General features: G+C 64.3%; 212 protein-coding genes, 3 tRNA genes and 1 pseudogene (2 of these 216 only partly in view). 126 read left to right on the forward strand and 90 right to left on the reverse strand.

Annotated features, from left to right (window positions below; translation table 11 throughout):
- The 6 genes from ACWW36_RS13615 to ACWW36_RS13640 form a co-directional block, all read right to left on the reverse strand.
- On the reverse strand, positions 1-566 hold the start of the coding sequence (locus tag ACWW36_RS13615) for a WXG100-like domain-containing protein (protein ID WP_456142038.1). 1,705 nt of this gene lie to the left of the window's left edge; 566 of the gene's 2,271 nt are visible here — the first part of the coding sequence; its start codon is at positions 564-566; the stop codon falls past the left edge of the window.
- Between the two features lie 408 nt (positions 567-974).
- Entirely contained in the window at positions 975-1,262 is a 288-nt protein-coding gene (locus ACWW36_RS13620; RefSeq protein WP_456142039.1) for a WXG100 family type VII secretion target, read from the reverse strand.
- Positions 1,262-1,564, reverse strand: a complete 303-nt coding sequence (locus tag ACWW36_RS13625) for a WXG100 family type VII secretion target (protein WP_456142040.1) — start codon at positions 1,562-1,564, stop codon at positions 1,262-1,264. The genes ACWW36_RS13620 and ACWW36_RS13625 overlap by 1 nt, the downstream gene beginning before the upstream one ends.
- A gap of 479 nt (positions 1,565-2,043) precedes the next feature.
- Positions 2,044-2,748 carry a hypothetical protein gene (locus ACWW36_RS13630; RefSeq protein ID WP_456142041.1) on the reverse strand — a complete coding sequence of 235 codons (705 nt, stop codon included), beginning with the start codon at positions 2,746-2,748 and terminating at the stop codon, positions 2,044-2,046.
- A gap of 4 nt (positions 2,749-2,752) precedes the next feature.
- Complete coding sequence (locus ACWW36_RS13635; RefSeq protein WP_456142042.1) at positions 2,753-4,282, reverse strand: putative alpha/beta hydrolase; 1,530 nt, start codon at positions 4,280-4,282, stop codon at positions 2,753-2,755.
- A gap of 6 nt (positions 4,283-4,288) precedes the next feature.
- A complete protein-coding gene (locus ACWW36_RS13640) occupies positions 4,289-4,600 on the reverse strand; it encodes a DUF2563 family protein (RefSeq protein WP_456142043.1) in 312 nt (103 codons plus the stop codon).
- Positions 4,601-4,842: 242 nt separating this feature from the next.
- On the opposite strand from ACWW36_RS13640, the gene ACWW36_RS13645 reads away from it, so the two are divergent.
- Positions 4,843-5,625: an SseB family protein gene (locus ACWW36_RS13645; protein ID WP_456142044.1), complete on the forward strand. Its 783-nt coding sequence runs from the start codon at positions 4,843-4,845 to the stop codon at positions 5,623-5,625.
- 78 nt (positions 5,626-5,703) lie between these two features.
- Here the strand turns inward: ACWW36_RS13645 and ACWW36_RS13650 are convergent, their stop codons facing one another.
- From ACWW36_RS13650 to ACWW36_RS13660, 3 genes are all read right to left on the reverse strand, one after another.
- On the reverse strand, positions 5,704-5,997 hold the full coding sequence (locus tag ACWW36_RS13650) for a hypothetical protein (RefSeq protein WP_456142045.1): 294 nt from the start codon (positions 5,995-5,997) through the stop codon (positions 5,704-5,706).
- Between the two features lie 25 nt (positions 5,998-6,022).
- On the reverse strand, positions 6,023-6,409 hold the full coding sequence (locus ACWW36_RS13655; RefSeq protein WP_456142046.1) for a hypothetical protein: 387 nt from the start codon (positions 6,407-6,409) through the stop codon (positions 6,023-6,025).
- A gap of 287 nt (positions 6,410-6,696) precedes the next feature.
- Positions 6,697-7,311 (reverse strand): dihydrofolate reductase family protein, encoded by a 615-nt coding sequence (locus ACWW36_RS13660; protein WP_456142047.1) that lies wholly within the window; start codon positions 7,309-7,311, stop codon positions 6,697-6,699.
- 132 nt (positions 7,312-7,443) lie between these two features.
- Here ACWW36_RS13660 and ACWW36_RS13665 point away from each other — a divergent pair, with 132 nt between their 5' ends.
- The 3 genes from ACWW36_RS13665 (at position 7,444) to ACWW36_RS13675 (ending at position 9,284) form a co-directional block, all read left to right on the forward strand.
- Positions 7,444-8,592 carry a hypothetical protein gene (locus tag ACWW36_RS13665; RefSeq protein WP_456142048.1) on the forward strand — a complete coding sequence of 383 codons (1,149 nt, stop codon included), beginning with the start codon at positions 7,444-7,446 and terminating at the stop codon, positions 8,590-8,592.
- 64 nt (positions 8,593-8,656) lie between these two features.
- Positions 8,657-8,887 (forward strand): FitA-like ribbon-helix-helix domain-containing protein, encoded by a 231-nt coding sequence (locus tag ACWW36_RS13670; RefSeq protein ID WP_456142049.1) that lies wholly within the window; start codon positions 8,657-8,659, stop codon positions 8,885-8,887.
- Positions 8,874-9,284: a type II toxin-antitoxin system VapC family toxin gene (locus ACWW36_RS13675; protein ID WP_456142050.1), complete on the forward strand. Its 411-nt coding sequence runs from the start codon at positions 8,874-8,876 to the stop codon at positions 9,282-9,284. Before ACWW36_RS13670 ends, ACWW36_RS13675 begins: the two co-directional genes overlap by 14 nt.
- A 19-nt stretch (positions 9,285-9,303) precedes the next feature.
- On the opposite strand, the gene ACWW36_RS13680 is transcribed toward ACWW36_RS13675, so the two are convergent.
- On the reverse strand, positions 9,304-10,929 hold the full coding sequence (locus tag ACWW36_RS13680) for a peptide chain release factor 3 (RefSeq protein ID WP_456142051.1): 1,626 nt from the start codon (positions 10,927-10,929) through the stop codon (positions 9,304-9,306).
- Positions 10,930-11,103: 174 nt separating this feature from the next.
- Between ACWW36_RS13680 and ACWW36_RS13685 the strand changes: the two genes are divergently transcribed.
- Positions 11,104-11,553 (forward strand): hypothetical protein, encoded by a 450-nt coding sequence (locus ACWW36_RS13685; protein ID WP_456142052.1) that lies wholly within the window; start codon positions 11,104-11,106, stop codon positions 11,551-11,553.
- A gap of 30 nt (positions 11,554-11,583) precedes the next feature.
- Here ACWW36_RS13685 and ACWW36_RS13690 read toward each other — a convergent pair whose 3' ends face one another.
- The 3 genes from ACWW36_RS13690 to ACWW36_RS13700 all read right to left on the reverse strand — a co-directional run bounded on the left by ACWW36_RS13690 (position 11,584) and on the right by ACWW36_RS13700 (position 15,624).
- Positions 11,584-14,439, reverse strand: a complete 2,856-nt coding sequence (locus ACWW36_RS13690; protein ID WP_456142053.1) for an MMPL/RND family transporter — start codon at positions 14,437-14,439, stop codon at positions 11,584-11,586.
- Positions 14,436-14,882 carry an MmpS family transport accessory protein gene (locus tag ACWW36_RS13695; RefSeq protein ID WP_456142054.1) on the reverse strand — a complete coding sequence of 149 codons (447 nt, stop codon included), beginning with the start codon at positions 14,880-14,882 and terminating at the stop codon, positions 14,436-14,438. The genes ACWW36_RS13690 and ACWW36_RS13695 overlap by 4 nt, the downstream gene beginning before the upstream one ends.
- Positions 14,883-15,009: 127 nt before the next feature.
- Complete coding sequence (locus tag ACWW36_RS13700) at positions 15,010-15,624, reverse strand: TetR/AcrR family transcriptional regulator (RefSeq protein WP_456142055.1); 615 nt, start codon at positions 15,622-15,624, stop codon at positions 15,010-15,012.
- A gap of 401 nt (positions 15,625-16,025) precedes the next feature.
- Between ACWW36_RS13700 and ACWW36_RS13705 the strand changes: the two genes are divergently transcribed.
- Positions 16,026-16,271, forward strand: a complete 246-nt coding sequence (locus ACWW36_RS13705) for a type II toxin-antitoxin system VapB family antitoxin (RefSeq protein WP_456142056.1) — start codon at positions 16,026-16,028, stop codon at positions 16,269-16,271.
- The gene (locus ACWW36_RS13710) at positions 16,268-16,666 is read left to right on the forward strand and encodes a type II toxin-antitoxin system VapC family toxin (protein ID WP_456142057.1); all 399 of its coding nucleotides are present in this window, start codon (positions 16,268-16,270) and stop codon (positions 16,664-16,666) included. Before ACWW36_RS13705 ends, ACWW36_RS13710 begins: the two co-directional genes overlap by 4 nt.
- 88 nt (positions 16,667-16,754) lie before the next feature.
- On the opposite strand, the gene ACWW36_RS13715 is transcribed toward ACWW36_RS13710, so the two are convergent.
- Positions 16,755-19,109 (reverse strand): AAA family ATPase, encoded by a 2,355-nt coding sequence (locus ACWW36_RS13715; protein ID WP_456142058.1) that lies wholly within the window; start codon positions 19,107-19,109, stop codon positions 16,755-16,757.
- Positions 19,110-19,208: 99 nt separating this feature from the next.
- Here ACWW36_RS13715 and ACWW36_RS13720 point away from each other — a divergent pair, with 99 nt between their 5' ends.
- A complete protein-coding gene (locus ACWW36_RS13720; RefSeq protein WP_456142059.1) occupies positions 19,209-20,723 on the forward strand; it encodes an MFS transporter in 1,515 nt (504 codons plus the stop codon).
- Positions 20,724-20,784: 61 nt separating this feature from the next.
- Here ACWW36_RS13720 and ACWW36_RS13725 read toward each other — a convergent pair whose 3' ends face one another.
- Positions 20,785-21,213, reverse strand: coding sequence for a pyridoxamine 5'-phosphate oxidase family protein (locus ACWW36_RS13725; protein WP_456142060.1), 429 nt, complete (start codon positions 21,211-21,213; stop codon positions 20,785-20,787).
- Between the two features lie 148 nt (positions 21,214-21,361).
- Here ACWW36_RS13725 and ACWW36_RS13730 point away from each other — a divergent pair, with 148 nt between their 5' ends.
- A complete protein-coding gene (locus tag ACWW36_RS13730) occupies positions 21,362-21,958 on the forward strand; it encodes a DUF4232 domain-containing protein (RefSeq protein WP_456142061.1) in 597 nt (198 codons plus the stop codon).
- Here ACWW36_RS13730 and ACWW36_RS13735 read toward each other — a convergent pair.
- Complete coding sequence (locus ACWW36_RS13735; protein WP_456142062.1) at positions 21,951-22,979, reverse strand: TIGR03617 family F420-dependent LLM class oxidoreductase; 1,029 nt, start codon at positions 22,977-22,979, stop codon at positions 21,951-21,953. The two genes, ACWW36_RS13730 and ACWW36_RS13735, sit on opposite strands and share 8 nt — an antisense overlap.
- Before the next feature lie 126 nt (positions 22,980-23,105).
- Between ACWW36_RS13735 and ACWW36_RS13740 the strand changes: the two genes are divergently transcribed.
- Together ACWW36_RS13740 and cynS are read left to right on the forward strand one after the other, a co-directional pair.
- A complete protein-coding gene (locus ACWW36_RS13740) occupies positions 23,106-23,693 on the forward strand; it encodes a DUF1942 domain-containing protein (protein WP_456142063.1) in 588 nt (195 codons plus the stop codon).
- Between the two features lie 60 nt (positions 23,694-23,753).
- Positions 23,754-24,209, forward strand: coding sequence for a cyanase (cynS, locus tag ACWW36_RS13745; protein ID WP_456142064.1), 456 nt, complete (start codon positions 23,754-23,756; stop codon positions 24,207-24,209).
- Between the two features lie 16 nt (positions 24,210-24,225).
- Here the strand turns inward: cynS and ACWW36_RS13750 are convergent, their stop codons facing one another.
- Together ACWW36_RS13750 and ACWW36_RS13755 are read right to left on the reverse strand one after the other, a co-directional pair.
- The gene (locus ACWW36_RS13750) at positions 24,226-24,801 is read right to left on the reverse strand and encodes a YdcF family protein (RefSeq protein WP_456142065.1); all 576 of its coding nucleotides are present in this window, start codon (positions 24,799-24,801) and stop codon (positions 24,226-24,228) included.
- Positions 24,802-24,908: 107 nt separating this feature from the next.
- Complete coding sequence (locus ACWW36_RS13755; RefSeq protein ID WP_456142066.1) at positions 24,909-27,278, reverse strand: flippase-like domain-containing protein; 2,370 nt, start codon at positions 27,276-27,278, stop codon at positions 24,909-24,911.
- Positions 27,279-27,444: 166 nt separating this feature from the next.
- On the opposite strand from ACWW36_RS13755, the gene ACWW36_RS13760 reads away from it, so the two are divergent.
- Positions 27,445-28,194, forward strand: coding sequence for a GAF and ANTAR domain-containing protein (locus tag ACWW36_RS13760; protein ID WP_456142067.1), 750 nt, complete (start codon positions 27,445-27,447; stop codon positions 28,192-28,194).
- Positions 28,175-28,933, forward strand: coding sequence for a GAF and ANTAR domain-containing protein (locus ACWW36_RS13765; protein WP_456142068.1), 759 nt, complete (start codon positions 28,175-28,177; stop codon positions 28,931-28,933). Before ACWW36_RS13760 ends, ACWW36_RS13765 begins: the two co-directional genes overlap by 20 nt.
- On the opposite strand, the gene ACWW36_RS13770 is transcribed toward ACWW36_RS13765, so the two are convergent.
- Together ACWW36_RS13770 and ACWW36_RS13775 are read right to left on the reverse strand one after the other, a co-directional pair.
- Positions 28,930-29,736: a GAF and ANTAR domain-containing protein gene (locus tag ACWW36_RS13770; protein WP_456142069.1), complete on the reverse strand. Its 807-nt coding sequence runs from the start codon at positions 29,734-29,736 to the stop codon at positions 28,930-28,932. The two genes, ACWW36_RS13765 and ACWW36_RS13770, sit on opposite strands and share 4 nt — an antisense overlap.
- Positions 29,737-29,788: 52 nt before the next feature.
- Complete coding sequence (locus tag ACWW36_RS13775; RefSeq protein WP_456142070.1) at positions 29,789-31,423, reverse strand: fatty acyl-AMP ligase; 1,635 nt, start codon at positions 31,421-31,423, stop codon at positions 29,789-29,791.
- A 664-nt stretch (positions 31,424-32,087) separates the two neighbouring features.
- Here ACWW36_RS13775 and ACWW36_RS13780 point away from each other — a divergent pair.
- A complete protein-coding gene (locus tag ACWW36_RS13780) occupies positions 32,088-32,309 on the forward strand; it encodes a hypothetical protein (RefSeq protein WP_456142071.1) in 222 nt (73 codons plus the stop codon).
- Here ACWW36_RS13780 and recD read toward each other — a convergent pair.
- The 7 genes from recD to nthB form a co-directional block, all read right to left on the reverse strand.
- A complete protein-coding gene (gene recD, locus ACWW36_RS13785) occupies positions 32,306-33,925 on the reverse strand; it encodes an exodeoxyribonuclease V subunit alpha (protein ID WP_456142072.1) in 1,620 nt (539 codons plus the stop codon). The two genes, ACWW36_RS13780 and recD, sit on opposite strands and share 4 nt — an antisense overlap.
- Positions 33,922-37,209, reverse strand: a complete 3,288-nt coding sequence (recB, locus tag ACWW36_RS13790) for an exodeoxyribonuclease V subunit beta (RefSeq protein ID WP_456142481.1) — start codon at positions 37,207-37,209, stop codon at positions 33,922-33,924. The genes recD and recB overlap by 4 nt, the downstream gene beginning before the upstream one ends.
- Positions 37,209-40,457, reverse strand: a complete 3,249-nt coding sequence (gene recC, locus ACWW36_RS13795; RefSeq protein WP_456142073.1) for an exodeoxyribonuclease V subunit gamma — start codon at positions 40,455-40,457, stop codon at positions 37,209-37,211. The genes recB and recC overlap by 1 nt, the downstream gene beginning before the upstream one ends.
- A gap of 114 nt (positions 40,458-40,571) precedes the next feature.
- Positions 40,572-41,498: an NADP-dependent oxidoreductase gene (locus ACWW36_RS13800; RefSeq protein ID WP_456142074.1), complete on the reverse strand. Its 927-nt coding sequence runs from the start codon at positions 41,496-41,498 to the stop codon at positions 40,572-40,574.
- Between the two features lie 20 nt (positions 41,499-41,518).
- Complete coding sequence (locus tag ACWW36_RS13805; protein ID WP_456142075.1) at positions 41,519-41,857, reverse strand: nitrile hydratase accessory protein; 339 nt, start codon at positions 41,855-41,857, stop codon at positions 41,519-41,521.
- Positions 41,854-42,438, reverse strand: coding sequence for a nitrile hydratase subunit alpha (gene nthA / locus ACWW36_RS13810; RefSeq protein WP_456142076.1), 585 nt, complete (start codon positions 42,436-42,438; stop codon positions 41,854-41,856). Before nthA ends, ACWW36_RS13805 begins: the two co-directional genes overlap by 4 nt.
- Entirely contained in the window at positions 42,435-43,100 is a 666-nt protein-coding gene (nthB, locus tag ACWW36_RS13815) for a nitrile hydratase subunit beta (protein WP_456142077.1), read from the reverse strand. The genes nthA and nthB overlap by 4 nt, the downstream gene beginning before the upstream one ends.
- Positions 43,101-43,257: 157 nt before the next feature.
- Here nthB and ACWW36_RS13820 point away from each other — a divergent pair, with 157 nt between their 5' ends.
- From ACWW36_RS13820 to ACWW36_RS13830, 3 genes are read left to right on the forward strand one after another with little or no spacing between them, the layout of a single operon-like run.
- The gene (locus tag ACWW36_RS13820; protein WP_456142078.1) at positions 43,258-44,421 is read left to right on the forward strand and encodes a zinc-binding dehydrogenase; all 1,164 of its coding nucleotides are present in this window, start codon (positions 43,258-43,260) and stop codon (positions 44,419-44,421) included.
- 2 nt (positions 44,422-44,423) lie between these two features.
- Complete coding sequence (locus tag ACWW36_RS13825) at positions 44,424-45,323, forward strand: haloalkane dehalogenase (protein ID WP_456142482.1); 900 nt, start codon at positions 44,424-44,426, stop codon at positions 45,321-45,323.
- Entirely contained in the window at positions 45,320-45,922 is a 603-nt protein-coding gene (locus ACWW36_RS13830; RefSeq protein WP_456142079.1) for an HD domain-containing protein, read from the forward strand. The genes ACWW36_RS13825 and ACWW36_RS13830 overlap by 4 nt, the downstream gene beginning before the upstream one ends.
- Before the next feature lie 10 nt (positions 45,923-45,932).
- Here ACWW36_RS13830 and ACWW36_RS13835 read toward each other — a convergent pair whose 3' ends face one another.
- Positions 45,933-46,661: a DUF3060 domain-containing protein gene (locus ACWW36_RS13835; protein ID WP_456142080.1), complete on the reverse strand. Its 729-nt coding sequence runs from the start codon at positions 46,659-46,661 to the stop codon at positions 45,933-45,935.
- 186 nt (positions 46,662-46,847) lie between these two features.
- Here ACWW36_RS13835 and ACWW36_RS13840 point away from each other — a divergent pair, with 186 nt between their 5' ends.
- Positions 46,848-47,996, forward strand: coding sequence for an NAD(P)/FAD-dependent oxidoreductase (locus tag ACWW36_RS13840; protein WP_456142081.1), 1,149 nt, complete (start codon positions 46,848-46,850; stop codon positions 47,994-47,996).
- A 3-nt stretch (positions 47,997-47,999) separates the two neighbouring features.
- Here the strand turns inward: ACWW36_RS13840 and ACWW36_RS13845 are convergent, their stop codons facing one another.
- The 4 genes from ACWW36_RS13845 to ACWW36_RS13860 all read right to left on the reverse strand — a co-directional run bounded on the left by ACWW36_RS13845 (position 48,000) and on the right by ACWW36_RS13860 (position 50,967).
- Complete coding sequence (locus ACWW36_RS13845) at positions 48,000-48,347, reverse strand: STAS domain-containing protein (protein WP_456142082.1); 348 nt, start codon at positions 48,345-48,347, stop codon at positions 48,000-48,002.
- 198 nt (positions 48,348-48,545) lie between these two features.
- Positions 48,546-49,532 (reverse strand): magnesium transporter CorA family protein, encoded by a 987-nt coding sequence (locus ACWW36_RS13850; RefSeq protein WP_456142083.1) that lies wholly within the window; start codon positions 49,530-49,532, stop codon positions 48,546-48,548.
- Between the two features lie 155 nt (positions 49,533-49,687).
- The gene (locus ACWW36_RS13855) at positions 49,688-50,272 is read right to left on the reverse strand and encodes a TetR/AcrR family transcriptional regulator (protein WP_456142084.1); all 585 of its coding nucleotides are present in this window, start codon (positions 50,270-50,272) and stop codon (positions 49,688-49,690) included.
- On the reverse strand, positions 50,272-50,967 hold the full coding sequence (locus tag ACWW36_RS13860) for a crotonase/enoyl-CoA hydratase family protein (RefSeq protein WP_456142085.1): 696 nt from the start codon (positions 50,965-50,967) through the stop codon (positions 50,272-50,274). The genes ACWW36_RS13855 and ACWW36_RS13860 overlap by 1 nt, the downstream gene beginning before the upstream one ends.
- Before the next feature lie 104 nt (positions 50,968-51,071).
- Here ACWW36_RS13860 and ACWW36_RS13865 point away from each other — a divergent pair, with 104 nt between their 5' ends.
- Positions 51,072-52,064, forward strand: coding sequence for a YihY/virulence factor BrkB family protein (locus tag ACWW36_RS13865; RefSeq protein WP_456142086.1), 993 nt, complete (start codon positions 51,072-51,074; stop codon positions 52,062-52,064).
- Here ACWW36_RS13865 and ACWW36_RS13870 read toward each other — a convergent pair.
- From ACWW36_RS13870 to ACWW36_RS13880, 3 genes are all read right to left on the reverse strand, one after another.
- Positions 52,061-52,855: a hypothetical protein gene (locus ACWW36_RS13870; RefSeq protein ID WP_456142483.1), complete on the reverse strand. Its 795-nt coding sequence runs from the start codon at positions 52,853-52,855 to the stop codon at positions 52,061-52,063. The two genes, ACWW36_RS13865 and ACWW36_RS13870, sit on opposite strands and share 4 nt — an antisense overlap.
- Before the next feature lie 201 nt (positions 52,856-53,056).
- Entirely contained in the window at positions 53,057-55,657 is a 2,601-nt protein-coding gene (locus tag ACWW36_RS13875) for a hypothetical protein (protein WP_456142087.1), read from the reverse strand.
- A gap of 47 nt (positions 55,658-55,704) precedes the next feature.
- Complete coding sequence (locus ACWW36_RS13880) at positions 55,705-56,409, reverse strand: LpqN/LpqT family lipoprotein (RefSeq protein WP_456142088.1); 705 nt, start codon at positions 56,407-56,409, stop codon at positions 55,705-55,707.
- Positions 56,410-56,614: 205 nt separating this feature from the next.
- On the opposite strand from ACWW36_RS13880, the gene ACWW36_RS13885 reads away from it, so the two are divergent.
- The 4 genes from ACWW36_RS13885 (at position 56,615) to ACWW36_RS13900 (ending at position 62,466) form a co-directional block, all read left to right on the forward strand.
- On the forward strand, positions 56,615-57,988 hold the full coding sequence (locus ACWW36_RS13885) for a hemopexin repeat-containing protein (protein WP_456142089.1): 1,374 nt from the start codon (positions 56,615-56,617) through the stop codon (positions 57,986-57,988).
- Positions 57,989-58,211: 223 nt separating this feature from the next.
- Positions 58,212-59,963: a hypothetical protein gene (locus ACWW36_RS13890; RefSeq protein WP_456142090.1), complete on the forward strand. Its 1,752-nt coding sequence runs from the start codon at positions 58,212-58,214 to the stop codon at positions 59,961-59,963.
- 11 nt (positions 59,964-59,974) lie between these two features.
- Positions 59,975-61,339: a hypothetical protein gene (locus ACWW36_RS13895; RefSeq protein WP_456142091.1), complete on the forward strand. Its 1,365-nt coding sequence runs from the start codon at positions 59,975-59,977 to the stop codon at positions 61,337-61,339.
- Entirely contained in the window at positions 61,336-62,466 is a 1,131-nt protein-coding gene (locus ACWW36_RS13900) for a DUF2235 domain-containing protein (RefSeq protein WP_456142092.1), read from the forward strand. Before ACWW36_RS13895 ends, ACWW36_RS13900 begins: the two co-directional genes overlap by 4 nt.
- A gap of 75 nt (positions 62,467-62,541) precedes the next feature.
- On the opposite strand, the gene ACWW36_RS13905 is transcribed toward ACWW36_RS13900, so the two are convergent.
- The 6 genes from ACWW36_RS13905 to ACWW36_RS13930 all read right to left on the reverse strand — a co-directional run bounded on the left by ACWW36_RS13905 (position 62,542) and on the right by ACWW36_RS13930 (position 69,709).
- Entirely contained in the window at positions 62,542-65,145 is a 2,604-nt protein-coding gene (locus ACWW36_RS13905; protein ID WP_456142093.1) for a LuxR C-terminal-related transcriptional regulator, read from the reverse strand.
- A 128-nt stretch (positions 65,146-65,273) separates the two neighbouring features.
- Positions 65,274-66,287: a phospholipase effector Tle1 domain-containing protein gene (locus tag ACWW36_RS13910; RefSeq protein ID WP_456142094.1), complete on the reverse strand. Its 1,014-nt coding sequence runs from the start codon at positions 66,285-66,287 to the stop codon at positions 65,274-65,276.
- Between the two features lie 79 nt (positions 66,288-66,366).
- Entirely contained in the window at positions 66,367-67,047 is a 681-nt protein-coding gene (locus ACWW36_RS13915) for a hypothetical protein (RefSeq protein ID WP_456142095.1), read from the reverse strand.
- Between the two features lie 20 nt (positions 67,048-67,067).
- On the reverse strand, positions 67,068-68,018 hold the full coding sequence (locus ACWW36_RS13920; RefSeq protein WP_456142096.1) for a DUF4352 domain-containing protein: 951 nt from the start codon (positions 68,016-68,018) through the stop codon (positions 67,068-67,070).
- A gap of 113 nt (positions 68,019-68,131) precedes the next feature.
- Positions 68,132-68,842: an MBL fold metallo-hydrolase gene (locus ACWW36_RS13925; RefSeq protein ID WP_456142097.1), complete on the reverse strand. Its 711-nt coding sequence runs from the start codon at positions 68,840-68,842 to the stop codon at positions 68,132-68,134.
- Between the two features lie 9 nt (positions 68,843-68,851).
- Positions 68,852-69,709 (reverse strand): NYN domain-containing protein, encoded by an 858-nt coding sequence (locus ACWW36_RS13930; protein WP_456142098.1) that lies wholly within the window; start codon positions 69,707-69,709, stop codon positions 68,852-68,854.
- A gap of 62 nt (positions 69,710-69,771) precedes the next feature.
- Between ACWW36_RS13930 and ACWW36_RS13935 the strand changes: the two genes are divergently transcribed.
- The 12 genes from ACWW36_RS13935 to rplA all read left to right on the forward strand — a co-directional run bounded on the left by ACWW36_RS13935 (position 69,772) and on the right by rplA (position 75,164).
- Positions 69,772-70,257 carry a nitroreductase family deazaflavin-dependent oxidoreductase gene (locus tag ACWW36_RS13935; RefSeq protein ID WP_456142099.1) on the forward strand — a complete coding sequence of 162 codons (486 nt, stop codon included), beginning with the start codon at positions 69,772-69,774 and terminating at the stop codon, positions 70,255-70,257.
- A 197-nt stretch (positions 70,258-70,454) separates the two neighbouring features.
- Positions 70,455-70,527, forward strand: a tRNA-Thr gene (locus tag ACWW36_RS13940).
- Positions 70,528-70,540: 13 nt separating this feature from the next.
- Positions 70,541-70,614: transfer RNA gene (locus ACWW36_RS13945), tRNA-Met, on the forward strand.
- A gap of 39 nt (positions 70,615-70,653) precedes the next feature.
- Positions 70,654-70,821: a 50S ribosomal protein L33 gene (gene rpmG, locus ACWW36_RS13950; RefSeq protein ID WP_006246868.1), complete on the forward strand. Its 168-nt coding sequence runs from the start codon at positions 70,654-70,656 to the stop codon at positions 70,819-70,821.
- Positions 70,822-70,919: 98 nt separating this feature from the next.
- Complete coding sequence (gene hadA, locus ACWW36_RS13955) at positions 70,920-71,369, forward strand: (3R)-hydroxyacyl-ACP dehydratase subunit HadA (protein WP_456142484.1); 450 nt, start codon at positions 70,920-70,922, stop codon at positions 71,367-71,369.
- A complete protein-coding gene (hadB, locus tag ACWW36_RS13960; RefSeq protein WP_456142100.1) occupies positions 71,356-71,784 on the forward strand; it encodes a (3R)-hydroxyacyl-ACP dehydratase subunit HadB in 429 nt (142 codons plus the stop codon). The genes hadA and hadB overlap by 14 nt, the downstream gene beginning before the upstream one ends.
- 3 nt (positions 71,785-71,787) lie before the next feature.
- Positions 71,788-72,315: a (3R)-hydroxyacyl-ACP dehydratase subunit HadC gene (gene hadC, locus ACWW36_RS13965; protein WP_456142101.1), complete on the forward strand. Its 528-nt coding sequence runs from the start codon at positions 71,788-71,790 to the stop codon at positions 72,313-72,315.
- A gap of 142 nt (positions 72,316-72,457) precedes the next feature.
- A tRNA-Trp gene (locus ACWW36_RS13970) sits at positions 72,458-72,530 on the forward strand.
- A gap of 68 nt (positions 72,531-72,598) precedes the next feature.
- The gene (gene secE, locus ACWW36_RS13975) at positions 72,599-73,036 is read left to right on the forward strand and encodes a preprotein translocase subunit SecE (protein ID WP_456142102.1); all 438 of its coding nucleotides are present in this window, start codon (positions 72,599-72,601) and stop codon (positions 73,034-73,036) included.
- A gap of 168 nt (positions 73,037-73,204) precedes the next feature.
- Entirely contained in the window at positions 73,205-73,888 is a 684-nt protein-coding gene (gene nusG / locus ACWW36_RS13980; protein ID WP_456142485.1) for a transcription termination/antitermination protein NusG, read from the forward strand.
- 78 nt (positions 73,889-73,966) lie between these two features.
- Positions 73,967-74,395 carry a 50S ribosomal protein L11 gene (rplK, locus tag ACWW36_RS13985; RefSeq protein WP_456142103.1) on the forward strand — a complete coding sequence of 143 codons (429 nt, stop codon included), beginning with the start codon at positions 73,967-73,969 and terminating at the stop codon, positions 74,393-74,395.
- Between the two features lie 61 nt (positions 74,396-74,456).
- Positions 74,457-75,164: a 50S ribosomal protein L1 gene (gene rplA / locus ACWW36_RS13990; RefSeq protein ID WP_456142104.1), complete on the forward strand. Its 708-nt coding sequence runs from the start codon at positions 74,457-74,459 to the stop codon at positions 75,162-75,164.
- Here rplA and ACWW36_RS13995 read toward each other — a convergent pair.
- Positions 75,161-77,968 carry an ATP-binding protein gene (locus ACWW36_RS13995; RefSeq protein ID WP_456142105.1) on the reverse strand — a complete coding sequence of 936 codons (2,808 nt, stop codon included), beginning with the start codon at positions 77,966-77,968 and terminating at the stop codon, positions 75,161-75,163. The two genes, rplA and ACWW36_RS13995, sit on opposite strands and share 4 nt — an antisense overlap.
- A 434-nt stretch (positions 77,969-78,402) precedes the next feature.
- Between ACWW36_RS13995 and ACWW36_RS14000 the strand changes: the two genes are divergently transcribed.
- A complete protein-coding gene (locus tag ACWW36_RS14000; protein WP_456142106.1) occupies positions 78,403-79,308 on the forward strand; it encodes an Acg family FMN-binding oxidoreductase in 906 nt (301 codons plus the stop codon).
- Positions 79,309-79,325: 17 nt separating this feature from the next.
- Here the strand turns inward: ACWW36_RS14000 and ACWW36_RS14005 are convergent, their stop codons facing one another.
- Both ACWW36_RS14005 and ACWW36_RS14010 read right to left on the reverse strand, forming a co-directional pair.
- Positions 79,326-82,073: a helix-turn-helix transcriptional regulator gene (locus tag ACWW36_RS14005; RefSeq protein ID WP_456142107.1), complete on the reverse strand. Its 2,748-nt coding sequence runs from the start codon at positions 82,071-82,073 to the stop codon at positions 79,326-79,328.
- Between the two features lie 15 nt (positions 82,074-82,088).
- Positions 82,089-84,917: a helix-turn-helix transcriptional regulator gene (locus tag ACWW36_RS14010; protein ID WP_456142108.1), complete on the reverse strand. Its 2,829-nt coding sequence runs from the start codon at positions 84,915-84,917 to the stop codon at positions 82,089-82,091.
- 403 nt (positions 84,918-85,320) lie between these two features.
- Between ACWW36_RS14010 and ACWW36_RS14015 the strand changes: the two genes are divergently transcribed.
- Positions 85,321-85,794 carry a hypothetical protein gene (locus tag ACWW36_RS14015; protein WP_456142109.1) on the forward strand — a complete coding sequence of 158 codons (474 nt, stop codon included), beginning with the start codon at positions 85,321-85,323 and terminating at the stop codon, positions 85,792-85,794.
- A 37-nt stretch (positions 85,795-85,831) separates the two neighbouring features.
- A complete protein-coding gene (locus ACWW36_RS14020) occupies positions 85,832-87,148 on the forward strand; it encodes a UDP-glucose dehydrogenase family protein (RefSeq protein ID WP_456142110.1) in 1,317 nt (438 codons plus the stop codon).
- Positions 87,149-87,189: 41 nt separating this feature from the next.
- Here the strand turns inward: ACWW36_RS14020 and ACWW36_RS14025 are convergent, their stop codons facing one another.
- Positions 87,190-87,726, reverse strand: coding sequence for an arsenate reductase/protein-tyrosine-phosphatase family protein (locus tag ACWW36_RS14025; protein ID WP_456142486.1), 537 nt, complete (start codon positions 87,724-87,726; stop codon positions 87,190-87,192).
- A gap of 826 nt (positions 87,727-88,552) precedes the next feature.
- On the opposite strand from ACWW36_RS14025, the gene ACWW36_RS14030 reads away from it, so the two are divergent.
- The 3 genes from ACWW36_RS14030 to ACWW36_RS14040 all read left to right on the forward strand — a co-directional run bounded on the left by ACWW36_RS14030 (position 88,553) and on the right by ACWW36_RS14040 (position 92,147).
- Positions 88,553-90,103, forward strand: a complete 1,551-nt coding sequence (locus ACWW36_RS14030; protein WP_456142111.1) for a sugar transferase — start codon at positions 88,553-88,555, stop codon at positions 90,101-90,103.
- A 67-nt stretch (positions 90,104-90,170) separates the two neighbouring features.
- On the forward strand, positions 90,171-91,304 hold the full coding sequence (locus ACWW36_RS14035) for a glycosyltransferase (RefSeq protein WP_456142112.1): 1,134 nt from the start codon (positions 90,171-90,173) through the stop codon (positions 91,302-91,304).
- An 81-nt stretch (positions 91,305-91,385) separates the two neighbouring features.
- Entirely contained in the window at positions 91,386-92,147 is a 762-nt protein-coding gene (locus ACWW36_RS14040) for an FkbM family methyltransferase (protein WP_456142113.1), read from the forward strand.
- A gap of 35 nt (positions 92,148-92,182) precedes the next feature.
- Here the strand turns inward: ACWW36_RS14040 and ACWW36_RS14045 are convergent, their stop codons facing one another.
- Positions 92,183-93,595, reverse strand: coding sequence for an O-antigen ligase family protein (locus ACWW36_RS14045; protein ID WP_456142114.1), 1,413 nt, complete (start codon positions 93,593-93,595; stop codon positions 92,183-92,185).
- 1,316 nt (positions 93,596-94,911) lie between these two features.
- The gene (locus ACWW36_RS14050) at positions 94,912-95,502 is read right to left on the reverse strand and encodes a class I SAM-dependent methyltransferase (protein WP_456142115.1); all 591 of its coding nucleotides are present in this window, start codon (positions 95,500-95,502) and stop codon (positions 94,912-94,914) included.
- Between the two features lie 500 nt (positions 95,503-96,002).
- Here ACWW36_RS14050 and ACWW36_RS14055 point away from each other — a divergent pair, with 500 nt between their 5' ends.
- A complete protein-coding gene (locus ACWW36_RS14055) occupies positions 96,003-96,950 on the forward strand; it encodes an FkbM family methyltransferase (RefSeq protein ID WP_456142116.1) in 948 nt (315 codons plus the stop codon).
- A gap of 43 nt (positions 96,951-96,993) precedes the next feature.
- On the opposite strand, the gene ACWW36_RS14060 is transcribed toward ACWW36_RS14055, so the two are convergent.
- From ACWW36_RS14060 to ACWW36_RS14080, 5 genes are all read right to left on the reverse strand, one after another.
- Positions 96,994-99,141 (reverse strand): acyltransferase family protein, encoded by a 2,148-nt coding sequence (locus ACWW36_RS14060; RefSeq protein WP_456142117.1) that lies wholly within the window; start codon positions 99,139-99,141, stop codon positions 96,994-96,996.
- Between the two features lie 239 nt (positions 99,142-99,380).
- A complete protein-coding gene (locus ACWW36_RS14065; protein ID WP_456142118.1) occupies positions 99,381-100,496 on the reverse strand; it encodes a glycosyltransferase family protein in 1,116 nt (371 codons plus the stop codon).
- Between the two features lie 34 nt (positions 100,497-100,530).
- Entirely contained in the window at positions 100,531-101,826 is a 1,296-nt protein-coding gene (locus tag ACWW36_RS14070) for an oligosaccharide flippase family protein (protein ID WP_456142119.1), read from the reverse strand.
- Between the two features lie 53 nt (positions 101,827-101,879).
- Positions 101,880-102,641: a class I SAM-dependent methyltransferase gene (locus ACWW36_RS14075; protein ID WP_456142120.1), complete on the reverse strand. Its 762-nt coding sequence runs from the start codon at positions 102,639-102,641 to the stop codon at positions 101,880-101,882.
- Positions 102,642-103,234: 593 nt separating this feature from the next.
- The gene (locus ACWW36_RS14080; protein WP_456142121.1) at positions 103,235-104,035 is read right to left on the reverse strand and encodes a TylF/MycF/NovP-related O-methyltransferase; all 801 of its coding nucleotides are present in this window, start codon (positions 104,033-104,035) and stop codon (positions 103,235-103,237) included.
- A gap of 323 nt (positions 104,036-104,358) precedes the next feature.
- Between ACWW36_RS14080 and ACWW36_RS14085 the strand changes: the two genes are divergently transcribed.
- Positions 104,359-105,093 carry a class I SAM-dependent methyltransferase gene (locus ACWW36_RS14085; protein ID WP_456142122.1) on the forward strand — a complete coding sequence of 245 codons (735 nt, stop codon included), beginning with the start codon at positions 104,359-104,361 and terminating at the stop codon, positions 105,091-105,093.
- Between the two features lie 23 nt (positions 105,094-105,116).
- Here the strand turns inward: ACWW36_RS14085 and ACWW36_RS14090 are convergent, their stop codons facing one another.
- The 3 genes from ACWW36_RS14090 to ACWW36_RS14100 all read right to left on the reverse strand — a co-directional run bounded on the left by ACWW36_RS14090 (position 105,117) and on the right by ACWW36_RS14100 (position 109,296).
- On the reverse strand, positions 105,117-105,914 hold the full coding sequence (locus ACWW36_RS14090) for a class I SAM-dependent methyltransferase (RefSeq protein WP_456142123.1): 798 nt from the start codon (positions 105,912-105,914) through the stop codon (positions 105,117-105,119).
- Positions 105,915-106,007: 93 nt separating this feature from the next.
- Positions 106,008-107,405: a polysaccharide biosynthesis tyrosine autokinase gene (locus ACWW36_RS14095; protein ID WP_456142124.1), complete on the reverse strand. Its 1,398-nt coding sequence runs from the start codon at positions 107,403-107,405 to the stop codon at positions 106,008-106,010.
- A 160-nt stretch (positions 107,406-107,565) separates the two neighbouring features.
- On the reverse strand, positions 107,566-109,296 hold the full coding sequence (locus tag ACWW36_RS14100; RefSeq protein ID WP_456142125.1) for a DUF4012 domain-containing protein: 1,731 nt from the start codon (positions 109,294-109,296) through the stop codon (positions 107,566-107,568).
- A gap of 1,150 nt (positions 109,297-110,446) precedes the next feature.
- Here ACWW36_RS14100 and ACWW36_RS14105 point away from each other — a divergent pair.
- Positions 110,447-111,127, forward strand: a complete 681-nt coding sequence (locus ACWW36_RS14105) for an LpqN/LpqT family lipoprotein (RefSeq protein WP_456142126.1) — start codon at positions 110,447-110,449, stop codon at positions 111,125-111,127.
- On the opposite strand, the gene ACWW36_RS14110 is transcribed toward ACWW36_RS14105, so the two are convergent.
- The 5 genes from ACWW36_RS14110 to ACWW36_RS14130 form a co-directional block, all read right to left on the reverse strand.
- Complete coding sequence (locus ACWW36_RS14110; protein WP_456142487.1) at positions 111,117-113,873, reverse strand: helix-turn-helix transcriptional regulator; 2,757 nt, start codon at positions 113,871-113,873, stop codon at positions 111,117-111,119. The genes ACWW36_RS14105 and ACWW36_RS14110 overlap by 11 nt on opposite strands.
- A 211-nt stretch (positions 113,874-114,084) precedes the next feature.
- Complete coding sequence (locus tag ACWW36_RS14115; RefSeq protein ID WP_456142127.1) at positions 114,085-114,411, reverse strand: hypothetical protein; 327 nt, start codon at positions 114,409-114,411, stop codon at positions 114,085-114,087.
- Between the two features lie 83 nt (positions 114,412-114,494).
- The gene (locus ACWW36_RS14120) at positions 114,495-115,454 is read right to left on the reverse strand and encodes an endonuclease/exonuclease/phosphatase family protein (protein WP_456142128.1); all 960 of its coding nucleotides are present in this window, start codon (positions 115,452-115,454) and stop codon (positions 114,495-114,497) included.
- Positions 115,454-116,677, reverse strand: coding sequence for an RNA polymerase sigma factor (locus ACWW36_RS14125; protein ID WP_456142129.1), 1,224 nt, complete (start codon positions 116,675-116,677; stop codon positions 115,454-115,456). The genes ACWW36_RS14120 and ACWW36_RS14125 overlap by 1 nt, the downstream gene beginning before the upstream one ends.
- Before the next feature lie 6 nt (positions 116,678-116,683).
- Positions 116,684-117,388, reverse strand: coding sequence for a YciI family protein (locus tag ACWW36_RS14130; protein ID WP_456142130.1), 705 nt, complete (start codon positions 117,386-117,388; stop codon positions 116,684-116,686).
- A 146-nt stretch (positions 117,389-117,534) separates the two neighbouring features.
- On the opposite strand from ACWW36_RS14130, the gene ACWW36_RS14135 reads away from it, so the two are divergent.
- Positions 117,535-119,187: a PE-PPE domain-containing protein gene (locus tag ACWW36_RS14135; RefSeq protein WP_456142131.1), complete on the forward strand. Its 1,653-nt coding sequence runs from the start codon at positions 117,535-117,537 to the stop codon at positions 119,185-119,187.
- A 5-nt stretch (positions 119,188-119,192) separates the two neighbouring features.
- Here ACWW36_RS14135 and ACWW36_RS14140 read toward each other — a convergent pair whose 3' ends face one another.
- The 6 genes from ACWW36_RS14140 to ACWW36_RS14165 form a co-directional block, all read right to left on the reverse strand.
- Complete coding sequence (locus ACWW36_RS14140) at positions 119,193-120,077, reverse strand: cyclopropane mycolic acid synthase family methyltransferase (protein ID WP_456142132.1); 885 nt, start codon at positions 120,075-120,077, stop codon at positions 119,193-119,195.
- A gap of 98 nt (positions 120,078-120,175) precedes the next feature.
- Positions 120,176-121,072 carry a cyclopropane mycolic acid synthase family methyltransferase gene (locus ACWW36_RS14145; RefSeq protein ID WP_456142133.1) on the reverse strand — a complete coding sequence of 299 codons (897 nt, stop codon included), beginning with the start codon at positions 121,070-121,072 and terminating at the stop codon, positions 120,176-120,178.
- A 124-nt stretch (positions 121,073-121,196) separates the two neighbouring features.
- Complete coding sequence (locus tag ACWW36_RS14150) at positions 121,197-122,057, reverse strand: cyclopropane mycolic acid synthase family methyltransferase (RefSeq protein WP_456142134.1); 861 nt, start codon at positions 122,055-122,057, stop codon at positions 121,197-121,199.
- Between the two features lie 44 nt (positions 122,058-122,101).
- A complete protein-coding gene (locus ACWW36_RS14155) occupies positions 122,102-122,971 on the reverse strand; it encodes a cyclopropane mycolic acid synthase family methyltransferase (RefSeq protein WP_456142135.1) in 870 nt (289 codons plus the stop codon).
- A 132-nt stretch (positions 122,972-123,103) separates the two neighbouring features.
- Complete coding sequence (locus ACWW36_RS14160; RefSeq protein WP_456142136.1) at positions 123,104-124,006, reverse strand: alpha/beta fold hydrolase; 903 nt, start codon at positions 124,004-124,006, stop codon at positions 123,104-123,106.
- Entirely contained in the window at positions 124,007-125,353 is a 1,347-nt protein-coding gene (locus tag ACWW36_RS14165; protein WP_456142137.1) for an ABC1 kinase family protein, read from the reverse strand.
- Positions 125,354-125,611: 258 nt separating this feature from the next.
- Between ACWW36_RS14165 and ACWW36_RS14170 the strand changes: the two genes are divergently transcribed.
- Positions 125,612-126,427, forward strand: coding sequence for a pentapeptide repeat-containing protein (locus tag ACWW36_RS14170; protein WP_456142138.1), 816 nt, complete (start codon positions 125,612-125,614; stop codon positions 126,425-126,427).
- On the opposite strand, the gene ACWW36_RS14175 is transcribed toward ACWW36_RS14170, so the two are convergent.
- Positions 126,424-127,023 (reverse strand): DinB family protein, encoded by a 600-nt coding sequence (locus tag ACWW36_RS14175; protein WP_456142139.1) that lies wholly within the window; start codon positions 127,021-127,023, stop codon positions 126,424-126,426. The two genes, ACWW36_RS14170 and ACWW36_RS14175, sit on opposite strands and share 4 nt — an antisense overlap.
- A gap of 2 nt (positions 127,024-127,025) precedes the next feature.
- On the reverse strand, positions 127,026-127,568 hold the full coding sequence (locus ACWW36_RS14180; RefSeq protein ID WP_456142140.1) for a DinB family protein: 543 nt from the start codon (positions 127,566-127,568) through the stop codon (positions 127,026-127,028).
- Between the two features lie 61 nt (positions 127,569-127,629).
- Here ACWW36_RS14180 and ACWW36_RS14185 point away from each other — a divergent pair, with 61 nt between their 5' ends.
- Positions 127,630-128,583, forward strand: coding sequence for a helix-turn-helix transcriptional regulator (locus tag ACWW36_RS14185; protein WP_456142141.1), 954 nt, complete (start codon positions 127,630-127,632; stop codon positions 128,581-128,583).
- On the opposite strand, the gene ACWW36_RS14190 is transcribed toward ACWW36_RS14185, so the two are convergent.
- Complete coding sequence (locus ACWW36_RS14190) at positions 128,580-129,134, reverse strand: nucleotidyltransferase (protein WP_456142142.1); 555 nt, start codon at positions 129,132-129,134, stop codon at positions 128,580-128,582. The genes ACWW36_RS14185 and ACWW36_RS14190 overlap by 4 nt on opposite strands.
- Positions 129,135-129,183: 49 nt before the next feature.
- Here ACWW36_RS14190 and ACWW36_RS14195 point away from each other — a divergent pair, with 49 nt between their 5' ends.
- The 18 genes from ACWW36_RS14195 to ACWW36_RS14280 all read left to right on the forward strand — a co-directional run bounded on the left by ACWW36_RS14195 (position 129,184) and on the right by ACWW36_RS14280 (position 156,979).
- Positions 129,184-129,951 carry an endonuclease/exonuclease/phosphatase family protein gene (locus tag ACWW36_RS14195; RefSeq protein WP_456142143.1) on the forward strand — a complete coding sequence of 256 codons (768 nt, stop codon included), beginning with the start codon at positions 129,184-129,186 and terminating at the stop codon, positions 129,949-129,951.
- A gap of 17 nt (positions 129,952-129,968) precedes the next feature.
- Positions 129,969-134,147 (forward strand): glycoside hydrolase family 38 N-terminal domain-containing protein, encoded by a 4,179-nt coding sequence (locus tag ACWW36_RS14200; protein WP_456142144.1) that lies wholly within the window; start codon positions 129,969-129,971, stop codon positions 134,145-134,147.
- Positions 134,144-134,692, forward strand: coding sequence for a DUF7158 domain-containing protein (locus ACWW36_RS14205; RefSeq protein WP_456142145.1), 549 nt, complete (start codon positions 134,144-134,146; stop codon positions 134,690-134,692). Before ACWW36_RS14200 ends, ACWW36_RS14205 begins: the two co-directional genes overlap by 4 nt.
- Positions 134,692-135,603, forward strand: a complete 912-nt coding sequence (locus tag ACWW36_RS14210; protein ID WP_456142146.1) for an ROK family protein — start codon at positions 134,692-134,694, stop codon at positions 135,601-135,603. The genes ACWW36_RS14205 and ACWW36_RS14210 overlap by 1 nt, the downstream gene beginning before the upstream one ends.
- A 263-nt stretch (positions 135,604-135,866) precedes the next feature.
- A complete protein-coding gene (rplJ, locus tag ACWW36_RS14215; protein ID WP_456142147.1) occupies positions 135,867-136,394 on the forward strand; it encodes a 50S ribosomal protein L10 in 528 nt (175 codons plus the stop codon).
- A 55-nt stretch (positions 136,395-136,449) separates the two neighbouring features.
- Positions 136,450-136,842: a 50S ribosomal protein L7/L12 gene (rplL, locus tag ACWW36_RS14220; protein WP_015304971.1), complete on the forward strand. Its 393-nt coding sequence runs from the start codon at positions 136,450-136,452 to the stop codon at positions 136,840-136,842.
- A 198-nt stretch (positions 136,843-137,040) separates the two neighbouring features.
- Positions 137,041-138,129 (forward strand): ABC transporter ATP-binding protein, encoded by a 1,089-nt coding sequence (locus tag ACWW36_RS14225; RefSeq protein WP_456142148.1) that lies wholly within the window; start codon positions 137,041-137,043, stop codon positions 138,127-138,129.
- Positions 138,130-138,137: 8 nt separating this feature from the next.
- On the forward strand, positions 138,138-140,336 hold the full coding sequence (locus ACWW36_RS14230; RefSeq protein ID WP_456142149.1) for a molybdopterin-containing oxidoreductase family protein: 2,199 nt from the start codon (positions 138,138-138,140) through the stop codon (positions 140,334-140,336).
- Between the two features lie 81 nt (positions 140,337-140,417).
- Entirely contained in the window at positions 140,418-142,109 is a 1,692-nt protein-coding gene (locus tag ACWW36_RS14235) for a hypothetical protein (protein WP_456142150.1), read from the forward strand.
- A gap of 421 nt (positions 142,110-142,530) precedes the next feature.
- Positions 142,531-146,016, forward strand: a complete 3,486-nt coding sequence (rpoB, locus tag ACWW36_RS14240; RefSeq protein WP_456142151.1) for a DNA-directed RNA polymerase subunit beta — start codon at positions 142,531-142,533, stop codon at positions 146,014-146,016.
- A gap of 39 nt (positions 146,017-146,055) precedes the next feature.
- On the forward strand, positions 146,056-150,009 hold the full coding sequence (locus ACWW36_RS14245) for a DNA-directed RNA polymerase subunit beta' (RefSeq protein ID WP_456142152.1): 3,954 nt from the start codon (positions 146,056-146,058) through the stop codon (positions 150,007-150,009).
- A gap of 107 nt (positions 150,010-150,116) precedes the next feature.
- Positions 150,117-150,869, forward strand: coding sequence for a deoxyribonuclease IV (locus ACWW36_RS14250; RefSeq protein WP_456142153.1), 753 nt, complete (start codon positions 150,117-150,119; stop codon positions 150,867-150,869).
- 77 nt (positions 150,870-150,946) lie between these two features.
- On the forward strand, positions 150,947-152,026 hold the full coding sequence (locus tag ACWW36_RS14255) for a phosphatase PAP2 family protein (RefSeq protein WP_456142154.1): 1,080 nt from the start codon (positions 150,947-150,949) through the stop codon (positions 152,024-152,026).
- Positions 152,023-152,868 carry an extracellular catalytic domain type 1 short-chain-length polyhydroxyalkanoate depolymerase gene (locus tag ACWW36_RS14260; RefSeq protein ID WP_456142155.1) on the forward strand — a complete coding sequence of 282 codons (846 nt, stop codon included), beginning with the start codon at positions 152,023-152,025 and terminating at the stop codon, positions 152,866-152,868. The genes ACWW36_RS14255 and ACWW36_RS14260 overlap by 4 nt, the downstream gene beginning before the upstream one ends.
- 51 nt (positions 152,869-152,919) lie before the next feature.
- Entirely contained in the window at positions 152,920-154,548 is a 1,629-nt protein-coding gene (locus ACWW36_RS14265; RefSeq protein ID WP_456142156.1) for an acyl-CoA dehydrogenase family protein, read from the forward strand.
- Complete coding sequence (locus ACWW36_RS14270) at positions 154,545-155,483, forward strand: crotonase/enoyl-CoA hydratase family protein (RefSeq protein WP_456142157.1); 939 nt, start codon at positions 154,545-154,547, stop codon at positions 155,481-155,483. Before ACWW36_RS14265 ends, ACWW36_RS14270 begins: the two co-directional genes overlap by 4 nt.
- Positions 155,484-156,215, forward strand: coding sequence for a PaaX family transcriptional regulator C-terminal domain-containing protein (locus tag ACWW36_RS14275; RefSeq protein WP_456142158.1), 732 nt, complete (start codon positions 155,484-155,486; stop codon positions 156,213-156,215).
- Positions 156,212-156,979, forward strand: coding sequence for a crotonase/enoyl-CoA hydratase family protein (locus ACWW36_RS14280; protein WP_456142159.1), 768 nt, complete (start codon positions 156,212-156,214; stop codon positions 156,977-156,979). The genes ACWW36_RS14275 and ACWW36_RS14280 overlap by 4 nt, the downstream gene beginning before the upstream one ends.
- On the opposite strand, the gene ACWW36_RS14285 is transcribed toward ACWW36_RS14280, so the two are convergent.
- Positions 156,976-157,377: a DUF3060 domain-containing protein gene (locus ACWW36_RS14285; protein WP_456142160.1), complete on the reverse strand. Its 402-nt coding sequence runs from the start codon at positions 157,375-157,377 to the stop codon at positions 156,976-156,978. The genes ACWW36_RS14280 and ACWW36_RS14285 overlap by 4 nt on opposite strands.
- The gene (locus ACWW36_RS14290) at positions 157,374-157,751 is read right to left on the reverse strand and encodes a DUF3060 domain-containing protein (RefSeq protein ID WP_456142161.1); all 378 of its coding nucleotides are present in this window, start codon (positions 157,749-157,751) and stop codon (positions 157,374-157,376) included. The genes ACWW36_RS14285 and ACWW36_RS14290 overlap by 4 nt, the downstream gene beginning before the upstream one ends.
- Before the next feature lie 116 nt (positions 157,752-157,867).
- Between ACWW36_RS14290 and ACWW36_RS14295 the strand changes: the two genes are divergently transcribed.
- The 8 genes from ACWW36_RS14295 (at position 157,868) to ACWW36_RS14330 (ending at position 165,349) form a co-directional block, all read left to right on the forward strand.
- Entirely contained in the window at positions 157,868-158,425 is a 558-nt protein-coding gene (locus ACWW36_RS14295) for a DUF3558 domain-containing protein (protein WP_456142162.1), read from the forward strand.
- A 1-nt stretch (position 158,426) separates the two neighbouring features.
- Positions 158,427-158,960, forward strand: coding sequence for a DUF3558 domain-containing protein (locus ACWW36_RS14300; RefSeq protein ID WP_456142163.1), 534 nt, complete (start codon positions 158,427-158,429; stop codon positions 158,958-158,960).
- A 76-nt stretch (positions 158,961-159,036) separates the two neighbouring features.
- Positions 159,037-159,690, forward strand: a complete 654-nt coding sequence (locus ACWW36_RS14305) for a TetR/AcrR family transcriptional regulator (RefSeq protein ID WP_456142164.1) — start codon at positions 159,037-159,039, stop codon at positions 159,688-159,690.
- 310 nt (positions 159,691-160,000) lie between these two features.
- On the forward strand, positions 160,001-160,375 hold the full coding sequence (gene rpsL / locus ACWW36_RS14310) for a 30S ribosomal protein S12 (protein ID WP_007167812.1): 375 nt from the start codon (positions 160,001-160,003) through the stop codon (positions 160,373-160,375).
- A complete protein-coding gene (gene rpsG / locus ACWW36_RS14315) occupies positions 160,375-160,845 on the forward strand; it encodes a 30S ribosomal protein S7 (RefSeq protein ID WP_066986953.1) in 471 nt (156 codons plus the stop codon). Before rpsL ends, rpsG begins: the two co-directional genes overlap by 1 nt.
- 73 nt (positions 160,846-160,918) lie before the next feature.
- Positions 160,919-163,024: an elongation factor G gene (gene fusA / locus ACWW36_RS14320; protein ID WP_456142165.1), complete on the forward strand. Its 2,106-nt coding sequence runs from the start codon at positions 160,919-160,921 to the stop codon at positions 163,022-163,024.
- A 171-nt stretch (positions 163,025-163,195) separates the two neighbouring features.
- Positions 163,196-164,386, forward strand: coding sequence for an elongation factor Tu (tuf, locus tag ACWW36_RS14325; RefSeq protein WP_456142166.1), 1,191 nt, complete (start codon positions 163,196-163,198; stop codon positions 164,384-164,386).
- 123 nt (positions 164,387-164,509) lie between these two features.
- Positions 164,510-165,349 (forward strand): cutinase family protein, encoded by an 840-nt coding sequence (locus ACWW36_RS14330; RefSeq protein WP_456142167.1) that lies wholly within the window; start codon positions 164,510-164,512, stop codon positions 165,347-165,349.
- Here ACWW36_RS14330 and ACWW36_RS14335 read toward each other — a convergent pair.
- Entirely contained in the window at positions 165,322-166,719 is a 1,398-nt protein-coding gene (locus ACWW36_RS14335) for an MFS transporter (RefSeq protein WP_456142168.1), read from the reverse strand. The two genes, ACWW36_RS14330 and ACWW36_RS14335, sit on opposite strands and share 28 nt — an antisense overlap.
- 82 nt (positions 166,720-166,801) lie before the next feature.
- Between ACWW36_RS14335 and ACWW36_RS14340 the strand changes: the two genes are divergently transcribed.
- From ACWW36_RS14340 to ACWW36_RS14355, 4 genes are all read left to right on the forward strand, one after another.
- Entirely contained in the window at positions 166,802-167,656 is an 855-nt protein-coding gene (locus ACWW36_RS14340; protein WP_456142488.1) for an SHOCT domain-containing protein, read from the forward strand.
- Positions 167,657-167,736: 80 nt separating this feature from the next.
- Positions 167,737-169,179, forward strand: a complete 1,443-nt coding sequence (locus ACWW36_RS14345; protein WP_456142169.1) for a basic amino acid/polyamine antiporter — start codon at positions 167,737-167,739, stop codon at positions 169,177-169,179.
- Positions 169,180-169,205: 26 nt separating this feature from the next.
- On the forward strand, positions 169,206-170,450 hold the full coding sequence (locus ACWW36_RS14350; RefSeq protein ID WP_456142170.1) for an arginine deiminase: 1,245 nt from the start codon (positions 169,206-169,208) through the stop codon (positions 170,448-170,450).
- An 87-nt stretch (positions 170,451-170,537) separates the two neighbouring features.
- Positions 170,538-171,392 carry a mycofactocin-coupled SDR family oxidoreductase gene (locus ACWW36_RS14355; protein ID WP_456142171.1) on the forward strand — a complete coding sequence of 285 codons (855 nt, stop codon included), beginning with the start codon at positions 170,538-170,540 and terminating at the stop codon, positions 171,390-171,392.
- A 158-nt stretch (positions 171,393-171,550) separates the two neighbouring features.
- Here ACWW36_RS14355 and ACWW36_RS14360 read toward each other — a convergent pair whose 3' ends face one another.
- Genes ACWW36_RS14360 through ddaH form a run of 4 tightly spaced genes read right to left on the reverse strand, consistent with a single transcriptional unit; the run spans position 171,551 to position 176,040 of the window.
- Positions 171,551-172,432, reverse strand: coding sequence for a universal stress protein (locus tag ACWW36_RS14360; protein WP_456142172.1), 882 nt, complete (start codon positions 172,430-172,432; stop codon positions 171,551-171,553).
- Positions 172,429-173,964 carry an amino acid permease gene (locus ACWW36_RS14365; RefSeq protein ID WP_456142173.1) on the reverse strand — a complete coding sequence of 512 codons (1,536 nt, stop codon included), beginning with the start codon at positions 173,962-173,964 and terminating at the stop codon, positions 172,429-172,431. The genes ACWW36_RS14360 and ACWW36_RS14365 overlap by 4 nt, the downstream gene beginning before the upstream one ends.
- A gap of 16 nt (positions 173,965-173,980) precedes the next feature.
- Positions 173,981-175,255 (reverse strand): ornithine--oxo-acid transaminase, encoded by a 1,275-nt coding sequence (gene rocD, locus ACWW36_RS14370; RefSeq protein WP_456142174.1) that lies wholly within the window; start codon positions 175,253-175,255, stop codon positions 173,981-173,983.
- Positions 175,228-176,040 carry a dimethylargininase gene (gene ddaH, locus ACWW36_RS14375; protein ID WP_456142175.1) on the reverse strand — a complete coding sequence of 271 codons (813 nt, stop codon included), beginning with the start codon at positions 176,038-176,040 and terminating at the stop codon, positions 175,228-175,230. The genes rocD and ddaH overlap by 28 nt, the downstream gene beginning before the upstream one ends.
- A 113-nt stretch (positions 176,041-176,153) precedes the next feature.
- Here ddaH and ACWW36_RS14380 point away from each other — a divergent pair, with 113 nt between their 5' ends.
- On the forward strand, positions 176,154-176,600 hold the full coding sequence (locus tag ACWW36_RS14380) for an Lrp/AsnC family transcriptional regulator (RefSeq protein ID WP_456142176.1): 447 nt from the start codon (positions 176,154-176,156) through the stop codon (positions 176,598-176,600).
- Between the two features lie 56 nt (positions 176,601-176,656).
- Complete coding sequence (locus ACWW36_RS14385) at positions 176,657-177,832, forward strand: NAD(P)/FAD-dependent oxidoreductase (protein WP_456142177.1); 1,176 nt, start codon at positions 176,657-176,659, stop codon at positions 177,830-177,832.
- Here ACWW36_RS14385 and ACWW36_RS14390 read toward each other — a convergent pair.
- The 4 genes from ACWW36_RS14390 to mftR form a co-directional block, all read right to left on the reverse strand.
- A complete protein-coding gene (locus ACWW36_RS14390; RefSeq protein ID WP_456142178.1) occupies positions 177,829-179,130 on the reverse strand; it encodes a VOC family protein in 1,302 nt (433 codons plus the stop codon). The two genes, ACWW36_RS14385 and ACWW36_RS14390, sit on opposite strands and share 4 nt — an antisense overlap.
- A complete protein-coding gene (locus tag ACWW36_RS14395; protein ID WP_456142179.1) occupies positions 179,127-179,651 on the reverse strand; it encodes an RNA polymerase sigma factor in 525 nt (174 codons plus the stop codon). Before ACWW36_RS14395 ends, ACWW36_RS14390 begins: the two co-directional genes overlap by 4 nt.
- Before the next feature lie 85 nt (positions 179,652-179,736).
- Positions 179,737-181,383 (reverse strand): NAD-dependent malic enzyme, encoded by a 1,647-nt coding sequence (locus tag ACWW36_RS14400; protein ID WP_456142180.1) that lies wholly within the window; start codon positions 181,381-181,383, stop codon positions 179,737-179,739.
- A gap of 59 nt (positions 181,384-181,442) precedes the next feature.
- Positions 181,443-182,045 (reverse strand): mycofactocin system transcriptional regulator, encoded by a 603-nt coding sequence (mftR, locus tag ACWW36_RS14405; protein ID WP_456142181.1) that lies wholly within the window; start codon positions 182,043-182,045, stop codon positions 181,443-181,445.
- A gap of 94 nt (positions 182,046-182,139) precedes the next feature.
- On the opposite strand from mftR, the gene mftA reads away from it, so the two are divergent.
- From mftA to mftG, 7 genes are all read left to right on the forward strand, one after another.
- Complete coding sequence (gene mftA, locus ACWW36_RS14410) at positions 182,140-182,232, forward strand: mycofactocin precursor MftA (RefSeq protein ID WP_456142182.1); 93 nt, start codon at positions 182,140-182,142, stop codon at positions 182,230-182,232.
- Positions 182,233-182,235: 3 nt separating this feature from the next.
- The gene (gene mftB / locus ACWW36_RS14415; protein ID WP_456142183.1) at positions 182,236-182,514 is read left to right on the forward strand and encodes a mycofactocin biosynthesis chaperone MftB; all 279 of its coding nucleotides are present in this window, start codon (positions 182,236-182,238) and stop codon (positions 182,512-182,514) included.
- On the forward strand, positions 182,511-183,677 hold the full coding sequence (gene mftC, locus ACWW36_RS14420; protein WP_456142184.1) for a mycofactocin radical SAM maturase: 1,167 nt from the start codon (positions 182,511-182,513) through the stop codon (positions 183,675-183,677). Before mftB ends, mftC begins: the two co-directional genes overlap by 4 nt.
- Positions 183,678-183,679: 2 nt before the next feature.
- The gene (gene mftD / locus ACWW36_RS14425; RefSeq protein WP_456142185.1) at positions 183,680-184,873 is read left to right on the forward strand and encodes a pre-mycofactocin synthase MftD; all 1,194 of its coding nucleotides are present in this window, start codon (positions 183,680-183,682) and stop codon (positions 184,871-184,873) included.
- Between the two features lie 134 nt (positions 184,874-185,007).
- Positions 185,008-185,751, forward strand: coding sequence for a mycofactocin biosynthesis peptidyl-dipeptidase MftE (mftE, locus tag ACWW36_RS14430; protein WP_456142186.1), 744 nt, complete (start codon positions 185,008-185,010; stop codon positions 185,749-185,751).
- Positions 185,748-187,160: a mycofactocin biosynthesis glycosyltransferase MftF gene (gene mftF / locus ACWW36_RS14435; protein WP_456142187.1), complete on the forward strand. Its 1,413-nt coding sequence runs from the start codon at positions 185,748-185,750 to the stop codon at positions 187,158-187,160. The genes mftE and mftF overlap by 4 nt, the downstream gene beginning before the upstream one ends.
- 9 nt (positions 187,161-187,169) lie before the next feature.
- Positions 187,170-188,609, forward strand: a complete 1,440-nt coding sequence (mftG, locus tag ACWW36_RS14440) for a mycofactocin dehydrogenase MftG (RefSeq protein WP_456142188.1) — start codon at positions 187,170-187,172, stop codon at positions 188,607-188,609.
- Here the strand turns inward: mftG and ACWW36_RS14445 are convergent.
- From ACWW36_RS14445 to ACWW36_RS14455, 3 genes are all read right to left on the reverse strand, one after another.
- The gene (locus ACWW36_RS14445) at positions 188,596-189,261 is read right to left on the reverse strand and encodes an aspartate/glutamate racemase family protein (RefSeq protein ID WP_456142189.1); all 666 of its coding nucleotides are present in this window, start codon (positions 189,259-189,261) and stop codon (positions 188,596-188,598) included. The two genes, mftG and ACWW36_RS14445, sit on opposite strands and share 14 nt — an antisense overlap.
- A 7-nt stretch (positions 189,262-189,268) precedes the next feature.
- Positions 189,269-190,786 (reverse strand): NCS1 family nucleobase:cation symporter-1, encoded by a 1,518-nt coding sequence (locus ACWW36_RS14450; protein WP_456142190.1) that lies wholly within the window; start codon positions 190,784-190,786, stop codon positions 189,269-189,271.
- A gap of 66 nt (positions 190,787-190,852) precedes the next feature.
- The gene (locus ACWW36_RS14455; RefSeq protein ID WP_456142191.1) at positions 190,853-192,436 is read right to left on the reverse strand and encodes an MFS transporter; all 1,584 of its coding nucleotides are present in this window, start codon (positions 192,434-192,436) and stop codon (positions 190,853-190,855) included.
- Between the two features lie 93 nt (positions 192,437-192,529).
- On the opposite strand from ACWW36_RS14455, the gene ACWW36_RS14460 reads away from it, so the two are divergent.
- A complete protein-coding gene (locus ACWW36_RS14460) occupies positions 192,530-193,159 on the forward strand; it encodes a TetR/AcrR family transcriptional regulator (RefSeq protein ID WP_456142192.1) in 630 nt (209 codons plus the stop codon).
- On the opposite strand, the gene ACWW36_RS14465 is transcribed toward ACWW36_RS14460, so the two are convergent.
- The gene (locus tag ACWW36_RS14465) at positions 193,152-194,402 is read right to left on the reverse strand and encodes a cytochrome P450 (protein WP_456142193.1); all 1,251 of its coding nucleotides are present in this window, start codon (positions 194,400-194,402) and stop codon (positions 193,152-193,154) included. The two genes, ACWW36_RS14460 and ACWW36_RS14465, sit on opposite strands and share 8 nt — an antisense overlap.
- On the opposite strand from ACWW36_RS14465, the gene ACWW36_RS14470 reads away from it, so the two are divergent.
- Together ACWW36_RS14470 and ACWW36_RS14475 are read left to right on the forward strand one after the other, a co-directional pair.
- Entirely contained in the window at positions 194,401-196,134 is a 1,734-nt protein-coding gene (locus ACWW36_RS14470) for a carboxylesterase/lipase family protein (RefSeq protein ID WP_456142194.1), read from the forward strand. The genes ACWW36_RS14465 and ACWW36_RS14470 overlap by 2 nt on opposite strands.
- Entirely contained in the window at positions 196,104-196,496 is a 393-nt protein-coding gene (locus tag ACWW36_RS14475) for a nuclear transport factor 2 family protein (RefSeq protein WP_456142195.1), read from the forward strand. The genes ACWW36_RS14470 and ACWW36_RS14475 overlap by 31 nt, the downstream gene beginning before the upstream one ends.
- A 73-nt stretch (positions 196,497-196,569) precedes the next feature.
- Here the strand turns inward: ACWW36_RS14475 and ACWW36_RS14480 are convergent, their stop codons facing one another.
- Complete coding sequence (locus tag ACWW36_RS14480; RefSeq protein ID WP_456142196.1) at positions 196,570-197,046, reverse strand: hotdog fold domain-containing protein; 477 nt, start codon at positions 197,044-197,046, stop codon at positions 196,570-196,572.
- A gap of 331 nt (positions 197,047-197,377) precedes the next feature.
- Between ACWW36_RS14480 and rpsJ the strand changes: the two genes are divergently transcribed.
- From rpsJ to ACWW36_RS14595, 23 genes are all read left to right on the forward strand, one after another.
- On the forward strand, positions 197,378-197,683 hold the full coding sequence (gene rpsJ / locus ACWW36_RS14485; RefSeq protein WP_003883485.1) for a 30S ribosomal protein S10: 306 nt from the start codon (positions 197,378-197,380) through the stop codon (positions 197,681-197,683).
- A 14-nt stretch (positions 197,684-197,697) separates the two neighbouring features.
- On the forward strand, positions 197,698-198,351 hold the full coding sequence (gene rplC / locus ACWW36_RS14490; protein WP_456142197.1) for a 50S ribosomal protein L3: 654 nt from the start codon (positions 197,698-197,700) through the stop codon (positions 198,349-198,351).
- Positions 198,351-199,013 (forward strand): 50S ribosomal protein L4, encoded by a 663-nt coding sequence (gene rplD / locus ACWW36_RS14495; RefSeq protein ID WP_456142198.1) that lies wholly within the window; start codon positions 198,351-198,353, stop codon positions 199,011-199,013. Before rplC ends, rplD begins: the two co-directional genes overlap by 1 nt.
- Positions 199,013-199,315, forward strand: coding sequence for a 50S ribosomal protein L23 (gene rplW / locus ACWW36_RS14500; RefSeq protein WP_456142199.1), 303 nt, complete (start codon positions 199,013-199,015; stop codon positions 199,313-199,315). Before rplD ends, rplW begins: the two co-directional genes overlap by 1 nt.
- Before the next feature lie 27 nt (positions 199,316-199,342).
- Positions 199,343-200,185, forward strand: a complete 843-nt coding sequence (gene rplB / locus ACWW36_RS14505) for a 50S ribosomal protein L2 (RefSeq protein WP_456142200.1) — start codon at positions 199,343-199,345, stop codon at positions 200,183-200,185.
- Between the two features lie 10 nt (positions 200,186-200,195).
- A complete protein-coding gene (gene rpsS, locus ACWW36_RS14510; RefSeq protein WP_010908582.1) occupies positions 200,196-200,477 on the forward strand; it encodes a 30S ribosomal protein S19 in 282 nt (93 codons plus the stop codon).
- The gene (rplV, locus tag ACWW36_RS14515) at positions 200,474-201,079 is read left to right on the forward strand and encodes a 50S ribosomal protein L22 (RefSeq protein ID WP_456142201.1); all 606 of its coding nucleotides are present in this window, start codon (positions 200,474-200,476) and stop codon (positions 201,077-201,079) included. The genes rpsS and rplV overlap by 4 nt, the downstream gene beginning before the upstream one ends.
- Positions 201,079-201,945, forward strand: a complete 867-nt coding sequence (gene rpsC, locus ACWW36_RS14520) for a 30S ribosomal protein S3 (protein ID WP_456142202.1) — start codon at positions 201,079-201,081, stop codon at positions 201,943-201,945. Before rplV ends, rpsC begins: the two co-directional genes overlap by 1 nt.
- Before the next feature lie 3 nt (positions 201,946-201,948).
- Positions 201,949-202,365, forward strand: a complete 417-nt coding sequence (rplP, locus tag ACWW36_RS14525; protein ID WP_456142203.1) for a 50S ribosomal protein L16 — start codon at positions 201,949-201,951, stop codon at positions 202,363-202,365.
- A complete protein-coding gene (rpmC, locus tag ACWW36_RS14530; RefSeq protein ID WP_456142204.1) occupies positions 202,365-202,598 on the forward strand; it encodes a 50S ribosomal protein L29 in 234 nt (77 codons plus the stop codon). Before rplP ends, rpmC begins: the two co-directional genes overlap by 1 nt.
- The gene (rpsQ, locus tag ACWW36_RS14535; protein ID WP_456142205.1) at positions 202,595-202,939 is read left to right on the forward strand and encodes a 30S ribosomal protein S17; all 345 of its coding nucleotides are present in this window, start codon (positions 202,595-202,597) and stop codon (positions 202,937-202,939) included. Before rpmC ends, rpsQ begins: the two co-directional genes overlap by 4 nt.
- 265 nt (positions 202,940-203,204) lie before the next feature.
- Positions 203,205-204,797: a methane monooxygenase gene (locus ACWW36_RS14540; protein ID WP_456142206.1), complete on the forward strand. Its 1,593-nt coding sequence runs from the start codon at positions 203,205-203,207 to the stop codon at positions 204,795-204,797.
- A gap of 8 nt (positions 204,798-204,805) precedes the next feature.
- Positions 204,806-205,954 (forward strand): toluene hydroxylase, encoded by a 1,149-nt coding sequence (locus ACWW36_RS14545; RefSeq protein ID WP_456142207.1) that lies wholly within the window; start codon positions 204,806-204,808, stop codon positions 205,952-205,954.
- A complete protein-coding gene (locus ACWW36_RS14550) occupies positions 205,951-206,364 on the forward strand; it encodes an MmoB/DmpM family protein (protein WP_456142208.1) in 414 nt (137 codons plus the stop codon). The genes ACWW36_RS14545 and ACWW36_RS14550 overlap by 4 nt, the downstream gene beginning before the upstream one ends.
- Positions 206,361-207,389 carry an FAD-binding oxidoreductase gene (locus ACWW36_RS14555; protein ID WP_456142209.1) on the forward strand — a complete coding sequence of 343 codons (1,029 nt, stop codon included), beginning with the start codon at positions 206,361-206,363 and terminating at the stop codon, positions 207,387-207,389. Before ACWW36_RS14550 ends, ACWW36_RS14555 begins: the two co-directional genes overlap by 4 nt.
- On the forward strand, positions 207,386-207,940 hold the full coding sequence (locus ACWW36_RS14560) for a methane monooxygenase (RefSeq protein ID WP_456142210.1): 555 nt from the start codon (positions 207,386-207,388) through the stop codon (positions 207,938-207,940). Before ACWW36_RS14555 ends, ACWW36_RS14560 begins: the two co-directional genes overlap by 4 nt.
- A 37-nt stretch (positions 207,941-207,977) precedes the next feature.
- A complete protein-coding gene (locus ACWW36_RS14565; RefSeq protein WP_456142211.1) occupies positions 207,978-209,543 on the forward strand; it encodes a sodium:solute symporter family protein in 1,566 nt (521 codons plus the stop codon).
- A gap of 27 nt (positions 209,544-209,570) precedes the next feature.
- Positions 209,571-209,909 carry a hypothetical protein gene (locus ACWW36_RS14570; protein ID WP_456142212.1) on the forward strand — a complete coding sequence of 113 codons (339 nt, stop codon included), beginning with the start codon at positions 209,571-209,573 and terminating at the stop codon, positions 209,907-209,909.
- On the forward strand, positions 209,906-211,225 hold the full coding sequence (locus ACWW36_RS14575; protein WP_456142213.1) for an LLM class flavin-dependent oxidoreductase: 1,320 nt from the start codon (positions 209,906-209,908) through the stop codon (positions 211,223-211,225). Before ACWW36_RS14570 ends, ACWW36_RS14575 begins: the two co-directional genes overlap by 4 nt.
- 188 nt (positions 211,226-211,413) lie before the next feature.
- Positions 211,414-213,249, forward strand: coding sequence for a hypothetical protein (locus tag ACWW36_RS14580; protein ID WP_456142214.1), 1,836 nt, complete (start codon positions 211,414-211,416; stop codon positions 213,247-213,249).
- Positions 213,246-214,772: a hypothetical protein gene (locus tag ACWW36_RS14585; RefSeq protein ID WP_456142215.1), complete on the forward strand. Its 1,527-nt coding sequence runs from the start codon at positions 213,246-213,248 to the stop codon at positions 214,770-214,772. Before ACWW36_RS14580 ends, ACWW36_RS14585 begins: the two co-directional genes overlap by 4 nt.
- A complete protein-coding gene (locus ACWW36_RS14590) occupies positions 214,769-216,244 on the forward strand; it encodes a glycosyltransferase (protein ID WP_456142216.1) in 1,476 nt (491 codons plus the stop codon). Before ACWW36_RS14585 ends, ACWW36_RS14590 begins: the two co-directional genes overlap by 4 nt.
- A complete protein-coding gene (locus tag ACWW36_RS14595) occupies positions 216,225-217,910 on the forward strand; it encodes an ArnT family glycosyltransferase (protein ID WP_456142217.1) in 1,686 nt (561 codons plus the stop codon). The genes ACWW36_RS14590 and ACWW36_RS14595 overlap by 20 nt, the downstream gene beginning before the upstream one ends.
- On the opposite strand, the gene ACWW36_RS14600 is transcribed toward ACWW36_RS14595, so the two are convergent.
- Entirely contained in the window at positions 217,907-218,620 is a 714-nt protein-coding gene (locus tag ACWW36_RS14600; RefSeq protein ID WP_456142218.1) for a TetR/AcrR family transcriptional regulator, read from the reverse strand. The two genes, ACWW36_RS14595 and ACWW36_RS14600, sit on opposite strands and share 4 nt — an antisense overlap.
- A 57-nt stretch (positions 218,621-218,677) precedes the next feature.
- On the opposite strand from ACWW36_RS14600, the gene ACWW36_RS14605 reads away from it, so the two are divergent.
- From ACWW36_RS14605 to ACWW36_RS14620, 4 genes are read left to right on the forward strand one after another with little or no spacing between them, the layout of a single operon-like run.
- A complete protein-coding gene (locus ACWW36_RS14605) occupies positions 218,678-219,364 on the forward strand; it encodes a DUF2306 domain-containing protein (RefSeq protein ID WP_456142219.1) in 687 nt (228 codons plus the stop codon).
- A gap of 55 nt (positions 219,365-219,419) precedes the next feature.
- Entirely contained in the window at positions 219,420-221,771 is a 2,352-nt protein-coding gene (locus ACWW36_RS14610) for an arylsulfatase (protein WP_456142220.1), read from the forward strand.
- Positions 221,771-222,460, forward strand: a complete 690-nt coding sequence (locus tag ACWW36_RS14615; RefSeq protein WP_456142221.1) for a hypothetical protein — start codon at positions 221,771-221,773, stop codon at positions 222,458-222,460. The genes ACWW36_RS14610 and ACWW36_RS14615 overlap by 1 nt, the downstream gene beginning before the upstream one ends.
- A 4-nt stretch (positions 222,461-222,464) precedes the next feature.
- A complete protein-coding gene (locus ACWW36_RS14620) occupies positions 222,465-223,343 on the forward strand; it encodes a formylglycine-generating enzyme family protein (protein WP_456142222.1) in 879 nt (292 codons plus the stop codon).
- A gap of 49 nt (positions 223,344-223,392) precedes the next feature.
- Here the strand turns inward: ACWW36_RS14620 and ACWW36_RS14625 are convergent.
- Positions 223,393-224,226, reverse strand: a pseudogene (locus tag ACWW36_RS14625) (DMT family transporter); the annotation flags it as partial.
- A 76-nt stretch (positions 224,227-224,302) separates the two neighbouring features.
- The gene (locus ACWW36_RS14630) at positions 224,303-225,073 is read right to left on the reverse strand and encodes an SDR family NAD(P)-dependent oxidoreductase (protein WP_456142223.1); all 771 of its coding nucleotides are present in this window, start codon (positions 225,071-225,073) and stop codon (positions 224,303-224,305) included.
- Between the two features lie 253 nt (positions 225,074-225,326).
- Here ACWW36_RS14630 and rplN point away from each other — a divergent pair, with 253 nt between their 5' ends.
- The 10 genes from rplN (at position 225,327) to rplO (ending at position 229,559) form a co-directional block, all read left to right on the forward strand.
- On the forward strand, positions 225,327-225,695 hold the full coding sequence (rplN, locus tag ACWW36_RS14635; RefSeq protein ID WP_015305035.1) for a 50S ribosomal protein L14: 369 nt from the start codon (positions 225,327-225,329) through the stop codon (positions 225,693-225,695).
- Positions 225,696-226,013, forward strand: coding sequence for a 50S ribosomal protein L24 (gene rplX, locus ACWW36_RS14640; RefSeq protein ID WP_456142224.1), 318 nt, complete (start codon positions 225,696-225,698; stop codon positions 226,011-226,013). It begins immediately after the preceding gene.
- Positions 226,013-226,576 (forward strand): 50S ribosomal protein L5, encoded by a 564-nt coding sequence (gene rplE / locus ACWW36_RS14645; protein ID WP_456142225.1) that lies wholly within the window; start codon positions 226,013-226,015, stop codon positions 226,574-226,576. The genes rplX and rplE overlap by 1 nt, the downstream gene beginning before the upstream one ends.
- A gap of 4 nt (positions 226,577-226,580) precedes the next feature.
- Positions 226,581-226,766 (forward strand): type Z 30S ribosomal protein S14, encoded by a 186-nt coding sequence (locus ACWW36_RS14650; RefSeq protein ID WP_014209125.1) that lies wholly within the window; start codon positions 226,581-226,583, stop codon positions 226,764-226,766.
- 82 nt (positions 226,767-226,848) lie between these two features.
- Complete coding sequence (gene rpsH / locus ACWW36_RS14655) at positions 226,849-227,247, forward strand: 30S ribosomal protein S8 (RefSeq protein ID WP_456142226.1); 399 nt, start codon at positions 226,849-226,851, stop codon at positions 227,245-227,247.
- 13 nt (positions 227,248-227,260) lie between these two features.
- Positions 227,261-227,800, forward strand: coding sequence for a 50S ribosomal protein L6 (rplF, locus tag ACWW36_RS14660; RefSeq protein WP_456142227.1), 540 nt, complete (start codon positions 227,261-227,263; stop codon positions 227,798-227,800).
- Positions 227,801-227,802: 2 nt separating this feature from the next.
- Positions 227,803-228,207 carry a 50S ribosomal protein L18 gene (rplR, locus tag ACWW36_RS14665; protein ID WP_456142228.1) on the forward strand — a complete coding sequence of 135 codons (405 nt, stop codon included), beginning with the start codon at positions 227,803-227,805 and terminating at the stop codon, positions 228,205-228,207.
- A 25-nt stretch (positions 228,208-228,232) separates the two neighbouring features.
- Positions 228,233-228,919, forward strand: coding sequence for a 30S ribosomal protein S5 (rpsE, locus tag ACWW36_RS14670; protein WP_456142229.1), 687 nt, complete (start codon positions 228,233-228,235; stop codon positions 228,917-228,919).
- Positions 228,920-228,921: 2 nt separating this feature from the next.
- Positions 228,922-229,119, forward strand: coding sequence for a 50S ribosomal protein L30 (gene rpmD, locus ACWW36_RS14675; RefSeq protein WP_456142230.1), 198 nt, complete (start codon positions 228,922-228,924; stop codon positions 229,117-229,119).
- Positions 229,116-229,559: a 50S ribosomal protein L15 gene (gene rplO, locus ACWW36_RS14680; protein WP_456142231.1), complete on the forward strand. Its 444-nt coding sequence runs from the start codon at positions 229,116-229,118 to the stop codon at positions 229,557-229,559. The genes rpmD and rplO overlap by 4 nt, the downstream gene beginning before the upstream one ends.
- A 54-nt stretch (positions 229,560-229,613) precedes the next feature.
- On the opposite strand, the gene ACWW36_RS14685 is transcribed toward rplO, so the two are convergent.
- Both ACWW36_RS14685 and ACWW36_RS14690 read right to left on the reverse strand, forming a co-directional pair.
- A complete protein-coding gene (locus tag ACWW36_RS14685) occupies positions 229,614-229,958 on the reverse strand; it encodes a PE-PGRS family protein (RefSeq protein WP_456142232.1) in 345 nt (114 codons plus the stop codon).
- Between the two features lie 64 nt (positions 229,959-230,022).
- On the reverse strand, positions 230,023-230,686 hold the 3' portion of the coding sequence (locus ACWW36_RS14690) for an LLM class flavin-dependent oxidoreductase (RefSeq protein ID WP_456142233.1). The gene runs 263 nt beyond the window's last position; 664 of the gene's 927 nt are visible here — the last part of the coding sequence; the start codon falls outside the window, past its right edge — the gene reads right to left on this strand; it ends in the stop codon at positions 230,023-230,025.

A 230,686-nucleotide genomic window follows, 5' to 3' on the forward strand; every position in this document is an offset into this window, starting at 1 on the left:
GCATTGAAGTCCGACGACAGCACATTACCGACGTCCTGGCCGAACACCGTGATGAACTCTTTTTTCGCCCAGCTTTCAAGCGAATCCGTCGCTGAATCAAGAGCATTGATGCCTTGACTGAAGAGCTGACTCGACGCGTCGGCCTGGCGCTTCATGTTGTTGAGCACGGTCTTGATCTCGTTGGCGACCTGTTTGATCTTGTCCATCGGATTGTGGCCGGTGAATATGCCGCCGATGGTTTCCAGCACGCCGCCTGGGCTGAGTTGGTGTAGCAGATCTCGCACCGCGTCCTGCGTCGCCTGCACGTTGGCTGCGAAAGCGTCGACGTTTGAAGCCAAAGCCTGTGCCTGCGCGGCGATATCGCTCAGTCCGGACCCGACCTTGCCGACCGCCTCCACCATCTTGCCCGACTCGGGAATCTGCTGGCCGCCCAATGCCGTTCCTGTCGCCGACACCGGGCCCGCGGCCGCACCTATGGCCGCCGCGAACCCGCGCCACGCTGCCGCGGCGGCATGCATCTGGGCCGGATCGCCGTCGGGCCAGACGTCGCCGACGAACTGCTCCACCAACGCCCAGCCAAGGGGAGCCGCGACACCGCCGCCCATGGGAGGCGGCATGGTCAGCCCACCAAAACACGGTGGCTCCGTCGGGGCCGGCACGGGTGACTTGCCACCACCCACCGTGGATGCGGCGTTCGCCTTGCCGTAGTTCGACGCCGACATCTGAATACCGAAACCCACTCGGCGGCAAGCGTTTACCGCAGACTCTGCAGCATCAAGCAATGCCTGTCCGGAGTGGGTGTACCCCTGCCCGAACACGATCCCGGCCGAGTCGTGCCCGAACAACGCACCGGCGCCCGACAACGCCGAAGACAGTGTCTGGGTGGCGGTGGCCGCCGCGTCACCCTCGCTGCTGACGGTCGACCCGGTAGCCGCGAGAGCCGACGGATCAACCGCGATCGGCGAGGTCACGCATCAACCCCACATGCGCATATTCGTTTGCACCGCCGAGGAGTAGTTTTCGTGTGCGCCCTCGGCAATCTGGCGCAGCCGTGCCAGCGCCTCCCGCATCTCGTGTGCGCCTTCGTCCCACCGGGCTTGTGCCGCTCGCTCGGCCTCGCCGCTGTCGCCGTACCAGGTGGTCCCCAGCCGGGCCACCGAGTTGGCGGCCTGCGCCAGGTGCGCTTCGAGTTCGGAGTCGAACGCCGTCATGCGGTCAATCGCTGCCAGCAGGGCGGCCGGGTCGACGCTGAACGCGCCCATCACAGCCCCGTTCCGGAGATGTCGGCGGCCGTCGCAGTATCTGTCGAGGAGTAATGGGCGGCTGCCTCCTGCAGCAGCCCGGACATCCGCGACAGACCCTCGACGACCTGCGCCGCTCCCTGATGCCACTCCTGCCAGACACCGGAGTACGACGACGCCGCCGAACCGGTCCAGCCCGAACCCAACAACCCGGACACGTCGCTGTCGAGCGAGCCCAGGCCTGAGCGCAGTCTTTCGGAGAGCGAGTTGAGCTCAGCTGACACCGCAACTAACTCCGATGCGGTTACCTGCAGATCTGACACCGATTGACCCCCGCGAGTGACGTCCAAATGCGTTAGAAACAGAATAACGAAGCTGATCGGGGGCTCTGCGCACAAGAAATTCAGTGTTCACAGCAAATGCACAGGAAAGCGTTTGAGAGTTCCGCCGCGCCATCACAGTGGTCGCTTTGGCGGGCGAAGGCATCCTCACGGAGTTGCATCGACCGCGCGACGGTGGCATCGAAGTGCCTCGGGGCTTAGTTTGTCATTCTTCGCTTCGCGCGTTGACTAAGGCCGTCCGTTACTCCGCGACGAATTGTTCATTGCGGAGGCGCTCAATCGCACTGCTGTCGGTGAGTTAGGCGCGGCCCACGGCTCGCACGGCACGGCTGTCCAACCCACGATTCCCTGTCGGATGACGACCGCGCCGCCTGATTGGAGAGCCACGTGTGTTCTCGCCGCCGAACGTCTGGGGATCGGCCGCTGGCGCGTCAGCTCAGGCACCAGAGCCAATCGTCCGATTAGTCCAGTTTTTGGTGCCGTGGGTGGGCGCGGTACTCCATGGACTGTTTGCGTCGCAACGGCCAATGCTTTCCCGTTTGATAAGCCGCCAAGTAGAGCATTGCAAACACGCCTACGGTGACGATCGCTGCGATGACAAACTGTACGCGGTGACCGCGGGCGATCCCGTAGCCCCAACTCGCGTCTCCGAATCCCATTGCAACGGCAAAAAATACGATGAAGGCTAACCCTATAGCGCCGACCCACCACTCGACTTTTCCAGACGCAAATGCGTATACGTTGCCCGTCGAGATGACCAGCAGCGGTATAAGCAACCACCACATCTTCGTGGCTGAGAGAAGCCCGCTGTATGCATCAGGTGCCGGGTCGTAGCCCTGCTCCGTTACGGCGGTGTCGGGAGTCCGCGCGGATTTCTCGTCGGGGTCAGGTCGGCTGTCCTGCACTGTTAGGGCATGCACCTTGCCGCCGATCTTGATGTACGGCGTGTACGCATACGCGGCGGCGATCATTATGCCCAAGAAGAGCAGACCCATCCCAATTCCTTTGTTGGAATCTGGATAGAAGGCGAGAAACGCCGCGGCCGCCCCGAGGCATGCACAGCTCCAGTAGATGCGCCGTTGCAAGCTACGGCTGTACTTGACGTACTGCTGGGCCAGAGCAACCACTGCGCAGGCGACGAGGAGGACGAAGAATACGTTCGACACGGTGTTACTTGCCCATCATCCAGTTCACGAACTTCTCTCCTCCGATACCGCCACCTACCGCGCCGAGGAAGCCAACCACGAGTGTGCCTTCGGGTCCAACGAACGAGCCCCAAGCCGCACCTGCGAGGAACCCGCCGCCCATCGCTCCCAACGTACGGCCGCCAAACTTCGCGGCTTCTTCGCCGGCGGGAGCGCCATGTAGCACATCGTTGATTGTCAACAGACCGTCCACAACGGTACCGGCCGTACCGAGTTTGGAGCCGAACCCTTTGAGCGCCTCCACATCAGCGTTCGACCACACTGGCGCTGTGCCCCAATGGCTCCCGCCCGGCATCGCACCTGCGTGTGCCTTGGCGCCCTCACCGAGGTTTCCGGCCTGGGATGCAAGACCTGCCACCGCCTCCTTGATGACCTGATCCGGCGATTTACCGTTCTGGATTTCGTTGACTGCCTGCTGAACTCCGTCCGCTGACACGCCCGCCTGTTGCAGCTGCGTCTCGAATCGGTGGAGCACCATCCCGCGGCCGTTGGCTTCCCATTCGTTGAGCAGGTGGGTCGCCTGATCGGGCGTCAATGGCGGCTTGCCGGGGAGGGCGTTCGCCGCCTCCAACCGCTGCTGCATCTGCAGCCTCGCCTGAGCCCGTGTTCGAGCGTCGCCGCCGAGAACGGTGTCGGTTGGCAATGGCCCAGAGAACTGCGACATCCGGTAATCGTTTAGGCGTTCCCCGGCATAGCGCACTTCGTCGACACCGGCGGTTGGATTGTTGATGGTCGCGTAATCGCGTAAGCGTCCGGCGGCGGCCTGCTTCTCTGGCGTCCATGGCCCGGCCGAGTTGACCAGCGATTCGTCAGCTGCGCGCCGCCCGGCTCCATAGTTGTCAGCCTCGGCATGTGCTTGATCGTTCGTCGCTACCTCGCCCGTGCCGTCAGCAGATGCCGTCGCATCAGGTGTGTAGCCTTCGGCGGCCATTTCAAGTCGCGACCCATCAAGTTGCTTCGAATAGCCGTCACGCACTGCCTGCACTTCGTGCAGTGATTGTTTCGTCGCGTCGACTGCGGCCTGTTTTAGCTCGGACCAGTCGACGTCCTGGCCGTTGGCGGCCGCTGTGGCGATCTCGCGGTCGATCTGGTCGTCGATCGCTTGCAGCCTGGCCTCGAGATTGCCGATCGAGATGTCCCCGCTGCGCTGTGCTTCAGCCAGGGACGCCGAAATGTTCTGCAGGTCAACGCCAACCCGGGTCATCTCCTCCTTGTTGAGGTGCAGCGACTCGGTTGCCCTACGAACTTCATCGGAATCGTTGATCGGATGGTCACCGCCGTCCTGGCGGTCCCAGGCCGACTCGAATCGCTCCTTGGCGACGTTGAACTCGTCATTGGTCTCCTGCGCGCATACACCGGCCTCGTAAAAAGCGGTCGCCAGCTCGCTGATTGCACCCGGTGATCCGCTCTGCATCGTCTTGTTCAGCTGCCAGGGATCGCAGCCCGCGGCTCCGATCAGCTCACCAATATCGAGATGCCTTAGCAGGACAGACATTCGAGATCAGGCGAAGTCGCGCCCAGCTGAATCCAGCGCCGAGCCGCTTACCTCATCTTGCTTCATGAAGATGTCGGCAGCGGACGTCGCCTTCTCAGCTAATGAGTCGAACTCGGCGCGATGACTCTGCAGCGTGGTGACGTGGCTATCGTGAGCTCGGCAAAGAGCTCGGTGGAACCCGTGCGCAGCGTCAAAGTCGCCGAAGATGCCTGCCGTCGGCTGCGTCGACGCGAGCCGGTCCGCCCCGCGTTGGGCGATGGCGCCCGCACTCTGGGAAAAATCAGCTCCCATGCGCAGCAAATCGGTATCGACGAACATCAGACCCCCTTGAGTCGTTGCTAACGACTATATCGAGGGTTACTTGGTCTGAGGCGCAGCTATTTGTGCGGAGCACTCAGGAGCCGGTCTTCCCGGTGACCTTACGTTGGGGTCTCTAGGCGTCGACGTTGTTCGATTGATCCGATCGGCGGAATCGCGTCGCCGCTATCTGGCCACGGTGCGGCGCCCCACAGTGCGACTAGTTGTAAGCACGATGCTCGGGAGGCAGGGTGGGCTACATCATGAATTTGGTCGACAATGTGACCGTCCGCCGAGCTGTCGCTGAGTTCGCAGCCCAGCCCGACCAGCGACGCGCGCTCGATGTGCTTCGGTCATGCATGTACGGCGAACTGCTCTTCGACGTCACTGGGTCAGACGAGCCCGAGGACGGCTCATTTCGTCGCGGATCTCGGATCCAGATCAGGGGCGGTGCCGGGCCGGGCGGCGGTCGAGCGCTGTTCGCATTCACGCGACAGGAGGAGATCGCCGGCTTGTATCCGCCTGGCACTCGCACTCAGTCGATGGTCACGCCGGCGACGGGCGCGCTGGGGCTGGCGCTGCAACAAGGCGATGCCTGGCTCTACATCGACCCAGCGGGTCCCACGTGTGCATTGGCTGCCGCACACATCGATTTCGCCCTGCGGAATCCGAACAATGAGCCACTGAAGACAGCGCTTGCCGCGCTGCACGCCGGCCACACGGATAGGCGAGAGGTCCTGCAGGTACTCCTGGCGGAGGGCCCGATGCTGTTGGCCGCGGATGAGACAACCGTCCCGGGAAAGGTGACGATCCGCTCGACGGCCTTGGCCGACGGCTCACCCGCCCTCGTCGGTTTCACCAGCGCCCCGGAGGTCGTCGCTTTCAACGTGTCAGATGCCTTCTTCGCGCTCAATACTCTTGAGGTGCTGGAGAAGGTTCGCGCGGACGGCTACAGCGCACTCGTCATAAACCCTGCCGGGCCGTCAATTGCGTTCTCTGAGGCCGAGCTGGAGATCGGCTCTGGTTCAACCGGTGGAGGAATGTAGCTCAGTAGCAGACTCGATGATGGGTACTCGGATGCGATTGCATTCTGCGCGTTGGCGACTCACGCCCGTGCTGCCGGTTCACCGTAGATTCCAGCCGACGCATCGGCCGATTTCCTCCAGCGCCTCGAGTGATAGTTCGCGATGCAGCTGACTGAATCTGCCCATGATGTCGTTGACGCCTTCGGCCAGAGTCATGTCGCCCCAATCGATCGGCATAGCAACCGCTTCCCGGACTATCTCGACGACCCGATCGGCGACAGTGCTTCCTTCGCTCTCGCCGTAACGGTCGATGAGCTCTTGGCGATCAACCCGTGGTATCGCCGATACCCCAATACTGGCAACGATTGCTTCGTTGAGCCGGTCTGCGTCCATACCGCCCACAATTCCTCGACCCAACTTAACCCTTGGACAACAGTGCGGCATGAGCGGAATCGAAGTGTATGTCGAAGAGCGCCTTCAGCCACGACATCACCACGTCGTCTTCTGCATCGAGTCCAGGCGTCTTCAGGTCATCGTGTACATCGCTAAGCATTAACATGAAGTGCCACTTCTTGGAATCGTTGGTAAGTCCAAATTCATTCGGTGCATCGAGCGGAGCCAGCATGAAGTCGATCCCGCCGTCTCGGGCTGACCAACAGATCTGGAGCTTGCAGTCCTTACTACGGCAGTACACGGCCCATGCGGGACGGTCCCCGTAAAGGATGGGATCCTGCACAGCATCGAGTTTGAACCCGGCCTGTGACAACGTTGGCTCCAGAAAGCGGTCTAAATCAACAGGTTTCATTGCTAGTTGCCTCCCTCGTAGACCCATGAGTTTCCGTACTTCCTATCCGTACGCCGGGCGTTCTCTATGAGAAAATTGGTCTCGAGAGCTGAGAATGATCGCCTCTACCGCCGCTACCTGTACTGCTTCTTCTTGAATAGGCCCACGGAATCTCCTCTGTACCGGGTGTCGTTGGCTCTGGCGGTCTGGTGCGTCATGGCGCAGACGCTCAATCGGGTGCCTCAACTCGACGTCTCGGACTGTGCACAAACCGGTCGCAGAACGCGGTCTCATCCACCCCGGGCTGCTCACCGCGTGACAAGGTAGCGGAGGTGAGCCACGCCGGGGGCGTGCAGCACCCGAACGAGCTCCATCTTGGGTATGCCGGGCTGGAACCCGTCGAACAAACGCTCGCCCGAGCCGAGGATTACCGACGACACTTGCAGGTCGATCTCGTCGACAAGGCCCGCCTTGATCGCCTGGCGGGCGCACGATGCGCCACCGGCGATTGAGATGTCCTTCCCGCCGGCAGCCGCCTTCGCCTGCGCGTAGGCGGATTCGATGCCGTCGGTGATGAAATGGAACGTCGTGCCGCCGTTCATCTCGATCGGGTCGTGGGCGTAATGGGTGAGCACGAAGACAGGGCAGTGATATGGCGGGGTGTCGCCCCACCAGCCTCTCCAATCTGAGTCGGCCCACTCGCCGCGAATCGGCCCGAACATGTTGCGCCCCATGATGGTTGCGCCCATACCGTCCAGCATTTCGGACATCACCTGTCGGTTGACCGGGTGGTCGCTATTGGGGCCGATATGCCAGTCGTGAACCGCAAGCCCGCCTACGCCGAGGGGATTCTGTTCATTCTGGTCGGGCCCGGCGACGAAGCCGTCGGCCGAGATCGACATCGAGAGGTTGGTTCGCGCCATGTCACGTTCCATTCGGTCGGTTCATTCCGGTGCCTATGCCCTCAATAAGACCGCTGCGCCGCCAGAAAGTCATCGCGTTCTCGCCGCTGCGCCGCCGCGGGGTTGTCAGTGCCCGTGAATAGCGTCCGCGATATGAGTGACAAGCGACGAGCACGCAGGGCCAAACAGGCCCGACGTGACGAGCGGCGGGCGAAGAAGCGCGACGGGCAAGGTTCTATCGACACGACACTGCGGGACGCGATACGCAAGTCCCTGGCAGGCGGGCATCCACTCAGCCTGCTCAGCTTGGCCAGCATGGCGATCAAGGTGGGGAAACCCGAACCGCTCACAGCGCTGAAGTCCGGCCGGCGCGATACGAATCTTCTGGATCGGGTCCTTACCGGGTTGATCGGTGTGCGGAGTCGGGAGACGACAGCGTTACTCGCCGTCATCGCCGAACTTCTCGTCGACGATCAAGCGGCGCAGCTCCGATGCCGACGCGAAGTGGCGGAACGCGCCGAGCATCTGCCGCAATGGATCACCGCTCTACCGCGGGCCGACGTCTACCGAGCGGTGCGTCGAACCAATGTGTTCGGTGATGTCGACGAGGTCGTGATTGGTATGCGACTCGATGGCGGGCACGAGCTGACTGTCGCGGTCGCGATCGACCACAACTTGTTGTCGAGCGTCGCCGACGCATGCGTGCTACCGGGCCCGATCGACGAGGCTCTTGCGCGGCTGGCCGAATCCGGTGGCGACACCGAGGTTTTCGAAATGAGGTGCGCCGATGCGCGGGTGTGGATCGAAGATGCCCTCAACATGCCGACACTCGCACCTAAGACCGATGCATGGCCGCTCTACAAGGCGCTGGTTCGGTGGCTGGTAGGTCGGCTACCCGAAGGGGGTGCACACCGGTCACCGACCGGGGACTGGAAGTCGGATAACGAGCTGTGCGACAGGTTCTTCGCAACCAGTTCCGCAGCGCCGTTCACCGACTCCTACCATCGCGAGCTGCTGCTGGAACTCTTCGAGACCGGTACCGGTGACCCATTGCGCTGGAGCGCGGCGCGCGTCGAACAAGCGATCGGCGGCACGCCTTACGTCGAGGACCACATTCCGTTGGAGGTGATGCTGGACGCTCCCGATCTGCTACGCGCATTCATTCCATATGCCCACGCGCAATGCGGGATTCGAGACGAACTGACCTCGCGAACGCTCGCGATCCTCGACGCGCTGAGGTCGAGCTACAAGCGGGAGGTTCTGAGGCAAGCCAAGTACTGGGGCCTCGACGATGCGGTCTAGCGGTCTGGCCGCATGGCCGCCGACCGTACTTGCAAAGTGGCGCCAGCAGCGCCAAAATGGCGCCATGCCCAGTGTGCAGATCAAAGATGTTCCGGAGGACACCCATCGCGTATTGCGGGAGCGCGCTGCGCGTGCGCATCAATCCCTGCAGGAATACCTTCGGAGCCGCCTGATCGCCGAGGCGAATCAGCCGACTTTGGATGAAGTTCTAGGTCGTGTCGCGACCCGAAGCGGTGGCAAGGTGTCGTTTACAGATGCGGTGAGTCACCTTCGGGCAGAACGTGATCGTCGTTGACGCGAGCGTGGTAGCCGTGGCGCTCGGCGACGACGGGGCCGACGGAGCGCACGCCCGGGCCCGTCTGACGGACGAAGCATTGGCCGCCCCGGAACTCGTAGATCTCGAGGCGGTGTCGGTCTGGCGCCGTCACGTCGCGGCGAAGCTGATGACGGCTCGGCGGGCTGCCCTCGCCGTTTCGGACCTCAAGAATCTGCCGCTACAGCGATCGCCGCATCGGCCGCTGCTCGAACGCATCTGGGAGTTGCGCCACGGTGTGACGCCGTACGACGCCGCCTACATCGCACTCGCCGAGGTTCTCGACGTCGTTTTGGTGACGGCTGACGCACGGCTCGCGCGCGCCCCCGGAATCAGATGTGAGATCGAGGCGATAGCCGGGCCTGGTCGCGCGCGGTAACGGCTACCTGGAACCCGTCCTATCCCTCCGCCGCCACCAACGACCCCAGCTTCACGTCGGGGTTGTCCCGTTGGAAGCCCTCCAGCCGCCACGGGGTGGAGAACAGCACGAGCATGACCCCGTCGGTGCGGGTAAGGACTTCCGCTGACACCTGCTTGGCCATGAACTCGGCATCGGCGGGGTCCACGATCCGCGCGACCTGGTACGGCAGCGACTCCAGCGAGATCGGGGCGCTGAGCTCGGTAGCCATCCGGTGCACGGCCACCTCGAACTGCATCGGGCCGACCGCGGCCAGCACCGGCGCCTGGTCGCCGCGGCGGTCCGATCGCAGCACCTGAACAACGCCCTCCTGCTCCAGCTGCTCGATCCCGCGGCGAAACTGCTTGTGCTTACTCGGATCCGTGCCGCGGGCCACTGCGAAATGCTCGGGGGAGAAGCTCGGTATCGGCGGATACTGCACGGGCACATCGCGATACAGCGTGTCCCCCGGGCGCAGCGCGGCGGCGTTCGCCAGCCCGATCACATCACCGGGCCACGCGGTCTCCAGGGTCGCGCGCTGCTGCCCGAACACCGATTGCGCGTACTTGGTGACAAACGGCTTGCCACTCGCGGAGTGGGTCAGGACGTCACCTCGTGAGAACGTCCCCGAGCACACCCGCGCGTACGCGATCCGATCGCGGTGGGCGGAGTCCATACCGGCTTGGACTTTAAAAACAAAAGCGCTGAACGGTGATTCGGCCGCACGCCGTTCCCCGTCGACGTCGATCGCCCCGCTGGGCGCCGGCGCCAGTTCGACGAGCACGTCGAGCAGCTGATTCACCCCGAAGTTCAACGCCGCCGACGTGAACAGGACCGGTGTCGCCGCACCGTCCAGAAACTGCTCACGGTCGTAGTCCGAGCCGTCCACCGACAGCAGCTCGGACTCCTCGACCGCATGCCCCCAGTCGTCGCCGGCGGCAGTATGCGCCTCGGCCGCCGCCATGTGCTCTTCCGGGGCCGCGGTGGCGCCGCCTGCGGTGCGGGTGAACCGGATGAAGTTTCCGGTCCGGCGGTCGAGCACCCCTTTGAAGTCTCCGGCGATGCCAACCGGCCACGTCAGGGGAGTGGGCCGCAGCCCGATCCGTGCATGGATCTCGTCCATCAGTTCCAGTGCATGGCGGCCGGGACGGTCCCACTTGTTGATCACCGTGATGATCGGGATCCGACGGTGCTTGCACACCTGGAACAGCTTCAGTGTCTGCGGCTCAAGGCCTTTCGCGGCGTCGATGAGCATCACCGCGCAGTCGACGGCCGTCAGCACCCGGTAGGTGTCTTCAGAGAAGTCGGCGTGGCCAGGAGTGTCGAGCAAGTTGATGACGCATGTGCGGTACGGGAACTGCAATACCGTCGACGTGATCGAGATGCCCCTGGCCTTCTCCATGTCCATCCAGTCCGACACCGTCGCGCGGCGGCCCGCCTTGCCGTGGACCGCGCCGGCTTCGGTGATGGCCCGGGCGTGCAGCGCCAGCGCCTCGGTCAACGTGGACTTGCCGGCGTCGGGATGGCTGATAACGGCGAACGTCCGACGGCGGCCCGCCTCAGCGGAGATACGGCCAGGTGGCGCAGTGTCGGCGGTCGGCGCAGTGGCCAGGGCATTGTCGGTCATAGCGTCAGCGATGGTATTGGGATCCGACGCCAAACCTGTAATCGAGCGGCGGCGCTGAGCCCGCACGCTGAGGACCGGCACGTGGTCCGGCGAAGCGGGGTTGGGTGATCAGCGGACGCTTTCGCTAGTCCGAGGGCATACTCGCCCCTATGTCCAACGACTCCGGATTGCGCTTTGAGTAGCACGGCTGATTCCACCGCCAACGCAGTGCGCTGGCTGCGACGCAGTTATTGGGCGGGGGCGCTCGTCGATGCAGTCGCCGCAGTCGGGATGGCAGTACCGCGGCTCTACGGGCCGACCCTTCGGTTCAAGCCGGATTTCGATCGGTCCGGACCTGAGTTCAGCTATGCCATGCGTGCTGGTGCCCCGTTGATGGCCGGTTGGACGGTCCTGTTGATGTGGGCGGACCGGCGCCCGCTGGAGCGACGCGGGGTGTTGCCGATCACCGTCGTCCCGGTTGTCGCGGGCCTGATGGCAAATGACGCATCCGCTGTGCGCGCTGGACAGTTGGTTGGGCGTGGGGTGCTACCGGTTCGTGCGCTGCAGCTCGCCCTTGTGGGTCTTTTCGCGTACAGCGCCGCCAAAGCACGAGCAGCGCTAAATGATGAGGGCTCCCGGGCCTGACGGAATGTTAGTACGACCAATACCATTCGGCTAGAACAACGAAAGCTGTCGGTCCGCGCCGAACTTCTGCGGCACCGGCCGCTGGCGCACCTTCACCGGCCACCAGAACCACCGTCCGAGCAACGCGGCGATGGACGGCGTCATGAACGATCGGACAATCAGCGTGTCGAAGATCAGGCCCAGCGCGATCGTCGTTCCGATCTGGCCGAGCACGCGCAGGTCGCTGAAGATGAACGACGCCATGGTGAACGCGAACACCAAGCCCGCCGCGGTCACCACCGATCCGCTGCCCGCTATCGACCGGATGATGCCGGTGTTGATGCCTGCATGGATCTCCTCCTTGAATCGGGACACCAGCAGCAGGTTGTAGTCCGACCCCACGGCCAGCAACAGGATGACGGCCAAAGGCAATATCACCCAATACAACTCGACACCCAACAGGTGCTGCCATACCAACACCGACATGCCGAACGACGCACCCAACGACAACGCCACCGTGCCCACGATCACCAACGCCGCCACCAGGCTGCGCGTGATGAACAACATGATCAGGAATATGAGGCAGAGCGACGCGATGCCCGCGATGATCAGGTCGTAGTGCGCCATGTCCGCGATGTCCTTGTACGTGGACGCCGTACCACCGATGTAAATCTTCGAACCCGCCAACGGTGTGCCCTTGACGGCCTCCTGCGCCGCATGCCTGATCGCCTCGATGTGCGAAATCCCCTCGGGAGTAGCTGGATCCACATCATGCGTGATGATCATCCGCGCAGCCTTACCGTCGGGCGACAGGAACAACTTCAGCCCGCGCTGGAACTCGGGGTTGCTGAACGCCTCCGGCGGTAGGTAGAACGAGTCGTCGGTCTTCGACGCGTCGTACGCCTGGCCAAGCTGGGTGGAGTTCTGCAGCGCCGCCGCGGTCTGGTCGTAAATCCCCGACGTCGTCGCGTAATTCGTCATCGTCAGGTCACGGTTGGTCTGCTGATTGGCGATCTGTGGCGGAATCAACGCCAGCAGCTTGGGCTGCAGCTCATCGAGCTTCGCGATGCTCCCCGAGACGTTCGCCAACTGATCCGTCAACGAGTTGATGCCATCCAAAGCATCGAAGAGTGATCGCAGAGCCCAGCAGATTGGGATGTCGAAACAGTGTGGCTCCCAATAGAAATAGTTGCGCAGCGGCCGGAAGAAGTCGTCGAAGTTGGCGATCTTGTCCCGCAACTGTTGAGCCACGACGACGGTCTGCTGAAACGCCACGGTCTGCTCGTGCGTCACCGCGCTGGACTGTTCCTGCAACGCGTACTGCGACCGCAGGATGTTGATCGAGTCGTTGATGACGCTCACCTGCTTCTGCAGATCGGCGGCGCGGTCCTGCTGATACGGCAGATTATTGATCTGCGCAGCACTGTTCGCACTGATCTGGAACGGGATCGACGTATGGTCCAACGGCGTGCCCAACGGCCGCGTGATCGACTGCACCTGCGCGATGCCGTCGGTGTGGAAGACGGCCTTGGCCACCCGCTCCAACAGGATCATGTCGGTGGGATTGCGTAGATCGTGGTCGGTTTCGATCATCAACAGTTCGGGATTCAGCCGCGCTTTCGAGAAGTGACGCTCCGCCGCGGCATACCCCACATTGGATGGCGCACTGGCCGGCATGTACCGGCTGACGTCGTAGCTCACCTTGTAGCCGGCCAGCGACGCCAGTCCGATGAAAGCGAGCGCCATCGTCGCGATCAGGATCGGCCCCGGCCACCGAACGATCGCCGTCCCGATGCGCCGCCAGCCCCGCTTGGCCGTCTTGCGCTTGGGCTCCAGCAGACCAAACCTGCTGCCCACCACCAGAACTGCAGGCGCCAGCGTCAGCGAGGCGAGCAGTGACACCAGCACACCGATCGCGGCTGGTATGCCCAGGCTCTGGAAGTACGGCAGGCGAGTGAAGGACAGACAAAACACCGCGCCGGCGATGGTCAGCCCCGACCCCAATATCACGTGCGACGTCCCGCGGTACATGTCGTAGAAGGCGGCCTCGCGGTCCATGCCTTCGTTGCGCCGCTCGTGATAGCGGCCGAGCAGGAAGATGATGTAGTCCGTGCCCGCGGCAATGACCAGCAGCGTCAGGATATTCGTCGAATACGTCGACAGTCCGATGAGCCCTACACTCGCCAGGAACGAGACGATCCCGCGGGCCGCCGACATCTCGACGAGCACCGTGACGAGCGCGAGGATCATCGTGACCGGCGAGCGGTAGACGATGAGCAACATCACGGCGATGACCACGACGGTCAACAAGGTGACGAACACTGTGCTCTCGTTGCCGACCTCGAACTGATCGGCGATCTGCGCTGCCGATCCGGCTTCGTACGCGTGGATGCCCGGTGGCGCAGGCGTTTTGGTGATGATGTCGCGCACCGCGTCGACGGATTCCAGCGACAACGCCTCACCCTGGTTGCCGGACAGGAACACCTGAACGTAGGCGGCCTTGCCGTCGGGGCTCTGCGAGCCTGCTGCGGTGAGCGGATCGCCCCAGAAGTCCTGCACGTGCTGGACGTGCTTGGTGTCCTCGTTGAACCGCTTGACGAGCTCGTCGTAGTAGCGGTGTGCGGCATCGCCGAGGGGCTGGTCGCCCTCGATCACCACCATCGCCGCGCTGTCGGAGTCGAATTCGTGGAACACCTTGCCGATGCGCTGAAATGCCTGCAGCGAGGGCGAATCCGGAGAACTCAACGCGACGTTGTGTTCTTCGCCGACCTTCTCGAGTTGTGGCACCAGCGCGTTCGACAAGGCGGCGACGGCCAACCAGAACAACACAATAGGCACGCAGAGCCAACGAATCCACTTGGCGACCCGGTCCGTAAACGTTGGACGTTCGGCGACGTAGTGGCTCATCCGGACTTGTCCAAGCAGTAGGTGTAGGCGTTCAACGTGTTGACCGTTCTCTCGTCCTTGACGACGTCGTCGATCTTGATCCGGCAGCCGATGGAGTCGGTGTCGCCCTGGGCGGAGACGTTGACGAAGACGGCCGGTTGAGTGGTGGTGGTGTCGTAGGCCCACGGCAGCGCCGCGGCGTCGACCCGTTGTGGTTGGGCGTTCACGTCCAGATAGGTGATGGTCGCGACCGTGCCGGGGGCGCCGAACACCTCCAGGACCACGTGCTTCGGGTTGAACGGAACGATCTCATTCGCGGCCCCGCTGGGGGTGGACGTGACGTCCTTGGAGCCGAAGATGCCGTTCAGCCGGTACACCGCGAACCCCGCAAGCGCGATGACGAGCACCGCCACGAGAAGCATCCACCGTCGCAACAGCCGGCTTCCGATCGAAAACCGCGGCATCCGTGACCCTTTCGACGAGCGGTGACTCGTTGACGGACGGTACGACACCTCGTCAGTGGATATCAACCAGGTTGACAGTACGGTACGGGACCGGACCGCACAAGTTCTAACCGTCGGCGCTGAATACTCATTCCCTCCGGACGTTGTGGCGGGTCAGGCTGGGTATGAGCACGTTGTCGACGAGGTCACGCACCGTGCGGCTCGTTGGGGCTCGGCCGGTGAGGACCGAGCGGTAGATGAGGTAGCCCGGCAGCACATCCCATAGGTCCTCGGTGATAGCGGAGGCGTTGATCTCGCCGCGGTCGACGGCCTGCGCAAGGACGTGTGCCATGAGCGCCTTCTTCTGGGCGAGGAATTGCTCCTGCATGATGGCGTCGAGCTCGGGGTTCCGGGAAATCTCGACGAGCACCGCCCGAATGGTGCCGGCGTGAGTGCGGACGTGAGCGCAGATCGACTCGCCGAGTGCCAGCAGATCGCCGCGCAACGTGCCGGTGTCTGGTTCGACCGCGACCTGCCGGGTGCCTTCGATGAACGCCGCCATCACAAGTTCGGCCTTGGTCGGCCACCGTCGGTACAGCGTGGCCTTGCTCGCATGTGCAGTCGTGGCCACCGCGTCGAGGGTCAACCGGTCGTAACCGTGTTCCTGGAGCAGCTCGAGTGTGACCGCGAGCAACTCGGTCTCCCGCGGCGACCATGGGCAATCCGCGTCGGCATCGGAACTCAGGATCACGGGAACCTCCATGGAACCAGTCAAGTTGCGCGAACGCGTATCGGGCAAGTCTGCGCCACGGTCCGCGAACGGGCGACAGATCGCAAGTCCTGCCGGGCGCCGCGCATTCACCCGGAAGTTATCCACAGCCGCGCGGCCGCTCCGACCATCCATGCCCTCACTTGTCTGACGTCCTACCGACACTGGCGCCAATCGACGCGCGAGCCGACACGGCGTCATCGGAAATCGGGGATATATGGGGAACAGGGCGAACTTCGTGATCGTCAAGGACCAGGACTGGCAGCTTTATTACTCGCACTGGGGCGGCTGTCGCATGCGAGAAGGACGAGTGATGCGAGCTGTGCGATCCGTCGATGCTGAATCCGCCTAGCCGTTGCGGCCAGTGGTACCATACAGCAGGTAGAAAGGTACCAATGGCTCTCAACATCAAAGACGACTCGGTCCATGAGGCAGTCAAGCGGATCACTCTGCTCACCGGTGAATCCCAAGCTCAGGCGGTGGCGACGGCGGTGCGAGAGCGGCTGGCCAGGTTGGAAAAGGACGAACTTGCCGGCCGGCTCCTGGCGATCGGCCGAAAGAGCGCGAGCCGCATGAGCGCCGATGTCAAAGCGCTGGATCATGGTGCCCTGCTCTACGACGACCGGGGGCTGCCATCGTGATCGTCGATACGTCGGCCGTGATCGCGATTCTCGCTGCCGAGGATGACGCGGCGATCTACGCTCACGCGATCGCCGACGCAACCGTGCGACGACTGTCGGCCGCGAGCTATCTGGAGTGCGGGATCGTTCTCGATCACCAGCGGGATCCGGTCATCAGCAGAAGCCTGGACGAGCTACTGGCGGAAGCGGAGTTCGTGATCGAGCCGGTGACCGAGCACCACGCCCGGCTGGCTCGTCAGGCCTACGCAGACTTCGGCAGAGGCAGCGGCCATCGTGCTGGACTGAACTTCGGCGACTGTCTCTCGTACGCGCTGGCCCTCGACACGCGCGAGCCGCTGTTATGGAAGGGCGACGATTTCGGGCATACGGGCATTGCGTCCGCACTCGAGCGGTAGGTCTGGCACTGAATCCGTCTGGGGCACTGTACTTTTGTGGCGCGTCAAGTGCTGACGTCCCCGAACGGTAAGTCGATCGGCGAAGGGCTCAAGTCGCGGAGGCCTTCGCCGCCCATTTCAGGAATTCGTCGGCCGTGAAAACCGGTTTCCCGTACTCCCACGCCTTGCGCGCCTTTCCCGACTGGGTGCCCGCCTCTGCGGTCACCAGCACCTCGCAGCGAGTCTTCGTCACAGACTTAACCGGCGTCAAACCGGCCGCCTCTGCCAGGTTCTCCATCTGCCAGCGCTCCACGATCTGTCCCGAACTGTCCTGAGCCGTCCCCGTGAAACAAATCCGAACGCCTGGCGTCAGCACTGAGCTGATATCGTCACGTTCGAAACACGTTGATTGCGCGACGATCTCGACGCCCAGTAAACGTGATGCTTCCCGGAGTCGCTCCGCCACTTCGACGGGCAACTGCACCCGCGAGGCGGCCGTTCGCAATTGATCGGCGACCGACTGCCGCGCCGCTGCATCCCACGACGTATCCAGACCGCCCGATGGTGCGGCACCCAATAACACCGCGCCCACGTCCCGGCTCACCCGCAGAAGCGCCGACAACCCCGGAAGGTGCTCGGCCGTCGGCGTCTGAACTGAATGATCACGGCTGACCAGAAGACCCGAAACCGACTCCGCCGGTTCAGGTTCCTCGAAGGCCGACGATCCATCCTCCGAATCCGACTCGGCGTGCGCAGCCAACGCGGACTGTGCCCGCTCCAGCGCCGTCCGACCCGACACCCGGGCACCTCGCAGCTCTACACCCAGCGGCATCGCCGTCACATACCCGAGCCTTTTCAGCTCGAAGTCGATCAGGCCCAGCGTCGCGTCAACCTCGACGCCGACCGGCGTGCAACCCGCAAGCATCGGCGCGATCACCGCCCACGCCTCCCGCAGCGTCGGCGCCAGCAGGACATCAGACACGTTGATGCCGAATGCTGTTCGGGCATCCGCCAGATCCCGCTGAGGATTGACCAGCGTCGTCACCGCCGTGCCGTCGTCGAACGCCACCGCCAGCTCCACCGGCCGCGGCCGCGACATCCGGCCCTCGTCACCCACCGTCAACATCCCGATGGCGCAGTATCGACGCGCACCGCCGTCGTCGACCGGGCTCCGCAGAAACCGTGCGATGCGACGATCGGTCTTCAGATCCTTAGGCAGCACAGGCCTTTTCAGCACAAGACCCGCCAACGACGTACACCGGCTCAACGCCACATACAGCTGCCCCGTCGAGAACATCCCACCGGACAGATCCACCACGAGCCGCTCCAGTGTCTGACCCTGCGCCTTGTGGATCGTGATCGCCCACGCCAGCTTGAACGGCAGCTGGGTGTACGAGCCGATCACCTCCCGGCTCAGCGAGCCGCCGGACACGACCGGACGGGTTGCCTCCCACGTGTAGGGCGTCACGTCAGCGCTGGAGCCGTCGGCGAACTGCACCTCGACGACGGCGCCATAACGGTCGTAGCCGACGCCGATCAGCCGGCCGATCGTGCCGTTGACCCAGCGATTGCCCTGGTCGTTGTTCAGCATCATCACTTGCGCGCCGACCTTGAACCGCAGCGTCTCCTCGACCGGCGGATCGAATAACGACAAGTCGCCCGACACCCGCGCATGGTGGACCAGTTCATCGCCTGGCAACCGTTCCAACTGCTGACGGTTGCGGGCCGTCACCAGACGGTTCGTCGGCGCCAACGTCATCCAGAACTCGTCATCCGGAGGGGCGAAGTCGGCGTCGGCGCGCGCATTGAGCTGCTCCTGCGCATGGCCCAGCAGCACACCCTCGCGGATCTCGTTGAGAATGGCTGTCATTCGATCGTCTCCGAGTTGACGGAACACAGTCGTCAACGACACCGTCGGAAAGTCGTCTCGGCGGAAGCTGTGTGCGGAGAAGAAGTACGGCGTCTCATACGTCGTCGAGAAATACGCAGTCTCGCCCTCGCTGACGACGGGCGGTAACTGGTACAGGTCACCCACCAACACGATCTGCACACCCCCGAACGGCTCGCCGGGGGAAGGCCCAAATCGCGACAGCGCGGCCGCCACCATGTCGAAGACGTCGGCGCGCACCATCGACGCCTCGTCGATGATCAGCGTCTGCAGCGACGCCAGTGTCTTGGCGAAGCGTCCCGGCCGATACGTGCCACCGCGGACATCGTCCAGCGTCGTCGTGGTGCGGAAGCCGAACAGCCGGTGGATCGTGTAGCCGTCGACGTTGAGCGCTGCGATGCCTGTCGGGGCGACGACGACAACAGCCCGATCCGTCTGGGCCATGAACTCGCGGATCAACGTCGACTTGCCTGTGCCCGCCTTGCCGGTCAGAAACACATGTCTGCCGGCTGAGAGCAGCTCGAGCGCATGGCGAAATTCGTCGGTGAGGACAAGGCCCTCGCTGTATGCCGCCACGGCTGCCCACGTTAGCGCCGGACCGGTGACGAGGTTTGTGAACACAGCGCTACGGGAAAGCGATGTTCATTATTTTGTCCTGTTCGCAAGGAGGCGACCATGGCAGCGCCAACAGAAACCCAGAGCGTGATCCGCAGCATCATTCCCGCACGGATCGACCGGCTGCCGTGGTCGCCGTTCCACACCCGCATGGTCGTCGCGCTGGGCGTGGCCTGGATCCTCGACGGTCTCGAGATCACCGTCGCCAGCTCGGTGGCCGACACGCTCACCCAGCCCGAGACCCTGGGGTTGTCGTCGGCGGCGGTCGGGTTCATCGCCACCGTGTATCTGGCCGGTGAGGTCGTCGGCGCGCTGTTCTTCGGGCGACTGTCGGACAAACTCGGCCGACGCAACCTGTTCATGGTCACGCTTGGCGTCTACCTCATCGGCAGCGGTCTCACCGCATTGACACTGGGCAACGGCGCTGGCTGGATCATCTTCCTCTACATCACCCGGTTCATCGCCGGTATGGGTATCGGCGGCGAATACGCCGCGATCAATTCGGCGATAGACGAGCTGATCCCGGCACGCTTCCGCGGCCGAGTCGACATCGCGGTCAACGGAACCTATTGGGGCGGGGCAATTCTCGGCACCCTCGGCACGTTCGTGTTCCTCAAAGTCATCGACATCAGCCTGGGTTGGCGACTGGCCTTCCTGATCGGCCCGGTGCTCGGTTTGGTGATCCTGCTCGTGCGACGGAACTTGCCGGAGAGCCCGCGATGGCAGGTCATGAACGGCCGCGTGGATGCCGCCGAGCAGTCTATCTCTCACATCGAAAACGAGGTCGAGGCCACTGGCGTCACGCTGCCGCCGGTCGACGAGAGCAAGGCCATCGAGCTGCGGCCGACCGAAAAGATCGGCTATCTGGCATTGACGCGAGTGTTGTTCCGCGACTACCCGAGTCGGTCCATCTTGGGTGCGTCACTCATGATCAGCCAGTCATTCCTCTACAACGCCATCTTCTTCACCTACACGTTGGTGCTTGGCAAGTTCTACGGTGTGGCCTCTGGAACGACGCCGCTGTACCTCATCGCGTTCGCCGTCGGAAACCTCACGGGGCCGTTGACCATTGGGCACTTCTTCGACACGATCGGCCGCAAGAAGATGATCGCCGGGACGTATCTACTGTCCGGTCTTCTGCTCGCCGTGAGCGCGGTCCTGTTCAACGCCGGGATGCTCAACGCAATCACCCAGACGATCGCCTGGTGCGTCATCTTCTACTTCGCATCGGCCGGTGCCAGTGCCGCCTATCTCACGGTGAGCGAGATCTTCCCGCTCGAGGTTCGGGCGAAGGCCATCGCAGTGTTCTTCGCGATCGCGCAGTGCTTCGGTGCGCTGGGTCCCGTTATCTACGGCGCGCTCATCGGCGATGGCTCCCAACCGTTCATGCTGTTCCTCGGCTACCTGCTGGGTGCGGCCGTGATGATGGCCGGCGGCCTGGTCGCCTGGTTCCTCGCGGTCGACGCCGAAGGCAAGTCACTGGAAGACGTCGCCACGCCACTGGCCGCCGCCGGTCTCGAGCGACGCAGGGGTTCCGTGCGTGCGGAGGGCGCCACGCAGCCCTACTCACCCTGACGGCTGGCTGCGTGCGTGAAACATGTTGGCGGAGTTAAGCAACCGCCCGTCAGCCGTTGACTTACGTCTCGTCGGAGAAGTCGGCGCTTAGCCAGCGGTCGGGGCGGACGGTGAACAACACGGTGTCCGACGGTTGGTAGCCCTGGACGAACGCGCGCCCGCCTTCCTCACCGAGGTAGCGGATGGCGATCGCTTCCCGCACATCTATCGGAGCGGGTGTGGTGGTGTCGACGACGGTGCCCTCGACGACGACGTACTGATACGGCGGCTCTTCGCGTTGAGCGACGAGCGTCACCGCACCCGCGCGTTCAATGAGCTTGGCCTTGCGACTTGACGCCGAGGTGTTTATCCGGATGTTGCCGCCGGGGGCGTAGTCGTACCAGATCGGCACACTGGCCGGCGGGCGACCGTCGGAAGCTGCGATGGACAGCACGCCCACGTGTAGAGCGGCGAGAAAATCCTGGCGTTCGGTCTCGGTGAGGCTTCTCATGTGCTCTGAAAGCGCCGATCCGCGAGTTTCATTCCCGCTGCTGGAGACCGGACAGCGTGGCGCTTCAAGAATTCGCCAAGCCATCTGCCGCAAGCTTTCGACACCAGGCCCACCAGGGGCCTCATACCTCAGGTTAGGAGAGCTGGACATGAAACCGATGATGCTGGCCCTGCTGCCGGTCGTTTTGCTCGCAGGCTGTTCTGCCGAGAGGGCGACGCCTGCCGCGCCCGCCACCACCGTGACCGTGACAGCCGCGCCACAAACGTCGGCTGCGCCGGTTACCACTGCCCCCGCGCCGCCCGCCGCGCCCGCGACCGTCACCGTGACCTCTGCGCCAAGCGCGCCCGCGCCTGTGGCCTCGGGCAACTGCTCCGATGACGACTTGACCGTCACCAACGGGCCTTTGCAGTCTGCCGATACCCAACGTCAGGTCACACTTACCTTCACAAACACGTCGTCCCGCTCGTGCACGCTTGTCGGCTATCCCGGCGCAGACCTCGTCACGCCGGTCGGCGGTGTTCTGATCAACGTGCCCCGGCGGCCCGCCAACGCAGCGCACCATCTGACGCTGAACCCCGGTGACGTCGCGACCGCAGACGTCACGGCCGCCGCTATCGACACCGCGACCGGAAATGCGTGCCCGCGCTGGGGCAACCTGGTCGTCACTCCGCCCAACGGGTTCGTCTCGCATCCGATGAGCGTCGACGTACCCATCTGCGACGCAAGCATCAGCTCCGTCACCTGACGGAGCTGGCGGCTTGAATCCTTTGGGCTACAGTGCCGTAACGCGCGAACCGTTCTGGATCGGCTAGCGCGTTGTACAGCACGACGCGCGTGGCGATTCCGTCGTACTTCTCGATCAGCGTGTCCGCCAAGCGGTCCCACGTTGACTCGGTCGCGAACGTCGCGATGTGTTCGTCGGTGATCTGCGCCGCCATCCCCTTGAAGTCGCCCGCTTTCTGCTTCTCGCGGATGCGCGCGGTCGTCCCCTCGAAACCTGCCTCGTCCCAAATGAACGCGTAGTTCGGCGTGCTTCCGTAGAAGCTCATGCTCGCTCGCACCAGCTCACGCTCGTTGTGACGCTCCTCGTCGGTGTCGCCGACGATCGTCATCACCGGCACGATCACCGCGACGTCTTCTGCTGAGCGCCCCGACTTCGCCGCTCCAGCGGCCACATTCGGCACGACGTGCATTGCCAGATAGCCCGGCTCGCCCAGCGGATGCACATGAACGCCGTCGGCCACCTCACCGGCCATCCGCAGCATCCACGGATTCACCGCCGCGATGTCCACCTTTGGATCCGGTGCGTCGATCGGTCCCGCGCTCCACTGCGGGCTGATGAAGTCGATGTCGTAGAACTCCCCGTGATGATCGAGCTTGCCGGTACGGAACGCGGCGAAGCAGGCCTTCACCGCCAACACGTAATCCCGAAGCCGCGGCCCCGGCCGCTCGAACGCCATCCCGTACCGCCTCACGACGTGCGTGCGCACCTGCGTGCCCAGGCCCAGCCGGAACTTCCCGCCGGTAGCCTCCTGCAGCTCCCACGCCGTCGCCGCCGTCACGAACGGACTTCGCGGAAACGCCACGGCGACACCGGTCGACAGCTCAAGACCTGGCGCGGCTTGCGACGCGACCGCCGCGTTCAGATAGGCCGTGCGACCCGTCTCGGTGAAGAGCAGACCCGAGAATCCGGCCGTCTGTGTACGGCGGGCAACATCGCCAATCTTGTTCAACGGCTGCGGAACCGTCATCACGTCAACCTGCACGATCGAACGGTACGCTGAGCGCCTACCGCAAGGGCAAAAGTCACGACCTCGCGATTTGCGTTTTCAAATGGATCCGCCGGGGTAAGGTTTCGCGCTGGATACAGCGTCGACACAAGGGGAGTAAGGATGAACGTCAAGAAACTTGTGGCGCCGATTGGCGTCGCCGTGGTCGCGATCGGCATGGCTACGGCGTTTCCGGCTTCGGCCGCCAACAACATCAAGACATACGGTCAGCCGGAGTCACTCAACGACGCCTACGGCAACCCGATGATCACGTACACGGTTCAGGGACTGAAAAAGAGTTCGGACGCCGTGCCCCACAACGGCCGGCTGTACGAAGCAATGGTGACCAACGACGGTGGCATTCCCATCGCCGCGCTGTTCAACGCCCGCGCCGAGAGCGGGCAGAACTACCGGATCATCGGCGGCGGAATACCCGGCAAGATCTACTTCGACGTCGTTGGGGACACGCCGAACAGCGTCGTCTACAACGACGGCGTCCAGGATCTGCTGGTATGGGTCTCGCCGAAGCCGATCGCCAGTGGCGCCCCGGACGTCGCAGGGGAGACGACCGAGGACATCGGCGGTGCTCCCACCGGCGGCGCGGAAGGGACAGGCGGCAACGAGGCAGCCCCCGAGGTCGTCGCGCCGCCCCCGTTCGAGCTCACCCCAGCAGAGGTGGCTGAGCCCGGATTCAACGCCGGGCATCGCTGATTGATCCGTCCGACGTGAGCCGGGCGCGCGCGGCGAGCGCGTCCGGCCGATGATGGGTGCATGACCCGAGACGAGATCACCCAGCAGATCGTCGCCGCCCGTCTGGCGAAAGCCCTGACGTGGCAACAGCTTGCCGACGCCATCGGCAAGCCCGTCGTCTGGACCACGGCCGCCCTCCTCGGGCAGCACCCCATCCCGCCCGATGCGGCGGGCACGCTCTTGAACATGCTCGGCCTCGACGAGTCGGCCGTGCCTGTGCTCGCCTCCGTGCCCATGCGCGGCGGCCTTCCCACCGCGGTGCCCACCGACCCGACGATCTACCGCTTCTACGAAGTCCTTCAGGTCTACGGCGGCGCCATCAAGGAGCTCATCCACGAGCAGTTCGGCGACGGCATCATGAGCGCCATCAACTTCAGTGTGAACGTCGAGAAGAAGCCGCATCCGGCCGGCGATCGCGTCGTCGTCACCCTCGACGGCAAGTTCCTGCCCTACGACTGGACCGCCGCCGAAGCCTGAACCAGTATCGGTGTCCCTAGCCAAGATTGGTGAACGGACTGATGACGTCGCGCACAAACTGCGCGACGTTCACAGTCGGATCCCCGTCCGGATAGCTCACCGTCGCGAGAAGGTTGCCGCCGGCGTCGACGAAATCTCCATCGGCACGGCCCTGATGCGTCGACGACGTCACCAGGATGATGCCCGACGTGCCCGCCTTCTTCGCGAGCGGCACCGAGAACCGCGCGTTCTGGACTGTGCTATTCGCCTTGTCCTCCACAATGATTCGGTCATCCGGAAAGCCCATGAACTGCAGCATCTTCCGCATCTCCCCGGCCTCGGTGTTGCCGTTCTTCGGGTTGCCGCCCGTCACGATGATCGGCGATTGCGGGAAGAACTGCGCAGCGGCCAGACCCGCCAGCACGCGGGTATGAAGAATCCAGCGCGGGCTGCCGTCGGGATTGAGGCCGTACCCCAGAATGACGATCGCCGGCCGCGAGAAATCCTTGCCCGCCGGCGCGGGCTCGGCATGTGACGCCGGTGCACAGACGCCCAAGGCGGCCAGGAGCGCAAGCGCAAACGCACCGACGGCAGCTCTCCATCGGTGTTGCACGCGGCCTCCACAGCAGCTGGGACAAAAGAGGTTGGTGTTGCCGCTGGTGTAATCGCGCCGACCGTCCCAGGCGTTACCAACGCGTCAATTGGCGGCCGAACACCGCTTTAGATCATGTCGTTGCGAGTCAGCCAGCGCATGATCGGCCAACCGATGAACACCGGCAGCCAACACGTCAGCACCCGATACAGCAGCACCGACGGCACCGCAATCGCCGCCGTCACCCCAAACGCGGCCAGACCACCGATCAGCGCCGCTTCCACCGCGCCCACACCGCCCGGGGTTGGCGCCGCCGACGCCAGCGTCCCTCCGACCATCGTCACCACGGTCACCGTGACGAACGACGTGGTGCCGCCGAACGCCTCGATGCTCGCCCACAACGTCAGCGCCATACCGAGAGTGGTCGCGGCGCAGCCCAATACGATCAGCGCCAGCCGTTTGGGCTCGCGTGTCAGGGCACTCAGATCGCTCAGTACCTCCTTGAGCCGCGGCCGCACCGCCGTCTCCAGCCAACGCCGCAGCCTCGGCACCAAGATGAATGTGCCGACGACTCCAAGCGCCACACCGCCGACCAAGTACAGGATCGTGACGGACGGCACGAAATGCGACAGGTCAGCCGTCGCCCCCGCCGCGGCACTGAAGAAGATCAGCAATGCCAGATGGGTGATCACCTGCACCGTCTGCTGCAACGCCACCGCGGCCGTCGCGCGCACGGCCCCCAGACCGCTCTTCTGCAGAAACCGCACACTCAGCGCGAGCCCCCCGACGCCCGCAGGTGTAGTGGTCGCCGCGAAAGTGTTGGCCACCTGCATGATTGCGAGGTTCCGGTAGCTCGCCAACCCGTCGGCGCACGCCCACAGCGCCATCGCCGCACCCACATACGTCAGCGCCGACACCCCGAGCCCGAGCAGTGCCCACCACCAGTTGGCCGTGCGCAGCTCGTGGAAAAACGTTGGCACCGTGCTGATGAACGGATACGCCACGTAGACCAGCGCCACCAACAACACCAGCTGGATGACCTGCTTGCGGGTGAACCGGGTGATCGTCTCGGCCTCGATCTGGTCCGCACCCGTTTGTCGCTTGACCTCGTCACGCGCAGCCGACATGATCGCGCCCGCGTCGGTGATCGAATCCCGAATACGCTCCGGCACAGCCGCTTTCGTCAGCCTGCCGGACGCCGTCAGAACCGCGTCCTTCCCGAACGCGGCGATCGCGGCCCCCACGGCGGACTTCGCGTCGTACACCGCGGTCGTGGTCACCAGAAGCTGCGCGACGTCGGATTGAAGCTGGGCATCCGTCGCGCCGAACTCGGCATAGCCGAAGCCGCCGAGCAGCACATCGCCCCCGTCGACAGTGATCTTCTTGCTGCGCAAGTCACCGTGGCAGATCTGCTGATCGTGCAACGCCTGCAACAACTTCCACACGTGGTCCACCGGTGTCGCCGCGGCGCACTCACTGATCGGGGTTCCGCGCTCAGGCGTGTGGGCGTACAACATCCAGCCCCGGTCGAGCGCCGCGACGGCCATTGTCGACACATTCGCGAGACCCGCCGCGCCGATGGCGATCGACATCAGCGCACGATGCTCGACAGCGCGGTGCATCGATGCCTGCAGCGGTGCGGTTTCACCACCTCGTAGTCGCCACTTGCGCCAAAGCTGGCGCAGCGCAACGCCACTGCGCTGGTTCGGGCCGTACATCTCGACGATCGCCACAGCGTCCGCCGATGCCGCGCTCAGCACGAGCGGGCCGCGGCCGGCCGGTCGCATTACCGTCAGCGTGCTGACCGCGAAACCGCGCCGCCCCAACGCCCGCACCGCGCCGTCGAGCGGAACCTCCAAGGCCGGCGTCCCCACGATCAACACCACCAACGCGCCGACGAACCAGCCCACCGCCAGACCCAGCAGCGAGCGTGCGGGAATGACCGCGCTGACCACCAGATGTATCGGCACGAATGCGAGGAGCAGCGCCCACCACCACCGCCTCCAGCGAGCAGGCAGCCACGGGCCCGACACCGTGAGGACAGCGGCGAGCATCCCGATCCATCGCGGATCGTCGAGGAATTGCGACAAGACCGTGTTGAGCTTCTCGGACAGGTCGAGGTGCCATCGGGGCGCCGCGATGCCGCTTCCGGTGATCGACAGCGCAAGAATCGCGACGAGCCCCGCGGCGGCGTAAGCGCCGAGCAGCTTCCACTGCCGGGAAACGATCAACCCGATCAAGATCATGAACGGCAGCGCCAAGATCGCGAGGCCGTAGATCAGGTAGACGAGGTTGGACTGTGTAGGCGTCAGCACCCCGACGATCCGGGAGATCGACTTCTCGAGTTCGTTCCACTCGTTGCGGGTGATCAGCGAGCTCGTGACCACGACGGCCAGAAAGACGGTCGCAAGGACCAGCCGCAAGATGTCGTTGGTGCGCCGGGCAAGCGGTTGCAGCAAGCTGCCCGAAACGGTGATATCCCGCCCGTCAACTCGCATTCTGCAACGATCTCTCGGATTGGCTGCGCCGCCGGCAACGGCTCGCCGACAACGTAGCTGTTCTCGCTAACAGCCCGCCGCGACACCCCGCCCTCGTAAAACCCCCTCGACTAGAGGAGGCTGGTCGTATGACGCGCCACATAGAACCTCATCCGCTCGGCTAGATGTGGCGATCCCTGACCAACTCATCGCCGCCGTCGACGGGCGGCGCGGGGCAGAGGCCGCTGACCGGCTCTGCGAGGCCTGCGTGGTGCTCCTCGACATCGACGCCGCCGCCATCTCGATCGTCTTCGACGGCGCCAACAGCGGAACGCTCGGATGCAGCAGCGACCTCGCGCGGATCTACGACGAACTCCAGTTCACCCTCGGCGAGGGCCCGTGCCTGGACTCCGTCGCCCATCACAGCCCCGTCCTCGTAGCCGACCTCGCCGACCCAGAGGACCCCCGCTGGCCGATCTACGGCCCCGCGATGCTCTCCCATCAGATCCGCGGCGTCTTCGCCATGCCCGTCCTCGTCGCCGGTGAGCACATCGGCGCCCTCGACCTCTTCCGCGCCCAGCCAGGCCTCCTCAGGGGCGATCACTTCTCCGCCGCGGTCGTCGCCGCCGAGCTAGCCGGCGTCCCGATGCTCGACCTGCTCGACGCCGACCTGCAATCCGCTGTCAATGACCCGGAGAGCAACGCCTGGGTCGAACTTCACGCGCTGTCTCGCGCCGAGGTAAGCCAGGCCACCGGCATGCTGGTCGCCCAACTCGGCGTCGAACCCGCCGAGGCGCTGGTGCGCCTCCGCGCCCACGCCTACGCCACCGGCCGCACCTCCACCGACGTGGCCCGCGACATCCTCGACCGGCGTCTGCGGCTCGAGGCCGACTACGGAACCCAGGACGGAGTGCGAGATGACCGAGAGCCCTCGTGAAACCCGGGTACTGGACGCGGTCGTCACGCTCGTCGACAGTCTGCTCGACGACTTCGACGTCGTCGACCTGCTCACCGATCTCGCCGAGCGCTGCGCCCAACTGCTCGATGTCGAGTCGGCCGGGCTGCTGCTCGCCGACCCGCTCGGCCAGCTCCGCCTGATCGCAGCCACCTCCGAGGAAACCCGCGAATTGGAGCTCTTCCAACTCCAGGCCGACGAAGGCCCTTGTGTCGACTGCTATTTGGCCGGTCAACCGGTCTCCATTGCCGACCTTCACGCCGAAGCCGACCGTTGGCCGCGCTTCGTTCCGGCCGCGCTCGACGCCGGGTTTGTCTCCGTGCACGCCGTCCCGATGCGCGCCGCCGGCGTCGTCATGGGCGCACTCAACCTCTTCGGCGTCCGGGCCGGTGCACTCAACGGCGCGGATCTTCTCGTCGGCCAAACCTTGGCCCACATCGCCTCCGTCGCGATCCTGCAGGAACACCCGCACACGCCCGCGACCGTGATGCCGCAGCTGCGCTCCGCGCTGACCCGGCGCATCCTCGTCGAACAAGCCAAAGGCTTCCTGCGTGAGAGCCTCGACGTGTCGATCGAGGAGGCCTTCCAACTGCTGAGGGACTACGCGCACGCGCTTGGCGACCACCTGACCGACGTGGCACGGCGACTCATGACCGACCGGCGGGCCCGCCCTGAGCTGCTGGCCGCAATTGCCGAATTCGCTTCGGCCCCACCGGCTTAAGGCCGATGCCGGGCCTGGGCTCGGCGCACCGACTCCTCCACCATCCGTTCGGCAACGAGATGCAGCTTGATGTTCTCGGTCTGGCTGAGCCGGGTGAGCCTGTCGAACGCCACCTCCGCGCTGACGCCCGACCGACTGCGAATGATGCCCACCGCCTGGTCGATCACCGCTCGGCTTTCGAGAGCACGCTGCAGCGCCTTCGTCCGTTCCTGCGCACCCGCGAGCAGCTGAGCGTTGTACACCGACACCGCCGCCGGCCCGGCGAACTGTGAACCCAGTTGCACGGCATGCTCGCCGAACGCGTCGCGGCTGCGGGCGTAGGCGTTAATCGCGCCGATCACCTCACCGCCCACTATCAGCGGCAGCGACAGCGCCGAATGAACGCCCATTCTCGCCACTCTTCCGCCGAAATGTGGCCACCGCTTGTCACTTCCCAGCGAACCGCTGAGGCAGGGCCGCCGCGTCTCCATACACGTGATGCACGGGCCCTCGTTAAGCTCCTCGTACTGGACATTGTCGATGTTATGGACGAAAACCGCTGTGGCGGCGCCTGTCCGGACTCGCGGCGCACCATCGTGCGGCTGGACGAGGGCGACGCCCGCACCGTCGACACCGGGAATGGCATGCACCGCGAATTCCGCCACGTCGCCGAGGAGATCGACCACCCCGCGAGCGCCGGCCACCAGCCCGGCCACGCCCCTCAGCCCGGCGTACAGGTCGATCTCGTCGGCCTCCAGCTGTGTGGGAGACAAGTCGGTCTCCGACTGCGTCGGGCGACCGGGCTGCGCGTCGTAGTCGGTCATCGTGAGCGACAAATCTACTCGCCGCCGGTCGCGAAATGTCCCGGTCGGTCGGTCAGTTCACCAGTGCCAGCGCGTGGGCGCGCCGCAGCTTGCCCGACGGGGTCTTCGGGATCATCCCGGGCTGCAGCACCACCACATTTCGCGGCCGGACATCGACCTCGGCGAACACCTCGTGGGCGACCTGATGCTGGATGCGGCGCACCTCGGCGGGGTCGTCGTGCTCCTTGGATTCCACCGCGACGGCGAACGTCTCCCGTGAGTGCCCGGCGTCCAGGCGCACCGCCACCGCACAGCCAGGCCGCACTCCCTGGACGCGGGATGCGGCGCGCTCGATGTCGGTCGGGTAGATGTTCTTGCCGGCCATGATGATGACGTCCTTGAGCCGGCCGCACACCACCACGTTGCCCTTTTCGGTGAGATAGCCCAGGTCACCGGTGTCATACCAGCCGCGCTCGTCCTGCGCGTTGAGGAATCCCGCGGCGGTGGTGTAGCCCTTGGTCACCGGTTCACCGCGCACCTCGATGACGCCGACACCCCGCGACGGCAGGACGCTGCCGTCCTCGTCGACGATGCGCACTTCCAGCCCTTCGAGCGGTGGGCCGAGCGAGACCAGTCGTCGCGTGTGCCCCTTGCTCGCCGGGACGGCGCGGTGCAGGACGGCCAGCAGGTCGGCGTCGACCTCGTCGATGACCATGCCGCCGCCGCATTCGGAGAACGACACTGCGACTGTCGTCTCGGCCATGCCGTAGGCGGGGATGATCGCCTCGGGCCGCAGCCCGAACGGCTTGCCGGCATCGCACAGATCCTCGACGTCGAGGGGGTCGACCTGCTCGGCGCCCGACAACGCCCACCGCAGCGACGACAGGTCGTACTGGCCGGGGGTGGCCTGCCTGCGCAGCCGCTTGGCGAACAGGTTGTAGGCGAAGTTCGGCGCGGCCGTCATGGTGCCCTTGTATTTGTCAATCAGCTTGGCCCACAACAACGTATCGCGCAGGAAGTCCATCGGAGTGATCTTGACGAGCTCGGCGCCGTAATACATCGGCACAGTCAGATAGCCCGTCATCCCCATGTCGTGGAAGCACGGAAGCCAGCTGACGATCACGTCGGTGTCGACGTCGAAGTCGCAGCCGATGATCATCGCCTCGGCATTTGCGACGAAGTTGCGGTGCGTGATCTGCACGGCCTTCGGGGAACCCGTTGATCCGGATGTCAATTGCATCAACGCAATGTCGCCGTCGGTGGTGTCGACGGGCCGGACAGGTCGGCCCTCCAGCAGGTCGGCGATCGTCAGCACCCGCATGCCCAGCTCGGCGAGCACCGGCGCCGCGGGCATGAACGGATCCGAGACGACCACCGCCGCGGCGTCGATCATGTTGATGACGGCGGTGGTTTCCTCGGCCCAGCGCTGCATATCGGTGCGCGGTGTGGGCTGGTGCAGCATGGTCAAACTGGCGCCACGCATCCAAATGCCTTGCGCGGTCGGGGCAATCTCGACTGGCGCCCCCGCGAGCACCGCGACGGCGTCGCCGTGCCCTACGCCCGACGCGGCCAGTCCTCCTGCCACCCGGCGCGCGCGATCGTGCACCTCGGCCCAGGTATGGCGGACGGGATCTTCCGGCTCACCGGTGACCATGCCCTTGAGACTCCATCGGGCATTTGCATACATCGTCTCGGTAAATTGGCTCACGACAATCCTTTTGGCTGCGGCGCTGTGGCGCCGTGTGTTCGTTGTGCCGATGGCCTGCCGCGCGATCGCGCGCACGAGGCACTGTTGGAGCCGCTGGGGTACGACCGTCGGCCGCCCCTGCTGGGGCCGACGGTGATTACGGAGGAGCGGAACCCTCTCTTGTTCACCCCAAATGATCCGACGCTCCAATCGGAGCGGGGAGCCGAGCGTTTCGGACGCCCTGACTGTACAGACCCAGGCCGGTTCGACCACGGCAGCGCGCCGCAGGTGATCGTTGCTGTTGTCCCTGTAGGCACGAACCCCCCCGGACGCACAACCGTGAATGTCGGCTGACGTCGGGATTCGCACCCGTTCGGCGGGGATGTCAGATCGCCGCCGTGACGTTTCCGTTGGGCTGTGTAACCAACCCGGTTGCACCGTACCGCTTCGGACGGTGCTCATCAGCGATTAGCGCGCGAAAAGTGTGGAGCTGAGGAGCACTTTTTCACGCCGTCAGCAGGTGTTGACGCCTGAAAACGCATGCTTGGGATACGCGTGGCCCCAAATCGCTAGTCCTGCTAATGATTTGAGCTTAGTAGAGCTAGTAAACCGAAATCTCGCCGTGCTGTGAGCGCAGTCACTTATGCGATACATTGTGTCCGTCATCACTGCGAAGGGACGGTCGATGGTCGGCATGAACGAGAACCCGCTGAATCACCGTCAGCCTGCACGGCCGCTGGTCCACCGCTCGGCGGTCAACACTCGCTGGCTGCTCGGAGCCCTGCTCTTCATCATCGCCATCTCGGCCATCGTCGGCGTCGTCGTGGCCGCCAGTTCGGGGCAGACCACCGTGGCCCTCATCATCGCGGTGCTCGCCGGCGCGTTCTTCTCGCGCGTCGCCTGCTAACTGCGCAGCCGCTGCGCCAACCCTGACGCGCGAACGGCCCGCCGCTCGATCGCGGCCCTCAATGCCGCCTCCGACCCCACCACGCGCACTCGGTCCTTTGCGCGCGTCACTGCGGTGTAGAACAGCTCACGCGTCAGCAGCCGCGAGTCCTCGGGCGGCAGCAGCACCGTCACCTCGTCCGCCTGGCTGCCCTGGCTCTTGTGAATTGTCATCGCGTGCATGGTCTCGACGTCGGCCAGCCGGCTCGTCGCGAACCTCAGCGTCTCGCCCGCGCCGCCGATGACGACCCTCAACGCGCCGTCGCGCAGCACTGCCACGCCGGTGTCGCCGTTGTACAGCCCAAGCCCATAGTCGTTGGCCGTCACCAACACCGGCCGGCCCGCATACCACGACGACCAGATCGGCTCGCCCGTCGCTTCCGTGAGCCACCGCTCGACCTGTCGGTTCCAATGCTGCACCCCGAACTGGCCGCGCCGATGTGCACACAACAGCCGGTGCTCGTCGAGTGTCGCCAGCGCTGCGCTCTCGTCACCGAGAACAGCCGCGGTCCTCAGCGCAAGCGCATGTGGCACAAGTACTTTGCGCAACCTCTCGCGCGGATCGTCGGCCTCGATCCATTCGATGTGGTCACCGCCGGCGCGCAGCACCTCGATCGCCCGGTCCGCATCACCCAGTCGGATCGCGGTGGCCAACTCACCGATTGATTCTCCGAACCGGTGCGACGTCCTCAGCGCCGCGACCTTCGCCTCGCCCAGCCCGTCGACGAGGTCCGCCAGCACCGCGCCTGCTTCCACCGACGCCAGCTGATCCGGATCGCCGACCAATACCAGACGTGTCTCTGGCCGCACCGCCTCCAACAGCCTGGCCATCATCGTCAGCGATACCATCGACGTCTCATCCACCACGATCACGTTGTGGGGCAGTCGATTCCCGCGATGGTGCCTGAACCTGGCCGACGTGTCCGGCTTGCTGCCCAGTAGCCGATGCAGTGTCGTGGCGTGCAGGCCGATCAACGCCTCTTGGTCCGACGGATCGAGCTTCGCGACTTCCAGCTGCACCGCCTCCTGCAGCCGTGCCGCAGCCTTACCCGTCGGCGCCGCGAGCGCAATCCGTAAGCGCGTGCCGCTGGCAAGCAACGCCAACAGCCGCGCTACCGTCGTCGTCTTGCCCGTTCCCGGACCGCCGGTCAACACCGTGAGCCCCTGCGACAGCGCTATTTTCGCGGCGGCGCGCTGCTCCTCGAATCCCTTCGGGAACAGCCGCTCGACGTCGGGCGAGACCTGCGCGGGTCTCGCCTTGACCATCGCGAGTATGTCGTCACACACTTGCTGCTCTTCGCGCCAATACCGGTCCAGATACAGCAGATCGCCGTTCAGCCGCAGAATCGGTGGGTCGGCCAGCAGTGGACTCGCTTTCACCGCCGCTGCCAGATCCGCCAACTCGGGCGACGCCAGATCAATGCACACCGAACCACCGCGCAGCGCTCGCACCAGCCACGCGACGGCCAGCGCCACACGTTCGTCGGTTTCCTCACGCAGCGCAGTCAGTCGTTGCGCCACATGCACATCCGCGTAGTCGAACACGCCAGTGTCGTCGACTGCCAGCTCGATGGTCATGCCGCCGCCCTCCCCGCGTCAAGCAGATCCGACAGCTCGGTGATGAGCGACGTGGGTGGCTGCCAGCTGAAAACTCCGGCAGGATGCCCGTCGTGCGACGGAGTGTCTGCCCCGCACATCCCGCGGACAAACAGATACAGCACACCACCCAGATGGCGCGAAGGATCGTAATCGCGTTGCCGCCACCGCAGAAAACGATGCAGTACAACGGAATACAGTAGTGCTTGCAGTGGATAGTCGGAGTGCAGCATCGCCTCGGTCATCCGCGCCAGGTCGTAGTCCGCCGACGTCAACGGCCGGTCGCCGTCGCCCAGCCAGTTCGTCTTGTAATCGACCACCAAATAACGACCGTTGACGCGCAGCACCACGTCGACCGACCCGCTCAGATACCCGCGCAGCGACTGGCTTCCCAGCGCGTCACCCGTCAACCTGTCGGCATAGCTTGCCAGGACGTCGTCGGCCGGGAGGTGCTCGCGCAGCAGCACGCCCACGTCGGCCAGCCGGATATCCGGCGCCGACGCTCGCAGATCACCGCCTGCCAGCGGAAGCTCGAAGTCCAATTCGCGCAGGCGATCCGGCAGCCCGATCTGTCGCAGAGTCACCCCGTCCGCCAACGGCCCCAGCGGGGTGTCGTGCATCGGCACCAGCGCCGCCGCCAACTCGGCAGGCGCGACGTCCACCGGCCACCACACCGAGTGCTCACGGATCTGCGCTTGGAGCTCCGCGGTCAGATCCGCCGCGAACGGGTCCGCCGTCTCCAACACCGCATGCACCAACGTCCCGAACGTGGCGCCCGCGGGCAGGTCCGCCATCGGCGACGGCACACTTCGCCCGGACGCCGGCTGGACGACGGGTATGTCGGCAACCTCGTCGTCCAATTCGACGACTTCGGGTTCGCTGCTGACACCGCTGGCCTCCGCGGCCCGGATCAGGCCCGAGTACGACGTGCGCCGCCAGGTGGTGTCGATCGTGCGGTGGAAGTGCCGGGCGGAGAACTCGACTCGCTCGCGGTCGTCAGGGAACGCCGCCGCCGGCGCCACGACGGACTCCTCGATCACCGGCCCGCCCGCTGCTTCCCATGCCCGCAGCCGCGCCATCGCGTCGTCATCGGAGATCTTCGCGGGCACACAGCGATCGGGCACCGTCGACTCTGTAGGCTGCCGTCCTCGCAGCAGGCGAGACAGGCCCCCGTTGGGCTCGTCGTATGCCGGTGACCACCACGCGACCACTTGCGACTGCGCCCGCGTCATCGCGACATAGGTCAACCGGCTGTCGTCGCTGGCCGCCTCCTTGCGGCCCAGTGCAGCGACAGCGTCGTAATCTGCGCTGTCCTTGCCGCCGACATGCAGGCACCGGACATCGCCGTCGTGGAACAGCACGAGTTCGCGCTCCTGGACGTTGCGGTTGAACGCGAACGGCAGATACACCACCGGATATTGCAGGCCCTTGCTCACCCACACCGTCATGATCTGCACGGCGGCCGCGTCGCTGTCGAGGCGGCGATTGCGTTCCGTTGCGCCACTGCGCTCTTCGCGTTGGGTCCGCAGCCAGTCTCGGAGCGCGGGCAGGTTGTAGTGCTCGCGGTGCGCGGCCTCCTGCAGCATCTGCGTCATATGGGCGAGATCGGTCATGTGCCGCTCGCCGCCCTGCCATGACAGCACGCGGTCGCCCATGCCGCTCAACTGCGCAGCCTCGAAGATTGCGGCCACACCGCGCTCGCGCGCATGACCGGCCCACTCGCGCAGTGTTTCTGCGACTCGGTCGGTCAACTTGTCACCGCCGGCCGCCAACGATTCGGCCGTCTCGCCGAAGAACATCGTCGACGCCGCGGCGCGCACGACGCCTGAGCGGTGCGGCTGATCGAACGCCTCCAACAGTGCGAGCCAGTCCTCGGCGGCCTCCGAGCCGAACACGTCCGAGTCGCCGGTGTACACCGACGGCACACCGGCGTCGGTGAGCGCGCGGTGGCAGGCGCGGGCGTCCTTGTGGCTCTCGACGATCACCGCGATGTCGTGGGCCTGCAGCCTCTCGCCGTCGAACGTGGCCGGGCTGGCGAGTAGCTGTCGGATGTCCGCGGCGAGATCCTTGCCGATGTGCTCGCGCAGGTCGTCGATCGCCAGGTTCTGAATGCCGCTGCGGCCGAACGTTTCCCGCTTGACCACTCGCAGCCGGAAGGGGTCGCTGCGCGGTGCACCGGCGAGGCGGCTGCCTTGGTGGTACGCGTCGACGTCGTGCACGACGATCCTGGGGTCGCCGAGTTCAGCGCCGCGCAACACGGCCTGCAGACGGTCGACGAGCGCTCCGTCGCTGCGCCAGTTCGTGCCGAGGGTCATCTTGTCGCCCGCTGTCTCCGCCGCCTTCAGATACGTGACGATGTCGCCGCCGCGGAACGCGTAGATGGCCTGCTTCGGATCGCCGATCAGGATCACCGTGGAACGCCCGCTGAACGCACGGTCTATCACCTGCCACTGCACCGGGTCGGTGTCCTGGAACTCGTCGACCATCACGATCGGCCACCGCCGATGCATCCGAACCTGCGCGGGGGAGTCGTCGGCCGCGAGCGCGGTGGCCAGCCGAATGAGCAGGTCGTCGTAGCCAAGGATCCCGAGCCGCCGCTTGCGTCTTTCCAATTCGGCCAGAACATCTTTCGCGAACTCGATGCATACCGCGGCCCGCGAGTCCGGTTCGGGGTCCAGCGGCCGCAGCTCTGTCGACGGGTGATTTACGACTTCCCGGGCCAGCCGCAGCGCGTCTCTGTACGTCAGGACGGGATCGTCGCGGTCCTGCCCGAAGTGCGCCAGATACAGGTCGTCGACGATCTCGGTGACCAGTTCGTCGAGGCTCTCGACCAACACGACGCCGGAGTCGCTGTCGCCCGCCACGCCCAGCGATTTCAGCACCAGTTGGCAGAACTGATGCGTGGTCGCGATCGTCGCTGCGTCGAAGCTCGCCAACGCGTCACGCAGGTTGAGCCGTCTTACGGCGCGTTCGTCGTCCGACCCCTTGAGCAGGTGAGCTACCACCTGGTTGTCGCCGACCAGCGTCGGATCGTCGAAAGCCTTGAGCGCATGGACGATCTGGTCGCGGACCCGCTCCCGTAGCTCCTGGCTCGCGGCACGCCCGAACGTGATCAGCAGCATCTGGTCGAGCGTCGCCGCGCCCTCGGCGACATACCGCGTCACCAATCCCGCCAACGCGAACGTCTTGCCGGTTCCGGCGCTGGCCTCCAGCACCGTCGTCGACTTCTCGACGGGCAGCGTGCCCAGCAGGTCGAAACGGTCCATCACACCGGCCTCTCGGCGCGCAGCATCGGCAGCCACACGCGCGCAGCGTAGGTGTCCAAGCCCTTGTCGACGAGATCCGACAGATATGCACCCGGACCCCATGCACGGACATGTGCCGGCGCCTGGTCCTCAGCGGGGTAACGGTCGCTGGACTTCCACCGATATCTCGCCGCCTGCTCGGGGACATCGCCGCAGTGCTTGGCCACCGCCCACGCGTAGGACGTCTTGATGGGCAACGGAATCGGCTCGCGCCGTCCCGCGTCGTAGACCGCCACCAGCTCGCGCAGCACCTCGACCGCATCCACGTCGGGACGGCCCAGCCCTTCCTCCCGTGGCCTGGAGCCCTTCTTCGCGCGGCCGATGCACACCGCGTGCCAGTCCATCGCGGGATCACGAGCGAGCAAGGCCAGCAACGGAATCCACGATTCGAGCAGGTGCTTGCCGTCGAGCTTGGAATACGTCACGGACACCAGTCGGTCGCCGAACACCGGAGATACGGTGCCGGTCAACCGCCGGCCCGCCCCGAGGTCGATGTCGACGTCATAGGCCTGCGCATCCGTGTATCGGTAGTGCAGTGCCGTGGTGGCGAGCAGCGCGGCCTGATCCTTGATCTCGGTGGCCTTGCGCCAACCCAGTTGCCCCGGCGGCAAGGTGCCTCGCCGCCACTCGGCTTGGCGTGCTTCGTCGGGTGTCATTCCGCGCAGCATGTCCTGCAGCATGCGATCGCCCACGGTCCACTCCTCCAGCGCGTTGATGTCGACGGGCATGGCGTCCTCTACCCCGTCGACATCCCATGGCAGCGTGTAGTCCAGCGCGCGGAAGAAACCCTTGACCGGGTCTTTGTAGAACGCGACGAGGTCTTCGAGCACGACGTCGTCGGCCGTCGCAGCCGGCAGGGGGCCGGAGATGAACGGCGGTTGCTCCTTGCGCTTGCTGGCGCTGGCCTTGGCGGCCCGCAGCACAGTCGGATCGAATGTGAACGGGTCGCGCGGGATCAGCTTGCCCGGGATGACGTTACGAATGTCGAAGGGCTGCAACGGGTGTTTGACGACGATGCGGTCCCGCACCTTGTCGGCGGTGGTGATGTCCAGCGTGTCCAGCAGTTCGGCAAGCGGCACCGCGGGTGGACGGTCCTGGCCCGAGTATTCGTTGGCGCCGGTGTAGGTGATGACCAGCTTCTCGGTGGCTGCGCCGATCGCATCGAGCAGCAATTGCCTGTCCTCAGAGCGGATGTCGCGTTCGCCGGTCATCGGGTTGCGCGCGAGTATGTCGTCACCGTCGACGATGCCCAGTCGCGGGAACACACCGTCGTCGAGACCGACGAGGCACACCACCCGATGCGGCACTGAGCGCATCGGCACCATCGTGCACACGGTCAGCGTGCCGGTACGGAAGTTCGCCCGGGTGGGCCGTCCGGCGAGGTGCCGTCCGAGCAGCGCGCGAATGTCGGGTAGCCGCATGATCGTGTGAGCGCGCGGACCGGCCGTCGCGAGCACCTCGGCGAACTCGCGTTGCATCTGGCTGACCTGCCACGCGTCGTTGTCGTCGACTTTGGCCAGCAGGGCGATGCCGTCGTCCAGCGCGGTGAGCCAATCGTCAAGCGGCCGTGCGCCGTTGAGCCTGTCGACTGTCCGCTGTAGCCGGTCGACGTACTCGGCGAGCTTGCCTGCCAGCTCGACGCGGTTGCTGCTGACGTCGTCGAGCGGCAGCGTCGAGCCGATCCATGCGTGCGAGTCGTCGCTGAGCGCGACGCCGGCCAGCACCCGGTCGATGCCGAAACGCCAAGTGTTGTGGACGAAGTCGACGCCGAACGGCTTGCGATGCTCTTGGTCGAATCCCCAGCGGATGTTCGCCTGCCGAACCCAGCGGGTGATGCTTTCGAGGTCGTCGTCGGTGAACCTGAACCGCGCCCGCACGGGTGGCGCCTGCGCGAGGTTGAGCACCTCGCTGGCGGTGACGCGGCTGCCCGCCAGGCTCAGCAGCTGGCTCGCGACACCCAGCAACGGGTTTGTCTGGATCAGCGAGCGGTCGGCGAGCCGGACTCTGAGCCGATGCGCCGGATGCGCACCCTGCACGACGTCACCGAGACCGAAGTCGGCGTTGATCAACGGCGCATAGGTCTCGATGTCCGGGCACATGACCAAGATGTCGCGTGGTTCGAGCGTCGGGTCGTCGGCGAGCAACCCGAGCAGGACCTCGCGCAGCACGTCGATCTGGCGTGCCGGCCCGTGGCAGCTGTGAACCTGCACGGAGCGGTCGTCGTCGCGTAGCCTGCGGCCGTTTCGACGGACGGCGTTGGCGGTGATGTCGGACTGCAGCCAGCCGAGCAGCGTGTCGGGATGCACACGGCCACCGAGGTATTCGTCGGTCTCCGGGTCGGCGGGCAGACTGCGCTGAAGCTCGCGCAGATCGCGGCCGAGGGTGGCGAGCAGCGGGTGTCCGACTTCGCGGTGGCTGGTGTCGTCGCGACGAGGGAGGGGTCCGTGGTGACCGGTGAGCGACGCCCAGAGGTGGTCGCTGGGATGGGGCAGCCACAGGTGAAGGTCGTGATGGGTGGACAGTGCGTGCAGCAGTTCGATTTCGGTGGCCGGCAGTCGGGTGTGCCCGAACAGCGACAGCCGCTCCGGCAGGTCCATCGGTGATTCCTGAAGGCGGCCAAGCGTTTTGGCGTGTCGGATGTGAGGCGGGTCGGCGTCGACTCGATCTAGTAGGGCACGCCAGAGCGGAGGCTGCCAATCCAGGTCGGAATCGATATCGCCGGCGATATCACGTTCCCAGTCGATGAGCAGCTGCGGCCGCTGCCGACCGTAGGACGCGAACAATCCGGCCAGGCGCCGCGCGACGGCGTAGCGGCGGCCCTGTCGCAGTTCTTGTTCATCGCCGGCTTCGAAGTGGCCGAGGTGGGTCGCGAGCGTGCGGCACCAGGGCTCGTCGAGGCTGCAGTCGATCACTTCGAGTAGCGGCCACACCATTGCGTCGGGCGACCACAGGTCGTCGTCGACTGTGTCTGTGATCTCCGCGATCAGCGACCGTGGATTGCGGAACGCGATGCCGGCGCACACGCCGTCCTGCCCGCCACCGCGGCCGAGAATGTGCGAGAGCCGTTGGCTCAACCAACGCTCCACGCCCTTGGCCGGGACGATGACCAGCTCCTCGGCGAACGGATCGGATAGGGGAGTGGACAGCAGTCGGCCGAGGCCGTCGGCGAGTAGATCGGTGCGCTCGGCACGGTGAAGGTGAAGCGCCATCGGTTGTCACGATAGGAGGTTGTTGCTGCCGCGGTACGGCTTCTCCGGCTCAGGGTGATATCCGCATGTGCCCGCCTAGCGGCGACAAAGTCGCCGCTGACGACAATGTCGCCGCTAGCCGGGCAAAGGCACAACCCGGATGATCGTCTTGCCGCGCTTGCGCAGGTTCGGATCGAAGGCGGACACCGCCTCTGCCAGTGGACATACCGTGTCGATGACCGGACGCAGCCGTCCGTCGCGAAGCCGGCGTTCCAGGTCGGAAAGGCGCGAGCGGTCCGGTTCGACGACGAAGAAGATCGCCCGCGCCTTCTCGGGTAGCACCCGCGGCGGTTCGGCGACGGTGACGAGCGCACCGCCGGGACGAACCAGCTGCGCCGAGCGGTCGAGAACGTCGCCGCCGATCACGTCGAACACCACGTCGACGTCGCCGACATCCTCAAGCGCATCGCGCTGCAGGTCCAGAAACGCGTTCGCCCCCAGCCCCAGCACCGTCTCCCTGTGCGCCGTACGGCCAGTGCCGATCACCACGGCTCCCGCCTCGCGCGCCAGCTGCACTGCCAGCGAACCGACGGCACCCGCGGCGCCGTGGATGAGAACCGTCTGCCCGGCCACGAGATGAGCGTGGTCGAACAGCGCCTGCCACGCGGTCAGTCCGGAAATCGGCAGCGAGGCCGCCACAGTGTGGTCGATACCCGCGGACAGCGGCGCGAGGTTGCGGGTCTCGACCGCCACATATTCGGCGAGCGTGCCGTCACGGGCCCAGTCGGTGAGTCCGAAGACACGTTGCCCAACCGTGAGACCTGTTGTGCCGTAGCCAAGCTCAGCGACCACGCCCGACAGTTCATGGCCTGGGATGATCGGTGTCCGGTCGCGTCCCGCTCGGTCCGTCCACGTCGACGGCCAGTCGAGCTCGCCTGGAGTGAATCCGGCCGCGTGCACCTCGACGATCACATCGTTTTCCGCCGCATGCGGATACGGCCTCTCGGCTAGGGCAAGTCCATGGAAACCGGCCGCGCGGTCACTGGCGATGATTGCTTGCACAGGACGCTTCGCCTTCTCTCCTAGTGGGAATGGTCGTGGCCGGCGGGACGCCGAGCCAACTCTCGAGCGCGTGCCGTGATGTCGTCGGCCACCACGGCGACGCTTGGAGCCAAGACGTCCTCGAGAGCGCCGAGCCAGTGGTCGTAGTAGCTCCACTGTGTGCCGTCGGTCGATGTGGCTTGCCACTGCTCGATACGCGCAATCAGCGCTCCTTGGAACTGCGGCCAGCTGAACACCCCGGCCTCACAAAGCGCGACCGCCATGCCGAAAGCACGGCTCTCCCACGGCTCGGCGAACACCAGCTCACCGTTTGAGCGCGGCGGCGCGGCAGGACCGTCGACGTCCAGCGGCGCGCTCACGGTGCTTCGACCTTCGCCACGCCGACCATCGCCTCACGGGTGACCAGTGCCGTGAGCTGTTCTTCTGACAGGTCTTCGGTGCCGGCGGGGCGCTCGGGCAGCACCAGCCAGCGCACCTCACTGCTGGAGTCGTGCACGGTGATCTGCACATCCGCGGCGAGGTCAAGGCCCATCTCGGACAACACTTTTCGCGGCTCTTTGACTATCCGTGCACGATACGACGGGTCTTTGTACCAGCCCGGTGGCAGCCCAAGCAGTTGCCACGGGTAACACGAGCACAACGTGCACACCACCACGTGATGGCTGGTGGGGGTGTTCTCCACGACGTTTACACGCTCCGTCTGTATCCCCAGGAAGCCCAATTCTCCGATCGCGGCGGTGCCGTCGTCGAGAAGCCAGCGGCGATACTCCGGATCGGTCCACGCCTTCGCGACGACCGTGGCCCCGTTGAGCGGTCCGACGTTCGTCTCGTAGGTGGCGATGATCGCGTCCAACATCTTCGGGTCGACGAGACCGCGCTCGGTCAGCAGTTGCTCGAGAGCCTCGGCGCGCAACGACGGGGGAATGCGGCTGGTCGTCATCCGACTGCCTCCAGGTAACTTTCGAACATTTCGATGGTCAGTGCGAACGCTTCAGCGTCGGCACCCCACAGCTCGCCGGACTCGAACCGCACGGTGTAGACGTACTGCGGATCCTCGCCCTGAAAGTGCGCGTTGGTGTCGGGGAACACTGCCGCCGGCTCGACCAGGGTGACGACTCCGGTGTGGCCACGCACGTAGCGCGGCAGCCGGGTGTGTCCGGCGGGCGAGATGTTCTTGGCTCGCACCCGCTGTCCGACGGCGAACGCCGGCGCGGCGTCCACGGTCCGAAAAGACCCCTCGGCCGTCGGTGCGTAGTCACGCTTCTTGCGCTCGGGTATCGCTGGTTCCTCGACATGCTCACCGCGCAAGTTGCGGGCGCGGGCCTCGACCGCCGAGGGCGCCACCACGGTGCCGTCAACGAGCATCAGCTCGGCGCCGTTGAGCCAGCGGCCGTAGTAACCGTCGTCGAGGTAGGCGGTCCGGTCCAGGCGCTCCAGTGCGTGCCGAAACGAGTCAAGGTTGCCGCCGGTCAGCCCGTTCGACGCCAGAGTCAGCGCGAATGCCCGGGCGTTCCACGGCTCGGGGAAAACCTGCTCGTCCACACGGGGAGGGTGTGCGGGACCCCAACCGTCGGTGCCGCCCATGTCGGCGATGCCATCCATAGCGTCGTCCTCTCGCCGCGTTCCTATGACCATGAAAAACGCTGGACGCGGTCAAAAGCGTGCCAACCGGCAAAAAACTTCTCGTGGCCGCCGGGCAGCGGTCAGAACTTCCCTCAGAGGCGCCTCGGCGATCGGCTGCCCCGCTACGCTCGGCTGGGTGAAGGCGGTCGCGTGCACCAACGCCAAACTCGAGGTTGTCGAGCAGCCGAACCCCACACCGGCGAAGGGCCAGCTGCTCATCGACGTCCAGCGATGCGGCATTTGCGGCTCGGACCTGCACGCCCGCCACCACATGGACGAACTCGCGGACGTGATGGACGAGTCCGGATACCACGACTTCATGCGTTCGCATCAGTCCGTCGTCTTCGGCCACGAGTTCTGCGGCGAGGTCCTCGACCACGGGCCCGGCACCCGCAAGGCGCTCCGCGCAGGCACACCCGTCGTCGCCCTGCCGCTGGTGCGGCACGGCAAGGACGTCCACCCGATCGGCCTGTCGACGGCCGCGCCGGGTGCTTACGCCGAACAACTCGTCGTCGAGCAGTCACTGGCGCTGCCCGTGCCCAACGGATTACCGCCCGACAAGGCCGCGCTCACCGAGCCGATGGCCGTCGGATGGCATGCCGTCCAGCGCGGCGAAGTGAATAAGCGTCAGGTCGCCATCGTCATCGGCTGCGGGCCGATCGGCCTCGCGGTCATCCTCATGCTCAAAGCCCACGGGGTGCGCACCGTGATCGCCAGCGACTTCTCCGCCGGCCGCCGCGCCCTCGCCACGAGATGCGGCGCCGACGTCGTCGTCGACCCCGCTCAGGACTCACCCTACAAAGCCGCGTCCGGGCACGGGCACCTCGAAACCGCCCCCGACGCACTGGGTCTCGCCGTCAGAACGGTCGACACTCTGCACAAGCTGCGGCTGCCCTGGTGGCATGTGTGGCGCGCCGCCGAAGCCGTCGGCGCGGCGACTCCGAAGCATCCCGTCATCTTCGAATGCGTCGGCGTGCCCGGCATCATCGACGGAATCATCACCAGCGCGCCGCTGTTCTCCCGCGTCGTCGTGGTGGGCGTCTGCATGGGAGCCGACCAGCTCCGGCCGTCGATGGCCATCAACAAAGAGATCGACCTGCGATTCGTACTCGGTTACACGCCAATGGAATTCCGCGACACACTGCACATGCTCGCCGACGGCAAGGTCGACGTCACACCGCTCGTCACCGGCACCGTCGGCCTCCCCGGCGTCGAGTCTGCATTCGACGCGCTCGGCGACCCCGAGGCACATGCCAAGATCCTGATCGACCCCAAGAGCGACGCTGCGAGCCCGAGGTGACCATGGACGTTTTGCGCACTCCCGACGCACGATTCGACAACCTGACCGGCTATCCGTTCGCCCCGCATTACCTCGACGTCAAGGCCAGCGACACCGACACGGTTCGCATGCACTACGTCGACGAGGGCCCCGCCGACGGCTCGCCGATCGTCCTGCTGCACGGCGAGCCGACGTGGAGTTACCTGTACCGCACCATGATTCCGCCGCTCGTCGACGGCGGCCATCGCGTGCTCGCGCCCGATCTGATCGGCTTCGGCCGCTCCGACAAGCCCACCCGCATCGAGGACTACACGTACCTCCGTCACGTCGAATGGGTCACGGCGTGGTTCGACGGCCTCGACCTTCGCGACGCTACCATCGTCGTCCAGGACTGGGGATCGTTGATCGGGTTGCGCATTGCCGCCGAACAGAGCGAGCGCATCGCCCGCATCGTCGTCGCAAACGGGTTCCTGCCGACCGCCGACCGGCCCACGCCACCGGCGTTTCGCATCTGGCGCGCCTTCGCGCGCTACACACCCGTGTTCTCCTGCGGACGCATCGTCTCCTTCGGCACCGTCACCAAGGTGGGGGCCGACGTGCGTGCCGGATACGATGCGCCCTACCCGGACAAGCGATTTCAAGCGGGCGCCCGCGCCTTCCCGCAACTCGTGCCGACGTCGCCCAACGATCCCGCCGTCCCGGCGAACCGCGCTGCGTGGGAAAAACTCGGCCGATGGGACAAGCCGTTCCTGTGTGTCTTCGGTGCGAGGGATCCCATCCTCGGGCGCGCGGACCGTCCGCTGATCCAGCATGTTCCCGGGGCCGCGGGCCAACCGCATGCGCGCATCAACGGCAGCCACTTCGTGCAGGAGGACTGCGGGCCGGAGTTGGCCGAACGAATCCTGGCGTGGAAGACATCGTGACCGCGTCTCCCCGTCTGGGCCCGAAATTCCAAGAGGCGCTTGCGTATGCGGCCGATCTGCACAACACGCAAACCCGCAAGGCCAGCGACGTTCCCTACGTCGGCCACCTGCTCTCGGTCGCTGGATTGGTGATCGAGGCGGACGGCACCGAGACCGAAGCCATCGCCGCACTGCTGCACGACGCCGCCGAAGATCAAGGCGGCGACGTGACATTGGCCGCGATCGAGGAGCGGTTCGGCGCGACGGTGGCCGCGATCGTCGAAGAGTGCAGCGACACTGTCGTGACACCGAAACCGCCGTGGAAGCAGCGCAAGCAGGCCTACATCGCGCACCTGGACAAGGCGTCCCACAGTGCGATCTTGGTATCGATCGCAGACAAGCTCGACAACGCCAGGGCCATCCTGCGGGACCTGCGCAGGCACGGGCCGACGCTATGGCAGCGGTTCAACACCGACGATCCACACGAGCATCTCTGGTACTACCGCTCGCTGCTCGACGTGTACCGCCGGCGCAGCGACAGCTGGTTGGTCGACGAGCTGGAGCGGGTGATCCGCACACTCGAGGACGAGATCGGACCGCCGATAGCCGCGACGGTGTAACCCGAGAAGCTCAGCCCTGCTGGACGACGTTGTCTCCCGAAGCGTTGATCTCCGGCGAGCCGGAGTGGTAAGTGACCACGTTCTTGAATCCCGAGGCGCCGATCACGTCGGAGGACTCGAGCGTGACTTGATTCTGCATGCCGGACACCGCGATCTTGGTGCAGTGGCCGGTAATGGTCACGGTGTTCGACACACCGCTGACACTGACAGGGCTGTCATTGCAAACCAGTTTCTTGTTCTCGCCCATGCCGGACACGCTCTGCGGACTACCTGGCGCTGGGGTCGTCGGCCCGGCCGGTGCGTTTGGCGACTCGACGCTGGGGATGTTCGGGATACTCGGGAAGCTGGGCATGCTCGGAATGCTGGGGATGCCGTTGGGCACGGCCGATCTGATGCTGAAGAACACGATCGCCCCGACGCCGACCATGATGGCCAACACCACGCCTGCGATCACCAACGGCAACGCGCCAAAACCCGACGACACCGACACTCTGCGCGGCATCGGTGTATACGAGAACGGCGGCGCCGCATAAGGATCCACCGGCGGGGGACCGTAGCCGGTGGGCGGCGGCGTATACATCGGCGTCGTGGTGCCCGATGGCGGCGGTATGTACGTCGGTGGCGGCGGCGGTGTCGTCGGGCCGGCCCCACTCGTGCCGAGTTCGCTCGCCCGGGCGACGTCAGCGAGCGGCTGCTCGAGCTGCCGGATGCGGGCCTCGGGGTCGTCCTGTGGATCCATGCGCAGATGGTCCCATATGACCGTTTGCGAGGACGACCCGTTCCGGGTTTTCCGCGACCCGGCGGGCCACCGCTCGACATCCAGGTCTACGGCATCTGAAGCAACGAGCGGCCCGGTTGCTCGCCAAAGTGTGACCAAAGCCTGACAACGGGCGTGGAGGGCGCCCAGAAGTGGTAATCAGGAAGTGTGGTGGCACCGGGCTTCATCGCCATCGGCAGTGGTCCAGCAGGGTTGAGCGCGGCGGAGACGTTCCGTAGCAAGCACCCCCACATCCCGGTGCGAATTCTGACCTCGGACCCGGCGCTGCCCTATGCCAAGCCGCCGCTGAGCAAGGACTATCTGTGTGGGCGCGACGCCAAGCTCGACCTGCACAGCCCGGGCTGGTTCGTCCGCCACAACGTCGACCTGATCCGCGGCATCACCGTCGACCGCCTCGACCTTGCCAGCCAAGAAGTCGTCACCGCCGGCGGCGGGCGCTACCCGTACTGGCACTTGGTCCTGGCCTGCGGTGCCACCCCCGTCCCGCTCACCATCCCAGGCGCCGAAGCCGCGCTGAGCCTGCGGTCCTTCGCCGACGCTGTGGTCCTCCGCATGGCCGCGGGCAACGCCGACTCCGCGGTGGTCATCGGCGCAGGGCTGATCGGCTGCGAGGCCGCCGCATGCCTGGCCAGTCGCGGCGTGCCCACCACCATGGTCGCCGCCGAACCCGTGCCGCTGCTGCGCCGCTTCGGTGCCGACGTGGGTGATCGTGTCGCAAAGATCTTGTCCGACAACGGTGTTCGCTTCCTCGGCTCGACGACCGTCACGGCCATCGACGACACGACCGTGCACCTCGACACTGGCGGGTCCGTCGACGGCGATGTCGTCGTCTCCGCGACCGGTGTACGCCCCGATCCTCATCTGGCCGCACAAGCAGGACTGGAAACGCAAGACGATCGCATCGTCGTCAACGAGCGCATGCACACGTCTGCGCGCAACGTGTACGCCGCAGGCGACGTCGCGCTGGCGTACAACGTGACCGCCCGGCGGCGCATCCGCGCCGAGCACTGGCGCGACGCCGCACAGCAGGGACTCGTCGCGGGGCTGTCAGCCGCCGGCTACGAAGCCGCCTGGGACAAGGTGCCCGGATTCTCTTGCACCGTAGGCGAATCCACGCTGAAGTATCGCGGCTGGGGCACCGAGTACGAGCACAGCCGGCTCGTCGAGCATCGCAACGGGTTCACGGTTTGGTACGAGGCAGGCGGCGAAGTCGTCGGTGTGCTCAGCCTCAACGCCGACGACGATTATCGCCTCGCCGACGAACTCGTGCGCAGGCACACCCCGATGACGGTTTAGGAATCAGGCGACGCCGCAGGGGAGGGAGCGGCGCGGGTCGCAGACCGTGAGCACTCGTGATACCGCCTTGCTGGGGATCAGCATCCAACTGACTTCTGCGCGCGTGCAGCGCATATCGAGGGTTTGCAGCGCCGAAAAGCCCGCGGTGGCAAAGAAACTCACGTCTGTGAGGTCAAGTATCAGCGTGCGGCAGTTCGCGCCGCGGCGAAACACGTATTCCAGCACTTCCTCGGAATTGGAGGCATCGACATCTCCGTGAACGCTGATGCGTACGACGGAGGTGTTGAGCCATTCGGTGGAGAGTCTGAGCCCATCTTGGCGCGTGGTGGCGAATGGGTCTGTTGTGGTCATAGCGGTCATTGAGGTTGGCTCCAAAGTGACGTCCGGATGAAATAGGGGGTCACGTCCAGGGTGCTGATCAGGGAGTCTTCCTGCACATCTTCGACGTTTCCGGCGGCTGGTAACTCAACCTGTGATCAGCCTACGGTAGTTGGCGCTGGGAGCACCAATCTTGGCGCAGATTCTCACTGAACCGCCAAGCATCGCGTGTCACAACCAGTCTCGCCGCCGAAACATCCAGTAGAGGCCAAGCACCAGCAACACGATCATCGACGTGCTCACGACGAAGCCGCCGACGGTGTTGATGCCCGGATACTCCACGTTCTGGCCATAGAACCCGGTGATCGCCGTCGGCACTGCGATGATCGCCGCCCACCCGGTCAACTTCTTCATCACGATGTTCAGGCGTGCATCCTGCAGCGACAGATTCGTCTCGAAAACCGTTGTCACCATGTCTCGCAACGATTCCGTCCATTCGGACACCCGCAGCACATGGTCGTAGAGGTCGGCGAACAGCGGATCCAGCTGCGGGGCCGTCTTGGCGTCCAGCCTGCGGTGCTGAATCGTGTTGACGACTTCGCGCGTCGGAAGAACCACCCGGCGCAGTTCGACCAGATCCTTGCGCAGCCGGAAGGTGTGCCGCTGCAGACCGCCCCGCGGGCCGCTGTTGGTGAACAGGGCGTCTTCCAGGCCCTCGATACCCTCGTCGAGCGCCTGGACCGCTTCGAAGTGCCCGTCGACCACCACATCGAGTAGCCCGTGCACCAAGGAGCCCACGCCATACTCCTGGCCGCCGAGCTCGTCGAAGCGTCGCGACACCGCATCCATGTCGAAATGCGGCGACAATCGCACGGTGATCAGCCCCCGCGGCAGCACGAATGCGGAGATGCGGTGGATGTCGAGCATCGACTCGGATTCGTCGGCCGGTTCCCTGATGGTCACGCTGTAGACCGTGAAGAACGTATGGGTGCTGTAGACGTTGGCCTTGGTGCGCTCCGCTTCGGCGACGGCATCCTCCACCGCCCACGTATTGAGCCCGAGTTCTTGCGCCAGGTCGGTGAGGATCGCGTGGTTGGGGTCGTAGATGTCGCACCACACGAGCGTGTCGTCTTCTGCGAGGTAGTCCGAGATGGCGGGGAAGTCGAAGTCGTCCTGGGGCTTACCGGCCCGCCACACCCGACCTCGGACGTGCGTCATGCCACCATCATGACAGGGATTGAGGGGTGGCAACTTCTAGTCGGGAGGGCGACCAGTATCCGATTTGCCCAGCTATGGGCGACATTGTCGCCAGTACCGACTTTGTCGCCGCTAGGCGGGCGCAACACATATACCTGTGTGAGCCGGCCCAGACTTCAGCGCAACCCCGTCAACAGAGACCGCACCCCCAGCCGCCATCGCCGCTCGATCGACGGGCCGTCGCCCAGCCACCGCCCGGCTTCCTGCACCGCCAAACCCTGTGCGAGAGCGAGCAATACGTGCGCGATGTCGGTCGGGTCGCCCGACAGTAGACCGGCGTCGATGCACCGCTGAATGCGGCCGACGAACACCTCCCGCACCGACGAACCAGCGGCCAATTCGTCGGGCCCCGGCTCGAAATCGGCGAAGGGACGCGAGAACATCACCTGCGCCAGGCGCGGATACGCGCGGCAGAACAACCGGAACACCGGAACAAGCCGCTCGAGATCGTCGAGCGGAGCGTCGGTCATCCGAACCTTGGCCAGCTCACCGCCGAGCAGCCGGAAGCCCTCGAAGAACATCGCCCGCACCAGGCCGGCCTTGTCGTCGAACAGCTCGTAGACCGCGGGCACAGATGTGCCCGCCCGCTCGGCCACGCGTCGTGTCGTGAACCGCGCGATGCCCTCCTCGGACAGCGTCGCGATCGCCACGTCGAGCAGATGCTCCCGAAGCTCAGGCGTTCGCTGCTTGACTCTCGGCATCAGCCCAGCGTGAATTCCGTTGCAAGCCCGTCGATTCCGGCCTGAATAGCGTTCAATGCGGATTCGCGGGCCTTGAGCTTGCTCGCCAGATGCGCGCCTGCGTGCAGTGTCGCCGCGACTTCGGCCGCCACCTGTTGAGCGTGCGCCAGCACCTGATCGGCCTCGACGATTTCATCGAGCCAACCGCCCGCGATCGCCTCGTCACCGGCGAACGTCGCGGCCAACGACACGCCTCGCTGAAACGCCGCCGGCGTCAGCCGCAGCCGCATGATCTCGATCGCCGAGATCGGAATCGTCATCCCGATCGCGACCTCGATCGCCTGGCATCGTGACTTGGGCTGCCCGATCCGATGGTCGCCGGACAGCAGCAGGAACGAACCCATCGCGATTGCCGGGCCCGTCGCCGCCATGATCACCGGCTTCGGAAACGTCAGGCAGCGCACCGACAGCTCGAAACCGCCTGCCAGCATCCCGAGCGCGGCCTTGGCGTCGCCGGACTGGAACACCGCCAGGTCGAACCCGCCGCTGAACACCCGGCCGTTGCCCGCCAGCACGACCGCCTTGGCGGAGTCCTTCTCGGCACGGTCGAGCGCCTCGTTGATCGCCCCCTGCATCGCAGGGCCGAGCACGTTGACCTTGCCGTCGTCCAGCGTGATGGTCGCGACGGATTCGTTGAGTTCATAGTTCACGGTCATGCGTAGCGATGTTACGTAACGGCGTTACGAAAGCCAAGAGCGGCGCTGACACCGGTGATAAATGGGTATTCCAGCGCAAAACCCGGACGACGTTGTGAGCGCTGATGAACCCCATCGAACGAGCCATCCGCAGCGTCGACTGCTGGCAGCAGCGCCATCCTGTCGTCGCGTTCCCCGTCGCCATAGTGAAGAAGTTCGGCGACGACGAGGCGGGCAATCTCGTCGCGCTGTTGACGTACTACGCGTTTCTGGCCACCTTCCCGCTGCTGCTCGCGTTCACCGCGATCCTTGGCGTGGCGCTGCGCAAGTACCCGGACCTGCATGCCAAAGTGGTCAACTCGGCATTCGCGGAGTTCCCGATCGTCGGCACGCAGATCCATCAGCAGCTGGGCGTCGAGCAGGTCGCCAGCACGGGTGTCGCGCTGACGGCCGGCATCGTGGTCTCGGTACTCGGTGGCCGCGGCTTCGCGCACGCTCTGCAGAACACGTTGAACACGTTGTGGGCGGTGCCGAAGGTGGACCGGCCCGGTTTCCTTCCCCGCTACTTGCGGACCTTCTCCCTGATCGTTCTGCTCGGCCTCATCGTCGTCGTGACCGGCGCTGCCAGCACTGCCGCGGGCGCGGCGACTTCGATCGGATTTGGCGCGCTGGGCGCGCGAATCGTCAGCGTCGTGGTGGGCATGATCCTCGGCTTCGGCTTCTTCCTCATCTTGTTCCGGGTAGCGGCGTCGGGACAGGTGTCGACGCGGTGCATGCTGCTCGGCGCTGCGATCAGCGCGGTGGGCTGGCAGCTCCTGCTCATCATCGCCGGCTTCGTCGTCGCGCATCAGCTGCGCCACGCGCAAGCCGTGGCCGGAGTGTTCGGTGCGGTGCTCGGATTGCTGGCGTGGCTGGCACTGCAGGCGACCGTCATCGTCCACGCGGTCGAGGCGGATGTGGTTCGGGCCAAACACCTTTGGCCGCGCAGCATCCTTGCGCCGCCCCTGACCGAGGCGGACAAGTCTTACTACACCGCAGCGCTGCGCGCCGAAGCGCAACGGCCTGAGCAGAAGGTCGAAATCGCTTACCAGGACGCGAAATCCGGCGATCCGTGTTAGGCGAGGTCTCGGCGATGCCTGCCGTTGATCACGGTGGTGTGCGCTTCCTGGAAGGCGAAGTTGTTGTGATCGGCGGGGGCGTTGTACTGCGCCCGGTAACGATCGCGCAGTTCGTCGGCGGCCGAGCGGACGCGGTTGATCTCGCTGCGTAGGACTTCTTCGCGGGTCTCGCTCGCCGCGTAGTGGAAGTAGGTCAACAGGCTGCGCAGCAGTTCGAGCTTCTGCTTTTCCTGACGGGCGAGGTCGTGCGTGGTCAGCAGCTCGAGACGCTCGACGGGATGTAGCGTCGCCCAGTCCAGAACCGCCGTGGACCGGAATTGTTGCCGGCCGGCCTTGGCGGTGCGGCCGTTGGCGGGCTGGTCGTAGTAGGTGACCGCGCCGTCGAAGCGGGAGGCGATGGCCTCGCCCAGCTCCCGGCGATCCAGCGCCGAATCCCAGACGATGCGCCATTCCTGCGACGGCGCCAGGTACGGGATCTCCGCGGGCAGGTTCAGCGGCGCGATGTCGATATAGCGGTCCTCGTAGGCCGTCTCGTACTTGCCGACGGTGGGCGGGTTGGCGAATTCGAAGCGGATGCCGTAGGCGGGCGTGCGGCCGAAGTTCTTGACGACGAGCTCGATGAGATGCCAGTCGGTCGCGCTGGGCTCCATGAACATGGCCACATTCGGCTGCATCAGCTCGTCGGTCTGCTGCTTGACCCGCTGATACTGGCGCCAGGCGTACAGCAGCGCGGCGACTCCTACCAGGACTGCCAGCCAGGCCGCGAGCGCGGTCCATGCACCGGCAGACATGTCGGCCAGGTCGCGCGCCCGGTCTTCGAACCAGTCCACGCACCGCAGTAAACCATGGGGGGCTCGTACCGACAGCATTCGCCGAGCCATGTCGCCGTGTATTGCTGAGGCAGCGCTGCCTGGTGGGAAAACAGAGACGGAAGTGCCTCTAGAGACTTGGGCCCGATTGCCGCTCGACCTGCTGGGGTTCGCTGCGAGCCGTCAGCGGCTGCCGGGTGGAGTGATGACGCTGCCGACGCTGCCGAGGAACGAATTCGCTACGTCCAGCGGCGCGCCGGTGAGGATCTGCTGCGCAAGGGTCAACACCAGGCCCGCCGCCGGCGCAAGCGTCACGAGTGTGCGCGTCGGACTGCTCAGCGAGTACAGGTCTTTCAGGCTTTCCAGGCGCTCGGTCAACGACCCACCCTGTCGCGCCTTCAGCGCATCCAGGTCGGTGATGACCCCGAGAATCACGAAGAACAATGCGAACTGCGCACCGCGGTAGATCAATTGGTGTCCCAAATCGACATCCATACCCCGGGCGATGGCGACCGGTACGAACGAACTCGCCGTCCACACGCCGGCGAATGCCAGTCCGCGTACCGGGCCGATGTGGCCAGGAAGCCGCAAGAAGGTCAGGCCGAAGATGAAGCCGCCGACCACCCATCGGGCGCTCTCGACAAAGATCGCGACGAAGACGGTCAGGGCGCCGTCGGCCGAAACCAGCTTGCCCGAAAGGTCGCCAAGCGTTGACCACACGAAGATCGCGACCGGCACCGTCGCCAAGATGCCTGCCGTACGCGCCGACGCACGTGCGATGTCGATGATGGTCCCGACGGGCTTGAGGAGATCCTCCTCGGGATCTGCGGTCAACACGTCAGCATCCGTCTTCGTCATTGCCTGCCCGTGGGTGGCAGCAACCAGCGAACCGCCCTGCGGTACAACGCCTCTCGGCGTATCAGGATGCTCGCCCCCATCGTCGGGGTCTGAACCGTTGGCCAGCCAATGTCGAAACACCAGCCACAGGATCAGCCATTGAACGAGCCACAGGGGCAAGTCGATGATGAAGTGCGCCGCTCCTCCCTCCGTCCACGGTGCACACAGGGTGAGCATCAACGACGACGCCACCGCGACGCGTGGGATCTTCGTCTGCGAAGACTTGCGGCCAATGAACAAGTCCATCGCGATAAAGGTCGCGGCGATCAACGGCACCAGCGGCAAGACGGTGAACTTCCATCGCACCACCGACCACGTCAGCCAATAGAGCGCATCGTGCGACAGCGGGTCGATTGGGTAGTTGTCTCCGACCGCCAAGCCCACCGGATAGAACAGCGATCCCATCAACGCGAACGCGCTGATGAGTGCAATCGTGTTCCTGAATTGGAAGTCCGAATCGGATGTGTCGTGGCGCAGGTCGAAGAGGCGGCGCAGGTGAATGAAGAGCAGTACTGCGCTCACACCGAGCAGCCCCATCAGCACCCAAAAACATATGACGACAACGTTGTTGTAGGCAGAAGGTATGACGAGGTCTGCGTCCGATGACGGGTCTCCGATAACCGCGATCCGCCGGGTGTACAGCACCGCCGCGAACACCACGACCGGAACAGCCGCGGCCAACAGCCAGATAAGTGGCTGAACGATCGCCTTCCTGCTCGCAGTCGCAACTGCGATGACGATGACGGTCAATCCGGCAATGTAGAAGATCGATGACGACAAGCCGGAACTCACGGGCTCGTACTCCAGGAACACGCCGCCGAGCAGGATCATGCCCAACAGAATCAGGAAGATCCTGGCTGTCCTCGCAGACCTTCGTATCACCAGACCGGCTGCGACCAAACACAACAGGGCGGAAAGGCCGTACGTCCAATACCGTCCGTCAATCTTGAGCGATCCGATCTGGAAGCCCTCCGATGTTTGATCGGCGAACAGCATGGACGCGCGTGGCTGGTTGTAGAACGTGTCGATGTACCCGGCAAGAGACACCCGCAACGGGACCGCCAGCGGAACGGTGATGTGTGGAATCTTGTCTCCGCTGAACGACCAGGTGTACTTGGCCGCATCATTGTCTTGACTGGCTTGTTCTGGAAAAGGGCTGGGGGCGCGATCTTCAGCCGTGACCTCGCCGTGCTCACCGGCGATCATCCGCGGATCGTTGAACGAATCGGCTTGGACGGTCACGGTGAGCTTGCTCTGCCTGCTACAGAGCAGGCCAAGATCGGTCTGATCGTCCAACACGTCCACCTGTCGGCGGATGTTCGTGTGAACCGCTGCCATCGACCACCCATACAAGCGCGGTGGATCCGGCTGCCGGTTGCGCGCACAGAACGCGACGGCCAGCTGGCCGCTGGGCAAATCCGCGTTGTTGAACAACGGTATGTGCGCGATTACCGGCAGATTCTCGCGGTCGAATAAGTTGTGCGCATCCTTGGCGTAGAGCTGTTTGTCGGGCCGCACCGTATACGAGTATGTGGTGGCAAGTTTGAACCGCGCGTCTAACGAGCCGTTGGCCCAAGACACCCGCTCAATCGACGGGTAGTTGTGCAAGAAGCATCTGCTGAACCCCTCCCCTAGGGAGTTGCTCCCACCGCTGTTGTTCAGATCGGCGATGTTCCAAGACGGTTCGGGTGGCACGACGCCCCTCGCCTTGACGTCCAGGGTCGTTTCGATGCGCGGCATCCCGTCTTTTTCACTGACCGTGACCACGGCGTTGGCTTCGACATCGGAAGCGGTCGGGCACTGGCCATTCACACCGACGGGGGGATCGGATTGGGGAGTGGAGTCCAGCGCAAGTCCAAAGCCGATGATCGCGCCGATGACCGCCATGGCTGCGAACAGCCAGAGGCGAAGACGGCGGAAACACGACAGCATGGTTACCCGGTGATCACTGTCCGGTCAGCGATGACGTCGAGCGCGCTCCTGAAAATCGGAGCCTGCGACGCCAGGGAGTCGCCTGCGAAATGCAGGAGGTACAGCCCATCGGCGGCGGGCATCAACACTGTCCTGGTGGCTACGAATTTGCGTTGGCCTTCGTCGCTCCAGGTGCCCTCGAGCTGGTACGACGGAAACTCGTCGATGCGACTTGTTGCATGACTTGCCGTTTCGGTGAACCCGGGCAGATTGACCAGCTCGCCAGGAAGTAGATCGACGATTTTTTGAGCGACGACGTTGCCGGAGATGCTCACGTAGTACGCGGTGATCGTCGGCCGGTATTGATTTGCCTCGGTGCCGATGTATTCGATGCCGCCGTATGCGTTGTCACGAGTCGCCTTGCCGGCGTCGACCCAACCTTTCGGAAACGGCAGCCGAAGTTGGGGACCGGTCTTGTCCAGTCGCGCAACGATTGTCGTGGCGATTCCGTCTTGGTAGAGGTACGACCACACCGTGGGCGACAGGCCAGGTGGATAGTCGGCGACACGCGGCGGACTTGCCGACAGTTGGGAGATCGTCGAGTAACCAACACCTCCGGGAACCGTCGGCCCTGGTCTCCCCGTAGCGCCGTGGCCGCCGCATGCCGTCAGCGCGAGGCTTGCTCCAGCGATCAACATGCCCAGCTTGGCAACAGCGCCGGCCTTCATGGGTGCAACGGTCCCACCGGTGGCACGGCCACGGCATGAGTAGTGCGGTACTCGAATTCCTGCGTGACTTCTGGTCGGCGGCAGGACCCTCGGCAACGGCGCAGGTACTGCCTATCGAGAAATCACGTAGTCCGCCACTCGTTTCATGGCGCCGCTGCCCGCATAGCGTCAAAGCACCACGTCACACGGGTGTAAGGAAACAGCAGTGGCATACATCGGCTGCACCATCAAGCAGGTACCTCCCGACAAACTTCTCGAATCGGCGTCGACCGCGATCGATGTCAATCCGGCCAACGCGCCCAATACGGCGGCGCTGCCGCGCGAGTTCACACCGGCGCCGGAACACCTCGCCGTCATGACCCAGAAGTACTGGGGACCCGCAGGTGTCCGGCTCACCGTCGGTTTTCTCGACAACCCGTCGGCCGAACTGCGGCGGCGCATCATCTCGCACATGAACGCCTGGGGCGCATGGGCGAACGTCCAATTCACCCCGACCAACACCGATCCGCAGGTGCGTATCGCCCGTACCCGCGACGACGGCTACTGGTCGTACCTCGGTACGGACGTGCTGTCGATCCCGGCCGACGAGCCGACGATGAACCTCGACAGCTTCACCGTGAACACGCCTGAATCCGAGTACCACCGCGTCGTGCGCCACGAGACCGGCCACACACTGGGCTTCCCGCACGAACACCGGCGCAAGGCGATCGTCGACCGCATTGACCGCGAGAAGGCCATCACCGAGTTCATGGCCACTCAGGGCTGGTCGCGGCAGGAGGTCATCGAGCAGGTGCTGACGCCGTTCAAGGTCTCGGCGCTCAAGGCGACCGCGGCCACTGATGAGAACTCGATCATGTGCTACGACCTACCCGCGCACATCATGAAGGACGGCATCGCGGTGGCCGGCGGCAAGGACATCGACAATCTAGACGCCGCATTTGCCGCCAAGCTCTATCCAGGACCGGTATCGCCGTCAGGCGTGTGGCCGGACGGCAAGGTGTACCTGTTCAAGGGCAAGAAGTACCTGCGCTACGACGTCGCGTCGGACAAGACCGATCCCGGCTACCCCGTCGACATCGCGGGGAACTGGAACGGATTCCCGGCCGCCTTCAACCAGGGCGTCGATGCCGGCGTGCTGTGGACCAACGGAAAGGCCTACTTCTTCAAGGGATCTCAGTTCGTCCGCTTTGATCTGGCCGGCGAGCGCGTCGACCCCGGCTATCCCAAGGCAATCTCGGCGAAGTGGCCCGGCCTGTTCACAGACCACATCGACGCGGCAGTGGTCTGGCCCAATGGGAAGGCCTACTTCTTCAACGGCGAGCAATACGCCCGCTACGACATCGCGCACAACAAGGTCGACGCGGGCTTCCCGGCGCCGATCGCAGGGAACTGGCCGGGGATGCCCGACGAGTTCGCTTCGGGCATCGACGAAGCGGTCGTGTGGAACAACGGCAAGGCGTACTTCTTCAAGGGTTCGCAGTACGTGCGGTACGACATCGCCACCGACCGGGTGGACTCGGGGCCCACGCCGATCGCGGCCAGTTGGCCCGGTGTGTGGTCCGACGGCGTCGGCAGATAAGCCGGAGCCGGCAAATGCATGCCAGCGCCCGTGCCGATTTCGCGATGCAGATGTATGGCTGCGACGTACGCTGTTGCCGCGCCGTCCAGCTAACGGGAGGAGCCGGACAATGACTACAACGGCTGTACCGGGCGCCGCTTCCAACACGGCCGCCCGTCCCAATTCAGGTCCCGTGGTGCCATTGCCTCGGCGACGGCGGCTACGCACCTTTGCCTTCGACCCGATGTCGACCCGACTGTCCGGCCGGTTCCTCACGCTGAACATCCCATACGAGCGCGGTCTCCTGCTGGGGCCGCAGGGCGAGCTGCTGCAGGTAGTCGACTTCGATCCCGTCCATAAAAGCTGGTATGTCCCAGTCGATCTCGACGATCCCTACATCCTCGCCCAGGATGGACTGCCGCCATCCGAGGGCGATCCTCGTTCGCACCAACAAATCGTGTACGCCGTAGCGTCGAGCGTGATCGAACGCTTCGAGCGCTACATAGGCCGGCGCTTCCGCTTCAGACAGGACGGCACGGGGAAACTGGGCCTGGTGCCGCACGCCTTCGAAGGGCGTAACGCCTTCTTCGACCCGAAGCGCAAAGCCGTCTTGTTTGGCTACTACCGCGCCGACGCCAATGACCCGGGAGCCAATCTGCCCGGACAGGTCATCTTCACCTGCCTGTCATCAGACATCATCGCGCACGAAGTCACTCATGCGATCGTTCACCGGCTTCGCCCGCATTTCGCTGAAGCAACCAACCGCGACGTGTTCGCGTGGCATGAGGCTTTCGCCGACCTGATCGCCCTTTTCCAGCACTTCGCCTACCGGGAGGTAGTCGAAGAAGCCATCGCCGCTACGTCCGGCAGCCTCGAAAAGGGAAGGGCCCTTTTTGATCTGGCGTCTGAGTTCGGTCAATCCACCGGCCGGGGCGCGGCACTGCGATCGGCCATAGACCCGGACGTGCCTGTCGAGCAACTCCGGACCCCAGATCGTTTCAACAATGCCACCGAACCGCACGAGCGCGGTGCAATCTTCGTCGGCGCTGTGTTCGACGCGTACCTGGACCGCTACAAGGCCGCCGTCGCCGACCTTATTCGCATCGCGACAAACGGCACAGGTGTGCTGCCTGCCGGGGCGCTACATCCCGATCTTGTTTCGCGGGTCACCACCGAAGCCATCCGCACGGCCGACCGTTATCTCGCAATGGTGGTCCGCGCGATCGATTACCTGCCACCCGTCGACGTCACGTTCGGTGACGTGATACGCGCCATTGTGACGTCCGACTGCGCGTTGTATCCAACCGACGGTTCGGGGCTGCGCGGCAATCTCATCGAGGCACTGCGCCGGCGGGGCATCTACCCCGAGCGGGTCGACTCGCTGACCGACAGCGGGCTGGTCTGGCCCGGGCCCAGCGGGAGCCTTGCCGGAAAGGGCTTTCCGCCCAGGCTGCTTGAACAGTTGCTGCTCGATGCAACCATGTCCTTGGACCTCAGAGTCGATATGGAATTTCGACCGTCACCGGAAAACGTGTTGTTCGCCGGGTGTGTGGAATGGGCACACGAACATGCCGTCGCCATCGGTCTGGACCCGAAGGGGACCATCGCCGTCGACGGTGTCAATGTCGCGTATCGACAAGCTGACGACCTCCAGCCTCGGCCAGAAATCGTTATTCAGTACACCCAGCGCCGCCGCGACCTCGAGGAGGTCGAGCAGGCTGACCTTGCGCCGGACGCGAGAACGCCGCTGCGGGCCGGGACCACGCTGATCGCACGCGCAAATGGCGAGATCAAGCACATCATCTCGAAGCCGTTGCCGTTGGTCGAGCCTGGCTCCGACGAGGAAGCGAAGTATGTCGACTTGTTGGGCAAGGACCGGCTAACGAAGCTTCGGAACTATTTCGGTCAGGTTTCTGATACCGACCCGTTAGCCGCCTGGACCGACGAGCCGGCCGTGCATCGGCTCACCTTCGCCAACCTGCACTACAACGTTTAGGCGGTCTTGCAATGACGACGACCACCGGTACCAACACTGGAACACTCGAAATACGCATGTACAACGTCGGTTTCGGCGACGCCTTCCGGATCACGGTGCGCCGGGGCGGACAGACCTGGCGGATGCTGGTGGATTGCGGCGTACATGCACAGGGCGCCGCACGGCCGTTGAAGGACTCGGTGAAGAACATCATCGATGACCTCACGCAGGACTGCGGCGGCAAACCGCATCTCGACGTTGTCGTCGCGACCCATCACCACCGCGACCACATCCGCGGTTTCGCCGAAGACGATTGGGCCGGAGTCGACGTCGACGAAGTGTGGGTTCCATTCGTCGAGGATGAGAACGATGACGATGCCAAGCAGCTTCGGAACGCGCAGACCGCAACCGCGCGCAAGCTCGCGGCGCTGATAGGTGAACGCACAAACAACGTCGCCGCCAACTCCAATGCGAAGAGAATGCTCACGCTGGCAATGGCAATGGCGGACAACTCCCGCGGCAACGCCAAGGCGACCAACCGGCTGCTAGGCCGCGGCATCAGCTTCGCCAAGCCCACCCACGACGTGCGATTCCTTCCCGACACCGATGAGTCGATGAACACCATCCGCATCGACAAGTGCGGAGTGGTGGCGCACATTCTGGGCCCGCCCCGCGATGCGGCGATGCTGAAAAAGATGGACCCGCCGAAGAATGCCGGTTGGCTGACCTTGAACCTCGACGATGTGGTGGCCGCTGCGGACGACGACGATGACGAAGACGACGAAGCCACCGTCACCACAAACGGTAAGAGGCCCAAGGCAACCCAAGAGGACAAGGTTGAGGACGACTCACGGCTCTTCAACAAGGTCTTCGTCCTCACCGACCTGACCCAGGTGCCGCGAGAACTGGACGAGGCCAAACGCAAACTCGCACTGCATTCGTTGTCGAACGACATGGGTCTGATGGCGGCGGCTTCGGTGCTCGAACAGTCGGTCAACAACACCAGCCTGTTCTTCGTGCTGGACATCGGCGGTGTGCGGCTGCTGTTCCCCGGTGATGCGCAGTACGGCGCGTGGGAGTCGGTACGCAACGATCCGAAATCGCTGGATCTCATCAGCGACGTCGACTTCTACAAGATGGGCCACCACGGGTCGCACAACGCGACGCCCATGTCGTTCGTCGAGAAGCAGTGGAAGAAGCCCGGCGACACCATGGTGCCGTGGGGCCTCGTGAAGCTGTGGAAGGACTCGATTCCCTATACCGAGCTGATTACGGCCCTCACCAAGGCGAATCACCGGGTGATCAAGCCGAACAAAGACACCGTCGGTGACAACCCGGCGAGCAAACTCGACGAGACCGAGTGGTGGTCCCAACTGACATTCGAGGTGCCGGAATGACAACGCCCACAACGCCATCAGCGCCGGCAACGCGGAATCTGGTCCTGTGCCTTGACGGCACGAACAACGAGCCGGAGCACGGCGTGACCAACGTTGCCCGGATATTCGACATCGCGCAGAAGAACGATCCGGCCAAGCAGCTTGTCTACTACGACCCCGGGGTCGGCACCATGGGAGCGCGTGGTGCGGTCACCCAACTTGGCCAGGCGTTGACGCGCGTCGCCGGCCTGGCTGCGGGCTTCGGCATCAAGGACGACATCGAGCAGGCCTACACCTGGCTGTCCCGCAACTACCAGGAGAACGACGAAATCTACGTTTTCGGCTTCTCCCGCGGTGCGTACACCGCGCGCGCCTTGACGGGCATGTTGCACACGGTCGGCCTATTGCGACCTGGCACCGAGAACCTTGTGCCCTACGCATTGAAGCTCTATGCGCGGGGCGGACCGCCGGCACCTCCGCCAGGTGTCGAGCCGGATGCGAAAACCAAAGAGGCTCAGAAGAAGTTCTGGGACGTCCGCGACGAGTTCGCGCGCCAATTCGGTAATCCGAAGTTTCCGACGATGTTCGACACGAGCCGCCGCCAGATTCACTTTCTGGGCGTTTGGGACACCGTGAAATCGGTTGGCTGGTTGAACCTCAAAGGGCAGATCCAGATAGCCCGATGGCCGTTTACCGCCAAGATCGACAACGTCGAGACGGCAAGGCACGCCATGTCAATCGACGAACGGCGGCGCCCGTTCGCGGAGTACCGCTTCAATCCGGATGCGGTCGCCAAATCCGATGGCCGCTACCAGGAACTCTGGTTCGCCGGTGTGCACAGTGACGTCGGCGGCCAGTTCCCCGACGACCACCGCCTATCCGACATCGCGTTGTCGTGGATGGTGAAGGAAGCAGAAGCGAAGGGTCTGCTCGTCAGAAAGCAGCGCTATCTCGATCTGCTCGAGTTTCACTGGGACGACGAAGTTCCCCCCGACAATGCGCTGGGCCGGATACACAAGAACGAGAAGGTGTGGTGGCTCGCCGGCGGGTGGCGAAACCGCAAGGTACTACCTACCGACGCTCTTCACCCGAGCGTGCAGTACCGCATCGATCACATTGACGGATATCGCCCCGACCTCAAACGCTAACTGGCGCGAGCAGACGTAAAGTGCTCCAAAATCTCGGCGTGTCGGGGCCTTTTGCGTCTGCTCGCGCAGGAAAAGTCAGCTGTGGCCGCCGCCGCGGATCAACGCGGCGAGCTCCTCGCGGTCGGAGATGTCGAGCTTGATGCACGCACGGTAGAGATGACCCTCGACCGTGCGCACCGATACCGTCAGCCGCTCGGCGATGTCGCGGTTGCTCAGACCCGCGGCGACCAGGTTGGCGATTTCACGCTCACGCACCGTCAGCGGCAGCGGATGGGCAGCCAGATCCAATGCGGGCGTTCGAATTCCGCCGCAGTCCGCCGCGAGCCGGTTAGCCGCTGCAGCCGCTTCCACGCTGCGGCGGCGATCGTCTGCGTCCTCGTATGCAACGGCGGCTTGGGCGGCGGCGTCGGCCGCCGACAACAGCGCGCCAAGCTCCTCGAACTGCTGGGCCGCCGCGGCGATTCCCGCGGCGTCACGGTCCCGCACCGCCTCGGCGTGCGCCGCGATCACAGCCGCCAGCCGGCCGCCGGTTGCCGCGGACACCTCGACAAGCCGGTCCAGGCAGCTCTGGTCGCCGAAGCGCACCGCGTCGTGCAGCGCCAGCATCTCGATGGCATGCTGCCCCGATTCGGCCGCCAGCCGCGCGGCGTCCAAAGCGAATTCGATTGCGGCGCTAACGTTTCCCTCGGCCGCGGCCAGCCACGACTCGGCGATTTTGAGCTGAGGCCCGAACACCGCGACGTGGCGGCCGTAGCGCAGCTTCACCTCGGCCATCATCTTGGCGCCCGGCTCGGTGCGGCCCAGCGCGCAGTAGGACTGCGCCAGCATGAGCCGGGCCGGGAAACTCCACGACGCGGCCGACTCCGCGGTCAACGCCGCGACGGTCTGCTCCATCCGCGGCACGGTGTCGGCGAACAGCCCGCGAGTCACCCCAACGGTGCCGACCAGGACGTTGGCCATGCCCCACGCCAGATACTGGCCGGCCGAGGTGATTCGAATGATGTCGGCGGATCGCTGTGCGGCACTGTCGAAGTCGCCCGCCAGCGCCAGTGCGCGCACCTCTCCGAACGCCGCGAGATAGCGCAGTAGCCCGTCGACCCTGCTCTCCACCTGATGGCCTCGTGACGCCACCGCGGCCACCTCGTCCGCACGGCCCATCAACGCCAGCGCCAGCGCACCGCCGAACGCGGCCCACTCGACGGCGCTCGGAGGCGACTCGGGATCCGACAGCACACGTTCGGACAGCGCCACGGACTCGGAAAGTTGATTCTCGAATGTGCGCGATGCCGACGCCACGCCGTCGATCAGCAGCAGCAGCGGGTTTTGAGTGACCTTCTCACGCAGCAGCGCCAGAACTTCGTCGGCGCTTTCGGCGTCGCCCATCGACCAGTGCAGGTTCGCGATGCGCGCCAGACCCCAGCGCACCAACTCGAGTTCGTCCATCTGATCCGGATCGAACGAACTCAGCGTCTCCTCGGCCTCGGCCGCCTTGCCCTGCCAGAGCAGCGATCGCGCCAGCAGCTCACTGGCGATCAGCCCGCCGCCCCGGTTCACCGCCGCGCGGGCGAGCCGCTCACCGAGCGTGACGTTGGTCAGCGCGATCGCGTCGCGTGCCGCGGACACGAGCAGCTCCAACTCCGGCTGCTGATCGCTGTCAAGTGTCAACTCCGCCAATCGGATTCGGTCCGCCGCGCTGCGTAACGGCCGGTCCTGCAGCGCGCGGACCACCTCGCCACGCAACCGCCGCGCCGCCGCCATGCCCAGCCGCCGGCTGATCACCTCACCGAACAACGGGTGATTGAACCGCACGTCGACGCTGGAGTGGTCCTCGACCACACGGATCAGGCCCCGGTTCTCCGCATCCTCGACGGCATCCGGCCCGACGACGTCGCACAGCGTGTCGAGTTCGAGCGGCTCGCAGAAGGTCAGCAGCCGCAGCGTGTGCAGCACGTTGTCGGGCAACTGCTCCACGCGGGAATCCAACAGCGACGCCAGTTCCGAGGTGACCGCCGTGCGGCCGCGAAGCTGCCACACGCCGCGGACTTGGCGAAGCGTGCCCGCCTCCAGCGCACCCTCGACGAGGTGCCGCACAAACAACGCGTTGCCGCCGGAGGCTTCCCACATCAGGTCGGCCGACAACCCCTCGACGCGGCCGCCAAGCGCCTCCTCGATCAGCGAGACGCACTGATCCCTGGTGAACGGCGTCAGGTGCAGCCGCTGCAGGTATCCGTCCTTCCACAACGATGTGATCGCGTCGGGCACTGTCTCCCCGGAACGCACGGTGGCGACGATGCGCACCGAGCCGTCCAGGACCAGCTGGTGCAGCAGTGTCGCCGACAGCTGATCGAGCAAGTGGGCGTCGTCGACGCCGATCACCGAATGCCCTTCGGCGATAATGGTTTCTCGCGCCGCGGACAGGAACGCCACCGGATCCCGCGACGTCGCGGCACCCACCAGATGTGCGAACACGCCGAGCGGGATGCTGCGCGCTGACTCCGTGCCGGCCACCCATTGCACTCGCGTCGGCAGCGCTTGAGTCACCAGACGCGCCAGTGTCGTCTTGCCGACGCCGGCGTCGCCGATCAGGACGATCCCGCATCCGTCCTTTTGCTCAACCAGCGCATTGTGAATCGTCGCGTATTCGTTGTCACGGCGAACCACAGGCCAGTTTTGGGCCATAACCTGGGACTTTACTACCTCGTGCGGCAGCACAGTGGTCATAACCACAGTCTGCTGCGCGGACGCTCAGCAGTCGTGAGTAGTGCACTACGCAAATTCTCGCGTAGTTGGTGGCAGCGCTACTTAGTTCACGATGCGGCGGCCGCAAGCTCCGCAGGTACCACCCGCGGTGCCGCCGGCTCGGCATGCACCAGCCGCTCGCTGCGGGCAAGCCAATCTCTATCGGCCCAGACGACGTGGGCCGGCAGTCGCCGCCAGTATTCGGGATGCGCCCGCACATAGACGTCGACGCTTGCGTGCACCAGCGCGCTGGGGGGCAACTTGCGGATCGATATCGTGCGCGCGCTCCCCGCAAGCGCGTCGAACTCACTGGGTGCCGGACCCAGATACCGGCTGCCCGGCCTCACCTCGACCCCGGCCCGCATGGCGCCGTCGAGCACCCAGTCCAGAGCGATCTGGGCCAGCGGCTGGCACGCCGCGGGACCGCCGGCGACATCACAATGCGCGCCGCGGAACCATGCTTCCTCCACCCGGTCGGATCCGGCCGCGACCAGGTGCTCCCCGAACGGACCGTAGCCACCGTCGATCGCGACCGCGTGTCGGCCTGCGGCGACGTTGGTCAACGGCTCGGAATCCCGCGGTAAGCCGGGCAGTTTCACCGCGTCCCACAAGCCCAAGTACTGGACGGGCACACCGAAGTCACGCCGCCCCGACAACCGCGCCGCCAGTCGCCTGACCCGCGTCCAGTCCTGCGGGGTGCGTCGCGTGCGAGGCAGTGCATAGGCGCCGAGCACGTAGTCCATCAGCTGGGGGAACAAGCCCACCGTGCCGAGCAGCCGGGTCAGAGACTGCGCGCAATACGCGCCCCGCCCGACGCCGAACATGTAGATGCGGTCTTCTGGCTGCCAGCAGTCGATCAGGAACTCGTAGGCTTCGGTGATCGCTGCCTGTGCGTCACGCAGCACTTGCCGCCGGCCCGGACCGCCGAGCCGCCGAGGGTTCGCTGACGACCTCCCCGGGTGGTACCAGGTGATCTGGTCGTCGGATTCTGCGAGCAAGCCCAGCAGTGCCGCGGCGTTCGTCGCATTCCGTGACCCTGGATGGGCTCGTGCGCTGTCGAAGCACAGCACGATGTTCCTCACGGCAAACCCCCGACGAGAAGTAATTGACGTTGCTGCGGATAGTTTGCCGGGGAAAAGACGCTGTGTCCTGCGTATTGCACTACTCGATTCGAAGTTTCCTACGAATTCTTGAGTCTGCAAGCGGGGTCGCTGCCGGATCGGTCGGTGAAACGCCGCATGCATGTGCGAATTCGTCCGGGGCGAGCCCGTCGGCGGAGTTCATATCGCAGCGGCCAAACGGGGGTGCGCCCTCCGGGAGGCCGCCTCCGTAGCCCTGGCCGTCGGTGTATTGATGGGCCACCTTCCCCGGGTATGGCGGGTTGTGCCCGTAGGCGGCGACCACCAATCGAATGCCCGGCGGCTTGCGTGGCCACAGATTGTTCAGGTCGCCCACGTTGCCGTAGCCGATCACCTTGGACGTCGAGCCGACGAACGCGCCGACGGCTTCGTAGGCGGCGTTGATGTCGGCTGAGCGGTCGCCGCGGATTTGGCCGCCCCACGCCTCGACGTCGAGCATCACCGCCATCTTCGGGTGCGGTGTGCGAACCATGTCCTTGAAGGTGTCGACGGTTTGCTGCCAATTCGGCCGCCAGACAAAGTAAACGATGAAGAACGTCAGGCGCCCGCTGTCGGCGTTGCGCAGGCACCAGTCATAGTTGTTGACCCATCGGCGATCTCGATGCGTGCCGTCGTTGGAACGGATGCACAAAACGGGATAGGGATAACTGTCGTTGACGCCGACCTGCCATTCGGAGACGTCGGCATAAAGCGTGTCTGCCACGCCTCCAGTCTTACGCGAAGCTACGACAGCGGCAGATCGATGCCTGGGCTCACGGCGTCGCCATGCACTTCGAGCGTCTCGGGCACCGTGCCGGGTGGCACGTCGAACGCCAAGCCGACGTCGGCCGAATCGCCCGGGTTCAGTTCTGCCAGACCGCCATTGAGGTAGAACGTCGCCTCGTCGTCAATCGAATACGTGGTGCCGCCGGCCTTGAGCTTCTGCAGCGTGCCGAGGAACGTCGTCGGGGCGTCGCCGGAGTTCAACACCGTCATGTGGACGATGACGAATTCGCCCTGCGCCGTCTTCTCGACCGGAGCATCCTGATACTTCACGCTCGGGGCGGTTTCGACGCTGTTGACGGCGAACGTGATGCCGCTGTCGGTCGCCTGGCCGGAACCCGGTGCCGCCGTGGGTGATTCGGTCTGCGTCTGGGTCTTCGTCTTGGTGGCTGAGGTGGTTGGTGAGGCCGACTTCGACGTCGTGGTGTCACCCGATGCGCCGATCTGGACTTTGTTGTCCTTGTGAATGACGAACGCGTAGATGAGCACGACAACCAGCACAGCCAGCAGGGCCGCGCAGGCGGCACCGAACTTGATGATGAGACCCCGGTTGCCATCCGACCGAGGCTGTTCCGCGGCCGGTGACGGCTCCGGCGCTGCAGTTGCACCGGCGTACACCGGTGCCGTCGTCTCGGCCGAAGGTGGCGTCGACGCCGACGCGGTTGGCTCGGACTCCGCGTCGGGCTCGGGCGCACGATGTGCGCCACCGCTGCCATCGGCGGCACCGGTGTGCACAACGGCCGTGGGCTGCTCGCTAACGGGCGGCTCGGCTGCGGGTGACTCGCTCGGCTCGGGTGCCGCATGAGCGCCGGGGGAGTGGTGCTCGGTCCAGGCCGAACCGTCCCAATAGCGCTGGCCGCCAGAGCCGTCGGGAGCGGGGTACCAGCCGGCGGGCGTGGGCGGTGTCGTCATCGCAGAGGGTCCTCCCCATCACGCGCCGCGCGGGCGCTGGGCAACGGGAGAATAGCGCAGGCACCGGCGGGTCGCGCGACTTTAGCTCGCGCAAACACCGTGTCGCGTCCCGGTCAGCCGCCCATCAGCATGCGCCACTGGTCGAGATTGCTTGCCCGGTAGACGTAATTGGTCTGACGGACGTCGGACAGCGAGGCGCTCGGCTCGGCCGAATACCAGTGTCCGGGAAAGACTGTGGGATCGCCGGGCAACTGCGCCAGCGCCTGCAGACTGCGATACATCGCGTCGGCGTCGCCGCCGGGAAAATCGGTGCGGCCGCAGCCTTCGAGGAACAGCGTGTCGCCGGCCACGAGGCGGCCGTCGAGCAGGAAGCACTGGCTGCCGGGCGTGTGGCCCGGGGTGTGCAGCAGCTCGATGTCGATGTCCCCGACGCTGACCTTGTCTCCGTGCTCGTGTCCGGTCAGCTCGCTGCGCGCGATGCCGGTGACTCGTGAAACCCAGTCCGCCTCAAGGGTATTGACGTGCACAGGCACACTAACCCGCTCCAGCAGCTCGGCCAGGCCCTTCAACTCGAAGCCCATCATCGAACCGCCGACGTGATCGGGGTGGTGGTGGGTGACCAGCACACCCGACAGATGCATGCCGTCGGCCTCGAGCGTGTCGACGAGGTCGTGCGCGGCGTACGCCGGGTCGACGACGACGCAGTCGCCGGTCTGGCGGTCGCCGATGAGGTAGGCGAAGTTGCGCATCTGCGCCGCGATCATGTCGGTCGTCGCGAAGTCGCGACCGGACAGCAACTGCCGAAAGTACAGGCGATCGGTCATCGCTCCACCCTATGAGGCCTTGAGCCGCACCATGCGCGTGGTGCTGCTCTCGTCGAGATCCACCAGGTCACTGTGCGACCGCAGGAAGTCGCTGAACGAGCGGAATCCCAGCGACTTCTCGGAGAACGACGGGTCCATCCGCTTCATCTGCGCCTTGACGGCCGAGTTGTGCAGCCACTCGGCGTCGTCCTTCTCATGGCCGATCCGCATAGCCCGCTCGAGCAGGCTCGTCGCGGTGGTCTGCGGGTCGGGCGTCTCGGGCTCTTCGTCGTTGTCCGCAACCTTCTTGCGCGGCTTCTTCTTCGCAGGCGCGGCAACGGGCACGCCCGGTAGCGCGTCGTAGGTGACGAACTCGTCGCAGGCGGCGGTCAGCGAGCGGCTGATCGACCCCGTGATGCCGATGCCGACGACGTAGCGGCCGAGCCGTTTGCAGCGCTGAGCCAGGGCGATGTAGTCGGAGTCCCCCGCGACGATGACCACGTGGGTCAGGTCGGGCAGGCGGAACATGTCTTCGACCGCATCGACCGCCAGCCGGATATCGGCGCCGTTCTTGGCGTATGCCGCGGCGGGGAAGAGCTGGACGAGATCGACCGCGCGGCCGACCAGTTGGCCCCGATAGTCGGCGTTCACGTCGGCCGACCAGTCCGCGTAGGCCCGCGTCAGCACCAGGGTGCCGAATGAGGACGCGAAGTCGATGATGGCGCCGACGTCGACCGTCGCCTGGGTCAGCCGTCCCGGTTGCTTGTGGAAGCCGGCCGCCTTGTCCTTCTGAAACGAGCTGCGGCCGTGAATCTGGTCGTACCGCGAAATCACGATGTTGTCGAAATCGAGGTAGACCGCCACGCGCGGGGCGCCGGGTTCCGTCATCGTTCCGTCCTATCACCGCGACGGTCCGTAGCGCTCAGGATGGCGGCAGTTACGCTGCAGCAATGGCCAGCAGGTCGCGCGCGGCCCGCGTGCTTGGTCGAATCATGAGAGTGCCGAGTGCGCTGGATCGCGACGGCACGCGCTGGGCGCTTCAGACGCTCGGCCTGAACACCGTGATTGTCCTGGTTCACCGCGGTCGTAGGAGCGGCAAGCTGTATCGGACGCCGGTGGAGGTGATGGTCGATCGTCCCGACCGCGGCGAGATCGTCGTCGCGCCGATGTGGGGCCGGCAGACCGATTGGTATCGCAACGTGGTCGCGGGCGGGCTGGTCGAGGTACACGTCAGAGGCGAACAGTGCCAGGTCGAGTGGAGCGAGCTGGAGGCGGCCGAGCGACGCACTGCGATGGATGCTTTTCGGCACGCTCATCCGATGTACAGCCGCATGATCGTTCGGATGCTTGTTCGCGTCAACGGATTGCAGGGCGATCGCCAGCGGGCGGTACTGCGCGAGATCCCGATGCTGACGCTGCGCGCCGTCCGACCGTAGGACTACGCGCACTGGATTTACGCGCGCTATGGCTGCCGTGTCGGCAATCGTGTCTGGACCTGCCACGACATCGCTTCGCTACTCGATTGAGTCAAACCGACCCACTGCCAGGATGACCAGCGGTTTGGCGCGTCAATCCGCGAGAATGTACCCTCTTTAAGGCCCAAGGCACGGCGTGAGGGCCGTGAAGCGAGTAGGCCCCCTTAGCTCAGTCGGTAGAGCGTTTCCATGGTAAGGAAAAGGTCAACGGTTCGATTCCGTTAGGGGGCTCGATCGACCCCATGGCGGTGTAGCTCAGTCGGTTAGAGCGAACGACTCATAATCGTTAGGTCGCCGGTTCGAGTCCGGCCATCGCTACAAGAACGAACACACATATTTTGGAAAGAGGCAGCTGACGTGGCGTCAAGTACCGACGTACGGCCGAAGATCACTTTGGCGTGCGAGGTGTGCAAGCACCGTAACTACATCACGAAGAAGAACCGCCGCAACGACCCGGACCGGCTCGAGCTGAAGAAGTTCTGCCCGAACTGCGGCAAGCACCAGGCCCACAAAGAGTCGCGGTAAGCACTCGGATACGGGCCGGCGTGCCAAACCGATGACGGTTTGCCCGGCCTGACTAGGTAGGTTCACTAACCGTGGCGTTGTCAGAGAAACACGTCGGGATGCACTATCGGTACCCCGACCACTACGTGGTGGGCCGGGAGAAGCTCCGCGAATACGCGACCGCCGTCAAGAACGACGATCCCGCGTTTTACGACGAAGCGGCCGCCGCGCAGCTCGGCCATGACAAGCTGCCTGCTCCGCTGACGTTCATCTCGATCTTCGGCTATCAGGCCCAGTCGGCGTTCTTCGCCAGCGCCAAGATCGGCGTCTCGGACATGCAGATCGTCCAGGTGGATCAGGTCCTGAAGTTCCACAAGCCGATACACGCCGGCGACAAGCTCTATTGCGACGTCTACGTGGACTCCATTCGGCAGTCCCACGGCACCGACATCATCGTGACCAAGAACATCGTCACCAACGACAAGGGTGACGTCGTGCAGGAGACCTACACGACCCTTGCGGGCCGTTCAGGTGAAGGAGAAGAGGGTTTCAGTGATGACACTGCGTGAGTTCGATTCGGTGAAGGTGGGTGACACTCTTCCGGAGAAGGTCATCACGCTGACCCGCCAGGACTTGGTGAACTACGCCGGTGTGTCCGGTGACCTCAACCCCATCCACTGGGACGATGACATCGCCAAGCAGGTCGGCCTGGACACCGCGATCGCGCACGGCATGCTCACCATGGGCTTGGGCGGCGGCTATGTGACGTCATGGGTCGGCGACCCGGCCGCGGTTACGGAGTACAACGTGCGATTCACCGCAGTGGTCCCGGTGCCCAACGATGGCGTCGGCGCAGAAATCGTGTTCAATGGTCGGGTGAAATCCGTTGAACCCGAATCGAAGTCGGTAACCATCGCACTGTCGGCCACTTCGGGGGGAAAGAAGATCTTCGGGCGCGCCGTAGCGACCGCGAAGTTGGCGTAACCCATGGCTCTTAAAGCAGACATCCGCGGGATGGTCTGGAAGTACCCCGACACGTTCGTCGTGGGTCGCGAACAGATCCGTCAGTACGCACATGCAGTCAAGGCCGACGATCCGGCCACACACGACGAGGCCGCGGCCGCCGAACTGGGTCACGGCGCGCTCATTGCGTCGCCGACATTCATGTCGATCTTCGCGGTGATGATTCAGCGGCATTTCTTCCAGCATGTCGACGTCGGCCTGGAGACCATGCAGATCGTCCAGGTGGATCAGAAGTTCAAGTTCCACCGGCCCATCCAGGATGGCGACGCGCTGACCGGGACGATGCAGATCTTGACGGTCGACGAGCGGTTCGGCGCCGACATCGTCACCACGCGAAACGTGCTCACCGACCCGACTGGAGCGGTGGTGATGGAGTCGTTCACCACGCTGATGGGACACGAGGGCGACAACTCGATTTCGGCCAAGTGGGATCCGGAGACGGGGCAGGTCGTGCGCACCGCGGTCGGCGAGAACGGCCAAGGAACGGATTAGTAACTCAGAGGGAGGGCGCGCTACACTCGGACCTCGGGGTTTTCCCAGTCCAGCGCGCTGTCCGTCGGTTTTTAGATCGACCGAACGGAGAGCGCGCGAATTGTGTAGGCCCCGAACGCGCAGGTTGGCCTGCCAACCTTGAAGGGGCGTAGCTCAACTGGCAGAGCAGCGGTCTCCAAAACCGCAGGTTGCAGGTTCAAGTCCTGTCGCCCCTGCTCAACTGAATACTCGACAAGTGTGGACACTGGAAGGTGACCCACGACAACCAGACGAAAGGCATGCGGTGAGCGACGAGCGCGATAGTGCTGGCTCCGCAGGCGACGGCACCGATACCGACACCGACGACACCCGCGGTCAGACCGCGGTCGTGACCCAGCCCGCCCGCCCGACGGGCAAGCGGACGCGCCGCGGCGCGGTCGACTCGGACAGCGAGGCCGTCGACTTGGCGACTGGCGCCAAGGCCAGCCCCACCAAGAACGGTGCAGGCACGTCGACCAAGACCGCGAAGAAGGCGGCCGACCGACCGTCGCGCAATCCGCTCGCATATGTCTGGAACTACCTGAAGCAGGTCGTCGCCGAGCTGCGGAAGGTGATCTGGCCGAACCGTAAGCAGATGATCAACTACACCGCCGTGGTGCTGGTGTTTTTGGCGTTCATGGTGGCGTTGATCGGTGGGGTCGATCTGGGCCTGGCCAAGCTCGTCACGCTGGTGTTCGGCTGACGAGCGAATGTTTGAGAGAAGAGGACTGAAACCGTGACTAGCTTCGAGGGCGATGCGCCTTCGGCTGACAGCGTCGACCTGATCACCGGAGCCGCTTCGGCGGCGACATCAGTCGACGAGGCCAGCCCCGAAGCCGTGACCGACGACGCCGACGCCGCACCCGCCGAGGTGGCCGAGGAGGCCCCGGCAGCTGAGGGGGCCGCCGACGAGGCTCCGGCTCCGGACGAGGACGAGGACCCAGCCGTCGCGCTGAAGAAAGAGCTGCGGCTGCGGCCGGGCGACTGGTATGTCATCCACTCCTACGCCGGCTACGAGAACAAGGTGAAGGCCAACCTCGAGACCCGCGTGCAGAACCTCGACGTCGGCGATTACATCTTCCAGGTCGAGGTGCCGACCGAAGAGGTCACCGAGATCAAGAACGGCCAGCGCAAGCAGGTCAACCGCAAGGTGTTGCCCGGCTACATCCTGGTGCGCATGGAACTCAACGACGAGTCGTGGGGCGCGGTGCGCAACACCCCGGGTGTCACCGGGTTCGTCGGCGCGACCTCGCGTCCGTCGCCGCTGTCGCTCGACGACGTGGTGAAGTTCCTGCTGCCGCCCGCCGCTGCGAAGAAGACGGGCAAGGCCGCGTCGACCGCCGCCGCCGCCGAGACCGGTGGAATCGAACGGGCCCCGATCGAGGTTGATTTCGAGGTGGGCGAGTCGGTCACCGTCATGGACGGGCCGTTTGCGACGCTGCCGGCCTCGATCAGCGAGGTCAACGCCGAACAACAGAAGCTCAAGGTGCTGGTGTCCATCTTTGGCCGCGAAACACCTGTCGAACTGACCTTCAACCAGGTCGCCAAGATCTAGAAGCGATTTGTGCAGAAACCCGCGCTGAGCGCGGGAAAGTGCACAGAGTCGAGAAACGAGAGAGGAACACCAACACCCATGGCCCCGAAGAAGAAAGTCATCGGGCTGATCAAGCTGCAGATCCAGGCCGGGCAGGCCAACCCCGCCCCGCCGGTGGGCCCCGCGCTCGGCCAGCACGGCGTCAACATCATGGAGTTCTGCAAGGCGTACAACGCCGCGACGGAAAGCCAGCGCGGCAACGTCATCCCCGTGGAGATCACCGTCTACGAGGATCGCAGCTTCACGTTCAACCTGAAGACACCGCCCGCGGCCAAGCTGCTGCTGAAGGCCGCCGGTGTGCCGAAGGGCTCGGGCGAGCCGCACAAGACCAAGGTCGCCAAGGTGACCTGGGATCAGGTGCGCGAGATCGCCGAGACCAAGAAGGAAGACTTGAACGCCAACGACATCGATCAGGCGGCCAAGATCATCGCCGGCACAGCCCGGTCGATGGGGATCACCGTCGAGTAGACGGCTCCCGTGGGAGGGCCAGCTTCGGCCCGCCAACCACAACTCTGATTAGGAGATACGAATGAGCAAGAACAGCAAGGCATATCGCGAGGCCGCCGAGAAGGTGGACCGCACCCGTCTCTACACCCCGCTCGAGGCCGCGAAGCTGGCCAAGGAGACGTCGTCGAAGAAGCAGGACGCCACCGTCGAGGTGGCCATCCGGCTCGGCGTCGACCCGCGTAAGGCCGACCAGATGGTGCGCGGCACCGTCAACCTGCCGCACGGCACCGGCAAGACCGCCCGCGTCGCGGTGTTCGCAGTCGGTGACAAGGCTGAGCAGGCCCAGGCCGCCGGCGCAGACATCGTCGGCAGCGACGACCTGATCGAGAAGATCCAGGGCGGCTTCCTGGATTTCGACGCCGCGATCGCCACCCCGGACCAGATGGCCAAGGTCGGCCGCATCGCACGCGTGCTCGGCCCGCGTGGTCTGATGCCGAACCCGAAGACCGGCACAGTCACTCCGGACGTCGCGAAGGCGGTCGCCGACATCAAGGGCGGCAAGATCAACTTCCGCGTCGACAAGCAGGCCAACCTGCACTTCATCATCGGCAAGGCGTCGTTCGACGAGAAGGCGCTGGCCGAGAATTACGGCGCGGCGCTGGACGAGATCCTGCGGGCCAAGCCGTCGTCGTCGAAGGGCCGCTACCTGAAGAAGGTCGTTGTCTCGACCACCACCGGCCCGGGCATTCCTGTGGATCCCGGCGTCACGCGTAATTTCGCGGAGGCCTAAGCGCCCGGCTGATGGTCCGCGATGTTGTGGGAATCGGTTGAGTCCCCAAGGTTGAGTTGACTGATGCGCTGCCCGAGTTCGGCGCGTGAGTGGATGCCGAGTTTGCGGTAGGCGCGAGCCAGGTTGTGTTCCACGGTTTTTGGACTGATGAACAGTGTGGACGCAACGTCGCGGTTGGTCATGCCCGACGCGGCGAGCTCGGCCACTCGTTGTTCAGAGGGGGTCAGCCCGAAGTCGTGGGTCGGGCTGACGCGGATCCGTGCGAGTTCGGCGCGGGCGCGCTCAGCCCATAGCGGCGTGCCCATCTCTTCGAACGCGTGCAGAGCTTCATTCAGGGCTGCGGCCGCCAGATCCTTGCGGCGTTGCCGACGCAACAATTGTCCGAGCAGCAGCTGGGTACGAGCGCGTTCGAACGGCATCGGGAGCCGCTCGTGCTCGTGCAGCGCTTCGTGTGCCAACTGATCCGCGGCCGCGACATCACCGTGTGCGGCCAGCCACATGCTGCGGCAGCGGGCACCGACAGCCAGCATCCACGGACGGTCGAGCCAGCGCCCGTTGTGCTCCAGCGCGTCGATGAACGGCTCGGCATCATCGAGCCGGCCCACCGCAATCATCGCCTCGACCGCATCGGGCAGGAACGAAGCGGTGATGATCTCTGTCCCTGGGATCGCGTCGAATCTGGATATCAGCGGTTCTAACTTCACGAGCGCCTCGGCGTAATTGCCCTGTGAGACTTCAAGGAAACCCAGGATCGCGCTTGGCTGCTGCGTCAGGCTGGGCGCCGCGCACCGCTGGGCGGCCTCCATCGCGGCTCGCGCGTCGGCGCGGGCTGCGCCGTCAGAACCGGTGTATGCCGCGACCGCTGCGCGGACGGTCTTGGCAATGGCGACCGCGTAGTCACCGCCGAGTTGTTCGGCCCGTTCTATGGTGTCCGCGGCGATCTGGGTGGCTTCGGTAAAGCTCCCGCGCCAGACTTCGATCAACGCACTGTGTAGTGAAACGAATATCATCAGGCTCTCGGCGCCGCGTTCGATGCAGCGGCGCCGGACGTCGGCCATCTGCGTGCGCGCCTCGTCGAGCTGACCCGTCCAGGCCAGAATCAGGGCAGAGGCGCTGCTGGCGCTCGAGGCGCTCGGCACATCGACGTCGAGATCTTCCAGCTCCAGCGCACGCTGGAGGCTGCCTTCGTCGACTCCCTGGCCGCAGATGCAGCTGACCGTCACCCACATCGCGAGCGCCTGACTGGTCAGCGTCGGACAATCGAGTTCTTCTGCGAGCACCACTGCCTGCCGTGTGTGATGCAAGCACTCGTCGTACTCGCCGGTGTTGATCAGAGCATTCGACAGCAGGAGCAGGGTCTGCACCAGCAATGCGTGGTCGTCGGCGGCGTCTGAGAGCGCGGTCCACAAAAGATCGACGGCCTTCTGGAAGCGGCCGTCGGAGACCAGCATTTCGGCCAACAGCTTGAGTGCGGTCGCGCGTCGGGTGCCGGGTGGCAGGTGTTCGATCGTCGGCTCGAGGAGGGCGCGCGCCCTCTTGCTATCGCCGGCCTGGAAGTAATGCTCGGCCGCCGACAACCGGCGCGATGGCGTGTCACCCCCGAGCCGAATCGCGGACTCGATCAGCTCAGCCGCGGCCATCGGGGCTCCGCGAACCCGTGCGGCGGTGGCGGCTTCGTCGAGCGCCTGAAGTGTTGCCGGGTCCGTGCTCGTGGTGGCCAGTGCTAGGTGCCTGGCTTTCAGCTCGGGCAGCGTCTCGACCTTGGCCAAGGCCCGGTGCATTGCACGGCGGCGCGACGGTGTGGCGTCTGCGTAGACGCCCCGAGCCAGCAGGGGGTGAGAAAACCGCACATGATTGCCGTCGATGTCGACGATGTCGTGGCTTTCTGATTCCGCGAGCAGCTCGGCGGTGCGCTCAACGGGATTGCCGGTGGCGCGCGCCAGCAGATCCACCGTCGGGTCGGCAGCGCAGGCGGCGGCCAGCAGCATTTCGCGCGCGTCGTCGTCCAGGCGTCCGATTCGGGCGCGCACCACTTCGGCCAACGTCGCGGGAAGTGGCATGTCGCTGTCCCGCGATTCGCTCGCCATAGTGCGCGCCAACTCCAGTGCAAAGTACGGATTGCCGCCGGAAAGCTCGGCGATGCGCGTCATTGTCGGACGGGAAAACGATCGGCTTAGCTTCGTGTCGAAAAGCAGACGCAGACCGCCAAGGCTCAACGGACGCAACCGAATTCGTTCGATGCCGTCGGGCCTGCGCAGCCGCAGCCACGATGTCGTGGTCTCGGCGGCGCGCTGTGACCGCTCGGTGAGGACCATGCCGACGCGGCCCTTCAGGCGCCGTGCGACGAATGCCACGACCGCCTTGCTCGACGGATCCAGCCACTGAACGTCGTCGATCGCCACCAGCACCGGCGCCGTGCGTGCAAGCCCCTCGACGACGGTCAAAAACGCTGTCGCGACCACCCTTTGATCGGTAGGGAGACCGCCGAGGTCGGTGCGCAGCAGAACGCGGTCCAGTGCAAGGCTCTGCACGTCGGGTAGTTGGTCAAGAACGGTCGGTTCGACATCGGCGAGCAGGTCCGCCGTCGCCGCATACGCGAGCATCGACTCGGTCTGTCCTGTTTGAGCGGATAGCACGTGAAATCCCCGCTCGCGCGCCTGGCTGATCGCGGCCAGCCACAGCGTCGTCTTGCCGATGCCGGCCTCGCCCTCAACCAACAGGCACGACGGCCGAGCGTCGGCAGCCGACAAGAATTCCGCAACCGCCTGCGCCTCGGCAGAGCGGTGTACCCCAACCCCCGACACCGCCTGATTATGGCAGCTAGCAAATCGCATTTCCCGCGAAATCAACGCAGATCAGCGATATGATTTACCGAGGGGTTAATAACTTTGCATGGGGGTGCAGATATGGCAAAGGCGCGTCCCGGACGCAGGTCGAGTAGCCAGATTTTGCGTTTGCAACGGCTCTCTGCTTTCAACCGGAACGAAGCCCTTTGCGACATATTGCTTCTGGCCAGTGCTTTTAGCCCGTCGCACTGGAACGGGTTGCAGAGTGTCGGCGGTGCGAATTCGTCAGTAGCTAAGGCATCGCACGGAGTGCGTCTTTGCAGATCTAGCAAGCCTGCACCACTCCGACACGCCAGCCGACCGCCCAAGCGCAAACAGCACCCGATACTTGGTCGCCGAGCACCAAGGTCCCCATTGATTCTTTGCGGCGGCCAAGAGAGTCGGGTCAGCAAATGATCAATTGCCAACCTGATCACGACACGATCCAGACTGCGCTGTCGCTTGCGACCCGCGCACCGTCGATCAATGACTCACAACCTTGGCTGTGGCGCGTGGGCGCCCAGGGTCTGCATCTTTACGCTGATCCCGACCGAGCCGGACTCGGCGCCGATGCCCATAGCCGGGACGTGCTGCTGAGCTGTGGCGCTGCCCTGCACCATTGTGTCGTCGCCCTTGCGGCGCTCGGATGGCGCGCAAAGGTCCACAGGCTGCCTGATCCCGAGGAACCCGGACACGTCGCCGCGCTGGAGCTGGCCCAGCACCACGCCGGCGCGCTCGATGCCGCACTGGCCTCGGCAATACCGAGGCGACGCAGTGACTGGCGGCCGTACAGCCCGTGGCCGGTCTCTACCGCCGACATGGCACTGATAGGGGCTCGCGCCGCCCGTGCCGGCGTGACGACGCGGCGAGTGGAAACACTGCCGGAGTTGCAACACGTTGTGGCGCAATCAGTCTGGCGGCACACGACGCCTCACGGGCACGCACCGAAGTCCGATTCGACGGCGTCGATGGTGCCTCCACCGATCGCCGAGTCAGAAGGCGACAACGCAGTCGTGTTGGCTCTGGGTACCAAAGACGACACCCCGCTCGCGCGTCTGCACGCCGGAGAAGCGACCAGCCTGGTGCTACTCTCGGCCACCGCGCTGGGACTGGCAAGCTGCCCCGTCGCAGAGCCGCTGGAGACCGCAGAAGCGCGAGATACTCTGCAAGCCAACCTATTTAGCATCGTCGGCTTTCCCCAGATGCTGTTGCGCATCGGGTGGCCCCCCGTTGACGCCGACTCGCTTCCGTCACCTCCGCGTCGGTCACTGACGGATGTCTCTGAGTGGCTGGATCATCAGTCGCTCAACAGTGCCTAGCTTGAGGCTTTCGCGGCTCAGAGGTCGTCGACGATGCGGCCGAGTTCCGCCCGAGTCTTGATGCCGAGCTTGCGGTAGATGCGGCCGAGGTTGGCTTCCACGGTTTTTGGGCTGATGAACAACGCCGCGGCGACGTCGCGGTTGGTCATGCCTGATGCGGCCAGTTGGGCCACTCGCCGCTCGGATGGCGTCAACGCCAACTCATGTCTTGGCCCGACGTTGGTGCGGGCCAGTTCGGCCCGCGCGCGGTCGGCCCACAGCGGGGTGCCCATGCTTCCGAACGCCTGCAACGCTTCGTGCAGTGTCGCAGCGGCGGCCTCCTTTTGGCGTTGGCGCCGTTGGAGCTGGCCGAGCAGCAGCAGTGTGCGGGCGCGTTCGAACGGCATGGGCAGCCGCTCGTGTTGGGTCATGGCGTCGTGGGCCAGCCGATCTGCCGCAGCGACGTCGCCCGTGGCGGCCAGCCACATGCTCCGGCAGCGGGCGCCGATGGCGAGCATCCACGAGCGCCGCAGGAGATTGCCGTTCCGTTCGAGCTCCTCGATGAGCGGCACTGCGTCGTCGTGTCGACCAATCGCGACCATGGCTTCGACAGCGTCGGGGATGAATGTCGCGGTCATGATCTCAATGCCGGGAAGTGAATCAAAGACATCCAGCATCGGCTGCAAGGTCGTCAACGCCTCGGTGTAGTTGCCCAGAGAGACCTCGAGGAATCCCATTGTCATGGTTGGCCATTCGGCCAATCGCGGAACCCCGCGCTCGTGGGCGATGGCCATGGCGGCGTGGGCGTCGGCCCGGGCTTCACGCTCATGACCGATGTAGGCGTTGACCGCCGCACGAACCGTCAGCGCGATGGTGCGCGAACCGCCGCTCTGCTCCGCGCGCTGCATGGTGTCTTCTGCCAGCCGGGCGGCTTCGGCGAAGTTGCCGCGCCACATCTCGATCAGCGTGCAGTAGCCGTTGACGGCCATCATGTCGTTCTCGGCCCCGCGTTCGACGCATCGGTCGCGCAGGGCGGCCATCTGCCTGCTGGCGATGTTCAGCTCACCGGTCCACGCGCAGATCAACGCGTTGATGGCGCTGGCGCTGAAGGGGATTGGGCTATCGGCGTAGGAGTCTTCGAGCTCGACTGCGCGCCGCAGGCTGGCTTCGTCGACCCCCTGCCCATAGAGGAACGATGTGTTGACGAACATGGCGAGCGCGCGGCTGGTCAACGGTGGGTAGCCGAACGCTTCCGCACGTGTCACGGCCTCGCGGGCGTTTCGCACGGACGCGTCGAACAGACCCGCCATGCCTTGGGCGAAGGCCAACGACACCAGCGTCTGGACGTACAGGCCGGGATTCGCTTCGGCGTCGTCGAGTGCGCGCTCCAAGAACGCGGCGGCCTCGACGAACGCGTCGTCATACATGCGGATCCCGGCCAACAGGTTCAAGGCGACTCCGCGCAGCAGCCCCGGCCGTAGCTCGTCGATGGTCGATTCCAACAGCGCGTGGGCCCGTTCGGTGTCGCCGGCCTTGAAGTGGTGTTCGGCTGCGCGGATGCGGCGAGATGGGCTGTCTTGGCCGAGTCCTATTGCCAGCTCGACCAATTCGGCCGCGGCGGCAGGTGCACCGCGGGCGCGGGCTGCGTCAGCCGCGGTGTCGAGCGCCTTCAACGTGTCGGGGTCCGCGCGTGCAGCCGCCAGCGCCATGTGCCTCGCCTTGAGCTCCGGGAGTACGACGACCTCGGCCAGCGCCCGGTGGATGGCCCGACGCCGCGCGGGTCGGGCGTCGGTGTAGACGCTGTGGGCCAGCAACGGATGGGAGAACCGGACGTGATTGCCGTCGATCGCGATGATGCCCTTGCTTTCGGCGCTGTCGAGCAGCTCGACGGCCCCCTCGACGCTGGTGTGCGCTACCTGCGCTAGCAGCTCGACGGTCGGATTGGCCGCGGCGGCGGCCGCCAACAGCACGTCGCCGGTCTGTCCTTCCAGCGTGCCGATGCGAAGACGCATCAAATCGGCCAGCGTCGAGGGCAGCGATGGTTGTGCCCTGCCGGAGCCGATGTGAATGGCGCGGGCCAGTTCGAGGGCGTAAAACGGGTTGCCGCCGGAGATTTCGGCGATTCGCACCATGGTCGAGCGGGCGAACGGCCGACCGAGCCGCGCCGAGATCAGCGCGTGCAGTCCGCCGAGACTGAGCGGGCCGACGCGGATCCGGGCGATGCTGTCGGGCTCGCCCAGCTGCAGCCATGTCACCGCTTCGCCGCGGTTGGGATCGCACCGCTCGGTCATCAACACTCCGACGCGACCGCGGAAGCGTCGGGCCGCGTACGCCAGGACGGATCTGCTGGACGAGTCGAGCCACTGCACATTGTCGATGGCGACCAGCACAGGCTGGTGGGCAGCGAGGTGTTCGACGACGGAAACCAGGGCGGCGGCAGTCACGCGTTGATCGGTGGCAGGACCGCCGTCGCCGGCTCGCAGCAGCACGCGATCGACTGCGAGACGTTGGACATCGGGGAGGCGGCCGAGGATGGCCGGATTCACGTCACCCAGCAGGTCGGCCACCGCCGCGTAGGCCAGCATCGATTCTGCTTCGCCGACACGGGCGAACAGCACCTGGAATCCGCGGTCGCGCGCCTGGTCGGTGGCCGCGAGACAGAGTGTGGTCTTGCCGATGCCGGCTTCGCCCTCGATGACGAGGCCGGAGGTTCGCTCAGCGGCGGATTGCAGGAATGACGCTATCGCCCTGAATTCGGTCGGACGGTCAACTAGCCCGGCATTCACCACATTCCCCGAAAGCTAACGGATCGCAGTGCGATTGGCATCGGATGCTTCAATATTCGATAGTTGGCTCATCCGATGGCCGAGCTCGGCTCGGGAGTGGATGCCGAGTTTGCGGTAGATGCGAGCCAAGTTGGCTTCGACAGTCTTGGGGCTGATGAACAATGTGGCGGCGATGTCGCGGTTGGTCTTGCCGGAGGCGGCGAGTTCGGCGACGCGTTGTTCGGACGGGGTCAGTTGCAGGTGCGGGGTCGGACTGACCTTGGTGCGGGCCAGTTCGTCGCGAACGCGTTTGGCCCACAATGGCGTTCCCAAGTCCTCGAAGGCGCGCAATGCATCCCAGAGGGTAACTGTGGCCGCCTCCTTGAGGCGCTGACGGCGTTGCAGCTGGCCGAGCAGCAGCATTGTGCGGGCGCGTTCGAACGGCATGGGCAACCGGTCGTGCTCGCGCATCGCTCGACGCGCCATGGAGGTGGCCTCTTCTACGTCACCTTGGGCGGCCAACCACATGCTGCGGCAGCGGGCTCCGATCGCGAGCATCCAGGGGCGGTCGAGGCGACGGCCGTTGTACTCGAGTGCTTCGATCATTGGTCCGGCTTCGGAGATGCGCCCCAGGGCGATCATTGCCTCGACGGCATCGGGGATAAAGGCGGCAGTGACAATCTCCGTGCCGGGCAGGGTGTCGAACTGTGCGAGCAGCGGCTGCAAGGTCGTCAGCGCCTCGGCGTAGTTGCCCAACGAAACGTCCAGGAACCCGAGGGTCATGATCGGCGCGTCCGCGAGGCGCGCTGAGCCGCATCGGCGCGCTCCGTCGATTGCGGCGTTAGCGTCGGCGCGAGCTTCCTCCTCGCGACCGGTGTATGAGGCGACGACGGCCCGGGCGGCTTTGGCCATGACCTCCATGTGATCACCACCGAGCTGCGTGGCGCGTTTCATTGCTTCCTCGGCCGCGACTGCGGCTGCGGCGAAATCGGCCCGCCACACGTCGATCAAGATGCTCTGCAGGTCCATGAAGACGATGTGGCTGTTCACTCCGCGCTGGAGGCGGCGGTTCCGCACAGCCGTCATCTGGGCTCGGGCTTCGTCCAGCTGTCCGTCCCAGGCCAGTACCAGCGCGTTGACGGCGCTGGCGCTGAACGGAAGTGCCACGACGAGGTCGAGGTCTTCCATGTCGAGCGCGCGCTTCAGCCTGGGCTCGTCAATGCCTTGCCCGCACACGGCGGCCATGGTCACCCACATCGCGAATACTTGACTGGTCAACGCGGGCACGTCGAGTGCCTCGGCCAGCGTGACTGCTTGCCGCAGGTAGTTCAATGACTCGTCGTGGTCACCGGTATTGACGAGAGCAAAAGACAGCAGGAGCAAACTCTGCACCAGCACCGCGGGTTCGGCTGCAGCGTCGTCTACCGCGCCTCGGAGGAGATCAGCGGCGTGCGCAAAACTGTTGTCGTACATACGCATTTCGGCGAGCAGGTTGACCGCTGCCGCCCGGAGCGGGTCCGCGGGCAGCTGCGTGACCACGGGTTCGATTAGCGCTCGGGCGCGTTCGGGGCTGCCAGCCTCGAAATGGTGTGTGGCGGCACAGATCCGGCGTTGCGGCGTGTCACCGCCGAGCCGGATTGCGAGGTCGACCAGCTCGGCGGCGGCGGCCGGCGCACCGCGGGTACGCGCTGTGTCCGCGGCGGCGTCGAGGGCCTGCAGCGTCGCGGGGTCCGAGCTGACCGTCGCCAGTGCGAGATGGCGGGCCCTCAGTTCGGGTAGCACCTCAATGGCGGCGAGTGCCCGATGTATTCGGCGCCGCCGTGCAGGACTGGCGTCGGTGTAGACGCCTCGCGCCAGCAGCGGGTGGGTAAACCTGATCCGGTTGCCGTGAATGCTGATGACGCCCTTGTCTTCGACCGGTTCGAGTAGCTCGACGGTGCGCGCAGCGGTCGTCCCGGTGGCGCTAGCGAGCAGGTCGACGGTCGGATCGGAAGCGCATGCCGCGGCGAGTAATACGTCCTCGGTTTCACTTTCCAGCTCACCTATCCGCTCGCGCATGAGCTCGGCGAGTGTGCCTGGCAACACTGTCTCGGCGGTCGGTGACTGCATGCTGGCCGCACGTGCGAGCTCGAGCGCGTAGAAGGGGTTGCCATGGGACATCTCTGCGATCCGGACCGTCGTCGGGTGCGGAAGTGAGTGACCCAGTCGGTCGCAGATCAATGTATGTAGTGTGTTAACACTCAACGGCCCCACATGAATTCGCTTAATGTCGGTCTGGGTGGCCAGCTGCAGCCAGGAACCGGTTGCTTCGCTCTGGCCAGGGCCGGACCGTTCAGTCAGCAGCATGCCAACCCGTCGGCCAAGCCGACGCGCGACGAAGTTGACGACACTCCTGCTGGACGCGTCCACCCACTGCACATCGTCGATGGCGACCAGCACGGGCGACTTGGCCGCCAGGCATTCGAGGATGGATAAGACGGCCGTTCCGACGACCCGATGGTCGCTCGGTGGGCTCCCGCGGTCGGCCTGCAGCAGCACGTGATCCAGCGCAATGCGCTGGACTTCGGGCAAGCCTGCCAGGGCCGCAGGGTCGATGTGGCTGATCAGATCGGCAACCACCGTGTAAGCCAACACCGATTCGGCTTGACTGGCGCGAGCCGCCAGGACCCAAAACCCACGCTGTCGCGCCTGCTGGATCGCGGCCGACCACAGGGTGGTCTTGCCGATGCCGGCCTCGCCCTCGATCACGAAGGCAGACGGCTGCTCAGTCGTCGACGTCAAGAAGTCGACGACTAACCCCCACTCGACCGAACGGTCGATGAACCCCCCGCCCATCGGGACAATCGTCGCATCCGGCAAACGCATTTCGCGGCCAAACCTGTGATATCGAAATTATCTTCACCGTCAAATCCCGGCAGCGCGCTCAAGGCTGGGTTCAGCAAGCGGCCGCAGGAAGGCGCGGACGCCCTGGTAACGGCAGGTGAGCCGGTTTGCGGGCGGCCGATAGGCAGGGGGTATGGGGGGCAACCTTAGGGAAACACCCGATTCCTGGGGTACCGCCACCGAGCTAAATTCAATCCGCAACGAAAGATGTGGCATTTCGGGGCGGTCGTGCCGCAACTTTCAGCTGAGCGAGGGGGCAGAGCTTGCGGGGTTGGGCGCCGAGTATGAGAGTGCTGCGGTTGTCGGGGGGCCCCGCAAGCTTCGAGGCGTCGGTATCCGGCGATAGGCGCCAGATTGTGCATTGTTCGCTAGGGAGGGGTTTCTGATGGGCAGCTTGGTCGGGCGCATCCTGGGTGTCATTGGCGCCGCGGCACTTTTGGTCGCAATGTTCGGGTCCGGTGTTGCTTCCGCTAAAGACGGGCTCATAGGGATTTCGTACGACGAGGCTTCATCAGCGATTTCTTCCAAAGGTGGTACCCCCGTCGTCGGTACGGTGACCGGCGATCAGGTCGATGTCGGTGCTTGCCTCGTCACCAATTGGCATAAGTCGATATTCCTCGATGCCAGCGGCAAGAACGACAGGAAAAAAGAATATGTGTTCGACTTGAACTGCAATAACGCACTTGCCGCCCCGGGGAAACCCGGGAACTCGGCGATGAGTCCGGAAGGTGTCAAGGCGAAACATGACCAGGTAACCGCGGCGAAGATCAACAAGAATCCCGCGTGGTGCGACCAGTCCGACACGAACATGACGTATTGCCAGGCAATCTGCAAGCGCACCGGTCTTTGTGAAGTCTGACCAACGGTGTGCGCGTAGCCGCGCGTGAGGTGTGTCCATGCGAATTAGCGTGATCGGAACCGGTTATCTTGGTGCCGTCCACGCTGTATGCATGTCAAATCTGGGACATGAGGTCGTCGGATACGACACCGATACGGCGAAGGTACGGGCGCTATCGCGCGGGGTCTCGCCGTTCTATGAGCCGGAGTTCGAGGAGCTGCTGCAATCCGCGCTCGCGACGGGCCGATTGCGATTCACCGCCAGCGCCGAAGAGGCCGTTCGGGGCGCGAAACTGCATTTCATCTGTGTCGGCACTCCACAGCAGTCGGGGTCTGATGCGGCCGATGTGCGCTTCGTCGACGCTGCCGTGCAGACCGTCGCCGACTTGGCGGATTGCGATGGCCTGATCGTCGGGAAGTCGACCGTGCCTGTCGGGACCGCCCAACGGCTAGCCGACAGGCTGGGCGATCACGGCTCGCGGCTCGAATTGGCTTGGAATCCCGAGTTTCTGCGCGAGGGCAAGGCCGTCCGCGACACGTTGCATCCCGATCGGCTGGTATTCGGGGTGATGTCAGAGCACGCCGAGAAGTCTCTGCTGGAGGTCTACGGGAAGGTCATCGACCACGGCACGCCGTACATCACCACGGATTTAGCGACAGCCGAGATGGTAAAGGTGGCCGCGAATTCCTTTCTAGCCACCAAGATCTCTTTCATCAACGCGATGGCCGAGGTGTGCGAGGTGGCCAACGCCGACGTCGTCACCCTCAGCCAGGCGCTGGGCTACGACGAGCGGATCGGTCGTCGGTTCCTCAACGCCGGCCTCGGGTTTGGCGGCGGATGCCTGCCGAAGGACATCCGCGCGTTCAGCGCTCGGGCGGGCGAGCTGGGGGCGTCTGACGCGCTGACGTTCCTGCGTGAGATCGACAAGATCAACATGCGCCGGCGTGACAAGGTCGTCAATGTCGCCGGTGCCATGCTCGGAGGTGATTTTCTGAGCAAGAACGTCGCGGTGCTGGGTGCGGCGTTCAAACCCGACAGCGATGACGTGCGGGACTCCCCGGCTCTAAACGTTGCCGCCGCCATGCATCTGAAGGGTGCTGCGGTGCGAGTGCACGACCCGAAGGCCATCCCGAACGCGCGCAGACGGTTTCCCACCTTGACGTATTGCCTGAACATCGAAGACGCCTGTCGCAATACCGATTTGATCGTGCTAGCCACTGAATGGGATCAGTACCGCAACATCGATCCACATGCGTTCATGTCCCTCGTGCGCGAGCCGCGGTTACTCGACGCCAGAAATGCGGTCGACCATGATTTTTGGACGCACGCTGGCTGGCAGGTGTACGCGCTGGGAAGGGGCGTACTGAATACCTGAACCGTCATTCGATGACGTCGCTATATGGCGGCCTCGGGATGCTAATCGTCCGCGATCGGGGACGAGCGCCGACAAAGCTCGAGTATCGGCGGCAGGAGTTCGGCAATCTGCGAACCCACCGTGGTAAAGAAATCTGCGCCTTGGCCAATCGGGTCGGGAACGTCTGAAAGCTCGTGCCGTGCCACCTGCGAGCGCTGCGCTGCGAGATCTGCGATATTTCGTGTGTCGCAATCTGATGCGAGTCGGGCGGCTTCGCTCAGTGTGAAAGTTCTGTGGAGTTGGCGCGGGGCAAGTTCCAGGACAGTGTCGCGATGTGCCCTCGTCATAGTCAGGACAAGATCGGCGGCTGAAGCAATCCGCGAGGTGAGCTGTCGCGCGGCGAAGTCGGATACGTCACCACCCAGCTTTTCAAGGACGAGTGCCGCGTCGGGGTGAATCGGATGCGCGGTCACAGCGCGGGTCCCGGCGCTGGATGCTGTGAAGTCCGGGACCCCGATCCGAGCCGAATATGCCGTGGCGAGTCGTTCTGCAATTGGCGACCGACAGATGTTTCCAGTGCAAACAAACAGGACGTGCAGATCAAACTCCTCACTTCTACGGTGAAGCCTGTGGCGCTGGCCAGATGGCGTCAGACGGTAAGTCAACGGTACTGGAACTGATTTCAGCGGCTTTCGTTGATGCTCGTCGCTGTCGGGGAGCATCTCGGCCCGTCAGGTGGCGGATCCGCGCAGCATTTGTCGGCATCGGCGATCGATCTGGGTGTACAAATCGTTGGGGATCTTCGTCACGCGGCTAGTTAACCGCTGATTGCGGCAAGGAAGAAAATCTCCGACCGGCTCAATCCGTGTGAGTTTGTCGGGTCAGCTAATCACGCGTAGATGACGATTGCATCTCAGCCGGCGGTTCACGCATACCAGTCCCCGTGGCGCGGCATCTGTGACTTGCGCCAGAACCCTCCGGGGCGTCCGCGGTGACCGTGTAACCACAGCAACCTCAGTCAAACATCCAGCGAAACCGCTTTCCCGGCGTAAAAAGTCAGATCTACCTGGGGTTCCTAGGGTGGAGGGAATGAAATCATAGGGAAACACCTCATTCCGTCAGGCACCCCGCTGTGAATATGCTGGTCAACGGGTGAGGAGAACGGTAGCGAGTGTTGTGGTTCCGGGGTGTGGTTAGCCCCAACGCTCTCCGCGGGGCGGCGTTGTAACCGTCATTCTCACCGGCAAAGTCGTCACCGACGGCTACAGGGGGTATGGGATGTCGGTATTGAGGCCCGCGCGTACGTGCGAGGGCAACGTGGGTTGGGCATGGGGGCCAGCCGATGTTGTTTCTGTTTAGCGGTTCATCGAGAATATTGCCGACCAACCCCAATGAAATTTCATTGGGCGCGTTGGGTGGCAGGCTATGACTGGAGTCCTCGAGCCGACCACGGCGGCGATCACTCAGAATTCCCCGGCTCGCGATCTCGCAATTAAGAGCAGTGTTCCGGATAACGTCCGGCTCCTGGACAGCCGTCGCGCAGTCGTCGCGCCTATACCCGCGAATGCTCAGACTCGGCCACCGGTTCTTGAAGTCGCCAAAGATTCCCTGCGTCCGGTCGGCGACCGTCAGCGCGTCGACGCGCGTTTCCTCAGCCGCATCCGGGCTTGGATGCTTGTCCCGGCCGTCGACTTCGCGTTGATGCTGGCTCCCCTTGCATGGCGGCCGCCTCAGATCCACGCAATTGTGACGCTTGCCGTCCTTGCAACGCTTCTCCTCAGCGGAGGCGGCGGATACGTCTCGCGTCTACATCTCAGCGTCTTGGACGAGCTTCCCTCCATCCTCACGCGGCTGATGACAGCCGTGGCGTTGGTCGCTGCCGTCGCCCTCTATATGCACCAGAAGACGCAGGTGTTGATCTTCCTCGAAACTGCTTGCCAGGCGGTCGCGCTGGTCATTGTTGGCCGCGTCATCACCACGCGGCTCATTGCAATAGGTCGCCGAACCGGGATTTCACAACATCGAACCGTGCTAATTGGGGGCGGTCCGCTGGCAGCAGAGTTGGCGAGAATCCTTGCCCAGCACACGGAGTACGGCCTCACGCTCAACGGCTTCGTCGATGATGCCGAGGCTTCCCCAGCCGGGGAGTACCTCCCACGTCTTGGTCGCCTTGCTGATCTGGACATGGCTGTACTGACAACCGGTGCAGACAACTTGCTGGTCGCCGACGGAAGTTTCGAGGAACGCGCGCTAATCGATGCAGTGCGTACGGAGGCGTGCCATCACACAGAACTACTCGTCGTTCCGCGGATGCATCACTTCCATACCCAGACCGGGATGGCTGACCACATTGGCTCCATTCCCATCATGCGAATCCGCAATCCCAATCTCCACGGGCCGGCGTGGCTCATCAAGCGCGCGTTCGACATTGCAGTAGCCACAATGTCACTGATCGTCCTGTCGCCCGTGCTGGCTGCAGCTGCGCTGGCGGTGCGGATCGAAGGTGGATCCGGCGTCATCTTCCGCCAAGTCAGGGTGGGACGCGACGGCAAGCACTTCGAGCTGTTGAAGTTCCGTTCGATGCGGCCGGCCAATGAAATTGAGTCGCAGACGAATTGGTGTGTCGCCGCGGACAACCGCGTCGGTCCAGTCGGACGGTTCCTGCGCTGCACCTCAATCGATGAGCTACCTCAGTTGTGGAACATACTTCGAGGCGATATGACGCTGGTGGGGCCGAGACCCGAACGACCGCACTTTGTCGAGCAATTCTCGACCCAGTTCGACAGATATGCCCACCGTCACCGCGTACAGGTCGGACTCACCGGTTTCGCCCAGGTCAGTGGGCTTAGGGGGGACACGTCCATCGCCGACCGCGCCCGACACGACAACTTCTACATAGAAAACTGGTCGCTCTGGCTGGACATAAAGATCATCTTGCGGACATTCCGTGAGGTCTTGTTCTACCGCGAAAGATGAGCTCGGGTGGTGAAGCCGTAGGGCGGGCGTACTGAACCGGGCGAATCTCGATGGGGGGAAGCTGACGGTGGCGGGCGTCATCATCCACGAGTGGATGTCAGCACATGGCGGGTCTGAGAAAGTCTTTGAGGCGATGAGTCATGCCTTCCCTGACGCAGATCTGTATACGCTCTGGCGCGATCCCGGCGCCGTGATGGCCGGCCGCAAGATCACGGAATCCTGGCTGTCGCGCACGCCGTTGCGCCGGTCCAAAGCGCTCGCGTTGCCATTGATGCCCCGGACTTGGCGATCGCTACATGGCGGCCACCGCTACGACTGGATGCTTGTGAGTTCGCACCTGTTCGCCCACCATGCCCGATTCCAGGGTGCGAACCGAGGTATCCCCAAATTCGTGTACGCGCACACGCCGGCTCGGTACATATGGACGCCGGAACTCGATTTCCGCGGTGACAGTCGCGCCGTGCGTGCCGTCTCGGCGTACTACAGATCTATGGATCGGAGACGGGCAACCGAAGCGGTCGCGATCGCTGCCAACAGCGCATGTGTCCAGGACCGCATCCGGCGGTTTTGGGACCGCGAGGCAACGATCATCTATCCACCCGTTCCTGTTGAAGCGATCGCGGCGTCGGCGCGAACGGGCAACGGCCTCAGCGACGCCGATCTGCGCGTAATCGACTGTCTACCAGCAACATTCATCCTAGGAGCCTCACGGTTTGTGTCGTACAAGCAACTCGACAAGGTGATATCCGTCGGTGCCCTCCTGGATATCCCGGTGGTGATCGCCGGCCGAGGCCCTGAGGAACAGCGGCTTCGCGACATTGCAGCTAACGCGTCGGTGCCTGCGACATTCGTCATCTCCCCATCGGATGCGTTGCTCCATGCGCTGTACGCGCGTAGCGCCGCCTACGTGTTCCCGCCAGTCGAGGATTTCGGCATGATGCCGGTGGAGGCGATGGCGGCTGGGGCGCCGGTGGTCGTTAACTCCGTGGGCGGCGCACAGGAGAGCGCTCGAAGGTCAGCGGCTGGCGTGGTTGCGGATTTCGCAGACGTCAGGAGTGTCGCCGACCGTACCGGTGAACTCATAGATGGCGGCATTCGGCCGACGATTGATGACGTAGCGGAGTTCTCAGAAGCGCGGTTCATCGAACGCGTACAGGGCTGGGTCGCGATCGAGTTAGGGTATGAAGCGTGCCGGGCCTGAGCGCGTACAAACTTTCTCCATTAGTCGTGTGTTGCGGACCTCTGACGCCGAATGGCATGGGCCAGAAAGGGGCTGCAGTCGGTGCGGATCGCTGGTCGTAATACCCGCACGATTGCCAAAGCGGTATTCGAGCCACAGCACTATGTCGCAGCCGGCAACATGCTGAGGCTGTACGAGCATCCCTTGGAGATGTATCGCCGGTACTTGACGGGAATGGGGGAGTACCCGTGCAGTGTGCGCGTCTCCACCCCGATTGGTCCGATCGACCTCGAGTTGTATACCCACCACGACGTCCTCACTGTTAACGAGATCTTCTGTCGGGTCGACTATCTCGCCGATGACCGAGACAAGGTTGTCGTGGACTTCGGTTCTAATATTGGAATCTCGGCCGCGTACTTTCTGTCTCGGGGAGCCGATACTTTCACTTATCTGTTCGAGCCGCTTCCCGCCAACATTGAGCGGCTCCGACACAATTTGCGCCCGTTCGAAGCTCGGTACGCCCTTGATGTGGCCGCGGTAGGAACGGAGGAAGGCGAAGTGCAGTTCGGGTGGGAGCCGACAGGACGCTACGGCGGAGTCGGGCAACGAACCGGCAACTACATCAATGTTCAGTGCCGGAGAACGCGTGAGGTACTTGAGGATGTCGTCGGCCGGCACGGCCAGATCAACATCCTGAAGATTGATATCGAGACCATGGAGGAGGCGGTGATCGGCGACATTCCATCGGCGCTTGCACGCCACATCGACAAGGTCTATGTCGAGTACAAGTTTGCCGAAAACCCGCTCGCTGAAACGCATTTGCTACGCCAGCGCGGCTCTATTGCGCAATTCTTCCGCCGCTGATCGAGTCCCACGAGCAACCTTTCCAGGTTCTACGCTCAAATTCTCCAGGTGGCACCGCGACGTGCTGACCCAGCCGGGGTCGGCTTCCGGCTAGTGAAGGTCCGCAGTGAAGCAGTCGTTGATGGAAGACGGGTGTTTTCGCTGGAATGCTCACTGTCCATTTGGTTTTCGTCGCTAACGAGCCCCTGCTGCCGGTCTTGTACCATCGAGTAGAGGTATCCAAAAGCGACGGCGATCAAGATCATGGTCTGTCTGTCGCCGTATAACGCCGTGTTATCCCCCATGCCGTGGATAAATACCCAAGCGATCGCGGAGAGCGCGAACGCGGCATTGCGACGGTCGCGGACTGTGGGCTGCGCAGCGACTACACGAATGCCGAAAGCGATGGCCGCGACAATGAACACAACGGCTAACACAACGGCAACGATGCCCGAGTATGCCCATGTCGCGACAAGGACGTTGTGCGGCGGAAGGTCGGATCGACTGCCAATCTTACCGATCTGCTCAACCCAGCCACCAAAACCCGGGCCTAGAATGGGCGTCTCTTGGAACATCTGTGCTGCGCGCGACCAAAGTCTTTCTCGTGCGCCGTAACTGAAGTCAGAGTTGGCGTAGAAGGTAGGTGCAATGCGCTCCACAACGCTGGTCAACAAGGGGAAGACGAGAGGCAATGAGAGCACGACCGAGAGGGCGATGAGTACGGCTGACCCCTTGCGCATATGCGGTAGGAACATAACTACGAGTGCAGCGCCTGCGCCGATGAAGACAACCGATTTCGACCCTGTGAAGATCGAACCGGCGAAAGACAAGGCCGCAAACGCATAGAGCCAATGGTGCATGGTGCGGCGCGCGGCGACGCAAAGCAGAAGCGCTGCGACACCACCGAAGAGCGATGCGACGTTTCCGTTTACGAAGAATCCCCCGGACTTATGCGGGTCGAGCACATTGTTTGGGAGGTCGGTGTACAGATGCGCAGCCGCAGGTCCCACCGTGATCGCGGCTAACCGAGACCGAAGGAATTGCTCCTCAATCGCTGGGTTGATTTGAAAAGCTATTGACAGCACGGATTGAAGTGCGACCCCGGGAACGCTCCACAGCACAACGGTATCCAGCAGTTCTGATTCATCCCTCGCCACCACAATCATCTCGCGCAGCCACAACAGGAACACCACCCCGAAAAGCACGGTAGTGACTCCGAGACGCAGTCCCGAGGGGAGCGCCCACAGTAATGACACCGCTGTCACCGCGATCAAGAAACCAAGGATCATGACGATCGAGCTACCTGACCGGGACCGTCCGTGGGCTGTCATCCCCGTGAGGCACGTCATCAGCGTCCAGAGCACGGCGAGCGACACAGGCAATCCCGGTAGATACAACTGCGGGATCAGGAGTATTGCTACCCCGATGAGTCGCATACGGTGGGGCATGGCCAGATTGGCGATCAGCATGACCACCGCTATGCCTGCACTTACGAGCACGTCGCTTCCCCCTTCCGGCTGCGACGGCTGTCGACCAAGTCGTCTCTGTCAGCACGGCACTGGCCGCGTAGCCGCCTGCGCAGAAAACGAGTCCACCGGCGGCGACCGGTCCCCGACCCCGAAACAATGTCGATCGCGCCCCGCCTTGTCGCAACAGGCTCATATTAGCTGCCTCGAATGGCGTAGCCTGCCGAATTTGATTGGGCTGAATTACTACGCAATGGTTGCAGTCGAGGAACTGCGGACTAGCGGACCACCGCATGACGATCGGGCATAGCGGTCGCGCGCCGCTGGGGACTTCGCACCGGGCTGACTCCCAATCAGTACCAAGGGCTGAAACTCGAATGAACTTATTCGAAGTTGGCGATCAAGCACGGGGTCCCAACCATGCTTCCCTCGCTGCCTTAGATATCGTGTCGTTCCCGCCTTCTAGCCGGTTGTCTAGCATCAGGCCCCGTTCCCTAGGTCGTATCGGCCACCACGTGGCTGCCGATTCTGACACCTGTCTGGTGAGTACTCCTGACGCAACAGCCGCGTAGTGAAGCCAAAAGTCATCTGCGCGCGGGCATACCCGCATGAAGTCGTCGCCCCGCTCGCGCAGCGCCCTAAGGACTTTGGGTGGGTAGATAACACCTGAAACGCCTGTGGGCAGTAGGTTTGCCGAAGGCACGGTGCTTGTGCAGGGCGGCCACGTTAGGTAGGGGTCGTCACTCATCATGTACGCCCTGTAGGCAGCCACTTCATTGGGCCGGTACGCTGCTACCAAGCGGGCCAGCCAATAACGTGGGTAAAGCACGTCATCGTCGGCCGTCACGAGCGGGCGTTCAAGATTTTCCTGCACTACATAGGGGAAGTACTTCTTGTGGGGCCCATAGTCCACACAGTGTTCTATCGTCAACCCGCGCTTTATCAAACGACGCAAAGAACTCGGTGGATTCATCACGACAGCTTCATCTTCGTGCCACAGCACTATTCTGCGAGGCAGCAGACTTCCGCGGCCGATCGTCTCCAACGTCCTCCACACTCGCCGAGTCCTATAACCATATGTCGTAATAGAAACATCGATATCACAACCTCCGGTAATGGGGCGGTGCGAGCAGAGGTTTTCCACCTTCAGGAGAAGCGTGAAGAGGGCCACTTGCAAGTGCAGGAAGATCTTTGCCCCGATGCGTGTGGGATACCGGCCGTTGTTGCGCAAAAGCGATTGCCTCATCTCGGGTCAGCTATGATGAGCTCGCAATTTTGGCTGTGTCGTCGCCACGTTCACCGCCGCGATCTCTCAGGCATCAGCGTTTTTTCGCACGAACCCATACGGAGCGAAAAGCACCCCGCCAGCTAACGGGGTTATAGTCCGTTCGAGTAATCCGCTTGACGACGTCTTTTGCCAGATTGACCGGCGTCAGGCGTGGATAACGTTGGGCCGTAGATCGCGTGACGTCCATGTCAAGCTTCTCAATGAGAAGATCCAGAGTCTGTCTACCTGCGAATATCAGGTGATCGGGGAACCATAACTCGCCGGGCACCTCATGACGTTCAAGGTCACCAGCGTTACCTGTCTGTATCAGCAGCTCCCCACCTGGCACGAGGAGATCTCTCGCCTTCTGCAGGAATTCAACCGGTTCGGGTAAATGTGAAAAGACGTTCAGGAGTGAAATGTGGGTGAATTGCTCGGTCAGGTCGTTTAGCTCGCGATATGAAACGTCGAATCCGCGCGACCGAGCATACTCAGCTTTATGCTCATTCGGTTCGCTGCCTGCGAGCGTTGAGCCTTTGGCGACGGTCGCTCTCAAAGCGGCGAGAAACTCCCCGTAACCACAACCAATGTCAAGCCAGTGCACTTGCCGGTCGGCGAGGCCCAGGCCGTAAAGCTCACCCAATACCTTTTGATATTGCCGTACGTGGCCCTTGCCGCGTGGCCGTGCCCTCGAACTGATAATCCTTTCACCTTCGTGCGCGCCATATCGTAGTGAGTAGTCTCGACTGCTGAGATCTGGCCAGGGCGACAGGTAAACGAGACCACAATTCGTGCATTTAACGGCTAGGAAGCCGTTTTCTTCGCCCCAGGACGTAGCGTTCGCGCACGCACATATTCGACAGCCCTCCGTGAATGTATTCATGCCGAATTCCTATGAGTAGTAAGAAGGCAATAGCTGGCTGCCCCCTAGACTGCACCTCGCCTGTATTCCACTGCCCCAGACAACCGTAGATTAGCTTAGCGCCGCAGTGTTCATCCTCGTTTCTGGTTGATGGGCGGCATCGCCAGCAGGAGTTAGCACCATTACCGTGGGCCTCGGCCGGAACCACTGTGCGGCTGATGAGACCTCGCGCAGTTTGCCCCTCGTTGCGATCCCGCGCTCATGGCCCACAATGGTTGGGGGTGGGCCTCTTCAGCCGGCAGTTAGCGCATCCGGCGTCCTGCAACCCGAAAATGGAGGAGGATGCAGCAATGAGCGTCGTGCGCAACGCCACCCGCGTGCTACCGCTGGATGTCGCCGTCGCAGGACGGAAACTCAATGCCCTCTTCCGCGTCCTGGATCCGCTCTTCCGCGCGAGCACACGCAATGACGCCATCCCAACTGCGTGGGGGCCCCTGGCATTGGACAGCAACCACCCACCGGAACGGGTGTTGTCCTATCTCTTTTACAACGTGTCGCGTTACTACGAAAGGAGTGAGCTCGGTCGGTACATTGCGCGCGTTGCCGAACCCGGCGCGACGTTCGTCGATATCGGCGCCAACTTAGGCTTCTACGCGTTGGTGGCGCGACGGTATGGCTTCAACACTGTCGTCGTCGAGCCGGAGCCGCGCCACAGTGCCTTCCTGCTGCGCAACGAGCATGTCTTCGGCACAGTGTTGCCCATCGCTTTCTCCGACCGCGCCGGCGCCCTGCCGCTGTATTACGAGCCGCACAACCACTCTGGGTCAACCTCCCTTTTCCCCGCTCCGAGCTATGTACGCAGCGAAGAGGAGGTCCCGGTGCATACCTTCAGCGAGATCGCCGCGCGCGGCGACGTGGGGGATGTGTCAAAGATTCGCCTAATCAAGATCGATGTGGAGGGTTTGGAAGCCGAGGTGGTGGCGGGCATGGTCGACTCGCTGCTCAGCGGCTGGCGACCCCACGTCTGGTGCGAGGTTCGCGGCGATCGTTCGGGACGCAACGGCGGCAGCTATCGCAAGGTGCGCGAAATCCTCAGCGAATTCGGGTATGTCGCTCGTGAGCTCAAGGACGGCCGCAATCTTGCGCTGGACGAGGACGACCTTGCTCAGCGCACGGTGTTCGACCTGCTGTTCACTCCCGACGCCGAGGATTCGCCGACAGGGGCATAGGTCGCCGGCGCGCCAGGAGGCACCGCCAGTGCTATTCCGGACGTCAAAACACGCCGGCAGCGGCGAGTGACTCAGCGATTACAGGGGTGATCTTCTCCGCGTAAGCCCTAGTCATATGTCGTTGGTCCATTTTCGTTAGCGTTGATTCTACGAAGGCCGGGCACAACCCCTCTTCGATGCAAAACCACGGGCGCGAATCGATCCAAATTCCGGTCTCGGATCCGGCCACCATCTGCTCGGTTTTGGCTACGGTGAGCCACTTATCCGTGACTCTGCTGATGCAGTCAGCAGGGACGCTGGAAGCTGTGCTGTAGCACTCGGAAATGTTCTTGTCGTCCGGCGGAGGCGATAGCCAAACCACCTTCTGGGTGCTGCTCCTGAACTGGTCGACAATCTGGCGGCGGAAGTCAGCCCATTGCGGTGGCCCACCGATTTTCGGTATGTCGTTATAAGCGTTTGCGATGATTACCACATCAGGTTTGGCCGCATTGATGGCCTCCACAGTGTGCTCTCGCCTGGCTAGACAGTCATCCATCAATTGCTGGCCAGCGCTGTCATCCATGTAGTTCATCATTAGTCGACATCCCGCCATTGCTTCGAGGCGCAACTGAATCCGGCCATTTGAGTTTAGGGCGATGTCGCGTAGAGGCTGTGCGTACGTCAACGCTATGGAGTCACCAACCAACATGACCCGGATCGGAGCCGATGGCGATCCCCATGTGCACGCTTCGGGGTTCGGCTCCTTGCTGCACTGCTCGATTTCTGGTGCAACCTTGGCGTGGATGACCGCCTCCACCGACTGGTCAAGACTTGGCCACTCCGCGGCCGTCAGCGCCTTCCGGATCTCTTCTTGCAGCGCCGACGCGAGCGGCCCAAGCGTTGGGTGGGGTTGCCCATCTGCGTGCTTGGAAGCAGCGACTTCCGGTGGGAGCGAGACCTGTGCCCGCGGACTGACGGCGTATGCAGTCAACGCCAGTGTCAGCAAGCTAAAGACTGCGAGGCCGGCATTGCGCGTCGACCTCTCAGGTGCCCATTGCCTCTCGCGAAGCCTTCGGAATAGTCGGATCGCTTTGTCGCGGTCGGCGTAGCGCAGGGGGTTCTCGACGAAGTGGTACGACGCTATGGCAAGTCCGAAAGCAATTCCTATGACCGCAATGTAGAAACTGGCGCCGCGCGACCGCATTAAGGAGCCGAGAATGACGATCACCGGCCAGTGCACCAAATACAGCGAATATGAGATGTTGCCGATATAGACGGCGAACCTATTTTGCAGAAAAGCCTGATGGTGGGGTTCTTCCTGAACTCCAGCGGCGATGACCATCGCCGAACCTGCGACCGGCAGAAGTGCCCAGGGGGCAGGGAAGCCAACGGAGTTCTCAGTGATGAGGAGCACGCTGGCGGCGATCACGCCGAGTCCCGCCCACGACAGCCACGGCTTCACCACCACCGGTATCCGGGCTAGCAGCCCGACCGCCGTGGCCAAAAGGGCACCTACTCCGAGCTCCCAAACGCGGGCGAAGGTGTTGAAGTACGCACCGGTGACCGATGTTGTGGTCTGGTACAGCGCCCACCCCAACGAGATGACGATGACGCATGCCATCACTGCAGCAGCAAGCCGCATTCTGTGCGCATGGGTCCACGTCTTGTGGGCGACGACCAAGCCGAGCGCGAAGATCAGTGCGGGCCAGACGAAATAGAACTGTTCCTCGATGGACAGAGACCAGTAGTGCTGGATGGGCGACACGGCGTCACCGGCTGCGAAGTAGTCAGTCGCATGGGCGGCGAACCACCAGTTCGACATGAAGATGAACGCGAACAAAGCATCAACACCGACCTGATGTGCCCGGAACGGCTGGAACACAAGTACAGATGCGACATAGGTGAGGATCAGCACAACCGTGGCCGCCGGGATGATCCGGCGGACCCGATTCCAGTAGAACTTTTTGAACGACACATTTCCGCGGCGCTCCGCCATTCGCATCAGGTTTCCGGTGATGAGGAAACCCGAAATGACGAAGAACACATCGACACCGATAAAACCGCCCTTGGGCCAGCCGCAGAGGTGAAATGCGAACACTGTGAGGACTGCGACCATCCGCAGCCCCTGGATGTCGAGTCGCTGCTGTGCCACCTCGACGCGCCGCCGGTGGCGTCGCGATTGCTGCCGAAGCTGATTCAGAACGGTCGTCATTTTCCCCCCGGGGCGCGATTTTCCCTGCAATGCATCGTATAGACCGGCGGACTCTTGCGGCTCAAATTCGGTTTGCTCGCGAACGCCATCCGAGCCGTAAGGAGCCGTCGCCCTCGGCTCGCGTTGATCGATCGAAAATCATCGAGCACAACGGCGTGCCACACGCACAACCGGTGAGCTTCGTCGAGTGATTGCCACGCCGAAATGTGCATGCTTGCGGTTGCCCGGTAGGCGACACGTCACCGGCGTAAGAGTTCGTCAATAAGAGCCAGCGCCTGCTCGCCGCGCGCCTGCCATGAGTGGCCGCGCGCAAGCTCGCGCCGACGCGCGACGGCTTGCTCCGACCACGTTTCGAGACCCTCTTCGACCGCCGACAAGAACGACTCTCCTGCGGCGAGCACGACATCGTCCGAGGCTGTCCGCTCAAGACTGGGCAATGCCGTCGAAACGACCCGTAGTCCGGCAGCCAAGTATTCGTACACCTTCATCGGAAAAACTCCGGCGGTGTATTCGTTCAGGCGATACGGAATGAGACCCACCATCGAGGACGCCAAGAGATGCGCCAACTCCGAGGGCGCAAGGTTTCCGACATAGTCAATCCCCGGCAACGCGAACAGGTCATCCATCTCCCGTTGGGCAGACGTCCCGTCGACGGATGTCGGGCCGGCCACAACAACTGGTACTCCAGCGGTCGCCAACGACCGCAGCAGGTCGAAATCGACTTTGGACGGCGTCAGGTTGCCGGCGAAAATCGCACGCGGATTGCGCGCCCCGTTGGCTGCCTCATACAGGCCGGTGTCCGCAACGTTCTCCCAGAGCAGGACATCCTCGCGTCCCATACTGCGCAGATGATCACGGACTCCCGAACTGCTCGCAATCACCCGATCGGCCTTGGTGAGCAATGAGGCTTCGCCGGCGAGACACAGCTCGCGGTGGCTCCTGTGCTGCGCGTGCAGAAGGTCGACAGAGTGGTAGACCGTGCGGGCGAACCGGTCCTCGAGCCCATATGTGACCGGTGAAAAGGTCCACAGGACAGCGTCATCTCCTTCCACGGGTAAACGCTTCACGAGCTGCTTGTTCAGGGCTCGAATCGGTGCGACACCATGCAGCGGGATCACGATCGGGTGGACGACCTCGACGCCCCACGTATTCGCGCTCGAAGTCGTGACGGTTCGGCTCGAGCGAAGCCGGCCCACCATACGGCGCAGGTCGGCGGTCCCGAGGGTTGGCTTCCGCAGCCCGAACGATTCGATGTAGGTGACGGGTACGCAACGAGCGAGTTCGCGCGCTAGGTGTTGCTTGTTCGTCCACGCTGCGCTGTGAAAGTCAGCGGTAGAAAGGATTACGACTCGCACGGGCTCATCTTCTCTGCATGTGGATTGGAGTTGTCTATGCACCCACGCGGTCGCGGCGCAACATGTTCAGGTCTAACGCCCTGAACCGGTAGAACTCAGACAGTGGAACCCCGCAGTACTTGTGGAGCAAGTAGATGTTGAGATAACCGGGTAGCACTGTCCCCAAAAACATCGCGAGAGCGGCGCCCAGAGCTCCAAGTATCGGAACCAAGACGAACATCGCGACGACATAGAACGCCGCACTGATCGCCATCCCAAGACTTCGAAGGCCAGGGCGCCCGCGTGCGCTCAGAGCGGCGCCGGCGACAGAACCTGCAATCGCGAGGGCATAAGTTAGGACGAGGACGAAAATTACTGGAACAGCCGGCGAAAACTCGGGCCCAAACAGAATCGGAACCATCCACGGCGACGCAGCAGCAAGAACCCCTCCGACTAGTGCTGTGACCAAAGTGGTTATCCGAGCGGCGCGACCGACGCGCGTGGCGCTCGGCTCACCCGACTCGATCGCGAACATCACTTGACTTACAGCACTATTGAACAACAGCGCCACGCCGCTTACGTTCACCGCTACTACGTAAATACCCAATTCCTCGACGCCAGCGAGAGGCGTCATCATCACCTGGTCTAGTCGCAGTAAGATGATCCCGGCGACCGAGCCCACCCACACACGCCAGGCATACGACGCGACCCGCGGCAGGGACTCGGAAGATTCTGACGGGGTCGTCGACCCACGCAGCGCAGCCCACCACCGAGGGGTGGCCAAGTAAACGACCGCGCCCGCGAACGTCGTCGCCGCAATGGTCAAGACCGCCATCATGGTTGTCAGCGAACCCATTACGAAGAGTCCGCCCACAGCAACGAGTTGGAGCACCGCGCCAAGGGTGCGCTCGGCCATAACGAGCCACCAATCGTGGGCGCCATAGGCCACACCCCGGAGCGCTCCGGTCAATAGCGCTGGCACTAGCGCGGCGGACGCAATAACCATGAGCCCAGCCAAGGTACGACTGCCAGCGCTGAGCGGTTGCGCGAGAATTGCGATTACCACAGTCCCTATCGCGCCTGAAAACGCAAGGGCCACAAGACTCATGCCGAGTTGGCGTCTAAACCGGCCCCCGCCGCCTCGCGCAACGAAGTACGTAAGTGATTCTGGCAAGCCGAGAGTGAGGAGCGCGACCGCGAACATAAGAGGTGCCGTAGCGGCCGCGACCTCGCCCCGGCCCGTCACGCCGAGGCTCTTGGCGAGTAACACCTGCGTCACTAGCATCGCCGCGGGCGGAAGTGAATTTCCGATCGCGGTGATTGCTGTACCCCGTGTTGCTGACATAGTCATCAATGCGCGGGTTGGAGGACGGGTATCTGCATGCGCGGTGGCCGTTGTACTTGCTAAGCCTGCTGGCCTTGTTTGACGGCGACGAGTGTATATCCAAGGGGAAACCGCTCCGCTGTGCGAGCCGACACATATCTGCCAGGGCCAGCCTTCGTTAACCACGCGCCGGCCGACTGGACCAACGCCGCGAGAACCTGGCCCAACAACGGCAATTGCTGGAGAATTTTTGAAGTGATATCGGTCAGTATCTCCGGGACGCCGCCCATAGGCGATATGTCGAGAATCTCAAGCCCTACAGCAGCGCACATCTGGGCCAGGGAAAAGCGCGTGAAGCGATAGAAGTCAAAGGGATCCTCGTGAATTGGGTAGTAGAACGGAACGTTGAGCAGTAGTACGCCGCCGTCTCTCCTGAGAATCCTGCTCACCTCGCTGAGCAGTGCCTGAGGTTCCGCGATGTGCTCGAGCACATCTGAGAGGATCACCGTGTCATAGGACTCATCACCGAACTCAAGAGGCTTGTTGAGATCCGCAACCAGGTCGAGCAGCTGGTTCTCGTGGAAGGAATTTCCCCAGTCGACGAGCGTTGCCTTGTCGACGAAGCCTGCGTAATAGCCCAGCAGTGGGGCCTTTCCGCATCCTAGGTCCAGCAAGTTGCCGTGAGCGTGATCCGGGATCGCGCGGGAGTAAAACGCCGCCAATCGGTCGGCAACCAGGCGAGAGCCAGCGGCAAGCTCGGACGAATTTCTCGATCCACGAAGGGCGCCGGTACGCGGGTGGATGCGGTACTTCGTCTCTTGCCACGCAGTGGGAACTCTCACTCGGCGTCTCCTGATTGCGCCCCCACAAGCGACGACTTCCCCCAAACGCTGTGCGCGCCCGGCTTCGAAACACCGGAAGAGGTGCCTGTCGATTTCAGCTTGCCCACCCAGACTCCTCCCCGAGCCCACGGTCCGGTTGATCCACCGGACATCGCCAAGGACCACCAGATCCGTCGACTCCACTCCCGGTGAGGCCAGCGGAAGCTACTTTGATAGTAGTGAGTCGGTCTGCGAGCGCTAGCGTCAGTAGCTCTGCGAGTTCGAAATTTCGGTGAATCATGACTACGTAAAATGCGCATAGAGAACCATCGAAAGCCGTTGATTCGGTTCGAAGATTCCGAAACCGACAGAAAAACAAACGAATTCAACCCCAGAAAATTCCATGCCTCGAATTTCCATTGCCGTTGTCCAGCAGTCACGAGTAGGTTGTTGGGCAGCCGCGAGACGGCGGCAGCCGTAATCGTTTTGGCTATCTTTCACAGTTACGTTGGCGCGCTGAATCATGACTTCGCTGACCCAGAGACTGGATACGATTCTTTGACCCAAGATGGCCAAATGCGAGCGATACATTGTTCAGCGCGATGACGCTCGGATTATGTACGAACCGCCAACCGCCCGGTGTAGTCAATTCGATTTAGGAGTACGGGAGCGTCCTTAAAATACTCGTCAACGGCTTTGCGTGCGCCGGCCCAGTGTCCGTAGTCGTCGATAATCAGTACGCCGCCCGGAACTAGGCGAGGATAGAGGACCTCCAACTCCATTTTGGTGGATTCATACCAGTCCGTGTCGAGCCGGAGGAGGGCGATCCGCTGGGGCTGCTTATCTGGGTCCGCCAGTGTTTCTTCGACCTTGCCCTGAACGAAGACGACGGAATCGTCCAGAAGGTGTGCGCGACGGAAATTGTCTTTCACCTCCTCCAGCGAGGCGTACGCCCAGTCTGTATGGCTTTCGCGCCGAGTTACCTGATATGTTTCCTGTGCGGGCCGTTCGACATGTGAAACGTCGTCTTCGGTAGGTTCGGACATGCCGGCGAAAGTGTCGTAGAGGTAGAACCGTCGCGCGATCGGGCTGTCGGAGCATAACTCTTTGGCGAGCATCATGCTGCCACCGCGCCAAACACCGCATTCGACGATATCGCCTTCGATTCGGGCTGCGTTGAGATAGCGAGTCGACGAAATAAGCGCCCACTGCCGCTCGATACTGGTAAGCGAAAAGTTACGATACTTTGCGATCAATTCAACGTCGCCGGGAGTGATTTCTGGGATCACAGTTTCAACCGTAGCGAGTCGCCCATGAATCACGCGCTTGAACGAGGTTGCCAGCATACTGCGCAATTTCTTAACGGGAATATCAAAGAATTGATCCGCCAGGGCGGTCCGGTTACGGTTTTCCATCGCTGAGATATTAGCAGAAAGCTTTACGCTGTCGCCGCGGTTCGGCGTGATCGGGGCGACCGTTCGGCGAGGGAATATCTCGCCCCGAACATGCGACGACATTCGTTACCGTCCACGATGCGCCGCGTAGATCACGGGGTCCCGAAAGCCGCAGCTCCAATACTCTTTATCTTCCGCATAACACTGCGGCATCGGGTAGCTTGTGGTCTAAGCGAGGTAGGCAGCGTTTCCATCAAGCTCGTGGCTACTCTGGGGGAAGAGTGTCTGTGCGTACGGCTGAACTGAATGATCCATCTTCGAGCATCGAGCCCTCACGGAGGGTGATGGCGGTCGCGAAGGTCGCCGGTTTCGTTCGAAGTAAGCCGAGCTTGAGGACGGCGATTGGCCTGACTCGCTTCATCTTTCGAACGGCGTCGGGCCCAGTGCTGCATTGTCCCTTATGCGATGAAGACCACCGCTTTCTTCCCATCGGCTCGCCCCCACGATTAAATGCGCTTTGCTCGTCGTGCGGCTCGTTGGAGCGCCACCGCCTCCTGGGTCGGTATTTGAAGCAGCACCCTGAGCTCATACAAGGTAAAGCGATACTGCACTTCGCTCCGGAAATCGCTATCAAGAAACTTGTCTCGCAACTGCGACCCGGCAGGTATGTGACCGCTGATCTTGCGCCAGGACGTGCCGACATCGTGCTATCGATAGAAGACATCACTTTGTCTGAGGAGTTCGACGTCGTCATTGCCAACCATATCTTGGAACACGTGAACGACCGGGTTGCCCTACGAGAGTTGTACAAGGCCTTAAGTCCCGGCGGACTCGCCATCATGATGGTGCCAATAGTGGAGGGCTGGGCGTCGACATACGAGAATAGTGACGTAAAGACAGAGGCCGAACGACTCCGCCACTTTGGGCAAGAGGACCATGTACGGCTTTACGGCCGAGACTTCCGGGATCGAGTTCGGGAGGCCGGCTTCGACTTGCAAGAGTTTACGGCCACGCCTAGCGACTGTCTTGATATGGGCTTGATGCCGGGAGAGACGATATTCCTTGGGTGGAAACGTTAAGCCGTCTGTTGGAGGCTTCCAGCTCATCCAGTTCGTTGATCGAGGACATTTTGGCTATGCGGATCCTGTGTGCTTTTCTTTCTGGCGATGAACATGAAATACGAAGCCAGGCGAGGGTCGCCGAGCGCGTAGAACAAGTAATCGAGAGCGAGCGCCGCTAGAAACACAGGGAAAAAGAAGCGGTAATAGCCACTCGAGAAATAGCTTGCGTACTCTTCTTCTATGTCGAATCCGGCGTCTATCAGACTTTGCTTGAACTCGTCGAAGCTCGCACGATTGTAGAAGGTCTTGAATCCAAGCACACCGACCGCCCCAGGAACGAGATGCGTGAGAAGCCATTGCGATACAGGTTGCGGCAGGATGCGGTTGAAAACGGCGAACGGCGCATTTTTGTTCGCAAATGTGACGATGAGGTGACCGTCTTCACGAAGCGCGCGATTAGCGTTTGTCAAGAAAGAGGCGGTGTCGTGCAAATGTTCAACGACGGCGCGTCCCATTATCAAATCGACGGATTCGTCGGCTACGCCTAGAGTCTCGCAAGCATCGCCACTGAGTTTGTGATCTAGCAGCGAATTCTCCGCCATCTCGGCGATGTCGACGTCGAAGCCGATCAACTGCATTTTCTGGCCCTTGAGCGATGGGCTGAAGGGCCAGTGCTTGCCCGCGCCCACGTCGAGGACACATTCCGGCTCTCGCTGAAGAAGCGCGGTACCCGCCTCGCGATACCTCGCGTAGGCGGCCGTCTTCTTCACGATCGACGGTTCAATACGGTTGCTCAACGCAACGTTCGCGTGCACAAAGCGCCTCAGAAAGTCGCTCAACAGGCCTTGTCGTCGCGCGGACGAACTCGCGGGGCGGTCGCTGGTTGGCGGACCTGAGCCGAAATCTTCAGTTGCGGGGTCCATTCGGATGGCTCACCCGCTTCGTCTGTGGGCTGCGTCGGATGGCTGCCGCGCGCTGTCGTTGCCGTAATAGCCATAGTTGTAGCTATAGGACGCGCTTCCGCGCGTGGGCGTCAGTGTGAAGACCACCCCCATGGGTGGAGCGCCGACGTCGACGAGATGTGCGACCGCCTGCGTGAGTTGTTCGCGTTTGGTTTGGCCATAACGCGCCATGAGCAGGACACCGTCCGAATTGGCTGCCAGAATCGCCGCGTCTGTCACTGCCAACAACGGGGACGAATCCACGATGACATAGTCGAAATTCGACCGCATTTCACTAAGGATTTTTTGGGCTGCCAATGATCCCAGCAGCTCACTCGGGTTCGGCGGAACAGCTCCCGAGGTGAGTGCCGTCACTCTCGGAAATCTCGTCTGTTGTAGCGCCTCTTCGAGGGATGCCTGACCACTAAGAACTGTGCTGAATCCGACCGACCCGACCAAGTCGAGACGTTTATCCAACATGGGACGACGCATATCACCGTCGACCAAGACTACATTGTGATCGGCTTCCGCTAGGGCCAGTGCAATATTTATTGCAGTGGTGGTTTTGCCCTCGTTGGGCATCGAACTGGTTACAACGATCACACGTGGTGGGTTATCGACAGCGAGGAACTGCAGATTCGTCCGAAGTTTGCGAAATGCTTCAGCAATACCTGAATTGTCCTTATCGAAGGATATAGCCGGCGCGCTACGGCGTTCCTTATCGAGCGGAATGCTGCCGACGAGTCCGGCACCGGTGATCTCTTCAAGAGTTTCTCTATCTTTGACCGTGTTGTCCAAACGATCGCGTAATAGTGCAAGACCAATTCCTGCGAGCACGCCAACTGCGAGGCCGAGGGCAATATTGCGAACGGTGTTCGGAATCACCGGATGTACGGGAACTGATGCCCGTTGCTCCACGACAACGCGCGCCTCAGGCGTGCCGCCCCCGGCAGGGGTTTCCAATTCGCGGACCATAACGACGAACTCATCGGATAATGTGTTCGCAATATCACGTGCCCGGACAGGCGACTCATCAAGGACCTGTACATCAATCAAAACCGTATCGGTCTTCGCGGTCGCCTTGACGCGCTTTTCTAGCGCTGCTGCGCTCGTATCAAGACCGAGTTTGTCGATAGTGCGCTGAGCAAGGGTCTCGCCCATAAGTAGTTGGGTGTACGAGATGACGCGTTGCTGGGAATAGAGATTACCCTGGTAAAGCTCAGTCGCCGTCGCACCGGAAGTGGTAGACACGAACAGCCGCGTCGAGGCTTGGTAGAGCGGCGTCGTGAGCAACGAGAGCGTGACGGCTCCCAGCACCGCGAGTATTAGCGCGACGCACACGGTGATCCACCGGGACCGCAGCAGTTTTATGAAGTCTTGAAGATTCAATGCCGCCCCTTAACGCCGAATACCTGCTCCCCATGCTGCGCCACCTGACGCTGCGTTTGCGGAAGTATACCTTTCATAGTTTCCGCACTGCTCCCGAATGGGAATAGCGGCAAACGAGGCGAAACCTCATGCTCCTGCTCCGTTTTCGGGCGTCTGTCGCTTAGCCCGAGCACTCCGGCACCGATACTTTGGAAGTAGCGTTCTCGCGTAACGGCTGAATCGGAACACGCGGTGCACCCGGAGACGTCGGTTCGGAAAGGTGGAAGCTCACTTCGCCGGACTGTCCTGGCGGTATGGCAACTTGCAGTTCGAAGATTGGGTGACCGCGTTCGGTGGCGGGGAAGACCGTCACCCGCTTGCCGTCGGCGAGTGCGCTCACCAATGTCGCACCTGTCGTCGCGAGCAGACGGACTGAGGACACCATGGTGCCGTTTGGCACTGTATTCCCAATCGCTGGAGGTAGACCGTTTGGAGCCGACATGTAACCTGGTAAAGATCGACCATCTTGCAGAGTATTCGTCAACCGTATTGTGACCGTCGACATTCTCTTGTCGCCGTCACAGCCATCGGCCGCATATTCGATTTCCGTCTTGAGATAGTAATCGAGCTTGTTCCCGCCGAGATTGTTGATTACGACCTCCGCGTACGGCGCAGGATCGTCGGGAACTTCATGTGCGAGCGGAGTTTCCTCAAGGAGTTTCTGCTCGGCCGGCGAAGAACTCCAAACTGCGATTCGGCGCTCACTCACCGCCTTACCTAAGGCGTCGAGCAGCTTCCGCGGCGATTCCACCTGCCCTGTTATCTTTTTGACCACTTCTCTGGCGATATCCTGGAGATAATTCTTGCGCGCTATCTGGTCTGTCTCTGCCGGAAAACGAATATAGGCCGTCGACTCCGTTAATTCCACGATGTTGTCTTTGGTCACCACCTCACCATCCGGCATTGTGATGGATCCGACCGCACCGAGAATGTAGCTGAGAGCGACCGGGTCGATGGCGATGACTCCGTCGACGTTCATTCCTGTCTGCTGAGCCCACATAGACTTCCAGATTTGCGCGGCGTATGGAAAGTGCGAGCTTTGATTGCTATTACGGAAATCGGTAAATGGATTGGTGAACTTGTACTGATCGGCGAATTCCGCGCCTAGATCTATAGGGGCGGAAAGCCCTCTTAGCTCGACGTCCGAGCCCAGCGTATCCACGGTTCCGGCACCATTGTCGAATCGTAGTATTCCAAATCCACCCAGCAAGCCGCCGGTGCCGCGAGCTTCTGCATTGGTTTGGAAACCCATAAAGTATGTGCGCGGACCGTCGGCGCCCATCATCGTTGGTGCCAGGCGCGCGGTAAGAGCAGAATTCTCGAGCACTTTCGTGATTTCTAGAGTCTGCCCTTGAAGCTGCGAGCGAGCATGGCGCAGCGCGGAAAGATACTTGGGATCTGAAATCGCCCTGGCTTCAGCGTCAAGCCGGGTGGCATCGGCCGATATCTTGCTGAGCTTGGGTTCCTCTTCGCGGAGCAGTTGCACGTCGACCCGGCCGCCTCGGAGCAACCGGTCGGGAGAGAGTACGACCCCGACATGAGCCGACGGTTGCAGTACGTCGGCCGCCAACCCGAGAACAACGTCGGATATCTGTTGACCGGTCTTGAAGGGGCTACCTAACCACGGCACGACTGCGGCGATGTTCCATGGCAGCGAGTGCGTCGCATCGCGCGCTGATTGCGCATGAGAACGCGCGCTGTCCGCCCGCTGTACGGCGTCCTCGGTATTTCCCTGCAGCAGTGCTTCTTTCGCCTGCTGGGCACTGCGGCGCGCCTGTTCGAGGTCCGACTTCGCTTCAAAGGCTCCCACGGCCAGCCAGCATCCAAACCCTACGACGACCAACAGCAGCAAGATGCCGGCCAGCTTGGCCTCACGCCGGCTTAGAAGCTGACGTAGCCGACTCGAGGGTTTTTCGTCGTCGTCCGCTATTGAAGAATCGCTATCGTCACCGTCTGGCGTACGTCGGAATGGACGTCGCGAAAAATTAGGCACTCAGAGAAGTTTTCCGTATTCGGGCAAGGTCTACACCACGATCGTGCAAACCTGGCGACAGGACTAGCTCAAGACGATGCACCAGCTGACCGGTGGGCGTCGGACGAACTAGCAGCCGAGACCGAGGCCGACGAATCCTGTGCCGTAAGGCGACAAGTGAATAGCAGCTCCCAGGAGGCAAGCTTCGAAATTTAGCCCGAAGAAGTTGGGGAACACGATGCCGAAGAGCGGCTGAAAAGCTGGGTTGGCTGGGCCTAGCCAAACGAAGGAGGTCTGAGGAAGCGCGAGGGCCTTTGATGAGCCACCAACGGGAACGAGGGCGGCACAAGTCGCAACGACCGGGTCGCAGGGTGCGACGGTGGCGCCGCCTAGGGTGGAGCCCACCCCGGCCAGAGGCAAGGGGGCCGCGGGACTCGCATAGGCGACCGCCGCGGGCGTAAGGGTGGCAGCGGCCACGATAGCGGTGGCCGCGGTGGCGATACGAACGCGGGTAGCAACGGCCGAAACAGTAGTCATTTCTCCCCCAAGACTGTGGACGATAGGAAATGAGCATCTCAGACGCATGGTGTCGCGGGAATCGGGTGTTTCCCTATGATTTGCAGGTCTCGCTCCCTAGGGCGCCCGAAACCTGTGTTCACCAGCCTGCTGGGGTACATGGCGACGGCGGGCTATGGCAATCAAGGACTGTCGCAGAACAGGGCGATGACTAGGAAGGTACGCGGCCCATCGCTGTACGCAGCGAACTTTCCACGGCGATGCAAAACGCCGCTGACGGGCCCACCACCCTACGTAGGGTGGTGGGCCCGGGCAGGGTAGTCGCACCGGGGGTTGTCGATTTGCTGAGCGACGACTCGGCCGAGTTCGGCTCTAGGAAAGATGCCAGCGGCGACGACACTCCCGATACCTGACGGCCTACGCCAGCCTGCGCATCTCCAGGCCGATTCCGGCTGCGCACGGTTTTTGCCGACCGTAGGCTATGGCCGACATTTCCAAGCGACGGGAGACGCTGATGAGATCGTCACTGAGGCCGGGGGTTGTTGTCATCGTGGCTGTCGCGCTTGGCATCGGCATTGCCGGCTGCGGATCGGACACCAAGACCGCGCCGTCGACATCGTCAAAGGAGACGACGACCGGATCGAATACCGCGACCAGCCAAGCCGCACCCGACAAGACGATCGCCGACTACATCAAAGAAAACAACATCGCCGAAACCCAAATTCACCGCGGCGATCCCGGCACGCCCACGATCGACTTGCCGGTGCCGGCGGGCTGGCTGGACGCGGGCAGCCGCGCACCGCAAGAGGCCTATGGCGCAATGACTTACGGCGACCCGGCTATGGCGGCCGACCCGCCGACGATCATCGTGTATCTCTCCAAGCTCACCGGAAACGTCGACGCGGCCAAGATCCTCGAGTACGCGCCTGCCGAGATACAGAAGCTCCCCGGATACGAAGGCCCGAAGGTCGGCGGCCCCACGAAGCTGGGGGGGTTCGATGCGACCCAGATCGGCGGCGCCTACAACAAGAAAGGTGTCAAGCGCGCCATCGGTCAGTTGACGGCGGTGATCCCCGGCCAGGACGGCTTGTACGTCTTGCAGCTCAACGCCGAGAGCCTCGGAAAGCAGGATCAGGTGGAAGCGCTTACGGTTGCGACAGGTGCGATCGCTCAGCAGGCGAAGATCACGACCTGATGTGCTGACCAAGCTCGGCCCTCGAACGTATACCGAGTTTGTGATAAACGCGAGAGAGGTTGGCTTCGACGGTCTTTGGGCTGATCGACAGCGCCGCCGCCACGTCGCGGTTGGTCATGCCCGTGGCCACGAGTTCGGCGACGCGTCGCTCGGTCTGGCTGAGAACGGTGCTACGACTCGGGCGGATGCTCGTATGGTCGAGCACGGTCTGTGCACGGTTCGCCCACAGTGGGGTGTCGAGTTCTTCGAATGTGCGCAGCGCCTCCTTCAGGGTAGCGGACGCCATCTCGCTGCGTTGACGACGCTGGAGCTGTCCTAGCAGCAGTTGGGTCCGTGCACGTTCGAACGGCATGGGAAGTCGCTGGTGCTCCTCGAGCGACCGCTCCACCGCCACGTTGGCCGCCTCCGCATCGCCTCGCGCGGCGAGCAGCATGCCCCGGCATCGTCCGGCGACCGCCAGCAGCCAAGGGCGGTCGAGCCTGCGGCCTGCGCCCTCGAGCATGTCGACGAACGGCTCGGCGTCCTGCAGTCGACCCAGCTCGATCATCGCCTCGACCGCATCGGGAACGCATGACGCAGAGATGATTTCGACGGTGCGCGATGATGCTTGGAACGCTGAAAGTAACGGTTGCAGCGCGGTCAGTGCTGCGTTGTAGTTGCCTAGCGACACCTCGAGGAATCCGAGCGCCGTGGCCGGCCACGCCATGGTGAAGTAGGTGCCGCCTTGCGCGATCGCGAGTGCGTCACCAACGTTGTCGCGCGCCTCATCGACCCGGCCTGCGTAGGCCGCTAGCACGGCCCGGCAGGTGTGAGTTATGAACTTCGGGAAGGTGCCGTCCAATGCGAGCGCGCGTTCCGCGACGTCCTCGACAAATATCGCGGCTTCCGCGAAACTACCCCGCCAGATCTCGATCATCACGTTGTTGAAACCGACCAGCAGGAGTTCGCCTTCTTCGCCGCGTTCGATGCATCCCGTCCGCACTTCAAGCATTTCGTTGTGGGCCCAGTCGAGGTCTCCCGAATAGGCGAGCACCAACGCGTTGAGTAGGCGAGGGCGAAAGATCAACGGAATATTGGCTTTACCGTCGTCGAGTTCGAGCGCGTGTCGCAGGCTGTCGGCGTCGACGCCTTTTCCGCTCATAAACCCGATCATGGCTCGTGTGGCTAGCGCTGAGCCCAGTAGGTGTGATTGGTCGAGGTTGGCGGCCTCGGACACCGCGTCTTCGATCGTCGCGAGTGCGGCGTCGATCTGCCCGGTGTTGATCTGAGCGAAGGCAAATGTGATCAACATCTGGACTCGCCACGCGCGATCGACAGGCGCCTCGGCGAGCGCGCGTTCTAACAAGGCTTTCGCCTCGGCGAAGCCTTCTTCGTAGACCCGCATGACAGCGAGCAGACTCAGCGCGTGTGCTCGCAGCGTCGGCGAAATCGGCTGAACGACGATCTCTTCCAGCAATGCCCGCGCGCGCGGCGTGGTGCCTGCGGCGAAGTGATAGTCCGCCAGGCGAATTCGCCGCTCTGGTGTGTCACCGCCGAGCCTGATCGCCAGCTCGACCAGATCGGCGGACGCCGCGGGCGCCCCACGGCTGCGCGCCAATTCCGCTGCCTCGTCGAGGGATTGCAGCGTCGTCCGATCAGCTTCGGTGGCGGCCAGTGCGAGGTGCCGGGCCGTCAGCTCCGGATCGTCGAGTACTTCGGCCAGGCGTCTGTGGGCCTGGCGCCGTTGCGTGGGCGTGGAGGATGAGTAGACCCCGCGCGCCAAGAGTGGGTGTGCGAAACGAAGTCGATTATGTTCGATCTCGACGATGCCGTTGTCCTCGGCGTCGGCAAGTTGCTCGATGACGTCCTGAGGATCGGTATGTGCGGCGAGTGCCAGAACCTCCACAGTGGGCGTTGGTAGGCATGCAGCCGTCAACAAGTGTTCGCGAGTGTCCGCGGGGAGGTTGCTTATCCTCGTGCGTACCAGCTCGGCCAAGTTGCGGGGCATCGGTACGTCGTAGCCGGGCGCTTCGAGATCCATTGCCCGGGCCAACTCGAGGGCGAAGAACGGATTCCCGCCGGAAATCTCATGCATCTTGACTATGGTCGGTCTTGGGAACCGCCGGCCAAGCCGATCGAGAAGCACCGCTTGCAGGCGGCCAAGGCTCAACGGCCCCAACCGGATTCGGCGAACTGCGTCGGGCGCTGGCATCTGCAACGGGGACGTGGTGACGCCGTTGCTCAGCTCGGTGCGAATGGTGCCGAGGATGCCCACGCGTGCCGATAGGCGCCGAGCCGCGAACGAGATCGCATGTGCGCTCGACGGATCGATCCATTGCAGGTCATCAATGGCGACGAGCACCGGAGCCGATTCCGCGAGTGTTTCGACGACTGTCAGCAGCGCCGCCCCTATCGCGCGCTGATCGATCGTGTGGTCGTCGGGTTCCGCTCGTAACAGCACCCTGTCGATTGCAACTCGCTGCGGCCCCGGGAGATCGTCGAACGCTCGGGCGTGCACCCCGGCGAGCAGATCGGCAAGCGACGCGTAGCCGTAGACCGATTCGGCCTGGGCAGGACACGCGGACAACACGTGATATCCACGCTGGACAGCCTGGTCGATGGCCTCGAGCCACAATGTGGTCTTGCCTATCCCCGCTTCCCCCTCGATCAGCAGAGCAACCGGCTCCACGGCCGCCGACGCGAGGAAGTCGGAAATCGCACCGACCTCCTCCGGCCGGGTCATGGAGTTGGCTAGCACGTAGCACATCATTTCAGGGGTTTGCTGTGCTCGCGCGCCAATTGCAACCGAGGGTGGTCAGCAGCACCTGACGCAGTAATTTCTGGCGAACAATGTTCGCTCAAGAAAGAAACCCGTGTGCACCGTCAATTAACAGGGGCGCAAGGTGCAGCGAATCTGATAGCGGTTGAGATGGCCCCGAGCTAACCGCGCGTCACCGCCGATCGTCGGCGCCTCTGCACTATTTTTGGGCGACCATTGTTGAAGCCGCCGAGGGCGGGCCTTGTCGGATCCGCGTGGCGATAAGGTCAGAAAGCCGCTGATGCGGAAGGCCGGCGCGGTCGCAGGTCGATGTGACCACAGCCGCGGATTCGGCATCGAAAACGCCGTAGAGAACCTCGTCGGTCGGGACCGCGAGTGTGACGAGCAACCGGACCCGCCTGCCTTCACTGGTGACTGCACTTGCGGCGGCGTCGAGTTTCACGACAATATCGGCGACCGACTGTTCGGTGAGCTCGGTCAAGTACCACTCGGCAAGGTAGCAAGCCAGCCCAGCGGCGGAGTCCATATAAAGACGGTATCTATGGGTGGCGCTGTCGGAATCGGGTGTTTCCCTACTGCTGGAATGGCTAACCCCAGTGGTACAGACTCTTAACGCGCGGTTGCGGCCCAGGGGACTACCACGTCTGCGACCAGTGCACGGTGGTCCGATCGGGGTAGGTTGAGCGTTTGCATGGACGTGGCCACGCAGCCGTGGGTGAGGACGTGATCGACCGCGAACACAGGCGGTAAGAGGATGTCGGCGGGGTGGGTTCGAGTCAGGCCCGCGCCCGCTTGCTCGGCACCGTCGCGAAAGCCGTTACGCAACAGCCGCCGAAACTCACGGTTGTCCCGTGTCGCGTTGAGGTCCGCGGCCACCATGATCGGCCCTGCAGGATCGGCAGCGATCTCCTGCAAGACAGTTGCGAGACGGTCCAGGTCGGTGCGCCAGCCGTCAATCGGCTCCGGCCACGGTGCAGACATGTGCGTGACGACAACTGTCGCCGGCGAATGCATCCGGGGGAGATGGATGCGCGCGGTGAGCAGGCCCAGCCAAAATCGCTCGTCGAGCGCGACCGAGTCGATGGGATAGCGACTCCAGATGCCGACGCCGGCCGGACCCTCTCGGGCACGCAGCGCGCGATGCGGCAGCAGTTCTCCTAACCCGTGCGCGGACAGCAGCTCGGCCTTCTCGAGCGTAAGCTCTTGCACCCCAAGGATATCGGCGTTCGTCGCCTGGGCGATTCGCACGACGGCCGCCGGATCCGCCCGGCCGTAGCGCAGATTCGCCGAGACCAATCGAACGGAGACGCCAGATTCGACCGGCGCGCGTATGTGTGAACGCGACTGGACGGCGGCGCTGGCGACCGTCACCGCACCCGCGACAGCTACGCCAACCCATGTGCCCGAGATCGCGAACAGAAGCATCGCCAACGGCGCACCGAGCGTTAGGTAGGGCGCGAGGGCTGCGATGGCAACCACCGCAACGATTACTCCCGGCGTATAGCGCGCGGCCAATCCGACGACGGCAACGGCGAGCGCCACAGTGCCGACGATTGTGACGACGCCCATCAACCGGGCTCGCTGCACTCTGCGATGCGCCGCCGCAGAAACTCTTTCGCCGGGCCTGAGCCATTGCTGTCCAACGCTTTTCGGTACCACTGGATCGCCTCGTCGGATCGTCCGGCACGCCGCAGAAGATCAGCGCGGATCGATGCCACCGAATTCAACCGGGACAGACGAGGATCGTCGGACACCTCGTCCAGGGCCGCCAGTCCAGACGCGAAGCCGTCGCGAAATCCGATCGCCAGCGCCCGATTCGCGCGCGCGACTGGTGACTTCGTGATTTCGACAAGGCGATCATAGGCAGCGCATATCGTCGCCCAGTCGGTCTCCTGCCAACTCGGCGCCGTCGCATGTATCGCCGCGATCACCGCCTGGGGGAGATAGGGACCGCTTGCTCCGGCCGCCAGCCGCAGTCGGTCAAGCCCGCGGGTTATTCGGCTGCGGTCCCACTCACTGCGATCCTGCTCGTCGAGCGGTACCAACGCACCGTCGGCGTCCACGCGCGTCCTCCTTCGCGAATCGTGCAGCAGGACGAGCGCCGCTAGCGCGTGCGCATCGCGATCGTCGGGCATCAACGAGCACAGTTCACCTGCCAGCCGAACCCCCTCGTCGCATAGTTCGTCGCGGATCGCGGACGGTCCGGCCGTCGACCAGTAGCCTTCTGTGAATACCGAATAGATACACGCGAGCACGTGGGGGGTTCGCTCGGGCAGCAAGTCCGCGGGCGGGACGCGCATCGGTATGTTCGCGTGCCGAATCTTGTTCTTGGCTCTGGTGATTCGCTGGCCAATCGCGGACTCCGACTGCAGCAGAGCCCGGGCGATCTCGGCAACGGTCAATCCGGAGATCAGTCGCAGCGTCAGAGCCAGCTGTGACGACTTGTCCAGTGCCGGGTGAGCACAGGTGAACATCATCCTCAGTTCGTCGTCGCGCACCGGGTGCGGATCGGCCCGTGCTGTGCGGGCGTTGATGTCGTCGACCACCGCTGCGAGTTCCTTTCCGGGCCTCGCGGATTCACGCCGCAACCGATCGAGCGCGCGGTTACGCGCGACCGTCAGGATCCATGCGCCGGCGTTATCAGGTACGCCGCTGCCCGGCCATGCGCGTAGCGCTTCCGCGAAAGCTTCCTGGACGGCGTCCTCGGCGACGGTGAGGTCACCGGACCATCGCGCAAGAGCGGCGACGGCCGGTCCCCATTCGCGCCGAAAGACGCCGTCCAGGTTGATCATCCAGGTCTAGAGCCCCGAGATGCCCATGAGCTTGCGCAGCTCCACCGTGGTGGCCGGAATCATTGAGGCCAGTTTCACCGCCTCGTCGCGCTCCGCGGGGGACAGCACATAGAAACCGGTGGCGATCTCGGCGCCTTCCGGGTACGGCCCGTCCGTCAACAACACCTGGCCGTCGCGGACGCGCACCGTGGTCCCCGTCGCCGGCTCGTGTAGCGCGGCGCCGGCGACGATGTGATCGCCTGCGGCAGCTGCGAATTCGCCATGACGCGCCGCTTCCGCCTGCCACTCCGGTGTACCCGGGGTATTGGTGGATGCGGGTGGTTCCAGCAGCAGCGCCAGCCACTGGCCGTCAGTGCGCGACCAATCGGGGTCGAATGTGTGGTAGATCGGTCGAACTTCGACCGCGCCGTGCTTGGCGAAGGGGACGTCGCGAGCAAGCGCCAGCGCGTCGTCGAGGTTGTCCGCCTCGAACACGTAGTAGCCACCGGCCACCTCGGCACCCTCCGCGAAGGGGCCATCAGTGACCGTCGGTGCATCCGGACCGCCGGTGATCCGAACTCCGGCCGCCGAAGGGGTCAGCGCGTCGCCCGCCCGGATCGCCGACCCAGCTCTGGCGTGGAAGTCCTGATACGCCGTCATTTCGGCGGCCTGTGCCTCGGGGCTCGGAGGCGAGGTGGGCTCGGGGCCGACCAGCAGCGCAAGGTATTGCATGTTATGACCTTCCGGTTGCGAGCGGAACCCTGTGTCCCACTCTCTACCCGTCCGACGAACGACATCGCGCAAATCCGACACCGACTCAGATGAAAAACGTTCCGCATTTGCCATCGCGGCCGCGAACCGTGTGTGATCGTTTACACATGCGTAAGTCCACGCGGGCAATCTTTCTCGCTTTCCTGACATTCCTGGCCGCGATCGCGATCGGCGTCGCATCGACGCTGACTGCCGCGGTCACGCTGGCCGCCACTGCGCTGATCGTGCCCGGCACCGGCACGCACAACGCAAACAGCATCGTGGGCTACAACACCAACGCCCGTGACCGTTACATTGCGCCCTTCAGCACGTCATGCACCGACGCGAGCTGCACGCTGAATGCAATCGAGTATCCCGCGTCATTTTGGCCGATACCGCTGCCCAATTGGTGCCCGGGATTGACGTGTGACACATGGAATGTGTCGGTGGGCACCGGCGTATCGACGCTCGACCAGACGATCAGGAACACCAACGACACGATCAGTCTGTTCGGCTACTCCCAGGGCGGGGCCGTCGTCTCTGACGAGTTGAGAAATCTGGTCAACGACCCCACTCAGCTTGCAAAGATCTCGGATGTCACGATGATCGGCAACATCCTGAACCCGGATGGTGGGCTCTGGAACCGCCTGGGATTCCTAGGCACCATCCCAATCTTCAACGTGACGTTCGGGCCGCCGATGCTGACCGACTTCCCGGCTCACATCACCAATATCGGATTCCAGTACGACCCCGTGGTGTACGCCCCGCTGTACTGGAGTAACCCGTTTGCGATGCTGAACGCGTTGGCCGCGTTCGAGACCGTCCACGGTTTTTACCTGGCTCCGAACGGCAACGATCCCACCGCGACAATGCCCTACGGATACACGGACGCCGAGTTGGCCGAACAACTCGATCCGACCCTGCATCCCGAGAACTTCCGGTACGACAGCAAGGGCAACACCTACGTCATGATTCCCGCGAAATCGCTCCCACTGTCGGACCTGGTGATGTCCGTCGTGCCCGCGGCCCTGACCCCGGTCGTCAAACCGTTCGTCGACTTGGCCACGCCGGTACTCAAGGTGCTTGCCGACCTCGGATACGACTGGAGCGGCGACCCGGGCACGGTGAGATGGCTGTCTCCGCTGCCGTTCAACCCCTTCCAGAACTGGCTCGCAGTGGGGGCCAACCTGGCGGCGGCAGCCGTTCAGGGCGTCCAGGCGTTCCTCGGAGACCTGGGTGTGGGCACGACGATAGCGCCGGTCGCACCAGCGCCGACCTCGACGCTGACCGTGTCGACATTGGCCGCGAGGTCGGCGCCGGCGGACACGTCGGGCGCATCGGACACTGTGAAGCTGGCCGACACGAATGGGCAAACGTCAAAGGCGACCGAGGTCGCCAAGAAGAGTGACGAGACGTCGATCCAGAAGGGCGACGAGACGGTCGTGAACAAGACCGGCACCGACGCCGTCGAGAAGACCGGCACAAGCTCGACTCAAACAACCGCGACCCAGACGGAGCCGTCGAAGACGGACAACCCGCCGGCGACCAAGCCGGAGGACTCGACCAAACCGGAGGAGAAGAAGGGCACCGAGGGGACCACAAAGGACGACACGACGAAGGACGACGCCAAAAAGGACTCGACCAACGGCTCTGTGTCGCTGAGCTTCTCACCCAAGAAAACCACCGAAGGCCAGACGAGCGGCACCGGTACTGGGCAGACCGACTCGACAGGTACCGCGGCGGCATCGACGGGCACCGACTCCGCGCAAGCCGCAGCCTGAAACAGCTACGTGGCCGCGCCCGGCTTCGAGTACGTGACCAGGTGAACGTCGATGTATTCACCGGCGAACTTCTCCGCGCAGCCGCGTAGGTACTTCATGTAGTTGTTGTAGACCTCTTCGGATTGAATCTGGATTGCCGCCGCCTTGTTGGCTTCGAGCGCGTCTCCCCACAGGTTCAAGGTCTTGACGTAGTGCGAGCGCAACGACATCGGCTCATCGACGGTGAACCCGGCGTTCTCGCCGTGGGTCTTCATCATCTGCGAGGTTGGCAGTCGCGCACCCGGGAAAATGTCCGTGACCATGAATTTGATGAACTTGAGCACCTCGATCGACAGAGGGATCCCACGCGCCCTGAACTCATCCGGGTGGTAGCTGATGTTGCTTTGTATGGTCATCCTGCCGTCGTCGGGCAGGATCGAAAAGCATTTCTGAAAAAAGTCGTCGAAGCGTTCGAAGCCGAAGTGTTCGAACGCCTCGATGGACAGAATGCGGTCGACGGGTTCGTCGAACTCCTCCCAGCCACGCAGCAATATCCTTCGACTCCGATCGGTGTCGACCTGATTGAGCAGATTGACGGAGGCGGCGTGCTGGTTGCTGCTCAACGTCAGGCCCACGACGTTGACGTCGTACCTTTCGACCGCGCGTTTCAGCGCCCCGCCCCAACCGCATCCGATGTCGAGCACCGTCATGCCGGGCTCGAGGTTCAGCCTGTCGAGATGCAGGTCGACCTTCGCGTACTGAGCCTCTTCGAGGCCTAGGTCACTGGGCTCGAAGTAGGCACAGCTGTAGATGCGGCTGGGATCCTGGAACAACCCGAAGAAGTCGTCGGAAAGGTCGTAATGCGCACGGATGTTCTCGAAGTTCTTCCGCATCTTGTGCGAAATGACCATGTCCGACACCGTGAAACCCTCCCTGAGGCGATTGGAAGGTATCCAACCGTAAGTTACCGGGCATGCGCTGGGCGTTTACGCATTTGCCGGTTGGCGTGTCAGGCAGCGGCGCCAGGCTTCAGGTACGTCACCAGGCTGACGTCGATGCTCTCGTCGATGAAGTAGTACTGGCAGCCCTTGAGGTACCGCATGTAGCGGTGGTAGTTCTCCTCGTCGGTGGCTGCGATCGCCGCCTCTTTGTTCGCCTCCAGGCGGTCGGCCCAGATGCCGAGCGTCTTGATGTAGTGGTTGCGCAACGACATGGCCTCGGGCACTACGAAGCCCGCCTTTTCGCCGTGCTCCACCATCATCTGGGTGGTCGGGAGGCGCCCGCCGGGGAAGATCTCGGTGATCATGAACTTGATGAACCGCGCCAGCTCGAAGGTGAGCTTCTTGCCGCGGTCGGCCAGGTCGTACGGGTGGTAGCCGACACTGCTCTGAATCGTCATCCGGCCGTCGTCGGGCAGGATGTCAAAGCAGTTCTTGAAGTAGTCGTCGTAACGCTCGAAGCCGAAGTGCTCGAACGCCTCGATCGACACTATCCGGTCGACCGGACTGTGGAATTGCTCCCAGCCCTCCAGCCGAACGTCGTACGTGCGATCACTCTTGGCGTTCGCGAGCAGCTGGTCGCAGTAGGCCTTCTGGTTCTTCGACAGAGTCAGGCCGATGACATTGACGTCGTACTTCTCCATAGCGCGCTGCAGCGTCAGGCCCCAGCCGCAGCCGATCTCCAGCAGCGTCATGCGCGGCTTGAGGTCGAGCTTGTCGAGGTTCAGATCGACATCGGCGATCTGAGCCTCCGACAGCGTCACGTCGGGTCCGGTGAAGTACGCGCAGCTGTACTTGCGCGTCGGGTCCTGGAACACGCCGAAAAAGTCGTCCGACAGATCGTAGTGGGCCTGGATGTCCTCGAAATGCGGCCGCAGATCCTTGGTGCCGGTGGAGTTGTCAGACATGTTTCCCCTGGTTGGCCTTCGTTGGTCTTCATGACCGTACCCCCGGCACGGTCCATCGACGTGCGAACACGCTTCTCAAGCCGTCACCCTAGCGTTTAGGTGGTCGTCGACTCCAATTCGGCGGCTACTTCACCAGAGTGAACTGGTTGACGTCGATGTAGCCTCGCCGGAACATGTCCGCGCAGCCCGTCAGGTACTTGATGTATCGCTGGTAGACCTCGTCGGATTGCACGGCGATCGCCTCTTCCCGCCGCGCACCTAGGGCCTGGGCCCAGGCGTCCAACGTCCGCGCATAGTGCATTTGCAGCGATTGGATCCGGTCAACTGCGAAGCCGCCGTTGGTTGCCCGCTCCCGTACCGCCTCGATCACCGGTAACTGACCACCGGGGAATATCTCCGTGGCGATGAACCGGGCGAAGCGGGCGGCATCCATCGTCAGCGGTATGCCGCCGTCATTGAGCTCTGCCAGCGTCAACCGGGTGATGGTGTGTAGCAACATGACGCCGTCGTCGGGCAATGCGGTATGCGCCATCTTGAAGAAGTCGTCGTAGCGGTCGAAGCCGAAATGCTCGAAGGCGCCTATCGACACGATGCGGTCGACGGGCTCGTTGAACTGCTCCCAGCCCATGAGCAGCACGCGCGCCGAGCGCGCACTGTTCAGACCGGCGAACGCCTGCTCGACGTGTGCGCATTGGTTTTCGCTCAGCGTCAGCCCGATGACGTTGACGTCGTATTTCTCGACCGCGCGCATCATCGTCGCGCCCCAGCCGCAACCGACGTCGAGCAGCGTCATGCCGGGTTGCAGTCCGAGCTTGCCCAGCGACAGGTCGATCTTGGCGAGCTGAGCCTCTTCCAGCGTCATGTCGTCGCGTTCGAAGTACGCACAGCTGTAGGTCTGTGTGGAGTCGAGGAACAGCCGATAGAAGTCATCAGACAAGTCGTAATGCGACTGCACCTCCTCAAAGCGAGGAGTCAGATCGGCCATGCGCGGGAATGCTACGCCCCGGCACTGAACGCGGGCTGAGCGCGCTACTTCTCCAGCGTGAACTGGTTGACGTCGATGTAGCCGCCGCGAAAGCCCCTGGCGCATCCGGTGAGATAGTGCATGTAGCGGTCGTACACCTCTTGTGACTGCACAGCGATGGCCTCGTCCTTGTGGGCCTCCAACGCCTCGGCCCACATGTCCAGGGTCCGCGCGTAGTGCAGCTGCAACGACTGGCGACGGGTCAGCGTGAAGCCCGCCGGCGCCGCGTGCTCTTCGACCTTCTCGATCGAGGGTAGCCGGCCGCCGGGGAAGATCTCGGTGAGGATGAACTTCACGAACCGCGCGACCTCGAAGGTGAGGGGGATGCCGCGTTCGACCATCTGCGGCAGCGTCAGCGCGGTGATGGTGTGCAGCAGCATGACCCCGTCGTCGGGCAGAACGCCGTGGGCCATCTTGAAGAAGTCGTCGTAGCGGTCGAAGCCGAAATGCTCGAACGCGCCGATCGACACGATCCGGTCAACCGGCGCGTCGAACTGCTCCCAGCCCTGGAGCAGCACGCGCTTGTTGCGAGGACTGTCGGACGCCGCGAAAACCTTCTCCACATGGGCCTTTTGGTTCTCGCTCAGGGTCAGGCCGATGACGTTCACGTCGTATTTCTCGATCGCGCGCATCATCGTCGAACCCCAGCCGCAGCCGACGTCGAGCAGCGTCATGCCTGGCTCGAGCCGCAGCTTGCCCAGCGCGAGGTCGATCTTGGCCAGCTGCGCCTCTTCCAGAGTCATGTCGTCGCGTTCGAAATACGCGCAGCTATAGGTCTGAGTGGGGTCCAGCCACAGCCGGAAAAACTCGTCGGACAGGTCGTAATGGGCCTGGACGTCCGCGAAGTGTGGTTTCAGATTGGCTGTTCGGGCCATGGTATGGGTGCCTTTCTGGCTGTTCAGCAGCTATGCCGGCGTCGCCGGTGACGGCCTGGCAAGCCCTGGTGCACTCGACCGAATGCTACGCGCTCTCTGCCTTAGCTAACGACTCCAAGAACGCGCCGGTCGTCACCCGGCTTCGGCAAAGGTGGTCTTGAGCTCGCCGACGACGTCGTCCCACAACGGTTCGGGAAGTTCGTGTCCCATGCCGTCGAACAGCACCAACCGGGCACTCTTGATGGCCCGGGCGACCGCGCGTCCGCCGAACGGGCGCATCAATTTGTCCGCTTTCCCGTGGATTACGACGGTCGGCACGTCGGTCTGCCGGTTGTAGCGCAGCAAGCTACCGCTGCCCAGAATCGCGGCGAAGTGCCGCGCGATGCCTGCGGGGTAGTAGGCACGGTCGTAGCCCTCGATCGCCTCGGCCCGAATCTGCTCCTCGGGCGCCGGGTAACCGGGACTGCCGATGATCCTGGTCACGCGGATGGCGTTCTCGATGATCGCCTCGCGGGACGAGTCCTTGGGCCGTTGCAGGATGGCCAGCAGATGCTGCGGGCCGGGTGGTGGCAACAACGGTTGGTTGTTGCTGGAGAAGATGACCGCCAACGTCTTGGTCCGATGGCTGTGCCGCGCCGCGAAGACCTGGGAGATCATGCCGCCCATCGACGCGCCGACGATGTGAGCCGTATCGATCCTCAAGTGGTCCAGTAGCGCGGCCGCATCGTCGGCCATGTCCTCCAAGGTGTAGACCGCTGGGCTCTGTAGACCGAGGAACGACCGGGCCATCCGCAACGGCAGCGGGCTGCCGCTGTGCCTGCCGGTGACCTTCGTGGACAGGCCCACATCGCGGTTGTCGAAACGGATGACACGCAGGCCCTGGTTGACGAGCTTCTCGCAGAAACCCTTGCGCCACAACAGGAGTTGCGCACCGAGTCCCATGACGAGCAGGACGGCCGGGTCGTTCGGGTCGCCCATGTCCTCGTAATAAATGTCAATGTCGCCGGATTTCGCGGCGCCGGTACGGACCTGCATCTAGGCTTCGATCTCCTCGGAGTGCTCACGGCTGACCTCGACCATGAAGTTGGCGAAGTATCCGGTCAGCTGCGGGTCGGACATCATCTGCCACTTCGGCGCCAGCAGCTTCATGTAGCGCTCGACGTAGAGGAACTGCTTGCCGATCAGCACCAGCTCGCGCGGCAGCTTGACGTCGTACGCATCGGCCAACGTCGAGAGCTGCCTACCGATCTCGGCGTAGCTCATGTCACCGAGCGACTTCATGGTCAGCGGTGCGGCGAATTTCTCAAGGTCCTTCGCGGCCTGCGCTTCGGGCTTGACGGTGCCGACGGCGCCCATCATCACGACGATCTTGCCCGCCGTGGCGTGGTCCTTCTTTACCAGTAGCGCATATACGAGTTCCCTTAGAAGCCAACGCGTTCGCGGGTCGATGCGGCCCATGATGCCGAAGTCGAAGAAGACGATCTTGCCGTCGGGGTCGACGTAGAGGTTGCCGGCGTGCAGGTCGCCATGGAACAGGCCGTGCCGGAGGCCGCCCTCGAACACGCTGAACAGCAACGCTTTTACGAGTTCGGTGCCATCGAAGCCGGCCTTGCGGATCGCGGCGGCGTCATCGATGCGGATGCCCTGCACCCGCTCCATGGTTAGCACTTTCTCGCTCGTAAGGTCCCAATACACCTGCGGCACCCGGATGTTTTGGCCGAGCGGTGAAGCGTGCATGTGCGAGACCCACGCGTCCATCGACTGGGCCTCGAGACGGAAATCGAGCTCCTCAGCGAGGTTGTCGGCGAAATCTGCCACGACGTCCTGGGCGGACAATCGCCTGCCGAGCTTCGCCAGCTCGACGAGCTGTGCGCCCCGCTTCAGGATCTGCAGATCGGCGGCCACGCGTCGGCGAATGCCCGGCCGCTGGATCTTGACGACGACCTCCTCGCCGGTGTGCAGGGTGGCGAAGTGCACCTGCGCGATCGAGGCCGACGCGAACGGCTCGTCCTCGAAGCTCTTGAACAACTTCGAGGGCTCGTCGCCGAGTTCCTTCTTGAACAGCTTGTGGACTTCGTCGGGGTCGGCGGGCGGAACCGCGTCGAGGAGGCTGCGGAATTCGCGGCTCATCTGTTCGCCGAATGCGCCCGGGCTGGACGCGATGATCTGGCCGAACTTGACGTATGTGGGCCCGAGATCGGAGAAGGCCTTCGGGATCTGCCTCATGATCTTCTGCTGCAACGAACCCTTACCGGCGAGCGTGGAGACGACCCGTGCGCCGGTGCGGGTGACCTGCCAACCCGTCGCGCCTATGCGGGCGGCCTCGACCGGTAACGGCACCCGGTCCAGCTTGGCCACCTCGCGGTGTTTAGTCGTACTCATGGTTGCAGTGTCTCAAATTGCGGGTTGACGAGTAAAAATCATGTGGACGGGGTCACATCTGAGCGACGCCGGACCGGAGGAGCTGAAGGCCTTCGCTGCCAAGAACGGCTGGCCGATCACGCCTATTGGGGGCCAACCACGCACCTGGAATCGGGACTCACAGGAAAGTGACAGGGGCGCCCTGGCATTGAATCGCGGGAACGAGGCGTGCTCTATGTCACAATCCGTGGGGCGCTGCTTCAGTCTGGGGGAGGACACGTGGTTTCTGTGCGGCCAGGATGGCTGGGAGTTCTCGTCGTTGTACTCATAGTGGTGGTCTGCATCGTCGCGGTCACCGCAATCCTGTATCTCGTAGCGCCGCCTATCCGTCGATTCATCCGCAAAGATCAGCCCGTCTGGTGGGTGCGGGACATCTTCATCGCAGTGATGGTTGCCCTCCTCGTGCTATTCGGGCAGATCTCCTTTCTGAATGCACGGCATTCGCGGGATCGGGAAACGCCGCAAAATCCACCTCAAAGTCAACAGGGCCAGGCCGAGCGGATTGAGAACCTGCGATTCGTCCGAGACAAGTCTGCGGCGGCGTACCAGCCTCGCCCCTTCAGGCAGTTCGACCTCAGCGGCATGAATCTCGCGGGTCTCCAGCTCAACGGTGCTAACTTCGCCCAGGCCGACCTCAGCAGGGCGAACCTTACGGGAACTGACCTGTCGTCCAGATTTGCTACTCCCGCTGCGATGTCGTATCTGCAAGGTGTGAATCTTTGCCATGCTGTTCTGGCTGGCACGAACCTGCACTCTGCCTATTTGGTCAATGCGAACCTGACCGGGGTGGACCTCACGTTCACTACGCTTCGAGGCGCGGTTCTCAACGGGAGCGACTTGAGTGGGGCGACGCTGCCGACCGACGTGACCAGTAAAGACAGCCCTCTCGCGGGCATCTTCTACGACAACAACACCGTTTGGCCACAGGGCTTTCAGCCGCCCCCATCGTCCGCCGGTGACCCATTTCGTTTCCTCGGTAATCCGGTACAGAACAAGCTTTTTGGCGACCTGCCACGACCGAAGTGTGATTCCTAGACCCCTGCCGGCTTCCAGCGTTTGATGAAGTCGTTTTCAGGCCATTCCTCGTTGGCCGCCATCAGCTCGTACATCGTTGCGCCGTCGAGGGATTCGCGAATGATGTCGCAATGCCCGGCGTGACGGGTCAGCTCCTCGATGAGATGCAGCGCTACCCAGCGCACCGTCCAATTCTCGACGTCTTGCGGGAACCAGGGCACGTCGTGTGGCACCGGAACCGGAGTGTCCCAATCCGCCTGCTCGAACAGCCGCAGCGCGTCCTCGTTCTGTCTTTTCAGTCCGTCGAGCAGCTGGCCGAGGTTTTCGTCATCACGCATCACGTATTCGTCCTCGTAACTGGCCATCTGCTCTTCGAACGGTCGCTCGTCGCGAGGCGGAAAGTCCGGTGCCGCCTTGACCCGCTCCATCCACGCGCGCTGCACACCGGTCGCGTGCTTGACCAGACCGCCGATCGACAGGGCGCTGACTGACGGCTTGGCGCGAGCCTGTTCGTCCGTCAGGCCGTAGGCCACCGCGAAGAACGCGTTTTGGTTGAACCGCAGGAACTCCAGTAGGGTCTGGCGTTCGCCGTCCGCGGGCGGGGGCAATCCGGGCATCGTCAGTTGCCTTTCTTGTTGGTGGTGTGGGCGTAAAGATCTCTGATACAAGCGATTTCGGCGCCGTGGTGGATGGCCTCCCGATTGATGTGCAGGATCAACTCTGACATCGCATAGTCCGCCCACTGTCCTTCCTTCGGCCCGATTGGTCGCGCCAGCGCCTCGGAGTCAAGACCGCGGACACCCGCGATCCAGGCGGCGTACACCTCGTCGAGCTGCGCTAGCGCAGTTGTCGCGTCGGTAGCGTAATTCCACGACTGGTAATCGGCCGGCGGCCCGCCGAAATGAGAGTGATTGCGCATCGCGAACACGCCGACAATGACATGCGCCAGCCGCCACGCGATCGTCGTGAACGGAGCAGGCTCGGGCGGCGGAAATTCGAAGTCCACCGTTCCGCCGCGATGGACGGTCCAACAGCCCGGCACGGGTTCCCAGAAGTACTCGTCGTCGGTGAGCCCGTCGAGCCGGGGACGCAGCTGCCTCGTCCAGTGGAAATCGAGTTGATCGGCCAATTGTGTCGTGACATCTCTGGTCTCGGTGGTCATGCCACTACCCTGACAGTCCTATAGGACAGTTTCGGTCCTATAACTGCGGCAGGGTGGTGGCATGGCGGAAACGACCAGCCGGGTGCTGCAGCTCCTCGGGTTGCTGCAGTCGCGGCGAGTTTGGACGGGCGAGGAGCTGGCCGACCGGCTCCGGGTGACGACACGCAGCGTGCGGCGCGACGTGGAACGGCTGCGCGACCTCGGTTACCCGGTGCACGCCAGCAAGGGCCACGGCGGCGGCTATCAACTCGGCGCAGGCGCCGCGCTGCCCCCGCTGCTGCTGGACCCCGACGAAGCCGTGGCTATGGCGGTATGCCTTCGACTTGCGGCCGGCGGCAGCGTGGCCGGCGTGGGTGAATCGGCGTTGCGCGCCCTGAGCAAGCTCGACCAGGTGATGCCGGCGCGGCTGCGGTCACAGGTGTCCGCTGTCCACGACGCGACGGTCACTTTGCAGTCCAACCAATCGGATTCACCGGTCGAGCCGGACGTCCTCATGACGCTGGCCCGCGCCTGCCGCGACCACGAACACGTCAGCGCCGGATATGTCGACCGGGCGGGAAGCAGCACGGAACGGCGGCTGGAGCCGTATCAACTGGTCACCACGGGCCGTCGCTGGTACCTGCTCGCGTACGACCGCGACCGTCAGGATTGGCGCAGCCTTCGGCTCGACCGGATGGCCGAAGTGAGGGCGCTGGGGAGTACGTTCACGCCGCGACAGGCGCCAGATGCCGCTGCCTACATCCGCCGGTCGATCAGCGCGTCGCCCTACCGCTACGTCGCCAGGGTGCGATATGCGGCACCTGAACACGTTGTGGCTCAGCATTTTTCACCAGCGTCGGCCAGTATCGAGCCGGACGGCCCCGACGCATGCATCGTCACCGCGGGCGCCGACGATCCCGAGCGGATGGTGTTCTACCTGGCGCTGCCAGACTGCGACTTCGAAGTGCTCGAACCCCCGGAAGTGGTCGCAGCCGTCGCGACCATCGCCGAACGGCTGCGCCGCGCGGTGGGCTAAGCCGTGGTGATGCCGAGGCGGTCGGTGAGGAACAGGAACGCCGCGGCGAAGTCGTTGTCGGCCGTGTCCGTCCGAACCCGATCCCAGTCGACCTGCTCGCGAACCGCACGGACCGCGGGCATCAATGTCGTGAAGTCGCAGTGATGCTCGTTGAACGACGTCAGCTTTTCGGTCACCACATGCGTCGGCGAGAGCACCCGCATCCGGATAGCGAGGACATCGAATTCCTCTGCGGCCGCGATCGTTTCCTCGTCCAATGGTTTTCCGTTGAGTTGATGCAGCACATCGATGACGAAATCCTCGCCCACACACGCTTTGAACAGCCAGTCTTCCGGCGTTCGCTCGATGCGGAACCCCGCCTTTTCCAACGTCAGCGCCGCGGCTTCGGTTTCCGGTTCGGCGACGACGAAATCCACATCGTGCACTGGTTCTGGGCCGCCGTACACCCACAGCGCGTAACTGCCCGCGAGCGCGAAATCAGGCCCGTGTGCCTTGAGTGCGGAGGCCGCGCGCTTGAGCGCGTCACGCAGTTCGTCATTGCGCGGCGGCACGCGTCGTCCGTATGCGTCGGAAAGTGGTCATCGTGGGTATCTAGTACCCATGCGGATGGCCACCTTCAACATCTTGCACGGACGCAGTGTTCACGATGGGGCGGTTCACCTCGACCGGCTCATCCACTCAATCAAGGAGCTGGACGCTGACGTCCTCGCGCTGCAGGAGGTGGACCTCGATCAGGACCGGTCGGGCAAGGCGGACCTGACGGCCGTCGCCGCCGAAGCGATGGGTGCGGTCAGCCATCGGTTCGTTGCGGCCATCTCCGGCACCCCCGGTGCGACGTGGATGGCCGCGACCGGTGACGAGCAACCAGGCACCGCCGCCTACGGCATCGCCCTGTTGTCGAGGTTTCCCGCCAACGCCTGGCAGGTGCTGCGGCTGCCGCGGATTCCGGTGCGCTTTCCGATGTATCTGCCCGGGCCGCGCAAGGTGATGGTCGTGCACGAGGAGCCGCGGGCGGCGATGGCGGCCTGCCTGGAGACCCCGCTCGGGCCGCTCACGGTCGCGAACACCCATCTGTCATTCGTGCCGGGGTGGAACCGCGTGCAGTTGCGACATTTCGTTCGGGATCTTCGCGGGTATCCCGGCCCGCGGGTGCTCATGGGGGACCTGAACATGACGCCGCCGACGCCGAGCCGCTGGACCCGGCTGCGGCCGCTCTGCGAAACGGCGACGTTCCCCGCCGACGAGCCGTGCCACCAGCTCGACCACATTCTGACCGACGACCGCACGCTGCGGGCGCAGACCTGCGCAGCGCCGCGGTTGCCGATCTCGGACCATCGCGCGTTGGTTGTCGACGTTTCCCGGGCCTGACGCCGTAGTGTTTTGGCGTGCACGTCATCTCCGCGGTGTCGACGGAGTTCTTTGTCGGGCCACCGGATGCGCCGCTGCAGCTGGTGCGGGTGAGCTATGCCGGCGCCACGGCGTCGACGGTTATCCGGATCGAAGGCGACGGTCTGGAGGGAGAGGCCGTCGCCGCGCAGGGGGACGGCAGCATCGAGGTTCCGGTGCGCGTGGATCGGCCTACACCGGGACAGCAGCGGACCGCTCGGGCGGACGGCGTGGCTTTCGTGTTCACCGTCGCCGAGCCCGGCTGGACGTTGTACATGATCAGCCACTTCCACTACGACCCTGTCTGGTGGAACACACAGGGCGCCTACACCAGCGTGTGGAGCGAAGACCCGCCGGGCCGCTGTCGGCAGACGCACGGGTTCGACCTGGTGCGGGCACATCTGGAGATGGCGCGGCGTGAGCCCGAGTACAAGTTCGTGCTCGCCGAAGTGGATTACCTCAAGCCGTACTGGGACACGCATCCCGAGGACCGCGACGATCTGCGGCGGTTCATCGCGGGCGGCCGTGTCGAGGTGATGGGCGGGGCGTACAACGAGCCGAACACCAACCTCACCAGTCCCGAAACAACAATACGAAACTTCGTGCACGGCATGGGATTTCAGCGTGGCGTGCTGGGCGCGGACCCGGCCACCGCGTGGCAGCTCGACGTGTTCGGACACGACCCGCAGTTCCCCGGCATGGCGGCCGACGCAGGTCTGACGTCGAGTTCGTGGGCGCGCGGCCCCCATCACCAATGGGGCCCGATGCAGAATCAGGGCGACCCCGAGCGCATGCAGTTCTCGAGCGAGTTCGAGTGGATCGCGCCGTCGGGCCGAGGACTGCTGACCCACTACATGCCCGCCCACTATTCGGCCGGGTGGTGGATGGATTCGTCGGCGACGTTGGCGGAGGCCGAACAGGCCACCTACGAGTTGTTCGCGACGTTGAAGAAGGTCGCGCTGACGCGCAACGTGCTCCTGCCCGTCGGCACCGACTACACGCCGCCGAACAAGTGGGTCACGCAGATTCACCGCGACTGGAACTCGCGATACACGTGGCCGCGGTTCGTATGTGCGCTGCCGCGCGAGTTCTTCGCCGCGGTGCGGGCCGAACTGGACGAGCGTGGCGTCGAGGCCTCGCCGCAGACCCGCGACATGAACCCGATCTACACCGGTAAGGACGTCTCCTACATCGACACCAAGCAGGCCAATCGGGCGGCCGAGGATGCGGTACTCGATGCCGAGCGGTTTGCCGTATTCGCCGGGCTGCTCGCAGGCGCCACCTATCCCCAAGCCGCATTGGTCAAGGCGTGGGTGCAATTGGCGTACGGCGCGCACCACGACGCGATCACCGGGTCGGAATCCGACCAGGTGTACCTCGACCTGTTGACCGGCTGGCGCGACGCGTGGGAACTCGGGCGGACGGCCCGCGACAACGCGCTGGCATTGCTGTCCAGCGCCGTCGACGGTCAGGTCGTGGTGTGGAATACGTTGGCGCACAAACGCAATGATGTCGTCACGTTGCGGCTGGACACACCGATTGGCGCCGGGGTACGGGTATTCGATTGTGATGGCGCCGAGATGCCAACACATGTGGAACACGACGGGCGGTCGATCAGCTGGCTGGCTCATGACGTGCCGTCGCTTGGCTGGCAGTCCTACCGATTCGTTCCCGCAGACTCGGTGTCTGGTTGGGAAGAGTTGGCGGGTAACGAGATCGCCAACGAGCACTACCGTCTGCGCGTCGACCCGCAGCGTGGCGGCGCGGTCAGCTCGCTGATCGAGACCGTCGCGGGTCGCGAGCTGATTGCTGACGGTAGGGTCGGCAACGAGCTGGCGGCCTACGACGAATATCCGGCACATCCGCAGGCCGGAGAGGGGCCCTGGCACCTGCTGCCCAAGGGCCCGGTCGTCTGTTCGTCAACCCAACCCGCGTCGGTGCAGGCATACCGCGGGCCGCTGGGGGAGCGGGTGATCGTCCGCGGCCGCATCGATGATGTGTTGCGCTACAAGCAGATCCTGACGCTATGGCACGGGGTGGCCCGGGTGGACTGCCAGACCACGATCGACGAGTTCACTGGCGAGGACCGGCTGTTGCGGGTGCGCTGGCCGTGCCCGGTGCCGGGCGCGCTTCCTGTCAGTGAGGTCGGCGACGCGGTGATCGGCCGCGGGTTCGGCTTGATGCACGGCGGTGGCGCAGAATCCGCGGTCGACTCCGCAGTCCACCCGTGGACGCTCGACAACCCGGCCTACGGCTGGTTTGGCGCATCCGCGGCCGCGCGGGTACGTGTCGGGGACCAGACCCGAGCCGTATCGGTCGCCGAAGTGGTGTCGCCGGCAGAGTCGCAGTCGGCTGCGCTGGCGCGTGAACTGGTCGTGGCGCTGGTGCGGGCTGGTGTGACGGCGACATGCAGCAGCGCGGACAAGCCGAGGTACGGCGACCTCACTGTCGATTCCAACCTGCCCGATGCGCGGATCACCGTTGGCGGGCCGGACGAAAATTCTTTCACCGCAGCCGTTCTCGCCGAAGCGGACCCGATGTACACCGAAGAGCTCAAGCGCCAGTTGTACACCGCTGGCACTGCTCGCGTGTGGGTGCCGTCCGTCGTGCCGCTGGCCGAGCAATGGGTGCCGGGCGCGGATCTGCGGGGCGTACGCGCATTACCGGTGTTGATCGTCGCGGGCTCCGATCTCCACGCCGCGGTGGCCGCGGTGGTCGAGGATCTCGACGACGCCGAGGTCGTCGTCGAGCAGGAAGCGGCCGCCCCGCTCGGGCCGTTCGAAAACCGCACCGTGGCGGTTCTCAATCGTGGAATGCCCGGCTTCGCAGTCGATTCCGACGGCACACTTCACCTGTCGTTGATGCGGTCGTGCACGGGATGGCCGTCTGGCACCTGGATCGACCCGCCACGCCGCACCGCGCCCGATGGCTCGAACTTCCAGCTGCAACACTGGACGCATACCTTTGACTACGCGCTGGTCTCCGGCGACGGCGACTGGCGCGAGGCCAGTGTGCCGGTGCGCAGCACCGAGTTCTCTCACCCTCTGATGGCGGTCGCTGAGACCACAAGGGCCGCAGGAGGTTTGCCTGCGTGGGGTTCGCTGATTGAAATCGAGCCGGCGGGCAGGGTGCAGCTCGCCACGTTGAAAGCCGCGGGCAATCCGCTGGCCGCAGGTAGTGTGCAGTCCGTCGATCCTAATGACGGCGTCGCTATCCGAATGGTCGAAACATGCGGTACTGCAACAGATGTCGTGGTTCGGTCGGGCCTGCGACGAGTGGCGGAGGCATCGCGTGTCGACCTCCTGGAACAACCGCGGATCCAAGGCTTGGTATCCGACGGGCTGAGCCTGCACGGCTACGAGATCGCCACTGTGCTGACTCGGCTCAACATGCCCAAGGTGCTCGGCGCCGACCACGCTGTGCTGGCGCCAGAAGCAGAGGTGGCGCAACCGTTGTACTCGCGGTACTGGCTGCACAACCGCGGACCAGCACCGCTCGGCGGGCTTCCGGTCGTGGCGCACCTGCACCCGCAGCAGATGGCCGTAGAGCCGAATTCGGAAGTGCCGCTGCGGCTTACCGTTGCCAGCGACTGCAGCGATGCGGTGCTGCACGGCAATGTACGCCTGCTATGTCCGCACGAATGGACCGCCGATCCGACCGACCTCCCGTTCATGCTGCCGCCCGGTGAATACCTGGAAACCGACGTGGCCGTGACAATGCCGCCGGGAACGCAGGCAGGCCTGTATCCCATTCGTGCCGAACTGGCCGTTACGGGCAGCGATGCCGCGTCGATACCGCCCGCATGGCGGCAGACGGTGGAGGACGTCTGCATTGTGTCGGTCGGTTCGCCGTCCGGCAGCGAAATCCTGCGGCTGCTCAGTGGGCCTGAGGACGTCACCGTCGCCGCAGGCGAAACGGCCAGGCTCGCGGTCACCGTCGGCACCGACGCCTGCGCGGACCTTGCCGTCGAGGCGCATCTGATCAGCCCGTGGGGCACTTGGGAATGGTTGGGCCCGGGCGTGCTTGGCCGAGAGCTGCCCGCCCGCGGAACCCTGGAGCTGGGTTTCGACGTCACCCCGCCTGTGTGGGTTGAGCCCGGCGAGTGGTGGGCGTTGATCCGCGTCGGGTGTGCTGGCCGGCTGCTCTATTCACCGGCAGTGAAGGTCGCGGTCCGATGAGCATCGCGGCGATCGTGGACGGCGTGCCGGTGTTGGTCGAAGAAATCGATGCCCGCGAGGAACGGTTGCGCGCAACGAGACTCGCGTCGTCGTTGCCCCGTCACGGTACGAGCGAGGGCCGACAGCTGCGCCGCTGGCTGACTCAGCTGCTGGTGACCGAGCGGGTTGTCGCGGCGGAAGCGACCCGCCTGCCCCTCACCGCCGAGGGTGCACCGACCGAAGTCGAGTTGCTCCCTGACACCGTTGCGCGCCTGGAGATCGGCAGCGTCGCCGCATCGGTATTGGCTATGCCGTTGGCCAGGGCCGTTTATGCGAGTGTGACCGCGTCCGTCGACGTAACCGATGCCGACGTGGACGACTACGTCGCGCGCAATCCGCGGCGCTTCGGTAGCCGTGCGCAGATCGGAGGCCACTTGCGAGGCGCGGCCCAGCGTCGCGCATTTCGCGTGTGGCTCGACGCCCGGTGTGCTGCACTAGTTCAGCTATCCCCGGGATATGAGCATCCTGGAGATCCGCGTCAACCCGACAACACGCACAGGCACTGATGGACGACCTCACGCTGGCGCTCGACATCGGTGGCACCAAGATTGCCGCCGGTCTCGTCGACGCCGAAGGCTCCTTGGCTCATCACGCCAAACTGCCGACCCCCAACGGCGATGCCGAGGCGGTGTGGGCGGTGGTCGACACGCTGATCACCGAAGCATTGGCCGCGGCCGGTGGACATGTCCATGGCGTGGGCATCGCATCCGCCGGCCCGATCGATCTGCACACCGGCACCGTGAGCCCCATCAATATTGTTGAGTGGCAACACTTTCCGATTGTCGATCGAGTATCAACGGCTACCGGTGCGCCTGTGCGGCTGGGCGGTGACGGGTTATGCATGGCGATGGGTGAGCGGTGGCGTGGCGCGGCCCGCGACGCACAGTTCCTGCTCGGCATCGTGGTGTCAACCGGCGTCGGCGGTGGCCTTGTGCTCGACGGCGCACCCTACGACGGGCGCACCGGCAACGCCGGCCATGTCGGCCACGTGATCGTCGACACGGACGGCGGCCTCTGCTCGTGCGGTGGCCGCGGCTGCGTCGAGACGGTCGCCGCTGGGCCCCGAATGGCTCAATGGGCGCGCGACAACGGATGGGATGCCCCGGCCGAGGCGGACGCCAAGGAACTGGCCGACGCTGCCTACTCGGGACACCCGGTGGCGCTGCGGGCGTTCTACCGTGGCGGGACAGCAGTAGCCGCAATGGTCGCGTCCGTGGCCGCGGTGTGCGATCTGGATCTGGTCGTCATCGGCGGCGGGGTAGCCAAAGCCGGCAAGCTGCTGTTCGACCCGCTGAGTCATGGGCTTCAGACCTACGCGCGGCTGGACTTCCTGCGCGACCTGCGCGTGCTGCCGGCCGAACTCGGTAGCGAGGCCGGTCTGATTGGCGCTGCGGCTCTGCTGCGCGACACTCTCTGACGCGCTCGCGGAGGGGTGCGGGAAGCCGCGCGGCTTGCGTTTTGGCTGATCGGCGGGTGGCAAGCTATTCTTGTCCGGTTCCACCGAAGACCGTCGGTCACCGAGAAATCGGTTGAAGGTCCGGGATTACCCGGCGGCCCACGCAGGAGGACGAGGCTAGTAGTTACGCGCCCCGACCTGTCTGCGTCGGGGCGTTCGTCGTTTTCCGCCCCTCTTACCTGGTTGACGGTGGTGCACCCGATACAAACCACGAGGAGGCATGCATGGCCAAGGCTGACAAGGCCACCGCGGTTGCCGACATCGCCGAGCAGTTCACTCAGGCGACGGCGACGCTCGTCACCGAGTACCGCGGACTGACGGTGGCCAACCTCAAGGACTTGCGCCGTTCGCTCGGTGATTCCGCCACCTACACGGTCGCCAAGAACACGCTGGTCAAGCGTGCCGCGGCGGAGGCGGGCATCGAGGGTCTCGACGAGCTGTTCGTCGGCCCCACCGCGATCGCGTTCGTCAAGGGGGAGGCGGTCGACGCCGCCAAGGCGATCAAGACCTTCGCCAAGGACAACAAGGCGTTGGTCATCAAGGGCGGCTACATGGACGGCCGCCCGCTGAGTGTGGCCGAGGTCGAGCAGATCGCCGACCTTGAGTCCCGCGAGGTGCTGCTGGCCAAGCTGGCCGGCGCGATGAAGGCGAACCTGTCCAAGGCCGCCGCCCTGTTCAACGCTCCGGCGTCGCAGGTCGCCCGGCTCGTCGCCGCATTGGAAGAGAAGAAAGCCAACGAAGAGGCAGCGTAGAAGCCTCCGAATAAATCACCACTAGCCCAGAAGAAAGAATCAGGAAGGACCAACCATGGCCAAGCTGTCCACCGACGACCTGCTCGACGCGTTCAAGGAACTGACGCTGCTCGAGCTCTCTGAGTTCGTCAAGAAGTTCGAGGAGACCTTCGAGGTCACCGCCGCCGCTCCGGTCGCCGTCGCGGCCGCTCCCGGTGCCGCCGCGGGCGCGCCCGCCGAGGCCGCCGAGGAGCAGTCGGAGTTCGACGTCATCCTCGAGGGTGCCGGCGACAAGAAGATCGGCGTCATCAAGGTCGTCCGCGAGATCGTCTCCGGCCTGGGCCTCAAGGAGGCCAAGGATCTGGTCGACAGCGCACCCAAGCCGCTGCTCGAGAAGGTCGCCAAGGAGGCTGCCGAGGAGGCCAAGGCGAAGCTCGAGGCCGCAGGCGCGTCGGTCACCGTCAAGTAGGTTCGGCGCCGTCGGCGCAGCCGACAAACAAACGACGTGGGGCGGATCCAGCAAACAGATCCGCCCCACAGTCGTGTCTGCGGGTCATCACAATCTGGCTGCAGACGAGTGTTGCGCTCGTAGGGCGTAAGCTACAGTGACTCAAGCCACAGGCGGGAGGCCTGTGGCGGGGACCAGGCATTGGCGGAAGGATCGCGCGTGGGCATCGGAATCCAAGTTGAGGGACTGACCAAGTCCTTCGGGCCCCAGCGAATTTGGGAAGACGTCACGATGGACATCCCGGAGGGGGAGGTCAGCGTGCTGCTGGGCCCGTCGGGCACCGGCAAGTCGGTGTTCCTGAAGTCCCTGATCGGGCTGCTGCGCCCCGAGCGCGGCAAAATCATCGTCGACGGCACGAACATCATCGAATGCACGGCCAAGGAGCTCTACGAGATCCGCACGCTGTTCGGCGTGATGTTCCAGGACGGCGCCCTGTTCGGCTCGATGAGCCTGTACGACAACACCGCTTTCCCCTTGCGTGAGCACACCAAGAAGAAGGAAAGCGAGATCCGCAACATCGTCATGGAGAAGCTTGAACTCGTCGGCCTGGCCGGTGACGAGACCAAGTTTCCCGGCGAGATCTCCGGCGGTATGCGCAAACGTGCCGGCCTGGCCCGCTCGCTGGTGCTCGACCCGCAGATCATCCTCTGCGACGAGCCCGACTCGGGTCTGGATCCGGTTCGTACCGCCTACCTGAGCCAGTTGCTGATCGACATCAACGCGCAAATCGACTGCACGATCCTCATCGTCACGCACAACATCAACATCGCTCGCACCGTGCCGGACAACATCGGCATGCTGTTCCGCAAGCATCTGGTGATGTTCGGTCCGCGCGAGGTGCTGCTGACCAGCGACGAGCCGGTTGTGCGCCAGTTCCTCAACGGCCGCCGCGTCGGCCCGATCGGTATGTCCGAGGAGAAGGACGAGTCGACGATGGCCGAAGAGCAGGCCATGGTCGATGCCGGTCACCACGACGGTGGTGTCGAAGAGATCGTGGGCGTGCCACCGCAGATCACCGCGACCCCGGGTATGCCGGAGCGTCAGGGCGTTCATCGCAGGCAGGCCCGTGTGCGCGAGATCCTTCACACGCTGCCGCCGGCTGCGCAGGAAGCCATTCGCGACGATCTGGAGGGCACGCACAAGTACGCCGCGGCGACGCTGCCAGACGATGCCGCGACCGCCCGGCACCGTTCCGCCGCCGACGACGACGCGCCGACAGGCCGAATCCCGGTCTCCGAAGAGCGCTAGCCGCAGGCATGCCCGCCGAGCCAAAGGCTCGTCAACAAAGAACGACGTTCTGCCGGATCTGTGAGCCGCTATGCGGCATGATCGCGACCGTCGACGACGGTCGGCTGGTTTCGCTGCGTCCCGATAAGGACCATCCGCTTTCGGCTGGGTTCGCCTGCCAGAAGGGCATCGCGTTCACCGAGGTCGTCAACGACCCCGACCGCGTCACGACCCCGTTGCGCCGAACCGGGCAGGGTTTCGAACCGGTCAGCTGGGACGAGGCGATGACCGGCATAGCCGACCGGCTGGCCGATATCCATCGCCGGCACGGATCCGGTGCCATCGGCTGGTATTACGGCAACCCCGGCGCGTTCAGCTACTCGCACACTCTGAGCCTGACCATGTTCATGGCCGGCTTCGGCCCGCGGTTGCACGTATTCACCGCGGGGTCGCAGGACGTGAACAACCGCTTCGTGGCCAGCCAGCTGCTGTACGGAACGCCACTGGCGCTGCCGATACCCGACGTTCTGCGCACCGAGTTCCTCGTCGTCATCGGCGCGAACCCGATCGTCTCGCACGGCAGCGTGCTCACCGCGCCGCGGATCAAGGACCGCATGCACGACATCGTCAAGCGCGGCGGCCGCGTGCTGGTGATCGATCCACGCAAGACAGAGACCGCAGCGCAGTTCGAATGGTTGGGCATCGTTCCCGACGGCGACGCGTTTCTGCTGCTCTCACTGCTGCACGTCTTGTTCGCCGAGAACCTCGTCGACCGTGCTCGCCTTGCCCGTCAGGCCACCGGCGGTGTGTGGCTCGAACAGCTGGCCCGGCCATTCAGCCCCGAGGCCACGCAGCCGCGCACGGGCATCGACCCGGACACCGTGCGGGCGCTGGCCCGCGACCTGGCGCGCACACCGCGCGCGGCAGTGTACGGGCGCGTCGGCACCAGCACCGGCGAAAACGGCACGCTCACAACATATTTGCTCGACGCCGTAAACCTCGCGGCGGGCAACCTCGACGCGCCCGGCGGCAGCATGTTCGGCCGGTTCGGCTTCCCCGGCGAGCGGTGGGCGATGAAGGTCCTTGGGTCGCTGCTGCGCATGGTCTACAGCCGCAGACGGTCGCGCATCGGCGGCTTCCCCTCGGTGCTGATGTCCGAGCCCGCGGGGGTGATGGCCAAGGAGATCACCACGCCTGGGGCCGGCCAGGTGCGGGCGCTGTTGGTCAGTGCGGGCAACCCGGTGCTGTCCGTACCCAACGGCGACGAACTCGAGGCGGCCCTTCGCGGGCTGGAGCTGATGGTCGGCATCGACCTCTACGTCAATGAGACGTTGGCGCACTGCGACTACGTGCTGCCTGCCGCGACGATGTATGAGCGCGACGACTTTCCCTTGCCGTTCCAGACGTTGCAGCCAACCCCGTTCCGCCAAGCCACCGAGGCCGTCATACCGCCCGTCGGTCAGGCACGCGCCGAGTGGGAGGTCATCGACGAGATCACCCGCCGCCTGTGGCGACGCACGCCGGGATTGACAGCGATCGGTCTGGCGCGAAAAGGGTTGGCGCTCTTTGGTATTCGGCTGAGCCCTCGGCTACTCGTCGACGCGGTGATCCGGCTCGGCGACGGCGGCGACCGGTTCGGCCTGCGACGCGGCGGTCTGACATTCGCTCGGCTGACGCGCGACCACCCACACGGCAAGGTGCTGGACAAGCATCTGCGCGACGGCGTGCTCGCCAAGACTGTCGTCTACCGCGGCGGGCGGATGCGGCTGCGCCACGACGAGATCGCCGCCGAAGTCGAGGCGCTGTCACGCCGCAGCGTGCCCGACGGTTATCCGATGCGGCTGATCGGCATGCGCGAGACCCGCTCGGAGAACTCGTGGATGCACAATTCGCCTCTGCTGATGCGCGGCGATCGCACCCAGCACGCCCGCATGCATGTCGACGACGCGGCCGCGGCGAACGTCGTCGACGGTGAGACGGTGCTGATCGTGTCGCCGCATGGCCAGATCGAGCTACCCGTCGTCGTCACCAAGGACATCGTCGAAGGTGTCGTCGCCGTCCCGCACGGTTGGGGCCACAAGGGCACCGGCGGCTGGCGGGTTGCCAACGGCGCCGGCGGTGCGAACGTCAACCGCCTGATGTCCTCTTCTGCCGACGATCTCGAGAAGCTGGCCGGGATGGCGCGGCTGACCGGTGTGCCTGTCCGGGTCGAACGCGTCACTTCCTGACAGCGGCGTCAATTTCTGTAAACGCCGTCGTCCTATCCGGGACTCGCGGTACCGTGACCGCGGTTTCGGACAGGAGACGGCATGGTCGACCGGTTCTCGGTGTGGTTGGGCGCAGGTGTGGTAGCCGCCGGCATGGCGGCGGCAATGATCTCGGGGACGGCCATCGCATTCGCCGAAACGGGTTCGTCCGATACCGGCGGCGCTTCTTCTTCGGCATCGTCGGCATCGTCGGAATCATCGAAACCCGCTGAAACCAAGGCGGATTCGGAGAAGGACGAGTCGACGAAACCGGCGAACCCCAAGCCGACTGAGTCGAAACCGGCCGACGAATCGACGGCCAAGCCCGATGGCAAAGATCTCGACGAACCAGCTGGCGACTCGTCCAGCGGTTCTAACTCCAAGCCGAAGTCGAACGATCCGCCGACACCCACGCCAAAAAGCCATCTGACCAGTGACTTTCAGCAGTCCGAGGATCGCGTCACCGAGCCCGTTGAGGCAACAACCAAACCCGCGGCCGATCCAAGACCGACCGAGGCTGCCGACGACCATCAGGTCGTCGAAACTGCGGAACCATTGAAGGTGGTCGCCGACAATCCCAAGCCGAAGTCTGCGGCTACGGCAGTACCTTCTGCCGTGGCATTTGCGGCGCCGAAGATGGCCGACGCAGCGGTCACCGCTGAGGCCGCAGCGCCGCCGCAGCCGTCGCTCATCAACGTGATCGGCACGCTGATCTTCACCGTCTTCAACGTGGCCACCCGCCTTTTCGAAGGACCGCCGGTGTTGCCGCCGGGCAGCACCGTGACCGTGCGCAGTTCCACGTTGCAACTCGGCGCATACGAGGTGCCGGCGGATTGGTACTTCCCGACCGATCCGGATCCCGACCGGCTCATCTACCTCCAGCACGGCTTCCTCGCCAGCGGCCGCTTCTACAGCTACACCGCAGCAACCCTTGCCGAGCAGACCCACAGCATTGTCGTCGCACCCACGGTGACGTCGAACTTCTTTGCGGCTGACGGCTTTTGGATCGGCGGTGCCCCGCTGCAGAGTGCCGTCGCCGACTTGTTCGTTGGCAAGCGCGACGCATTGACCGCCAGCGCCATCGCGGCCGGTTATGAAGGCACCACGCTGCCGCAGCGGGTCGTCATCGCGGGCCATAGCGCAGGCGGCGGCCTGGCACTGGCCGTCGCGGGTTACATGGTCGAGAACGGGACGATCGATGACCTGGCAGGCCTTGTGCTGCTCGACGGTGTGGCGATGGGCGACGCGTCGGCACTTATCGACAATGTCCCAGACGACCTGCCCGTGTATCAGATCGCGTCGCCTCCGTACGCGTGGAACATGTTCGGCGCCACCAGCGATGCGCTGGTGAAAGCGCGACCGGGCCAGTTCAACGGCGTAGAGCTCGTCGGCGGGTCGCACATCGACGCGATGCAGGGCGGCAACCCGTTGTTGCAGTTTGCCGCCTACCTGGTTGCCGGCTTCTCGCAGCCGCAGAACATCGAGGCGGTCAAGATCCTGGCCGCCGGCTGGATCAACGACATGTTCGCGGGCACGCATACGGGCATTTACGCCGAGCCCGGTGATTCGATCGCGATCCCGACAGCCGCCGGCGCGGCCACCGCGATCGCGCTTCCGGCATCGGAGGCCTCACTCTCGCCGCTGGATCAGCTGCTGCGGTGGTTGTTCGTCACTGGCTCTCAGTCGTTGTTCAACTTCGGATCGTCGGGCACAGCCGACGCCACGGTCGCGAACAAGGAAACCTCGGCGGCCTGAACTGATCTTGAAGCGGGATCCGTCGGCATCGGCCACAGGTTTAAACGGAAAACTCCACACCAAACACGGCGCTATCTCTTGACGAGACGGCCGCAAGAGGCCAATCTGTTGGGCAGCATGTTTGCACGGGTTAAGGACGCCAGCCAGCGCCCGGTTATCTCTGCATGCGGAGGTTGAGGAATACGCCGTCCTGCGCTATGGTTGGACGTTGCGCTGGCTGCATCCTGCCCACCTCACACCCGCACCTGACACTGTGGTCCTAGCCTGAGCCTTGATTTCGCGCTCAGTGATCTAGTCGCGTGCCGTGCGTTCGGGAGGTCTGGACTTGAGAAAGCCAGCCGAACCGACGCAGATATAGCGACAACAGGTCCGGTGCGAGCCGGCATCCGAATCGTCGCATGAGGTGCTGGAAGGATGCATCTTGGCAGGGTCCCGCCAAAAGTCCGCAGTAGCTACCACTAACAACTCCGTTCCAGGAGCACCAAACCGAATTTCTTTTGCCAAGCTCCGTGAACCGCTCGAGGTTCCGGGGCTGCTTGACGTGCAGACCGACTCGTTCGAATGGCTGATCGGCTCCGAGCGCTGGCGCGAGAACGCCAAGGCCCGCGGTGACGTGACCCCCGTCGGTGGCCTCGAGGAGGTTCTCGCCGAGCTCTCGCCCATCGAGGATTTCTCCGGCTCGATGTCGCTGTCGTTCAGCGATCCGCGCTTCGACGAGGTCAAGGCTCCTGTCGACGAGTGCAAAGACAAGGACATGACCTACGCGGCTCCGCTGTTCGTCACCGCGGAGTTCATCAACAACAACACCGGTGAGATCAAGAGCCAGACGGTCTTCATGGGTGATTTCCCGATGATGACCGAGAAGGGCACCTTCATCATCAACGGCACCGAGCGTGTCGTGGTGTCCCAGCTGGTCCGCTCGCCCGGCGTGTACTTCGACGAGTCCATCGACAAGTCGACCGAGAAGACGCTGCATTCCGTCAAGGTGATCCCTGGCCGCGGCGCGTGGCTGGAGTTCGACGTCGACAAGCGCGACACCGTCGGAGTGCGCATCGACCGCAAGCGCCGTCAGCCGGTCACCGTGCTGCTGAAGGCGCTCGGCTGGACCAACGAGCAGATCGTCGAGCGGTTCGGCTTCAGCGAGATCATGATGAGCACGCTGGAGAAGGACAACACCGCAGGCACCGACGAGGCGCTGCTGGACATCTACCGCAAGCTGCGTCCGGGCGAACCGCCGACCAAGGAGTCCGCGCAGACCCTGCTGGAGAACCTGTTCTTCAAGGAGAAGCGCTACGACCTGGCCCGCGTGGGTCGCTACAAGGTCAATAAGAAGCTCGGCATCACCGCAAAGCCGGCCGAGTCGACGTCGACCACGCTGACCGAAGAGGACGTCGTCGCCACGATCGAGTACCTGGTGCGGCTGCACGAGGGTCAGGCCAGCATGACCGTCCCTGGTGGAGTCGAGGTTCCGGTCGAGGTCGACGACATCGATCACTTCGGTAACCGTCGTCTGCGCACCGTGGGCGAGTTGATCCAGAACCAGATCCGGGTCGGCCTGTCCCGCATGGAGCGCGTCGTTCGCGAGCGCATGACCACCCAGGACGTCGAGGCGATCACGCCGCAGACCCTGATCAACATCCGTCCCGTCGTGGCGGCGATCAAGGAGTTCTTCGGCACGTCGCAGCTGTCGCAGTTCATGGACCAGAACAACCCGCTGTCGGGTCTGACCCACAAGCGCCGCCTGTCGGCGCTGGGCCCGGGTGGTCTGTCCCGTGAGCGCGCCGGCCTCGAGGTCCGCGACGTGCACTCGTCGCACTACGGCCGCATGTGCCCGATCGAGACGCCGGAAGGGCCGAACATCGGTCTGATCGGTTCGCTGTCGGTGTACGCGCGGGTCAACCCGTTCGGCTTCATCGAGACCCCGTACCGCAAGGTCGTCGACGGTGTGGTCAGCGACGAGATCCACTACCTGACCGCCGACGAGGAGGACCGCCACGTCGTGGCGCAGGCCAACTCGCCGATCGACGACAAGGGCCGCTTCGTCGAAGAGCGCGTCCTGGTCCGCAGGAAGGGCGGCGAGGTCGAGTACGTCTCCTCGACCGAGGTCGACTACATGGACGTCTCACCGCGCCAGATGGTGTCGGTCGCGACGGCGATGATCCCGTTCCTCGAGCACGACGACGCCAACCGTGCCCTGATGGGTGCCAACATGCAGCGCCAGGCGGTTCCGCTGGTGCGCAGCGAGGCCCCGCTGGTCGGCACCGGTATGGAGCTGCGCGCCGCGATCGACGCCGGCGACGTCGTCGTGTCTGACAAGGCAGGCGTGGTCGAGGAGGTCTCGGCCGACTACATCACCGTGATGGCCGACGACGGCACCCGGCACACCTACCGGATGCGTAAGTTCGCCCGGTCCAACCACGGCACCTGCGCCAACCAGCGTCCGATCGTCGACGCCGGTGACCGCGTGGAGGCCGGACAGGTGATCGCCGACGGACCGTGCACCCAGAACGGTGAGATGGCCCTGGGCAAGAACCTGCTCGTGGCGATCATGCCGTGGGAAGGCCACAACTACGAAGACGCGATCATCCTCTCCAACCGCCTGGTCGAAGAGGACGTGCTCACCTCGATTCACATCGAGGAGCACGAGATCGACGCCCGCGACACCAAGCTGGGCGCCGAGGAGATCACCCGGGACATCCCGAACGTCTCCGATGAGGTGCTGGCCGACCTCGACGAGCGCGGCATCGTCCGCATCGGCGCCGAGGTCCGCGACGGCGACATCCTGGTCGGCAAGGTCACCCCGAAGGGTGAAACCGAGCTGACTCCCGAGGAGCGGCTGCTGCGAGCGATCTTCGGTGAGAAGGCGCGCGAGGTGCGCGACACGTCGCTGAAGGTGCCGCACGGTGAGTCCGGCAAGGTCATCGGCATCCGCGTGTTCTCTCGCGAGGACGACGACGAGCTGCCTGCCGGTGTCAACGAGTTGGTCCGGGTCTACGTCGCGCAGAAGCGCAAGATCTCCGACGGCGACAAGCTGGCCGGACGCCACGGCAACAAGGGCGTCATCGGCAAGATCCTGCCGGTCGAGGACATGCCCTTCCTGCCTGACGGCACCCCGGTCGACATCATCCTGAACACGCACGGTGTGCCGCGACGGATGAACATCGGCCAGATCCTCGAGACTCACCTCGGCTGGGTGGCCAAGGCGGGCTGGAAGATCAACGGTTCGCCGGACTGGGCGAGCGGATTGCCACAGGAGCTACTTGAGGCGGAGCCGAACACCATCGTCTCGACGCCGGTGTTCGACGGTGCGCGCGAAGAGGAGCTACAGGGTCTGTTGTCCTCGACGCTTCCCAACCGCGACGGCGAGACGCTGGTCAACGACGACGGCAAGGCGATGCTGTTCGACGGCCGCTCGGGAGAGCCTTTCCCGTACCCGGTGACCGTCGGCTACATGTACATCCTCAAGCTGCACCACCTCGTGGACGACAAGATCCACGCCCGCTCCACTGGCCCGTACTCGATGATCACCCAGCAGCCGCTGGGCGGTAAGGCGCAGTTCGGTGGCCAGCGGTTCGGTGAGATGGAGTGCTGGGCCATGCAGGCCTACGGCGCGGCGTACACGCTGCAGGAGCTGTTGACCATCAAGTCCGACGACACGGTCGGTCGCGTCAAGGTGTACGAGGCGATCGTCAAGGGCGAGAACATCCCCGAGCCGGGCATTCCGGAGTCGTTCAAGGTGCTGCTGAAGGAGCTGCAGTCGCTGTGCCTCAACGTCGAGGTGTTGTCTTCTGACGGAGCCGCGATCGAGATGCGTGACGGAGACGACGAGGACCTGGAGCGCGCTGCTGCCAACCTCGGAATCAACCTGTCGCGCAACGAATCTGCCTCTGTCGAAGATCTCGCCTAAGTAATTGGCTACAAATCCCGAAAGGGGAAAGGGAGTTACGTGCTAGACGTCAACTTCTTCGATGAACTCCGCATCGGTCTGGCCACCGCGGACGACATCCGTAACTGGTCCTACGGCGAGGTCAAGAAGCCGGAGACCATCAACTACCGCACGCTCAAGCCCGAGAAGGACGGCCTGTTCTGCGAGAAGATCTTCGGACCGACTCGCGACTGGGAGTGCTACTGCGGCAAGTACAAGCGCGTGCGCTTCAAGGGCATCATCTGTGAGCGCTGCGGCGTCGAGGTGACCCGCGCCAAGGTGCGTCGCGAGCGGATGGGCCACATCGAGCTCGCCGCGCCCGTCACGCACATCTGGTACTTCAAGGGCGTTCCGTCGCGCCTTGGCTACCTGCTCGACCTGGCGCCGAAGGATCTCGAGAAGATCATCTACTTCGCGGCCTACGTCATCACCGCGGTCGATGCGGAGATGCGGCACAACGAGCTGTCGACGCTCGAGGCCGAGATGGCCGTCGAGCGCAAGGCCGTCGAGGATCAGCGCGACGCCGATCTGGAAGCCCGCGCCCAGAAGCTCGAGGCCGACCTCAAGGAGCTCGAAGAGGAAGGTGCCAAGTCCGACGTGCGCCGCAAGGTGCGCGACGGCGGCGAGCGCGAGATGCGTCAGCTCCGCGACCGCGCCCAGCGTGAGCTGGACCGGCTCGAGGAGATCTGGACCACCTTCACCAAGCTCGAGCCCAAGCAGCTCATCGTCGATGAGAACCTGTACCGCGAACTGGTCGACCGCTACGGCGAGTACTTCCAGGGTGCGATGGGCGCGGAGTCGATCAAGAAGCTCATCGAGAACTTCGACATCGACGCCGAGGCTGAGAACCTGCGTGACGTCATCCGAAACGGCAAGGGCCAGAAGAAGCTTCGTGCCCTCAAGCGCCTGAAGGTGGTCGCGGCGTTCCAGCAGTCGAGCAACTCGCCGATGGGCATGGTGCTCGACGCGGTTCCGGTGATCCCGCCGGAGTTGCGCCCGATGGTGCAGCTCGACGGTGGCCGGTTCGCCACGAGTGACCTCAACGACCTGTACCGCCGCGTGATCAACCGCAACAACCGCCTCAAGAGGCTGATCGACCTCGGTGCGCCCGAGATCATCGTCAACAACGAGAAGCGGATGCTGCAGGAGTCGGTGGACGCGCTGTTCGACAACGGCCGTCGCGGCCGCCCGGTCACCGGACCGGGTAACCGTCCGCTGAAGTCGCTTTCCGATCTGCTCAAGGGCAAGCAGGGCCGGTTCCGCCAGAACCTGCTCGGCAAGCGCGTCGACTACTCGGGCCGTTCGGTCATCGTGGTCGGCCCGCAGCTCAAGCTGCACCAGTGCGGTCTGCCGAAGCTGATGGCGCTCGAGCTGTTCAAGCCGTTCGTGATGAAGCGTCTGGTTGACCTGAACCACGCGCAGAACATCAAGAGCGCCAAGCGGATGGTGGAGCGTCAGCGTCCGCAGGTGTGGGACGTGCTCGAAGAGGTCATCGGCGAGCACCCGGTGCTGCTGAACCGCGCACCGACGCTGCACCGCCTCGGTATCCAGGCCTTCGAGCCACAGCTGGTGGAGGGCAAGGCCATTCAGCTGCACCCGCTGGTCTGTGAGGCATTCAACGCCGACTTCGACGGTGACCAGATGGCCGTGCACCTTCCGCTGTCCGCGGAGGCGCAGGCCGAGGCACGCATCCTGATGCTGTCGTCGAACAACATCCTGTCGCCGGCATCGGGCCGCCCGCTGGCCATGCCGCGTCTGGACATGGTGACGGGTCTGTACTTCCTGACCACCATGATCGAGGGCGACACCGGCGAGTACCAGCCGGCCGCCAAGGACAAGGCCGAGTTCGGCGTGTACAGCTCGCCGGCCGAGGCGATCATGGCGATGGACCGCGGCGCGCTTTCGGTGCGGGCCAAGATCCGGGTGCGGTTGACGCAGCTGCGTCCGCCCGCCGATCTCGAGGCCGAACTGTTCGGCGACGAGGGCTGGAAGCCGGGCGACGCCTGGACGGCCGAGACCACGCTGGGCCGGGTGATGTTCAACGAGCTGCTGCCGCTGGGCTATGCCTTCGTCAACGAGCAGATGCACAAGAAGGTGCAGGCTCGCATCGTCAACGATCTGGCCGAGCGCTACCCGATGATCGTGGTCGCTCAGACCGTCGACAAGCTCAAGGACGCCGGCTTCTACTGGGCCACCCGTTCGGGTGTCACGGTGTCGATGGCGGACGTGCTTGTGCCGCCGGAGAAGCAGGAGATCCTCGAGCGCTACGAGGCCGAAGCCGACACGATCGAGAAGAAGTACCAGCGCGGCGCGCTCAACCACGACGAGCGCAACGAGGCACTGGTGAAGATCTGGCAGGACGCCACCGAAGAGGTCGGTAAGGCGCTGCGGGAGCACTACCCGCCCGACAACCCGATCATCACGATCGTCGAGTCGGGTGCGACGGGTAACTTCACCCAGACCCGCACGCTGGCCGGCATGAAGGGCCTGGTGACCAACCCGAAGGGTGAGTTCATCCCGCGTCCGATCAAGTCCTCCTTCCGTGAAGGCCTGACGGTGCTGGAGTACTTCATCAACACGCACGGTGCTCGAAAGGGCCTGGCGGACACCGCTCTTCGCACCGCCGACTCGGGTTACCTGACCCGTCGTCTGGTGGACGTGTCGCAGGACGTGATCGTGCGCGAGCACGACTGCGAAACCGAGCGCGGCATCACGGTGCACCTGGCCGAGCTGCAGGGCGATGCGCTGGTTCGCGACCAGCACGTCGAGACGTCTGCCTACGCGCGGACGCTGGCGCAGGACGCGGTCGACGACAAGGGCAACGTGGTCGTCGAGCGCGGTCACGACCTGGGCGACCCGGCGATCGAGGCACTGCTCGCGGCGGGCATCACCGAGGTGAAGGTCCGCTCCGTGTTGACCTGCACGACCGGCACCGGCGTGTGCGCGATGTGCTACGGCCGCTCGATGGCGACGGGCAAGCTCGTCGACATCGGCGAGGCGGTCGGCATCGTGGCCGCACAGTCTATCGGTGAGCCCGGCACGCAGCTGACCATGCGTACGTTCCACCAGGGTGGCGTCACCGGCGGTGGCGACATCACCGGTGGTCTGCCACGCGTGCAGGAGCTGTTCGAAGCTCGCGTTCCGCGGGACAAGGCGCCTATCGCCGACGTCACCGGACGTGTGCGCCTCGAGGAGGGCGAGCGCTTCTACAAGATCACCATCGTTCCCGACGATGGTGGCGAGGAAGTGGTCTACGACAAGCTCTCCCGTCGTCAGCGCCTGAAGGTGTTCAAGCACGAGGACGGCACCGAGCGGCTGCTCGCCGACGGCGACCACGTCGAGGTCGGACAGCAGCTGATGGAAGGCTCCGCCGATCCGCACGAGGTGCTGCGTGTCCAGGGCCCGCGCGAGGTGCAGATCCACCTCGTCAAGGAGGTCCAGGAGGTCTACCGCGCTCAGGGCGTGTCGATCCACGACAAGCACATCGAGGTCATCGTCCGGCAGATGCTGCGTCGCGTCACGATCATCGATTCGGGTGCGACGGAGTTCCTGCCCGGCTCGCTGACCGAGCGTGGCGAGTTCGAGACCGAGAACCGTCGGGTGGTTGCCGAGGGTGGCGAGCCCGCGGCGGGTCGCCCGGTGCTGATGGGTATCACCAAGGCGTCGCTGGCCACCGATTCGTGGCTGTCGGCGGCGTCGTTCCAGGAGACCACGCGAGTGCTGACCGATGCGGCGATCAACTGCCGCAGCGACAAGCTCAACGGTCTGAAGGAGAACGTGATCATCGGCAAGCTGATCCCGGCAGGTACGGGCATCAGCCGGTACCGCAACATCCAGGTGCAGCCGACCGAAGAGGCCAGGGCCGCCGCGTACACGATCCCGTCGTACGAGGATCAGTACTACAGCCCGGACTTCGGCCAGGCCACCGGAGCCGCGGTGCCGCTGGACGACTACGGCTACAGCGACTACCGCTAGTCAACAACGGAAGAGCCCCCGCTTCGTGCGGGGGCTTTTTCGTTGGCGTTCCTCCCGCCGACGGAACACTCGCCGAGCAGTCGGTGTGCACGCCTAGACTCGTCCCCGTGCTTATTGGTTCGCACGTCCACCAAGACGATCCCCTGGCCGCAGCCGATGCCGACGGCGCCGATGTGGTGCAGTTCTTCCTCGGCAATCCGCAGAGCTGGAAGAAGCCCAAACCGCGCGACGACGCGGAGGTGCTCAAGGCGTCGAGCATGCCGCTGTATGTCCACGCGCCGTATCTGATCAACGTGGCGTCGGCCAACAACCGGGTGCGTATCCCGTCGCGGAAAATCCTGCAGGACACCTGCGATGCGGCGTCGGAGATCAATGCGACCGCCGTGATCGTGCACGGCGGCCACGCCGACGACAACGACATGGAGGCCGGCTTCGAGCGCTGGGTCAAGGCGCTGCAGTACCTCGAGACCGACGTGCAGGTGTATCTCGAGAACACCGCAGGCGGCGATCACGCGATGGCGCGTTACTTCGACACCATCGGCCGGCTGTGGGACCACATCGGAGACAGCGGCATCGGGTTCTGTCTGGACACCTGCCATGCCTGGGCAGCGGGTGAAAAGCTCATCGACGCCGTCGACCGCATCAAGGCACTGACCGGGCGTATCGACCTCGTGCACTGCAACGACTCGCGAGACGCCGCCGGTTCGGGCGCCGATCGGCACGCCAATTTCGGCACCGGCCAGATCGATCCTGACCTGCTCGTCGCGGTCGTGAAAGCCGCCGACGCACCAGTGATCTGCGAGACTGCCGACGAGGGCCGCAAGGACGACATCGCATTCCTTCGCGAACACATGAGCTAGGCGCGCCTGAAGCACGGTTAGGTAACCGAACGGTCACCTAACCTGCGGTAACGCGCTGGTGAACTACGCTGAATTGAGTGTCGGCAGTTGACGACTCGCCAATTGCGTCGGTCCGCATCGAGGATGCGGTCCAGACGCGCGAATACCGACTGACGATCGCGCGTCGAGTTGCGATCGCGATATGGGCCGTCGTGGTTGTGTATCGCACGGCCACAACGGGTTTTGCGTTCAATCGCGAGCTGCTGCTGCTCTACATCTGCAGCGGACTCATCGCGGCGAGCATCGGTCGGGGCCGACGCATGCTCTACGTCGTTCGCGACTGGCTGCCGTTTGCGTTGGTGCTCGTCGCCTACGACCTCAGTAGGGGAGCGGCGACGTTGGTGGGCCGGCCGACGCTGTGGCAGTGGCAAGCCGACACCGATCGTTGGCTGTTCTTCGGGACGGTGCCGACGGTGTGGCTGCAGGAGCATCTGAAGCTGCCCGACCCGCCCTGGTGGGAGGTCGTGATAAGCACGATCTACATGTCGTTTTTCATCCTGCCGTACATCGTCGCCGCGGTGCTGTGGCTGCGCGACCGCGAGGAGTGGAAGTCGTTCATCCGGTTGTTCGTCGGATTGTCCTTTACGGCGCTGATCTTCTACGTATTGCTGCCTGCAGCACCGCCATGGGCGGCGGCCCGATGCACAGCCGTCGAAGTCGCTGGGGGTCCGTCGAACCCCGATTGCATGTCCCGGCTCGGGGGAGGTGTGCCCGACGGCGGGCTGCTGGGCGCAATGCAAACCGCACGCGGCGGCGCCAACGATTGGGTCGAGCGCATCGTCACCCGCGGCTGGGGCAGGCTCAACCTGCAGACCGCCAGCGCGTTGATCGACCAAGTGCAGTCGAGCGTCAACCTGGTCGCGGCGATCCCGTCGCTGCACGCGGGCTTGTCCGCCGCCGTCGCCGCATTCCTGTGGTCTCGGGTTCAACGGCGGTGGCGCCCACTGCTGATTGCGTATGTCCTCGTGATGGCGTTTGGCTTGGTCTACACCGCCGAGCACTACGTCACGGACATCCTTCTCGGCTGGTTGCTCGCCGCGGTCGTCGTGCTGGCGATTGGACGCTTCGAATCGTGGCGAAGGCAAAAGACCGCATGCCTCGCTACCGTGGAGCCGTGACCGCTCGCCTTGCCGCGCTGCTCATCGTGATCCTGTTGGCATCAGGCTGCGCCGCTCCGGGTTCGGCGGCACCGCAAGGCTTTACCGAGGGCGCGTCGCAGCACGCGATGAACTTCGGCGGGTTGGAGCGGTCCTACCGGCTGTACGTTCCATCGGGGCTGGCGACACCAGCGCCGCTTGTCGTCATGCTGCACGGCGGCTTCGGCAGCGCGCAGCAGGCCGAAAGGGCTTACGGCTGGGACCAGTTGGCCGACGGCGCCAAGTTCGTCGTGGCCTATCCCGACGGTGTCGGCCGGGCATGGAACGCGAACGGCGGCTGTTGCGGTCGCGCCGGCCGTGACGGCATCGACGACGTCGGATTCGTCACCGCAGTGGTCGACGCTGTCGCAGGCAACCTCGACATCGATCGCTCGCGCGTATATGCCACCGGTATCAGCAACGGCGGCATGCTGACCTACGCCCTGGCGTGCGACACCGCCACCTTCGCGGCGATCGGACCAGACTCGGCTACCCAGCTCGACAAATGCGCGGCGCCACATCCGACGTCCGTGATGCACATCCACGGCACCGCCGATCCGCGGATCCGGTACGACGGCGGCCGCGGCTCGGGTGTCGCGACACCGAACGGCGGTCCGTCGATGCCCGACCTGAACGCGTTCTGGCGCAACGTCGACCAGTGCCTGCCCCCGACGGCGTCCACTGAAGGCGCGATCACCACCTCGATCGCCGACTGTCCCGATGGCCGCGCCGTCGCGCTGGTGACCGTGGACGGCGGGGGACACGAGTGGCCGTCGTTCGCGACACAGGCGCTGTGGCAGTTCTTCGCCGCCCATCCACGCTGACACAACTATTACGTCTCTTGTGCGGCTGTGGCGAAAATGTAACATGGGGGCATGTCAGACACGCATGCCGTCACCAACCAGGTCCCGCCGCTGGAGGACTACAACCCCGCCAACTCACCGGTTCTGACCGAAGCGCTGATCCGCGAGGGCGGCGAGTGGGGCCTGGACGAGGTCAACGACCTTGGCGCACTCTCCGGCAGCAGACAGGCCCAGCGCTGGGGCGAGCTGGCGGATCGCAACCAGCCGATCCTGCACACCCACGACCGTTACGGGCATCGCGTCGACGAGGTCGAATACGACCCGGCCTACCACGAGCTGATGAAGGTTGCGATCGGCCACGGTCTGCACGCCGCGCCGTGGGCTGACGACCGCCCCGGCTCGCACGTCGTACGCGCCGCCAAGACGTCGGTGTGGACGCCCGAACCCGGTCACATCTGCCCGATTTCGATGACGTATGCCGTCGTGCCCGCACTGCGCCACAACCCGGAACTCGCCGCCGTCTACGAGCCGCTGCTCACCAGCCGCGAGTACGACCCCGAGCTCAAGAAGCCCACCACCAAGGTCGGCATCACCGCGGGCATGTCGATGACCGAGAAGCAGGGCGGCTCCGACGTGCGCGCCGGCACCACGCAAGCCACACCCAACGGATTCGGCAGCTACAGCCTCACCGGCCACAAGTGGTTCACCTCCGCGCCGATGTGCGACATCTTCCTCGTGCTCGCCCAGGCGCCGGGCGGGTTGAGCTGCTTCATGCTTCCGCGCATCCTGCCCGACGGCAGCCGCAACCGGATGTTCCTGCAGCGGCTCAAGGACAAGCTCGGCAACCACGCGAACGCGTCCAGTGAGGTGGAGTACGACGGCGCGATCGCGTGGCTGGTGGGCGAGGAGGGCCGCGGCGTGCCGACCATCATCGAGATGGTCAACCTCACCAGGCTGGACTGCACGCTCGGCAGCGCGACGAGCATGCGCAACGGCCTTGCCCGCGCCATCCACCACGCGCAGCATCGAAAGGCGTTCGGCGCCTACCTGATTGACCAACCGCTCATGCGTAACGTGCTCGCCGATCTCGCCGTGGAAGCCGAAGCCGCGACCGTCGTCGCGATGCGGATGGCCGGTGCGACTGACAGCGCGGTGCGCGGCGACGAACGCGAGACGCTGCTGCGCCGCATCGGCCTGGCGGCAAGTAAATACTGGGTGTGCAAGCGTGCCACCCCGCACGCGGCCGAGGCGATGGAATGTCTGGGCGGCAACGGTTACGTCGAGGAATCGGGCATGGCGCGGCTGTACCGCGAGGCGCCGCTGATGGGCATCTGGGAAGGGTCGGGCAACGTCAGCGCGCTGGACACGTTGCGCGCCATGGCAACTCGGCCCGAGTGCGTGGACGTGCTGTTCGACGAGCTGGCCAAGACGACGGGCTCCGATCCACGCCTGGACGCCCATGTCGACGGTCTCAAGCCGCAACTGGACGACTACGACACCATGCAGTACCGCGCGCGCAAGGTGGCCGAGGACATCAGCCTGGCACTGCAGGGATCGCTGTTGGTTCGGCACGGACATCCCGCCGTCGCCGAAGCATTCCTGGCATCGCGCATGGGCGGACAATGGGGTGGTGCGTTCGGAACCCTGCCTACCGGGCTGGATCTCGCGCCGATCCTCGAGCGGGCTTTGGTCAAGGGATGACGCACGCCATCAGGCCCGTAGACTTCGACAACCTCAAAACGATGACCTACGAGGTCACCGATCGCGTCGCCCGCATCACGTTCAACCGCCCAGACAAGGGCAACGCGATCATCGCCGACACGCCGCTGGAGTTGTCGGCGCTCGTCGAACGGGCCGACCTTGATCCCGCGGTGCACGTCATCCTGGTCTCGGGCCGTGGCGAAGGGTTTTGCGCCGGCTTCGATTTGAGCGCATACGCCGAAGGCTCGCCGTCGGCGGGCGGCGGCAGCCCTTACAAGGACACCGTGCTGTCCGGTAAGACACAGGCGATCAACCATCTGCCCGATCAGCCGTGGGACCCGATGATCGACTATCAGATGATGAGCCGGTTCGTCCGCGGCTTCTCGAGCCTGATGCATGCGGACAAGCCGACGGTCGTCAAGATCCACGGCTACTGCGTCGCCGGTGGCACCGATATCGCGCTGCACGCCGATCAGGTGATCGCTGCCGCGGACGCCAAGATCGGCTACCCGCCCACCCGGGTATGGGGTGTGCCCGCTGCGGGTATGTGGGCACACCGCCTGGGCGATCAGCGCGCGAAACGTCTTCTGCTGACCGGAGATTGCATCACCGGTGCCCAGGCCGCGGAGTGGGGATTGGCCATCGAGGCGCCCGATCCCAAGGACCTCGACGAGCGCACCGAGCGGCTGGTCGAGCGGATCGCCGCGGTGCCGATCAACCAGCTGATCATGGTCAAGCTCGCGATGAACAGCGCGCTCTACCACCAGGGTGTGGCGAACAGCGCGATGGTATCCACGGTCTTCGACGGCATCGCCCGCCACACTCCCGAAGGCCATGCGTTCGTCGCGCAAGCACGTGAACACGGCTTCAGGGAGGCTGTGCGTCAGCGCGACGAGCCGTTCGGCGACCATGGCCGGAAGGCATCCGGGGTCTAGATGCCAACGCTTGCGCGGATGACGGCTCGATCGGTCGTACTGAGTGTACTGCTCGGAGCGCATCCAGCCTGGGCCACTGTGAGCGAACTCATCAGGCTCACAGCCGATTTCGACATCCGCGAGCCGACGGTGCGGGTGGCGCTGACGCGGATGGTCAGCGCCGGCGACCTTGTGCGGTCCGACGACGGCTACCGGCTGTCGGACCGGCTGCTCGCCCGTCAGCGGCGCCAGGACGACGCGATCAATCCGCCGCTGCGCAAGTGGGACGGCACCTGGACCACGCTCGTCATCACCAGCGTGGGAACCGACGCGCGCACCCGGGCCGCATTGCGAACCACGCTGCTGGACAACCGGTTCGGCGAACTACGCGAAGGTGTGTGGTTGCGGCCGGACAACCTCGACATCGAGCTGACTCAGGATGTATTGGTCCGCGGACGGGTGATGCGCACCCGCGATGACGACCCCGCCGACCTCGCCGCCCGGCTGTGGGACCTGCCGGGATGGGCGCGGATCGGCCGCGAACTGCTCGACGAAATAGCCTCTGCCACCGACATTCCCGGCAGATTCGTAGCGGCGGCGGGCATGGTGCGCCACCTCCTCACAGACCCGGTCCTGCCCGGCGAACTGCTGCCAAGCGATTGGCCCGGTGCTGCGTTACGCGAGGCTTATACGAACTTCGCCGCGGAACTGGTCGCGCGGCGAGACAGTGTTGAACTGATGGAGGCAACATGAGCAGTGGTGGTGTGCGGGTCGAGCGCAGCGGCCCGGTGACGACGGTGATCATGGACAGGCCCGCGGCGCGCAACGCGGTCAACGGGCCAGCCGCCGCCGAGCTGTACCAAGCCTTCGACGAGTTCGACAAGGACGACTCGGCGTCGGTGGCCGTCCTCTGGGGCGACAACGGAACATTCTGCGCAGGAGCGGATCTCAAAGCGTTCGGCACGCCCGATGCCAACCCCGTCCACCGAACGGGTCCAGGTCCGATGGGGCCAAGCCGGATGGTGTTGTCCAAACCGGTGATCGCCGCGGTAAGCGGTTACGCCGTCGCCGGTGGTCTCGAACTGGCACTGTGGTGCGATATGCGAGTGGTCGAGGAGGACGCGGTCATGGGCGTCTTCTGCCGCCGCTGGGGTGTCCCGCTGATCGACGGTGGCACTGTGCGGCTGCCGCGGCTCATCGGCCACAGCCGCGCCATGGACCTAATCCTGACCGGCCGAGGCGTCGACGCCAACGAGGCTCTTGCGATGGGCCTTGCCAACCGCGTCGCGCCCAAAGGCCAAGCGCGCCAACACGCGGAGGAACTCGCCGCTGAACTGGCGGCGCTGCCCCAGCAGTGCATGCGGTCGGATCGCCTTTCGATGATGAACCAGTGGGGAATGTCCGAATCCGAAGCGATGGACTTCGAGTTCGCGAGCGTCTCCCGCGTCGCAGCCGAATCGTTAGAGGGCGCAGCACGTTTCGCCGCCGGCGCGGGCCGGCACGGCGCGAGCGCCTAGCCCTTGCTGATCTTGTTACCCGATCCGGTGTCGTTCACCTTCGGGTCGCCGTCCTTATAGGTGACGGTGTTGTTCAGCCCGACGACCGAGATTTCCTTGTCGACCTTCTCGAACGTGACCTTGTTGTCGGCACCGCCGATGTTCACGTTCGCGCAGGTGCCCTTGACGGTCAGCGTGTTGTTCGAGCCGCCGATGTTGACCGATTTCCCGTCCGCGCAATCGATGTCGGCCGTCGTGCCGAACGACCCGTAGTTGATCGTGTTGCCGACCTCGACCTGTGCGCCCGAGGAGCCCGCCGTCGCCGTTGGCGTGTTGGTGTCCTTGCTTTCCGACCCGCAGCCCGCCAGGGCCAGGGCGGCGGTTGCCAGCGCCGCGACGGCATACAAACGCAGGGTCATGCCGCCACCCGATCTATGCGATTCGTCATCCCCAGCTCGCGGCCGCGGTCCCACACAACGGGATCGCCGGTCTTGTAGAACACGGTCTGGTCACTGCCGTACACGATGATGTTGTCGACGACGTTGTCGGCGATGATCACGTTCGACGAACCCTGAACGGTGACGGCCCAGCACGAGCCCAGCGCGTTGATCGTGTTGTGGAATCCGGTGACGAACAGCGTCGAGTCGTTGCAGTCGAGCGTCTGCGAGATGCCCTGACCGCTGATATGTGTGTCACCGTTCGTCGCCTGCGCTCCGGGCACTCCGACGCCGAGCGCGACCGGCAGCACGATGACGCATGCCGCCAGCGACCGGCCCACAGCTTTCGATATCACTGTTCCGTCCCCTTCGCGTGCGATCCGATGGACGAAGCGTACGTGGAGGGGGAAGGTCTCGGACAGTGGTTCGCACGAGTCGCCATTGCTAACAGTGCTGGGTAGCGTGTTGAGCGATGCGTTGGCGTGTCAAAGCGGTTGCTGTCGTAGCGGTCACAGCGGTGGTGACAGTCGCAGGATGTTCTCAGACCGTCAGCGGTACCGCGCGACGGGCTCAGGCCGACGTGCCCGATCCCAACCGCAGCTACGGCTATGTCGATGACCGCTGCGGGCTGCTTCTGGACAGCACGATCCAGCAAGTCATCGGCGCCGACAACGTCGTGCGCCCCTATAGCGGTGCCGTCTGTCAATACGTGCTGGCGCGTGGGTCCGGCCCCGGCGCGGTTGCCCCTCCGGCGATGATCGATGTCACCTTCTCCTGGTTCGAGACGGGCAGCATCGACCGCGAACGAGCGCTGGCCAGTGACCGCGGCGCGAAAATCACCGAGAAAATCGTCGAGCGCCACCAGGCGTTCCTCGCGCGACGAGACACCACCGGCGCGGCCTGCTCGGCCACCGCCGCCGCGGGCACCGGCGTGCTCACCTGGTGGGTGCAATTGCGCGGGCAGCACAGCGGCGACCCGTGCACAGATGCCGAGAAGCTGCTGTCGGCCACGCTGCAGTCGGACATGTGACATGGGCGCCCCGAAGCTGTTGGTGAGGTGTTGCGCCGCGGTCGCGGCCGGTGCCGCCCTGCTGTCCGGCTGCGGGCCGTCCGGTCCGCCAACCCACCCCGCGTCGCCAAACCCGCTGACCAGCGGCTTCCGCAGTGGCGACTGCAACGGGGTCACCGACGCCGACGTGGACAAGGCGGTCGGATCGGCGATGTTCACCAAAGCAGTTGTCAGCGACGCCGGATGCTTCTGGCAGGAGAACACCCTGCTCGGCACGTTCGGCGCCGGCATGGGCATCTCGACGTGGTGGTATCGCGGCAGTGATATGGACACCGAACGGTCGCTCGAGCAGCGGGCCGGCCGCACCCTTACCGAGCTGTCGATCGACGGGAACAAGGGCTTCAAGGCCCACGACGCCAATGCGTGCAGCATCTATGTGGCCAAAGACGGTGACGTGATCACGTGGTCGATTCAGACCATGAATCCCGCCATGCTGCCGGACCTCTGCTCGGTCACCGAGCAACTCGCCCAGCTCAGTCAGGACCGCGTGAACTGATCAATGCGAAACTAGAGGTGTTAGTTTTTCGCTGACCCAATCGCGGGTCCAACGACCGACCCGAAGGGCGAACCGCATGGCAGCTCGGCCGGAGCAGCAGAATTCCGGAGCCGCCCGGGCGACGACAACGAGTTCTGGAGCCGCTCGGGCGACGTCAACCACGACAGGACGACGTCCACCCAGGCTGAGCCGCGACTCCATCGTCAACGCCGCGCTGACGTTCCTCGACCGTGAAGGCTGGGACGCGCTCACGATCAACGCCCTGGCCACGCAGCTGGGCACCAAGGGCCCGTCGCTCTACAACCACGTCCACAGCCTGGAGGACCTGCGCCGCACCGTGCGGATGCGGGTCGTCGGCGACATCATCGACATGCTCAACACCGTCGGCCAGGGCCGCACCCGCGATGACGCGGTGACGGTGATGGCCAGCGCATACCGCAGCTACGCGCACCACCATCCCGGGCGCTATTCCGCCTTCACTCGAATGCCGCTCGGCGGCGACAATCCTGAATTCACCGAGGCCACGCGGGCGGCCGCCGCGCCCGTGATCTCGGTGCTGGCCTCCTACGGGCTGGACGGCGAAGAAGCGTTCTACGCGGCGCTCGAGTTCTGGTCCGCGATGCACGGCTTCGTGCTGCTGGAGATGACGGGCGCGATGAACGGCATCGACACCGACTCGGTGTTCACGGACATGGTGATGCGGCTGGCGTCCGGCATGGAGAGGCGATGAGCGCTTGCGCGAAGAGCGGAGGGCTTGAGCTAGCGCTGACCTGCGAATAGACCGTCCGCGACGGGTTTGGAGCGCTGCGACCGCCCTGGTATTGTGGACGATCGTGCCTGGCAGATAAGGCGCATTGCGGACTGGTCCTCAAGGAAAAGTCAGAATGCATGCCTGCACGCCGGGCCAATTCGCGTGTCCACGAAGCCTAGAGAAATCTCGCGGCGGGCGCATGCGACACACCCGATCGCGGGGTACGTGAACGGGACATAAGTGCAGTACAGAGACTTACAAACAGAGAAGCAACACAGGAAGCCGGTAGATGCCAACCATTCAGCAGCTGGTCCGCAAGGGTCGCCGCGACAAGATCGCCAAGGTCAAGACCGCGGCCCTCAAGGGCAGCCCGCAGCGCCGCGGGGTGTGCACCCGCGTGTACACCACCACCCCGAAGAAGCCGAACTCGGCGCTTCGTAAGGTCGCGCGCGTCAAGCTGACGAGCCAGGTTGAGGTCACCGCCTACATCCCGGGCGAGGGACACAACCTGCAGGAGCACTCGATGGTGCTGGTGCGTGGCGGTCGTGTGAAGGACCTGCCCGGTGTGCGCTACAAGATCATCCGCGGCTCGCTGGACACGCAGGGCGTGAAGAACCGCAAGCAAGCCCGCAGCCGCTACGGCGCGAAGAAGGAGAAGAGCTAATGCCGCGCAAGGGGCCCGCGCCTAAGCGTCCGTTGGTCAACGACCCGGTGTACGGGTCGCAGCTGGTCACCCAGCTGGTCAACAAGGTTCTTCTGCAAGGGAAGAAATCGCTGGCCGAACGCATTGTTTATGGTGCGCTCGAACAGGCTCGGGACAAGACCGGCACCGATCCGGTCGTCACCCTCAAGCGCGCTCTCGACAACGTCAAGCCCGCACTCGAGGTCCGCAGCCGCCGTGTCGGCGGTGCGACCTACCAGGTTCCCGTCGAGGTGCGCGCTGACCGTTCCACCACGCTGGCCCTGCGCTGGCTGGTGAGCTTCTCGCGGCAGCGCCGGGAGAAGACCATGGTCGAGCGCCTGGCGAACGAGATCCTCGACGCCAGCAACGGCCTGGGCGCCTCCGTCAAGCGGCGTGAGGACACCCACAAGATGGCCGAGGCGAACCGCGCCTTCGCGCACTACCGCTGGTGACCTAGTCGCCTGACGGCAGTGCAGCCGCAGGCGCAATGACAACAGCAACATCTGAGCGAAAGAGAAGACTTCTGTGGCACAGAAGGACGTGCTTACCGACCTGAGCAAGGTCCGCAATTTCGGCATCATGGCGCACATCGATGCCGGCAAGACGACGACGACCGAGCGCATCCTCTACTACACCGGTATCAACTACAAGATCGGTGAGGTGCACGACGGTGCCGCCACGATGGACTGGATGGAGCAGGAGCAGGAGCGGGGTATCACCATCACCTCGGCTGCCACCACCACGTTCTGGAAAGACAACCAGCTCAACATCATTGACACTCCCGGGCACGTCGACTTCACCGTCGAGGTGGAGCGAAACCTGCGCGTGCTCGATGGTGCCGTTGCCGTGTTCGACGGCAAGGAGGGCGTCGAGCCGCAGTCCGAGCAGGTCTGGCGCCAAGCCGACAAGTACGACGTCCCGCGCATCTGCTTCGTCAACAAGATGGACAAGATCGGCGCGGACTTCTACTTCTCCGTACGCACCATGGAAGAGCGGCTGGGAGCCAACGCGGTTCCGATCCAGCTGCCGATCGGCGCGGAGGGTGACTTCGAGGGCATCGTCGACCTGGTCGAGATGAACGCCAAGGTGTGGCGCGGCGAGACGAAACTCGGTGAGACCTACGAGACCATCGACATCCCCGCCGACCTGGCCGACAAGGCCGACGAGTATCGCACCAAGCTGCTCGAGGTCGTCGCTGAGACCGACGAGGCGCTGCTGGACAAGTACGTCGGCGGCGAGGAGCTCACGGTCGATGAGATCAAGGGCGCGATCCGCAAGCTGACGATCAACAGCGAGATCTACCCGGTGCTGTGTGGCAGCGCGTTCAAGAACAAGGGCGTGCAGCCGATGCTTGACGCGGTCGTGGACTACCTGCCCTCGCCGCTGGACGTGCCGGCCGCCACCGGACATGCCCCCGGCAAGGAGGACGAGGAGATCGTCCGCCACGCGACCGCCGACGAGCCGTTCGCGGCGCTGGCATTCAAGATCGCGACGCACCCGTTCTTCGGGAAGCTGACCTACATCCGCGTGTACTCGGGCGTGGTCGAATCCGGTTCGCAGGTCATCAACGCCACCAAGGGCAAGAAGGAGCGGCTGGGCAAGCTGTTCCAGATGCACTCCAACAAGGAGAACCCGGTCGACCGGGCCTCAGCGGGGCACATCTACGCGGTGATCGGCCTGAAGGACACCACCACCGGCGACACCCTGTCCGATCCGAACCAGCAGGTCGTGCTGGAGTCGATGACGTTCCCCGATCCGGTGATCGAGGTGGCCATCGAACCCAAGACCAAGAGCGACCAGGAAAAGCTCGGCACCGCCATCCAGAAGCTCGCCGAAGAGGATCCGACCTTCAAGGTCCACCTGGACCAGGAGACCGGCCAGACCGTTATCGGCGGCATGGGCGAGCTGCACCTCGACATCCTCGTCGACCGCATGAAGCGCGAGTTCAAGGTCGAGGCCAACGTCGGCAAGCCGCAGGTGGCCTACAAGGAGACCATCAAGCGCATGGTCGACAAGGTCGAGTACACCCACAAGAAGCAGACGGGTGGCTCCGGCCAGTTCGCGAAGGTGCTCATCTCCATCGAGCCGTTCACCGGCGAGGACGGTGCCACCTACGAGTTCGAGAACAAGGTCACCGGCGGCCGCATCCCGCGCGAGTACATCCCGTCGGTGGATGCCGGTGCGCAGGACGCCATGCAGTACGGCGTGCTGGCCGGCTACCCGCTGGTGAACCTGAAGGTCACCTTGCTCGACGGTGCCTACCACGAGGTTGACTCCTCGGAAATGGCATTCAAGGTCGCCGGCTCCCAGGCGCTGAAAAAGGCTGCGGGACAAGCACAGCCGGTGATCCTGGAGCCGATCATGGCCGTCGAGGTCACTACGCCCGAGGACTACATGGGTGAGGTGATCGGCGATTTGAACTCCCGCCGTGGTCAGATCCAGGCCATGGAGGAGCGGGCGGGCGCACGCGTCGTCAAGGCGCATGTGCCGCTGTCGGAGATGTTCGGCTACGTCGGAGACCTTCGGTCGAAGACCCAGGGCCGGGCGAACTACTCCATGGTGTTCGACTCGTATGCCGAAGTTCCGGCGAACGTGTCGAAGGAAATCATCGCGAAGGCGACGGGTCAGTGAGAATCGAGGCCGTTTGCGGCCGAGGCTCGGAGCTGATCCGGAGCCGAGCCATGAGCGGCGCGAAGGCGACGGGTCAGTAATCTCTGACCCGCTGTCTTGGCGGGACCACACAACTGGAAACATCAACACTGCTTTACAACAAGCACCAACACAGTCCAGGAGGACAACACAGTGGCGAAGGCGAAGTTCGAGCGGACGAAGCCGCACGTCAACATCGGGACCATCGGTCACGTTGACCACGGCAAGACGACGCTGACTGCAGCAATCACCAAGGTTCTGCACGATAAGTATCCCGATTTGAACGAGTCGCGCGCATTCGACCAGATCGACAATGCGCCTGAAGAGCGTCAGCGCGGCATCACGATCAACATCTCCCACGTGGAGTACCAGACCGAGAAGCGTCACTACGCGCACGTCGACGCCCCTGGTCACGCCGACTACATCAAGAACATGATCACCGGTGCCGCCCAGATGGACGGTGCGATTCTGGTGGTCGCCGCGACCGACGGCCCGATGCCGCAGACCCGCGAGCACGTGCTGCTGGCTCGCCAGGTGGGCGTGCCCTACATCCTGGTCGCCCTGAACAAGGCCGACGCCGTGGACGACGAGGAGCTCATCGAGCTCGTCGAGATGGAGGTCCGCGAGCTGCTGGCCGCCCAGGAGTTCGACGAGGACGCCCCGGTCGTGCGCGTCTCGGCGCTGAAGGCGCTCGAGGGTGACGAGAAGTGGGTTGAGTCGATCGTCGAGCTGATGGCTGCCGTCGACGAGTCGATCCCGGACCCTGTCCGCGAGACCGACAAGCCGTTCCTGATGCCCGTCGAGGACGTCTTCACGATCACCGGCCGCGGCACCGTGGTCACCGGTCGTGTGGAGCGCGGCGTGGTCAATGTGAACGAGGAAGTCGAGATCGTCGGCATCCGCCCGGAGACCACCAAGACCACGGTCACCGGCGTCGAGATGTTCCGCAAGCTGCTCGATCAGGGCCAGGCCGGTGACAACGTCGGTCTGCTGCTGCGCGGCATCAAGCGTGAGGACGTCGAGCGCGGCCAGGTCGTCGTGAAGCCCGGCACCACCACGCCGCACACCGAGTTCGAGGGCCAGGTCTACATCCTGTCCAAGGACGAGGGCGGCCGGCACACGCCGTTCTTCAACAACTACCGTCCGCAGTTCTACTTCCGCACCACCGACGTGACCGGTGTGGTGACGCTGCCTGAGGGCACCGAGATGGTTATGCCCGGTGACAACACCGACATCTCGGTCAAGCTGATCCAGCCCGTCGCAATGGACGAGGGCCTGCGCTTCGCGATTCGCGAGGGCGGCCGTACCGTCGGCGCCGGCCGGGTTACGAAGATCATCAAGTAGTTCCGACTGCTGCGAAGCGGCGCTCACCTTCGGGTGGGCGCCGCTTTCGTGTAACACGTGCGACTTCTGAGGCGATGAACATCGCAACGGCCCTGGTCGGGGGCCGAGAAGGGTTGGGGTCTCGTGTTACGACGCCTTGGTGTGCTTGCGAGCGCCGCCGCTGTGGCCGGCGCCGCATTCGTTGGTCTGTCGGCCGGTACTGCATCTGCGGCCGCTGGGTGCCCGGATGTGCACTGGATCGGGGCTGCGGGCTCGGGTGAGCGAACCGGCGCCGAGCTGACGCAGAACGGCGGGATGGGCCGCGTGATCTATCAGTCTCTGCAAGAGCTGTCCGTCCAAATGCAGAATGACGGCCGCACAATGACCGCAGAGGCGGTCGACTACCCCGCGGTGGAAGTGCCAGGGCAAGACGGCGGCGTCGGGCAGTGGCTGGGCTTCATGGGCAGTGTCGACACCGGCACGACGGCGCTGGGTAAGCAGTACGAGGCGTTCGTCCAGCAATGCCCGACCTCCAAGGTCGTGCTGGCGGGCTATTCGCAGGGCGCGATGGTGGTGCACCGTAATCTTGCCTCGCTTGAGGCAAGCCCCAATCTGGCCGCAGTGTTGTTGATCGCGGACGGCGATCGCCGGCCCGAGGACCCCACGCTCAATCTCGGCACCGCCAGTGGCGTTCCCAAACGCGGTAAGGGTGTCGCCCAGGATTGGCCGATCCTCGCCCACGCGCCTGCTCCGCTCTCGCCGGCCCTGGGCGCCCGCACGATCAGCGTCTGCAATCTCAACGATGCCGTCTGCGACTACGACGAGGACGCCGATGACTCCACGGCGGCGTACGCGCGGCGTGTGGCCGTCCACACCAGCTACGCCAGGAGTCCGGGACTCGACTGGACGGCGCCGCTGTCCTTCCTGCTCGGTTCGGCGCCTGCGCCGTCGGCAAGTCAGGTCTCGTTGGCCGCTGGCAACTGATTACGCGAAATCCCTTGCCGCGCAATCATTAACACCACCAGGCCTGCCGGCAGTAGCAGCGCGGCCATCGCTGCGAGCACACTGTTGATGGCGCCAGCCGCCGTCATCCCCGCCTGCCGCAGCATCTCGAGTACGGTTCCCGACACAGCCACGCCGACACCGGCGAGCGCAACCAACGCAGTCAGCGTCACACCGGCGGCTTCGCCCGCCCGCTCCGGCCGCACGACCGCCTGCGTCGCGACCGTGGTGAACGCGTACACCAATCCCAGGGTGAACCCGCACGCGGTGAGCGCCACCAGGTAGACGGCCCACGTGCTCGACGCCGCAAGGGCCGCCAGCGATATCGCCGCGACCACACTCGTCAGACCCATCACCAGCACCGGTGGCCTGCTGGCGGCCAGCCGGCCGGAAAGAACCCCGCCGACCGCGGCGCCGATCGACGGGCCGAGAAACACCAGGCCGGCCGTCAACGGATCCAGGCCGCGTGCCTGCTGCAGATACACCGTAGACAGGAAGATCGCCACGACGTAGGCGATGTTCGCGATCGTGCCCGCCAAGACAAGCACCGCGAACCTGGGGTTCCTGGCGAGTGACAGGTCCACCAGCGGCCAGCGCACCTTCTTTTCAACGACGATAAACGCGGCCAGCGCAACGAGCGATCCGGCGAACGCCGTCAGCGTCCACACCGACACCCAGCCCCATTGAGGCGCACGGTCAAATGTCAACGTGAACAAGCCGATTCCCACCACAATGAGTGCCAGCCCGGTGACGTCGATGCGGCGCGGCACCGTCTCGTCGAAAGATTCGGTGATGCTCCATGCTCCGACCGCCAACGCGGCAAGAGTCAACGGCACATTCAGCCAGAAGATCCACCGCCAACCCACCGTCTCGGTCAACAGCCCGCCGATCAGCGGACCCGCGGCATTGCCCAATCCGGCTATGCCGTAGGCCAACCCGATCGCATGGCTGGCCCGCGCGGCCGTGAAGGCGTTTGTCAGCACACTCACAGAAACCGGAAAGATCAGCGCCGCGCCCACGCCCTGCAACGCTCGGAACGCGATCAGCAAGGTTGCCGTAGGTGCCAGTGCACACAGCGCGGATGCCGCGCCGAACAACGCGATGCCCGCAAGCAGTGCTCGGCGGCGACCGAAGATGTCGCCGATACGGCCCCCGGGCACCATGAACGCGCCAAGCGCGAGCATGTAGACGCTGATCACCCATTGCAGGTCGGTTGCGGTGCTATGCAGATCGGCAGCCATCCGCGGCAACGCGAGATTCATCGCGAAGTAGTCGATTTGCACGCAGAACAGCGCGGTCGCAACGGCTACCAGGATCCACCGCAAACGCACAGGTTCGGCGTCGCGGCTCACCGCCCCGACGATACGGCTCGCGACCGGCGGTTTGGCGCTAATCTGACACGCGACACGGGCAAACGACGGGAGCGTGGCAGAAATGTTGTGGCGTTACATCAAGTCTCAGATCTGGGTACTGGTCTGCGGCGGCCTTGTCGGTCCCATTTTCTTGGTCGTGTACTTCGCGCTCGGCCAGATGAGCCTCATGAAGTGGATGTTCTGGGTAGGTCTGCTGATCACCGCTGCCGATGTCCTGATCGCGCTGGCACTGGCCAGCTTCGGCGCGAAATCGGACGCCAAGACCCAAGCGCTGGAGGCCAACGGTGTACTGGCGCTGGCGCAAGTCGTCGGCATTCAAGAGACGGGCACGCGGATCAACGAGCAGCCACTGGTGAAGCTCGACCTGCAGATCTCCGGTCCGGGGCTCGCGCCTTTCGCATCCCAAGACCGGGTGATCGCATCGATCACCCGGCTGCCGATGATCACCAGCCGCCGGCTCGTCGCCCTCGTCGATCCAACGACCAACGAGTACCAAATCGATTGGGAACGCAGCGCTTTGGTCAGCGGCATGATGCCAGCCAACTTCACCATTGCCGACGACAACAAGACCTACGACCTGACAGGGCAGACCGGGCCGCTGATGGAGATCCTGGCCATCCTCAAGGCAAACGGGATCGGGTTGAACAACATGATCGACCTGCGCTCCAACCCGGCCGCTCGCCAACAGGTGCAGGCCGTGGTTCGGCGCGCGGCAGCGCAACAGGCTCCGGCCGCGCCTGCACCCGCGGCGCCCGGCCCGGTCGTCGCGGCACCTGCTGCTGCGCCGTCGTACACGGCGCCGCCGGAGCCGTCGACCGCCCAACGGCTGCAGGAGCTGGAAACACTGCGCGCTACTGGCGCTATTTCCGAACAGGAATACAACGCCAAGCGTCAGCAGATCCTGTCCGATCTCTAGCCGGATTCGCCAATCGGCGATGCGGCTCATGCGTTGTCGCTTACGCTGTTTGCGACTGCAAGTGAATGCGTCGACGGTCTATGACGGCAACGGAGCAGCCTGAAAAGGTCACCGAAAAGGTCAGTCTTCCAACACTGACCGCGATGGTCGTCGGCTCGATGATCGGTTCTGGGGTCTTTCTGCTGCCGCGCCGCTTCGGCACCGAGACAGGTGTGCTCGGCGCGATCATCGCCTGGACGATCGCCGGAACTGGAATGTTGATGCTGGCCTTCGTTTTTCAGCGTCTGGCGATGCGCAAACCGGATCTGGACGCGGGCATCTTCGCCTACGCCAAGGCAGGGTTCGGCGACTACGTCGGCTTCAATTCGGCCATTGGGTATTGGGCATCGGCATGTGCGGGCAATACCTCGTACTGGGTGCTCATCACCGCAACGATGAGCGCGTTGGTGCCGGGCTTCGGCGCGGGCGACACGGTGCTCGCGGTGGTGGTATCGGCCATCTGCGTTTGGCTGTTCGCCTTGCTCGTTATGCGCGGCGTCAAGGACGCGGCTGTCATCAATTACATTGTCACTATTGCCAAAGTCGTGCCGATCCTGATGTTTATCGTGATCGCGATCGTGGCGTTCAAGGCCGACGTCTTTGCCGACAACTTCTGGGGGGACAAGCACTATTCGTCGTCCTCGGTGCTGGCGCAGGCGAAGGGCACGATGCTGATCACCGTGTTCGTGTTCCTCGGCATCGAGGGCGCGAGCGTGTACTCGCGAATGGCGCGCAAACGTGAGGACGTCGGGCGCGCCACCGTGATCGGGTTCATCAGCGTCCTCAGTGTTTTCGCATTGGTGACGCTCGTGTCGTACGGCGTAATGCCTCAGGGCGAACTGGCGACCGTCAGCCAGCCGTCGATGGCTGCTGTGCTGGAATCCATTGTGGGACATTGGGGGTCGATCCTAATCCGCGTGGGTGTGATCGTGTCGGTGCTCGGGGCGTACCTGGCATGGACACTGATGGCCGCAGAAGTCCTCTACATCCCGGCGACCACCGACGACATGCCGAGATTCCTGGCGCGCACGAATCGTCATGGTGCTCCCAAGCCGGCCCTGATCATGGCCGCCGGGCTCATCACCCTGCTGCTGATCGCGCTGCTGTTCGCCGCGGATGCGCTTGACTTCATGCTCGACCTGACGGCGGCGTTGTCATTGATTCCGTATCTGCTCGCGGCGGCGTACGCACTGAAGCTGACGGCAACGCGCGAGACATACGCCGACCAAGAACCGCGGACGACGGACATGGTCATCGCTGCCGTTGCGACGGCGTACACGGTGTTCCTGATCTATGCGGCGGGAGTCGACAAGCTGCTGCTGTCCTGCATCCTGTACGCCCCTGCCGCCCTGCTTTACGTCAAGGCGCGACGCGAACGTGGATTGCGGGTGTTCAGGGTCGCCGAGGCGGTGCTCTTCGGTGTGATTGTCGTCGGCGCCATCATCGGTGTGGTGTCCTTGGCAACTGGGGCTATCGAAATCTAGCGGCCCGCTTGGTGAGAGGAACTCAGGTGACCAAACCGTCCGCCGCCTACGGCGTTCACTCCGAGGTCGGCAAGCTGCGCAAGGTATTGGTGTGTTCGCCCGGCCTTGCTCACGAGCGGCTCACGCCCAGCAACTGCGACGATCTGTTGTTCGACGACGTGCTGTGGGTGCAGAACGCCCGTCGCGATCACTTCGACTTCATCGACAAGATGCGCGACCGCGACGTCGAGGTGGTTGAGCTGCACGACGTGCTCACCGACACCATGAAGATCCCCGAAGCGAAAGCCTGGCTGCTCGACCGCAAGATCGTTCCGAACGAGGTCGGCCTCGGCCTTGTCGACGACACCCGCAGCTACCTCGATTCATTGCAGCCACGACGCCTCGCCGAGCTGCTGATCGGTGGCATGTCAACCCGCGACCTGCCCAAGGACATGAAGTCGGGCTATCGGGCGCTGGCACGCGAAAGCACCGGCGTCACAGAGTATTTGATGCCGCCGCTGCCCAACACGCTCTACACCCGAGACACCACCTGCTGGGTTTATGGCGGCGTCACTTTGAACCCGCTCTTCTGGCCGGCGCGCCACGACGAGACCCTGCTGATGAAGGCCATCTACGAATTCCACCCCGACTACGTCGGCTCCCGGGTCTGGTGGGGCGATCCCGAAAAGCAATGGGGTCTGGCCACAATCGAGGGCGGTGACGTGTTGGTGCCCGGGCAAGGGGTCGTCATCATCGGCATGAGCGAGCGCACCTCCCGGCAGGCCATCACCCAGGTGGCGGCGACGCTGTTCGCCGAGGGCGGCGCCACCGAGGTGATCGTCGCGGGCATGCCAAAGCTCCGAGCCGCCATGCACTTGGACACCATCTTCACCTTCGCCGATCGCGACGTGGTGACCATCTATCCCGACATCGTCGACGCGATGCAAACTTTCGTGCTGCATCCCAGCGACACCGATCCCGGCGTGGAAGTGGAGGAGGCCGACAAGCCGTTCGTTGAGGTGGTGGCCGCCTCGCTCGGCTTGGGCAAGCTGAGGGTGGTGGAGACCGGCGGCACCGCCTACGACTCCGAGCGCCAGCAGTGGGACAGCGGCAACAACCTCGTTGCCGTCGAACCGGGCGTGGTGTTCGCCTACGACCGCAACACCCACACCAACACTCTGCTGCGCCGGGCTGGCATCGAGGTGATCACCATCGTCGGTGCCGAGCTGGGCCGCGGCCGGGGCGGAGGTCACTGCATGACGTGCCCGCTGATCCGCGACCCCGTGGAGTGAGGGGCGTGAGAGGGCCCGGCCCGGGTCACTAGAACACGTTTCAGTTCGGCTGTTAGCCTGGTCCGCAGCCCCACGAAAGGAGCAGCGGTGACGGCATCTGGCGGATCCCTGGAAGGGCGAGTGGCATTCATCACGGGGGCCGGGCGTGGTCAGGGGCGGGCCCACGCTGTGCGCCTCGCCAGCGAGGGCGCCGACGTCATCGCGGTCGACGTCTGCGGCCCGGTCTCGGAGACCATCACCTATCCGCTGGCGACGCCCGAAGAGCTCGCCGAAACGGTGCGGGCGGTCGAGGCCACCGGCCGCAAGGTGCTGGCGCGCGAGGTGGATGTCCGCGATCTCGCCGCGCTGCAACAGGTCGTCACCGACGGTGTCGAACAATTCGGCCGGCTCGACATCCTCGTCGCGAACGCCGGTGTGCTCAGCTGGGGCCGAATCTGGGAGATGTCGGAAGAGCAGTGGGACACCGTCATCGACGTGAACCTCAACGGCACGTGGCGCACGGTCCGCGCGGTGGTGCCGGCGATGATCGAGGCGGGCAACGGCGGCTCGATCATCATCGTCAGTTCATCGGCCGGCTTGAAGGCGACGCCCGGCAATGCGCACTACGCGGCCTCCAAACACGGTCTCGTCGCGCTGACCAACTCGCTCGCCATAGAAGCCGGCGAATTCGGCATCCGCGTCAACTCCATCCACCCGTACTCCATTGAGACGCCGATGGTGGAGAAGGAGGCGATGATGGCCATCTTCGCCAAGTACCCGAGCTATCTGCACAGCTTCGCTCCGATGCCATACCACCCCGTCAATCACGAGGGGAAGAAGGGCCTGCAGGAATTCATGACGGCCGAAGAGGTTTCCGACGTCGTCGCGTGGCTGGCAGGTGATGGGTCGGCGACGATATCGGGAAGTCAGATCGCCGTCGATCGCGGCACCATGAAGTACTGATCTGACAAACCACCGCCTAGTCAGAGGTTGATGGCAGACGTGTCCTTGATGGTGGCGTTGAACTGCATCGTCCGATACGGCCATCCCGTCGCCGTATTCCATTGCGACACGACCAAATCCACCTTCGTCACCAGGGTCGCAAGCTGCGCGACGACGAATCAGCCCGGCAGCACGAGCACCGGCACCGGGCTATATCGCAGAATCTTGGATCCACGCGAACCCAGGAAAACACGGGCGATTCCGCCGGCCGGCGACGTGCCGATCGCGAGCAGCTCGCCCTCCTGCCAGTCGGCAGCGTCGAGTGCCTCATCCCAGCCGTTGCCGGTGACCACCTGCAGAACCACGTCGTCACCGACTACACCGTCGGACCTCAACTGAGACAGCGTCTGCCGGGCGTGGGACGCCAACTGCTCGAGGATCGAGTCCTCGGCGCGCAGCCCCACCTCCGGTGGATACATCGTGCGGCCACGAACCGCGAACGTGATGACCCGCATAGGAACACCAAGCTGCTGCGCCAGTGCCGCAACGCGTTCCACCACGGGTAGCGTGTCGGGAGTGCCGGGGTAGGCCACTGTGATGCGGCTCAGCCCACCGGCTTTCGACCCGCGGTAGCCACGCGGACTGATGGCCACGGGAACTGGTGAAGAATGGAGTAACCGGTCGGCCGTCGATCCGATCACGACCTGCCCGAGCTTGCCGTCGGCAGCCGATCCCAGCACCAGCACCTCGGGTTCGAGTTCAGCGACGGCTTCCAACAGCCCGCCAGACGCCGACCGGTGAGAAACCTTGTGGTACTTCACATCCAGCCCGTCGGCGAGGGCGCCGACGACCTGCTGCGCTTCTTTGGCCGAGTTGGCCGCCAATTGATCCGCATATTGGGCATACTCGGCGTCGATGCGGCCCAGCGACGGCGTCATCCATGGCCTCGGCACGACGGTGACGACCGTCAACGACGTCTTCAACGTCCTCGCCGCTTCGACCGCCAGATACAAAGATGACCGGCCACCCTTGCTGGCCAGGTAGCCGACGGCAATGGTCACGGTTCGTCCTTCGGCGGGCTGACGAAATGGTGATCCTTCGGTTCTGCGACGAACATGACGTCGTCGTCACCGGGAACCGCGGTCGGGATAAAGCCATCGGCGCCACCGGCATTGAGGGCGCTGTGACGGCGGCCCCAGAACAAGTAGAACAGCAGCACGAGGCCGACACAGCCGCCGAACACCAACCATGTCTGCCAGCGCAGGCCGTACAGCACGGCCGCGCACGCGAGCACGGAGAGGACGGGTGTGACGGGATATCCCGGCACCTTGAAGGGGCGCTCGAGTTCGGGTTCGCGGACTCGCAGGATGATCACGCCGATCGACACCGTGATGAAGGCGACCAGCGTGCCGATCGACACCGCATCCAGCAGCCAGGTCAGCGGAATGAAACCGGCAAGGATCCCGGTAGCCACCGCGACGATGATGGTGTTGCCGACCGGAGTCATGCTGCGCGGGTTGACCTTCGCGAACATCGACGGAAGCAGTCCATCCCGGCCCATCGCGAACAGGATGCGGGTCTGGCCGTACATCACGACCAGAGTTACCGAGAAGATCGAGATCACTGCCCCCGCCGCCAGCAGCGTGCTCGCCCATGTGCCGCCGGTGATCTTCTCCAGGATCACTGACAGCCCCGCTTCGGCCTGTTCGTCCGACCCGAACTCGGCGGCGTCCTGCGTGCCGAGGCCGGCGAAGGCCACAAGGATGTAGAAGCTGGTGACGACGATCAGCGCGGCAATGATCGCGCGGGGCATGGTCTTTTGTGGATCCTTCACCTCGTCACCGGCTGTCGAAACCGCGTCGAGGCCGATGAACGAGAAGAAGATCATGCTCGCCGCAGTGGTGATGCCGGCCAAGCCTTTGTCCCAGAACCCGTGGAAGTGGTCGGCGTTGAAACCGGTGAGCGCGATGACGATGAACATCAGAAGCACACCCAGCTTGATCAACACCATGATGGTGTTCACCGTTGCCGACTCGCTGGCACCGCGGATCAGCAGCAGCATGCACATCCCGATCAGCAAGACGGCGGGTAGGTTGACGATGCCCGGGGTGGCGTCCCACGGGGCCGACGTCAATGACTGCGGGAGTTGCCAGCCAAACAGGTTGTCCAACAACTTGTTCACGTACCCGCTCCACCCGACCGCAACGGCGGAGATGGACACGCCGTACTCCAGAAGCAGACAGGCCGCCACACCCATCGCGACGAATTCACCCATCGTCGTGTAGGCGTACGAATACGTCGATCCCGAGACCGGCACCGAAGACGCCATCTCCGCGTAGCAGATCGCGGAAAGGCCCGCCGCGATCGCCGCAAGCACAAACGACACAAGCACCGCGGGACCCGCCTCGGGCACCGCCGCAGACAGCACGAAGAAGATACCGGTACCGACGGTCGCGCCGACACCGAACAGGGTCAGCTGGAAAGTGCCGATGCTTCTCTTCAGGTGATCGGAGGCACCGTGGGCGACAGGGGCGCCGGCGACAGGCCGACGACGCCACAACTGCTCGGAGAAGCTTGTCGATGGAGCGGTCATGGTGCCTCCTGTGGACCTATAACTGAGTACCGGACAAGTGTGAACCCGTCTCCGCCAAAACTTCGGCGAACTGGCCAATCGCCCAGTCGATCTCCTCGGCGGTGATGACCAGCGGCGGAGCGAAACGCAGTGTGGAGCCCTGCGTGTCCTTGACCAAGACTCCCCGCTCGGCGAGCTTCATGCTGATCTGCTTGCCGGTGGCCAGATCCGGGTCGATGTCCACTCCTGCCCACAAGCCCATGCCACGCACGGCAACTACGCCGTGACCGACCAGGGCGCGCAACCGGCGGTGCAGGTGCTCGCCGAGTTCTGCTGAGCGGGTTTGGAATTCACCGCGCTGCAGCATCGCTACCACCGTGGTGCCGATCGCGGCGGCGAGCGGGTTACCGCCGAAGGTCGAGCCGTGCTCGCCGGGATGCAGCACGCCGAGGACGTCACGGTTGGCCACCACGGCCGATAACGGAACCACACCGCCGCCAAGGGCTTTACCGAGCAGATAGATGTCGGGCACGACGCCCCAGTGCTCACACGCGAACGTGCGCCCGGTGCGCGCCAAGCCGGACTGGATCTCGTCGGCGATCATCAACACGTTGCGCTCGGTGCACAGTGCGCGCATGCGCGGCAGGTAGTCCGCGGGCGGCACGATGATGCCCGCCTCGCCCTGGATGGGCTCGATCAGCACCGCGACGGTGTTGTCGTCGATCGCCGCTGACATGGCTTCGGCATCGCCGAACGGCACGGCACGGAATCCTGGCGTGTACGGACCGAAGCCTCGGCGGGCGGCCTCGTCGTCGGAGAAACTGATGATGGTTGTGGTACGGCCGTGAAAGTTGTTGCGCGCGACGACAATATTGCCCTCGCCAGCCGGTACCCCCTTGACGTCGGTGCCCCACTTGCGGGCCACCTTGATGCCGCTCTCTACCGCTTCGGCGCCGCTGTTCATCGGCAAGACCATGTCCTTGCCGCAGAGCTCGGCCAACGCCTCGCAGAATGGGCCCAGTCGGTCGGAGTGGAACGCCCGGCTGACCAACGTCACGGTGTCGAGCTGCGCGTGCGCCGTCGCGGTGATCTCCGGATTGCGGTGCCCGAAGTTGACCGCCGAGTAGGCGGCCAGGCAGTCGAGATAGCGCCGGCCGTCGACGTCGGTGATCCATGCGCCCTCGCCGCTGGCGGCGACCACCGGCAGCGGCGAGTAGTTGTGCGCGACATAGCGGTCATCGATCGCGATCGCCGCTTCGGTTGTCGTCACGGTGTCAAGAATGGTCACGGATGTACCTCCAGCGTGCAACATTTGACGGATCCACCGCCCTTGAGAAGCTCCGACAGATCCACACCGATCGGCCGGAATCCTGCCGCGTGCAACTGCCCGGCGAATCCGGAAGCAGCGGCGGGCAGTACGACGTTGAGGCCGTCGGATACGGCGTTCAGGCCGAGCACATACGCGTCGGCGCTGCCGACTTCGATGGCGTCGGGGAACAACTCGAGCAATTGCTTGCGCGATGCTTCGCTGAACGCCTGCGGGTAGTAGGCGATCGTGGTGTCGTCGAGCACCGCCAACGCCGTGTCGAGGTGGTAGAAGCGCGGGTCGACCAGTTCCAGGCTGACGACCGGCATCCCAACGGTCTTGGCGATCTCGTCGTGGGCGCGGCGCGCGGTACGGAAGCCATAGCCGCCCAACACGATTGAGCCGACGACGAGTAGATCGCCCTGACCTTCGTTGAGATGACGCGTATATAGCGGCTCGTAGCCGTGGAAGGCCATCCATTCCGCGTACGCGTCGGCCTCGCCTGCGCGCTGCGGATGGGCGAAGCGGGCCACGACGGCGGTGTCGTTGACAATCAGCCCACCGTTGGCGGCGTAGACCATATCGGGAAGGCCGGCGACGGGTTCGACCATCTCGACGGTGTGGCCCAATTCCTTATATGTCTGGCGCAGCGTCTCCCACTGGTTCATCGCGATGTGGGTGTCGACGGTCGTCGACGTGTCCATCCACGGATTGATGGCGTACTCGACGGCGAAGAACGTCGGGGCCGTCATCGCGTAGTGGCGAGGGCGCGCCGTGCGCGTGATCGTCATGATTCAACGATATTTGGTCTCGATTTTGCAATCAATCGCCGTTTGTTGCGTGTCTACCAGTCATCTATTGCGCCAGGCGCTGAAATACGGCAGTTTGTTGCGTGGAGGTGATCATGGAGCGTCTGGACGAGACCGACGAGCGGATCCTTGCCGAACTGGCCGAGGACGCCAGGGCGACGTACGCCGAGATCGGGCAGCGGGTGAACCTGTCGGCGCCGGCCGTCAAGCGGCGGGTCGATCGCATGCTCGACAACGGCGTCATCCGCGGGTTTACCACTGTCGTCGACCGCAATGCCCTTGGCTGGAACACCGAGGCCTACGTGCAGGTGTTCCGCCACGGCACCATCGCGCCTGACGAGCTGCGAAAGGCGTGGATCGACATCCCCGAGGTGGTCAGTGCCGCCACCGTCACGGGCACAGCCGACGCGATGCTGCACGTGCTCGCGCGCGATATGCGGCATCTGGAGGAGGCGCTCGAGCGGATTCGTTCAGCCGCGGAGGTCGAGCGCAGCGAGAGCATCGTGGTGTTGACGAACATCATCGATCGGATGCGGGGCTAAGACGCCAACCGCAGGGTGGCGTACATATCGCCGGGGCCATCGTGTAGAAACCCCACGTGAGCACATCTGGTGGCGTCGTGATCGTCGGAGGCGGGCTGGCGGCCGCACGCACGGCTGAGCAGCTGCGCCGTTCCGAATACTCCGGGCCGGTGACCATCGTCAGCGACGAGGACCATCTGCCATACGACCGGCCTCCGCTCTCCAAGGAGGTGCTGCGCGCCGAAACCGACGACGTAACCCTCAAGCCTGCCGAGTTCTATGAGGAAAACGACATCACGATTCTCCTCGGCAAGGCTGCGCGTTCGGTGGATACCACCGCGCAGACGGTGACGCTGGCCGACGGCAGCTCCATCGCCTACGACGAGTTGGTCATCGCGACGGGGTTGGTGCCCAAGCGGATTCCGTCGTTTCCTGATCTTGCGGGGATTCACGTCCTGCGGTCGTTCGATGAAAGCCTGAAGCTGCGTGGGGAGGCTGGCTCGTCGCGCCATGCTGTGGTTGTCGGTGCCGGGTTCATCGGGTGTGAGGTCGCGGCCAGTCTGCGTGGTCTCGGTGTCGACGTCGTCCTGGTGGAACCGCAACCCGCGCCGCTGGCGTCGGTGCTCGGTGAGCAGATCGGATCGCTCGTCGCGCGGCTGCACCGTGCCGAGGGCGTCGATGTGCGCTGCGGCATCGGGGTCGCCGAGGTCCGCGGATCCGAGCGTGTGGAAAAGATCGTGCTGTCCGACGGCAGCGAGCTCGACGCCGATCTTGTGGTGGTTGGCATCGGGTCACGTCCCGCCACGGGCTGGTTGGACGGCAGCGGCATCGAGGTGGACAACGGCGTCGTCTGCGACGCGGTCGGTCGTGCCAGCGCCCCGCACGTGTGGGCGATCGGCGACGTCGCATCGTGGCGCAACACCGTGGGAGATCAAGTGCGCGTGGAACATTGGAGTAATGTCGCCGACCAGGCGCGCGCCCTGGTTCCGGCGATGCTCGGTCAGGAGCCGCCGGCGGCCGTCACAGTGCCGTACTTCTGGAGTGACCAGTACGACGTGAAGATCCAGTGTCTTGGTGAGCCCGAGGCCACGGACACTGTGCACGTCGTCGAGGACGACGGCCGCAAGTTCCTCGCGTTCTACGAGCGCGACGGTGTGGTGGCCGGTGTCGTCGGCGGGGGCATGCCGGGCAAGGTGATGAAGAGCCGAGCCAAAATTGCTGCGGGTGCACCGATTTCGGACGTCCTCGGCTAGAGTTCGCCGAGATAGAAGCGCGTGCCCTGATCGTCGGTGCACTGCGCCGACTTCCCGTAGGCCTCCTGCGACGGCCCGTCGATGACGGTGCCGCCGGCCTCCCTCACCCGGACAACGGCCGCGTCGATGTCCTCCACCATCCACATCGGCACGGTCACCTGTTGGGCGCTGCCGCCCGCCACACCGGCCATCGGATGCGTCTGCTGCACCTGCCAGCCGTCCTGAATGCGGCCAGGCTCGAACGTCCAGAACAACACGCGACTGTAGAAGGCCCTGAACTCCGCCGAATCCGTCACCTCGTAGGTGATGTACGAAAGCTCGCCCGGCCCAGAGCCATTGAGCTCCGGACGCGCCGTACCGGGTGCCGGCTCGAACACGGCGAACACGGTGCCCGATGGGTCGGTAGCGTCCAGCACGGTCCCGAAGTCGAACTCCTGTGCTTCACCCACGCTGCCGCCGCCGTCCAGTATCGCCTGCCGGGCCCCGTTCAGGTCGGCGACCGCGTAGCAGCAGAGCATTCCCTGCGGACTGGCGACGCTGAAGATCCCGATGCGCTGCGTGGTGTTGGTGACCTGATGGCTTTGCGGGTCGTACGTCCACCCCAGCACGTGGCCGTAGAACGCGGCGGCGCGGTCGGCGTCGGACGTCCACACCGAGACGTAGCCGACATCGCCGTGCTGGATGGGCGTCGCGGCACCGGTGACCGGGCCGGACAGCATCCAGCGATGGCCGAACGGGTCGATGATGGCGGCGCTTCGAGCGCCATAGTTCTCGTACGGTTCCCGCTGCACGTCGGCACCCCGTTCACGGGCGCGTTCCAGGGCGGCATCGGTGTCTGGCACTCGCAGCATCAGGCTGACTGAAACGGACTGCGGTGCAGGAGCTTTCAAACCGATCTCGGGATACTCGTCGGCCAGGTACAGCACGCCGCCTGCCATCGCCAGCTCGGCATGGCCGATGCGGCCGTCGTCCATCTCGATGGGTTCTCCGACGAGCGTCGCGCCGAGAGCGTCGACATACCAGGCGATGGCCTCGCGCGCATTGGCGACGGCAAGGTACGGCAGCGCCGCAGGTCGCGGGGGAGCGGTCGGAGTTGCCACCGCGGCCGGTTCGGTCAGTTCGGCGATGGCGGTGTCGGTACCACTCATTTCCACTCCTTGCGTTCGATTGGGTTGGGCCGCAAATAACTTCGCAGCGGACTCGAGGCGTGCGCGCAGGCGGGCCGCGAACGCCGGATCGGGCTGGACCGGAAGTTCGTCACCACGCAGCACGGTCAGCGGATCCTCGCTGTTGTTCACGATTTCCCTCCCTCCCGCTCCGGGTAGTGAGATCTGAAGGCGCGACGGGCCCGCACGAGCAGCGCCTCGGTGGCGTGCACGGTGCGGCCGATCAGCTCCGCGCACTCGGGCACGGAGCAGTCGTCCATATAGCGCAAGGCCAGCACTGTCCGATGCTGCTCGGGCAGCTTGGCCAAAACGCTCTCGGCGACGATCCGGTCGAGCTCGACGTCCCAGTCGTCCGCTGGGTCGACGGGTTCGGGTAGCTGCGCTACCGGAACGCTGAACCGGTCACGCCTACGGCGGTAGTGATCGGCCAGCTTATGGCGCGCCACCCCGAGCAACCACGGCACCGTGATCGGTGGCGGCGCGTCTTTCCGCGCGGCGTCCATCGCCGCCAGAAAGGTTTCCGACGCCAGGTCTTCGGCGGTTCCGCGGTCACTGCAGCGCCGCACGAAATAGCCGTATACGACCGGCAGCGCGTTGTCGTACAACGCCAGCAGTGCCCGCGGAGCGTCGTTGCCGCTCGGTTCGGCGCTCACACCCTTATCGTCGCCGTTGCGACCCGAACTCCGACGGGTTGGTTGAGAAATTCTTCAGCGGTTCAGCGGTTCAGCGGCTGAGCGCTCAGCGGCGGTACGCGGGTGTCCAGCGCACGTCGGCGATGCGTGACGCCAGTTCTTCGGGGCTGCGCTTGGGCGCCACGCCGTCTGCGACGGCCTGGACGGAGACGGCGTGGGCGATGCGGACGGCGATCTCGGGTATGTCCGACCATGCGGGCAGCAGCGGCTGGGTCGGATCGGCCAACGCGGGCGAGGCGTCACCGAGCGCGGCGGCGGCGGAGCGCAACATCTCGTCGGTGACGCGCGTTGCCTGTGCTGCGGTCACGGCGAGTCCCATCGCGGGGAAGATGTAGGCGTTGTTGCACTGCGAGATCGGTCGTTCGACGCCGTCGCGCTGCAGGGGCGCGAACGGTGAGCCCGTCGCGATCAGCGCGCGCCCGTCGGTCCAGGCGTCCAATTCGGCCGGATGCGCTTCGGCGCGACTGGTCGGGTTGGACAGCGGGAAGATGATCGGTCGCTCGCTCTTGCCCGCGAGTTCTCGGACGATCTCCTCGGTGAAAGCCCCAGCAGCCGTGGACAATCCGAGTAGAACGCCGGCTTCGACATTGTGAACGACGTCGGCCAGGCCGGCGGTGCCGGACAGGCCCCAGTCCGCGACGCGGCCGACCGGCTGGGCGAACTTGCGCTGCCCAGCGGACAAGTCGGTGCGATCGTCAGTCAGTAGGCCCACGACGTCGACGACCCAGATCCGCGAGGATGCCTCCTGCGCGGACAGCCCTTCGGTCACCATCTGGCGGTGGACCATCTCCAGTACGCCGATGCCTGCCGAGCCGGCACCCAACATCACGACCTGCTGTTGTGACAGCGGACGACCGGCGACCGTCGCTGCGCCGTGCAGCGCGCCGAGTGTGACGGCCGCGGTGCCCTGGATGTCGTCGTTGAAGGTGAGCAGCTTGTCGCGGTAGCGCTCGAGGATCGGCAGTGCGTGCGCGGTTGCGAAGTCCTCCCATTGCAGCAGTACGCTCGGCAGTTCTTCGGCCACGGTGTTCACGAAATCGTCTATGAATGCGTAATACTCGTCGTCGCCGATCCGCCGGTGCCGCCAGCCGAGATATTGCGGATCCTCCAGAAGCTCGACGTTGTCGGTGCCGACGTCAAGCACGATCGGCAGGGTGCGCGCAGGGTCGATCCCGCCGATCAGTGTGTACAGCGAGAGCTTCCCGATGGGGATGCCCATGCCGCCGATGCCCTGATCGCCAAGGCCGAGGATGCGCTGGCCGTCCGTCACCACGATCACGTCGACGTCGTGCCGCGGGCGATTGCGCAACACCTCGCGCAGCGAGTCGCGGTCCGGGTAGGAGACGAACAATCCCCGGGGACGCTGATAGATCTCGCTGAACCGTTGGCAGGCCTCGCCGACGGTCGGGGTGTAGACGACCGGCATGGTTTCCGAGATGTGGTCGCTCAGCACCCTGTAGAACAGGGTTTCGTTGCGGTCCTGCAGGTTACGCAAATAGATGTGTTTGTCGATGGCGTCGCGGCGCCGGGAGAACTCACGCCAGCAGTGCTCGGACTGTTGCTCGAGGGTCTTCTCTGCGGTGGGAAGCAGCCCAAGCAAGCCGAATTCGCGGCGTTCCGCGCGAGTGAACGCGGTGCCTTTGGTCCACAGCGCGTCGAACAGCAGGGCTTGCCCGGTCTTCGCGTCCGACATCGGATCCCCTTTCGCGACGGCTCGAAACTATCGCGGCGGCGGGAGACGGTCGGGGCGATTCAGCGATCCAGGGCCCGCAGCCCGTCGCTGACTGTGTCGAATGCGTCGCCCAACGCCTGCGCCAGCGAAACCGATTCGTCGGCCAGCCAGTGCTCGTAAGCCGACAGCGCCGCCCCCAGCATCGTCCACGCCACGGTCTGCGGCACCAAGTCCTCGGGCTTGGTGCCCAACCGCTGCGCCACGAATACGGCGACGACGGCACGCCATCCCGCGTACATCGTCATCGAGTAGGCCTGCAACGCAGCCGTCTCCAGGATGACCCGCATGCGCTGGCGGTGCCGAGCTGTTTCCTGCTCGTCGAAGCTGTTGAACGCCAACAGCGCGGTGCGCAACGCGTCCCGAATTGGCACGTCCGGGTCTACACCGGCAAGCAGGTCGCGCATGTAGTCGAGGTGGGCGTCGAAGTCGCCCCAGGGCAGCGCGTTTTTCGAGGCGTAGTAGCGAAAGAGGGTGCGGCGGGCGATTCCGGCTGCCTCCGCGACGTCGTCAACGCTGACCTCGTCGAAGCCGCGAGCTGCGAAAAGGTCGATTGCGACATTGCTGATGTGGTCCCACGTCGTGGAGCGCCGACGGCCCACGCGATGCGGGGAATCCCGCCTCATAAGGACCCCACCCTTCCATTCTGGCACTGGATGCCATATTCTTGCGATCTCGATCACAATTGTCGAGATACTTGGCTAGGAAAGGAAGACGTTGATGGAGCCGAATCAGCAGGCTGAGACCGAAGCGCTCGTCACCGAGACCCTTGTCGAAGAGGTGTCGATCGACGGGATGTGCGGGGTCTACTGACCCATGACGGCGCCTGTGGCGTTCGACCCGGATCTGCGCTGGCGACTGCACCACCAGGTGGCGGTGCGGCCCGAGCCGTTCGGCGCGCTGCTGTATCACTTCGGAACGCGCAAGCTGTCGTTCCTGAAGAACCGGACGATCGTCGACGTGGTCAACTCGCTGAGTGAGCATCCCGACGCTCGTTCGGCCTGCCGTGCGGCGGGAATCGACGACGCGGCCCAGGCGCCCTATCTGCACGCACTTGGCGTGCTCGCTCAATCGAAGATGGTGGTACCGCAATGACGTCCGTACAACCTGCGCCGCGGCTGGTCGAACAGTTCGAGCGAGGCCTCGACGCGCCGATCTGCCTGACGTGGGAACTGACCTACGCCTGCAACCTGGCATGCGTGCATTGCCTGTCGTCGTCGGGCAAGCGCGATCCGCGTGAGCTGACGACGCAGCAGTGCAAGGACATCATCGACGAGCTCGAGCGCATGCAGGTGTTCTACGTCAACATCGGCGGCGGCGAACCGACTGTGCGTCCGGACTTTTGGGAGCTCGTCGACTACGCCACCGCGCATCATGTCGGTGTGAAGTTCTCCACCAACGGAGTTCGCATCACACCCGAGGTGGCGGCCAAGCTGGCCGCCAGTGACTACGTCGACGTCCAGATCTCACTGGACGGTGCGACGGCTGAAGTCAACGACGCCGTGCGTGGTGCCGGCTCGTTCGCGATGGCTATCCGCGCTCTGGAGAACCTTGCGTCGGCCGGGTTCAAGGACGCCAAGATCTCGGTGGTGGTGACACGTCACAACGTCGACCAGCTCGACGAATTCGCCGCTCTTGCAGCGCGTTACGGCGCCACTCTGCGCATCACCAGGCTGCGGCCCTCCGGCCGCGGCGCCGACGTTTGGGACGAACTGCATCCCACCGCCGAGCAGCAGGTCCAGCTCTACGACTGGTTGGTCGCCAAGGGCGATCGCGTACTGACCGGTGACTCGTTCTTCCATCTGTCCGGGCTTGGTGAACCCGGCGCGCTTGCCGGGCTGAACCTGTGCGGCGCAGGCCGTGTGGTCTGCCTCATCGACCCCGTCGGCGACGTGTACGCCTGCCCGTTCGCCATCCACGACCGCTTCCTCGCCGGAAACGTCGTGTCCGATAGTGGTTTTGACAATGTCTGGAAGAACGCGCCGCTGTTTCGCGAACTACGCGAACCGCAATCTGCCGGCGCGTGCAACAGCTGCGGTCACTACGACAGCTGCCGCGGCGGATGCATGGCCGCCAAGTTCTTCACCGGCCTACCGCTCGACGGGCCGGATCCCGAATGCGTAGAGGGCTACGGCGCACCGGCGCTGGCGAAAGAGCGCGTCAAGCCCAAGTCGAGCGTCGACCATTCCAGAAGCGGGCCCGTGATGCTGAAGCTGAGCACGCCTCCGGCCCGTCTGTGCAACGAAAGCCCGGTGTAGTCATGGCTCGCGACACATGGTTCGAGACGGTGGCGTTCTGTCAGCAGACCGCAAAGAAGCGCCTGCCGAAATCGGTCTACAGCGCATTGGTGGCGGCAAGCGAACGGGGTGTCACGGTCGCCGACAACGTCGACGCGTTCTCAGAGCTCGGCTTCGCACCACACGTCATCGGTGCACTTGAGAAGCGCGACCTCTCGACAACCGTTATGGGGCAAGAGATCTCGCTGCCTGTGGTCATCTCCCCGACGGGCGTACAGGCCGTCCATCCCGACGGTGAGGTGGCCGTCGCCCGCGCGGCTGCCGCGCGTGGCACCGCGATGGGTCTGTCATCGTTCGCGAGCAAGCCGATCGAAGAGGTCATCGCCGCCAACCCGAAGCTGTTCTTCCAGGTGTATTGGCTCGGCGGCCGCGACGCAATCGCGGCCCGTGTGGAACGCGCCAGGGAAGCCGGCGCGGTCGGCCTCATCGTGACCACCGACTGGAGCTTCTCGCACGGCCGTGACTGGGGCAGCCCGAAGATTCCCGAAGAGATGAACCTGCGCACGACCGTGCGCATGCTGCCGGAAGGGTTGACTCGGCCGCGGTGGTTGCTGCAATGGGCCAAGACGATGCGGCCACCGGACCTGCGCGTGCCCAACCAAGCGCCCAAGGGCGAACCTGGGCCGCCGTTCTTCGCGGCCTATGGCGAGTGGATGGCCACGCCGCCACCGACGTGGGAGGACATCGCCTGGCTGCGCGAGCTGTGGGGCGGACCGTTCATGCTGAAGGGTGTAATGAGGGTCGACGACGCGAAACGTGCTGTCGACGCGGGTGTTTCGGCTATTTCGGTCTCCAATCACGGCGGCAATAACCTCGACGGCACGCCCGCGTCGATCCGCGCGTTGCCTGCAATCGCCGACGCGGTCGGTGACGACATCGAGGTTTTGCTCGACGGCGGTATCCGGCGGGGAAGCGATGTCGTCAAGGCGTTGGCGCTCGGAGCGCGGGCGGTGATGATCGGCCGGGCCTATCTGTGGGGGCTGGCGGCCAACGGCCAGGCGGGCGTCGAGAACGTCCTCGACGTCTTGCGTGGGGGCATCGACTCCGCGCTCATGGGCCTCGGTCGCGCGTCGGTCCACGATCTGGTTGCCGGAGACATCGTCGTCCCGCCAGACTTCGCCCGCGCCCTGGGCGTGCCCGCGCAACCTGACGCGTAACCAGCAACCCCGCCGACCGCGAAGTACCTGGTACAGGCGTGGCGGAGGGGGCTAGCGTGGTTCGGTGGTGGGGTCTTGAGAAAAAATCTCGGAAATCAATTGCTGCGCATGCGCCAACAATTGGCGCACGCCAGGTGAATTCGGCCTACCATCGGCGGGTGGCTTTCCCCAGCGAGCTCGGGAACTCAACGTCGAGACAGCTGCACAGCACGTCGCCCGCGTTGATTGTTCCGGTCGGTTCCGTCGAACAACATGGACCCCACCTGCCGCTGGACACCGATACCCGCATCGCCACCGCGGTTGCCCGTGCGATTGCTGATCGACTCACGGACCGTAATGAATCCAATTGGATGCTGGCGCCCGCGATCGGCTACGGCGCGAGCGGCGAGCATGAGGGCTTCGCCGGTACCGTCTCGATCGGGACATCTGCACTGCGGCTGTTGCTGGTGGAGTACGGCAGGTCGGCATCGCAATGGGCATCACGCTTGGTCTTCGTCAATGGGCACGGCGGTAACGTCGAGGCGCTGGCCGCCGCGGTGGCTTTGCTTCGGTACGAGGGACGCGACGTCGGCTGGTGTTCGTGCAGTGCGGAGAACGCCGATGCGCACGCGGGTCACACCGAAACATCTGTATTGCTACATATTTCACCGTCGGATGTTTGGACCGAGGAACGTCAACCCGGCAACAACGCGCCGCTGGCCCAGTTGATGCCACAGATGCGTCGAGGGGGCGTGGCCGCGGTCAGCGAACTCGGCGTACTGGGTGACCCGACCACGGCGACGGCCGACGAGGGCGAGCGGATCTTTGCCGAGATGGTCGTCGCGTGTTTGCGGCGCGTCACCCGCTGGGTACCCGACCGTGACGGGATGCTGACATGACAGGACCGCGGCTGCCCGACGGGTTTGCCGTCCAGGTGGATCGCCGAGTGAAAGTGCTCGGTGAGGGCGCTGCATTGCTCGGCGGGTCACCCACCCGGCTGCTACGGCTGGCTCCCGCCGCGCAGACCATGCTCAACGGCGGACGGCTCGAAGTGCACGACGCCGTCAGCGCGCAGCTCGCACGCACATTGCTCGACGCCACCGTCGCGCATCCACGACCAGCCACTGGACCGTCACACCGCGATGTGACGGTCGTTATTCCGGTGCGCGACAACATTTCTGGCCTGCTACGCCTGGTGGCAGCATTGCGCGGCATGCGGGTCATCGTGGTCGACGACGGCTCCAACACTCCGGTGCAGGAAAGCGACTTCGCGGGGATGCACAGCGACGTCGCTGTGCTGCGGCACGAGCGCAGCAAGGGTCCTGCCGCCGCGCGCAACACCGGGCTGGCCGCATGCGACAGCGACTTCGTGGCATTCCTCGACTCCGATGTGGTGCCTCGGCGCGGTTGGCTGGAGGCGCTGCTCGGTCATTTCTGCGACCCTGCGGTGGCGCTCGTCGCGCCGCGCATCGTGGGACTGGCTCATGCCGACAACGTCGTGGCCCGCTACGAGGCCGTGCGATCCTCGCTCGATCTCGGCCTGCGTGAGGCACCGGTGGTGCCCTACGGGACCGTCTCCTACGTGCCAAGCGCGGCGATCATCTGCCGCCGTGCCGTGCTCACCGAAGTCGGCGGATTCGACGAGACACTCAAGTCTGGCGAAGACGTGGATCTGTGCTGGCGGTTCATCGAGGCCGGCGCCCGGCTACGCTACGAACCGATCGCGCTGGTCGCCCACGACCACCGTACGCAGTTGCGAGATTGGTTGGCGCGCAAGTCTTTCTACGGAGAATCGGCCGCGCCTCTGTCGATCCGCCACCCCGGTAAGACCGCCCCGCTGGTCGTCTCGGGCTGGACGCTCGTGGTCTGGATCCTGTTCGCGATGGGCTCGGGTATCGGCTACCTCGCGTCGATGATCGTGGCCACGCTCACCGGCCGTCGCATCGCCAAGTCGTTGAGCGCCGTCGAGACCGAACCCAAGGATGTGGCCGTGGTGGCCGCGCACGGTTTGTGGTCGGCGGCGCTACAGCTCGCGTCCGCAATCTGTCGCGACTACTGGCCGATCGCTTTTGTTGCGGCCCTGATATCGCGCCGATGCCGCCATGTGGTGCTGGTGGCGGCCATCATCGACGGAGTGGTCGACTGGATCACCCGCAACGGCAACGCCGAAGACGACACCAAACGGGTTGGCCTGCTCACCTATATTCTGCTCAAACGGCTCGACGACATCGCATACGGCGCGGGGCTGTGGACCGGTGTGGTGCGTGAGCGTCACGTGGGTGCGCTGAAACCCCAGATCCGGACCTGAAGCGGCACCTTGCACAGAAGCAGTGACGTGCTGATCGTCGGGGCGGGCAGCGCTGGATCCGTTCTGGCCGAACGGCTTTCCAGCGACTCCCGTTGCCAGGTGACCATCGTCGAGGCAGGTCCTGGCCCCGATGACCCGCAGGTGCGTACGCAGATCAGCAACGCGCTGCGGCTGCCGATCGGTGATGCGAGCTCGGTGGTGCGCCGGTACCCCACCACTCTCACCGACGCCCCACTGCGCCGCGCGCAGATCATGCGAGGCGCAGTGGTGGGGGGATCGGGCGCAGTCAACGGCGGGTACTTCTGTCGCGGACTCCCGTCGGATTTCGACAGCTGGGGAGTGGCGGGCTGGACGTGGAATGATGTCCTTCCGCACTTCCGCGCGATCGAAACGGACCTGGACTTCGACAACCCCCTCCACGGCGCGGGCGGGCCAATCCTCGTGCGTCGAGTTGCTGAATTCGACGGCTGCACAGCGGCTTTCGTCCACGCAGTGACGGATGCCGGCTACGAATGGGTCAACGATCTCAACGGCGCCACACCAGACGAGCCGTTGCCACCTGGAGTGGGAGCGGTGCCGCTCAACATCAACGGAGGGACCAGGGTTGGTCCGGGTGGAGCGTACCTGCAGCCGGCGATGAAACGTGACAATCTGACCTTGCTGACCAACACCCGTGTGCACGGCATCCGGATCGTCTCGGGCCGGGCTCTCGGCGTGGAATGCACCGGACCCGACGGCGACGTCGAGTTGTTAACAGATCGGATTGTCCTGTGCGCCGGGGCCATTGGGTCCGCGCACTTGCTGATGCTTTCCGGCGTCGGTCCTCGTGACGTACTGACCGCCGCGGGCATTCCCGTGACCGTCGAACTGCCGGTCGGTGCTGCGTTCATCGACCACCCGGAGTGGGTGCTGCCGGTGAATTGGTCGGCCACGCACGGATTACCGCCGTTGGAGGCAGTGCTCGCCACCGCCGACGGACTCGAAATCCGGCCCTACACTGCCGGATTCGGTGCGATGATCAGCGGGCGTCGCGACGACCCTGCAGACCGCCCGCACGTCGGTGTGGCGTTGATGCAGCCCAGATCCCGCGGCCGCCTGATACTCGCATCTGCCGACGCCGAGACGTCGCCCGTCATCGAACATCGCTACGATCGCGAGGCCGGCGACGTTGCGAAGCTGCGGGAGGGAGCCGAGTTGGCTCGCGAATTAGCCGGGGTGACAGCGGAAGTCGGGGAAACGTCGTGGTCAACGTCGCAGCATTTGGCCGGCACGGCCCCGATGGGTGGTGACGACGATCCCGCTGCCGTGGTGGACGCACAATGCCGGGTCCGTGGCATCGACGGACTCTGGGTTGTCGACGGATCGGTACTGCCGATGATCACGAGCCGCGGACCACACGCGACGATCGTGATGATCGGGCACCGGGCCGCACAGTTCATTGCTCAGTGAGCGCGACGAGGGCCTGCGCGAGGACCGTCGCCGCGACTACACCGTCGATCACCGGCACGCCCAACTGTCGGCGAAGTGGCGCGGCGAACCGCGCCATTGCCGCGCATCCCAACACGATTGAGCGGCTGCCGTCGACCTCGAGGGCGTGCTCACAGAGCTCGCGGATCGGGTCAACGGTGTTCGGGTCGGCGGCGATCCGTAGCACGGGGATATCGCAGGCGTAGACGCCGAGGCATTGCGCCGGCGTGTACGCCTTGGCGAGCTGCCACGCCCGTGGCACGGTCGTCGACATCGAGGTGACGATGGAGAAGCTTCCCGCGGCCAGAGCGGCGGCATGCATGGCCGCCTGGGCGATCCCGACCACCGGCGCATTGAGCGAGTCGCGAGCCTGCTCCAGTCCGGGATCGCCGAAGCATGCGATGACGTAAGCATCCGGTCGCGCCGCCGAGGGCCGACCGGCTGCGGTTTCGAGTTCGGTTAGTAGCCCTGGCAGGCAACGGCGTTCGTCGTCGTCGTTTTCGATGCTCGGTGGCCCGTGTTTGGGGTTCACCGCCTCCACGATCGTGCCGGGGTGCGCCACTGCAGCCGCGCTGGCGGCGATGGCCTCTGTCATCGAGGCCGTCGTATTCGGGTTGACCAGGAGCAGCCGCACGCGTGCGTCAGGTGCTAACCGGTTGATGCTCCGCGATGTCGGCGGCCGGCGCCGGGCTGGTGCGCATCGCCGCCATGTACAGGACGAACGCAAGCCCGCATCCGATAAACCAGCTGTACTGGGCAGCGGTGGTCATTCCCGGCAGATCGCCGAACAGCACGGGGAACATTGCGACGATCGCGCTGATCACCGTCACCACAATCGCCGTCAGGTTGTAACCGCCCATGTACCAATACGTTCCGGCCTTGGACATGGTGAAGAGGTCGTCGACGACGATGCGTTGCTTCTTCACCAGGTAGTAGTCAGCGATCAGCACTCCGAACAGCGGGCCGATGAATGCGCCGAGAGTCTCCAGGGTGTAGTGGATGACCTCCGGATTGTTGTACAGGTTCCACGGCGTGATGAGTACCGACCCGATGGCGGCGATCATGCCGCCGGCGCGCCAGCTGATCCGCTGCGGATTGACGTTCGAGAAGTCGAACGCCGGCGAGATGAAATTGGCGACGATGTTGATTCCGATGGTCGCAATGGTGAAGGTCAGGGCACCCAGCACGATCGCAAGCGTGTTGTCGATGCGCGCGACCGTTTCGACCGGGTCTGTGATGAGTTCTCCGAATACGGGGACGGTCGCGGCGGCGGTGACGACCACCAGCAATGAGAACATCAGAAAGTTGACCGGCAGGCCGAGGAAGTTTCCTCGCTTGACTGCGGCGAAAGTCTTGCCGTAGCGCGAGAAGTCGCCGAAATTGAGCATCGGGCCCGAGAAGTACGACACCACAAGGGCGATCGCGCCGAGCATGACCACGACGGTGTTGCCCGTCTTCTCGCCGCCGAGGTTGAAGCCGACATGCCAGCCGGACCGGTAGAGCAGATACCCGCAAAGGACGAACATCACGACGTACACGGCTGGGCCGCAGAAGTCGATGAACTTACGGATCGTCTCCATTCCGGTCCAAAACACGCACGCCTGCAATATCCACAGCAGCGCATAGGTACCCCAGCCCAGCAGCGGCAGACCGAGGAAACCGTATTGATCCACATCCGCGTACGGTGCCAGGGCCGGGAACAGCTTGAGTAGCACCACGTCAAGGGCCGCGGAAGCCAGATAGGTCTGGATGCCGTACCAGGCCACGGCGATAAGGCCACGGATGATGGCAGGCAAGTTGGCGCCCAATACGCCGAATGCGCTGCGGCACATCACCGGATACGGCACGCCTGCGGCCTGGCTGGGCTTGGCCACCAGATTGCACAAGATGTTGACGATCACGATGCCGATCAGCAGCGCGATCAGTACCTGCCAGCTCGACAGGCCGAGCGCGAAAAGGCTTCCTGCAGTGACATAGCCGCCGACGCTGTGCACGTCGGACATCCAGAAGGCGAAGATGTTGTACGACGACCAGGTCTGCTTCTCCAGGGGAATCAGGTCGTCATTGGCCAACCGCGGATCGTAAACGGCGGTGAAAGGCTTGGCGGTGGCAGCCGCCGCAACGGCGACGGCCTCTGCACTGTCGGCGGTTTCGGTCATCGCCCGACGCTATTGACCGCCTGTTTCTAAACCGTTGCGGCCGTGAAACGGCAACGCTGCGATGCTCTAGCTTTTCGGCCGCTTTGTCAGCCGCGCCACGATGTCGAACTGCTTGCCGTCGCGGCCCGGCGACCACACGGCGACGAAGGCCGAGGCGACGGCCAGACTGGCGGCCAGCACCAGCAGCGACAAGTCCATCGACCGGATGAAAGCCGACTCTGCGACGTCGGCCAGGTGCGCGCCGTTCGGGCCCATCTGCTCGGCGACTGCAAGGGCGTGGGCGAGGGAGTCAAGTGCCGCGGCGCGAACTTGTTCGGGAAATGCGGCCAGCGCCGGCGCAAGCAGGTTGTGGTACTGCGCGGCGAGCACAGAGCCTGCGACCGCGATACCCACCGCAGCGCCGACTTCCCGCGTGGTGTCGTTGACCGCTGACGCGACACCCTGCTTCTCGGTCGGGACTGCGTTCATGATCGCCGAAGTCGTTGGCGCAACACACAATCCGATGCCCGCGCTGGTGATCAGGAATGGTCCGACCAGGTCGAGGTAGGTAGACCCGGCATCAAGGAAGCGCATGGTGAAAAGGCCGATGGCGATCAGCAGCAATCCGAGTGAAACCGCTGTTCGCAGGCCGATTTTCGGCAGGTAGAGATGCATAGTCGCGCCGAGGGCCATGATCGGCACGGCCAACGGGGTGAGCGCGAACGCCGTCTGGATCGGGCTGTAACCCAGGATCAGCTGCATGTACTGCATTGCAACGAAAAAGAACCCGAAGTTGGCGAAGAACAGGCACGTGATGCCCACGGATCCGGTGGCGAAGTCGGGTCTGCCGAACAACCGGATGTCCAGCAGGGGATGCTTGAGCCGTAGCTCCACGACTGCGAACACGGCCGCCAGCACGATGCCTGCCGACATGCAGCCCCAGACGACCGGGTGCGTCCAGCCGCGGACGGGCGCCTCGATGACGCCGAAGACGAACACTGCGACGGCGCCGCCGATGAGGACGGCTCCCAGCCAGTCCAAAGGTGTTGCGGTGTCGTCTCGCGACGAGCCGATCGTCGCCGTGGCGATGAACAGGCCGAGCCCCGCCCCCGCGAACCCGTAGAAGATGGACTGCCAGGAAAAGAAGTTCAACAGGATCCCGGTACCCATGAAACCGACGATCGCTCCGGAACTTGCCACACCCGCCCAGATACCAACGGCTTTGTTGCGCTCAGACTTTGGGAACGACGCGGTCAACAGTGACAACGTCGCGGGCATGATGAACGCGGCGCCGACACCCGCGACCGCACGCGCGAGGATGATCTGAACCGGACTGTCGAATACGGTCGGCGAAAGCGAGGCGATCGCGAAGATGGCCAGGCCGGCGAGCAACGCGCCGCGGCGGCCGTACCGGTCCCCGATCGCGCCGGCGGGCAGCAACAGGCATGCAAGCACAAGGGTGTAACCATCGACGATCCAGGTCAATTGCGTCTGGTTTGCGGAGGTCGCGACCGCGATGTCGGGAAGCCCCGCGTTGAGCGCGACCATCGACGAGATGACCAACAGCACGTCGAGGGCGGCGACAGTCAACAACCAGATCCGCGCGCGTGGCGACACGTTCTTGACGCTGGCGTCGATATCCTGGGCAGACCGAGCGAGGGTGTCGACCATGGTCGTCGCTCTCCTTTGGTGGAGTATTTTTGAGACTAACAGTCTTGGTCCAAGACCAACAGTCTTGTTCCCGCGCTGGAGGTGATGTAAACGATGACCGCCTTGAGTAGTGACCCGCGGCCCGCCCGTTCGCGGGCTCGTCTACTCGACGCCGCGACAGCGCTGCTGAGAACGGGCGGCCCCAGCGCGGTCACCATTGATGCGGTCACCCGTAGCGCCAACGTAGCGCGGGCCACCCTGTATCGCCATTTCTCGAGCGCCAACGACCTCGTGGCGGCGGCGTTCATGAGTCTGATTCCGCCGGCGCCCATGCCGCCGGAAGACGGTTCGTTACGGGAGAGGCTCACCGCCATCGTGGTGGCGTGGGCTGAGTCGATCGCAGAAGCGCCCACGACCCTGACCGCCATGGCGTGGCTGTCGCTTGGGCCGGACATCACCCATGTGCCGGCTGCGCGTCAGGTCGAGACGGGCAGCCCCGAGGTGCGATCGCTGCGCGAACGCATCGCCGAGCAATACTCCGCGCCGTTCGACGTCATCTTCAACAGTCCGCAGGCTGCCGCCGAACTCAAACCAGTAGACCGGGCAATGGCTTTCGCATTGCTGATCGGCCCGCTGGCCTTCGGCAGGATCAGTACGCTGACGGAGTTCGACTACCGGGCAGTGGCGATCGCCGCGGTCGACGGGTTCCTCAAATGCTTCGCAAAGAGTCCGGAAATCACTTGAACGAGTAGCGAATTGGCAGGTGTTTGAGTCCGCCGACGAACGTGGTCGCCGCAAGTTCGGGCGTCCCGGCCAGTTCGATGGATTCGAGCCGGGGAATGAGTTCGGAGAAGAAGCTGCTGATCTCCATTCTGGCAAGCGCTGCGCCCAGGCAGAAGTGCACGCCGTACCCGAACGCGACATGCTTATTGGGCTCACGGCTCACGTCGAACCGGAACGGGTCGTCGAAGACATCTTCGTCCCGGTTACCGGAAACATAAGCCAGGTATACGGATTCGCCCTCAGCGATCGGAACCCCTCGCACCTCGGTATTCGCAGTCGCTGTGCGCATGAACTCCTTGACCGGGGTCACCCAGCGGATCATCTCCTCGGTCGCGGTCCCCATCAACTCCGGGTTCTCGCGAAGCCGCTGCAACTCGTCCTGATTCTCGATGAGCGCGCGCAACCCTCCGGCGATCGTGGCGCTGGTCGTGTCATGGCCGGCTGTGGCGACGATGACGTAGTACGACATCGTTTCGAGATCGGACAGCGGTTCTCCGTCGATTCGAGCGTTGGCGATCGCCGAAGCCAGGTCTTCGGTCGGGTGTTCCCGGCGTGACGCGGTCAGCGAGGTGAAATAGGTGAAGAAGTCGAGCAGCACCGCATTCTGATCTTCCAACGTCGTGCCGCGCTTGTACTCCTCTTCGTCACCACCGAACAACTCCTGGGTGAGCTTGAGCATCCGGGGAAAGTCCGATTCGGGCAGCCCGAGCAGCGAAAGGATCACGTACAGCGGGTAATTCACCGCGACTTCCTGGACGAAGTCGCATTCGCCGCCAGAGTCGCGCATCTTGTCGACGTACATCTTGGCAAGTTCGTCGACTCGAATCTTCAAATCGCGCATGGCCTTTGGCCTGAACCAGTCCGCACCAATGGCCCGCACGGCCCGATGCTGCGGATCGTCCATATGGATCAGAGTGCGCAAGCCCCCACCCGCCGCGAGCATCTCCTGAGCCATGTCGTCGGCTTCCGCGGTCGCCAGCAGCGGTCGCGGCGCGTTGATCCACAAGTCGTTGTCGCGCTCGACGGCCATGATGTCGGCGTGCTTGGTGATCGCCCAGAACGGTCGGTACGGCGGGTTGTCCACCCACGCCACCGGGTTGTGCGCCCGCAGATGGCTCAGCGCCGCATGCAGCCGGGCGTCGTCGGCGTAGGCCGTCGGATCGGCCAGGACCTTCGCGGCGTCATCCATCGTCGGCGTGCTCATGCGGGCTCCTCACTGCGGGCGGCGGCGGAACTTGACGGGTGTCAAGTTGGCAGTGTATGTGACGGGGACCACTCGAGGGAAGAGAGGGTTGAATCCGGTGCCATTAGGCTCGGAACTCGTGCTGTCCGCATCGGTTCGACGTCTCGGCCGTGGCGTGTCGGCGTTCATCCTGACTGTGGTGGTGGTCGTCGGTTGTGGCCGCGGCGACGGCGCGCCTGCCCACGAAGCCCTTCCGCAGCCGACCGATCCGGCGGTGGTGCAGACCGCAACGGGTGCATTGCGCGGCGTCGTCGCGCCGGATCACCGTTTGTTCGCGGGGGTCCCGTATGCCGCACCACCGGTCGGGCCGTTGCGCTGGCAGCCGCCCGCTCCCGCTGCGTCATGGCAGGGAGTTCGCGACGCCACCCGCTTCGGGCCACGCTGCATGCAGGACCCCAGCGGTGATCTGGAGCTCGGCCGCCAGACCGACGAAGACTGCCTGACGCTGAACGTGTGGACCCCGCCGGCCGGTGGCGACAAGCGGCCGGTGATGGTGTGGATCCACGGCGGCGCCTTCATCAACGGCAGCAGCGGTATCTATGACGCGCGCTGGTTGGCGAATCGGGGAGACATCGTCGTCGTCACCCTCAACTACCGGCTGGGTGCATTGGGGTATCTGGCGCACCCGGCGCTCGGCGCCCCCGGCGACGTCGGAAACTACGGTCTGGCCGACCAGCAGGCCGCGCTGCGCTGGGTGCGCGACAACATCGCAAACTTCGGCGGCGATCCGGACAAGGTGACGGTCGCAGGAGAGTCCGCGGGCGGCATGTCGGTGTGTGACCACCTCGTCGCGCCCGACTCCGCGGCGCTGTTCAGGGCGGCGATCATCCAGAGTGGGCCCTGTCAGGCGCAGGTCGCACTGCCCGTCGCCGAAAAGAACAGTCTGGACTACGCGGCCGAATTGGGTTGTGGCGACCCGCAATCCGCGGCGCAGTGTCTGCGTGGGTTGCCTGCGGACAAGTTGCGCACGCCGGTTTGGTACTACCGCGTCGGCGAGGATTCGCTGTCCGGTCCGGTAACTGGGACCAAGGCGTTGCCGGTCGACCCGATCACCGCGATCGCCGACGGCCATGCGGCGCGGGTGCCTGTGATGATGGGCACGAACGGCGACGAGTTCACGTTGTTCGTGGCGATGCAATATCTCCGGGGACGCGAGTACACGCCCGCCCAGTACCCGCAGTTGTTGGCCGATACCTTCGGTCCCAACGCCGCCGCGGTGGAGACGCACTATCCGTTGACGCGCTACGACAGTGTGCCGCTTGCCTATTCGGCGGCCGTCACCGACGGTGTATTCGCCTGTGTAGCCGACCGGATGGCCGACGCGTTCGCGCGCGACGAGCCGGTATACGCCTATGAGTTCAACGACAGAGGCGCGCCGGCCCCTGATCCGCTGCGTACCGTGGCCTTCCCCGTCGGCGCAAGCCATTCGCTCGAGCTGCGCTATCTGTTCGACGTCGGAGGCGCGCGGCCGCTGGATCCAGCGCAGCGGAAGCTGTCGGAGCAGATGATCGACGACTGGAGCCACTTCGTCGCCAGCGGCGCCCCGCGGGCCAACGGTCAACCGGAGTGGCCGCAGCTCGGCGACGACGCGGCGGCGGGCAAGGTCATGTCGCTGCAACCCGATGGCAGCCACGTCATCACCGACTTCGAGCAAGCGCATCAATGCCCGTTCTGGGCCGGGCTGAGAGGCTAGCGACCGTGCCGACTCCCGATCCTGCGCCGTTCGCCGACGAATGGGTGCGCGCGTGGAATGCCCACGATGTCGAGGCGGTGCTCGACCACTTCAGCGACGACGTCGTGTTCACCTCACCTGTGGCCGCGCGGGTGGTGCCGGAGAGCGGGGGAGTCGTGCGCGGCAAGGCCGCGCTGCGGGATTACTGGACGACCGCGCTGGCCCAGCAGTCTGAACTGCATTTCGAGATCGTCGGGGTCTACCGCGGCGAGTCGACGTTGGTGATCAACTACCGCAACCATCGCGGCCAGTTGGTCAACGAGGTGCTCACGTTCGACGGCGACGGCCTCGTGTGTGAAGGCCACGGCACGTATCTGGAGTAGGTCCGCGAGACTGCAGTTATCGCGAGAAATATCGAGTGAGCCTCGCACTAACTGCAATCTCGCGACGCAAGAGCTAAGCCGGCGTCACCCAACACGTGATGTCGGCGTGCACGACTTCGACGCCGGACTTGTCGATCACGCTGACGGGGATCACCACATCGACGCCCTCGATGATCGACCCGAAATCAGGGACCGGGTCGAGCCGGGCCTTGGCCCGTAGCGAGGTCGTCGCCTTCTCGAGGTACTGGACATTCATCGCCTTGGGGATCCAGCGGTGCGTCGTCGGCACGGTCGCCTCCATCAGCATTCCCATCGCGATCTCGGCGGCGTTGCAGGAGGCGATCGCGTGGACTGTGTGCAAGTGGTTGTAGACGAAGAACCACTTCGGCACCTCGACCTCGGCGAAGCCTGGCTCCATGTGCACAACGTGGGGAACGATCGACGCGAAATACGGCACTCGCGCCATCGCCGCGGCCGAGAACAGCCTGGTGCCGCCGGGCACTGAATCGAGGCGTTTCCACATCCGATATGTGGTGGTCGAAGCTGCCATGCGCGCCTACCTTACTCTGGAGTAAGAACGGTATGGATTTCCCTTGGCCAGGAATTTGGATGACGCCCACATCTAGGGCATACTGTTCGGGTTGCCTTGAGCCGGGTTCGCGCCTGGCCGGGGCATACGACCAGCGCCTGAACGGGCGCATCCGGTCCCCACTCGATCGCGACGTTTTCGCCGCGGCTGAGTGTGCGTAAGGGCGACACGCCCGACCGCGGGGACCGGTGGACCACAGACAGATAAACAGCGGCGGCATACCAGCGCGAGCGAGTGCGCCGGACGGAAGCGGCCCGGATACCGGGCCCAGTAGTAGTGAGGTAGGAGAAGCGTGGCGGGACAGAAGATCCGCATCAGGCTCAAGGCCTACGACCACGAGGCGATTGACGCCTCGGCACGCAAGATCGTGGAGACGGTCACCCGTACCGGCGCCAGCGTGGTTGGCCCTGTGCCGCTGCCGACTGAGAAGAACGTGTACTGCGTCATCCGGTCCCCGCATAAGTACAAGGACTCGCGGGAGCACTTCGAGATGCGTACGCACAAGCGGCTGATCGACATCCTCGACCCGACGCCGAAGACCGTTGACGCCCTGATGCGCATCGATCTGCCGGCCAGTGTCGACGTCAACATCCAGTAGGAGACCCAAGAGAAATGGCACGCAAAGGCATTCTGGGCACCAAGCTGGGCATGACGCAGGTGTTCGACGAGAACAACCGGGTCGTCCCGGTTACCGTCGTCAAGGCCGGCCCGAACGTGGTGACCCGCATCCGCACCCCTGAGCGCGACGGCTACTCGGCCGTGCAGCTTGCGTACGGCGAGATCAGTCCCCGCAAGGTGAACAAGCCGCTGTCGGGGCAGTACGCCGCGGCGAATGTGAACCCACGTCGCCACCTCGCCGAGTTCCGGCTCGACGACGAGGCGGCGGCCTCGGACTACGAGGTCGGCCAGGAGCTGACCGCCGAGATCTTCGCCGACGGTGCTTACGTCGACGTGACCGGCACCAGCAAGGGCAAGGGCTTCGCGGGCACGATGAAGCGCCACGGCTTCCGCGGCCAGGGCGCAAGCCACGGCGCGCAGGCCGTGCACCGTCGTCCCGGTTCCATCGGTGGTTGCGCCACCCCGGGCCGGGTATTCAAGGGCACACGGATGTCGGGCCGCATGGGTAACGACCGCGTGACGACGCAGAACCTGTTGGTGCACAAGGTCGATGCCGAGAACGGCGTGCTGCTGATCAAGGGCGCCATCCCCGGACGCAACGGTGGACTGGTGATGGTCCGCAGCGCAATCAAGCGAGGCGAGAAGTAATGGCTGCCAAGACACTCAAGATCGACGTCCACACGCCGGCTGGAAAGAAGGACGGCTCTGTCGAGCTGCCCGCCGAGTTGTTCGACGTCGAGCCCAACATCGCCCTGATGCACCAGGTGGTGACGGCCCAGCAGGCCGCAGGCCGCCAGGGCACGCACTCGACCAAGACGCGTGGCGAGGTCCGCGGCGGCGGCAAGAAGCCGTACCGCCAGAAGGGCACCGGCCGCGCGCGCCAGGGTTCGACGCGGGCGCCGCAGTTCACCGGCGGTGGCACCGTGCACGGCCCGAAGCCGCGCGACTACAGCCAGCGCACACCCAAGAAGATGATCGCCGCCGCGTTGCGCGGCGCGTTGTCGGACCGGGCGCGCAACGATCGCATCCACGCCGTGACCGAACTCGTGGAGGGGCAGACCCCTTCGACCAAGAGCGCCAAGGCGTTCCTGGCCTCGCTGACCGAGCGCAGGCAGGTGCTGGTGGTGATCGGTCGCAGCGACGAGGCCGGCGCGCTGTCGGTACGCAATCTGCCTGGCGTGCATGTGCTTACGCCCGACCAGCTCAACACCTACGACGTGCTGAAGGCCGACGACGTGGTATTCAGCGTCGAGGCGCTGAACGCCTACATCGAGGCGAACAGCAACACGACTGAGGAGGTTTCGGCCTGATGGCGACCGTCACCGACCCCCGCGACATCATCCTCGCCCCGGTCATCTCGGAGAAGTCCTACGGGCTGATCGAGGACAACGTGTACACGTTCGTCGTGCACCCCGATTCGAACAAGACGCAGATCAAGATCGCGATCGAGAAGATCTTCAAGGTCAAGGTCGATTCGGTGAACACCCTGAACCGGCAGGGCAAGCGCAAGCGCACCCGCGCCGGGTACGGCAAGCGCAAAGACACCAAGCGCGCCATCGTCACGCTGGCCGCGGGCAGCAAGCCCATCGATTTGTTCGGAGCTCCGGCGTAGCCGGCTAGCAGAGAGACCTAGAGAGACATGGGAATTCGCAAGTACAAGCCGACGACCCCCGGTCGTCGCGGTGCCAGCGTCTCCGATTTCGCCGAGATCACTCGCGACCATCCGGAGAAGTCGCTGGTTCGTCCGCTGCACGGCAAGGGCGGACGAAACGCGCACGGCCGAATCACCACCCGCCACAAGGGCGGCGGCCACAAGCGTGCCTACCGCGTGATCGACTTCCGTCGCAACGACAAGGACGGCGTCAACGCCAAGGTCGCGCACATCGAATACGACCCGAACCGCACCGCGAACATCGCACTGCTGCACTACCTCGACGGCGAGAAGCGCTACATCATTGCGCCGCAAGGGCTGTCGCAGGGCGACGTGGTGGAATCCGGCGCGAACGCCGACATCAAGCCTGGCAACAACCTGCCGCTGCGCAACATCCCGGCCGGCACCGTGATCCACGCCGTGGAGCTGCGGCCCGGTGGCGGCGCCAAGCTCGCGCGCTCGGCCGGCTCCAGCATTCAGCTGCTGGGCAAGGAAGGGACCTACGCCTCGCTGCGTATGCCGTCGGGTGAGATCCGCCGCGTCGACGTGCGCTGCCGCGCCACCGTCGGCGAGGTCGGCAACGCCGAGCAGGCCAACATCAACTGGGGTAAGGCCGGCCGTATGCGGTGGAAGGGCAAGCGCCCGACCGTCCGTGGTGTCGTGATGAACCCGGTCGACCACCCGCACGGCGGTGGCGAGGGCAAGACCTCCGGCGGCCGTCACCCGGTCAGCCCGTGGGGTAAGCCCGAGGGCCGTACCCGCAAGTCCCACAAGCCAAGCGACAAGCTCATCGTCCGACGCCGGCGCACCGGCAAGAAGCACCACCGGTAGGAGTTAGCCGATGCCACGCAGCCTGAAGAAGGGTCCGTTCGTCGACGACCATCTGCTCAAGAAGGTCGACGTCCAGAACGAGAAGAACACCAAGCAGGTCATCAAGACCTGGTCTCGTCGATCGACCATCATCCCCGATTTCATCGGACACACGTTCGCGGTGCACGACGGCCGCAAGCATGTCCCGGTGTTCGTCACCGAGGCGATGGTCGGGCACAAGCTCGGCGAGTTCGCCCCCACGCGCACATTCAAGGGTCACATCAAGGATGACCGGAAGGCCAAGCGGCGATGACTGTTACGACTGAATATCCGACTGCGGTCGCGAAGGCACGCTTCGTGCGTGTCTCGGCGACCAAGGCGCGCCGGGTCATCGACCTGGTGCGCGGCAAGAGCGTCGAAGACGCGCTGGACATCCTGCGGTGGGCACCGCAGTCGGCCAGCGAGCCGGTCGCCAAGGTGATCGCCAGCGCCGCGGCCAACGCGCAGAACAACGAGGGCCTCGACCCGTCCACGCTCGTCGTGGCCACCGTCTACGCCGACGAGGGCCCGACGGCCAAGCGCATCCGGCCGCGCGCCCAGGGGCGTGCGTTCCGAATCCGCAAGCGCACCAGCCACATCACGGTGATCGTGGAGAGCCGCCCGTCCAAGGATGAGCGCCGCTCCAAGGGCACCGCCCGTTCGCGCCGCGCGCAGGGCAGTAAGGCCGCCGCAGCCAAGAAGGCGCCGGCGACCAAGGCTTCCGCGGAGACCAAGGCTGCTGAGAAGGCTCCGGCCAAGAAGGCCGCTGCCAAGAAGGCTTCCGGAGCCGCGAAGGCGGCGACATCCGGCACAGCCAAGAAGTCCGCTCAATCAAAGACTGCCGAAGCGTCCAACGCGAAGGAGGGCTCAGAGTAGTGGGCCAGAAAATCAATCCCCACGGCTTCCGGCTCGGTATCACCACCGACTGGAAGTCCCGGTGGTACGCCGACAAGCAGTACAAGGACTACGTCAAGGAAGACGTGGCGATCCGTCGGCTGCTGGCCACCGGTCTCGAGCGCGCCGGCATCGCCGACGTGGAGATCGAACGGACTCGCGACAGAGTTCGTGTTGATATCCACACCGCGCGGCCCGGCATCGTGATCGGACGCCGCGGCACCGAGGCTGACCGCATCCGGGCCGACCTGGAGAAGCTGACCAAGAAGCAGGTGCAGCTGAACATCCTCGAGGTGAAGAACCCCGAGTCCGTGGCTCAGCTGGTCGCACAGGGTGTGGCCGAACAGCTTTCGAACCGCGTGGCGTTCCGCCGCGCGATGCGCAAGGCGATCCAGTCCGCGATGCGCCAGCCCAACGTCAAGGGCATCCGCGTGCAGTGCTCGGGCCGCCTTGGTGGCGCCGAGATGAGCCGCTCGGAGTTCTACCGCGAGGGCCGCGTGCCGTTGCACACGCTGCGTGCCGACATCGACTACGGCCTGTACGAGGCCAAGACAACCTTCGGCCGGATCGGCGTGAAGGTGTGGATCTACAAGGGCGACATCGTCGGCGGCAAGCGCGAAGCCACCGCGACGGTTCCGTCGGGCGCCGAGCGTCCGCGCCGCGAGCGCCCGTCGGGCACCCGCCCGCGTCGTAGCGGCGCGTCGGGTACCACCGCCACGAGCACCGAGGCCGGCCGCGCCGCCACGGGCACCGAAGATGCGCCGGCTGTCGCCGAGGCGACGACCGGTACCGAGGCCGCTGCTGCCGAAGCAACTGCCACGGAAGCTCCATCTTCTGAGGAGAGCTGAATCATGTTGATTCCCCGTAAGGTCAAGCACCGCAAGCAACACCACCCCAGACAGCGTGGTCTCGCCAGCGGCGGCACGTCGGTGAGCTTCGGCGAGTACGGCATCCAGGCTTTGGAGCACGCCTACATCACCAACCGGCAGATCGAGTCCGCTCGTATCGCTATCAACCGGCACATCAAGCGTGGCGGCAAGGTGTGGATCAACATCTTTCCCGACCGTCCGCTGACCAAGAAGCCCGCCGAAACCCGCATGGGTTCCGGTAAGGGCTCGCCGGAGTGGTGGGTGGCCAACGTCAAGCCGGGCCGGGTGCTGTTCGAGCTGAGCTACCCCGATGAGAAAACCGCGCGGGAAGCACTTACCCGCGCGATCCACAAGTTGCCGATCAAGGCACGCATCGTCACCCGAGAGGAGCAGTTCTGATGGCAGTGGGAACCTCGCCAGGCGAACTGCGCGAAATGACCGACGACGAGTTGAAAGACAAGCTGCGCGAGTCCAAGGAAGAGCTGTTCAATCTGCGCTTCCAGATGGCGACCGGTCAGCTCGCCAACAACCGTCGGCTTCGCACGGTGCGTCAGGAAATCGCACGGGTGTACACCATCCTGCGCGAACGTGAGCTGGGTCTGGCTTCCGGACCCGCCGGTGAGGAATCGTGATGGCAGAAAAGACAGCAACCAAGGCGACGCCTGCAAAGAAGGCCGCCTCGGGCGAAAAGGGGCCTAAGCACACCCCACGCACCGAGAAGCCGCGCGGGCGCCGTAAGACGGCGATCGGCTACGTCGTGTCCGACAAGATGCAGAAGACCATCGTGGTCGAGCTCGAGGACCGCGTGAAGCACCCGCTCTACGGCAAGATCATCCGCACCACCAAGAAGGTGAAGGCACACGACGAGAACGGCATTGCCGGTGTCGGCGACCGGGTTTCGCTGATGGAGACCCGCCCGCTGTCGGCCACCAAGCGCTGGCGGCTCGTCGACATCCTCGAGAAGGCCAAGTAGCTAATCGCGTCAAGCGCGACGGAAAGCCCCCGGGATGCCCGGGGGCTTTGTCGTTTGTAACGCAGATTTTCGACTCATCCTGAGCGCAAGGGTGGCGCAGCGCGAATCTGCCTCTGCCCCAGTCGATTTCGCGCGATAAATTGTTTCAGATTCGTTGACTCGTGGCGCCGTTCGCGTCACGGCGAGTCAAACACTTAAGGTGGCCCACCTTCGGGTCTACGTTTCTGCTCTGGCATGCACTCCGCATGCCGAGCTAGGAGCATTGATGACCCTCACCCCAGACGACATCAGGGTGCCCACGCCGCGTGAGATCAAAGTCGGCGCCCAGGATGTGCATCGGTGGATCCAGGACATGGGGTGGAACGTCCCGGGCGGCCGCTCGAAATACCCGACGAAGTATCAGTTCGACGGAGGAACGCGCGAGCAGTTCAAGCTGATCGTCGGCGAGTACTGCCGAATGGAGACCGAGAAGGACGACCGGCAGTACGGCTCCCTACTGGACAGCCTGGCCAGGCTACAGGCTGGAAGTCGCATAGAGCCCCGCTGGGCCGAGGCGATGAAGTTCGTCAGCTCGTTCCTAGAACTCGGTGAGTACGCGTCGATCGGCGGCTCGGCCATGCTCTTGGATGCCGTCGTCTCTCCCGAGCAACGCAACGGCTATCTCGCGCAGGTTGAAGACGAGGTTCGCCACACGAATCAGCTTGGCTACCTTAAGAAGTACTTCGCTTCTCAGTACTACGACCCGGCGGGGTTCACCGGCGCCCGCGGGCATCGCCACGGCAACCCGCTGTTCTGGAACAACCGGCAGCAGGCCTGCGAGACGTTCGTGTCCGGCGATCCCGTGCTGATCTCGTTGAACCTGCAGATGGTGGCGGAGGCGTGCTTCACCAACCCGCTCGTCGTCGCCATGACCGAATGGGCCGCCGCCAACGGCGACGAAGTCACACCGACGGTCTTCCTGTCGATCCAGTCCGACGAGCTGCGCCATATGGCCAACGGCTACCAGACCATCGTCTCGGTCATCGAAAACGACCACAACATGCAGTATTTGCAGACAGACCTGGAAAACGCCTTCTGGATTCAGCACCGCGGATTTTCGTCGATGGTCGGGCGGACGTTCGAGTATGGCGCGGTCAATCGGGCAGAGCCGTGGGCACAAACCTGGAATGACTGGGTGATCGAGGACTGGGGCGGCATATGGATGGGTCGGTTCTCGAAGTTCGGTCTCGAATCACCAAGGAACCTCGCGGATGCCAGCCGCGACGCCTACTGGGCGCACCACGACGCGTTTGCGATCGCCTACGCCCTTTGGCCGTTCATCGGCTACCGCATCGAGCTTCCGAACGACACCGACAAGGAATGGTTCGAGAGGCACTATCCCGGTTGGTACAGCTCGATCGGGCGGGTGTTCGACCGTTGGAAGGAGATCGGTGTCGAGGACCCGGCCAACCGGACGAGTCCGATCGAGCATCTCATCGAGCTTGGCAAGGTCCTCCACATCTGCCGGGTGTGCCAGTCGCCGCTGTTGGATGTGGCCCAACGCAGCAGCCTGGCCGGCGTCTCCACCCGAGTTATCGAATACGGCGGCCGCAAGCATGCCCTGTGCTCGGATTGGTGCGAGCGGATGTACCTGCAGGAGCCGGAGCGCTACACCGGCGAGAATTTCTTGGAGATCTTCGACGGCTGGGAGTTGTCCGAGATCGTCCGGGCCACCGGCGGCGTGCGCAGCGACGGACGGACGCTGGTTTCTCAACCGCATCTGAACAGCGAACGGCTTTGGACGCTCGACGATTTGGCGGCTACCCGGGTTGTCGTGCGTGACCCCCATGTCGCCGGGGTCAGCTTCGAGAAGTTCTGAGGCCGGTTATGACGAACACCTATCGGCGCAGCCTGCTCAACCCCGAGCACGACGTCGAGCGCAAACCTCTCGAAACTGTCCGCACCGCTGTCCATTTCGCCAATCCCTATCGCCGGCGCATCTCCGAATACGAGCAGGTGCTGCTCTATGCCCAGCCGAACCCCGACTGGATCCGCGGAGGAATCGGTGTCGGCGGTTGGTCTACCCGCTTTCCCGGTGGACGCGGAGCGTGGGAGAACTACTTCACCGAAGCCCGCTGCACCGACTGGTTCGCGTTCAGGGATCCCGAGGGCCGTTGGCAGAAGCCGTATGTCGCGGAGAAGGCCGACCAGTGGCGTACCACCGGTCGTCTGTTCTCCACCTTCAACAGCCACGCGCTGCACCGCAGAGCCGACCGTCACTGGGTCGAAACCGTCATCGGCGAGCACCTCGGGGCGATCGTGCTGCATGACTATGGGCTGTTCATGGCGCTCGCCGCTCCGATACGTGACGCGCTTGTGGACACCCTGCGGGTCGCGGTCGTCAACTGGGCGCTCGACTTCCTCGACAGCGCACAGCAGATCCAGGCCGAGAAGGTCTATCTGAGTCAGGCGATTTCGGAATCGATCGCCGAGCTGGAACCGGCCAAACAGCGGTGGCTGCATGACCCCGCCTATGCGGGTGCACGGTCGTTTGTCGAACACCTGTGGCGCGACGGATATGACCACATCGAGGTCATCTTCGCGCTCGGGATGATCTACGAGCCGCTCTTCGGTCGGTTCGTCCGCCAGGAGTACTTCTACCGGCTCGCTCCGCTGCACGGGGACCACCTCACCCCCCAGATCCTGTGGCCCTCGCTTCGATCGGCCGAGGCGGCGAACACCTGGACGAAGGAGTTGTTTGGCCGAATACTCGCTTCTGACACCGAGTTCGGCACTTACAACCGCCAGCTCATGGCCTGGTGGACGCAACGCTGGCTGCCACGGGCGGTTGAAGCGGTAGCCGGAATCTCTGCGCTGTTCGGCTCCGGCGAGCTTGTGCGGAGTGTCCCGATCGAACCGCCCCGGCAGGTGTTCGAAGCGATTGCGGCTGACTGGGTCGCCGACATCGCTTCCGTGTGGGGTTCGGACGTGACGGTCGATCATCTCCTTCACCTCTATGACGGGAAACAACCGTGAGCGGACCGACGTCACATCAGGCCGCCATCGATCGGCGAGTTTCCAAGGTCGACGCCGAGCAGATCCGAGGAAAGCTGTTCAGCGAAGACGGAGTGGTCGAAAGCCGCCGTGTCGTACTGACTCTCACCAAGGCCGACGAGATCGAGGCCACGGTGGAGTGGCTGACCGATCGGTACGCAGACGAGCCGAGCTTCAGCATCGACGACTGCGGAACCTTCTACCGCATCGACTGCGAAGAGGGCTTCGAGATCGACGCCGACGAGATCGCCGAACTCCTCGGCCGCCCCTTCTCCGTCTACGACCTCCTGGTAAATGTCTCGACGACGATCGGCCGGGCCTACGTGAACGGCAACGTGTTCGCCATCACCACCGACCTCATCGGCTGGGAGCGCGAGGTCCCGCGTCAGTGAGTACCGAGCACAAGGTCGCCCTCACCTTCGAGGGGGCCGACCGGATCGACATTGCCTGCCATGATGACGAGGACATCATCACCGCCGCGCTCCGGCAGGGCTATCTGCTGTTGAGCGACTGCAGGGAAGGCAGCTGCTCGACCTGCCGCGGCTTTCTGGTCGACGGTGACTACGGTGAATTGCTTCCTCACAGCCCGCATGCCCTTACCGACTCCGAGGAAGAAGACGGACTGATCCTCGCGTGTCGGCTGCGGCCCTCGAGTGACCTCGAAATCGACTTCGATTACCCCGCCGATCGGGTCGGTCGCTACGAGGAGGGAACGCGGACCGGCCAAATCATTGCGACTGAACGCCTTTCCGACACCGTGGCCCGAATCGTTGTCCGCACCAACACTGCTCAGGACTCCCTCATGTGGGATCCGGGACAGTACGTTCAGGTCACGATGCCGGCGGTGGCAGTCACCCGCGCCTACTCGATGGCCAATGTTGCCGACGGTCGTCGTGAACTCGAGTTCGTTGTCCGACTGTTGCCGGACGGGCGCTTCTCAGGCCACGTAGGCGCCGGATTGTCGACCGGCGAACCAGTTCGACTTCGAGGTCCCCACGGGCAGTTCACGTTTCGCGGCGAACGTCGGCCCGTGTTCTTGGCCGGCGGGACGGGGCTTGCACCTGTCCTCGCCATCCTGCGGTCGTTGGTCGATACCGCCCCCATGACCGAGGCGCGCTTGGTGTTCGGGGTGGCCACCGAAAGCGACCTGTTCTTCCTCGATGAGTTGTCCGCCCTGGGCGAGGCCATGCCCAATCTGGACGTGGTGACCACCGTCGAGCGCCCGACCGCTGGCTGGTCCGGCGCGGTGGGCCAGGTGACCGATCATCTCGACCCTGTCGACCCGACGAGGTCCTACTACCTCTGCGGTCCGCCCGGGATGGTCAGCGCAGCCGATGAGCTTCTGCTTGGTCACGATGTGCCTCGCGACCGAATCCGTGCCGAACGATTTGTCGAGACAGGAGACGAGCATCCATGACACGAACCGCCAAGGCTGCTGTAGGTGCGGCCCCTCGCACCGACTATCCACCGTTCGGGAACCAGACGTCACGCAAGGAATGGAGCGATCGGCTCGCCGGAGTAACCACGCTGAGCACAGCACTGGGCCTGCTGCTCGATTGGCGGCGTGAACACGACCGCGACGCACTCGAAGAGGCCGATGTCCTGTGGATCGAAGCCCGCATCGAGGATCGGGTCGCGGTGCTGCGATTCGCAGAGCTGTCAGGCGAATTCCTCGAAACCACGACGCTTGTCGGTGAGCCGATCGCACACGTCTGCGACACCGTCGTCGCGGAGGCGCGCACAGCCGTCGACGTCGCCGCGCTCGAATCGATTGTGACAGCGTTCCGTCGCCGCTATAAGCCGCCGGTCATGCCCACTGTGCCCTTCCTTCGTACGGAGACCGAGCTGGCCGAGTTGCTCATTCAGCGCCGTTCCAAGGGCTGGTACGACGAGCCGCTTGCCGACCTGCGACGCCGCCGGGCGGCCGTCCTGGTCACCGAAGGAGCCGCACACGACGACGTCATCTAGCCCCAGAAACTGATAGCCCTTACAAGGAGATCCACTCATGCCAAGTCTTGACTTCATTCAACAATCAAGCGGATTGGGTTACGCGCTGCTTTTCGGTCCGGGCATCGTGCTGCTGCTCATTGCCCTGGCCGTCAAAGGCGCCGTCAAAACCACCCACAACTTCGTGATCTCGGGCCGGCTACTCGGCTTCGGATTCGGTGTCGCGTCACTCATCTCGGTGTGGACATGGTCGATGGCCGTCATGCTCTCGTCGGCCCAGGCCTACACCTGGGGCACATCCGGACTCGTTTGGTTCATCGTGCCCAACGGCCTTGCGGTGATCATCATGGTTCCGTTCGGATTAAAAGTCCGCCAGAAGATGCCGGCCGGGTACACGCTGGCAGAGTTCATCCGCGCCCGCTTTCAGACCGGCCTCAGCAGCGCGGCGACACTCATCTTCCTGATCGGCGCCTTGCTCGGCGTCATCATGATCAACCTGGCCGGGTTGGTGCTCGTCATGCACACGATCTTCGGGCTGACCCCCATCAGCATCGTCATCACCGGCATCATCGTCGTCACCGTCTACTCGTATTTCGGCGGCCTGACGACTTCCGCGGTGACAGGCACACTGAACACCCTCCTGCTGGGCGTGGGCTCATCTGTGGTCGTGCTCTACGCCTTGGCCAAGGCCGGCGGAGCGCAGCTGGTGTTCAACGAGGTCCACAAGCTCGAAGACCAACACCTGAACCCCTTCAACCCGGTCACCGCGGCGAGCTTCGGGCTCGCGCTTGCGCTCGGGCTTCTCACCAATGTCATTGCCGACCAGTCGTTCTGGCAGCGGGTGTGGGCGATTCGGCCCAAGGATCTCGGCCGTAGTTTCCTGTGGGCCGGCGTGTGGTTCTATCCGATCCCGCTAGCTCTGGGCCTGCTCGGATTCATCGGCGTCGCCTATCACGTCACGCCTCAGGAGCTGGGATCGCTTGGCGCCGGGGCGATCGGCCCGCACGTCATCGCCAGCCTGGGATTGCCGGTGATCATCGTCGCCCTCTACACCCTCGTCGTGGTCAACGCCTGCTTCGCAGCCATCGACGGCGCGTTGTCGGGGGTCACCTCGCTTGTGGCCGTGGACATCGTCCACCGTTACTGGCCACAGGTATCCGAACGCACCCTGCTCGGAATCACCAAGACCAGCATGATCGTGGCCGCCGCTGTTGCAGGCGGAGTCGTCTTGACCGGTATCGACTACGTGAATCTCGTTACGACGGTTTACTTCTACGGCACCAGCTTGCTTATCCCCGTCACCCTGAGCATCTTCTGGTCGCGCATGACCGGGGCCGGTTACGTAGCGGGCGTCGTCGCCGGCATCGTCGTCGGGGGACCTCTTCGCGAGACGTTGGGGCCGACGTACGGACCGCTGTTCGGGATCATCGCGTTGATCGCGGCGTCGGCGGCGGTGTCCATAGTCGTGAGCCTGCGACAGAACACCCGATTCGACTTCGACAGCTTGGCCGAAGGCAAACCCGCGCTGTTGGAACGGGAAACCACGCGTGCACCGATCGACACAGCACCCGAGCCGGATGCCGTCGTAGACGACGTGCTTGGCGAGCCGGCCGGACAGCAGTAGCAGATAGAACAACAGAAAGGCACTGTCGTGGTCATCTTCTATATCGGCGCAGGCATCGGCTTGGTCCTTGCCGCTGTGTACCTCTTCGTCGGCGCACTCAGCTTCCTGCGGATCCGCCGAGAACTGTTGAGCGGAGGCGATTTAGGGCAGGGGGCCGAGCCAGAAGAGGCGTCTTCCGGAGTCGCCCTGGTTCCCGGCTTCGGCTGGAAGGCGAGCCTCGCCGTGCTGACGTCGTTCGTTGCGTTGATCGTCGCTTCCTACACCGGCGTCTTCTGGTACGTGCTTGCGTTGAGCGGCCTCGGCACCGCGGCCGCCGTGATCGTCGCCTTTGTGCTGGAGCTGCGCAACGATCGAGCACCGGCGTGAGCGCGAAGAAGGTTCACCTGCTGGGCTTCGTCCAGCACGGCGTGATGAACCACGCGTCGACGATGTGGGCACACCCTCGTGACAAGGTCGGCTACCACTGGTCTCGCCCCGAGTATTGGCGCGACCTCGGCCGGATCATGGAACGCGGGCTGTTCGACGCGATGTTCATCGCCGACGAACTGGCGCCGTACACCACCTACAAGGGCAACTCGGATCCGGTCGTGAAGTACGCCGGTCAGTGTCCGGTGCACGAACCCGCCACTCTGGTGCCGATCGTCGGGGCGTTCACCAAACACCTCGGGATCGGCATCACGCTGTCGACATCCTTTGTGCCGCCGTACATGATGGCGCGTCACCTGTCCTCCCTTGATCACCTCACCAACGGTCGCGTCGGCTGGAACATCGTCACGTCGTACTCGAAGAGTGAGTTCCAGGCGATGGGCAAGGAGAACCTCACCCCGCGGGACAAGCGCTACGAGGTGGTCGAGGAGTACATGCAGCTGTGTTACCAGCTGTGGGATTCCTGGGATGACGACGCGATCGTCTACGACCGTGAGAACGGCATCTTCGCCGATCCGTCGAAGGTCCGTGAGATCGATTTCCAGGGACAGTTTTTCCGGTCGAAGGGTCGCCATTTCGTCGCACCGTCGCCACAGAAGCGCCCGGTGCTGTGGCAAGCCGGCTCCTCCGAACAGGGCCGCGAATTCGCCTCAAAACACGCCGAATCCGTGTTCGGCATCTTCCCGACACCGAAGAGCATGCGCGCCTACGCCGACGACATCCGTACCCGCGCCGACAACTTCGGCCGCGATCCGGAATCGGTGAAACTCATCTACGGCCTCCAGACGATCATCGACCGCGACAAGTCCCGTGCCAACGACAAGTACGCGGAGTTCGTCGAGAACGTGCAGATCGAAAGCGCCCTCGGAATCCTGTCAGGCCATACCGGTTTCGACTTCTCCACCCTCGGTCTTGACGACAATGTCGTCGATGCCGATGTGCAAGGTATCCGTGGCCTTTTCGATGCCATCCTCGAAGCCAAGGACGGTGCTCCGGTGACGGTGCGCGAGGCCGCGCAGATCTACGGGGTGTCGATGGGCGCCCCGGTGGCCGTCGGCACGCCGTCCGACGTCGCCGACCAGATGGAGCAATACATCGACGAAGGCGGCTGCAACGGCTTCATGCTTCTCGCCACCGACACGCCTGGGTGCTTCAACGACGTGACCGAACTGCTCGTCCCCGAACTTCAGCGGCGCGGCCGCTACCGCCACCGCTATCCGGGTACGACGCTGCGCGAAAGCCTTCAGGAGTACTGAACGCGGCTGCCTTGGCATATGCATAGGAGTTTGCTAATTGACGGATTCGTTAGCTCGTATACCATCTGTGCATGCGGAGATTTGCCCGAACATCGATTTATGCTGCGTCGATAGCCGCATCTCTGCTGGTACTGGTCGTTTCGGGCCCAATAGGTACGGTAGCCACAGCAGCTCCCGGCGAAGATCCGGTGTCGACCGATCGGACGACACTGAGCCTTGGCGAAATGGGACTGGACAGCAACCTCGCCCTGTACGGGTTGCAGGGAACACAGTCGCTGACGATCCCGGTGTCGCCGGGACTTGCACCATCGACATTGAATGCGCTCGTCGAACTTCCTGTTGGCGTCCGCGGCGGAACGATCGCGGTTTCCCAGGACGACCGCACGTTGTCGCGCATACCGCTGCCCACCGACTTCGATGCGCCGATAGCCATCCCACTTGCCGGCGCCGAGGTGGTCGAGAATGCGATCACGGTCCTCGTGCGCAGTTACCTGGATCCGTTCGACGGCTACTGCCTCTACGACCCGACGGTTCCGCTGCGCCTGGGTGACCCATCGGTGTCCTTTACCGGTGTCGAAACCCCACCGGCGACCGTTGCCGACTTCCTGCCGCCGGTGCTGCGCAAGCTCACGCTGTTCGTTCCGCCGTCGCCGTCGCGGGCGGAATCGGATGCGGCAGTGCGGATGGCAACGGCCGTGGTCGCTCGCTACGGGAAGCAGGCCACCCAAATCGTCGTCGCTCCGCTGGCGGCAGACGCCCCAGTCCCGCCGGTGGATCCGTTCGAACGCCAAATCATCATTCGCGAGGGGCCCAAAGAGGGCGTAGCCCTCCAGGGCCTCGAGGGTGTCCGCCCGCTGCTGGTGACCGGCCAAGCAGCGGCGCTGGCCAACCAATCACGTCTGCTGTCCAGCGATGTGGCCCGGCTGGCACTGTCATCGAAAGCCGTTGTGGGCCCGTTGAAGCACGCACCGCAACTGCCCGCCGACCAGACCACCTTGCGGGCGCTGGGCCAACCTGGCGTCACTGCGATCGCCCTGTCACCGCAGGTTTCGCTGGCGCTGGACCAGACTCGCCTCGGCAGGCCCGCCCACAACGTACGTGTTCACCTGCAGGGTTCGTATACGCCGCCGCCGAGTGGAATTGGCGGGCAGTTGGTGGCCAACGTCGGTGGTCAGACGATCGACAGCTGGCCACTGGACGCGTCCGGCTCGATCGACCGCTGGGTGCAGATTCCGGATAACCTGCTGGTCCGCTACACGAATCTGATTGTGGCGCTAAACATCACGGGAAACACGGGTCGGTGTGGCGAGTTTCAACCGCTCACGCTGACGATCGACGGCGACAGCACGGTTCAAAGTGCGGCCGCGGATCCGCCGCTGCCGTCCGGCTTCCAGTCACTTCCGCAGGCCTTACTTCCACGGGTTTCGGTCGGCATCGGCGGCGACGGCTTCGCCGACACGGTCCGAGCGGTGACCATCATGACTGGCTTGCAGCGGCTGTCCGCCCTACCGATGGACACCGCGGTGATGTCGGTTGACGATGCGGTGAACGCGAAGGAACCCGCGGTCCTGATAGCAGCGGGCAACTGGACCGACGATCGCATCTCGCTGCCCGTGGCCAACTCGGGCGGCGGTGAGCTGCGCCTGACTACGGGCAGCGACTCGGAGACGGTCACGTTGGATCCCGCGATCCAATATGGCTCTCTGCAAACGGTTTTCACCGGCGGTCGTACAGTATTGATCGCCACTTCGACCGATGCGCCCGAGCAACTCGATGCTTTACTTGGCTGGCTCAACAGTGACAGCCGGCGATGGTCGACGTTGTCCGGCGACGCGCTGCTGTCGGTGCCCGGACATGACCCGTTGACCGTCGACGCAAATTCGGCTGCCCCGCAGGCAAATCCGACGCTCAAGAGTGGATGGCCTTCTGCGTGGTGGATCGCCGCAGCGGTCGGCGCGGGTGTGCTTGTGCTCGTCGCGGTTGCGCTGCTGGCTGTGCGCCTGCGTCACCGCGCCCGATCATGACCGCGACGGCCGAGGCTCCGGCTCGGGGAATATCGTCGGTACTCGGCCGGTATTACGGGCTGCACCCGACCTACCGGCTGATCGTCCGGTGGACGGCGATCGCCGCGGTGACCGGTGTGGTGTTTCGCGAAAGCTTCTACAGCATCGGGCTGACTGCGCATCGGGAGGGCATCGGCGGCTATGTCTGGACCGTACCGACCGTTGCCGTCTTGGTCGCGGTCGGCATAACCCGCCGCCACCGCACCGAGTTACCGATTCACGACCGACAGACCGACATCATCGTCGGAACGATGGGCCTCGTGCTGGCACTGCTCATTCAGCTCGTTCTGCTGCAGCGGTATGCCTTGTATTTCCACTTGCTTCGGCTCGACCTGCTGGCTATGTGGCTATTCGTGCTCTGCACCTGCATCGTGATGTTCGGGCTACGCCCAGTCGCGCGATTCGCGTGGGCTTGGGGCATGATGTTCATGGTTTTCGCCTTGCCCTATTACCTGATGGTGATATTCCTGGGCGGGACGAAGTTTTCTGCCGGCGCGGCCAATCTGGTCATCGCGGGGGTCGGAGCCGGTATCGCGACCGGCCGCACGATGCGGCGCGGCTTGATGGGATCGATCGCCGCGTGGATCGTCGGATTCGCTGTGCTGGGGACCATTTCGGTCTTTTTCACCGACGCGCCGATTGTGGTGTACCAAGAGGTTCCTCCCGTTACGGCCGTCATCGTCGTCGGCCTCGTGATGTTCCTCGGCTCGCGTCGGGGCATGCCGAAACGGGTGCTTGACCGCAAGGTCGAACCACTGGCTGTGAAGCAGATTTGGTCTAGCTTGCCGTTGGTGATCGCTATCGCCATCCCGCTCGCGTTCGTCCATCTGCCGAAGGACGTGACCACTGCACCGATCACCAGAAGCGCTCCGGCGCAACTGTCGCCGGGTCAACCCCTCGTCGCACCACCGGGCTGGTCGACAGTGCAACGGCAGAACTACCGCGATATGAAACGGCTGTATGGGGACAAGGCCGTGTTGGTGCGGCAGTGGATGACCGCCCTGAACGCCGATGCTCGGTTCGACAAGCTGGCGCGGGCGCGAACCGTGGTGGTGGACAGCCTGGTCTCGGAGCGTCCGTTCTCCTTCGAGGTGTACCCGGACCGGGTGCTGTACGGTCTGACCTCTGCGCGGATCAGCCAGCCGAGGGACGTCGACCTCGATATGGGCGTCACGGCCCGCATGATCTCGGTGGTGGACGACGACCTGTTGGTGACGTGGAACTCGTTGCAATTCACTTGGGGCGATGGGCAAATCGCGCAACGCGTCACGATCTTCGCCGTCGACAATCACGACCCCGGAGCACCGTTTCCCGAACCGTCCGCCGACATCATGTCGTCGGTGCGGACCTTGATCACGTTGTTGTTCAGGGGCAATGCCGTCCTCAATCAGCGGATACCGTCGTTCAAGGACGCCGACCTTCTGACCGAGTTCGGCCGAGCACTAATAGCTGCACAATTCCGGTCGGCAGGTAAAGCGGCATGAGCATCGAAGTCGAACGTCCTTCCGCAGATACCGTCACAGACCTCGAACGGCAGGAGTACCTGAGGCGCGCGATCGACAGCCTGCGCGAAAACGATCCGGTTCATTCTGCGTCGACGTCGGTGATGGGCTGGCAGCGCTGGGTGTTCTGGTCGCTGCTGCTCGTGTTGATCGGCTGCGCGGCTTGGCGGCCGATGGCCACAGCCGTTGTGCTGGTGGGTATCTGCACGTTCGCGTACGTGTTGACGATGGTCGACCGGGTGACGATCTTCCGTCACGGCCTGGCGTCGCGAGCCATCGTCATCACAGACGAAGAAGCGCGGGCGATCCCGGATGCCGACCTACCCGTCTACACGATTCTGGTTCCGGCCTACAACGAGCCGGAAGTGGTTGGCGACCTCATCGGCGCCATGGCGGCGCTGGAATACCCGATCGACAAGCTGCAAGTGCTCTTGCTTCTCGAAGAAGACGACGACGTGACAATTGCGGCGGCTAAGGGCACCGCCGAATCCGACGCCATCAGCATCGTCCTCGTTCCTCCGGCCGAGCCGCGAACAAAACCCAAGGCGTGCAACTACGGTCTGTACTTCGCCGACGGGGCCATCGTCACCATCTACGACGCGGAGGACCGGCCCGAACCACTGCAACTTCGCCGGGTGGTGGCTGCGTTCCGCGGGCTGCCCGACAACGTCGCGTGCGTGCAGGCGAAGCTCGAGTACCACAACGGACATCAGAACTTGCTGACGGCGTGGTTCACCGCCGAATACCGGCTGTGGTTCGGCTACCTGCTGCCGGGCATGATGCGCACCGCATCGCCAATCCCGTTGGGCGGCACATCGAACCATCTACGCCGCGATGTACTGGACAAGATCGGCTCCTGGGACCCGTTCAACGTCACCGAAGATGCCGATCTGGGCCTGCGCATTGCCGCGAGGGGATACCACACCGCCGTCATCGATTCCAGCACACAGGAAGAGGCCAACAGCGACCCCATCAACTGGATCCGCCAGCGGTCGCGGTGGTACAAGGGGTACCTGCAGACGTGGCTTGTCCAGGTCCGCCGGCCTGTGCAGCTGTACCGGACAATCGGGTGGCGCAACTTCGTCCGATTCAACCTCGTGTTGGCAGGCACGCCGATCATCTCTGTTCTGAACCTGGTCTTCTGGTTGATCACCGTGTTGTGGTTCCTGGGTCAGCCCGCCCTCGTCGAAGCCGTATTTCCTTGGTACATATACTTTCCCGCACTCGCGGCACTGATTGTGGGCAATGCGGCGACGCTGTACATGAACATGATCACGCTTCGGGAGGACGACCGCGCCGACCTGCTGGGCGCTGCGCTGACGGTCCCGGTGTTCTGGGTGATGATGAGTATTGCGGCCGCAAAGGGTTGTTATCAGCTGATCCGCCAGCCGTCCTATTGGGAGAAGACCGTGCACGGGCTGACGGAGCGACCCGATGACAACGTTGAGTCGTAGCCGTTCCGACCGCGCGTTGAAGGTGACGGCCTTCTTCGGGTCGCTCGCGGTGTACCTGGTAGTGGGTTATTGGCTGCAGGTACGTCACGGATTCATCATCGGCGACGCCCTCTCTCGTGTGGCGTCCGCCCAGACCGTGCTGTTCAGCCGCGACCCCCACCTGGCCGCGATCGGCTTCATCTTCACGCCGCTGACCGCGCTGACTCAGATCCCGGCGATCGCGCTGAGCCCGATCTGGCCGGAGATGGCCGAACGCGCGTTCTCCGGGTCGATCATGTCGTCGGTGTTCATGGCCGGTGCTGTGGTGCAAGTACTGATGATGGGCACCGACCGCGGGCTGCCACGGATGTACTCACTGGCGATCACCGCAATGTTCGCGCTCAATCCGATGATCATCTTCTACGGCTCCAACGGGATGAGCGAAGCGCCGTTCATCTTCTTCATGTCATGGGCCGTTCGCAGGCTGATCCTGTGGATGGCCGACGACGACGTCCATCACTTGATCACCGCGGGCGGCATCGCGATGGGGCTGGCCTACCTCACCCGCTACGACGCGGTCGCCTGCATCGCAGCCGCGGGACTCCTGGTCGGGGTGACGACCTACCTACGGGCGAAGCCGGCTCCGCGGATCCGGCGCGCGCTGCTGGACCTGCTGATGGTCAGCGGACCTGGTTTCGCGGCATTCGTCGGCTGGGCGGTGATCAGCTGGCTCATCACCGGAGAAGCGTTCGCGCAGTTCACCTCTCAGTACGGCAACAGCGCAATCCTCGAACAGTCCGGCAGCACTGCACCGACATTCAGCAGCGGCGTGACTTTCGCCGTCATCTGTACAACGCTGCTGGCGCCCACGCTGGTCCCCATCGCGGCATGGGGTCTCGTGCGCCGGTGGGCCAAACCCAACTGGCAAGTGATGCTTGTTCCGCTGGCCATCTACGGTGCGGCGCTGGCCTTTCAGGCCTACAGCTATGCATCCGGATCGACCTTTCCATTCCTGCGCTTCTACATCATCGCGATACCGCTCACGGCCTGCCTGGCGATGCTCGCGGTTCCGGATGGCGAACTCGTCGCTTCCACCCGCCGCGGCAACTACGCTCCGCCCGCGCAGCCTCCGCCGTCCCGCGCGCGCTGGATCGCCTATGCGCCAATCGCGTTGGCCTTCGCGGTGACCCTGCCGGTCACGGCATGGGGGATGGGGCAGCAGAAGTACGCGCCGCAGGAATACGCGCTGGGCGCCGTACTGGCGCCCGACCCGAACAGCGTGAGCGACCGTAAGGCGCTCGAGCGCCGCATCGCCGCCACCTTCTCCACCGAACGTCAGATCGCCCACTACCTCGACAACCTCAACTTGCCGGAAAGCTCCGTCATCACCGACACGGTTTACGGTTTCGCCATCCTCGCCGCGTCGCACCATCCGAAAACATTTGTGGTGCCGTCAGATCCAGACTTCACCGAATTGCTCAACTCCCCGACGGAATCCGGAGTGAAGTATTTGCTCGCCGTGCCGCCGACGGGGCGCGGGACCTCGGACGCGCTGAATCTGCGCTATCCGACTCTGTATGAGACGGGCGCCGACATCGCGACGTTGGAGCTGGAGATACCCAACGACGGCGACAACCAGCCGACCTGGCGGCTGTATCGCGTCAACGAACCGGTCCCAGAGACCTAGGTAGCGCCCGATTTTCGGATCAGCAGGCCGATTCCATCGAGCAGCTGAGAAAGACCGCTGTTGAAATCGGCCTGTGCGTCGTAGTTTTCGTCGTCGAACACACCCGCCTCGAGCGCCGATGACAACGCTGGGAACCGGTCTGCGTCCACTAAGCGGCGCAGCAGTGCCGGATAGTCGTGGGCATCGGTGTCGCCGGCCTCGATATCCAGCGCCGCCGCACCGCGTGCGAAGCGCAACACGGCCATCACGGCCGCCATCTGGTCCTTCTGCGTCAGTCCGGTAGCACTCAGCGCCGCGAGCCCGGCCTCCAGCCACGCCAACTGGCCTGGGTCTGCGGGCGGTCCGGCCGACACCGTCTGCAGAATCCACGGGTGACGATGGTAGACATCCCATAACCCGGCGGCCCAATTCGTAAGCGCCTCACGCCAATCCGTGCGGGCGTCGGGAGCCGGGGGAGGACCGGGGCCGGCGGACACCATGAGCGTCACCAACTCGTCCTTGTTGGCGACATGCCGGTACAGCGACATGGTTCCGCAGCCCAGACTCTCGGCCAGCCGCGCCATCGACAGTGCGCCGAGACCGTCGGCGTCGGCCAACTCGATGGCGGCCGCGACAATGCGCTCGCGGTTCAACCCGCGGCCGCGGCGGGCCGGCGTTGCCTCCCGCCACAGGATCTCCAGCACTCGGGGAAGCGGTTCGTCGGTCGTCATCATGTGCCAGCGTAATCGACGTGCGGACCCGACGCGTATCCCGTACGCTTTGTGCGTATGACATACGCAACTCGGATCTCCCGCTCCACCCGCCTTGCCCTTGCGCTGGCCGTCGTCGTAGTGGCCTTCCTGGCGTTTTCGCTGCCGCCGTACTTCACGGGCGGCACCCGCGTGCCGGCCACATTCGGGTTGCACTACCCGTTGTTGGTGGGTCACGTGATGTTCGCAAGTGTGGCGATGGTGGCCGCTGTCACCCAGATCTGGCCCGGGCTGCGGGCCCGCCACCCCGCGCTGCACCGTCGACTCGGGCGCGTCTATGTATGTGCGGTGCTGCCCGCCGCGTTGTGCGCGATGGTGATCGGCGCAGCGACGCCTTTCGGTCCGTTTCTCGCCGTCAGCAATGTCGTACTCGCGTCGCTGTGGTTATGGTTCACGGTCAACGGATATCTCGCGGGCCGTCGCAGACGGTTCGCCGAGCACCGGCGCCACATGATCCGCAGCGCGACATTTGCGCTGTCAATCATCACCAACCGGATCTGGACTCCCGTATTGGTCGTGGCGTTGCACCCCTTGCAGGACAGCCTCTTTGGCGGTAACCAGGAACACTTCGTGTGGATGGTGGCAGGCATTGGTGGATGGCTGGGCTGGACGATTCCGTTGGGCACTGTCCAGTGGTGGCTGAACCGGCGACACGCACCGGCGCCGTCGTCAATTTCTCAGCTAACCAACACATCACCGGTGTAGTTTCGCAGGCGACTGTCGAAGTAGCGGCGGTCCACTCACTGGGACGAGGCTGGCCATGGCGACGGAATTCAACGGCAAGATCGAATTGGACATTCGGGATTCCGAGCCGGACTGGGGCCCGTATGCCGCGCCGACGGCGCCAGAGGGAGCACCCAACGTCTTGTATCTGGTGTGGGACGACACCGGCATCGCAACGTGGGACTGCTTCGGCGGGCTGGTCGAAATGCCGGCGATGAGCCGCATCGCGGAGCGGGGCGTCCGCCTCTCGCAGTTCCACACCACCGCGCTGTGCTCCCCAACGCGTGCGTCTCTGCTGACGGGACGCCACGCCACAACCGTTGGCATGGCCACCATTGAGGAGTTCACCGACGGCTTTCCCGGCTGCAACGGGCGCATCCCGGACGACACCGCACTGCTGTCGGAGGTACTGGCGGAGAACGGGTACAACACCTACTGCATCGGCAAATGGCACCTGACGCCGCTGGAAGAATCCAATCTTGCTGCCACCAAACGTCATTGGCCGCTGTCGCGAGGTTTCGAGCGGTTCTACGGATTCATGGGCGGCGAGACCGACCAGTGGTACCCCGAACTCGTCTACGACAATCATCCGGTCGCCCCGCCCGGCCTGCCGGAGGAGGGGTATCACCTCTCGAAGGACATCGCGGACAAGACAATCGAATTCATTCGCGACGCAAAGGTGATCGCACCTGACAAGCCGTGGTTCTCCTATGTCTGCCCCGGCGCCGGACATGCACCCCACCACGTCTTCAAAGAGTGGGCCGACCGCTACGCCGGCAAGTTCGACATGGGATACGAGCGCTACCGCGAAATCGTGCTCGAGAGCCAGAAGCGGCTCGGCATCGTCCCGCCGGACACCGAACTGTCACCGATCAATCCCTATATGGACGTCAAGGGACCCAACGGCGAACCGTGGCCGCCGCAGGACACCGTGCGGCCGTGGGAAACGCTCGACGACGACGAGAAGCGACTGTTCTGCCGGATGGCCGAGGTGTTCGCCGGCTTCCTGAGCTATACCGACGACCAAATCGGGCGCATCCTGGACTATTTGGAGGAGTCCGGGCAGTTGGACAACACGATCATCGTCGTGATCTCCGACAACGGCGCCAGCGGCGAGGGCGGCCCCAACGGCTCGGTGAACGAAGTCAAGTTCTTCAACGGCTACATCGACACTGTCGAAGACAGCATGCGTTTCATCGACAACCTCGGAGGGCCGGAGACCTACAACCACTATCCGATCGGCTGGGCGATGGCGTTCAACACGCCGTACAAGCTCTTCAAGCGTTACGCCTCGCATGAAGGGGGTATCGCGGACACGGCAATCATCTCCTGGCCCAAGGGAATTGCCGCGCACGGGGAGGTGCGTGACAACTACATCAATGTCTGCGACATCACACCGACGGTGTATGACCTACTCGACATCACTCCGCCCGCCAGCGTCAAGGGCATACCGCAGAAGCCGCTTGACGGTGTGAGTTTCAAGATGGCCCTTGATAATCCGGACGTGCCGACGGGCAAACAGACGCAGTTCTACGCCATGCTCGGCACCCGTGGCATCTGGCACAAGGGATGGTTCGCCAACACCGTCCACGCCGCGTCGCCGGCCGGCTGGTCACACTTCGACAAGGATCGCTGGGAGCTGTTCCACATCGAGGCCGACCGAAGCCAATGCCGCGATCTGGCCGCCGAGAATCCTGAGAAACTCGAGGAGCTCAAGGAGCTGTGGTTCCGCGAGGCCGACAAGTACAACGGATTGCCTCTTGGCGACCTGAACGTGCTCGAGACCATGACACGGTGGCGGCCCTACCTGACGGGCACGCGCGAGTCGTACTTCTACTACCCAGGCACCGCGGACGTCGGGATGGGCGCTTCGGCTGAGATCCAGGGCCGGTCCTTCGCGGTGATCGCCGAAGTGACGATCGACACCACCGGTGCCGAGGGCGTGTTGTTCAAACACGGTGGCGCGCATGGCGGGCATGTCCTGTTCATCCAGGACGGGCGGCTGCATTACGTCTACAACTTCCTCGGCGAGGAGGAACAGCAGATGTCGTCGTCGGATGCCGTGCCGTTGGGCAGGCACACGTTCGGCGTCGCGTTTGTCCGGACGGGCACCGTCGAGGGCAGCCACACACCGCTTGGCGACGCCGCGCTCTACATCGACGAGAACCAGGTGGCAACCCGCCAGGGAATGAAGATCCATCCCGGGACCTTCGGGCTGGCCGGTGCCACTTTGGCCGTCGGGAAAAACACGGGATCGCCGGTTTCGCGTGCCTACAAGGCGCCGTTCGCGTTCACAGGTGGCACCATCGCTCAGGTGAACGTTGACGTATCGGGCAAGCCCTTCGTGGATTTGGAACGGGAATTCGCGCGCGCCTTCGCGAAGGACTGATGAATCGGTTTGGTTGTGCCGCAATCGCACTCGTCTTCTTGGTAGCGGGGTGCGTCCGCACCAGCGACGGCGTGCCTGTCGCCGGTGACCGTGGCACAACCGCGCCGTCATCGACTCGGTCGGCGACACCTTCGCCGACACAGCGACCCGGCGAGTCTGCGTTCGGCGTCCTGCCCACCACGCGGGCGCCGGTACCACCGAACACCGTCGTCTGCACACAGCCGATCAAGCCCGCAGTGAGGATGACCGCCCAGGTCGACGACCCGCAGGCACCCCGGATAACAGTGGGCGTCCCGGACGGGTGGTCGATGGCGTCGGGCGAGGGCGATGTCGGCGGGAAGCTGCAGGGCCCGGCCGACATGCAGGCGACCATCACGATCGCACTCACCCAGCTCGAACCCGCGGAGGCCTTCACCAAGTACGCGGACAAGCTGATGGAGGAGTCGGCCGTCAGCAGCGTCAGCGTGATGCCCGGAGAACTATGTGGCTTCAGCGGCCAGAAGCTGATGGGCGCATGGTCGGACACCCCGCAGAACGCCGTCGAGTTCGAAGACCGCATCGTCCATATCTGGACCAATAGCGGCAAGGATTATCTAGTCGCCGTACACGTGCAGGCCCCGACGGGCACGCCCGAATTCGATGCCGCCGCGGCGCTGTTGACCGAGGACTTCGAAATCGTCCTACCCTGAACCCATGCTCACCGAGCTCGTCGAGCTGCCGGGCGGGTCGTTTCGGATGGGCTCGACGCAGTTCTATCCGGAAGAGGCGCCGGTGCACACCGCGACCGTGGCCGCATTCGCCGTCGAACGCCATCCGGTGACGAATGCTCAATTCGCCGAGTTCGTCGCCGACACCGGCTACGTCACCGTTGCCGAACAGGAGCTGGATCCGGCGCAATTCCCGGGCGCGGAGCCGCAAGAGCTGGTGCCCGGTGCGCTGGTGTTCCGACCGACCAGCGGACCGGTCGACCTGCGCGACTGGCGGCAGTGGTGGCACTGGGCACCTGGCGCGAGCTGGCGCCGGCCATTCGGCCCGGACAGTGGAATCGACGACCGGCTGGACCACCCGGTCGTGCAGGTGGCCTTTCCCGACGCGGCGGCCTACGCCCGGTGGGCCGGGCGCCGGCTGCCGACCGAGGCCGAGTGGGAGTACGCGGCACGCGGCGGCGCCACCTCGGTGTACTCCTGGGGCGACGACGCCGCGCCCGGTGGCCGGTTGATGGCCAACACCTGGCAGGGCCACTTCCCGTATCGCAACGACGGTGCGCTCGGCTGGGTGGGTACGTCGCCGGTGGGTACTTTTCCTCCCAACGAGTTCGGCCTCGTGGACATGATCGGCAATGTCTGGGAGTGGACGACGACGCAGTTCTCCGCGCACCACCGGGTCGACGGGCCGGTGCAGTCCTGCTGCGGCCCCACGACGGCTGACCCGGCCGTCATTCAGACGCTGAAGGGCGGCTCGCATCTGTGCGCCCCGGAGTACTGCCATCGGTACCGGCCGGCCGCGCGCTCACCGCAGTCGCAGGACAGTGCGACGACCCATATCGGCTTCCGCTGTGTAGCGCAGCGATAGCGATCTCGCCGCGGTACAGGTCCCGGGTACCCGACGCATTCGCCAAGCCGATGATGCCGGCTGTGATCAAGGCGCCCGCAATTCCGAGGGCGGCGAGCACTTCGGGGTCGCGGGGAGCGGGCGCGTCGAAGGCCACGATCCCCAAGACGAAACTGGCGATGGGATTGGTGACGCTCATGGCCGCAACGGCCGGCGACAGCTGTCCGATGGCAAACGCGATCTGTACCAACAACATTCCGCTCAGTGCCGTCACAACCAATGCGTAGACGGGCCAGTCGAAGACAGTGGCCAGCGCGCCACCGTGAAACAGATCCTCGACCGTCAGCTTCAGGTAGACGGCGTTGAGTGCGTGGCACAGGCCGGCGGCGACACCGACGAGCAGGCTGGCCAGCCACGGCGACGTGTGCCGACTCACCTGGCGCAGCACCACGATGAGGCTGACCACGCATACCGTCGCCAACAGCACGCGGTGCCTGTGCGGTTCGCCGTCCAGCGGAGATGCGTTGGTAGTAACCAGCAGCACAAGCGCGGCGCAGACCGTGAGCGCCGATAGCCAGTCACGCCTCGACGGCCACCGGCGTTGTTCTCCTGACGCCAGCGCGAGCACGAACAAGAGCTGCGCCGCCATCAGCGGCTGGACCGCCGCCACCGACCCGACTTTGAGCGCCGCCGCCTGGGTGCCGACACCGCAGAGGTTGGTCAGCCAACCCGTCAGCCACAACCTGCTTCGCGCCAGACGGCCAAACAGTCGCTTGACGCCGGACGCGTCTCGCAGCGATGCGGTGTCACCGCCGACGACTGTGCGCGCTGCCCGCTGCTGCAGGAACGCCGAGAACGCGAATAGGAGCGCGGCCGCCAGACCCAACGCGGTGACGGCGACCATGGTCCGTCATCTTGGTCCGCGGTAATACTCCGCGGTGAACACGCGCGGAATGCCCGGTGTTGGCGGCGTGTCCGCCTTATCCCGAACGCACGGGTTCGCCGAACCGGATCGCGAGCCGTCGAAATGCGCCAGGGGCCAGCGCACGCAAGGTCGGCGCGACCCGCAACCATCTGGGGCTCCACGCCTCGGCATGGTCTTTGGCGATGGCGTCGACGACGGCCTGTGCGACGACGTCGGGCGGGATCGGCTTGGGGCGAGCCCGCTGGTACGGACGTCCGCGGGTCTCGAAGAACCCGGTATCGACCACACCGGGAATGACCGTGGCGATGTGAACGCCCGACCCCGCGGTTTCGGCACGCAGGCTCTCGGCGAACATATCGAGACCGGCCTTGGTCGCCGAGTAGACCGCCTCGCCTGCGACGCCTGTTCGGCCTGCGATCGATGTGACAAAGCAGACCGCGCCGTTGCGCCGCCCGATCATGCCGGGCAGAAGCGCGCGAGTGAGCTCTATCGCGGCCAGCAGGTCGACCTCGATGAGGCGGCGAATGTCGTCGACCTCCATGTCGGTAAACGGCCCCGACCAGCCGACGCCGGCGTTGTTGACAAGGACGTCGACCTGCCCGGACACGCTCAGCGCGTCGGCAGCCAGCCGCTGCCGACCGTCGGGATTTCCCAGCTCCGCGACCAGCATCGTCGCGCCGGCTTCCGCGGCGACCGCGCGGGTGCGCTCGGGATCCCGTCCGTGGACCAGCACTCGCGCGCCTTGAGTCGACAACCGCCTCGCGACGGCAGCGCCGATCCCTGCCGAGGCGCCGGTGACGAGGGCTACTGCACCGTTGAACCGCATGCAACCATGATCGGCGTCGAGTGTGCGCTCCTTGCACGTTTCGGCGGCAGAATGCGTGCTGGTAACCCACGTTCGCCCGCAAAGGGCACGAATTTGGTTCTGAGCTGGTCGTCACCTAGAATTCAACGGTTGCCTTGGGCAGACCTCGGCTGGCTCCTTACGAGTTGGCCCCGCGTGCCCTTCGGTGACAGCAAGACCGCGCATGTCAGGTCGGTATCTGCCATGCACACATTAACCAGGTCGAGGAGTGACTGTGATTCAGCAGGAATCGCGGCTGAAGGTCGCCGATAACACGGGCGCCAAGGAGATCTTGTGCATCCGTGTGCTCGGTGGCTCGTCGCGGCGTTACGCCGGCATCGGCGACATCATCGTGGCGACCGTCAAGGACGCCATCCCCGGTGGCAACGTCAAGCGGGGTGAAGTGGTCAAGGCCGTCGTTGTGCGCACCGTCAAGGAGCGTCGCCGCGCCGACGGCAGCTACATCAAGTTCGACGAGAACGCCGCCGTCATCATCAAGGCCGACAACGATCCCCGCGGAACTCGCATCTTCGGCCCGGTCGGCCGCGAACTGCGTGAGAAGCGCTTCATGAAGATCGTCTCGCTTGCCCCGGAGGTGTTGTAGATGAAGGTTCACAAGGGCGACACCGTGCTCGTCATCTCCGGTAAGGACAAGGGCGCCAAAGGCAAGGTTCTGCAGTCTTATCCGACGCGCAACAAGATCCTCGTCGAGGGCGTGAACCGGATCAAGAAGCACACTCCGATCTCACGTACGGAGCGGGGCGCGCAGTCCGGTGGCATCGTCACGCAGGAGGCGCCGATCCACGTGAGCAACGTGATGCTGCTCGACTCTGACGGCAAGCCGACCCGGGTGGGCTTCCGCGTCGACGACGAGACCGGCAAGAAGGTCCGCGTCGCCAAGACCAATGGCAAGGACATCTGATGACGACTGCAGAGAAGACGCTGCCCCGCCTCAAGCAGCGCTACCGCGAGGAAATCCGCGACGCGCTGCAAAAAGAGTTCGACTACGCCAACGTCATGCAGATCCCCGGCGTGGTGAAGGTCGTCGTGAACATGGGCGTCGGTGACGCCGCCCGCGACGCCAAGCTGATCAACGGCGCCGTCAACGATCTGTCGCTGATCACCGGTCAGAAGCCGGAGATCCGCAGGGCCCGCAAGTCCATTGCACAGTTCAAGCTGCGCGAGGGCATGCCGATCGGTGCGCGCGTGACGCTGCGCGGCGACCGGATGTGGGAGTTCCTTGACCGGCTGATCTCGATCGCACTGCCGCGTATCCGCGACTTCCGCGGCCTGTCGCCCAAGCAGTTCGACGGCACCGGCAATTACACCTTCGGGCTGACCGAGCAATCGGTGTTCCACGAGATCGACGTGGACAGCATTGACCGGCCCCGCGGCATGGACATCACCGTCGTCACTTCGGCGACGACCGACGACGAAGGACGAGCGCTGTTGCGGGCGCTGGGCTTTCCGTTCAAGGAGAACTGAACAGATGGCAAAGAAGGCACTGGTCAACAAGGCCAACAAGAAGCCCAAGTTCAAGGTGCGCGGCTACACCCGTTGCAGTAAGTGCGGTCGCCCGCACGCGGTCTACCGCAAGTTCGGGCTCTGCCGCATCTGTCTACGCGAGATGGCGCACGCCGGCGAATTGCCGGGTGTGCAGAAGTCCAGCTGGTAACCAGCAGAACAGACCAAATATTCGGAACAGGTTGCGGTAGGCCCGAACTGGGAACCGCCGCGAGGAAGGTGAACCGGCTGTCATGACTATGACGGACCCGATCGCAGACTTCTTGACACGTCTGCGCAACGCCAATTCGGCGTACCACGACGAGGTGGAGTTGCCGCACTCGAAGATCAAGGCCAACATCGCCGAGATCCTCAAGAGCGAGGGCTACATCTCCGACTACCACGTCGAGGACGCCCGAGTCGGCAAGAAGCTTGTCGTACAACTGAAGTACGGACCCAGCCGGGAGCGCAGCATTGCGGGCCTGCGCCGGGTGTCCAAGCCCGGTCTGCGGGTGTACGCGAAATCCACCAGCCTTCCGCGGGTTCTGGGTGGCCTTGGTGTGGCGATCATCTCCACCTCCTCGGGCCTGCGAACCGACCGTCAGGCCGCTCGTGAGGGCGTGGGCGGCGAAGTCCTCGCGTACGTGTGGTGAGGGGTAAGTAGACATGTCACGAATTGGAAAGCAGCCGGTCCCGGTTCCGTCCGGGGTCGACGTGACGATCGACGGTCAGAACGTGTCGGTCAAGGGACCCAAGGGCACGCTGTCGCTGGCCGTGGCGGAGCCCATTTCGGTGTCGCGCGGCGACGACGGCGCCATCGTGGTGGCCCGGCCCGACGACGAGCGGCGCAACCGCTCGCTGCACGGGTTGTCGCGCACGCTGGTGGCCAACCTCGTCACCGGTGTCACCGAGGGCTACACCACCAAGATGGAGATCTTCGGCGTCGGTTACCGCGTGGTGCTCAAGGGCAACAGCCTCGAGTTCGCGCTTGGTTACAGCCATCCCGTCGTGGTGCAGGCACCGGAGGGTGTCACGTTCGCGGTGGAAACGCCCACCAAGTTCTCGATCTCCGGCATCGACAAGCAGAAGGTCGGCCAGGTCGCGGCGAACATCCGTCGGCTGCGCCGCCCAGACCCGTACAAGGGCAAGGGCGTTCGCTACGAGGGTGAGCAGATCCGCCGCAAGGTCGGAAAGACAGGTAAGTAACTATGGCTGCTAAGACTGAGGCAGTGACGCGTAAGCCCGTGGGGCAGAACGCGTCCGAGACCAGGCGGGTGTCGCGGCTACGTCGGCACACCCGGCTGCGCAAGAAGATCTCCGGAACCGCTGAGCGGCCTCGTCTGGTCGTCAACCGTTCCTCGCGGCACATCCACGTGCAGCTGGTGAACGACCTGAACGGCACCACGCTGGCCGCCGCCTCCTCGATCGAGGCCGACGTGCGCGCGGTCGAGGGCGACAAGAAGGCCCACAGCGCGCGGGTCGGACAGCTGATCGCCGAGCGCGCCAAGGCCGCCGGCATCGAGGAGGCCGTGTTCGACCGCGGTGGCAACACCTACGGCGGACGGATTGCGGCACTCGCCGACGCAGCGCGCGAAGGCGGGCTGAAGTTCTAATGACGTACAACGGAAGGACTGCATGATGGCCGAGCAGGCAACACATGGTGCCGGGCCGGCGCAATCCGACGGCCGGGGCTCGCGCGGTGACCGCGAAGGCTCACGTGATGGGCGCGGCCGCCGTGACGACCGCGGCGGCCGAGGTGGCCGCGACGGCGGTGAGAAGAGCAACTACATCGAGCGCGTCGTCGCGATCAACCGTGTTTCCAAGGTGGTCAAGGGTGGTCGGCGGTTCAGCTTCACCGCGCTGGTCATCGTCGGCGACGGCAACGGCATGGTCGGGGTCGGCTACGGCAAGGCCAAGGAAGTTCCGGCCGCCATCGCCAAGGGTGTCGAGGAAGCGCGCAAGAACTTCTTCCGGGTTCCGCTGATCGGCGGCACCGTCACCCATCCGGTTCAGGGTGAGGCCGCCGCGGGTGTGGTGATGCTGCGCCCGGCCAGCCCGGGTACCGGTGTGATCGCCGGCGGCGCCGCCCGTGCGGTGCTGGAATGCGCTGGCGTGCACGACATCCTGGCCAAGTCGCTGGGCAGTGACAACGCGATCAACGTGGTGCACGCCACCGTGGCCGCGCTGAAGATGCTGCAGCGTCCCGAAGAGGTGGCGGCCCGACGCGGGCTGCCCATCGAGGACGTCGCACCGCCGAGCATGCTGCGGCACCGGCGGGAGGCCGACGCGCTTGCCGCGGCGGCCGCGCGTGAAGGGTCGGCGTAATCATGGCATCGCAAAAGGCACTGAAGATCACCCAGGTGCGCAGCACCATCGGTGCGCGCTGGAAGCAACGCGAAAGCCTGCGGACGCTGGGACTGCGAAAGATTCGTCAGTCCGTGGTCCGCGAGGACAATGCGCAGACGCGCGGCCTGATCAAGACCGTGCATCACCTCGTCGAAGTTGAAGCGGTGGAGGCGAAATGACTCCGATCAAACTCCATGACCTGAAGCCGGCGCCCGGCTCGAAGACCGCGAAGACCCGTGTGGGTCGCGGCGAGGGTTCCAAGGGCAAGACCGCCGGTCGCGGCACGAAGGGTACGAAGGCCCGCAAGAACGTCCCGGCGACGTTCGAGGGCGGGCAGATGCCGATCCACATGCGGCTTCCCAAGCTCAAGGGCTTCCGCAACCGGTTCCGCACGGAATACGAGGTTGTCAACGTCGGCGACATCAGCAGGCTGTTCCCGAAGGGCGGCGATGTCGGTGTCGACGAGCTGGTGGCCGCCGGTGCGGTGCGCAAGAACACGTTGGTCAAGGTGCTCGGCGACGGCAAGCTGACCGTCAAGGTCAACGTCTCCGCGCACAAGTTCAGCGGCAGTGCGCGTGAAAAGATCACGGCCGCAGGCGGTTCCGCAACCGAGCTCTAAATCGCAAGATGCATTGGGCCCCGCCGTGTGCGGGGCCTTTTGCGTTCCTGCGCGTTACGTCCCCCAGTTGAAGCAGCCGACGCCGGGCACGCAGCCGCCGCCCCCGAAGGGGCCGCCGTGACCGCACACTCCGCTGGCAGTGCAACCGCCGCCGCCGAGGGGGCCGCCGTTTCCACACGTGCCGTCGGTGGTACAGCCGCTGCCGCCGCTGGCATCGCCGCTGCCGCAGGCCCCGTAGGCGCATCCGTCACCGCCGGGGCTCTGTGGTGCAAATTGAGTGATCGAAGTGCCCGTCGCCACGGCGAAGGACTCTGCTGCCGCGAACGGCGCCGCGAAGATCGCCGCCGCCGCCGCACCCGCCATGACCAGCGGAGCGATCAAATTCAGTTTCGCCTTCATGTTTCCGGTTTTACCACCAAGATCGGAAACTTAAAACAGCTAAATTTTCAGCGAAAGCTGTGAGTCAGCTGAGCTGCGGAATCACCTCTGCAGCAAGCCGTTCCATCTGCTCGCGGTCCTCGGCGACGTGCTCTCCGACGGGGTTCAGCAGGACCATTTCGGCCCCGGCGTCGATGACCTCGCGCACTCCACCGACCACATCGGATGGCGTTCCGTACACGGGAACCGCGTCGATACCCGGCATGTCGCCGTAGATCCTATGAAGGCCCGCGAGCACGCGTTCGCGGGCGCGCGCCGCGTCGTCGTCGATCGTCAGGTACACCCGCTTGCCGATAGTGAAACCCGCGGGATCCTTGCCTTGCTTGTCGAGTTCGCGCCGCGCCGTCTTCACGGCCTCGACGAAGCTCGCGGTCGTCGACGAGCCCGCACCGAGGAACGCATCACCGAGCCGCACTGCGCGCGCGATTGCCTTAGGCGCGTTGGCGCCGAACCAGATTGGTGGATGCGGCCGCTGCACGGGCTTGGGCTGCACAGGCAAACCGTCGACGTGGCGGAAGCGGCCGTGAAATGTCACCGTGGGCTCGTCAGACCAGGCCGCCTTCATCAGCTCCAGCCCCTCGGTGAAGCTACTGACAAACGTCGACTTCTCCACGCCGAAGGCCTCGAACTTGCGAAAGCCGCCGCCGGGCGCCACCCCGAGGTCCAGCCTGCCGTGGCTGAGCCGGTCG

Source organism: Mycobacterium sp. MMS18-G62, assembly GCF_053877835.1.

Excerpts from the sequence above, each read along its gene's own strand:
- ACWW36_RS13620 (WP_456142039.1), bottom strand. The coding sequence starts at position 1,262 with ATGGGCGCGTTCAGCGTCGACCCGGCCGCCCTGCTGGCAGCGATTGAC.
- ACWW36_RS13635 (WP_456142042.1), bottom strand. The coding sequence starts at position 4,282 with ATGTCTGTCCTGCTAAGGCATCTCGATATTGGTGAGCTGATCGGAGCC.
- ACWW36_RS13640 (WP_456142043.1), bottom strand. The coding sequence starts at position 4,600 with ATGTTCGTCGATACCGATTTGCTGCGCATGGGAGCTGATTTTTCCCAG.
- ACWW36_RS13645 (WP_456142044.1), top strand. The coding sequence starts at position 4,843 with ATGAATTTGGTCGACAATGTGACCGTCCGCCGAGCTGTCGCTGAGTTC.
- ACWW36_RS13650 (WP_456142045.1), bottom strand. The coding sequence starts at position 5,997 with ATGGACGCAGACCGGCTCAACGAAGCAATCGTTGCCAGTATTGGGGTA.
- ACWW36_RS13655 (WP_456142046.1), bottom strand. The coding sequence starts at position 6,409 with ATGAAACCTGTTGATTTAGACCGCTTTCTGGAGCCAACGTTGTCACAG.
- ACWW36_RS13660 (WP_456142047.1), bottom strand. The coding sequence starts at position 7,311 with ATGGCGCGAACCAACCTCTCGATGTCGATCTCGGCCGACGGCTTCGTC.
- ACWW36_RS13665 (WP_456142048.1), top strand. The coding sequence starts at position 7,444 with ATGAGTGACAAGCGACGAGCACGCAGGGCCAAACAGGCCCGACGTGAC.
- ACWW36_RS13670 (WP_456142049.1), top strand. The coding sequence starts at position 8,657 with ATGCCCAGTGTGCAGATCAAAGATGTTCCGGAGGACACCCATCGCGTA.
- ACWW36_RS13680 (WP_456142051.1), bottom strand. The coding sequence starts at position 10,929 with ATGACCGACAATGCCCTGGCCACTGCGCCGACCGCCGACACTGCGCCA.
- ACWW36_RS13690 (WP_456142053.1), bottom strand. The coding sequence starts at position 14,439 with ATGAGCCACTACGTCGCCGAACGTCCAACGTTTACGGACCGGGTCGCC.
- ACWW36_RS13695 (WP_456142054.1), bottom strand. The coding sequence starts at position 14,882 with ATGCCGCGGTTTTCGATCGGAAGCCGGCTGTTGCGACGGTGGATGCTT.
- ACWW36_RS13700 (WP_456142055.1), bottom strand. The coding sequence starts at position 15,624 with ATGGAGGTTCCCGTGATCCTGAGTTCCGATGCCGACGCGGATTGCCCA.
- ACWW36_RS13705 (WP_456142056.1), top strand. The coding sequence starts at position 16,026 with ATGGCTCTCAACATCAAAGACGACTCGGTCCATGAGGCAGTCAAGCGG.
- ACWW36_RS13720 (WP_456142059.1), top strand. The coding sequence starts at position 19,209 with ATGGCAGCGCCAACAGAAACCCAGAGCGTGATCCGCAGCATCATTCCC.
- ACWW36_RS13725 (WP_456142060.1), bottom strand. The coding sequence starts at position 21,213 with ATGAGAAGCCTCACCGAGACCGAACGCCAGGATTTTCTCGCCGCTCTA.
- ACWW36_RS13730 (WP_456142061.1), top strand. The coding sequence starts at position 21,362 with ATGAAACCGATGATGCTGGCCCTGCTGCCGGTCGTTTTGCTCGCAGGC.
- ACWW36_RS13740 (WP_456142063.1), top strand. The coding sequence starts at position 23,106 with ATGAACGTCAAGAAACTTGTGGCGCCGATTGGCGTCGCCGTGGTCGCG.
- cynS (WP_456142064.1), top strand. The coding sequence starts at position 23,754 with ATGACCCGAGACGAGATCACCCAGCAGATCGTCGCCGCCCGTCTGGCG.
- ACWW36_RS13755 (WP_456142066.1), bottom strand. The coding sequence starts at position 27,278 with ATGCGAGTTGACGGGCGGGATATCACCGTTTCGGGCAGCTTGCTGCAA.
- ACWW36_RS13765 (WP_456142068.1), top strand. The coding sequence starts at position 28,175 with ATGACCGAGAGCCCTCGTGAAACCCGGGTACTGGACGCGGTCGTCACG.
- ACWW36_RS13770 (WP_456142069.1), bottom strand. The coding sequence starts at position 29,736 with ATGACCGACTACGACGCGCAGCCCGGTCGCCCGACGCAGTCGGAGACC.
- ACWW36_RS13780 (WP_456142071.1), top strand. The coding sequence starts at position 32,088 with ATGGTCGGCATGAACGAGAACCCGCTGAATCACCGTCAGCCTGCACGG.
- recD (WP_456142072.1), bottom strand. The coding sequence starts at position 33,925 with ATGACCATCGAGCTGGCAGTCGACGACACTGGCGTGTTCGACTACGCG.
- recB (WP_456142481.1), bottom strand. The coding sequence starts at position 37,209 with ATGGACCGTTTCGACCTGCTGGGCACGCTGCCCGTCGAGAAGTCGACG.
- recC (WP_456142073.1), bottom strand. The coding sequence starts at position 40,457 with ATGGCGCTTCACCTTCACCGTGCCGAGCGCACCGATCTACTCGCCGAC.
- nthA (WP_456142076.1), bottom strand. The coding sequence starts at position 42,438 with ATGACGACCAGCCGCATTCCCCCGTCGTTGCGCGCCGAGGCTCTCGAG.
- nthB (WP_456142077.1), bottom strand. The coding sequence starts at position 43,100 with ATGGATGGCATCGCCGACATGGGCGGCACCGACGGTTGGGGTCCCGCA.
- ACWW36_RS13825 (WP_456142482.1), top strand. The coding sequence starts at position 44,424 with ATGGACGTTTTGCGCACTCCCGACGCACGATTCGACAACCTGACCGGC.
- ACWW36_RS13835 (WP_456142080.1), bottom strand. The coding sequence starts at position 46,661 with ATGGATCCACAGGACGACCCCGAGGCCCGCATCCGGCAGCTCGAGCAG.
- ACWW36_RS13845 (WP_456142082.1), bottom strand. The coding sequence starts at position 48,347 with ATGACCACAACAGACCCATTCGCCACCACGCGCCAAGATGGGCTCAGA.
- ACWW36_RS13850 (WP_456142083.1), bottom strand. The coding sequence starts at position 49,532 with ATGACGCACGTCCGAGGTCGGGTGTGGCGGGCCGGTAAGCCCCAGGAC.
- ACWW36_RS13855 (WP_456142084.1), bottom strand. The coding sequence starts at position 50,272 with ATGCCGAGAGTCAAGCAGCGAACGCCTGAGCTTCGGGAGCATCTGCTC.
- ACWW36_RS13860 (WP_456142085.1), bottom strand. The coding sequence starts at position 50,967 with ATGACCGTGAACTATGAACTCAACGAATCCGTCGCGACCATCACGCTG.
- ACWW36_RS13865 (WP_456142086.1), top strand. The coding sequence starts at position 51,072 with ATGAACCCCATCGAACGAGCCATCCGCAGCGTCGACTGCTGGCAGCAG.
- ACWW36_RS13870 (WP_456142483.1), bottom strand. The coding sequence starts at position 52,855 with ATGTCTGCCGGTGCATGGACCGCGCTCGCGGCCTGGCTGGCAGTCCTG.
- ACWW36_RS13875 (WP_456142087.1), bottom strand. The coding sequence starts at position 55,657 with ATGGCGGTCATCGGCGCGATCATCGGCTTTGGACTTGCGCTGGACTCC.
- ACWW36_RS13880 (WP_456142088.1), bottom strand. The coding sequence starts at position 56,409 with ATGAAGGCCGGCGCTGTTGCCAAGCTGGGCATGTTGATCGCTGGAGCA.
- ACWW36_RS13890 (WP_456142090.1), top strand. The coding sequence starts at position 58,212 with ATGTCGACCCGACTGTCCGGCCGGTTCCTCACGCTGAACATCCCATAC.
- ACWW36_RS13895 (WP_456142091.1), top strand. The coding sequence starts at position 59,975 with ATGACGACGACCACCGGTACCAACACTGGAACACTCGAAATACGCATG.
- ACWW36_RS13900 (WP_456142092.1), top strand. The coding sequence starts at position 61,336 with ATGACAACGCCCACAACGCCATCAGCGCCGGCAACGCGGAATCTGGTC.
- ACWW36_RS13905 (WP_456142093.1), bottom strand. The coding sequence starts at position 65,145 with ATGGCCCAAAACTGGCCTGTGGTTCGCCGTGACAACGAATACGCGACG.
- ACWW36_RS13920 (WP_456142096.1), bottom strand. The coding sequence starts at position 68,018 with ATGACGACACCGCCCACGCCCGCCGGCTGGTACCCCGCTCCCGACGGC.
- ACWW36_RS13925 (WP_456142097.1), bottom strand. The coding sequence starts at position 68,842 with ATGACCGATCGCCTGTACTTTCGGCAGTTGCTGTCCGGTCGCGACTTC.
- ACWW36_RS13930 (WP_456142098.1), bottom strand. The coding sequence starts at position 69,709 with ATGACGGAACCCGGCGCCCCGCGCGTGGCGGTCTACCTCGATTTCGAC.
- ACWW36_RS13935 (WP_456142099.1), top strand. The coding sequence starts at position 69,772 with ATGGCCAGCAGGTCGCGCGCGGCCCGCGTGCTTGGTCGAATCATGAGA.
- hadA (WP_456142484.1), top strand. The coding sequence starts at position 70,920 with ATGCACTATCGGTACCCCGACCACTACGTGGTGGGCCGGGAGAAGCTC.
- hadB (WP_456142100.1), top strand. The coding sequence starts at position 71,356 with ATGACACTGCGTGAGTTCGATTCGGTGAAGGTGGGTGACACTCTTCCG.
- hadC (WP_456142101.1), top strand. The coding sequence starts at position 71,788 with ATGGCTCTTAAAGCAGACATCCGCGGGATGGTCTGGAAGTACCCCGAC.
- rplK (WP_456142103.1), top strand. The coding sequence starts at position 73,967 with ATGGCCCCGAAGAAGAAAGTCATCGGGCTGATCAAGCTGCAGATCCAG.
- rplA (WP_456142104.1), top strand. The coding sequence starts at position 74,457 with ATGAGCAAGAACAGCAAGGCATATCGCGAGGCCGCCGAGAAGGTGGAC.
- ACWW36_RS14000 (WP_456142106.1), top strand. The coding sequence starts at position 78,403 with ATGATCAATTGCCAACCTGATCACGACACGATCCAGACTGCGCTGTCG.
- ACWW36_RS14010 (WP_456142108.1), bottom strand. The coding sequence starts at position 84,917 with ATGCGTTTGCCGGATGCGACGATTGTCCCGATGGGCGGGGGGTTCATC.
- ACWW36_RS14015 (WP_456142109.1), top strand. The coding sequence starts at position 85,321 with ATGGGCAGCTTGGTCGGGCGCATCCTGGGTGTCATTGGCGCCGCGGCA.
- ACWW36_RS14020 (WP_456142110.1), top strand. The coding sequence starts at position 85,832 with ATGCGAATTAGCGTGATCGGAACCGGTTATCTTGGTGCCGTCCACGCT.
- ACWW36_RS14030 (WP_456142111.1), top strand. The coding sequence starts at position 88,553 with ATGACTGGAGTCCTCGAGCCGACCACGGCGGCGATCACTCAGAATTCC.
- ACWW36_RS14045 (WP_456142114.1), bottom strand. The coding sequence starts at position 93,595 with ATGCTGATCGCCAATCTGGCCATGCCCCACCGTATGCGACTCATCGGG.
- ACWW36_RS14060 (WP_456142117.1), bottom strand. The coding sequence starts at position 99,141 with ATGACGACCGTTCTGAATCAGCTTCGGCAGCAATCGCGACGCCACCGG.
- ACWW36_RS14070 (WP_456142119.1), bottom strand. The coding sequence starts at position 101,826 with ATGACTATGTCAGCAACACGGGGTACAGCAATCACCGCGATCGGAAAT.
- ACWW36_RS14080 (WP_456142121.1), bottom strand. The coding sequence starts at position 104,035 with ATGGAAAACCGTAACCGGACCGCCCTGGCGGATCAATTCTTTGATATT.
- ACWW36_RS14085 (WP_456142122.1), top strand. The coding sequence starts at position 104,359 with ATGGCGGTCGCGAAGGTCGCCGGTTTCGTTCGAAGTAAGCCGAGCTTG.
- ACWW36_RS14105 (WP_456142126.1), top strand. The coding sequence starts at position 110,447 with ATGAGATCGTCACTGAGGCCGGGGGTTGTTGTCATCGTGGCTGTCGCG.
- ACWW36_RS14110 (WP_456142487.1), bottom strand. The coding sequence starts at position 113,873 with ATGTGCTACGTGCTAGCCAACTCCATGACCCGGCCGGAGGAGGTCGGT.
- ACWW36_RS14115 (WP_456142127.1), bottom strand. The coding sequence starts at position 114,411 with ATGGACTCCGCCGCTGGGCTGGCTTGCTACCTTGCCGAGTGGTACTTG.
- ACWW36_RS14120 (WP_456142128.1), bottom strand. The coding sequence starts at position 115,454 with ATGGGCGTCGTCACAATCGTCGGCACTGTGGCGCTCGCCGTTGCCGTC.
- ACWW36_RS14125 (WP_456142129.1), bottom strand. The coding sequence starts at position 116,677 with ATGATCAACCTGGACGGCGTCTTTCGGCGCGAATGGGGACCGGCCGTC.
- ACWW36_RS14130 (WP_456142130.1), bottom strand. The coding sequence starts at position 117,388 with ATGCAATACCTTGCGCTGCTGGTCGGCCCCGAGCCCACCTCGCCTCCG.
- ACWW36_RS14135 (WP_456142131.1), top strand. The coding sequence starts at position 117,535 with ATGCGTAAGTCCACGCGGGCAATCTTTCTCGCTTTCCTGACATTCCTG.
- ACWW36_RS14140 (WP_456142132.1), bottom strand. The coding sequence starts at position 120,077 with ATGGTCATTTCGCACAAGATGCGGAAGAACTTCGAGAACATCCGTGCG.
- ACWW36_RS14145 (WP_456142133.1), bottom strand. The coding sequence starts at position 121,072 with ATGTCTGACAACTCCACCGGCACCAAGGATCTGCGGCCGCATTTCGAG.
- ACWW36_RS14150 (WP_456142134.1), bottom strand. The coding sequence starts at position 122,057 with ATGGCCGATCTGACTCCTCGCTTTGAGGAGGTGCAGTCGCATTACGAC.
- ACWW36_RS14155 (WP_456142135.1), bottom strand. The coding sequence starts at position 122,971 with ATGGCCCGAACAGCCAATCTGAAACCACACTTCGCGGACGTCCAGGCC.
- ACWW36_RS14160 (WP_456142136.1), bottom strand. The coding sequence starts at position 124,006 with ATGCAGGTCCGTACCGGCGCCGCGAAATCCGGCGACATTGACATTTAT.
- ACWW36_RS14165 (WP_456142137.1), bottom strand. The coding sequence starts at position 125,353 with ATGAGTACGACTAAACACCGCGAGGTGGCCAAGCTGGACCGGGTGCCG.
- ACWW36_RS14175 (WP_456142139.1), bottom strand. The coding sequence starts at position 127,023 with ATGCCCGGATTGCCCCCGCCCGCGGACGGCGAACGCCAGACCCTACTG.
- ACWW36_RS14180 (WP_456142140.1), bottom strand. The coding sequence starts at position 127,568 with ATGACCACCGAGACCAGAGATGTCACGACACAATTGGCCGATCAACTC.
- ACWW36_RS14185 (WP_456142141.1), top strand. The coding sequence starts at position 127,630 with ATGGCGGAAACGACCAGCCGGGTGCTGCAGCTCCTCGGGTTGCTGCAG.
- ACWW36_RS14195 (WP_456142143.1), top strand. The coding sequence starts at position 129,184 with ATGCGGATGGCCACCTTCAACATCTTGCACGGACGCAGTGTTCACGAT.
- ACWW36_RS14205 (WP_456142145.1), top strand. The coding sequence starts at position 134,144 with ATGAGCATCGCGGCGATCGTGGACGGCGTGCCGGTGTTGGTCGAAGAA.
- ACWW36_RS14210 (WP_456142146.1), top strand. The coding sequence starts at position 134,692 with ATGGACGACCTCACGCTGGCGCTCGACATCGGTGGCACCAAGATTGCC.
- rplJ (WP_456142147.1), top strand. The coding sequence starts at position 135,867 with ATGGCCAAGGCTGACAAGGCCACCGCGGTTGCCGACATCGCCGAGCAG.
- rplL (WP_015304971.1), top strand. The coding sequence starts at position 136,450 with ATGGCCAAGCTGTCCACCGACGACCTGCTCGACGCGTTCAAGGAACTG.
- ACWW36_RS14230 (WP_456142149.1), top strand. The coding sequence starts at position 138,138 with ATGCCCGCCGAGCCAAAGGCTCGTCAACAAAGAACGACGTTCTGCCGG.
- ACWW36_RS14235 (WP_456142150.1), top strand. The coding sequence starts at position 140,418 with ATGGTCGACCGGTTCTCGGTGTGGTTGGGCGCAGGTGTGGTAGCCGCC.
- ACWW36_RS14265 (WP_456142156.1), top strand. The coding sequence starts at position 152,920 with ATGTCAGACACGCATGCCGTCACCAACCAGGTCCCGCCGCTGGAGGAC.
- ACWW36_RS14270 (WP_456142157.1), top strand. The coding sequence starts at position 154,545 with ATGACGCACGCCATCAGGCCCGTAGACTTCGACAACCTCAAAACGATG.
- ACWW36_RS14275 (WP_456142158.1), top strand. The coding sequence starts at position 155,484 with ATGCCAACGCTTGCGCGGATGACGGCTCGATCGGTCGTACTGAGTGTA.
- ACWW36_RS14280 (WP_456142159.1), top strand. The coding sequence starts at position 156,212 with ATGAGCAGTGGTGGTGTGCGGGTCGAGCGCAGCGGCCCGGTGACGACG.
- ACWW36_RS14285 (WP_456142160.1), bottom strand. The coding sequence starts at position 157,377 with ATGACCCTGCGTTTGTATGCCGTCGCGGCGCTGGCAACCGCCGCCCTG.
- ACWW36_RS14295 (WP_456142162.1), top strand. The coding sequence starts at position 157,868 with ATGCGTTGGCGTGTCAAAGCGGTTGCTGTCGTAGCGGTCACAGCGGTG.
- ACWW36_RS14300 (WP_456142163.1), top strand. The coding sequence starts at position 158,427 with ATGGGCGCCCCGAAGCTGTTGGTGAGGTGTTGCGCCGCGGTCGCGGCC.
- ACWW36_RS14305 (WP_456142164.1), top strand. The coding sequence starts at position 159,037 with ATGGCAGCTCGGCCGGAGCAGCAGAATTCCGGAGCCGCCCGGGCGACG.
- rpsL (WP_007167812.1), top strand. The coding sequence starts at position 160,001 with ATGCCAACCATTCAGCAGCTGGTCCGCAAGGGTCGCCGCGACAAGATC.
- rpsG (WP_066986953.1), top strand. The coding sequence starts at position 160,375 with ATGCCGCGCAAGGGGCCCGCGCCTAAGCGTCCGTTGGTCAACGACCCG.
- ACWW36_RS14340 (WP_456142488.1), top strand. The coding sequence starts at position 166,802 with ATGTTGTGGCGTTACATCAAGTCTCAGATCTGGGTACTGGTCTGCGGC.
- ACWW36_RS14345 (WP_456142169.1), top strand. The coding sequence starts at position 167,737 with ATGACGGCAACGGAGCAGCCTGAAAAGGTCACCGAAAAGGTCAGTCTT.
- ACWW36_RS14365 (WP_456142173.1), bottom strand. The coding sequence starts at position 173,964 with ATGACCGCTCCATCGACAAGCTTCTCCGAGCAGTTGTGGCGTCGTCGG.
- rocD (WP_456142174.1), bottom strand. The coding sequence starts at position 175,255 with ATGTTGCACGCTGGAGGTACATCCGTGACCATTCTTGACACCGTGACG.
- ddaH (WP_456142175.1), bottom strand. The coding sequence starts at position 176,040 with ATGACGATCACGCGCACGGCGCGCCCTCGCCACTACGCGATGACGGCC.
- ACWW36_RS14380 (WP_456142176.1), top strand. The coding sequence starts at position 176,154 with ATGGAGCGTCTGGACGAGACCGACGAGCGGATCCTTGCCGAACTGGCC.
- ACWW36_RS14400 (WP_456142180.1), bottom strand. The coding sequence starts at position 181,383 with ATGTCGGACGCGAAGACCGGGCAAGCCCTGCTGTTCGACGCGCTGTGG.
- mftR (WP_456142181.1), bottom strand. The coding sequence starts at position 182,045 with ATGAGGCGGGATTCCCCGCATCGCGTGGGCCGTCGGCGCTCCACGACG.
- mftA (WP_456142182.1), top strand. The coding sequence starts at position 182,140 with ATGGAGCCGAATCAGCAGGCTGAGACCGAAGCGCTCGTCACCGAGACC.
- mftB (WP_456142183.1), top strand. The coding sequence starts at position 182,236 with ATGACGGCGCCTGTGGCGTTCGACCCGGATCTGCGCTGGCGACTGCAC.
- mftC (WP_456142184.1), top strand. The coding sequence starts at position 182,511 with ATGACGTCCGTACAACCTGCGCCGCGGCTGGTCGAACAGTTCGAGCGA.
- mftD (WP_456142185.1), top strand. The coding sequence starts at position 183,680 with ATGGCTCGCGACACATGGTTCGAGACGGTGGCGTTCTGTCAGCAGACC.
- mftF (WP_456142187.1), top strand. The coding sequence starts at position 185,748 with ATGACAGGACCGCGGCTGCCCGACGGGTTTGCCGTCCAGGTGGATCGC.
- ACWW36_RS14450 (WP_456142190.1), bottom strand. The coding sequence starts at position 190,786 with ATGACCGAAACCGCCGACAGTGCAGAGGCCGTCGCCGTTGCGGCGGCT.
- ACWW36_RS14455 (WP_456142191.1), bottom strand. The coding sequence starts at position 192,436 with ATGGTCGACACCCTCGCTCGGTCTGCCCAGGATATCGACGCCAGCGTC.
- ACWW36_RS14460 (WP_456142192.1), top strand. The coding sequence starts at position 192,530 with ATGACCGCCTTGAGTAGTGACCCGCGGCCCGCCCGTTCGCGGGCTCGT.
- ACWW36_RS14470 (WP_456142194.1), top strand. The coding sequence starts at position 194,401 with ATGCGGGCTCCTCACTGCGGGCGGCGGCGGAACTTGACGGGTGTCAAG.
- ACWW36_RS14465 (WP_456142193.1), bottom strand. The coding sequence starts at position 194,402 with ATGAGCACGCCGACGATGGATGACGCCGCGAAGGTCCTGGCCGATCCG.
- ACWW36_RS14475 (WP_456142195.1), top strand. The coding sequence starts at position 196,104 with ATGCCCGTTCTGGGCCGGGCTGAGAGGCTAGCGACCGTGCCGACTCCC.
- ACWW36_RS14480 (WP_456142196.1), bottom strand. The coding sequence starts at position 197,046 with ATGGCAGCTTCGACCACCACATATCGGATGTGGAAACGCCTCGATTCA.
- rplC (WP_456142197.1), top strand. The coding sequence starts at position 197,698 with ATGGCACGCAAAGGCATTCTGGGCACCAAGCTGGGCATGACGCAGGTG.
- rplD (WP_456142198.1), top strand. The coding sequence starts at position 198,351 with ATGGCTGCCAAGACACTCAAGATCGACGTCCACACGCCGGCTGGAAAG.
- rplW (WP_456142199.1), top strand. The coding sequence starts at position 199,013 with ATGGCGACCGTCACCGACCCCCGCGACATCATCCTCGCCCCGGTCATC.
- rplB (WP_456142200.1), top strand. The coding sequence starts at position 199,343 with ATGGGAATTCGCAAGTACAAGCCGACGACCCCCGGTCGTCGCGGTGCC.
- rpsS (WP_010908582.1), top strand. The coding sequence starts at position 200,196 with ATGCCACGCAGCCTGAAGAAGGGTCCGTTCGTCGACGACCATCTGCTC.
- rplV (WP_456142201.1), top strand. The coding sequence starts at position 200,474 with ATGACTGTTACGACTGAATATCCGACTGCGGTCGCGAAGGCACGCTTC.
- rplP (WP_456142203.1), top strand. The coding sequence starts at position 201,949 with ATGTTGATTCCCCGTAAGGTCAAGCACCGCAAGCAACACCACCCCAGA.
- rpmC (WP_456142204.1), top strand. The coding sequence starts at position 202,365 with ATGGCAGTGGGAACCTCGCCAGGCGAACTGCGCGAAATGACCGACGAC.
- ACWW36_RS14540 (WP_456142206.1), top strand. The coding sequence starts at position 203,205 with ATGACCCTCACCCCAGACGACATCAGGGTGCCCACGCCGCGTGAGATC.
- ACWW36_RS14545 (WP_456142207.1), top strand. The coding sequence starts at position 204,806 with ATGACGAACACCTATCGGCGCAGCCTGCTCAACCCCGAGCACGACGTC.
- ACWW36_RS14560 (WP_456142210.1), top strand. The coding sequence starts at position 207,386 with ATGACACGAACCGCCAAGGCTGCTGTAGGTGCGGCCCCTCGCACCGAC.
- ACWW36_RS14565 (WP_456142211.1), top strand. The coding sequence starts at position 207,978 with ATGCCAAGTCTTGACTTCATTCAACAATCAAGCGGATTGGGTTACGCG.
- ACWW36_RS14585 (WP_456142215.1), top strand. The coding sequence starts at position 213,246 with ATGACCGCGACGGCCGAGGCTCCGGCTCGGGGAATATCGTCGGTACTC.
- ACWW36_RS14590 (WP_456142216.1), top strand. The coding sequence starts at position 214,769 with ATGAGCATCGAAGTCGAACGTCCTTCCGCAGATACCGTCACAGACCTC.
- ACWW36_RS14595 (WP_456142217.1), top strand. The coding sequence starts at position 216,225 with ATGACAACGTTGAGTCGTAGCCGTTCCGACCGCGCGTTGAAGGTGACG.
- ACWW36_RS14600 (WP_456142218.1), bottom strand. The coding sequence starts at position 218,620 with ATGACGACCGACGAACCGCTTCCCCGAGTGCTGGAGATCCTGTGGCGG.
- ACWW36_RS14605 (WP_456142219.1), top strand. The coding sequence starts at position 218,678 with ATGACATACGCAACTCGGATCTCCCGCTCCACCCGCCTTGCCCTTGCG.
- ACWW36_RS14610 (WP_456142220.1), top strand. The coding sequence starts at position 219,420 with ATGGCGACGGAATTCAACGGCAAGATCGAATTGGACATTCGGGATTCC.
- ACWW36_RS14615 (WP_456142221.1), top strand. The coding sequence starts at position 221,771 with ATGAATCGGTTTGGTTGTGCCGCAATCGCACTCGTCTTCTTGGTAGCG.
- ACWW36_RS14620 (WP_456142222.1), top strand. The coding sequence starts at position 222,465 with ATGCTCACCGAGCTCGTCGAGCTGCCGGGCGGGTCGTTTCGGATGGGC.
- ACWW36_RS14630 (WP_456142223.1), bottom strand. The coding sequence starts at position 225,073 with ATGCGGTTCAACGGTGCAGTAGCCCTCGTCACCGGCGCCTCGGCAGGG.
- rplX (WP_456142224.1), top strand. The coding sequence starts at position 225,696 with ATGAAGGTTCACAAGGGCGACACCGTGCTCGTCATCTCCGGTAAGGAC.
- rplE (WP_456142225.1), top strand. The coding sequence starts at position 226,013 with ATGACGACTGCAGAGAAGACGCTGCCCCGCCTCAAGCAGCGCTACCGC.
- ACWW36_RS14650 (WP_014209125.1), top strand. The coding sequence starts at position 226,581 with ATGGCAAAGAAGGCACTGGTCAACAAGGCCAACAAGAAGCCCAAGTTC.
- rpsH (WP_456142226.1), top strand. The coding sequence starts at position 226,849 with ATGACTATGACGGACCCGATCGCAGACTTCTTGACACGTCTGCGCAAC.
- rplF (WP_456142227.1), top strand. The coding sequence starts at position 227,261 with ATGTCACGAATTGGAAAGCAGCCGGTCCCGGTTCCGTCCGGGGTCGAC.
- rplR (WP_456142228.1), top strand. The coding sequence starts at position 227,803 with ATGGCTGCTAAGACTGAGGCAGTGACGCGTAAGCCCGTGGGGCAGAAC.
- rpsE (WP_456142229.1), top strand. The coding sequence starts at position 228,233 with ATGGCCGAGCAGGCAACACATGGTGCCGGGCCGGCGCAATCCGACGGC.
- rpmD (WP_456142230.1), top strand. The coding sequence starts at position 228,922 with ATGGCATCGCAAAAGGCACTGAAGATCACCCAGGTGCGCAGCACCATC.
- rplO (WP_456142231.1), top strand. The coding sequence starts at position 229,116 with ATGACTCCGATCAAACTCCATGACCTGAAGCCGGCGCCCGGCTCGAAG.
- ACWW36_RS14685 (WP_456142232.1), bottom strand. The coding sequence starts at position 229,958 with ATGAAGGCGAAACTGAATTTGATCGCTCCGCTGGTCATGGCGGGTGCG.